This window comes from Novosphingobium sp., from assembly GCF_037133355.1.
Taxonomy (GTDB): domain Bacteria; phylum Pseudomonadota; class Alphaproteobacteria; order Sphingomonadales; family Sphingomonadaceae; genus Novosphingobium.
On record NZ_JBAXOI010000006.1, the window covers coordinates 1 to 230,686 of the forward strand.

The 230,686-nt window shown below is 64.0% G+C and carries 183 protein-coding genes, 3 tRNA genes and 1 pseudogene (1 of these 187 cut by a window edge); 99 read left to right on the forward strand and 88 right to left on the reverse strand.

Annotated elements, in window-relative coordinates:
• On the forward strand, positions 1-650 hold a 650-nt coding region (locus tag WCL10_RS07785; RefSeq protein WP_336895085.1), incomplete at its 5' end, for a DUF2493 domain-containing protein.
• 906 nt (positions 651-1,556) lie between these two features.
• Entirely contained in the window at positions 1,557-1,946 is a 390-nt protein-coding gene (locus WCL10_RS07790; RefSeq protein ID WP_336895086.1) for a single-stranded DNA-binding protein, read from the forward strand.
• Between the two features lie 120 nt (positions 1,947-2,066).
• Here the strand turns inward: WCL10_RS07790 and WCL10_RS07795 are convergent, their stop codons facing one another.
• A complete protein-coding gene (locus WCL10_RS07795) occupies positions 2,067-2,297 on the reverse strand; it encodes a DUF6437 family protein (RefSeq protein ID WP_336895087.1) in 231 nt (76 codons plus the stop codon).
• Positions 2,298-2,622: 325 nt separating this feature from the next.
• Here WCL10_RS07795 and WCL10_RS07800 point away from each other — a divergent pair, with 325 nt between their 5' ends.
• From WCL10_RS07800 to WCL10_RS07820, 5 genes are all read left to right on the forward strand, one after another.
• A complete protein-coding gene (locus tag WCL10_RS07800; protein WP_336895088.1) occupies positions 2,623-2,859 on the forward strand; it encodes a hypothetical protein in 237 nt (78 codons plus the stop codon).
• A gap of 753 nt (positions 2,860-3,612) precedes the next feature.
• Positions 3,613-3,945 (forward strand): hypothetical protein, encoded by a 333-nt coding sequence (locus tag WCL10_RS07805; protein ID WP_336895236.1) that lies wholly within the window; start codon positions 3,613-3,615, stop codon positions 3,943-3,945.
• The gene (locus tag WCL10_RS07810; protein ID WP_336895089.1) at positions 3,935-6,304 is read left to right on the forward strand and encodes a type IV secretion system DNA-binding domain-containing protein; all 2,370 of its coding nucleotides are present in this window, start codon (positions 3,935-3,937) and stop codon (positions 6,302-6,304) included. Before WCL10_RS07805 ends, WCL10_RS07810 begins: the two co-directional genes overlap by 11 nt.
• 37 nt (positions 6,305-6,341) lie before the next feature.
• Positions 6,342-9,278, forward strand: a complete 2,937-nt coding sequence (mobF, locus tag WCL10_RS07815) for a MobF family relaxase (protein ID WP_336895090.1) — start codon at positions 6,342-6,344, stop codon at positions 9,276-9,278.
• Positions 9,279-9,368: 90 nt separating this feature from the next.
• Positions 9,369-9,608, forward strand: coding sequence for a hypothetical protein (locus WCL10_RS07820; protein ID WP_336895091.1), 240 nt, complete (start codon positions 9,369-9,371; stop codon positions 9,606-9,608).
• A 52-nt stretch (positions 9,609-9,660) separates the two neighbouring features.
• Here the strand turns inward: WCL10_RS07820 and WCL10_RS07825 are convergent, their stop codons facing one another.
• From WCL10_RS07825 to WCL10_RS07875, 11 genes are all read right to left on the reverse strand, one after another.
• Complete coding sequence (locus tag WCL10_RS07825; RefSeq protein ID WP_336895092.1) at positions 9,661-9,858, reverse strand: hypothetical protein; 198 nt, start codon at positions 9,856-9,858, stop codon at positions 9,661-9,663.
• The gene (locus WCL10_RS07830) at positions 9,858-10,163 is read right to left on the reverse strand and encodes a DUF5818 domain-containing protein (protein ID WP_336895093.1); all 306 of its coding nucleotides are present in this window, start codon (positions 10,161-10,163) and stop codon (positions 9,858-9,860) included. Before WCL10_RS07830 ends, WCL10_RS07825 begins: the two co-directional genes overlap by 1 nt.
• The gene (locus WCL10_RS07835) at positions 10,160-10,585 is read right to left on the reverse strand and encodes a hypothetical protein (protein WP_336895094.1); all 426 of its coding nucleotides are present in this window, start codon (positions 10,583-10,585) and stop codon (positions 10,160-10,162) included. The genes WCL10_RS07830 and WCL10_RS07835 overlap by 4 nt, the downstream gene beginning before the upstream one ends.
• Positions 10,586-10,598: 13 nt before the next feature.
• Complete coding sequence (locus WCL10_RS07840) at positions 10,599-11,246, reverse strand: S24 family peptidase (protein WP_067914368.1); 648 nt, start codon at positions 11,244-11,246, stop codon at positions 10,599-10,601.
• A 281-nt stretch (positions 11,247-11,527) separates the two neighbouring features.
• Positions 11,528-14,656 (reverse strand): DEAD/DEAH box helicase, encoded by a 3,129-nt coding sequence (locus WCL10_RS07845; protein WP_336895095.1) that lies wholly within the window; start codon positions 14,654-14,656, stop codon positions 11,528-11,530.
• Complete coding sequence (locus WCL10_RS07850; protein ID WP_336895096.1) at positions 14,646-16,502, reverse strand: phospholipase D family protein; 1,857 nt, start codon at positions 16,500-16,502, stop codon at positions 14,646-14,648. The genes WCL10_RS07845 and WCL10_RS07850 overlap by 11 nt, the downstream gene beginning before the upstream one ends.
• The gene (locus tag WCL10_RS07855) at positions 16,492-17,676 is read right to left on the reverse strand and encodes a DUF6361 family protein (protein WP_336895097.1); all 1,185 of its coding nucleotides are present in this window, start codon (positions 17,674-17,676) and stop codon (positions 16,492-16,494) included. The genes WCL10_RS07850 and WCL10_RS07855 overlap by 11 nt, the downstream gene beginning before the upstream one ends.
• Positions 17,677-17,728: 52 nt before the next feature.
• Positions 17,729-21,070, reverse strand: a complete 3,342-nt coding sequence (locus tag WCL10_RS07860) for a DEAD/DEAH box helicase family protein (RefSeq protein WP_336895098.1) — start codon at positions 21,068-21,070, stop codon at positions 17,729-17,731.
• Between the two features lie 19 nt (positions 21,071-21,089).
• Positions 21,090-24,491, reverse strand: coding sequence for a UvrD-helicase domain-containing protein (locus WCL10_RS07865; RefSeq protein ID WP_336895099.1), 3,402 nt, complete (start codon positions 24,489-24,491; stop codon positions 21,090-21,092).
• Positions 24,491-27,154: a PD-(D/E)XK nuclease family protein gene (locus tag WCL10_RS07870; RefSeq protein WP_336895100.1), complete on the reverse strand. Its 2,664-nt coding sequence runs from the start codon at positions 27,152-27,154 to the stop codon at positions 24,491-24,493. The genes WCL10_RS07865 and WCL10_RS07870 overlap by 1 nt, the downstream gene beginning before the upstream one ends.
• Positions 27,155-27,170: 16 nt before the next feature.
• On the reverse strand, positions 27,171-27,314 hold the full coding sequence (locus WCL10_RS07875; protein ID WP_336895101.1) for a hypothetical protein: 144 nt from the start codon (positions 27,312-27,314) through the stop codon (positions 27,171-27,173).
• Between the two features lie 124 nt (positions 27,315-27,438).
• On the opposite strand from WCL10_RS07875, the gene WCL10_RS07880 reads away from it, so the two are divergent.
• The 6 genes from WCL10_RS07880 to WCL10_RS07905 all read left to right on the forward strand — a co-directional run bounded on the left by WCL10_RS07880 (position 27,439) and on the right by WCL10_RS07905 (position 42,684).
• Complete coding sequence (locus WCL10_RS07880; protein WP_336895102.1) at positions 27,439-28,323, forward strand: WYL domain-containing protein; 885 nt, start codon at positions 27,439-27,441, stop codon at positions 28,321-28,323.
• Positions 28,324-28,356: 33 nt separating this feature from the next.
• Positions 28,357-31,875 carry a DUF3883 domain-containing protein gene (locus tag WCL10_RS07885; protein WP_336895103.1) on the forward strand — a complete coding sequence of 1,173 codons (3,519 nt, stop codon included), beginning with the start codon at positions 28,357-28,359 and terminating at the stop codon, positions 31,873-31,875.
• On the forward strand, positions 31,872-36,113 hold the full coding sequence (locus tag WCL10_RS07890) for an ATPase (protein ID WP_336895104.1): 4,242 nt from the start codon (positions 31,872-31,874) through the stop codon (positions 36,111-36,113). The genes WCL10_RS07885 and WCL10_RS07890 overlap by 4 nt, the downstream gene beginning before the upstream one ends.
• A complete protein-coding gene (locus WCL10_RS07895) occupies positions 36,097-38,937 on the forward strand; it encodes a DUF1156 domain-containing protein (protein WP_336895105.1) in 2,841 nt (946 codons plus the stop codon). Before WCL10_RS07890 ends, WCL10_RS07895 begins: the two co-directional genes overlap by 17 nt.
• Positions 38,938-38,950: 13 nt before the next feature.
• Positions 38,951-42,250: a DUF499 domain-containing protein gene (locus tag WCL10_RS07900; protein WP_336895106.1), complete on the forward strand. Its 3,300-nt coding sequence runs from the start codon at positions 38,951-38,953 to the stop codon at positions 42,248-42,250.
• A 203-nt stretch (positions 42,251-42,453) separates the two neighbouring features.
• Positions 42,454-42,684, forward strand: coding sequence for a hypothetical protein (locus tag WCL10_RS07905; protein ID WP_336895107.1), 231 nt, complete (start codon positions 42,454-42,456; stop codon positions 42,682-42,684).
• A 3-nt stretch (positions 42,685-42,687) separates the two neighbouring features.
• On the opposite strand, the gene WCL10_RS07910 is transcribed toward WCL10_RS07905, so the two are convergent.
• From WCL10_RS07910 to WCL10_RS07995, 18 genes are all read right to left on the reverse strand, one after another.
• Positions 42,688-45,390 (reverse strand): conjugal transfer protein TraG N-terminal domain-containing protein, encoded by a 2,703-nt coding sequence (locus WCL10_RS07910; protein ID WP_336895108.1) that lies wholly within the window; start codon positions 45,388-45,390, stop codon positions 42,688-42,690.
• 27 nt (positions 45,391-45,417) lie between these two features.
• Positions 45,418-46,854, reverse strand: coding sequence for a conjugal transfer protein TraH (locus WCL10_RS07915; RefSeq protein WP_336895237.1), 1,437 nt, complete (start codon positions 46,852-46,854; stop codon positions 45,418-45,420).
• A gap of 1 nt (position 46,855) precedes the next feature.
• On the reverse strand, positions 46,856-47,692 hold the full coding sequence (locus tag WCL10_RS07920) for a conjugal transfer protein TraF (RefSeq protein WP_336895109.1): 837 nt from the start codon (positions 47,690-47,692) through the stop codon (positions 46,856-46,858).
• On the reverse strand, positions 47,673-49,367 hold the full coding sequence (locus WCL10_RS07925) for a conjugal transfer protein TraN (RefSeq protein WP_336895110.1): 1,695 nt from the start codon (positions 49,365-49,367) through the stop codon (positions 47,673-47,675). The genes WCL10_RS07920 and WCL10_RS07925 overlap by 20 nt, the downstream gene beginning before the upstream one ends.
• Before the next feature lie 14 nt (positions 49,368-49,381).
• The gene (gene trbC, locus WCL10_RS07930; protein WP_336895111.1) at positions 49,382-49,912 is read right to left on the reverse strand and encodes a type-F conjugative transfer system pilin assembly protein TrbC; all 531 of its coding nucleotides are present in this window, start codon (positions 49,910-49,912) and stop codon (positions 49,382-49,384) included.
• A gap of 233 nt (positions 49,913-50,145) precedes the next feature.
• The gene (gene traU / locus WCL10_RS07935; protein WP_336895112.1) at positions 50,146-51,174 is read right to left on the reverse strand and encodes a conjugal transfer pilus assembly protein TraU; all 1,029 of its coding nucleotides are present in this window, start codon (positions 51,172-51,174) and stop codon (positions 50,146-50,148) included.
• Positions 51,171-51,812 carry a type-F conjugative transfer system protein TraW gene (traW, locus tag WCL10_RS07940; protein WP_336895238.1) on the reverse strand — a complete coding sequence of 214 codons (642 nt, stop codon included), beginning with the start codon at positions 51,810-51,812 and terminating at the stop codon, positions 51,171-51,173. The genes traU and traW overlap by 4 nt, the downstream gene beginning before the upstream one ends.
• Positions 51,813-51,814: 2 nt before the next feature.
• Complete coding sequence (locus WCL10_RS07945; RefSeq protein WP_336895113.1) at positions 51,815-52,339, reverse strand: S26 family signal peptidase; 525 nt, start codon at positions 52,337-52,339, stop codon at positions 51,815-51,817.
• The gene (locus WCL10_RS07950) at positions 52,326-52,706 is read right to left on the reverse strand and encodes a type-F conjugative transfer system protein TrbI (protein WP_336895114.1); all 381 of its coding nucleotides are present in this window, start codon (positions 52,704-52,706) and stop codon (positions 52,326-52,328) included. Before WCL10_RS07950 ends, WCL10_RS07945 begins: the two co-directional genes overlap by 14 nt.
• A 23-nt stretch (positions 52,707-52,729) precedes the next feature.
• Positions 52,730-53,137, reverse strand: a complete 408-nt coding sequence (locus tag WCL10_RS07955; protein WP_336895115.1) for a hypothetical protein — start codon at positions 53,135-53,137, stop codon at positions 52,730-52,732.
• 27 nt (positions 53,138-53,164) lie between these two features.
• Complete coding sequence (traC, locus tag WCL10_RS07960) at positions 53,165-55,711, reverse strand: type IV secretion system protein TraC (RefSeq protein WP_336895116.1); 2,547 nt, start codon at positions 55,709-55,711, stop codon at positions 53,165-53,167.
• On the reverse strand, positions 55,711-56,517 hold the full coding sequence (locus tag WCL10_RS07965) for a conjugal transfer protein TraV (RefSeq protein ID WP_336895117.1): 807 nt from the start codon (positions 56,515-56,517) through the stop codon (positions 55,711-55,713). The genes traC and WCL10_RS07965 overlap by 1 nt, the downstream gene beginning before the upstream one ends.
• The gene (locus WCL10_RS07970) at positions 56,510-57,391 is read right to left on the reverse strand and encodes a DsbC family protein (protein ID WP_336895118.1); all 882 of its coding nucleotides are present in this window, start codon (positions 57,389-57,391) and stop codon (positions 56,510-56,512) included. Before WCL10_RS07970 ends, WCL10_RS07965 begins: the two co-directional genes overlap by 8 nt.
• Positions 57,388-58,722 (reverse strand): TrbI/VirB10 family protein, encoded by a 1,335-nt coding sequence (locus tag WCL10_RS07975; RefSeq protein ID WP_336895119.1) that lies wholly within the window; start codon positions 58,720-58,722, stop codon positions 57,388-57,390. Before WCL10_RS07975 ends, WCL10_RS07970 begins: the two co-directional genes overlap by 4 nt.
• Complete coding sequence (locus WCL10_RS07980) at positions 58,715-59,467, reverse strand: type-F conjugative transfer system secretin TraK (protein ID WP_336895120.1); 753 nt, start codon at positions 59,465-59,467, stop codon at positions 58,715-58,717. Before WCL10_RS07980 ends, WCL10_RS07975 begins: the two co-directional genes overlap by 8 nt.
• A complete protein-coding gene (locus tag WCL10_RS07985) occupies positions 59,467-60,039 on the reverse strand; it encodes a type IV conjugative transfer system protein TraE (protein WP_336895121.1) in 573 nt (190 codons plus the stop codon). The genes WCL10_RS07980 and WCL10_RS07985 overlap by 1 nt, the downstream gene beginning before the upstream one ends.
• 12 nt (positions 60,040-60,051) lie before the next feature.
• Positions 60,052-60,339, reverse strand: a complete 288-nt coding sequence (gene traL, locus WCL10_RS07990) for a type IV conjugative transfer system protein TraL (RefSeq protein ID WP_292629025.1) — start codon at positions 60,337-60,339, stop codon at positions 60,052-60,054.
• Between the two features lie 28 nt (positions 60,340-60,367).
• Positions 60,368-60,712: a hypothetical protein gene (locus tag WCL10_RS07995; protein WP_336895122.1), complete on the reverse strand. Its 345-nt coding sequence runs from the start codon at positions 60,710-60,712 to the stop codon at positions 60,368-60,370.
• A 346-nt stretch (positions 60,713-61,058) separates the two neighbouring features.
• Here WCL10_RS07995 and WCL10_RS08000 point away from each other — a divergent pair, with 346 nt between their 5' ends.
• From WCL10_RS08000 to WCL10_RS08015, 4 genes are all read left to right on the forward strand, one after another.
• Positions 61,059-61,520 (forward strand): helix-turn-helix transcriptional regulator, encoded by a 462-nt coding sequence (locus WCL10_RS08000; RefSeq protein WP_336895123.1) that lies wholly within the window; start codon positions 61,059-61,061, stop codon positions 61,518-61,520.
• Positions 61,521-61,599: 79 nt separating this feature from the next.
• Positions 61,600-61,800: an AlpA family transcriptional regulator gene (locus WCL10_RS08005; RefSeq protein ID WP_336895124.1), complete on the forward strand. Its 201-nt coding sequence runs from the start codon at positions 61,600-61,602 to the stop codon at positions 61,798-61,800.
• A 149-nt stretch (positions 61,801-61,949) separates the two neighbouring features.
• Entirely contained in the window at positions 61,950-62,738 is a 789-nt protein-coding gene (locus tag WCL10_RS08010) for a hypothetical protein (protein WP_336895125.1), read from the forward strand.
• Positions 62,735-63,475, forward strand: coding sequence for a hypothetical protein (locus WCL10_RS08015; RefSeq protein ID WP_336895126.1), 741 nt, complete (start codon positions 62,735-62,737; stop codon positions 63,473-63,475). Before WCL10_RS08010 ends, WCL10_RS08015 begins: the two co-directional genes overlap by 4 nt.
• Positions 63,476-63,535: 60 nt before the next feature.
• Here the strand turns inward: WCL10_RS08015 and WCL10_RS08020 are convergent, their stop codons facing one another.
• From WCL10_RS08020 to purU (WCL10_RS08055), 8 genes are all read right to left on the reverse strand, one after another.
• Positions 63,536-71,137 carry an FG-GAP-like repeat-containing protein gene (locus WCL10_RS08020; protein WP_336895127.1) on the reverse strand — a complete coding sequence of 2,534 codons (7,602 nt, stop codon included), beginning with the start codon at positions 71,135-71,137 and terminating at the stop codon, positions 63,536-63,538.
• Positions 71,138-71,951: 814 nt separating this feature from the next.
• Positions 71,952-72,017 (reverse strand) — tRNA-OTHER (locus WCL10_RS08025).
• Between the two features lie 370 nt (positions 72,018-72,387).
• Positions 72,388-72,591 carry a hypothetical protein gene (locus WCL10_RS08030; protein WP_336895128.1) on the reverse strand — a complete coding sequence of 68 codons (204 nt, stop codon included), beginning with the start codon at positions 72,589-72,591 and terminating at the stop codon, positions 72,388-72,390.
• A gap of 148 nt (positions 72,592-72,739) precedes the next feature.
• Positions 72,740-73,908 (reverse strand): IS3 family transposase gene (locus WCL10_RS08035; RefSeq protein ID WP_336895239.1). Its coding sequence is split into 2 segments (ribosomal slippage): positions 72,740-73,647 and positions 73,647-73,908, totalling 1,170 coding nucleotides; the frame shifts between segments, so codons are not numbered across the junction.
• Positions 73,862-74,026 carry a hypothetical protein gene (locus WCL10_RS08040; RefSeq protein WP_336895129.1) on the reverse strand — a complete coding sequence of 55 codons (165 nt, stop codon included), beginning with the start codon at positions 74,024-74,026 and terminating at the stop codon, positions 73,862-73,864. Before WCL10_RS08040 ends, WCL10_RS08035 begins: the two co-directional genes overlap by 47 nt.
• Before the next feature lie 130 nt (positions 74,027-74,156).
• The gene (locus tag WCL10_RS08045) at positions 74,157-74,321 is read right to left on the reverse strand and encodes a hypothetical protein (RefSeq protein ID WP_336895130.1); all 165 of its coding nucleotides are present in this window, start codon (positions 74,319-74,321) and stop codon (positions 74,157-74,159) included.
• A 432-nt stretch (positions 74,322-74,753) separates the two neighbouring features.
• Positions 74,754-76,061, reverse strand: a complete 1,308-nt coding sequence (locus WCL10_RS08050) for an aspartate aminotransferase family protein (RefSeq protein WP_336895131.1) — start codon at positions 76,059-76,061, stop codon at positions 74,754-74,756.
• Positions 76,062-76,111: 50 nt separating this feature from the next.
• Positions 76,112-76,945 (reverse strand): formyltetrahydrofolate deformylase, encoded by an 834-nt coding sequence (purU, locus tag WCL10_RS08055; RefSeq protein WP_336895240.1) that lies wholly within the window; start codon positions 76,943-76,945, stop codon positions 76,112-76,114.
• Between the two features lie 200 nt (positions 76,946-77,145).
• Between purU (WCL10_RS08055) and WCL10_RS08060 the strand changes: the two genes are divergently transcribed.
• The 6 genes from WCL10_RS08060 to WCL10_RS08085 all read left to right on the forward strand — a co-directional run bounded on the left by WCL10_RS08060 (position 77,146) and on the right by WCL10_RS08085 (position 85,932).
• Positions 77,146-78,060 carry a branched-chain amino acid transaminase gene (locus WCL10_RS08060; protein WP_336895132.1) on the forward strand — a complete coding sequence of 305 codons (915 nt, stop codon included), beginning with the start codon at positions 77,146-77,148 and terminating at the stop codon, positions 78,058-78,060.
• Between the two features lie 8 nt (positions 78,061-78,068).
• On the forward strand, positions 78,069-78,860 hold the full coding sequence (locus WCL10_RS08065) for a fumarylacetoacetate hydrolase family protein (protein WP_336895133.1): 792 nt from the start codon (positions 78,069-78,071) through the stop codon (positions 78,858-78,860).
• Positions 78,860-79,756 carry a fumarylacetoacetate hydrolase family protein gene (locus WCL10_RS08070; RefSeq protein ID WP_336895134.1) on the forward strand — a complete coding sequence of 299 codons (897 nt, stop codon included), beginning with the start codon at positions 78,860-78,862 and terminating at the stop codon, positions 79,754-79,756. The genes WCL10_RS08065 and WCL10_RS08070 overlap by 1 nt, the downstream gene beginning before the upstream one ends.
• Complete coding sequence (locus WCL10_RS08075; protein WP_336895135.1) at positions 79,756-82,173, forward strand: FAD-dependent oxidoreductase; 2,418 nt, start codon at positions 79,756-79,758, stop codon at positions 82,171-82,173. The genes WCL10_RS08070 and WCL10_RS08075 overlap by 1 nt, the downstream gene beginning before the upstream one ends.
• A gap of 19 nt (positions 82,174-82,192) precedes the next feature.
• Positions 82,193-84,649 (forward strand): TonB-dependent receptor, encoded by a 2,457-nt coding sequence (locus WCL10_RS08080; protein WP_336895136.1) that lies wholly within the window; start codon positions 82,193-82,195, stop codon positions 84,647-84,649.
• A 95-nt stretch (positions 84,650-84,744) separates the two neighbouring features.
• Positions 84,745-85,932 carry a hypothetical protein gene (locus WCL10_RS08085; protein WP_336895137.1) on the forward strand — a complete coding sequence of 396 codons (1,188 nt, stop codon included), beginning with the start codon at positions 84,745-84,747 and terminating at the stop codon, positions 85,930-85,932.
• 24 nt (positions 85,933-85,956) lie between these two features.
• On the opposite strand, the gene WCL10_RS08090 is transcribed toward WCL10_RS08085, so the two are convergent.
• Positions 85,957-87,201, reverse strand: coding sequence for a M20 family metallo-hydrolase (locus WCL10_RS08090; protein WP_336895138.1), 1,245 nt, complete (start codon positions 87,199-87,201; stop codon positions 85,957-85,959).
• A 197-nt stretch (positions 87,202-87,398) separates the two neighbouring features.
• Here WCL10_RS08090 and WCL10_RS08095 point away from each other — a divergent pair, with 197 nt between their 5' ends.
• The 8 genes from WCL10_RS08095 (at position 87,399) to WCL10_RS08130 (ending at position 97,045) form a co-directional block, all read left to right on the forward strand.
• Positions 87,399-88,103, forward strand: coding sequence for a GntR family transcriptional regulator (locus WCL10_RS08095; RefSeq protein WP_336895139.1), 705 nt, complete (start codon positions 87,399-87,401; stop codon positions 88,101-88,103).
• On the forward strand, positions 88,090-89,097 hold the full coding sequence (locus WCL10_RS08100) for an agmatine deiminase family protein (RefSeq protein WP_336895140.1): 1,008 nt from the start codon (positions 88,090-88,092) through the stop codon (positions 89,095-89,097). Before WCL10_RS08095 ends, WCL10_RS08100 begins: the two co-directional genes overlap by 14 nt.
• A complete protein-coding gene (locus WCL10_RS08105) occupies positions 89,094-90,377 on the forward strand; it encodes a sarcosine oxidase subunit beta family protein (protein WP_336895141.1) in 1,284 nt (427 codons plus the stop codon). Before WCL10_RS08100 ends, WCL10_RS08105 begins: the two co-directional genes overlap by 4 nt.
• 1 nt (position 90,378) lies before the next feature.
• Positions 90,379-90,639 carry a sarcosine oxidase subunit delta gene (locus WCL10_RS08110; RefSeq protein WP_336895142.1) on the forward strand — a complete coding sequence of 87 codons (261 nt, stop codon included), beginning with the start codon at positions 90,379-90,381 and terminating at the stop codon, positions 90,637-90,639.
• Positions 90,636-93,398 (forward strand): 2Fe-2S iron-sulfur cluster-binding protein, encoded by a 2,763-nt coding sequence (locus WCL10_RS08115; protein ID WP_336895143.1) that lies wholly within the window; start codon positions 90,636-90,638, stop codon positions 93,396-93,398. Before WCL10_RS08110 ends, WCL10_RS08115 begins: the two co-directional genes overlap by 4 nt.
• Positions 93,391-93,927 carry a hypothetical protein gene (locus WCL10_RS08120; RefSeq protein ID WP_336895144.1) on the forward strand — a complete coding sequence of 179 codons (537 nt, stop codon included), beginning with the start codon at positions 93,391-93,393 and terminating at the stop codon, positions 93,925-93,927. The genes WCL10_RS08115 and WCL10_RS08120 overlap by 8 nt, the downstream gene beginning before the upstream one ends.
• Positions 93,914-95,506, forward strand: coding sequence for a sulfotransferase (locus tag WCL10_RS08125; RefSeq protein ID WP_336895145.1), 1,593 nt, complete (start codon positions 93,914-93,916; stop codon positions 95,504-95,506). The genes WCL10_RS08120 and WCL10_RS08125 overlap by 14 nt, the downstream gene beginning before the upstream one ends.
• A 367-nt stretch (positions 95,507-95,873) precedes the next feature.
• Positions 95,874-97,045 (forward strand): IS3 family transposase gene (locus tag WCL10_RS08130; RefSeq protein ID WP_336895146.1). Its coding sequence is split into 2 segments (ribosomal slippage): positions 95,874-96,138 and positions 96,138-97,045, totalling 1,173 coding nucleotides; the frame shifts between segments, so codons are not numbered across the junction.
• Positions 97,046-97,377: 332 nt separating this feature from the next.
• On the opposite strand, the gene WCL10_RS08135 is transcribed toward WCL10_RS08130, so the two are convergent.
• From WCL10_RS08135 to purU (WCL10_RS08170), 8 genes are all read right to left on the reverse strand, one after another.
• Complete coding sequence (locus tag WCL10_RS08135) at positions 97,378-98,754, reverse strand: IS1182 family transposase (protein WP_336895147.1); 1,377 nt, start codon at positions 98,752-98,754, stop codon at positions 97,378-97,380.
• 341 nt (positions 98,755-99,095) lie between these two features.
• Positions 99,096-99,161: transfer RNA gene (locus WCL10_RS08140), tRNA-OTHER, on the reverse strand.
• Between the two features lie 370 nt (positions 99,162-99,531).
• The gene (locus WCL10_RS08145; protein WP_336895128.1) at positions 99,532-99,735 is read right to left on the reverse strand and encodes a hypothetical protein; all 204 of its coding nucleotides are present in this window, start codon (positions 99,733-99,735) and stop codon (positions 99,532-99,534) included.
• A 148-nt stretch (positions 99,736-99,883) separates the two neighbouring features.
• Positions 99,884-101,052 (reverse strand): IS3 family transposase gene (locus WCL10_RS08150; RefSeq protein WP_336895239.1). Its coding sequence is split into 2 segments (ribosomal slippage): positions 99,884-100,791 and positions 100,791-101,052, totalling 1,170 coding nucleotides; the frame shifts between segments, so codons are not numbered across the junction.
• Positions 101,006-101,170 (reverse strand): hypothetical protein, encoded by a 165-nt coding sequence (locus WCL10_RS08155; protein WP_336895129.1) that lies wholly within the window; start codon positions 101,168-101,170, stop codon positions 101,006-101,008. Before WCL10_RS08155 ends, WCL10_RS08150 begins: the two co-directional genes overlap by 47 nt.
• A gap of 130 nt (positions 101,171-101,300) precedes the next feature.
• On the reverse strand, positions 101,301-101,465 hold the full coding sequence (locus WCL10_RS08160) for a hypothetical protein (RefSeq protein WP_336895130.1): 165 nt from the start codon (positions 101,463-101,465) through the stop codon (positions 101,301-101,303).
• 432 nt (positions 101,466-101,897) lie between these two features.
• The gene (locus WCL10_RS08165; RefSeq protein WP_336895131.1) at positions 101,898-103,205 is read right to left on the reverse strand and encodes an aspartate aminotransferase family protein; all 1,308 of its coding nucleotides are present in this window, start codon (positions 103,203-103,205) and stop codon (positions 101,898-101,900) included.
• A gap of 50 nt (positions 103,206-103,255) precedes the next feature.
• Positions 103,256-104,089 carry a formyltetrahydrofolate deformylase gene (gene purU, locus WCL10_RS08170; RefSeq protein ID WP_336895240.1) on the reverse strand — a complete coding sequence of 278 codons (834 nt, stop codon included), beginning with the start codon at positions 104,087-104,089 and terminating at the stop codon, positions 103,256-103,258.
• A 200-nt stretch (positions 104,090-104,289) separates the two neighbouring features.
• On the opposite strand from purU (WCL10_RS08170), the gene WCL10_RS08175 reads away from it, so the two are divergent.
• The 6 genes from WCL10_RS08175 to WCL10_RS08200 all read left to right on the forward strand — a co-directional run bounded on the left by WCL10_RS08175 (position 104,290) and on the right by WCL10_RS08200 (position 113,076).
• Complete coding sequence (locus WCL10_RS08175; RefSeq protein ID WP_336895132.1) at positions 104,290-105,204, forward strand: branched-chain amino acid transaminase; 915 nt, start codon at positions 104,290-104,292, stop codon at positions 105,202-105,204.
• A gap of 8 nt (positions 105,205-105,212) precedes the next feature.
• Positions 105,213-106,004, forward strand: coding sequence for a fumarylacetoacetate hydrolase family protein (locus tag WCL10_RS08180; RefSeq protein ID WP_336895133.1), 792 nt, complete (start codon positions 105,213-105,215; stop codon positions 106,002-106,004).
• A complete protein-coding gene (locus WCL10_RS08185; protein WP_336895134.1) occupies positions 106,004-106,900 on the forward strand; it encodes a fumarylacetoacetate hydrolase family protein in 897 nt (298 codons plus the stop codon). The genes WCL10_RS08180 and WCL10_RS08185 overlap by 1 nt, the downstream gene beginning before the upstream one ends.
• Positions 106,900-109,317 (forward strand): FAD-dependent oxidoreductase, encoded by a 2,418-nt coding sequence (locus WCL10_RS08190; protein ID WP_336895135.1) that lies wholly within the window; start codon positions 106,900-106,902, stop codon positions 109,315-109,317. The genes WCL10_RS08185 and WCL10_RS08190 overlap by 1 nt, the downstream gene beginning before the upstream one ends.
• Positions 109,318-109,336: 19 nt before the next feature.
• Positions 109,337-111,793 carry a TonB-dependent receptor gene (locus WCL10_RS08195; protein ID WP_336895136.1) on the forward strand — a complete coding sequence of 819 codons (2,457 nt, stop codon included), beginning with the start codon at positions 109,337-109,339 and terminating at the stop codon, positions 111,791-111,793.
• Positions 111,794-111,888: 95 nt separating this feature from the next.
• Positions 111,889-113,076, forward strand: a complete 1,188-nt coding sequence (locus WCL10_RS08200; RefSeq protein ID WP_336895137.1) for a hypothetical protein — start codon at positions 111,889-111,891, stop codon at positions 113,074-113,076.
• A gap of 24 nt (positions 113,077-113,100) precedes the next feature.
• On the opposite strand, the gene WCL10_RS08205 is transcribed toward WCL10_RS08200, so the two are convergent.
• Complete coding sequence (locus tag WCL10_RS08205) at positions 113,101-114,345, reverse strand: M20 family metallo-hydrolase (protein WP_336895138.1); 1,245 nt, start codon at positions 114,343-114,345, stop codon at positions 113,101-113,103.
• A 197-nt stretch (positions 114,346-114,542) separates the two neighbouring features.
• Here WCL10_RS08205 and WCL10_RS08210 point away from each other — a divergent pair, with 197 nt between their 5' ends.
• The 8 genes from WCL10_RS08210 (at position 114,543) to WCL10_RS08245 (ending at position 124,189) form a co-directional block, all read left to right on the forward strand.
• On the forward strand, positions 114,543-115,247 hold the full coding sequence (locus WCL10_RS08210) for a GntR family transcriptional regulator (RefSeq protein ID WP_336895139.1): 705 nt from the start codon (positions 114,543-114,545) through the stop codon (positions 115,245-115,247).
• Positions 115,234-116,241 (forward strand): agmatine deiminase family protein, encoded by a 1,008-nt coding sequence (locus tag WCL10_RS08215; protein WP_336895140.1) that lies wholly within the window; start codon positions 115,234-115,236, stop codon positions 116,239-116,241. The genes WCL10_RS08210 and WCL10_RS08215 overlap by 14 nt, the downstream gene beginning before the upstream one ends.
• Positions 116,238-117,521 carry a sarcosine oxidase subunit beta family protein gene (locus WCL10_RS08220; RefSeq protein WP_336895141.1) on the forward strand — a complete coding sequence of 428 codons (1,284 nt, stop codon included), beginning with the start codon at positions 116,238-116,240 and terminating at the stop codon, positions 117,519-117,521. Before WCL10_RS08215 ends, WCL10_RS08220 begins: the two co-directional genes overlap by 4 nt.
• Before the next feature lies 1 nt (position 117,522).
• Positions 117,523-117,783 carry a sarcosine oxidase subunit delta gene (locus WCL10_RS08225; RefSeq protein ID WP_336895142.1) on the forward strand — a complete coding sequence of 87 codons (261 nt, stop codon included), beginning with the start codon at positions 117,523-117,525 and terminating at the stop codon, positions 117,781-117,783.
• Positions 117,780-120,542, forward strand: a complete 2,763-nt coding sequence (locus WCL10_RS08230; protein ID WP_336895143.1) for a 2Fe-2S iron-sulfur cluster-binding protein — start codon at positions 117,780-117,782, stop codon at positions 120,540-120,542. The genes WCL10_RS08225 and WCL10_RS08230 overlap by 4 nt, the downstream gene beginning before the upstream one ends.
• Complete coding sequence (locus WCL10_RS08235) at positions 120,535-121,071, forward strand: hypothetical protein (protein ID WP_336895144.1); 537 nt, start codon at positions 120,535-120,537, stop codon at positions 121,069-121,071. The genes WCL10_RS08230 and WCL10_RS08235 overlap by 8 nt, the downstream gene beginning before the upstream one ends.
• A complete protein-coding gene (locus tag WCL10_RS08240; protein WP_336895145.1) occupies positions 121,058-122,650 on the forward strand; it encodes a sulfotransferase in 1,593 nt (530 codons plus the stop codon). The genes WCL10_RS08235 and WCL10_RS08240 overlap by 14 nt, the downstream gene beginning before the upstream one ends.
• Before the next feature lie 367 nt (positions 122,651-123,017).
• Positions 123,018-124,189, forward strand: a protein-coding gene (locus tag WCL10_RS08245; protein WP_336895146.1) for an IS3 family transposase whose coding sequence is annotated in 2 segments (ribosomal slippage) — positions 123,018-123,282 and positions 123,282-124,189 — 1,173 coding nt in all. Because the reading frame shifts where the segments join, the coding sequence is not laid out codon by codon here.
• A gap of 332 nt (positions 124,190-124,521) precedes the next feature.
• On the opposite strand, the gene WCL10_RS08250 is transcribed toward WCL10_RS08245, so the two are convergent.
• The 7 genes from WCL10_RS08250 to WCL10_RS08280 form a co-directional block, all read right to left on the reverse strand.
• Positions 124,522-125,898 carry an IS1182 family transposase gene (locus WCL10_RS08250; RefSeq protein WP_336895147.1) on the reverse strand — a complete coding sequence of 459 codons (1,377 nt, stop codon included), beginning with the start codon at positions 125,896-125,898 and terminating at the stop codon, positions 124,522-124,524.
• 341 nt (positions 125,899-126,239) lie between these two features.
• A tRNA-Lys gene (locus WCL10_RS08255) sits at positions 126,240-126,315 on the reverse strand.
• 78 nt (positions 126,316-126,393) lie between these two features.
• A complete protein-coding gene (gene rodA / locus WCL10_RS08260) occupies positions 126,394-127,509 on the reverse strand; it encodes a rod shape-determining protein RodA (RefSeq protein WP_336895148.1) in 1,116 nt (371 codons plus the stop codon).
• A gap of 2 nt (positions 127,510-127,511) precedes the next feature.
• Positions 127,512-129,590: a penicillin-binding protein 2 gene (gene mrdA, locus WCL10_RS08265; RefSeq protein WP_336895149.1), complete on the reverse strand. Its 2,079-nt coding sequence runs from the start codon at positions 129,588-129,590 to the stop codon at positions 127,512-127,514.
• Between the two features lie 56 nt (positions 129,591-129,646).
• Entirely contained in the window at positions 129,647-130,198 is a 552-nt protein-coding gene (locus WCL10_RS08270) for a rod shape-determining protein MreD (RefSeq protein WP_336895150.1), read from the reverse strand.
• Positions 130,198-131,118, reverse strand: coding sequence for a rod shape-determining protein MreC (mreC, locus tag WCL10_RS08275; protein ID WP_336895151.1), 921 nt, complete (start codon positions 131,116-131,118; stop codon positions 130,198-130,200). Before mreC ends, WCL10_RS08270 begins: the two co-directional genes overlap by 1 nt.
• 58 nt (positions 131,119-131,176) lie before the next feature.
• On the reverse strand, positions 131,177-132,223 hold the full coding sequence (locus tag WCL10_RS08280) for a rod shape-determining protein (RefSeq protein WP_336895152.1): 1,047 nt from the start codon (positions 132,221-132,223) through the stop codon (positions 131,177-131,179).
• Between the two features lie 191 nt (positions 132,224-132,414).
• Here WCL10_RS08280 and mutL point away from each other — a divergent pair, with 191 nt between their 5' ends.
• Entirely contained in the window at positions 132,415-134,211 is a 1,797-nt protein-coding gene (gene mutL / locus WCL10_RS08285) for a DNA mismatch repair endonuclease MutL (RefSeq protein ID WP_336895153.1), read from the forward strand.
• 74 nt (positions 134,212-134,285) lie between these two features.
• Positions 134,286-134,660, forward strand: coding sequence for a hypothetical protein (locus WCL10_RS08290; RefSeq protein WP_336895154.1), 375 nt, complete (start codon positions 134,286-134,288; stop codon positions 134,658-134,660).
• A 32-nt stretch (positions 134,661-134,692) separates the two neighbouring features.
• Here the strand turns inward: WCL10_RS08290 and WCL10_RS08295 are convergent, their stop codons facing one another.
• Positions 134,693-135,151, reverse strand: a complete 459-nt coding sequence (locus WCL10_RS08295; protein ID WP_336895155.1) for a MaoC family dehydratase — start codon at positions 135,149-135,151, stop codon at positions 134,693-134,695.
• Positions 135,152-135,161: 10 nt separating this feature from the next.
• Entirely contained in the window at positions 135,162-136,262 is a 1,101-nt protein-coding gene (gene ychF, locus WCL10_RS08300; RefSeq protein WP_336895156.1) for a redox-regulated ATPase YchF, read from the reverse strand.
• A 96-nt stretch (positions 136,263-136,358) separates the two neighbouring features.
• On the opposite strand from ychF, the gene WCL10_RS08305 reads away from it, so the two are divergent.
• A complete protein-coding gene (locus WCL10_RS08305; protein ID WP_336895157.1) occupies positions 136,359-137,345 on the forward strand; it encodes an MBL fold metallo-hydrolase in 987 nt (328 codons plus the stop codon).
• 92 nt (positions 137,346-137,437) lie between these two features.
• The gene (locus tag WCL10_RS08310) at positions 137,438-138,967 is read left to right on the forward strand and encodes a tetratricopeptide repeat protein (protein WP_336895158.1); all 1,530 of its coding nucleotides are present in this window, start codon (positions 137,438-137,440) and stop codon (positions 138,965-138,967) included.
• A 65-nt stretch (positions 138,968-139,032) separates the two neighbouring features.
• Here WCL10_RS08310 and WCL10_RS08315 read toward each other — a convergent pair whose 3' ends face one another.
• A complete protein-coding gene (locus WCL10_RS08315; RefSeq protein WP_336895159.1) occupies positions 139,033-139,818 on the reverse strand; it encodes a cistern family PEP-CTERM protein in 786 nt (261 codons plus the stop codon).
• Between the two features lie 193 nt (positions 139,819-140,011).
• Between WCL10_RS08315 and WCL10_RS08320 the strand changes: the two genes are divergently transcribed.
• Positions 140,012-141,529: a tetratricopeptide repeat protein gene (locus WCL10_RS08320; RefSeq protein ID WP_336895160.1), complete on the forward strand. Its 1,518-nt coding sequence runs from the start codon at positions 140,012-140,014 to the stop codon at positions 141,527-141,529.
• Between the two features lie 131 nt (positions 141,530-141,660).
• Here WCL10_RS08320 and WCL10_RS08325 read toward each other — a convergent pair whose 3' ends face one another.
• From WCL10_RS08325 to WCL10_RS08340, 4 genes are all read right to left on the reverse strand, one after another.
• A complete protein-coding gene (locus tag WCL10_RS08325; protein WP_336895161.1) occupies positions 141,661-142,032 on the reverse strand; it encodes a PEP-CTERM sorting domain-containing protein in 372 nt (123 codons plus the stop codon).
• A 142-nt stretch (positions 142,033-142,174) separates the two neighbouring features.
• The gene (gene pth / locus WCL10_RS08330; protein WP_336895162.1) at positions 142,175-142,747 is read right to left on the reverse strand and encodes an aminoacyl-tRNA hydrolase; all 573 of its coding nucleotides are present in this window, start codon (positions 142,745-142,747) and stop codon (positions 142,175-142,177) included.
• A 95-nt stretch (positions 142,748-142,842) separates the two neighbouring features.
• On the reverse strand, positions 142,843-143,451 hold the full coding sequence (locus WCL10_RS08335) for a 50S ribosomal protein L25/general stress protein Ctc (protein ID WP_336895163.1): 609 nt from the start codon (positions 143,449-143,451) through the stop codon (positions 142,843-142,845).
• A gap of 310 nt (positions 143,452-143,761) precedes the next feature.
• Positions 143,762-144,673 (reverse strand): TraB/GumN family protein, encoded by a 912-nt coding sequence (locus WCL10_RS08340; protein WP_336895164.1) that lies wholly within the window; start codon positions 144,671-144,673, stop codon positions 143,762-143,764.
• 117 nt (positions 144,674-144,790) lie between these two features.
• Here WCL10_RS08340 and WCL10_RS08345 point away from each other — a divergent pair, with 117 nt between their 5' ends.
• The 3 genes from WCL10_RS08345 (at position 144,791) to ppdK (ending at position 150,802) form a co-directional block, all read left to right on the forward strand.
• Entirely contained in the window at positions 144,791-145,711 is a 921-nt protein-coding gene (locus WCL10_RS08345) for a glycine--tRNA ligase subunit alpha (RefSeq protein ID WP_336895165.1), read from the forward strand.
• Positions 145,708-148,074 carry a glycine--tRNA ligase subunit beta gene (gene glyS, locus WCL10_RS08350; RefSeq protein ID WP_336895166.1) on the forward strand — a complete coding sequence of 789 codons (2,367 nt, stop codon included), beginning with the start codon at positions 145,708-145,710 and terminating at the stop codon, positions 148,072-148,074. Before WCL10_RS08345 ends, glyS begins: the two co-directional genes overlap by 4 nt.
• Before the next feature lie 64 nt (positions 148,075-148,138).
• A complete protein-coding gene (ppdK, locus tag WCL10_RS08355) occupies positions 148,139-150,802 on the forward strand; it encodes a pyruvate, phosphate dikinase (protein ID WP_336895167.1) in 2,664 nt (887 codons plus the stop codon).
• 59 nt (positions 150,803-150,861) lie between these two features.
• On the opposite strand, the gene WCL10_RS08360 is transcribed toward ppdK, so the two are convergent.
• Complete coding sequence (locus WCL10_RS08360; protein WP_336895241.1) at positions 150,862-151,659, reverse strand: methyltransferase domain-containing protein; 798 nt, start codon at positions 151,657-151,659, stop codon at positions 150,862-150,864.
• 88 nt (positions 151,660-151,747) lie between these two features.
• On the opposite strand from WCL10_RS08360, the gene WCL10_RS08365 reads away from it, so the two are divergent.
• The 4 genes from WCL10_RS08365 to WCL10_RS08380 all read left to right on the forward strand — a co-directional run bounded on the left by WCL10_RS08365 (position 151,748) and on the right by WCL10_RS08380 (position 155,721).
• Positions 151,748-152,521, forward strand: coding sequence for a ComF family protein (locus WCL10_RS08365; protein WP_336895168.1), 774 nt, complete (start codon positions 151,748-151,750; stop codon positions 152,519-152,521).
• A gap of 476 nt (positions 152,522-152,997) precedes the next feature.
• A complete protein-coding gene (hisI, locus tag WCL10_RS08370; RefSeq protein ID WP_336895169.1) occupies positions 152,998-153,357 on the forward strand; it encodes a phosphoribosyl-AMP cyclohydrolase in 360 nt (119 codons plus the stop codon).
• An 83-nt stretch (positions 153,358-153,440) separates the two neighbouring features.
• The gene (locus tag WCL10_RS08375) at positions 153,441-153,902 is read left to right on the forward strand and encodes a MerR family DNA-binding transcriptional regulator (RefSeq protein WP_336895242.1); all 462 of its coding nucleotides are present in this window, start codon (positions 153,441-153,443) and stop codon (positions 153,900-153,902) included.
• 19 nt (positions 153,903-153,921) lie between these two features.
• A complete protein-coding gene (locus WCL10_RS08380; RefSeq protein WP_336895170.1) occupies positions 153,922-155,721 on the forward strand; it encodes an acyl-CoA dehydrogenase C-terminal domain-containing protein in 1,800 nt (599 codons plus the stop codon).
• Positions 155,722-155,731: 10 nt separating this feature from the next.
• On the opposite strand, the gene WCL10_RS08385 is transcribed toward WCL10_RS08380, so the two are convergent.
• The 6 genes from WCL10_RS08385 to tyrS form a co-directional block, all read right to left on the reverse strand.
• Positions 155,732-157,855 (reverse strand): tetratricopeptide repeat protein, encoded by a 2,124-nt coding sequence (locus WCL10_RS08385; RefSeq protein ID WP_336895171.1) that lies wholly within the window; start codon positions 157,853-157,855, stop codon positions 155,732-155,734.
• Positions 157,856-157,879: 24 nt separating this feature from the next.
• The gene (gene cysK, locus WCL10_RS08390) at positions 157,880-158,797 is read right to left on the reverse strand and encodes a cysteine synthase A (protein ID WP_336895172.1); all 918 of its coding nucleotides are present in this window, start codon (positions 158,795-158,797) and stop codon (positions 157,880-157,882) included.
• Positions 158,794-160,089 (reverse strand): MFS transporter, encoded by a 1,296-nt coding sequence (locus WCL10_RS08395; protein ID WP_336895173.1) that lies wholly within the window; start codon positions 160,087-160,089, stop codon positions 158,794-158,796. Before WCL10_RS08395 ends, cysK begins: the two co-directional genes overlap by 4 nt.
• A gap of 76 nt (positions 160,090-160,165) precedes the next feature.
• Positions 160,166-162,304, reverse strand: coding sequence for a TonB-dependent receptor (locus WCL10_RS08400; protein WP_336895174.1), 2,139 nt, complete (start codon positions 162,302-162,304; stop codon positions 160,166-160,168).
• A gap of 115 nt (positions 162,305-162,419) precedes the next feature.
• Positions 162,420-162,758 carry a PilZ domain-containing protein gene (locus WCL10_RS08405; protein WP_336895175.1) on the reverse strand — a complete coding sequence of 113 codons (339 nt, stop codon included), beginning with the start codon at positions 162,756-162,758 and terminating at the stop codon, positions 162,420-162,422.
• 126 nt (positions 162,759-162,884) lie between these two features.
• The gene (gene tyrS / locus WCL10_RS08410) at positions 162,885-164,114 is read right to left on the reverse strand and encodes a tyrosine--tRNA ligase (protein WP_336895176.1); all 1,230 of its coding nucleotides are present in this window, start codon (positions 164,112-164,114) and stop codon (positions 162,885-162,887) included.
• A 33-nt stretch (positions 164,115-164,147) separates the two neighbouring features.
• On the opposite strand from tyrS, the gene WCL10_RS08415 reads away from it, so the two are divergent.
• Together WCL10_RS08415 and WCL10_RS08420 are read left to right on the forward strand one after the other, a co-directional pair.
• Positions 164,148-164,690, forward strand: a complete 543-nt coding sequence (locus WCL10_RS08415) for a DOMON-like domain-containing protein (RefSeq protein WP_336895177.1) — start codon at positions 164,148-164,150, stop codon at positions 164,688-164,690.
• On the forward strand, positions 164,687-165,886 hold the full coding sequence (locus WCL10_RS08420; RefSeq protein WP_336895178.1) for a DUF1343 domain-containing protein: 1,200 nt from the start codon (positions 164,687-164,689) through the stop codon (positions 165,884-165,886). The genes WCL10_RS08415 and WCL10_RS08420 overlap by 4 nt, the downstream gene beginning before the upstream one ends.
• A 6-nt stretch (positions 165,887-165,892) precedes the next feature.
• On the opposite strand, the gene WCL10_RS08425 is transcribed toward WCL10_RS08420, so the two are convergent.
• On the reverse strand, positions 165,893-166,600 hold the full coding sequence (locus WCL10_RS08425; protein WP_336895179.1) for a 2OG-Fe(II) oxygenase: 708 nt from the start codon (positions 166,598-166,600) through the stop codon (positions 165,893-165,895).
• 203 nt (positions 166,601-166,803) lie between these two features.
• Between WCL10_RS08425 and WCL10_RS08430 the strand changes: the two genes are divergently transcribed.
• Together WCL10_RS08430 and WCL10_RS08435 are read left to right on the forward strand one after the other, a co-directional pair.
• Positions 166,804-167,673: a class I SAM-dependent methyltransferase gene (locus WCL10_RS08430; protein ID WP_336895180.1), complete on the forward strand. Its 870-nt coding sequence runs from the start codon at positions 166,804-166,806 to the stop codon at positions 167,671-167,673.
• A 65-nt stretch (positions 167,674-167,738) separates the two neighbouring features.
• Positions 167,739-168,020: a DUF427 domain-containing protein gene (locus WCL10_RS08435; RefSeq protein ID WP_336895181.1), complete on the forward strand. Its 282-nt coding sequence runs from the start codon at positions 167,739-167,741 to the stop codon at positions 168,018-168,020.
• A gap of 143 nt (positions 168,021-168,163) precedes the next feature.
• On the opposite strand, the gene WCL10_RS08440 is transcribed toward WCL10_RS08435, so the two are convergent.
• From WCL10_RS08440 to WCL10_RS08455, 4 genes are all read right to left on the reverse strand, one after another.
• Positions 168,164-168,940 carry an enoyl-CoA hydratase gene (locus tag WCL10_RS08440; protein WP_336895182.1) on the reverse strand — a complete coding sequence of 259 codons (777 nt, stop codon included), beginning with the start codon at positions 168,938-168,940 and terminating at the stop codon, positions 168,164-168,166.
• A gap of 206 nt (positions 168,941-169,146) precedes the next feature.
• Entirely contained in the window at positions 169,147-170,328 is a 1,182-nt protein-coding gene (locus WCL10_RS08445) for a VWA domain-containing protein (RefSeq protein WP_336895183.1), read from the reverse strand.
• 36 nt (positions 170,329-170,364) lie between these two features.
• Positions 170,365-171,312 carry a DUF817 domain-containing protein gene (locus WCL10_RS08450; protein ID WP_336895184.1) on the reverse strand — a complete coding sequence of 316 codons (948 nt, stop codon included), beginning with the start codon at positions 171,310-171,312 and terminating at the stop codon, positions 170,365-170,367.
• Positions 171,243-171,668 carry a GFA family protein gene (locus tag WCL10_RS08455; RefSeq protein ID WP_336895185.1) on the reverse strand — a complete coding sequence of 142 codons (426 nt, stop codon included), beginning with the start codon at positions 171,666-171,668 and terminating at the stop codon, positions 171,243-171,245. The genes WCL10_RS08450 and WCL10_RS08455 overlap by 70 nt, the downstream gene beginning before the upstream one ends.
• Before the next feature lie 80 nt (positions 171,669-171,748).
• On the opposite strand from WCL10_RS08455, the gene WCL10_RS08460 reads away from it, so the two are divergent.
• Complete coding sequence (locus WCL10_RS08460) at positions 171,749-172,489, forward strand: glutathione S-transferase family protein (protein ID WP_336895186.1); 741 nt, start codon at positions 171,749-171,751, stop codon at positions 172,487-172,489.
• A gap of 208 nt (positions 172,490-172,697) precedes the next feature.
• Here the strand turns inward: WCL10_RS08460 and WCL10_RS08465 are convergent, their stop codons facing one another.
• Together WCL10_RS08465 and WCL10_RS08470 are read right to left on the reverse strand one after the other, a co-directional pair.
• Positions 172,698-173,111, reverse strand: a complete 414-nt coding sequence (locus WCL10_RS08465; RefSeq protein ID WP_336895187.1) for a GFA family protein — start codon at positions 173,109-173,111, stop codon at positions 172,698-172,700.
• Between the two features lie 137 nt (positions 173,112-173,248).
• A complete protein-coding gene (locus tag WCL10_RS08470; protein WP_336895188.1) occupies positions 173,249-174,094 on the reverse strand; it encodes a MoxR family ATPase in 846 nt (281 codons plus the stop codon).
• A gap of 158 nt (positions 174,095-174,252) precedes the next feature.
• Between WCL10_RS08470 and WCL10_RS08475 the strand changes: the two genes are divergently transcribed.
• On the forward strand, positions 174,253-175,047 hold the full coding sequence (locus WCL10_RS08475) for a hypothetical protein (protein WP_336895189.1): 795 nt from the start codon (positions 174,253-174,255) through the stop codon (positions 175,045-175,047).
• Between the two features lie 52 nt (positions 175,048-175,099).
• Here WCL10_RS08475 and WCL10_RS08480 read toward each other — a convergent pair whose 3' ends face one another.
• From WCL10_RS08480 to WCL10_RS08490, 3 genes are all read right to left on the reverse strand, one after another.
• Complete coding sequence (locus WCL10_RS08480; RefSeq protein ID WP_336895190.1) at positions 175,100-176,971, reverse strand: methyl-accepting chemotaxis protein; 1,872 nt, start codon at positions 176,969-176,971, stop codon at positions 175,100-175,102.
• Positions 176,972-177,130: 159 nt separating this feature from the next.
• Positions 177,131-177,997 carry an oxidoreductase gene (locus WCL10_RS08485; protein ID WP_336895191.1) on the reverse strand — a complete coding sequence of 289 codons (867 nt, stop codon included), beginning with the start codon at positions 177,995-177,997 and terminating at the stop codon, positions 177,131-177,133.
• Positions 177,998-178,031: 34 nt separating this feature from the next.
• Complete coding sequence (locus tag WCL10_RS08490; protein WP_336895192.1) at positions 178,032-178,889, reverse strand: hypothetical protein; 858 nt, start codon at positions 178,887-178,889, stop codon at positions 178,032-178,034.
• A gap of 206 nt (positions 178,890-179,095) precedes the next feature.
• On the opposite strand from WCL10_RS08490, the gene WCL10_RS08495 reads away from it, so the two are divergent.
• Together WCL10_RS08495 and WCL10_RS08500 are read left to right on the forward strand one after the other, a co-directional pair.
• A complete protein-coding gene (locus WCL10_RS08495; RefSeq protein ID WP_336895193.1) occupies positions 179,096-180,136 on the forward strand; it encodes a DUF2167 domain-containing protein in 1,041 nt (346 codons plus the stop codon).
• A gap of 2 nt (positions 180,137-180,138) precedes the next feature.
• A complete protein-coding gene (locus WCL10_RS08500) occupies positions 180,139-180,852 on the forward strand; it encodes a site-2 protease family protein (protein ID WP_336895194.1) in 714 nt (237 codons plus the stop codon).
• 10 nt (positions 180,853-180,862) lie between these two features.
• Here the strand turns inward: WCL10_RS08500 and WCL10_RS08505 are convergent, their stop codons facing one another.
• Both WCL10_RS08505 and WCL10_RS08510 read right to left on the reverse strand, forming a co-directional pair.
• On the reverse strand, positions 180,863-182,881 hold the full coding sequence (locus WCL10_RS08505; RefSeq protein ID WP_336895195.1) for a DNA topoisomerase IV subunit B: 2,019 nt from the start codon (positions 182,879-182,881) through the stop codon (positions 180,863-180,865).
• Positions 182,882-182,968: 87 nt separating this feature from the next.
• Positions 182,969-184,132: a penicillin-binding protein activator gene (locus tag WCL10_RS08510; RefSeq protein WP_336895196.1), complete on the reverse strand. Its 1,164-nt coding sequence runs from the start codon at positions 184,130-184,132 to the stop codon at positions 182,969-182,971.
• A 40-nt stretch (positions 184,133-184,172) separates the two neighbouring features.
• On the opposite strand from WCL10_RS08510, the gene rsmI reads away from it, so the two are divergent.
• From rsmI to gshB, 3 genes are all read left to right on the forward strand, one after another.
• Positions 184,173-185,009, forward strand: coding sequence for a 16S rRNA (cytidine(1402)-2'-O)-methyltransferase (rsmI, locus tag WCL10_RS08515; protein WP_336895197.1), 837 nt, complete (start codon positions 184,173-184,175; stop codon positions 185,007-185,009).
• Positions 185,006-185,356 (forward strand): YraN family protein, encoded by a 351-nt coding sequence (locus WCL10_RS08520; protein WP_336895198.1) that lies wholly within the window; start codon positions 185,006-185,008, stop codon positions 185,354-185,356. The genes rsmI and WCL10_RS08520 overlap by 4 nt, the downstream gene beginning before the upstream one ends.
• A 97-nt stretch (positions 185,357-185,453) precedes the next feature.
• Positions 185,454-186,401, forward strand: a complete 948-nt coding sequence (gene gshB / locus WCL10_RS08525; protein ID WP_336895199.1) for a glutathione synthase — start codon at positions 185,454-185,456, stop codon at positions 186,399-186,401.
• Positions 186,402-186,556: 155 nt separating this feature from the next.
• Here the strand turns inward: gshB and accC are convergent, their stop codons facing one another.
• The 5 genes and pseudogenes from accC to WCL10_RS08550 form a co-directional block, all read right to left on the reverse strand.
• A complete protein-coding gene (gene accC / locus WCL10_RS08530) occupies positions 186,557-187,903 on the reverse strand; it encodes an acetyl-CoA carboxylase biotin carboxylase subunit (protein ID WP_336895200.1) in 1,347 nt (448 codons plus the stop codon).
• Between the two features lie 13 nt (positions 187,904-187,916).
• The gene (gene accB, locus WCL10_RS08535) at positions 187,917-188,408 is read right to left on the reverse strand and encodes an acetyl-CoA carboxylase biotin carboxyl carrier protein (RefSeq protein WP_336895201.1); all 492 of its coding nucleotides are present in this window, start codon (positions 188,406-188,408) and stop codon (positions 187,917-187,919) included.
• 111 nt (positions 188,409-188,519) lie between these two features.
• Entirely contained in the window at positions 188,520-188,954 is a 435-nt protein-coding gene (gene aroQ, locus WCL10_RS08540) for a type II 3-dehydroquinate dehydratase (RefSeq protein ID WP_336895202.1), read from the reverse strand.
• A 92-nt stretch (positions 188,955-189,046) separates the two neighbouring features.
• Positions 189,047-189,397, reverse strand: coding sequence for a hypothetical protein (locus WCL10_RS08545; RefSeq protein ID WP_336895203.1), 351 nt, complete (start codon positions 189,395-189,397; stop codon positions 189,047-189,049).
• Between the two features lie 54 nt (positions 189,398-189,451).
• A pseudogene (locus tag WCL10_RS08550) lies at positions 189,452-189,685 on the reverse strand (3TM-type holin); the annotation flags it as partial.
• Between the two features lie 315 nt (positions 189,686-190,000).
• Here WCL10_RS08550 and WCL10_RS08555 point away from each other — a divergent pair.
• Genes WCL10_RS08555 through WCL10_RS08575 form a run of 5 tightly spaced genes read left to right on the forward strand, consistent with a single transcriptional unit; the run spans position 190,001 to position 196,282 of the window.
• Positions 190,001-192,466: a DUF1592 domain-containing protein gene (locus WCL10_RS08555; protein ID WP_336895204.1), complete on the forward strand. Its 2,466-nt coding sequence runs from the start codon at positions 190,001-190,003 to the stop codon at positions 192,464-192,466.
• Positions 192,463-193,800, forward strand: a complete 1,338-nt coding sequence (locus WCL10_RS08560; RefSeq protein WP_336895205.1) for a DUF1552 domain-containing protein — start codon at positions 192,463-192,465, stop codon at positions 193,798-193,800. Before WCL10_RS08555 ends, WCL10_RS08560 begins: the two co-directional genes overlap by 4 nt.
• Positions 193,793-195,115 (forward strand): ankyrin repeat domain-containing protein, encoded by a 1,323-nt coding sequence (locus tag WCL10_RS08565; RefSeq protein ID WP_336895206.1) that lies wholly within the window; start codon positions 193,793-193,795, stop codon positions 195,113-195,115. Before WCL10_RS08560 ends, WCL10_RS08565 begins: the two co-directional genes overlap by 8 nt.
• Before the next feature lie 26 nt (positions 195,116-195,141).
• Complete coding sequence (locus WCL10_RS08570; RefSeq protein ID WP_336895207.1) at positions 195,142-195,603, forward strand: cytochrome c; 462 nt, start codon at positions 195,142-195,144, stop codon at positions 195,601-195,603.
• A gap of 7 nt (positions 195,604-195,610) precedes the next feature.
• Complete coding sequence (locus WCL10_RS08575) at positions 195,611-196,282, forward strand: cytochrome b/b6 domain-containing protein (RefSeq protein ID WP_336895208.1); 672 nt, start codon at positions 195,611-195,613, stop codon at positions 196,280-196,282.
• A gap of 151 nt (positions 196,283-196,433) precedes the next feature.
• On the opposite strand, the gene WCL10_RS08580 is transcribed toward WCL10_RS08575, so the two are convergent.
• Both WCL10_RS08580 and WCL10_RS08585 read right to left on the reverse strand, forming a co-directional pair.
• On the reverse strand, positions 196,434-196,964 hold the full coding sequence (locus WCL10_RS08580) for a phosphoribosyltransferase family protein (protein WP_336895209.1): 531 nt from the start codon (positions 196,962-196,964) through the stop codon (positions 196,434-196,436).
• Between the two features lie 101 nt (positions 196,965-197,065).
• Entirely contained in the window at positions 197,066-197,995 is a 930-nt protein-coding gene (locus tag WCL10_RS08585; protein ID WP_336895210.1) for a LysR family transcriptional regulator, read from the reverse strand.
• A gap of 125 nt (positions 197,996-198,120) precedes the next feature.
• Here WCL10_RS08585 and WCL10_RS08590 point away from each other — a divergent pair, with 125 nt between their 5' ends.
• From WCL10_RS08590 to WCL10_RS08715, 26 genes are all read left to right on the forward strand, one after another.
• Positions 198,121-199,677, forward strand: coding sequence for an adenosine deaminase (locus tag WCL10_RS08590; RefSeq protein ID WP_336895211.1), 1,557 nt, complete (start codon positions 198,121-198,123; stop codon positions 199,675-199,677).
• 194 nt (positions 199,678-199,871) lie between these two features.
• A complete protein-coding gene (locus WCL10_RS08595; RefSeq protein ID WP_336895212.1) occupies positions 199,872-202,313 on the forward strand; it encodes a TonB-dependent receptor plug domain-containing protein in 2,442 nt (813 codons plus the stop codon).
• An 89-nt stretch (positions 202,314-202,402) separates the two neighbouring features.
• Positions 202,403-203,518, forward strand: a complete 1,116-nt coding sequence (locus WCL10_RS08600) for a purine nucleoside permease (protein ID WP_336895213.1) — start codon at positions 202,403-202,405, stop codon at positions 203,516-203,518.
• Between the two features lie 15 nt (positions 203,519-203,533).
• Positions 203,534-204,889 carry an 8-oxoguanine deaminase gene (locus tag WCL10_RS08605; protein WP_336895214.1) on the forward strand — a complete coding sequence of 452 codons (1,356 nt, stop codon included), beginning with the start codon at positions 203,534-203,536 and terminating at the stop codon, positions 204,887-204,889.
• Positions 204,890-204,909: 20 nt separating this feature from the next.
• Entirely contained in the window at positions 204,910-206,301 is a 1,392-nt protein-coding gene (locus WCL10_RS08610) for a nucleobase:cation symporter-2 family protein (RefSeq protein ID WP_336895215.1), read from the forward strand.
• Positions 206,302-206,385: 84 nt separating this feature from the next.
• Positions 206,386-207,543 (forward strand): bile acid:sodium symporter, encoded by a 1,158-nt coding sequence (locus WCL10_RS08615; RefSeq protein ID WP_336895216.1) that lies wholly within the window; start codon positions 206,386-206,388, stop codon positions 207,541-207,543.
• Positions 207,540-208,874 carry an AtzE family amidohydrolase gene (locus WCL10_RS08620; RefSeq protein WP_336895217.1) on the forward strand — a complete coding sequence of 445 codons (1,335 nt, stop codon included), beginning with the start codon at positions 207,540-207,542 and terminating at the stop codon, positions 208,872-208,874. The genes WCL10_RS08615 and WCL10_RS08620 overlap by 4 nt, the downstream gene beginning before the upstream one ends.
• Entirely contained in the window at positions 208,871-210,220 is a 1,350-nt protein-coding gene (locus WCL10_RS08625) for an NCS2 family permease (RefSeq protein WP_336895218.1), read from the forward strand. The genes WCL10_RS08620 and WCL10_RS08625 overlap by 4 nt, the downstream gene beginning before the upstream one ends.
• Positions 210,217-211,152, forward strand: a complete 936-nt coding sequence (locus WCL10_RS08630) for a 5'-methylthioadenosine/S-adenosylhomocysteine nucleosidase (protein ID WP_336895219.1) — start codon at positions 210,217-210,219, stop codon at positions 211,150-211,152. Before WCL10_RS08625 ends, WCL10_RS08630 begins: the two co-directional genes overlap by 4 nt.
• On the forward strand, positions 211,152-212,735 hold the full coding sequence (locus tag WCL10_RS08635; RefSeq protein WP_336895220.1) for a gamma-glutamyltransferase: 1,584 nt from the start codon (positions 211,152-211,154) through the stop codon (positions 212,733-212,735). Before WCL10_RS08630 ends, WCL10_RS08635 begins: the two co-directional genes overlap by 1 nt.
• Positions 212,729-213,961 (forward strand): allantoate amidohydrolase, encoded by a 1,233-nt coding sequence (locus tag WCL10_RS08640; protein WP_336895221.1) that lies wholly within the window; start codon positions 212,729-212,731, stop codon positions 213,959-213,961. The genes WCL10_RS08635 and WCL10_RS08640 overlap by 7 nt, the downstream gene beginning before the upstream one ends.
• Positions 213,948-215,192: an alanine--glyoxylate aminotransferase family protein gene (locus WCL10_RS08645; protein ID WP_336895222.1), complete on the forward strand. Its 1,245-nt coding sequence runs from the start codon at positions 213,948-213,950 to the stop codon at positions 215,190-215,192. The genes WCL10_RS08640 and WCL10_RS08645 overlap by 14 nt, the downstream gene beginning before the upstream one ends.
• Positions 215,189-216,076 (forward strand): allantoinase PuuE, encoded by an 888-nt coding sequence (gene puuE, locus WCL10_RS08650; RefSeq protein ID WP_336895223.1) that lies wholly within the window; start codon positions 215,189-215,191, stop codon positions 216,074-216,076. Before WCL10_RS08645 ends, puuE begins: the two co-directional genes overlap by 4 nt.
• Positions 216,073-216,453: an oxalurate catabolism protein HpxZ gene (gene hpxZ / locus WCL10_RS08655; RefSeq protein ID WP_336895224.1), complete on the forward strand. Its 381-nt coding sequence runs from the start codon at positions 216,073-216,075 to the stop codon at positions 216,451-216,453. Before puuE ends, hpxZ begins: the two co-directional genes overlap by 4 nt.
• Positions 216,450-216,905 carry a 2-oxo-4-hydroxy-4-carboxy-5-ureidoimidazoline decarboxylase gene (gene uraD / locus WCL10_RS08660; protein ID WP_336895225.1) on the forward strand — a complete coding sequence of 152 codons (456 nt, stop codon included), beginning with the start codon at positions 216,450-216,452 and terminating at the stop codon, positions 216,903-216,905. Before hpxZ ends, uraD begins: the two co-directional genes overlap by 4 nt.
• Complete coding sequence (locus WCL10_RS08665; protein WP_336895226.1) at positions 216,902-218,095, forward strand: urate hydroxylase PuuD; 1,194 nt, start codon at positions 216,902-216,904, stop codon at positions 218,093-218,095. Before uraD ends, WCL10_RS08665 begins: the two co-directional genes overlap by 4 nt.
• Positions 218,092-218,421, forward strand: a complete 330-nt coding sequence (gene uraH, locus WCL10_RS08670; protein WP_336895227.1) for a hydroxyisourate hydrolase — start codon at positions 218,092-218,094, stop codon at positions 218,419-218,421. Before WCL10_RS08665 ends, uraH begins: the two co-directional genes overlap by 4 nt.
• 3 nt (positions 218,422-218,424) lie before the next feature.
• The gene (gene xdhA / locus WCL10_RS08675; RefSeq protein WP_336895228.1) at positions 218,425-219,843 is read left to right on the forward strand and encodes a xanthine dehydrogenase small subunit; all 1,419 of its coding nucleotides are present in this window, start codon (positions 218,425-218,427) and stop codon (positions 219,841-219,843) included.
• 2 nt (positions 219,844-219,845) lie between these two features.
• Positions 219,846-222,155, forward strand: a complete 2,310-nt coding sequence (xdhB, locus tag WCL10_RS08680) for a xanthine dehydrogenase molybdopterin binding subunit (protein WP_336895229.1) — start codon at positions 219,846-219,848, stop codon at positions 222,153-222,155.
• On the forward strand, positions 222,155-223,093 hold the full coding sequence (xdhC, locus tag WCL10_RS08685) for a xanthine dehydrogenase accessory protein XdhC (RefSeq protein ID WP_336895243.1): 939 nt from the start codon (positions 222,155-222,157) through the stop codon (positions 223,091-223,093). Before xdhB ends, xdhC begins: the two co-directional genes overlap by 1 nt.
• A complete protein-coding gene (gene guaD, locus WCL10_RS08690; protein ID WP_336895230.1) occupies positions 223,090-224,385 on the forward strand; it encodes a guanine deaminase in 1,296 nt (431 codons plus the stop codon). Before xdhC ends, guaD begins: the two co-directional genes overlap by 4 nt.
• Entirely contained in the window at positions 224,382-225,392 is a 1,011-nt protein-coding gene (locus WCL10_RS08695; RefSeq protein WP_336895231.1) for an adenosine deaminase, read from the forward strand. The genes guaD and WCL10_RS08695 overlap by 4 nt, the downstream gene beginning before the upstream one ends.
• A 73-nt stretch (positions 225,393-225,465) precedes the next feature.
• Positions 225,466-227,538 carry a S9 family peptidase gene (locus WCL10_RS08700; protein ID WP_336895232.1) on the forward strand — a complete coding sequence of 691 codons (2,073 nt, stop codon included), beginning with the start codon at positions 225,466-225,468 and terminating at the stop codon, positions 227,536-227,538.
• Between the two features lie 3 nt (positions 227,539-227,541).
• Positions 227,542-228,639: a nucleoside hydrolase gene (locus WCL10_RS08705; RefSeq protein WP_336895233.1), complete on the forward strand. Its 1,098-nt coding sequence runs from the start codon at positions 227,542-227,544 to the stop codon at positions 228,637-228,639.
• Between the two features lie 104 nt (positions 228,640-228,743).
• Complete coding sequence (locus WCL10_RS08710) at positions 228,744-230,252, forward strand: AMP-binding protein (protein ID WP_336895234.1); 1,509 nt, start codon at positions 228,744-228,746, stop codon at positions 230,250-230,252.
• A gap of 235 nt (positions 230,253-230,487) precedes the next feature.
• Positions 230,488-230,686 carry the beginning of a tyrosine-type recombinase/integrase gene (locus tag WCL10_RS08715; RefSeq protein WP_336895235.1) on the forward strand. Its footprint extends 941 nt past the window's final position, so 199 of the gene's 1,140 nt are visible here — the first part of the coding sequence; its start codon is at positions 230,488-230,490; its stop codon lies beyond the right edge, outside the window.

The window sequence follows — 230,686 nt, forward strand, 5'->3', positions numbered from 1 at the left end:
ATGATCTTGAAAACCAGGTCGAACGCGCACAGTGCGCCGAGCAGGCCATGCTGGCCTTCGAAGGCATGCGAGAGATTGCCGCTACGCTTTATCTCAACGAGTTCGGCTCGTCCTGGAAACCCGTCTCGAGCTCACGGTTCAACCACGGGGCGAGCTTCACATCTGCGCTGGTTCAGGGCCGCGATTTCCTGCGCGCGCGCGCCGAGGCCAAGCGCCGCGCGGCAATGCCCGAGGGCACGCCGGTCGTGTTCGCGGGTGGGCGCATGAAGCCCGGCACCGAAGATGATGGGCTCGCGTTTGCGAACAACATCTGGGCCACGCTCGATAAAGTTCGGGACCGTGTTCCCGACATGGTGCTCGTCCATGGCGGCGACACCAAGGGCGTCGACCGCCTCGCGTCCTCATGGGCCGAACGGCACAAGATCCCGCAAGTGGTCTTCGCGCTCGACCTGCGGCTTGGTAGCCGCGCCGGGTTCCATCGCAACGAGCGCATGCTCAGCCTTGATCCGCGGTACGTTGTTGCGTTCCCCGGTAATGGCGTGCTCGAACGCCTCGTGATCGACGCCAAGGGCCGCCGGGTTACCGTGGTTGACCGGCGAGGGCCGCTGGGTACGTGCCCCAAAGCGCAAGCCAATGGAGCGCCGGGCTGAAAGACCCTCGATCTTGCCAGCGTCCTGACAGGCGCTGGCGATCTGCGCTTGCCGACGTGGGTCCAAAGGCCGACCTTTGGCCATAGTTTCAGTCGGAGTTCGCGCCGTGGGCGATCCCATCCAATCGACCGTAGTTGTATCGATGGAAGGGCATATCGTGCTGCCCAATGCGATCTGCGACGCGATGGGGGGGGACCTGGAACGCGCCTCGCGATCGAATATGCTCGCTGCGGCCTTCTCCTCGAACAGACGTCTGCTTTTGCCCCTTCCGCTATCGATACTCTGTTCGGCTCATTGCGCCATGCGGGGTCCGCATTGTCGGTCAGAGATATGCATGCGGCGATAGTTCGCGAAGCAGTTGATCGCTTGGACAATTGATGCCCAGGCAGGACGAACTGCTCTCAGCCCGATGTTCCGGCCAACCAATTCATGCTGCCGTGAAATCCCTGAAGGTCATAGCCGCCCGGCCGATCGTTGATTGTCCGAATGCTGAAATGGCAACTACCGGAAGGGCCATTTAAATGACCGGCAGCCCCGCAAGGCAGTGATCACATTCTGTAATAGGTCCGATGTCTGTAGCGGGTGCCGGATGCATGTCCGAGGCATTCGGCTAGGTCCGACGGGGGGCAAGTTCGAGAACAAGCACAGCCGCGAAATGCCACGAAATGGCGGGACACCCGCTCGGCTTAGGCCCGGGGCCATCCGGCTCTTCGCGAACCCCTCCCTGAAGGCGCCGTCAGCCCCTCGCAACCCCGATCCGGCCGGCCGTGTTGCCCGGCTTTGCCGGGCTGCCCGCACCACCCGTCCTGATCGAGGTTCCCCTCCGGTGCGAGCGTCTGCCGCCCCCTTCTGACGGTCAGTTCGCAGCCGGGATGGCCCCGGACCTGCGCGTTCAGGAGAAAACCCATGACCAATCTCGTTATCCTCGTCGGCCGCATCGCCCGCGATCCCGAAACCCGCACCACCACCGGCGGGACCAGCATCACCAGCCTCTCGGTCGTGACCGACCGGCCCGCCCGCAAGGACGGAAAGACCTACAAGGACGAGAACGGCTACACCGCCAAGGACAGCGAGTTCCACCGCATCACCTGCTTCAATGGCCTTGGGGCAAACGTCGCGAAGTTCTGCAGCAAGGGCCAGCTGGTGACGGTCGAAGGGCGCATCCACTACACCCAGTGGGAAGACCAGGACGGCACCAAGCGCTACGGCTGCGAGATCATCGCCGACAAGGTCGATTTTCTCACCAACGGCCGCGGGACCTCCGGCGACAGCGCACCCGATATCGACGAGGATTGAACCCCTCATACTGATCGAACAAGGCCCCGGCAGAGCGATCTGCCGGGGCCTTCTTTGTGCTCTGGCAGCAATCGGCGGCGCGGGGGCATCGAGCCCCGCGCGCCGCCGCAGGAACGATGTTTATGCCCGCGAAATCCGCTTCAGGGTCTCGTCGAGCCCAAGTTTCTGGACGGACACAATGAGCCGCCGGAGCTGTGCAGGTTCTATGGTTTCAGCGCCGCAGTCGAGCATGACCTTGCCAAGCTCGGCAGCCGCGCTCTCACGCAATCTGGCTTCTTCGGCAGCGAGTTCCTCGCGCTGACGTTGCACTTTCATGAGCGCATCGCGTGCGCTCGCTTTGGACCTGGCCATCATGGTTCCTTTCGTTGGCCGTTGGTCCCCTCCGCAGGAGATTCTGCCATCGGGACGGCGTGTAGGAAAACGGTTTGTGGGGCAGACGGTCGCTCGCGTTCGCAGACGTTGGAGAGGTCTCTCTCGCAGAGATTTCAAGTCTGATGCGGGCTTTGGGGCCGCGTCAAGGACGACGGGGCCCCACCATTTTTTGCCGGGCAAGCCCGGAAAAAATCGTTGCCCCCATCGCCGCTTCGCGGCCGCGCAGAGCGCGGTCCCTGACCCCGCCCGTCGCCCACATCCTTCGATCTCCTGATGCGAAGCATCGAAACTCAGGAGGTTAGATATGTACGCTTCATTGAACACCGCGCAGGGCGGTTTCCAGGCCGATCAGGCGGCCTTTGTTGCCGCACTGGATCAGGCTCATGCCCGGTCCTTTCACAGCTACTTCACCCAGTACGTTCTGATCGATGCCACGGCCGGTTACATCACGGTCGACGAGGGGGATTATGGCGCGCTGCCGACGGGGATGCTTGACCGGGTCATCGATATGGTGCCCAGCAAGCTCAACGACGAATTCTGATCAGGTCCAACAGGAGGAAGTCCGTACCGGGCTTCCTCCTTTGTTTTTGCTCGGCTCCCTTAGCAGCGGTCGCTGAACTGTTCGGCAGTCAGGGACGGCCTGGCTGTCATTCCGCCTCGTCCGGAGCGTCCATACCCTCAAGGCGTTCTGGCATGCCGAGCAACTTCAACGCCGCTGCGGAAATTGCCTCGGACTTCGTTGGAAACGCCTCGGCAGAACTGATCGAGACACCGCTGGCGAAGGTCACGGTCGCCTGAAACCCGTTCCCTTTTGGCGTTGCGCTCAATGTAACGCTGGACATAGTCTGGTCCCCTCGCGGTCCCGCATTTGCTGCGCGAATATAGATGCTGGCACAGTTTCTGCCATCCCAATATCTCCCGGTTCCGGACGCCGGATCGCCGTCCCTTGATCCGACCGGTATTGGGTTCAAATGCTCCGAACAGATGCAGGTTCAAGGCCTGGACTCATCCTCCAAAGCTAGGAACGAAGGTGCACACCCTACGCGAGATCTCGCACGGGAAATCAGGAGATATTGTTGCAATATCAATTGGATATGGTAAATTTGCGCAAATGGCAGCTTTCCATTTGAAAATGGATAGCCGCGAAATAGCCAATCGGATTTGCATGCGCACCTCCCGGAACCTCGCAGTTCTGCGGCTTTACGATGTTCTTGACATGTTCTCAAATCTGGGTTAGCCCTTACACGCCTTTCGCAGTGTGAATCCAGGCTCCGCAATCAAGGAGTCCGTGGAAATGACACGGCCAAAATCCCTACAGGTTCACGTTTCTGATGACCTTGCTGCGCGCGTGCGTGCAGCTGCCATGCGCCGCGACCTCAGCCTTAGCGAATGGATCAGATCGCTGCTGATGCGCGCCTGCGACGACGATGATCTCGTCTCGCGGGTCGATACCAAAGTCGAACGCATGGCTCGCCAATCGGTCTTTATCATGGTCGGCGTCGATGCCCTCCTGGCAGGACATCCCGACAACCGTCTGCGCGAACGCGCCCATCAGGCCTACGCCCGCAAGTGCAAGGAACTAGGTCTGGTTGCCGCCACCGACGAGGGAGGCTCCAATGAAGCGTAACCTCGTCAATTTCACCCGCGGCAGCCAGCTGCTTGGCCATTTTAGCTTCATGTTTGCCGCCGGTCTCAAGGGACCGCTCATTGTCGCACTGCTGGTGATTTCGTGGACGACCTGGTGGACGCTGTCGGCCGGGCTCAGCGACCATGAAGTCTATCTGGTCTGGATGCGGATCTATGGGCAAATGTATTCCTTCATGGAGTTCGATCCTGCGACAGACGTCGAGCTCAAAACGGCGTTCGGCGGTACGGTTCAGTTCCCCATCCGGTTGCTCGAAACCTTTCCGCCCGTGGTCCGGGCGTGGGACCATATGCTTGGCCTGCTGGGCAATGCTCTCCTGCGCTCGGCTCTGTTGCTCGTACCTGCCTTCGTGGTCTTCTACTGGTTTGCGGCGCGCTTCGGTCGCCGCTCCAAGGAGCGCAAGCATGAGCGCGGCGCGATGCTCGTCACGCTTCCCGAACTGGTCGATGAACTCCATGCCCACAACCGGGTGGAGCGGTCCCGCGAATTGTCGGCTGTGCTGGGTTGGAAATGGCGGCTGTGCACCCCCGGCGAACTGGCCATCACGTTTCCGTACAAGCCCTCGCATCTGGCGACGGTTTCCTACCCCTGGCGGCTCGAGCAAAGCCACGCGATGCTGATCGGTACGACCGGCATGGGTAAGACGGTCGCCATGTCGGACATGATCGCCGAGGCGCGTGCGCGGTGCCAGCGCATCGTTATCTTCGATCTCACCGGTGCCTTTATCGAGCATTTCTACGACAGCAGCCGCGACGTCATCCTCAACCCGCTCGATGCTCGCTGTCCGAGATGGAGCCTGTTCGACGAATGCCGGACAGAAGGCGAATTCTGGGCGGCTGCTGAAGCGCTCGTTCCCCACGACGGGGGAGGCGAGGCGCAGTTCTGGGTCATCGCAGCGCGCGCGCTGTTCGTGGAATTTTGCCTCAAACTGATCGCCGATGGCAACGGCACCAACGAAGCGCTGGCCAAGAGGCTGATGACCGCCGACCTGTCGGAGGTCCATGCCATGATGCGCGGCACGATCGCCGATCCGCTGACCGCGCCGGAAGCCGCACGCATGGCGGAATCGATCCGCGCCGTGTTCAACGTCAACGCCAAGGCGCTCAAGCTGTTGCCAGCGTCGGGCAAGCCGTTCTCGGTCCGCCACTGGATCGAAGACGACGACGATGGGAGCCAAGGCAAAGGCTCTGCCGTGTTCATATCGGCGCGCTATGTGGACATGAGCGTTTGCGCGCAGCTGCTCACGCTGTGGCTCGATACGGCAATGAACACGCTCATGACGAGGCCCCGAACTCGTGACCTGCGGTTCTGGTTCTTCATCGACGAACTCGGCGCGCTGCACCGGCTGCCAGCCCTTGAAAAGGGGCTCCAGACCGCCCGCAATTTTGGCGGTGCGATCGTCACCGGGATCCACGCCTATGCCAAGCTCAAGGAGGTCTACGGCGATAACATGGCGATGACCCTGTCATCGCTCGCCCGGACCAAGCTGATCCTCGGCACGGCAGATCGCGAGACCGCGACATGGTGCTCGGACTTTATCGGCCATCGGCAGGTCCGCGACATGGATGAGGGCTACACTTACGGGTATAACAATGCCCGCGACGCGGTCAGCCTGACGCCGCGAAAGCACATTGAACCATTGCTCTTGCCCGACCAGTTGATGAACCTGTCGCGCCTGTCAGGCTACATCAAATTCCCGGATGGCTTCCCGGCGGCCCCGATCAAGTTGAAGCCGGTCACCCGTCCAAAAGTCGCGGAAACCTTCATCGGCCGCGCCAAGGATCCGCCATTGCGTCGGCCGCAGATCAAAGCAGATGTCGAACGCGCAGCACCAACCTCGACTGCCACTGATCCCTCCGCGCATCCTGCGTCCAATGATGATGGAGCGGGCAAACCGGTCGTGCCCAAGCAAGGAGAGCTATCGCTCACGCAGCGCGGGCCTGATGACAAATCCGGCTTGCCCGAACGGCAGGAGCCGGTTGCCGGAAAGAGCTTCCCCGAGGAAGCGGCCAAGCCCTCCGCAACGGAAGCAGCGGGCAAACAGGCCAAAGGCGCAAAGGCATCGCCGGGCCGGGGACGGGCAACCGTCTCACTCCCCAAAGACGCTGTCCTGCGCGGCGGCGATAAGCCTTCTGAGGATGATCCCGCAAAGGGCAAACACGAAGCGCGCCGGGCCGATGTACCTGCCGCCAAGGATCAGATGAACCAGGTGCAGAAGCCCGGCAAAGCTGCCGTCCCGCAAAGCGCCCCGGAGGCTCGCAAGCTCATGATCGAGGATGGCGTGCCCGAGCAGGACACGCCTTCTCACGGTGGGCCGGGCTACGGCGATCTGGAGATGTGACGATGGTTGGCGGCGCCTATGCCTTGCGAGGTGGACCATGCTTTCGGTAGCCAATGTCCGCACCGCAGGCGGCGCCGCCAACTACTTTGCTGCGGACAATTACTACACCCGCGCCGATGCCGAACGATCGGGCGAATGGCTGGGCAAGGGGGCCGAAAAGCTGGGGCTCGTCGGCAGGGTCGATGCCAAGCAGTTCGAAGCGGTGCTCAAGGGTTTGCTCCCCGATGGCAGCAGGGTCGGCAGCGACAACCGTGCTCACCGTGCCGGCACCGATCTTACTTTCTCGATGCCCAAGAGCTGGTCGATCCTCGCGCTCGTGGGCGGCGACAAGCGTATCCTCGATGCCTATGCCGCTGCGGTCAAGGAGACCCTGGTCTGGGCCGAGAAGAACCTCGCCGAAACCCGGATTGATGTGAAAGGCAAGGAGCGCGTCCTCGCCACAGGGAACCTCGTCATCGGCCTCTTTCAGCACGATACGAACCGCAACCAGGAACCCAACGCGCACTTCCACGCTGTCGTAGCCAATGTCACCCAGGGGCCTGATGGCAAATGGCGCGCGCTGCGCAACGACAAGCTCTGGGAGCACAACACGCTTCTCAATGCGATGACGATGGCGCGGTTCCGTCTGTCCGTCGAGAAGCTCGGCTACGAGATCGGCGAGGTCGGCAAGCACGGCAATTTCGAGGCGGTTGGCGTCCCGAAATCCATGCGTGAGGCCTTCAGCACCCGGCGCGCCAAGATCCTCGAGGCGGTCGCACAGATGGACCATCGCGGGCCGCGCGCCACCGACATGGCAACGCTCATGACGCGGGCCGATAAAGCCAAAATCGAAGATCGCAGCGCTCTGACCCGGCAATGGCAAGAAACTGCCTCGCGGCTCGGATTCGATGCCAAGGCCGTCATTGCGAGAGCCAACGGGCGCGCGGCAAACGACCTTGGCAATGTGCCGGGATTTATCGGCACGGTGCGCGGTCTGGTCGATCAGGGACGCGCGCTTGCCTCTGCCTTTGCTGAACGTTTGGGCCTCCGCGAGGGTGACCCGCTTGTCCCGCGCACGATGGGCAATCGAAGCGCCGAGCAAGTGGCCGGAGTTCATGCCGCGGCTTCGGCCATCCGGCATTTGGGTGAGCGCGAAGCCGCCTTTTCTCGCACCGAGATTTATCGCACGGCACTCGGGTTTGGACTGCCGACAGCGATGGCCGCGATCGAACAGCGGGTCGATCAATTGCTGCGACAGGGATACCTGGTGAAGGGCAAGGGCGCTGATCGCGACCTGGTCACCACCCGCGATGCCGTCGGTCTCGAACAACGCATCATTGCAGCGGTGGAAAACGGGCGCGGGGCCGCACCAGCGATCTTGCCTGCGGATGTTGCCGGAGACCGGCTCCAGGCGCTCTCGCAGCTCAAATACGGCATGACCCTGAACCCTGGGCAGGAAGCTGCGGGCCGCCTGCTGCTCGCCACTAACAACCGGATCGTCGCCATCCAGGGCGTTGCCGGCGCAGGCAAGAGCACCGTTCTGAAGCCGGTCGCCGACATCCTCGCGGAGCAGGGCAGGGCCGTGCTTGGTCTCGCGGTCCAGAACACGCTCGTCCAGATGCTGGAGCGCGATACCGGCATTCCCTCGATGACCGTGTCGCGCTTCCTGCGCCAGCACAGCGAGCTGCTGGAAGGCGCAAACAAGGCCAAACTTGCCGAGGCACGGATGGCGTTGCGCGGCACGGTCGTGCTGCTCGACGAGGCCTCGATGGTCGGCAATGCCGACAAGGAAAAGCTGGTCCGGCTTGCCAATGTCCTTGAACTGGGACGTTTTGCCAGCATCGGTGACAAGAAGCAGCTCGGGGCCGTGGACGCGGGCAAACCCTTCGATGTCATGCAGCAGGCCGGCGCCGAAACCGCGATCATGAGCGAGAATATACGGGCGCGGGACAAGGCCCTGCGCGATGCACAATTTGCGGCCCAAGGCGGCCATATCGAGGCAGCCTTGCGGCATCTTGGTCCGCAAGTGATCGAAGTTGCCAGCGGCGCTGCGGTCGCTGCGGCTGCCGATTGGCTTGCTCGTTCGCCCGCCGAGCGCGAGAACACTTCGATCTATGCGTCGGGCCGGGCGCTGCGCAGCCAGGTCAACGAAGCGGTGCAAACGGGTCTCAAGGCCAATGGCGAACTCGGCCCTGCTTCGCTACGCGTGAACACGCTGTCCCGCCTGAACGTCACACGCGAGGAACTGCGCTACGCGCGCTCTTACACGCCTGGCATGATTGTGAGCGTTGAGCGACGCCAGCGCGGGCAAGGGCTGCTTGCAGGGCAGTATCGCGTCGCGGAAACCGACCTGGCGCGGGGGCGCGTGACCCTCGAAAACGAACGAGGCCGTCGCTTCGAATTCCGGCCGGGGCAATTGCGTCCGCAAGGTGAGATGGATCCCCTGCGCTTGTTCGACGTGAAGCCGCTCGAGCTTTATGCGGGCGACCGCATTCGCTGGACCGAGACTGACTATAAGCGCGGGCTGCTCAATGCCGACCAGGCCAGGATCGTGGCGATCGATGCAAAGCAGGTGACTGTGAAAACCTCGCTCGGAGCCGAGCATCAGTTGCAGCCTGGTGACCCGATGCTCCAGCGCCTCGATCTGGCCTATGCACTCAACGCCCATATGGCGCAGGGGCTGACTTCAGACCGCGGCATCGCAGTCATGGACAGCCGTGAGCGTAACCTGTCGAACCAGCAGACCTTCCTCGTGACGATCACGCGGCTGCGCGATGGGCTGACCCTCTACGTCGACAATGCCGCCAAGCTCGAGGCTGCAGTCGAACGCAATCCTGGCATGAAGCGCTCGGCACTCGAAACCGTCGGGCTGCTGCGGGATGCTGCCGCCACTGGGCAGGAGAAAGGGCGGAGCGAGAGCAAGGAAGCCATGCCTGTGCGAGAACCGCCCGAGCTCGACCGTTCGCTCATCAAGCCGTTCGAGATCGGGCTCTGACGCTTATGCCGCCACTGATGCCACCCCAAGTCCGAGCAGGCTGGCAGCTCCACAATTGACAACATGTTCTATATTTGTTCTCACGATGCCATGAGCCGAATCGCTGATGAAATTCTGCTAACCCATCTGGAGGTCGCGCTGGCGATGGCGCCGGAGGTGACTCTCGCCGGTCTGAATGCGGCTGATCCACGCGCACAGCGCAGCGCACGCGTGGATCTCGCGCAGCATCTGGTCGAGCGGATGCGTGGTTTAGAGATTTCAGGAGAGGACTACCAGTCTGGCGGCCATCAGTCTTGCCTGTTCCCAGGCGACCTTTCGCCCATCGGTTGAAGGGCCGATATTCGGCTGTGTTGCCTTAGGCTTCCAGTAGCCGTGAGAGCAGTCATTCCCGCGTCATTGGCCCAATTTGGTCCGAGAGTTCAGCGATCCGGCGTGCAATGGCCTGCCAGGTATTGATGCCTTCCTGGTCACCGGCCAGCGCGAGCGCGCCGATCTGTTCGGCGACATAGTGCGCAGCCTTGTCGCCTTGCGCCTTCATGACCTGGTTGGCGCAGGCCCAAAGTTCCCAGTCGCTCAGCATTAGCGCAGTGTGCTGATTGCGGCGCCTATGGTCGCATAGAGGCCGTAGGCGACCAGGGCTGCGGTGAGCAGGAATTCGAGGCGTAGTTTGACGCCTCGCGGGCGAGGTTGCCCAGCCGGCCAGATCTGATCGCACACCAGCCCGTTGAACCCCGAGCGTTGCCCGATGATTTCGACGCGGGAGCCGATCAGTTTGCGCGCTGCCCGGGTGCTGTCGAGCTCCCACGTTCCGCCGCCCTCGGTTCGCAGGACCAGTCCGTTGGGGCTCTGTTCGAGCGTGCCCGTAAGATGTTCATCGCTGCTCACCGGCAGGCAGGACCTTTCCAGTAGCGGTCCCAGCGCAGGACCGTGCCAGTCTTGATCATGGCGCAGGACAGATCGGTGCCTGAGGGGAGACGGCACCATGCCGCCGTCCTGCTGCCCCCAGCTGATCCTTCTGACTGACAGGTGAGCCGGGGGCCCGCGACAATGACGTGACCGGTGGAGATAGTTCCGCGAGGTCCGCCGAACAGGCGAACAAGGGCATCACGCGCTTCAATCGCCGATGCACGGGGGCAAGGCTGGTTGGAGCGGCAAGTGCCGTCCATCTCGCGGGCCGCAATGCCGCCGATGCGGAGGTGCGGCCCTTCGGCGCACCAGACCGGCCCATCGCCATCATAGACATGGGTCGGGGTGCAGGTGAATGTCTGACCCGCAGATACGACTGCGGCTGCGAAGATCAGAAACATCGCGCTGCCCGATCTATTGGAGCTTGCGGCCGAACCACAGGACGCGGCCGACGATGTTGATCGCTCGTCTCTCAAGCCCGCGCCAGCTGGGATAGGCCGGGTTATCGCTCAGCACCGAAATCTTCCGTCCCTGAGGCTCGATGGCAACGCGTTTGACGTTGAGCGCATCGTCCATCCGCAGCACATAGATACCATCGCGGAGCCGCGACTGGCCGTCGCCAAGGTCGACCATGACCTCGTCACCGTCGTTGAGCGTGGGTTCCATCGAATCTCCATTAACATGGATGATCGACAGGCTTGAAGCCTTGCTTGGGGTGAGCTTGCGGAGCCAGGTTTCATTGAACCCGAATTGACCGCTCTTGCGTTCCATTTCTGCGAATGCGCCGTGGCCGGCGGAGGCTTCGACATCGAGAACGGGGATCTGCACCAGTTCGACGACCGGCGCGCTGCGGTGAGGGGGGCCGCCTAGTACGCGCTCTTCCACGCCAAAGAACCGCGCGAGAATGTTGCGATCGCCCTCGTCCAGATAGCGCGGGCTGCCTTTGCGGATGTACTGTTGAATATAGGAAACGTTGCGGCCGAGCAGCCGCGATATCCCCGAGTAGGTGCAGCCCTTTCGGGATGAGATGAGCTCGTCGAGAGCCTGTCGTGCTTCGTCCATCACGCTGTCCTGTCACGAATCCTAGGAAAAGTCATCCTAGACTCTAGGTTGCAGTCCTAGTAAGAACAAAACAGGAACGCAAGTGCAAAGCGAGTCGAGCGCGATGGAGCTATTGGATCAGATCGAGGACTATTTGGCACGGACGCGCACGCCGCCAAGCAAATTTGGACGTATGGCAGTTTGTGATCCACGCTTTGTTGATGATCTACGCGCTGGTCGGCGACCAAGGCGCAAGACCGAAGAGCGGGTTATGCGATATCTGAACACCCAAACAGTAGGTTTTATGGTTGCAGCTGGATCTGGAGCTCAGCGAGATCCTCTGCTGGCATGTCGGTTCCCATAAGGCTGTGCAGATACTCCAGCAGGTCTTCCTGACGCGGTTGGCCGAACGCTAGGCGATAGACGGTCAGGCTCCGTTTAAGCCACTCGAGCCTGCGTACCTCGCGGCTGAACGGCAGCATGGGCACGCGGCGTTCGACTTTCACCGGACCTTCGTAGATCCAGTAGGGAACGAGGTCAGAGTCATTCTCGGTCTCGGCACGGGCGGCATCGAACATGATCAGCCATGGATCTTCGTAACCTCTCTCGCGACCACGCACCGTATCGACCTGCCGATGCGCCAGATTGAGGCGGATCGCGTGGCCCTTGAAGCGGTGGACTCGTCCCTCGCGCTGCTCGAGATCGACGGGGTTTCCGGGCAAGTTCCAGTGATAGAGTCGATAGCAATAGGGGTGAAAGTCGAGGCCTTCCTGTCCGACGGAGGTCGTGGCCAGCGCGAAGGGTCTGAACGGTGAATTGAAGGCGTCGCGAACGCTGGAGAGGCGCGCGGCCCCGCCTTCCTCGTCCTTGTAGTCGGCCAGGCGCATGGCGAAGCGCCCGCGCATCTGGAACTTGTTAATCACCAGCTTCTTGCCGTCGACCGTTGGATCCTCGACATCGATCTGGGAGGGGCGAATGGCCAACGCCTCCGAGATGGCCTTGCTGATCCCAGCGATGCGATCGACGGCAGGCTTGGCGCCCAAGCCCTCGGCGTCGAGCAGATAGTGGACGTACTCGTCGAGAACAGCCTGAAGGTTATGCTCAACGCCGTAGGTGAGCACCTGGCGCCAATATCGGTCATCGTCGTCCTTGCGGAGCAGAGCGACTGCATCATGCTGGTTGAAAAGCGTGCGGAAACCCCAAGAGATCTGGCTGGCCGCCTTCAGCAGTCGATGATCGTCCCAAGCGAGATCTGGCGCGATCCGGTGCAGGGCGCGCAGCGCACAGACTGCGGGGCTGCCAAGAGCGACATCGACCAGGAGGTCAACCAGCGTGTCCGGTACGGGTCCAAAGGCGCGTTCCGTTGTCACAGTCCGCAGTTCGGCGACATGCTCCTTGAAACCCTCTTCGTTGCCGAGGAGGGCGAAGCCGTAAGGTGAGTTGATCCAGGCGATGGAGCTGGCTTTCGCCATCGAGTCGATGACGGCCGGGGCAGCCCATTCCCAATCGCGGCCATCGGCGGTGTCGCCTGACCGCTCGGCGAGTGCGGCGACGCTCTCGCGCAAGCGGTCGGCGACGGCTTTACGCATGCCTTCCACCGACAGGGTTTCGTTCGACGCTCCAAAGATCGCAAGAGGGTCTGCAAGGCGCGCCAAGGTCGGCGACGGATAGACCAGGTGCATTGCGCGCATGGCGACAAGTCGCCCTTGGTTTTGCCGGAACTGGATGGGGCGTGGGCGAACATGACCGAAGTATCGCTGCCCCGAAGCGCCGACGCCCATACGGCGTTCGGCCTCGTAGGACAGGATTGATGCGATCGCATCGGGCACCATCGACCAGGACGAGAAGATCAGCGCCTTGGTCAACGGCGGCCCGGATCGCTCGGGACCGTAATAGGGTAGGGATGGCGGGATCCACAGATGTTGATCGAGACCATCGCCGAACACGTCATCCATGACGCCGCGCATCCGACCGTTAGCGGGTTCGAGCGGCTCGTAGGCGTCAAGCCGGTCGCGATCGAGCATGGCAGGCCGTGCGCGTTCGAGCGCCGCGCACAGATTGGGGGCCGGCTTGTCGAGCTGCTCTTTCAATAGCCGCTTGAGCGCATAGTCGCGCATGAAGTTGAGGAGGTAGGGCGCGGACTTCCAGTATTCGGTGATCTCCGGCGCATCGAGGGCGCGCGCAACGTCCGATACTGCTGCGGCCTGGCGCAGATCAGACGGCAGGATCGTGATGGCCATCGGCGGCTCGCTCACCATTGAGTCGCGCTCGATGGTGCTGGCCACGCGTTCGGTGCGCGCCATTACCTTGCGCAGCCGGTCCTCGACGACGTGGCGCGCGCCGATGGCCTCGTTGCGCGCGCCGGGCAGCGCATGAAGGAAGCCGCGAAACTCGCGCATTTCGCGTTCCAGCGACTTGGCCACATCGGGACCGTTGGTCCGACCATAGAGGAAGGACAAGGTCTCCAGAAAATCACGGTAATGCTCGCCGTCATCGGGTTCGTCACCCGACAAGGTCAGCATCCGGTAGGGTGTGGCGGACAGCAGGAGCGTGCGCGCGGCATGACCCTTGCCGTCCGAGTAGTCGAACAGCTCGCGAGCCAGGTCAGCAGCCGGGGTTTCGCCGTGGAGCAAGTCGCGGAACCGTTGAAACTCATCCATGATGATGAGGTCGGGTTTCAGGGCGTCGATGCAGGCGTGCGAGAGTTTGCCGCGAAGACGACCGACCAAGGCATTGCGCCGCTGGTTCAGCTCTTGAGGATAGGTCTCACGGCGACGTGGGAAGAGGTCGCATACCTCCTCCAATTCCGTGAATAGTTCGGCATCTTTTTCGACGTCACGGCGGAAGCGATCGATGATCCGTTTATCGACACCATCCAGGGAAAGCTCGCGGACGGCGGAATTCCAGCCATCAACACCGGCGGACACCTGAAGCAGATTGTGCAGGCCGCGCGGCCGCGAGACCCGGTCTTCGAGCATCCGCAGCAGCAAGGCGCGTTCCTGTGTAACGCCTGTGGTCGAGCGCAGGTCAAAGGTCGTGCCGGGTGTCAGGCTGATGAAGTTGACCTTGTTGGCGTCGAGCCCCTGATCGCCCCGGACCTGGAGCGGTATAAGCGTCATGCGAGTCGGCAACGCCAGCTCGCGCCGGCCAAGCACATTGAGGCGATTGATGTTTTGAGCCGCAATCGCCTGATTGGAACAGATGTAGAGGATATCGATCCGGTCGGTGCTGTCCCAAAGCTTCTCCATGGTGCGGGCGATGACGCCGCGCGCGACCATTGTTTTGCCAAGGCCTACCTCATCCGCGACGAGAAATTGCCTCACGGGATCCTGATCGCCGTAGAGCCGGTCAAACACATAGTCGACTGTACGACGCTGAAAGGCTTTCAGCGGAGCGAGGGCAGCTTCGGCTTCAAACCGGTTATCCGCCATGGCTGAGGCCCTGATCCTGGAGGGCGATGCGGAAAGCATCCCAAAGGGTTCGGAAATCACTGGGTATTGGATCGGCGCCGGTATCGTTGCCGGCCTCCAATCGCGTCATCAGGCGTTCGATCGCATGAAGTCTTTCGCCTCCACGGCACAAGGCGCGAACCATATCTTCCAGGAGCGGCGCGTCGTCGGCTGCACTGGCCCAAGCCATGCTGCCGGAACCCTCCTGCGCCGCCAAGGCCGCGCCGAATGGATCGCCGAGTTCTGACAAGAGGAGCCGCAGATAGCGAAAGAACGCATCTCGGCTGTCGATCACCCAGCGAAGAATGGCGGCATGGCGTTCGGGCGGGAGGCCTTCCATCACCAGACTGGTGCTGAAGAGGGCTGACATCTGGACACTGTCTGCGGTCAACCGAAAGGCCAGAAAGCGGGTGAGGTCGACGATCGGCATGGCACCAAGATCAACGGTTGTCCCTGCGCGAAGGGCATCCAGAACATCACAGGCATGGCCGTCTCCTCGGGTGATGGGCCAGACCTGCAGCGAGGCGATGCCGACAAGCGGCAACGGCTCCGTGGGAATGAGCCAGACGCGCCACGGGTGCGCATCGCCGTCAATGCTCTCGATCCGCTCACAGCGCAGGTGCAATCCACCGCGGCACAAGGCGCGACGTGCGTCGTCGAGCCGGGCCTCTGCGGCGATGGTGGCGGGATCGATGGGTTCAAGCTCGCTGGCAACGAATGTGCGGGTGAGGCGCCCAAAGCCCTTCTCGCCCATGATCTGCTCAACGCTGCCGACCTTAGATCGCTTGCCTCTGAGCGAGGCAAAGAGCTCCACATTATTCCCCGACAAAAGGGCGGGACGCGTGGCGTTGCCGGACCCAATCGTCAGGATCGTGTCCCAGCCCGTCTCGGCGATGAAGGCCTTGGCGTGTAGTCCCTGAAGCGCGCTGGTGGAGACCTCCTCGCCGTCTTCGGTGGCGGCCATTTCGTCGAGAACGGAAACGCGTTCAAAAGCGTCCAGCGTGGCGCTGTCGACGCAAGCCAATTGATCCGGGCGGCTGATGATGACTGGCTTCTCTGCTGTCGGGAGCCCGCTTAGTAGGTTGAGCGCACTGGTGTCGCAAAAGGGCGAGATGACGCCCAGTCGCGCGCAGGACGCTGGCTGCCAGATTTTGCCACCAAACCCGTTGACCGCGAAGCTGACCTCGTCGAACCGGTCGGGCACGGTCCACCGGGCGCGCCGAATATCTTCGGCAACCTCAGCGGTCAGTGTGCGCGCATCGTCGGAGATGCCGGCGACAGCGAGATCTGAGAGTCGGCTCAGAAGATCGAACAGCGGCCGGTTGTTCGCATCGGGGCGGCGCGTCAGCTCGCCATCGAGGCGTAGCGAGATGTCCCAGGACCGATCTCGCGTAAGGTTGCGCGAGAGCACCAGCAACCGCAAGAGCGTCGGATCTTCGGCGCGCGTCGGCCGATAGCGGAGAGCCCAGAGCTTGGGATGGAACGCACCTTCGCGCGGTGCGGCGACTTCGACAATGATGCGTTCGAGCAGAGAGCAGAGCCGTGAATGAGGGCGGCTTTGAGCATGTAGATGCCCTGCATCGGCATAGATGACGAGGCGTCCAGTGATCCGCTCGGCGCCTTCGAGCAGCGCCAGCGGGTGGGTGAGAATGTCGTCACGATTTTCGGCCGCGAACAGGGCGAGGCTGACGGGTGCGGCGAGCGCGGTTTCGAAATCGAGCGAGAAAGTCGTCGCGATCGCAGCGTCGAACACATAGCTCGGAGGGGGCTGAAGGCTGTCGCCGTAGAGAACGCGGGTTTCCGGATCGAGCGTCGTTCTATTCAGCACTGGCAAGATCCCGCAGGTGCGACTTGGCTTGCGCCCATCGGAAGGTCAGCGGCTCGACACCAGAAGCGCCTGTCCAACGGTCTCGCACGGCTCGGTTGGCAAATCGGGACTGGCTTGTTTTCAGTCGCCGCTCGCGATCCTGCACAAGACGGGCGGCCGGTGTCAGCGCACCGTCTAGGACGTTGCCCGTGGTCAACAGGCCAAGCCATTCGGCGACGAAGCGTTTGGCGGCGGGCCGGATGCTGTGTGCGGGATGATCGATCGCCGCCCAGAAAGCATCGAGTGACCAAGCCCGGATCGCCGCCATGTCCAGGCTGGATTGCCATTCGGCAAACCGCACCTCGTATTTTTCGATCCATTCGGCCCGATCACGGAGCCGACTGAGCAGTAAGTTGTAGAGCAGCGAGGCGCCGTGCATCACGCTGGAGAATATCGCGCCATGGCCGACCAATGTACGGGCGTCGTCAGGGAAATCGGCAAGATGGGGGTGCTCCCAGATGTTGTCGCATTCAGCTTGGCTGGACCCGCTTCGCGCCAAAAACGCCAAGAGGCTGTGCGGTTGATGGGCGATGAGCCGATCGATGATGAACTGGGCCTCGTCGAGCGAGAGCTTGAACTGCGTATGGTCGAGCAGGTCGGTGGGACGCGCTGGCAGCGTCGGGGTCCAGATCTGAAGGGCTTGGGCCTCGGACGCGGAATCCTCGCTTTCGCGGACGCGAGGCCGCGCGCGTTGAAGATGGCGCATGGACGAAAAGAGGTTGTCGGTTGAGCCAGGGAAGAGACGGATGCCCCATGTGCCGAGCCCGGCCCAGTAGACCGAACTGGGCAGTCTCTGGAGGTCCGCACCGGCATCCCTGCCAATGATGCCGTTGGACTCGCCGCCGGCTTTGAGCGCGTTGGCGAGCCGGTTTTCGAGGGCGCGCGCTTCGCTCGCGAGCTGATCCGCCCCGCCCGATGATCCTTCGAGCATCTGGAACAGCCAAGGGATGAACAGCATGTAGCGCAGCCGGGTTTGGATCGTGCTGGTGCCCGGGAAAAGGTGATCGGCGATCGAATCGCGGATGCCGCCCAGACCCAGTTCGTCGCGGGTTTCCCGCTCTTGGAATAGCGCCATGATCCGCTGCGCGCGCTGGCGCTCGGCTTCATCGAAATCAATCCAGGCAAGTGAAGACATTGGCCCCCCGTGGTTTATTCAATGGACGACTGGCGTCCCTAGTGATCGACTGTCAGTCGCTGCCTATGACACGAAGGCGCATTCCGCGAGTTTCGAGCAGGTAGGTCTCGACGCCGGCCAATAGGTGGAGGCCCTCTTCCCCGATGGCTTTGCGCGATAAGCCAGGTTGCACGATCCGAACGTCATATTCGAACCGATAATCCTGCCACCCTGCCTTCAGCTTCTTGATCACGGCCGCGGAGCCCGTTTCGATCCGCGAGCTGAGACCTCTGTCACGACGCTTCTGCTCACGCTTAAGCATATGCTGCAGCATTCGGTTGGGGCGGTCGCGCCAACGCGCCGATTTCTGGGCCTGTCCACAAACCTCGTACAGGTCGCTGAGCCGCGCGCCCGGCGTATCGGCCCCGGAATATTTGCAGTGGAACAGGGTGGCTGAAACGACGCTGTCGGTAATCCGCAGGGCGACGACGTCTGCGATCTCACCCTTGCCGTCATCATCGAAGATCACGTCAAAGGGATCGGGGTCCGTTATCAGGGCCTCGATCACCGTGCGCTGGACGGAGTCTGCGCGCTTGGCCGTGCCCTGCGATTCGACGCGGATATTGGCTTTCGACCAGTCCCAGGCTTCGATCTTGGCCACCGGGTAGGGCTCGACCGTCTCGCCTTCCGGCAGGCTGTAGAGGTGGCTGTAGATGAGCAGCGAGCCATCGCCGAAATCAATCTGAGGCGAGTCGTCGGCGAAGGATTCCGAAAGCGACTGGATCTTGCTGCCGATCTTGATCGTGGCCTTGGGACCACTGCGCTGCGGATAGCGGGCGCCGCCATCGCTGAACACGATCTCGAACTCGGCCGAATGATCGTCGCTACGGACCGCAAAACGCAGCGGTCCCGTGCGGGCATTGTCGAGCAGCTCTATATCGCATTCGGTGAACGAGACCGGTTGATCGCCGAACGAGATCTCGATGCGTTCTTCGATCTGCATGATCAACGATTCAGGCCAGTGGATCGCAACGGGTGGTACGGTCGGGCGCTCGTTGATTTGGCAAGGGCGCATCGCGCTCTTGAAGACCCCATCGGTCGTGATGCTCGGGTCGTTGACCGTGCGGCCGACATCCTGACACCAATCAACCCAATCGGTGAGGTCGCGAACCTTCGCGCTCGACCAGAACTTGCCTTTTGCGGAGCAGCCGCGCGAGGCGGGCATCCCGTCAAGAAAGCCCGTGGCGAAGATGTTGTTCTTGATCCTCGATTGGGACTTTGCACTGTCGAGACCGTCGGCGACGTCAACGCCCATGTACATGGAATAGCGAACCCCTCGGCCCTGGTGATGGGTAAGTCCGAGATTGCGCAGAATGAGTCGCTTGAACCCATGGAGGCTGCGAAACACTTCTTCGCCTTCGACGCGGCGGGCGGTCTCGCCGCACACCGCTTTGGCGAGACGATCAAAAGGCCCCTTTGCGGAACTGCTGATGTAGAGCAGTCCGCTAGCTTGATCCCAGTGCAGCATGTGCAGGTCCCAGGTCACGTTGACCGCTTGTTGCGCGGTGGTCCAACGGGCCTGTTCTTCGGCGCGCGTCACGAAGATCGCCACGCGTTTGTGAGCGTTGAGCTTCATGCCGAGATAGATCCCAGCGTCGTAGAGCTCTTCGGCCTGGAACGGGTCCCAAGCGTCGCACGCCGTGCGGTAGACCACGGCATTCATCTTTGGCTCAAGCGTCTGGAGCGGAATGTCGCTCAGATCGCCGGAGAATCCCTTGAACATCTCGGCGCGGCGTACCTGACGCTCGATCTTTGCCGAACTCAGGGCCTCCACCAGCGCGTTCCAGTCTGCGTCTTCTGCATAGAGCTTGGCGAGCGATCGATCCACGTCATCGACGCCGGTGTTGGCTATGACCGTTGCGTCTCCCAACCTGGGATCCTGGCGTGTAAAGCGGCCGACGAACTGGATCGTGACTGCGACGCTCTTGTGATGATCGTGCAGCGCCGCGATTTTCAACTCCGGTAGGTCGAAGCCCTCACCGAGCATGTCGACGCAGACGATGATCCGGCTGTCGAACCGTCGCAAAGCGGCAAGATTCTCGCGACGCTCCTTAAGCGACTGCTGGCTGTGAACGATGACGGGTCGGTAGTCCGGGTAGGCAAGCGTGTAGAGGCGATGGAGATGCTTGGCGCGCTCAATTGTGCTGCACCGGGCCATCGCCAGATGATTGAGGCCGGCATCCAGATCGGCGGCAAGCACGTCACCCAGCTTGTCGATGATCGCCTGGTCCGCGTCGAGCTGATCGAGTCCGAACACCGCCTCGAACCGGATCGGCTTGAAATACCCCTCCCGCTGCGCCTTCTTCAGCGGATAGGTATAGATGAACTCCCCGTCGACGCGGCGGCCATCTTCGCGGAACGGTGTGGCAGTGAACTGGACGACCGGAATGGGCGGCGTGCGTTCGGCGAACAGTCCGCGAAAGGATGCCCAGGTACGAGCCCCGATGTGGTGTGCCTCATCGATGAAGAGCGCCGAGGCTCGGGTCGCCATATGCTCCTGAACCGGCGGTTCGGCGCGGCCGGCAATATGCATGGTGGTGACGATGACATTGGCGCTGTCGAAGATCTGATCGACTTCGGCGATCGAGGTCGGGATGCGGGTGAGCCGGGTGACCACGGGAAATAGCGCAGAGACGTCGAGACACGACTGTGCCTTCAGGACGCCAAACGTCTCGAACTTCGCAGCGATCTGCTCGCGCAGCGCATCCGTCGGGACTACGACGAGCAAGCGATCAAACCGCTGACGCGCATTGAGCGCTAGCATCGTCTCGGTCTTGCCCGTGCCGGTCGGCATGACGATCGTGGCGGGGTCCGTCGAGCGCGTCGCATGAGCAAGCGCGGCGTGAAGGGCACCGATCTGCGGCCGCCGTAATCCCGGATAGAGCGGCTTGTCATCTGTGGCCGCACGACCTTCGCGCAGATGAAACGCATCCTCCCAGGATGCCGTAACCCCGGTCAGCCGCTGCAGCATAGCCTGGGCACCCAATGCTGCCGGATCGATCGGCTTTGGATGCAGCCAACGCCCTTCACCACGTTCGAGCGCCTCACGGATGGATTGGGCCGTTGTCGCGCCGGGGACAAGCAGGACGAGGTCGGCATCGAGCGAGGCTGCCGTTTTGGCGCTAATGATTTTGAGCGTCTCGCCGCTTTTCAGGTTCGTCTCAAAGCCGCTTACCCGCCGAACCGTGAAGGGCTTCAGGCGGCATGGGGTTAGAGCGGAGGGAACCGCCTGCTGACGCACAGCGCTCCCCAGGAGCCTGCCTTCCAGCGCCAGCAGCGCCGGGAACAGAAGCGTCACCTCCTCGCTGAACAAATCATCCTGTTCAGGTGCTTTGGCAGTCGCTCGCGTCAGCATGGCGCCCGTTCCCTTCTCTTCAGGCGGCCAAGGGCGCGGTTGTGGGCGTGACGGCGATGACTTGCCCTGTCGTGACGAGGACAATCAGGCCGCGGTCAGTCCCCGTCATGTCGAGATAGGCTCGCACCTGCGCGCGATAGTGATTGAGGGTTTCGGCTGTCGGCTGCACATCGCTTTTCCAGTCGATCACAACGGTTGGCCTACCCGCGTTGTCGAAGCTGGTGGCGTCAGCGATTCCCACAGTCGCCTGTTCGACGCCGTCAACGTCCACCGCTGCATAGACCGCCAGTTCGGGCGCCAACGTCGGACGCAACTCCGCGATCTCGGGGAGCGCCAATGTGCGGACCACGCAACCGGCAAGCTCGTCTGGAGAAAGGCCCTGAGAAGGGTCTGCCATGACGGGCCTGCCGATCTCCCCGATGAGCGCTCGTGCGCGCACGCTGAGGGCTCCCGCATCGTCCGGCGTCTCGCCGGTCACGACCTCTTCCAGCAGCTTGTGCAGGATCAGGCCCCTTTCGCGACCGCCCTGAACATTGGGGCGCACCGCCTCGTCATCGGGCTGACCAGCCTCCGACGCTGCCCAGATTTCTACCGCTTCCGGGGTCAAAACCGGTCCATCGGCGCTTTCGTCGCGGCTTGGCGCAAGCCAGATCAGGCGACGCTGGCGCGCTACGATCAATGCCGCTTCAGCGGCAAAGTCATCCCGGGTCTGATCGTTGGCCTCGCCGCCTGCCGCGAGGTCGAGCTCGGGCGGCAAATGCGACAGGTCGAGCGCCGGCAGTTCGGCAAGCGACAGATCCAGAAGCGAAATCCAGGCCGACTTCGATTGCGCCGCGTCGAGGCGCGGAAGCACCAGAAGCTCGCGGGCGCGCGTTGCTGCGACATACCACAATCGGATGCGCTCGCGGTCGAGTTCGGCCTTCTCGGCGTCCCGCGCAGCGTCATAGCCAACAGGCTTCACCCCAAACACCGGGCAATAGAAGGTGTCGCTGTCGCGGTCGGTCACGGCGCTTTCGGGCGCCATGATGCCAGTCATCGTGTTGATCGGGACGACGATCGGCCATTCAAGGCCCTTGGCCGCGTGCATCGTGTAGAGCGCCACGGCCTCTTCCTGAGCATCGGGCCGTCCCTCGACCGCCCGGGCCTCATCGGTCCACGCCGCTGTCATCGTCTCGGCGAAAGCGCGCAGACCGCGAACAGCAAAGGGCGTCGTCAGGCTGAGATAGAGATCGACGTTTGCAAGCGCGCGCTCTGCTTGGCCGCGATGGCGCTTCAGCAGGATGGGACGGACCCGCAGCGCGTCGATCGCTTGCGACAAAAGGTCGTGCGGTGTGGTGCTGTTGGTTTGACGATAGAGCGCCTGTAGCGTCTCGATGGTCGATCGGGCCAGCGGATGCGCGATATGCTCGAGCTCAACGCCGAGGTCGAGGCGGGGCAGCCGTTCGGGATTGTCTTCGGCACGAGGAAGCGCCCAGATGATGTCGAGCAGTTCTTCTTCGGTCAGACCGACGAGCGGGCCGCGCAGCAATGCCCCGAGGGCGAGAGTGTCACGGCGGTCGGCGAGAACACGCGTCAGCGCGATCAGATCCTGGATCTCTTGGCGGCGGAACAGGCCTTTGCCTGCCTGCGTGGCGACCGGGATGCCATGGCGTTCGAGCGCCTCCTCGTATCGCCAAAGATCACTGCCGGTGGGCGCAAGCAACGCGATGTCGCCTGGCCGGCAAGGTCGACTGGCGCCGGAGCGACGATCGAGGATCATCTCACTGCCAATCAGCCGGGCGCACATTTGGGCGATCGCGTCGGCTTCAGCGTCGCGCTGTTGCTCGGCTGAGGCCTTGCCGTTCTCATCGGCAACGGCGACGTCGAGAGCCGCAACGCAAAGGCCCTCACCGCGATAGCTGTGAAAGGGATCGAGCGCCGTGAAGCCCGGCTGGCCCTCGCTCGAAAGCAGCGCCTCGAAGCGGTCGTTCACATAGGTCAGGATCGGCGCGCAAGAACGGAAATTGGTGGAGATCGCCAGGACGCTGTCAGGGTCCTGCGCGAGATAGGCATCGCGCGCGCGGACATAGGCGCTGACATCGGCGCCGCGGAAGCGATAGATCGCCTGCTTGGGATCACCGACGAGAAAGAGCGCGCCGGGACGGATCGTGAAGGCGCTCCAGTCTGCGCTCGCGACCCCGGCCGGCGGCTCGCCGCAGAGGCGCCAGAAGATTTCCGTCTGAAGAGGGTCAGTATCCTGAAACTCGTCGACAAGGACGTGGGCAAAGCGGGCGGCGAGGGACCGTCGGACATCGTCGTGATCGCGCAAAAGATCGCGCGCCGCGAAGATCAGATCGTCGAAATCGAGCTGGGCGGCCGAACGCTTGTAGTCCCGGAAACGGGCCAGCACAGGCTGTACCTGAGCGATGAGGTCGCACAGGACGCGACTGGCGACGTTCTGGACCAGATCCTGCCAGGCTTGGCAGCACGCGGCGTAATGCGCATCCGCCGCGATGTTCAGCCGTTCGCCTTCGGTCTTGGCCAAGCCTTCGCGCTTGGCGGCTTCGACCCATTTGCCTTTCTTCTTGTAGGCAAGGAACGAGCCGGTTTTGGTGCAGAGGTCGGGATGCGGCTGTGTAACCAGCAATCGCACCAAGCCGACTGGCGTTTCGATGACCGGCCCGCTGTCGAGCCCTGCGGCCATTCCGGCGAAGCGCTCGGCGAGCATGGCGGTTTCTTCCTCCACCGCTGGTGCGGTGCGGATGAACTCCATCAAACCATCGACGGCGTGATGAAAAGCGGCCAGGTGCGGGGCCAGGCCGCTGACCGGCGGCGCGGAGACGGTCCTGCGTTTGCGCAGGTTGGCGACGATCTTGTGGATCAAGCCGACGGTTTCGCCGGGATTGTGCAGCACCATTTCCGCGATGATGCCGCCTTCACCGCCCGAGAGCTGTTCGCGCAGCCACGTCTCGACGATTTCGATGAAGGCGAGATCGGCTTGATTGCGGTCCATCACGCTCGCGCCGGGATCGATGTCCGCCTCGACCGGGTAGGGCTTGATCAGCCGCTGGCAGAAGCCATGGATTGTCGAGCAGGTGATTTCGTCGATGACCGATGCGGCGGCCGCAAGGTTCGCGCTGTGGTTGGGTGACAAGCCGTCGGGAAATGCGATGCGCAATTCAGTCGGAATTGTGCCGGCCGCGAGGTCGGCGACGAAGTCGCGAACGCGGATCAGCAGCTCGCTGGCTGCCAATTCCGTAAAGGTGACGGCTGCGATCGACTTGGGCGCGATGCCCTCGGCGAGCATGGCGGCGATGCGGCCGGCCATCACGGCTGTCTTGCCGGAGCCTGCGCCGGCTTCGACCAGGATCGAGCGATCATGGACGCCGATGGCGGTGCGGCGGGCGGCGTCATCGCGCAGTGTGTTGGTAGCAGCGGTCATCACTGTGCCTCCCAGACCAGCGCAGCATCGCCGAAAGCTTCGGTAGCGGCGGGCAGTTTTCGTTTGCAGTAGGTGGCGCCCGCATTGGCCGGCAGGGCGAACGCTAGATCGTCGTAGGCGCCGCCGGTGTCGGGACCGATGAGGGCCTGGCCGGATTGAAGGTTCGCCCGAGCGGCTTGCAAATAGCCGGTGATCTCGGTGAGCGTCGCTTCCGGGTCGCCGAGTTGGAAGTCGACCTGATCGCGCGGAAAGAGCAGCGATGCACTGATCGACACGTCGTCGCCAAGGAGCGCCTTGACGGCGAAGGCATAGAGGCAGCGTTGCAACTCGCGGCCACCATCGAGACTGATGTCGTCCTTGGGCGGCCGTCCGGTCTTATAATCGCGAACGAGCGCGCGCTTGCCGTCGCCGGCAATGTCCAGGCGATCAATATACCCGGCGATGCGAAAGCCGGTTGCGGGGATTTCGACGGGTGTCTGCGAATCCCACGGGCTGACAGTATCCGCCTTGGGCGTCGCGCCGCCGAAGGCGACTTCGCCAAAAGAGCGGGCGTCGGGCAGATGCTCGTCGCCGTACGTCAGGGCGCGCGTGGTAAGAATCCGGGCGTCGTCGAGCGTCCGTCGCCAGATGAGCGCCGGTGGGACCGCTCGTTCGCTTTCCCACACGACCGCGATCCTGGCAGCAGCATCCTGCACGGCGCCAGCGATCTGCGCTTCGTCAGCTGCGGCAAGGCCGCCGGCCTTTTCAAGCGTCGCAAGCGCCAGATCGAGTGTCATGTGAACCAGGTCGCCCATGGACAATGCATCAAGGACAAGCGGGTCCGCGCCGCTCTCTGGGGTGCGCAGGCGCATCCCGTAGCGCCATACAAAGCCGAGCGGGCTGCGGAGCAGCAGACGAAGCGAACTGGCCGATTGAGTCCGGCCTAGGATGGCCTGCAGGAGAGGATGGTCGGCGCGAACTAGTCCATCGTGCGGTGTGATCTCCTTGCGATGCCAGTTCCGCCAGGCCGTAGTGGCGCTGATGGCCTGGCTGTCCCGTGCAAACTCATCGGGTCGCGCCATCAACCGATCGGTCTCGCTGAATGCGTGAACCGGAATCGCATTGCGCCGGATGTAGATCTCGTCAGATACCGGACCGAGCAGCGCGCTGCGTCCCAGCAAGCGGCCTTCGCTGTCGCGACGAGCGCGCGACATGACGATTTGACCGCTCGTGGTGGCGAGGATGGTCTCAAAATCTCGCCGATCCGCCGCGCCAACCGGCAGCGGGTCCAGCTCTGCGGTAGGAATGATGTGGTCGGAAATCAGACGATCTTCGGAAATGCCGCGCGGCCAGCGCGATGAATTCATGCCGATGAGCCGAACGAAACGGCGCGGTGAAGCCGCCAAGGCGCTTGCGGGCATCCAGGCCACGGAAACGCAGGCCTCAAGCCCGTCATCTTGTTTCAGGCTGTCCAGGGTCGCATCGAGCGACCCCGATGGTCCAGCCAGCAGGGCCTTGCGCCAGATCGCCAGGGCGCGTCCGGACAGAAAGGCTGCGCCGATCTCGTCGGCTGTCGGATGTCCCTTCGCCAACAAATCAATGATGCCACGGAAGGTCGGCGTATGATCCGTCGCGTCGGGCCAGTCGTCGGCGGTCAGCCGGTCCAGCAAGCGGTGCCAAGATGCCGGCGAAGCCAGCGGCGCGTCGGTCGGCAGGACCCGCAGCCAGCCCTGCGGCAAGCCGGCAAACGGGCCGGTTTCCGAACCGCACAACGCTGCGAGCCGACGCATCCGGGTCTGCGAGAAGCCGCGAATGAGGAGATCCGCGAGCGCCGCAGCCGCCTGACCATCCCGGGTTGTCGTGACCTTGATGCCGTGGACGAAGTGAAGATCCAGGTTCGCATCGGCGCGCAGAGCGAGGAGGTGATCATCATAGTCACCGGTCGATGCGGCCGCGATCGCGATGTCGGCGGGCTCCGCTTCTCCTGAAGCCATCAGGCCCCGCGCCCATCGAATGGCCTCGATCGCCTCGTGATAGGCAGTCGCGGCGCTGACCGTGCTGATTGCCGGAGCGGTTGGGTCTGCCCGGTTGATCGTGACGTCGAACGCGTCCAGCCACGGCGGGGTCGGCCGAGGGCCGGCTGTCCAGCTCACCGAAGTATGTGCGGTGAGCTCCTGCAGGAGCGGACGCCAGCACGGCGAAAGCTCGGTGATACCGACGATCTCGAGCGGACCCAAAACCGCATGAGCATGAGCAACGCGCTCCAATGCGCGGGCCACGAGATCGGTAGGACGCATCATACCGGGCGGCAACTGGGCTAGAACCGCAGCTTCCAGGCGCGCGATCGAGTCGAGCCTAGGATGATCACCGGCGCGAGGGGCCAAGTCGATACCGGCCCGCCACGCCTTATGGAGGGTGTCGGCCACCGCATCGACCATGCCAGGAAGCAGCTTGATGCTTTCCAGCTCTCCGAGGGTCGTGTCCGGCAGCGCGGCCTGGATCGCGGTTCGCAAACACTCGTCATCGATCGGACGGGCGAAGCCGCCGGCCAGACGGACCGCGAGTTGTTCAAATGACATGATCTGCACGCCGTGTCGGCGCTGCCGCGCCGCGTCGAGGCGCAACTCGCGCATCGCCAAACGGCCATGGGCGACGATGGTCCGCCGGTTGGAAAGGGTGGTCATCGTCGTTCTCCCTGACTTACTTCTTTTTCGGGCGCTGCGTCAGCGCCGAAGCCGCCGCCGATTTTGCCGCTGCGCTCGACTTGGGGTCGCGCAGCACCTGCGATGCCGCAGTCGCGGCTTTCTTGCTCGTTACTTCATTCTTCGAGGGGGTCTTGGCCATGTGGTCCTCCTGTTGCCCGGCACGGTTTTGCTTGACGCGACTCCGTGATGGGAATAGAAACTACACACGTCGTGCAGATGTGTCCATATAGTTTTTATCTGCATCTGTTTGGAGGAAGATTCGGATGGCGGAAAGCCTGACGACATTGAAGTGGGGCGTTGAGCGTCGGCTCGAGTTCATCGAGTTCCGCCTGTTCTGGGAGGGCGGGGTCAATCGCTCGGACATCATCGAGATGTTCGATGTCTCGGTGCCACAAGCGTCGAAGGATCTGACGCTCTACCAGGAGCGAGCGCCCAACAACGCTCTCTACGACAAGAGCGCCAAGCGGTACGTCGCGAGCGAGCATTTCGAACCCCGTTTCCTCAAGCCCGATCCCGACGGCTATCTATCGCGCCTGCGGTCGGTTGCTGAAGGACTGATCGATCTATCGGAATCCTGGATCACCCAGGTTCCTGACACTGATATCGCCTTGACACCCCGGAGGGATATCGACGCGTCCGTACTGCGCACGGTCCTCAGCGCCGTGCGCGATCAACGGTCGGTGGACATTCACTATCAGTCGATGAGCAAGGATCGGCCCGATCCGATCTGGCGTCGGATCACGCCCCACGCCTTCGGCTATGACGGCTTCCGCTGGCACGTTCGCGGCTATTGTCACGTCACCGACAAGTTCAAGGATTTCCTGCTGCCGCGCGTTCTCGGGATCGGGAGCCTCGGCGAACCTGGCGCGCCAGCAGAGCATGATGCGCTTTGGCAAGAGCGGTTCGGGGTCGAGATTGGCCCTCACCCTGATCTGACCACAAGTCAGAAGGCCGTCGTCGCCAAAGACTATGGCATGGAGAAAGGCTCTGCGGTCCTCACCGTGCGCTACGCCATGCTGTTCTATGTTCTGAAGCGGCTCGGCCTCTTGGGCGACGCCGCCAAGCTCCCGGCCCGGAGTCAGCACATCGTCGTCGTCAATCAGGCCGAGACTAAGGCGGCTTTAGAACAAGCCGATTTTGCGGCGTGAGCATCAGGGCGGTTGGTGTCAGTAAGGGTAGATATGGCAAGGCTTGAAGAGATTCGGAATGGCGCGTCGGTGCGCGGCATCGCCTCACCCCAGGCTGCCCAGATCCTGTCTGTCGACTGGATCGGCGATCAGGCGATCAACGTGGTCTACCGCGATCTGAACGGTGCCGTTGCCGAAGCCGTGCTCTATCGCGACGACGAGTACCGGCTCGAAGTCGAGGTCAACGGGCGGCCTTGGTCTTTCGACGGCGATGGTGCGCTGCTTCGACTGGTGACCGAGGCCAACCGGATCAAGCTCGCCCATTTTTTTGACCCCTATCTGGCCATCCACACGAGTCTAGTCGATCCGCTGCCGCACCAGATCTCGGCCGTCTATGGCGAGATGCTGCCGCGCCAGCCACTACGCTTCCTGCTGGCCGACGATCCCGGGGCGGGCAAGACGATCATGGCCGGCCTGCTGATCAAGGAGTTGATCGCGCGCAGTGATCTCGAGCGCTGTCTTGTGGTGGCGCCGGGCAGCTTGGTGGAGCAATGGCAGGACGAGCTGGGTCAGAAGTTCAATCTCGAATTCGACATCCTGACCCGGGACATGATCGAGACGTCACGGTCAGGTAATCCGTTCGAGGACCGCAACCGGCTGATCGTTCGCCTCGATGTCCTAGCGCGGAACGAGGAGTTGCAGGAAAAGCTGGCGAGCGCCCGCGAGTGGGACCTTATCATCTGCGATGAAGCGCATCGCATGTCGGCGACCTATTTCGGCGGCGACGTTAAATACACCAAACGCTACCAGGTCGGTCAGAAGCTCGGCGAAGCGTGTCGCCACCTGCTGCTGATGTCGGCCACGCCGCACAACGGCAAGGAGGAGGATTTTCAGCTTTTCATGGCGCTCCTCGACGGGGACCGTTTTGAGGGACGCTTCCGCGACGGCGTTCACTACGCCGACACCGCCGACATGATGCGCCGCCTCACCAAGGAGGAATTGCTCCGCTTCGACGGTCGACCGCTGTTTCCGGAACGCCGGGCGTACACCGTCAAATATCAGCTCTCCGAGCTGGAGGCGGCGCTCTACACCGCCGTCACCGAGTATGTGCGAACCGAGATGAATCGGGTGCAGCGCTTCGCCGAAGGCGACGGAAAGAAGCGCAACAATGTCGGCTTCGCCCTGCAGATTCTCCAGCGGCGCCTCGCCTCATCGCCGGCGGCGATCTACCAGTCGCTCAAGCGCCGGCGCGAGCGGCTTGAAAACGAACTCGGGGAGGCGCGTCTTGCCGCCAAGGGCCGCCGTGCGGGCTTTGCCGCGCCGAACGTCAACGCCGACATCCTCAAGAATATCGAGGAATATGGCCAGGACGAGATCGACGACCTCGAAGACCTGATCGCGACCGGTGCGACGACCGCGGAGACGGTCGAGCAGCTCGCGCTCGAAGTTGAGACGCTCAAAGGCCTGGAGACCATGGCGCTAGGGGTCCTGCGTTCCGGCCTCGACGCCAAGTGGACGCAGCTCAATCGTATCCTCGACGATGACCTCATGGTCGATGCCGACGGCAATCGTCGCAAGCTGATCATCTTCACCGAGCCGAAGGACACGCTCCATTATCTGGTCGACAAGGTCCGCGCTCGGCTCGGCAATCCCGATGCGGTCGATGTGATCCATGGCGGCGTGTCGCGGGAAGAGCGGCGCAAGGTCATCGAGCGGTTCATGCAGGACCGCGACATGCTGGTGCTGATTGCCAACGACGCAGCCGGCGAAGGTGTGAACCTTCAGCGCGGCCACCTGATGGTCAACTACGACCTGCCCTGGAATCCCAACAAGATCGAACAGCGTTTTGGCCGTATCCACCGGATCGGCCAGACCGAAGTCTGCCATCTGTGGAACCTCGTCGCGGCCGATACCCGCGAAGGCGAGGTATACGCTCGGCTTCTCGAGAAGCTCGAGGCGGCGCGGGAAGCCTTGGGCGGCCGGGTCTATGATGTCCTGGGCGAACTTTTCGAGGGTGTCGCGCTCAAGGATCTCCTGTTTCAGGCCATCCAGTATGGCGAGCAGGAGGACGTCAAAGCCAGGCTATTCCGCCAGGTCGATGGCGCGGTCGATCAAGGGCACCTGCTTGAGTTGCTCCAGCGGCGTGCGCTGACGAACGACACCATGCCCGAGGCTAAGGTCGAGGAGCTGCGGTTGGAGATGGAGCGCGCCGAGGCTCAGCGGCTGCAACCGCACCATGTCCAAAGCTTCTTCGTTGAAGCTTTCCAGCATTTGGGCGGCAAGATGAAGCGCCGGGAAGAGGGGCGTTGGGAGATCACTCACGTCCCGGTTCGGATCCGCGAGCGGGATCGCCAGATCGGCACCGGCGCGCCGATCCAGAAGAAGTATGAGCGCATCTGTTTCGAAAAGGGCCGGATCAACCAGCAACCGGTCGCGACATTCGTGTGCCCGGGTCATCCGCTGCTCGAAGCGGTGATCAGCATCGTGCGCGAGCAATATGAGCAGATCATGCGTCAGGGCGCGATCTTGGTCGACGACCTCGATGCGGGGACTGACCTGTCTGCGGTCTTCCTTCTTGAGCACAGCATTCAGGATGGCCTGGCGACCAGCGCGGGCAAGCCGCATGTGGTGTCGCAGAAGCTTCAATTCGCCTCGATCAACAAGGCGGGGAAGGCCGTCAACGCCGGTATCGCGCCGCATCTCAACCTGCGCCCTGCTACGCCTGAGGAGATCGCCAGCGTGCACGACGACCTCCATGAGGACTGGCTGACGACTGAGCTGGAAAAGACGGCCGTGCGGTTCGCCACTGTCGAGCTGGCGCAGGCGCATGTGGCGGAGATCAAGGCGCGCCGCCTTCCCGAGATCGAGAAGGTCGAGCGCGAGGTGCGCGCCCGCCTCAGGAAGGAGATCAACTATTGGGACTCACGCGCGTTTGAACTGAAGGAAGAAGAGAAGGCGGGTAAGAAGACGCGCTTGAGCTGGCAAAACGCCCAGCGGCGCGCTGAAGACCTAGCTGAGCGCCAGAAGCGGCGCATGGATCAGCTCGAACAAGAGCGGTTCATTTCATCGCAGCCCCCGAGGGTTCGGGGCGGGATGGTTGTCGTCCCGCGCGGCCTTCTCGACGCGCGGGGCATTCCGGGCACCGCTCCTGCCGAGGGAGCGCCACCCCCGTTCTCGGCCGACGCTGACGCGCGCCGCGTTATCGAGCTGGCTGCGATGGACGCGGTGATCGCGACGGAGCGGGCGCTCGGCAATGTGCCCAGCGACGTGTCGGCGCAGAAAATCGGGTACGATATCGCGTCCTATGACCCACGCACCAAGCACTTGCGGTTTATCGAGGTAAAGGGGCGGGTTCACGGCGCGGACACCGTGATGATCACCCGCCAGGAGGTGATCACTTCGCTCCATGAACCGGACAAGTACATCCTCGCCATCGTGCAGGTTGAAGACGGGACTGCGCGCGACCCGCGTTATGTCCATGGGGCGCTTTCAGATCACGAGCCGTCCTTCGAGCATACCGCCATCCAGTTCCATCTGGTGCGTTTGCTGGAGCGGGCGGAGGCGCCCCTATGATCTCGGAACGCGAGCGCGCGGCCAGGTCCGCCTCACCACCGGGCTATTTTCAGCCGATCAAGGACCGCGCGGCCAAACGATGGGACCAGCTCGAAGCGGATCCCGAACTGGCTGGCCCATGGCATCAGCTTTTCAAACAGGTGCAGAGCCCGCGTCATATCCTCTCGGAGCTGCTGCAGAACGCGGACGATGCCGGCGCCAGTGAGGCGCGGGTCTCGATCGAGAATGATCGCTTCATTTTTCAGCACAATGGCGAGGATTTCATCGAGACCCACTTCGCCTCGATTTGCCGCTTTGGCTATTCCAACAAGCGAGCGCTGCACACGATCGGTTTTCGCGGAATAGGCTTCAAAAGCACCTTCAGTCTCGGCGACAGGGTCGAGCTTTACACCCCGACGCTGGCCGTCGCGTTCGAGCGCGGCCGGTTCACCGAGCCACATTGGGTAGATGAGCACGAACTGTCCTTGGGTGGAACGCGCGTCGAGGTAGCGATCGCCAACGCCTTCTTGCGGCGTGATGTCGAGAAGAACCTGGAGGAATGGCTGAAAAGCCCGGTGTCGCTGCTGTTCTTCAAGAATATTCGCCGGCTCCAGATTGGTGACAAGGCCGTGCAGTGGGATAGCTTTGGGCAAGGCCCTATCCCCAGTAGCGAATGGATGGCGCTCGATGCGAAGGCTGACGAGCCATTCTTGCTCGTTCGCTCGGATGAAGAGGCCTTCCCGGCCGAGGCGCTCGAGGAAATCCGCCAGGAGCGAATGCTGGGGGCCGAGGATGGCGGGGATTTCCCCCCGTGCCGGATCGAAATCGTCCTCGGCGCCAAGGGCAGGCTGTATGTCGTGTTGCCAACCGGCGTGGAGACGACGCTCCCATTCGCCTGCAACGCGCCGTTTATCCAGGATCCGGCGCGCCTGAAGATCAAGGATCCAGAAACCTCGCCGACCAACCGTTGGCTGCTCAAGCGCGCTGGTGAACTGGCCGGCCGGGCGATGATGCAGTGGCTTGAGCAGACCACCACCAGCCCGCTAGATCGCGCGACAGCCTATGGGCTGATGCCGGACGTGGATCGCGAAGCGGCCACCCTCGAAGGCTCATGTGGAGCGATTGTCGAACTGGCTTTTGACGAAGTCGTGGCGGAGCAAGCGATCCTGTTGACGGAAGACGGCCAACTCTTGCCTGCCAAGAGCGCGATCGTCATGCCCTTGCCGATCTTTGAGATATGGCCAGCCGACCAAGCGATGGCATTGCTCGACAAGAAGTCGAGGCCAGCGCTTTGCCGTTACGTCTCAGCCAAGGATCGCACAAAGCTTGTAAACTGGGGCTTGGTCGAGGCTTTCGCGAAAGCTGACCTGCTCGACCGCCTGCGGACAAACCATCTGCCCCGCCCGGCGACCTGGCGTAGTTTACTGAACCTGTGGTCCTACATCGCTCCTGACGTCACCGGTTATCAGTGCCGGGATGCCGATCGCCTCAGGATCGTTCCCGTCCAGGGTAAGGAGGTCCTCTATTCGGCATCCGAGGTTGTCCGGCTTGGTGAGAAGAAGCTTCTTCAGTCTGACGACGACTGGGAGTTCCTCGCCGCTCATTTGATTGTCCTGAACCAGAATTGGACGCGTTTTCTCGCCGATCAGCGCCGTGACAAGGGCGATGGCGCAGGCACTAGCTCCGATGTCGTGGAAACGGCGTTTGCCGTTCTCGCGAAGATCGGCCTTTCCGACACCAGCGATGTTAACGCTGTCGTCGAAAGAGTAGCCGCCGACTACTTCAATACCTGTCAGCCCAAGATGACCGAGTGCGTACAGATCGCCCAGATTGCGGCCAAGCTGGGTGCGACGGCGGGGGCATCCTTTCGATACGCCTGCGCAGATCGGAAGCTTCGTCCTATAGCCAAGACGGTCCTCATCGATGTTGATGGCACGCTCGAAGATCTGCTTCCGGAAGCTGTCCAGGAAACCCAGCTTCTGCACCCCGACTACATGTCGAGCTTCACCTCCTGCACGCGGGAAGACTGGCAGCGTTGGGTCGGTTCAGGTCGCTCTGGCCTCCAGACCTTCGCACCCTTTGTGGCCAGGCGGGGATCGATTTACTCGCGCTCGCGGCTTCTGGCGGACGCGCAGGCCAGGGGCCTGAAGAGTGCGCTGTATTATCCCTACGTCACGGACAATTTTGTCATCGAAGATTGGGATTTCGAGGCGTCGTACTGGAAGCATTGGGAGGCTTCGGCCACCACGGATCCGGGCGTCTGGGCCAAGGTTGCCGCCCGCATCCTAGGCCAACGAGAAGGATATTGGTCACGGTGCTCCAGCGCCCGTATTCTGCAGGTGGCCACCACTGGCAGCACGCGATCGCTGACATCCGACCCACTGCTGTCCGAATGGCTGCTCAAACTTCGTGACAAGCCGTGCCTCCCAGATACTCGCAATGTTGTCCAGGTTCCGTCCGAGCTGCTGCGCCGCACGTCCGAGACAGAGTCGCTCATCGACGTCGAGCCGTTCGTTCATGGTCTGCTCGATCGGGAATCAACACGCCCCCTCTTGGATTTGCTTGGTGTTCGGCGATCGCCGACCGGGCCTGCCAGGCTACTCGACCGGCTGCGCGCGCTTGCCAAATCCACCAAGCCGCCGGTTCAGGAGGTCGAGAAATGGTATCGGCGATTGGACCAGATGCTGGACACCTGCTCGACCGCTGACGCCCAGAATATCAGGGAGGTATTCAAGGCCGAGAAGCTGATCCTGTCGCAAGATGGAGCTTGGGTGATTACACCTTCGGTGTTCCTCACCGGTGATGAAGAGGATGTCCCTGGTGCAGCATTGATCCGTGGGTCGGTCGCCGATCTCACGCTCTGGCATCGGATCGGCGTAGCAGATCGGCCGTCCGTGGATCTCGCGATGCAGTGGCTCGCGACTCTGCCCTCGAGCGTCGTGCTGTCAGCGGATGACGGCCGTCGGGTGAGGACGCTTCTTGTTCGATACCCGATCCGCATCTGGGAGGAGTGCGGGCACTGGGTGAACTTGATGGGGGAGTGGGCCCCGGTTGAAACGCTGACCTACGCACTCAGTATGCAGACGCTGATACGGTGGAGCCATCTCCACGACTGGGTCAAACGAAAGACTGCGGACCTCCAGCGGCTACCGGCCGAACTCGTTCAGGCGCCGCCGTTTTCAGGATTGCCCGCGCTTTCGGTCGTTTGCGAAGAGCGCTTCAACCAATCTCCGCTTTTTCCGGGACTCGAGGATCGACGGCCTTGGATGACAGCCTTCGGGACTCAACTCGGCAGGGTCGAGCTGGCTACCCACGAAGAGACCGAACGTGTGCGGGCTCTGGCAGAGGTGATTGCAGACACCATCTGGGTGACAGCGCCAAAGCTTGAGGTCGTTCCTTATCTGGAGGGAGTGCCTGCAGGGACGGCGCGCCTGACGGATCTGCTGTGGCTTGATCGCAAACTGTTTGTCAGCCCGCTGTCTAAGGCTAAGCTCGCCAAGCGCGTACCCGAGGAAATCGGCAAGTCCCTCAACCCGGATATCCGAGCGGCTCTGGCCTATGCTTTCGAGCGGTCGCCGGACGACATCAAGGCGTACCTCGAGGAGAACTTTACGTTGGCCCCGGAAGCGATGGTCGTCACCAACCAGGACGGTCCAGCGGTCCAGGACAATGCTGATCCTATCTCGCCGTCGATGCTCAAGGCCGATGACGCGTCTGGCGAGAGCGTCGTCAGTGAGAGCGATGCCGTCGGGGGCGAAGATGGAGACGACATGCCAGCGTCTCGGCCCTCGGACGACGACGAAGCGGACAATGACGATATGCGAGATCCTGAAGATGAGCCGGATGTCGTCAGTCGTCCACGCCCAGCGCCAAAGCCGCCCCGACCGAATATCATGGCGCGCTTTGCGCTGGCCCAAGGCTATAGAGCAGACGGCGACGACCGATTCTTCCATGCTGATGGGAGCTGGATCAGCCGCGCCAACGCCACCAAATTTCCTTGGGAACGCCGGTCATCGAGCGGCGATCTCCAATGCCATTACTATGCGAAGGAACACTGCTTGGAGCGCGAACCGCTTCAGATTGAAGCCGACATCTGGGGCCTGGTTGATCAGAAACCCGAAATCTATTCGTTCATTTTGCTCAACCCGGAGGGTGCGCCTGTCGAGATGACGGGAAGCCGTCTGCGCGCGCTGCGCGACGGGGGCGAAATGACCATCCACCCCGCAACCTACAGGCTGGTTTATGACCTCGACCAATAACTACAAAAAGAAGCTCATCGAGGTCGCGATCCCGCTTGAGGCAATCAACGCCGCATCGGCCCGAGAAAAATCGATCCGACATGGTCATCCCTCAACGCTGCACCTTTGGTGGGCGAGGCGACCGCTCGCGGCTTGTCGTGCAGTGCTCTTCGCTCAGCTTGTCGATGACCCTTCAAGCCTGCCGGATCAGTTTACGACAGAAGTTGCGGTAGATACCGAGCGTCAACGTCTCTTCAAAATCATGGAGGATTTAGTCCTTTGGGAAAACTCAACGAACGAAGAGGTTCTTGAGCGAGCCCGAGCTGAAATCAGGAAGAGTTGTGGTGGAAAGCTACCCCCGGTGTACGATCCGTTTTCTGGCGGTGGATCGATACCTCTTGAAGCCCAGCGACTTGGGCTGGCTGCGTACGGGTCTGACCTCAACCCCGTCGCTGTAACGATCGGCAAGGCGATGATTGAGATTCCGGCACGCTTCGCTGGTAAAGAGCCTGCGCACCCGTCTGCGCGGGACCGCAACCACCATCGAAACGCCGAGGCCCTGGCGGAGGACGTCAGATATTACGGTATGCGGTTGCGTGATGAGGCTTGGAAGAAGGTCGGCCATCTATATCCAAAGGCCCAGCTCTCGCCTGCGCAAGGCGGCGGGAGCGCATCGGTGGTCGCGTGGATATGGGCCAGGACGGTCGCGAGTCCGGACCCTGCCTTTCGCGGCGCGCATGTGCCACTCGTCAGTTCTTTCATTTTAGGATCAAAGAAGGGGCGCGAGACTATTGTCTCGCCTATCGTTGATCGATCTTCCGGAACCTATGCCTTCAAAGTAAAGAATACCGATATTTCGAAGGAAGAGTTAACTGCCTCGTCTATTGGCACTAAAGCTGGAAAGGCACAGGACTTCATCTGTCTGTTATCAAAGACGCCGGTTACGCGCGAATATGTCCGAGATGAGGGGAAGGCCGGACGCTTAGGGGCTCGGCTTATGGCGGTTGTTTGCGAAGGAAAAAACGGCAGGATCTACTGCAATCCCACCGACGAAATGCAGGCATTGGCTGAGAGCGCCGGACAGCAGGAAGAGGTAGCCCTCGCCAGAGAAACATTCCTTTCAGGCAGTACGCCCACAAGGGCGATGATCACTGGTGGTGTTTGCTCGGCTTACGGACTTTCTACTTGGGGGCACCTCTTTTCAGATCGCCAGATTTTGACATTGGGCACATTTGGCCACCTGCTGGAGGCGCTGCGCGACGAAATACGCCATGATGCGATCCAAGCAGGTTATAGCGACGATGTTACGCCATTGCGAGATGGTGGTAGTGGTGCCTTTGCTTACGCGGAAGCGATCAGCGTCTATTTGGCGTTCGCAATCAATCGCTCAGCCGATCGCGGATCCACGCTTTGTACATGGGATTCATCTGCCAAGATGGAAGCTCTTAGGAACACCTTTGGTCGTCAAGCCATTCCGATGACGTGGGATTTTGCAGAGGGAAATCCATTCTCGACTGCAAGCGGAAATTTTATCAGCAATGTTGAATGGGTTACGAAGGTCATTGAAAAATTCGTACCCGCTGCTGCAGGTGTCGAGCGGCAAATGGATGCGCAGACGGTCGAGTATCCGGACAATGTGATCATATCTACTGATCCGCCATATTACGACAATATCGGATACGCAGATTTGTCAGACTTTTTCTTTGCATGGATGAAGCGGTCTATACGAAGCGTCTTTCCGGACAGCTTCAGCGTAATGGCTACGCCCAAGGCCGAAGAGCTGGTTGCAACACAGTACAGGCATGGCAGCCGGGAGGCGGCCGATCGATTCTTTTTGGAAGGAATGCGCGAGGCGATCGCGAATATGGCGAGGCAATCTTCGTCGGATTTTCCTGCAACGATCTATTACGCTTTTAAGCAAAGTGAAGTCGCTCAGGAAGGGATTAGTTCGACTGGGTGGGCGACATTTCTGCAGGCTGTCGTAGAAGCTGGTTACGCTGTAGTTGGGACGTGGCCTTTGCGAACCGAAATGGCCAATAGGATGATTGCATCCGGGACCAATGCCTTGGCCAACTCCGTTGTTTTGGTTTGCCGCAAGAAAGATGAAGTGGCCGAAACGATAAGCCGCGCGGAATTCATTCGCGCTTTGAAGAGGGAGCTGCCTTCCGCCATCGGTGAGCTTCAGGCGGCAAACATCGCGCCGGCGGATATGCCGCAATCTGCCATCGGCCCAGGGATGGGTGTGTTCTCGCGTTATCGAGCTGTGCTTGAATCAGACGATAGCCCCATGAGCGTCAAGGCGGCACTCCAGCTTATCAACCGAGAGCTTGATGAGTATCTCGGTGGCATTCAGGGCGAATTCGACGCCGATACGCGGTTTGCAATCACCTGGTTCGAGCAGCACGGGACGAAGACGGGTGAGTACGGCTCGGCTAACAGCATCGCCCAAGCGCGCGGTATATCCGTCGAAAGTGTCAAGCACGCGGGGATCGTCGAGAGCTCTGCGGGTAAGGTCCGCATCCTTGGGCGCGACGAACTGGATGCCGACTGGGATCCAGCTAGCGATGGCCATTTGACCGTCTGGGAGTGCTGTCAGCATCTGATCCGGGCGCTGGAAACTGATGGCGAGCACAGCGCCGCGATGCTGCTTAAGAAGATTGGCTCCGAGAAAGCCGATGCGGTGAAGGATCTCGCCTACTGCCTTTACGGCATCTGCGAGAAGCGGTCGGATGCCAAGGACGCAACAGCTTACAACGCGTTGATCGCCGTCTGGACCGAGCTTACTCGGCAGGCTGCGGCGATCCACGACACGGGTGGTGATCGCCAGACCCGGTTGGATCTCTGAGGGGTACGAGTAGATGGCCAAAAGTACGCGCCAGCAAGTGTTTGAGGGTATGGAGCTGCTGCCCGAGGCGCTGATCCCTTTTGTCGAAAAGCGGTTGGAAAGCTCGCTTAAGGGTCATTGGCAGGTCCAGGTGCTGGAGAAGCTGCCCGGCCTGCGACCCAACGGTAAAGGCGAAGTAGGCTGGGATCAGGCCGCCCTCTTCAACGCCATGGATCGTTTCTGGACGGATGCGTTCAAGGCCGTGCTGGGTCGCGCCGAGCGATCTTTGGTCAATGAGCTGGTCGACGTCCGCAACAAGCTCTCGCACAACGAGACCTTCACATACGATGATGCCGAGCGCGCGCTGGACTCCATGCGACGCCTAATGGAGGCGATCAGCGCTGGCGAGACGGCCGAGCAGCTTTCCAAGATGCGCGATACGATCCTGCGCACGAAATTCACCGAGCTTCAGCGCAATGAGGAGCGTCGCAAGACCCAGCGCCTGGACATCTCTGTGGAAACCGTCGCTGGGCTCTACCCATGGCGTGAGGTGGTCGAGCCCCACCAGGACGTTGCCACCGGCGAGTTCCAGCAGGCCGAGTTCGCAGCCGACCTCGGCAAGGTTCATACGGGTAGCGCTCCGGCGGAATACCGTGATCCGCAGCAATTCTTCAGCCGGACCTATCTGACCGAGGGGCTGAGTACGCTGCTCGTGGGCGCCGCCAAGCGGCTCTCGGGCGGCGGCGGAGATCCGGTGGTCGAACTGCAAACCAACTTTGGCGGCGGCAAAACCCACTCGATGCTGGCGCTCTATCATATGGCCGGCGGGACTCCGGCGCAGGATCTTTCGGGCCTTGATCAGCTACTCGAAGAGCATGGTCTGACGGTTCCGGCCAAGATCAATCGCGCCGTTCTGGTCGGAACGTCGCGCGGCCCGCAGGACGTTCTCAACGCCACTGGCGGCCGGAAAATCCGCACGACTTGGGGGGAGCTGGCATGGCAGCTCGGCGGCGAAGAAGCCTTCGACATGATCGCGGAAAATGACGCGAAGGGCATCGCACCTGGGTCGAACCTCCTCGAGGAAATTTTCAACAAATACTCGCCGTGCCTGATCTTGATCGACGAATGGGTCGCCTATCTGCGCCAAATCTACCGGGTCGAAGGTCTGCCGTCGGGCTCGTTTGATGCCAACCTATCGTTCGTCCAGTCGCTGACCGAAGCAGTGAAGGCGAGCCCGGGCACATTACTAGTGGCGTCGCTGCCCGCGTCGCAGATCGAAGTTGGCGGGGAAGGCGGCCAGGAAGCTCTGGCTCGGCTGAAGCAGACCTTCAGTCGCGTGGAGTCGTCATGGCGTCCGGCTTCGCAGGAGGAGAGCTACGAGATCGTTCGCCGTCGGCTATTCAAGCAGATTCCCGGCGATAAATTCCATCACCGCGACAACACGCTCAAGCAGTTCGCCAAGCTTTATCGCGAGAACTCGAATGACTTCCCGCAAGGCTGCGCCGACGAAGATTATCGTCGAAAGCTGGAGAAGGCCTATCCCATCCATCCGGAGCTGTTCGATCAGCTTTACACGAGCTGGGGCTCGCTGGAAAAATTCCAACGCACCCGAGGCGTTCTTCGTCTTATGGCGCAGGTCATCCACGAATTGTGGATGAACGGTGACCCTTCCGTGATGATCATGCCGGGCAGCGTCTCAGTCAGTTCACCGAGGGTGGAACCCGAGCTCTTGCACTACCTCGATGTTAGTTGGCAGTCGATCATCGCGGCTGACGTCGATGGCACGGCCGCTACGCCATACAAAGTTGATCAGTCCGCGCCGAATCTCAATCGCTACTCAGCGACGCGGCGCGTGGCGCGGGCAATCTTCATGGGCACGGCACCGACGCATCAACAGCAGAATACGGGCCTCGACGACAAGCAGATCAATCTTGGCGTCGTCCAGCCCGGAGAGCGGCCGGCCATTTTTGGTGATGCGTTGCGGCGGCTGACGAACCAAGCAAAATTCATGCACGCCGATCTTGGTCGGTACTGGTACTCGATGTCGGCCAGCCTAAACCGCATCGCGGCGGATCGCGGCGCACAGCTCGAGAGCGCGCTGGTATTGATGACCATCGACAATGAGTTGACCAAATACATCAATGGGATCGCTGACCGGGGCCATTTCGACGCCGTGCAGGTGGCGCCTTCGACGTCGGCGGAGGTGCCCGATGAAGCGGGCGGCGTCCGGGCTGTCGTGCTGGGTGTCGCCTATCCCCATACCGGACGCGACGGATCCGAGGCGCTGACCGAGGCCAAGGAAATATTGATCCAGCGCGGCAGCACGCCGCGCGTTTATCGTAATATGCTGGTTTTCATCGCGGCCGAGGCTCGTCAACTTGACAATCTCAAGGACGCCGTCCGCTCGGCCTTGGCCTGGGGCGAGATCGTCCGCGATACGGATCGGCTCAACCTGACCCAGAGCGACAGCGCGCTGGCCAAAGCAAAGCTCACCGAGGCCAACGAAACCGTCAAGACACGCCTGAAAGAAGCGTGGTGCTATCTTCACTATCCGGTGCAGGAGAGCGCACAGGCCGAAGTCGACTGGGTTTCGGGCAAAGTGGCGGCGCAGGACGGTCTGTTGGCGCGGGCGAGCAAGAAGCTGGTAGCGGAGGAGGGGCTGCTCCCCGAGCTTGGTCCCACACGCCTTGACCGGGATCTCCAGAGATATATCTGGAACGGCAAGCCTCATCTCTCGCTCAAGGATCTGTGGGAATATCTTAACCGCTACACGTACCTTCCCCGGCTTAAAAACCAGGCTGTGCTGGTGAAGACGGTGCAGGCCGCCATTACGGGAATGTTGCCTGGGCCGTTTGGCTATGCGGAGCGATGGGACGACAAGACCGACACCTATCTGGGGCTGGCGATCGAGCGCGCCACCAACGCCGCCGTCGTGATCGATAGTGACAGTGTCATCATCAAGCCTGACGTGGCTGAAGCGCATCGTCCGGCACCGGTTCAGCCCGTTTCGCCGCCCTTTGCAGGCGCTCCCGCTACTCCAGAAGTTGGTCCACCGATCGACGGTCCCGCCTATGGAACGCCAGATACCCCTGCGCCCGAGCGCAAGCCAACCCGGTTTCAGGGTACTGTCATGATCTCGGCCGATCGACCTGCGCGCGAAATCCACCAGATCGTCGAAGCGATCGTGGAGCAACTCACGACGATCCCAGGCAGCGAAGTGACACTCAAGTTAGAGATCGATGCAGAGGTGCCCTCCGGACTTGATCGAGCGAAAGTCCGCACGTTAATCGAGAATGCTAACACTCTGGGGTTCATAGAAAAATCTGTCGATTGAGCTACGGAGCTTTGGGAATGAGCAAACCATCTCAACAGGAACTCAGGCGAAAGAGGCGACGGATATTCGACTTCCGGTAGGTATGGTTGGTCGCGGTGTCAGGGACTGGATTTCATTTCAGCGGAGGGAAGGCAGCTTGGTGAGAGGTAAGAGATTTTTCTACCCATCACGCATGTATCTGCTATGTTCCAAGGAGAAGCGAGATGAATTCCATCATGTCCAATTTTGACATCGAAAGTGCCAACATTTCCAGTTCCTCCAAATGGGATGGGCTGTCCGAAATCGATCAGGCAATCCGCGAGAACCGCCTGATGGAATACCGGATCAAGAAATCTTGGGCGGATCCTTGGTCGCGGGCCCTTAGTATCGCCGTCTTGATTGTCCTTGTCCTCTTTGCTGGCTTCGTGATTTACTGGGATCTACTCAGGGGGTGATGCCTACCAGTTCTTGACGTCATCGGCAGCCTCAGCACTCGCGCCCTGAGCTTCCCTAGTGACCGCCTCCAGACGTCCCTTTGATGCCCTTATATGTTGGCGTCCCGCAGCTTGAGCGCCCTGAACCTCATCGTGGATATTGCCCGCGTCAACTTGTGGCACCTTGCCGGAAGCCGCTCCCCCAGTTTGCGCCCTCCCGCGAACTGACTCCGCGCCAGAGATAGTCGGCCGCGATACAGGTTGCCCGGGAGCTATGACGAGACGATCTTCAACTCCGTCGCGAAGCTGTTCGGCATAAGTTTGAACGAACTTGGCCTGCAACGCTTGGCCTTGGGGGCTAAGCTGGAAGGTCACGTCGTCGAAGCGCACGTTGCCGTAGAAGTCTCGGTTGCGCTCGATCTCGACCAATCCCCATTCACGATAGGCTTGGGACAGATTGAGGCTTCCGGCGGCACTATTGCCCTCGAAGAATGATGCTTGGCTTTCAAGGCGGTTTGCCAATTCCTCGGAGCGGCGCGCTTCCCGGCTGTAACTTTGCGCTTCGGTAAGCGATGCATTCATGCCACTGGCCGTACTTGAGATCGATGAGCTGCTCGAGGTGTTGACCGAACGAACAAACCCGTCGCGCGTGCTCGACCAATTCCGGTTGTCTGACGTTTGGGAAAGATTGCCAAAGATGCGGGACCGGTCCTCGGAGGCTATCCCTATGTCGCTATCGGTCCAGGCTTGGTTTCGCCCGCCCTTGGCACCGATACTAGCGGAAGCAATACCATTCGTCACACCCGCACTTGCGCCAGCTTCTCCGTTCAAAAACCAGGCCACGGTGATATCGTCCGCAGCTCTTCGCGAAAGCCCGAATTGCCGTTGCAGATTGGTTGAGGCCTGGTCGACTTCGCTGAAGGCGGTCTGGATGCTATCCGAGTTTGACGTGCCAGTTGCGCTTTCGAACGCCGAGCCGCGGCTGAACTGATTTCTTATTTCACGGAATTTGGTGACTGCGCTCGCGGTCGATTCCGTAGCGACGTTTGCAAAGCTTTCGCTGTTAGATCTGGCCTGTGATGCCATAGCCGAAAGCCGGGAGGTGAATTCCTGCCCGAGGCTCGGCGTGAACGGATAGCTCGAATTCGGAAGCTGGTCGTAGCTGGCTTCGGGAAAGCTTGTGGTCATTGACCCGGTTTCGCTGAAGGTGCGCGTCTGACCTGCGCCGTAGGTGAAGCTGGGAGCGATGGTGCCTTGCGCGAACTGCCGCGTGAGAACCGTGGAATTCTCGAAACTCGTGTTCCCGAGTGCGACATTGCCGGTGCTGGCTTCGCGCGCGGCTTCCTCGGCCGCGTTCTGGCTGGGATTGAGGTAGCTTGTCGCGTTGTTTGAAATGGCCATCGCACCCTTGGCGACGCCGCCCGCAAGGAATGGTACCGAGGCAATGAGATAACCCGCCAGGATGCCGATATCGCTGTTTACGTCGGCCATCCCGGTGAAACTCGCCAGGCTCAGGCCATTGGCGCCAGCAACTGCCGTCATGTCGGCCGCTCCCTTGTACATCAGCATCATGTGCAGGATCACAAAAAGCGGTCCCCATGCCGCGAGGTAGAAAAATCCTGTGATGTAACCCTTCAACGCGACAGGGCCGGTCTTCGGCATCAGAAATAGCGGGAAGAGCACCGGAAAAAGCGCGTAGAACAGGACGGTGAGCACGATGTTCAAAAGCGGCACCCACTTCATCGCGTTGCTTGCGATCGAGCTATAGGTCCGCTCGGTCTGGATATCGGCCCGCGTCTGGGCATAGACATCGACGTTGCCGGCTCCGCTGCCGCCAGCCATCGAATGCATCGCCTGGCTCATCGCGTTGATGGTGAGAGTTTGCTTGAAGATTGCGGTCGCATTGGCCGACACCCCGCTGAGATATTGATAGGCCACGGGAAGATCGGCAAACAGCTTGGCCTTGGCAAGCGCCGCTGTCTGGTTGGGATAAAGCTGGCGGCCAAAGACTGTCCCCATATCATCGATGAGGCCAGTCCACCGGGCATTCAGAGCATTATAGGCCTCTCGGCATGTAACAATGCTTGAGGTCACCTGGCCGGATGCCGCATCGCGGGTCAGGAACCGCTGGGCGCGGGCTTGGCTCCCCGGGGCTATAGTAACCCAGATGTCGTTGGTCTCTGCGAGCTCCTTCATCGAGTAGCGACCGAGCAGCACATCGTAGAAGACGCACTGCCGGAAATGCTCATCGAGGTTGGAGGCAAACTCCGGGTCGGAGATGCGCAACGAGCGCGTGGCATCATAGAGCCGCGCGCCGTAAATCATGCCATTGCGGGAATAGTTGAGATTGCCGGGCAGGCCGAACACGACTTCGGCCGAGCCCGTGAGATAGTCGCCCACCTGGCTGGTGAAACTCGCCATCAGTGCAAGGCCGAGCGGCACGTTGCTGACATTGGCCGGCGCAAGGCTCGGGTTAAGCCGGTCGGTCACGTGAATGTCAAGGCGCGGCACCATGAGGCAGGAGTAGATCAGGGTCGCGCCGAGGAACCAGTTGATCCAGGCGCGCCAGTCCTGATTGAACGCCAGCGTAAGGGCTGACAGACCAAGGCCCATGACCATGACCACCTGAAGCAGGCTCTTGTAGCCGCCGCTGCCGGTCCAGGCGGCAACCGCCTGAAACACGTTCACCAGATAATCGCCGCCGCCGACTGTGAAAATTTCAACCATGGCTCATGTTCCGCTTGGGTGTGGCGATCAGTGGGTGAGGGCGCGGTTCTGAACCCCGCGCGACCAGTCGAGCGAGGCTGCCATGCCCGGCGACATCGAAGCCGCGAGCTCATTCTCGATGAATGCCGTCTTCTCGATGATCTGCATGATCGCGCCCACCTTGAGGTGCGTATTGGCCTGACGGTCAGCTAGCGCTTGACGCACCACGCCCACCTGTCCCTGCCACATGGCGATCTTGGCCTCGTCCGCTCCAATGAAGCTTGACATCGAACGGCCGGCTTCCCCGACAATGCGGTCGAGGACCGCAAACAACATGTCGACGCTGGCAATTTCGGCCAGCGTCTCGCGATCATCCGTCGGCATGCCGCGGCCATAGGCAGCCTGCACGGTCAGGATCTTGTAGAGCGGCACTGACGAGACCTGCAGGAGTTCCTTCTGGGCCGAGGTGATCGCTGTGTCGTCGTGGATCGCCTGCACCATGCCCGCGATCAGCGCGGAGACACGGGGGCGGAGGGCTTTTGAGGCGGGAAGGCTCAGCGACTTGAATCCAGGCTCGAGGCATTTGGCGGGCTCGTCGCAATGGAAGATCAGGACATTGCTGCCCGATGTTCCATCGAGCAGCGATGTCACCAGCGTCGAGGAGGCCTCCCCCACGACTGGCACGAACTTGCCCGGCACATCATCCTTGGGCGGCACGTAAATGATCGTGCCGAGGAGCGTCATGGCGTATTCGGCGAGTTCCTGGTCGAACGTGCCGTTCGGCGAGAAGAACGCCGACTTCTTGAGGATGGTCCAGGTATAGTTTCTCGCCACGCCTGTGTTCACATCATCATATTTGCCCCCACCTTGGGCCGTGGTGCTGGTCCGCTGTCCCCTGGTGCCGCAGCCATGCTTGGCCGCGGCATAGTCGGTGAAGATGCCTTCCGAATTGCCGATCGCCTCACAGATTGCCTTGTCGGCAAGGTCGCCCTTTGGCCAAACGCCGCCGACCAGGCCCTGGGCAAGCTCGCAGCTGTTGATGTTGAGGTTGTTCATGAGCTGAGCCTTCTGGCTGAACTCCTGCATGATCTTCGAGCATTCCGGGCAGACCGTGTCGATCGCGAGGCTGAAGGCAAAGCCGACCGCGTTGTTGGCAACCGCCTTCAGCATCGCGACGATCTCGCTCGCGTTGATGAAGCTGAACGAGCCGGCGAAGATGTCGATGCCCCCGCAACCTGCGCGTGCGCGCGGCAGCTGCAAGTTTGCGATGTTGGTCGTCTTTTGCGGAAAGCGGGTCCAGATATTGCCGAGGCTATAGTAGCCCGCCGACTGGCCCTGAAACGCCGTCGGGCCGTTCACATTCGCGGCCCCGCCGACATCGCGCAGAAACGAATCCATCGAGCTGCCAACGTTGGCTGAGACGCTGGCGAAAGGGAGGGCTGCCGCGAGGATCGCAGCGAGCAGCGCGGTCTTGGGGCGTTTCATCCTAATAGTCACGTCCGGCTTCCTTCGATGTGAGGAGGTAGATGCGGTCCTGAAGTTCGTCGGCGGACATCACGCCGTAGCCGATCGGGATCGCCTGGCCTTTTGCGGCATCCCACAGCACCACCGCGGGGGTGGCCTTGGGCTCAAGTCCCATGCGGGTTCGCTGATTGGTCTCGACGGTGTAGCTCGGGAACTGCCGCGATGGGCCGCCATCGGTCGAGATCGCGCGCACCGTGATGTGCCAGGTTGAAGCGACGCTTTGCACGATCGGCGACATGACCTCGCAGGCACCGCAGGTTTGGGCAAAGAAGTAGAACAGGCCGTAACGCTCGGAGAGGTGCGCCATCACGGTATTGCGCTCAGCGCCGCGTGCGTCCTGCCACTGGCGTTTGCCGAGCGTGGATACTGGCCGCTGCAGCGTATAGTCGAGGTCGGGATCCTGCCATATCGCGCGCTGCCAGACATCGCTGAAGAGCGAGGCCCGATCGAGCTGCTCGCGCTGGAAACGGATGTAGGCCGTCACGTTGGTCGGTGTTGGCTCCATGATCGCCTTGGCCTTGAGCTCACGAAGCTCGGCCGTGACCGCATCAAGCTGGCTCGTCGCGCTGGCGGCGGGGGCCGATGGTTTGCTGCTGGGCTCAGGCGGCTTGGGTTTGGCGCAGTAGAACCAGTATCCGAGCCGGCGCTCGGCGCAGTAGAAGCTGTCCTGTCTGTCATCGGTCGAGACAAGCGGCGGCTCTTCGGCTCCCGCTGGAGCGGCGCTGAAAGCACTGGAGGCGGTGAGGGCGAGGCAGGCGGCCAAGAGCCGCTGGCCCGTCTTACTGGCGCGCACGGGCATAGTAGTCCTCGATCTTTTGCTGGATTTCCTGGGTTGCCTGCAGTTCGTCAGGCAGACGGGCGGCATCGGTGAACTCGGCGTAGACCTCGCTGAAATCCATTTTCGAGAGGTCGAGCCGAGCGAATTCGTCGACAGTGAAGCCGAGGCACTGTTCGGTCTTGGGCTTGTCCCAGGGCTTGCCCAGCTGCTGGCGGCCTTGCTCCTGAAGGATGCGGGAAAGCTTGGATTCAAAGCAGCAGTAGACCTTCCGCTTGGTGAAGCAGACCCCGAGGAAGCTTGAGGCGCAGTAGGTGCCGACATAGCTGCACAGCCCCTGCGCATCGCGCTGATGGAGCAGCATTTCCTCGCGGCCGCAGGCCAGTGCTATAAGTAGCTGGATCCCCGGAATGAGCGGAAATCCCTTGCCTTTGCAGCAATTGAGGATGCCAAAGACCTTGGAGGCGCAGCTGGCGCGCTCGCCCTTGAACAGGCTCAGCGTACCCGGATCAAACTCGCGCCGCGCCTGGTCCATCGAGTTGAGCGCGACGACGGCATCTTTGAACTCGTCATTGGCCTCACGGCCAATCGTCTCGCACGACCCGTCGATGCAGTAGATATCGCCGTCACAGATGAATTGATTGGTGCTCGCCTGCCTGTCCGGGACCGGGCAATCATAGACCCACTCCCAGGTTCGGCAGGGTTCGTCGGTCAGGCAATCCTTGCGCACCAGCTTGCAGCCGGGCGTGGTCTCGAGCGTCTGGCAGTCCTGCGCTTCCGCAAACTTCGCGCACGTGTAGCTGCGCGACCAGGCCCAGCACGGCTGCGTGACGGCAACGCCGTCGACGATCCGGGTGACCGGTTCGCTGTCAGTGCAGGTCTCGGTGTCCTGCTGGCAGGTGCTATCGGCCGCAAGCCCGTTGCACTGGCGTTGATCGCGGATCGTTGTGACGACATTCTCGCCGGTCACACTGGTCGGGGTCGCCCCATCGATGGCCGGCGAGCAACTGACCTGGTCAATGTAGATATCTGGAAAACAACCGCCAAAAGGGAGGCAGCCAATCGCCACGGAAGACGTGACTTTGCACTGGGGCGCTGGGTAACGGTTGCAGTTATAGATGCTCGTGGGATCGGCGCCCGGCGCCCGGACACAGAAGTAGCCATAGACTTGCCGTTGCTCGGGCTTCGCGGTCAGGGTGACGGGGCAAGTCCGGGTTTCTTGCGTCGCGGTGTAGCCGGTGTTGCAGGTGGCCAAGTAGCGACCAGCAGTGCCGGGCCCCGGCGGCAGCGGCACGCAGCGCCCTTGCGTGCCGCCGATGCCCATGCCGCTGGTATAGGAAAGAGGATTGTCACCAATGACTTTGCTGCGCGCGATCGTGGCATCGAGATCCTGCGGCGCAAAACGTGCGCGCCGGTCCATGGAATCCCGCATGGTGCGATAGCCGGTGCTCGTTGAAGTTTGGCTGGCGGCCTCCCGGCTCATCCGGTCAGGATCAGCAAAATAGCTCGCCTCACCGGGGACGCCGCCGAAGCCCGGAATTCGGCTGGCATCAGGTTTTGTGGTTGCCGCGCCCTGAGCCGCTGCGGCCTTGTCGCGGCCGAAGGCCTTGCCGTCGGCCTTTGCCGCATCGGTCGTCGTCTGGGCTTGCAGCGCCCCGGCAAACGTGAGGCAGGCGAGGACGAGAACAAGTCGCTTCAAGGGCCAACCCTTTTTCACTGAGACGCCCTTTCGAGGCGGGCGAGGTGCTGGGCAGCGAGGAGCGCTCCGGGGCCGCCGCCGCGCGCAAAGGTTTCGAGCGCGTGACCCGCGGTCACATTGCCGATCATGCGGTCGTGCGGCGGGAGCGGACCCGCGCAGTCGAAGCCGTCGCACAGGTCAAAGTCGCTGCTGGTGACGACATAAGCCGGCACTGCTTGGATCCCGAAGGCGCGGAACAGGCGCGGATCGATCCCCACGCCGTCAAGCTGCTCGCCCGGCTTTGCCACCTTCGCAAGTGCGGCGCTCAGCGCTTTGGCGCTGTTCTGCGGTAGCCCGCGAAAGACCACCACGCCGCCGGCGCGGACCACATTATCGATCATCGTCCGCAGCGCAGCAGGGGGCATCGAGGTGCTGGCAAAGGCGATAAACCTGGGGGCCTTGCCGATGTTTTCGCTCGCCATCGTACCGGCATTGGCGAGCATCTGGTCGAAATCGAAGGTGCTGTCCGGGCCGGGCGACCGCTTGGCTTTTGCTGCTTCAACCACGAAGCGCTTCCCATGCACCTCCGCGCTCGCAGTGCTTACCTTGGCATCGTCTGACAGCTTTTCTGCGCGCGCCCGCGCGCTTGCAGCAAGAGCATCCGCCTCTGCAGACTGACTGGCAGCGCGCGCACGGATGGCTTCGAGATCGAGGTCGGAGCCAGCGGTTTGGGCCGCTGCTCCAGCGAAGGCCGCCGCGCTCGCGAGGCAAGCAATTACAGCAAGATGGGGAAGGGTTCTCATAGCGCGCAACAGTTTCGCTTGCGCCAGACCAGGTAGCCCATGTCCTCGCCGATGGCGGGATAGACCTGACCTGCCGACATGAATGTGGTGGACGCGCCAATGGGTGCGCAGGCGTAGCGGCCCTTGGTCTGCGGATTAGGGTTCGTGGCCTGAAAGCGGTATTGCTGCTTGCGCATGACCGGCATCAGATATTTGCCGCAAAGGCCTTTGCCGCCCATGGTGCCCCAGGCGATCAGTTCGCGGTGGAGCTTATAGGCAAAGCGCGCGAGCGCGAGGCGCGAGGCCTGAACGTGGCCGATCGTGGCCGAGACATTGCCGTTCAGTGGATACATCGTCCCCTGACAGCCCGCGCACCAGAACAGTTCGTCGGTCGGCAATTTGACAGTGGCCGCGACGCAATCGGCAGCGCAGGCCGCCAGCGCCAGCGGGTTGGCAAAAAGCACGGCCTCGGGATTGATGATCGCGGTGAGTTCGCTGTCCTGCCAAAGCGGATCGATCTCGGTGATGTAGAGGATGTCGATCGAACCTGACTCAAGGCACAGGAAATCAGCAATAATCTCCATCCAGTAGATCAGCGGATAGGCGTACCAGTGGACGTGCCACTGCGAGTTGTACTGGGTCGCGCCGCCCACTGCCGAGGGGCCGGCCATCGATTTGAAGCCGATGTCGAACCCCGGATCGAGCTTCATCCCGCCAAGATTGACGAAGCACCAGGGCTTCATGCTCATATCGGCGAGCCGCACCGGTTCCCAGAAGCCCATGGCGATACCGGGCCTGAGGCCGCAAAGGCAAACCGGCAGAGCAGGGTTGCTCGTGTCCGGTCGGCTCGACGGCCAGATCTTCAGACCTCCGATCGAGATCGGAAACAGGCACGACCAGCAGATGTCAGTAATCGGGTTGACGAAATGCCCCGTGCAGCGGCCAGGTCCCGCCGAAGCTTGGGCAGGCGTGCTCGCCATCATGCTCGCACTGCTGAGCAACAATGCGCTGCAAAACCATGCAAAAAGGCTTCTTTTCGGGTTCATGATGGTGACCGCTCCTGCGGCTTGATCGGCGCCTCGGTTATGACGAGGACGCGGCCTTGCTGCTCGACCGTTGCCGGCACCGCGCGAATGCCGAAGTGCTTCACGAGCTTGCCGCCCTGATCGAAGTAGAAGCGGCGCTGGCGGGCCTTCATGAGTTCGAGCGGGGCGCCGCGAACCAGGATGAGTTTGGCGCGCGTGGTCCCGTAGCGCTGTGCTGCCCAGGCGAGTTGGGCCGGGTCATCGCCGTCGAGAAAGACGAGGGGTGCGCGCAGCGGGACAGTGTCGAGTGGATTGACCCGTGTGCCCGCCGCCATGATGACCCGGCCTTTGTCGTCGGCAATGTCGCGTTCGACCGTGATCGTTGGATCGAAGCGCCAGATGCGTGCTTCGGATGCAGCTGTGATGCCGGCGACGGGCTCGGGCCGGTTGACCCGAGCGATCGTGCGGCGCTTGAGCTCCTCGTTGAGCCGCGCGGTCTCACCGCTCGCTTCGAGGTGTTGGAGGCGGGCATGGATTTGCTGAAGCAGGTCCGGCTCGACCACTGGCCAGACCGTCCCCTGCTGGCCGTAATCGCCCGCGCGCGCCTCGGCGGCGACGATGAGTGCCAGCGCGGCCGCGCAGAGCGGGAGGGTGCGCATCTTCACAGGATCGGCCTCCCCACACCGAGGATGCGCTGGCGGCAGATCCAGCCAATGGCGGCATAGCGACTGTCGAAGCCGTCCTTGTGCCCGGTTGTCACGAAGTAGCAGCCCTTGGGCACGGCGCCGGTGGGGCCGAGCGCCAGCGCTTCGTCGAGGCGGCTCTTGGGCTTTGCCTTGGCGACGAGCTTGCCATTGACGAAGAAGGAGCGGCTCCGCTCGGTCACGATGTCGCCGGGCACGCCGCTGACGCGCTTGCCAAACGGCTTCGGCTCCTTGCCGAAATGCTTCTCGAGCAAGGGCGAGGCCGGCGGATCGAACAAGATGATATCGCCGCGCTGCGGCGTGGCACCGCGTGTCAGCCAGATGGCCCAGTAGGGCAGGCTCGGGCTGGCGTTGATCATCAGCGCATGGCTCTCGCCAAAGGCGGCGAGCCACGACAGTGCCAGCGCTCCGGCACCAAGTCCGCCCAACAGCGCCGGGCGCCGCCATGCGGAGAATCTGCCAAAGAGGTCAGGGCCGCGCATCTGGAAGCGCTCCCATCTGGTGCGCGACATCGGCGCGGACCGCAGCGGTGAAGTCCGGCGTGCTGCCCGCCACCACAGCTTCAGCGACAAGGACCGTGCGGCCATCGCGGGAGAGGCGCTCGACAGAGGCTTGGACGGCCTTGAGGTAGGCCTGCACGCGGCTCTTGGTTTCTTCAGGCGGACGACCGGCCCGGGCTTCTGCCTCGATGAACTCGCCCATGATCCGGCTCAGTTGCACCGTTACGACTTCGCGCTTCTGGAGATCGAGCAGCTTGTGCGTTGCCCAGACCCCCCAGAGCGTGGAAGCCAGCATGCTGGCCCCTAGCGCAATGGCAGTGAGATTGAGGCCGGCGAACCGCCTGGACATGGCCGATGTTGCCAGAATGTTCTTCACAGCTTTTCACCCTGGAGTCTTGTCGCCACCTCATTGAGGAAGCGCGGCAGGCGCCAGACGGCGAGCAGGGTTGCGAGACCCACGGCGGCAAACTTGAGCTCTTCGACAAACCCAGCCTTCCGGACGGGATCGGCGGAAAGGAATCGCCCAGCGAGATTCTCGATCTGCGCGAACAAGAGATCCACGCTGCCCCCCGAAATCAGCAGGAAGAACAGCAGCGGCAGCCCGAGCGTCATGAGATAGGTCGAGCCAAGGAAGCCGCCCGCTTTGACGAGAATATAGCAGGTGTCAGCGGCGTGCTGGTGCCAGGTCTTGCCAAGCGTAGTACTGCGGCCCCCGTCCAGCGAGGCGTCCAGCGGGGCATCGAGCGCCAAGTCAAAGGGGCTGAGGAAATCAATAGGCATGAGAAAGGTGTCCTTGGTTGACAGGGTTCAAGTGCGATTGGCGAAGGCGATCCGCTCGATCGCGTCGGCAAGCTGATGGCCGCGAGCAATCTCAGCATCGATCGCGGCAAAGGTCTGGGGTGAGCTTGAAAACAGCGTCGCCGAGTATTCATCGAGCACGAGCCGCCCGATGGCCTCGGTCTCCGGGCCCTTGATGAAAACCTCTGAATAGTCGTTGCCCGAGCGCTTCAGGCTGCGGATCAGGGTCTCGGTACGGTCGTCCATGTCGAGGCGCTTGGACGCCTTGAAATCGGCGATCGTCTCGGGCTTCTGCTGGAGGATCAGCATCCAGTCGCTGTTCTCGAGCGCGGCTGTCGCGCCATCCGACTTGTAGTAGTCGTTGAGCGACTGCGTGGCGGTCGCGAGCGCACCGCCATATTTGCGGCAGGTGCGCGCGTAGGTCTCGACGAACTCTCCCATCGAGCCGCCCTTCAGCATCGCCCAGGCCTCATCGATCAGCAGCAGCTTGCGCACCGAGCGCGGGCTCCGGGTCATCGCCTGGCCGGTCATGAACATGATGGCCGACAGCACGACAGCGCGCAGTTCCTCGCGGCTCGCAAGGTCCGACATCTCGAAGACCGTGAAGTCCGCATCGAGATCGAGACTCGCCTGGCCTTCGAAGAAGGCACCGTAAGTGCCCCCAGCCGTGTATGGCGCGAGCGCCGTGGCGAGATCGCCGGCGGACTCGGTCCCGAGCGCTGCCAGGGCATCCCCCACAGCGGTGATGCTCGCCTCGGCGCCGTGCTCATTCCAGACCGTGTTGACCGCCCGGTCTATGAGCCCGCGCTCGGTGTCGGTAAGCTTCGCGCTGTGGCGGGCCATCTGGCCCACGATCGCCTTGATCATGCCGAAGCAGTCAAGACGATAGTCCTCGTCCTCTTGCGCCCGCACCGCATCGATCATCGAGAACGGATTGAGGCAGAAGCCCGCCTTCATCGTGAACTCGACAAACCTGCCGCCTTGAAGCCTGACCGAATGCTCGAAGCTGCGGCCATCATCGATGACCACGACCTGGGCTCCGGCTCCGCGCAGCGCAGCGCACATTTCCTGTAGCAGCACCGACTTGCCTGAACCCGACTTGCCGCAGATCGCGACGTTGTGGTTGCCGGCCTCGTTTTCGAATGGCGACCAGAAGAAGGGCTGGCCGCGGCGGCCGACGAACAGCAGGTGCGGGTGGGTGCCGCCCAGATATTCGCCCTGCATCGGGGCAATATTGGCAGCGGTCGTCGACAGCACAGTCTTGAAGCGCTTGAGACGGTCCATGTCGGCGCCAAGACCATCGGCCAAAGTCAGCGGCATGGCGGCCAGTAGCCCCTGGACCTGAAGATAGCGCTCGTCGGCCAGGTCCCAGCCTGCCGCCTTGTAGATCGACTTGATCGCCCGTTCGTGCCGGTCGCCAGCCCCAAGTGGCGAAAAGGTCGTGAGACCGTAGAAGACCCGGACAAGCCGGCGGCCCTCCTGGAGTTCGGTCTGGACATGCTGCCACTCGGCGGCCTGCTCGCCGATCCTCGGCAGGAAACGAGCGCTGCGCGTTCCCGCCAGGCTGGTCGTGCGCATGAACTTGAAGCCGGCCTTCGCCGCAGCTGCTTCCTGGTCGGGATAGACGAGGCAGAGCATGGTCGCGGCAGGACACGGAAAGCGCAGCTTGTCGGTGAAGAGATCGCCAATCAGCCGCGCGCACTCCCACGGCGCCCAGCGCTGCGGCATATTGCGGACAGAAAAATGCCGCACATCAAAGGCGTCAGGGTAGACAGTGCCAATCTCGGGAACGCCGTCGTTGACCTTGCCCGTGGCACGGAAACGCTCGGTCCTGAGGTGCATCCGGTCTTCGTGCACGATGAGTTCGATGTCGTGGCGGATGGCCTGCGCGGCAATCGGATCATTCGGATTGTAGGGCACGACATCGTCCTGGGGCGCTGTGGTTGGCGAGGTCAGATCATCGATCACGCCGATGAGTTCCTGCGGCCCCACTTCGGCAACGCCGAGGTTCAGCGATTTGAGCATGGCGATCAGGCCGTCGCGGGTCTGCTTCAGCTCTTCGTTGCTGGTTGCCTTGGACGCAGGAACGCCAACCGATATGATCACCTGATGGTGACGGGCATGGAAGGGGGCGTCCGCGCAGCCCGACTGCCACACGAGCTCGTAAAGCCGCTTGGCCCGGTGCCGGGCGATCGCCTCATAGACGCCGCCCTGAACGTAGCGCGGTGCAAACCAGGGGGCGACGATCCGGCTGATGCGAGGGCTGGCGAGGTGCAGAACCTGAAGGCAGGCGCCCGCCGGCAATCCTTCCGAAAAGAACTGTCCCAGGATCTCTCCGGTCCGTTCGTCCGCTCCGATCAGCGGCGTCACCGACAGGACGAAGCCCTTTGAGCGCGCGTTGAAATAGAGCCGGCTTTGCGGGTCGAAGACGCGGTAGGGCAGCCAGTCCGAGAGCATGTCCAGCATGAGATGCGGTCGCCCCTTCTCGGCATGTTCTGCTTCGCCAACCAGGCCGGAAAGCACGCGGTCGATGATCGACTTCAGTTTCTCTGACATCACTTTTGATCCTTGTTCGGTGCGGCGGGGTCGGCAGCTTTGCCGGCGGCGCGCTTGGCGACCGCCGCCTGGATGGCCTCGATGCTCGGGAACTTGGGGGATGCCGATGCCCCAAGTGGCCGAGGGGTCCGATCATGCGGCGGAGCAGGCATGTCGACCCCCCCGACCGCCGGTGCCTTGGCACCGGCTACGGCCTCGCGCGCCGTGGAGGGGAGGGCCAGCGGCGAGGCATCCGGAGAACTTGGGGGAGAATCTGGATATGGCGAGGCAGCCAGCGCCAAAGGCGGGGCCTGGGGTGAGGGATCGGTTCCTTCGAGCGCCGCCACATCGTCCTGCGACGCTTCCGCCTCAGGCGTGATCTCTTTGTGCGCCTTTTCAGGGTTCTGTTGGGCTGATTTGAGCTGTCGCCTTAACTGGCGCATCAGCGGCGGGGCGGCTTCCTCCCCGGGCTTGCGCCGCAATTCAGCGGCCCAACGCGGGTTTTCGATCACGGTCCAGGCGACGGCCTCATCGTGAAGCGTGCCTGCTTCATCGACATGGGCCGGAAACACGATTCTCAGCGTGCGCTCGGCCGTGCGGGCGGTGTCATCGCCGCCAACCCCGACGCGGACGCGCGCAAGGTCCTCCGGCGCGGCACCGTCCCCGACCACAGCGGTGGCACGCGCATCGATAACGTGGGAGGGCGCGCAATCGCCCTTGGGCGCGCGGCAGGTGAAGTTTCCTTCGACATTCGTGCCGAAGGTTGCGCAACCGCTCATAAAGACGGCGAGGCAGGCGCAGACGAGGAGGCGCACGGGTTTAACCATGGGGTTGATCCTTGGTGATCGAGGCCGTGGAAGCGCCGCTCAGGAATGTCCGCAGCGCAGCCGCAGGGCGGAAACCTTCGAGGACGGCGCCGTCGGAGGGCCGGACGATGACCGGGGTGCCGCCAAAGCCGTGGGCCTTGGCAAAGGCCTCATTGGCATCGAGCCCGCGGGTGTCGCACGGCTTGGTGTTAGCGAGCGCCAGCCCCGAATAGGCCATGTGCAGCGACACGTCCGGTCGCGGCGAACAGATCACTCGTTCGGCGTCTTGCCTGCTTGCCGCACCGAAGATCGAGATCGGCCGTTCCTCGACCCGTGCGCCGATCGCTTTCAGTTCGCCTTCGAGCTTCTTGCAGTAGCCGCAGTGGAAGTCGGAAAAGACGACCACACGGGGGCCATTCGCCGGCCCCCAGGTTACCGCGCCGCTCGCGGGTAGCCCCGCCAGCGAGACCTTTGCCGGCACACTTGCGCGCTGCGGGGGAGGCGCATCGTCGTCACCTGTGCGCCGGGCAGCACCTGCCGCCAGCAGATCGGGATTGAGCGCCAAGAGCCGAGCTGCCGTCAGATCCTGGCGCGCCTCCATGTCGTAGACCCGGCCGATCACGAGATATTTGACCGCCCGGTCGACGTAAAAGAGTGTCGATTTCGAAGCGACCTCACACAGGCCCCCAAGGCCCTTGCAAGTGATCGCATCAATCGGGGTCTTGGGCAGACGCAGCTTAAGGGCTGCGCGTACTTTGCCGGTATCGGGGCCGCTTGCCGCGCCCGCGAAACTGGCCACGCCCCAACCAGTGGCGGCAGACAGGGTGATAAGAGCGGCAATGCTAGCAACCGGACGGAGCCAGCGGCTTAGCTTTGGATCAGAGCTTTCAATCATCGGGAATTCCTCACGTAAACGCCGTCCAGAAAGACGATTTCGACATTGATGCCGGTCGGCATCTCGACGACGGGCTGATATTGTTCGGCGCGTTCGATCAGATATTTGCTGACCGTATCGGCCGCATCGGCCGCGCCTTGGCCAAGTCCGCCACCGACAATGTCCCCGGCGGAAAGTTTAGAGCGGCTGCCGCCCCCATTGGCGGTGACACCCGAAAAGACGCTGCTGGCGTTCGCCGAAAAGCCCCGGCCAAAGCCGCCAACAATTCCTGCGAGCAGTGCTTGGCTGACGAGGTTGCCCTCGCGGCTGACAACCCGGCCGCGCACACCGGATTTGCCCGCAAAACTGATGAAGCCCTTGACCTCGGAGACCGCGACGCGGCCGCCCGGCTGATCGCAGGTCATGCGCGCCAGCTTCACGTATACCTTTTCTGACGAGAGGTCGCCGCGCGCCGCGCCGTTGACCACGCAGCCCTGGATCCGGGTGGTCAGCACTTTGCCGTTTTGCAGCACCGAGCGCGCAGGCCCGGTGATCCTGAGAACCACCGGAAGCGGATCGGTCTGGCTGGCGACGCCTGCCGATGCATCGACGCCGACGATGACGCGTGCCGTCGCATAGGAATTGGGCGGCAAAAAGTCGGGGGAGTCCTCGATCACGACCGGCGGTGCGTCCGGCCTTGCCGACTTCAATCCGCCTGAACCTGCCTTGTCCGAGGTGAAGCTCATCAGCTTCACTTCACCTGGCGCAGGCGCCATCGCCTCACCGCTCGCCGCTGCATCGGCACCTGTTGGAGGCGGCGGCGCGGCGCGGCCACGTGCGTCGTAGCCGCCTGCCTGAGGGCCATAGGCCGGGGCGAGCGCGGTTGGCGCAGGGGCGGGAGGCGGTGTGGCAAGCCGGGATTTAAGGTCCGCATTCTCTGCCGAGATTGCATCGATGGCCGCCTGCCCATCGACGCGCATGGCCTGGTTCTCTGCCTTGAGCGCGGCAAGCTGCGCCTCGACTTCGGTGCGCGGGGCTGCTGCGTCCTTCAGAGCCTTCTGGTCGCGCGTCACGGCGTCGAGACGGTTCCCATAAGTGGCGACAAACTCGCGCTGAGAGAGATCGCGGTTGACCAGGCCCGCTGTGTCGATGGTTTGGGCTGCACCCGGATCACCCGACTTCGCCTTGTCGCCGCCAATGATGAACCAGCTGCCGCCGACCAGCGCGATCGCGCCGATGGTGCCGAGGAGCAGTTTTTGCCGCCGGGCTGTGCGGGCGTTGAGCCCGGTCACTTCAGAAGGCGACGCGGGTTCGGCCTGCAGGGGGGCCAGCTGTTCTTGGGGGTCAGTCATGGCTGCTCTCCCCATTTGGGCCGACTACGAAAGCCGTCGTGGCGGTGCCGGGTTCGAGCACTGGATTGGTGATCGAAACGGCGAGGGTATCCTTGGGGGCGAGATCGCTTGTGCTAAGCGTCAGACTCCTGGCACCGCGATTGGTGACGCGGATGACTTTCCCGGCGAGGCTGGCGCCGCGGTAGTCAGCGACGAGCTGAATATCGAGAGTGCCGACCCGCGCCGGCAGGGCAGATGATTGCCGAACTTCGAAGCCCTCGATGGTCCGGTCATTGGCCATGGCCTGGATGAGGCGCACTGCGCTCGTCGGGAGCGGCGTTTCGCCTTCCCAGCGCGCGGCATCGCTTTTCGCGATCGCAGGGTTCGTAATGAAAATCTGCGCTGCGGGAATGCTCTCGATGCGGCAGGCGATCTTGTAGACAAACCCCTTCCTGGTGGTGGCAAAGAAGCTGATCGACCGCGCGGCATAGGTCTCGGGAACCGACACATAGATGTCGCCGCGCAGCGGTTCGTTCGTGACCGCAAAGTCGTTGTACGGCGTACCTGTCGAGATCTTCGAGACACTCGCGAACTGATCCTCGACCAGCGCGAAACGCGTGAGCTCATGGGCAGACACCGAGCAATCGATGCCGGCGCCATCTGCGGCTTGTTTGAACTGATCGGCCCATGCGGGCGCGGCAAACAACGTCGCCAGCGGCGTAAAGGCGAGAACCAGGCCGTTTATCCTGTGGTATCGATGAGCCATCAGTTGGCCTCCTTCGACTTGTCGGTTGGGGGGAGCGGGACGAAGCCCGAGAGCGCGAGGCGAAGGCCCCTGTAGGTCCAATTGAAACGGAAGCGGCGGTCGTCGCTTGCGACGACTTGTTCCCCCACGAAGGTCTTGAGCGTGCCGCTCACCTCGGACGTCAGTCCCTTCGGATCGACTGTCATTGACTGGAGGACGAAGGCCTGGCTGACATCCGAGCCGCTCTGTTCTTCAACAATGCGAACCAGATCGGCCTTGAGGCGCCCGTAGCTGCCAGGATCGGCGAGCTTTAGGATTTGGTTCATCCAGTAGTCCAGGCCCTCGGGGCTTCGGTTGAGCAGAACGAGCGCGGTGTCGCGGGTGACGAGTTCGAGATAGTCTGCCTCGACGCCGGCGCTGGTCACGGTCAGCTGTTTGGGCAGCGTCGGGAGCAGCACGACCTCGCGGTCGCGGGTTGCGGCAAGGCTTGTCGCGACAATGAGTGCGAGGCTTAGGCCAGTGCTGGTCAGCGCAAGGATGTTGCGTTGACGCAGAAGAGACTGCTGCCGCTCGTGCGAAATATCAGAAAACATGGGTCTCTTCCCTCAACCGGCAAGCAAGCGGCAGTGGGAAGGCGGCGTCGACTTGAGGCCCAGAAATCCGGCCGGCAGATACCAATATGCGGCATGGGCTACCCAGGCGCTGGTGCGTCCTGCTTTTGCCTTTCGCAGTGCGAACCAGGCGCCGAAGGCGACAACGATGCCGATAAAGATATGCTGGCTGAGGATCCCCCAGGTGAAGGGGACAATCATTCCGGCAAACTCGTCGATGGTCCAGAAGCCGATAAGCTCCGGGTCGTCGAGCCGGCGAGGGATGATGTAAGGGTCTGCCATGACGGCGCTGCCTTCCCGTGCCCGGTCGTCAGATGATCGCGGTAACGACCGAGGTGACGATCGGGACACCCGTGCCGACGCCGATGCCGACGCCGACCGGAACGGCGACCTGACCGAGGGAGAAGCGTCCGGATGCGAGGCCGATCAGACCGCTCGCCAGGCTGAGCACGGTGATGATCTTGCCGCCCGATCCCTGCAGGAAGTTGGTGAACTTGGTAAGGGCAGGGGTGAAGGTCGCGTCCGTGCCAGCATAAGCCGCACTTGCCGCGAGCGCCGCAATGGCGACGGGGATGGCGATATTGAGGGCGCGACTGAACTTCGCGGGGCCGGTATTGTTGGCGCCATCGCGCCGGGGGATGGTGAGGGACTGCATGTGTAGCTCCGTTTGGAGAGGGGTGGATACAGCGTCCTTGCGTTCGCTGTGCACTCCACATGCATCTAGGAAATCGTTGTAGGAAAGCTCGAGGCACCAATGCGGTATCAAGTTGGACGAATGCGGACTGATCGAACTGCCGACGTCGGTGTTTCTGGCGGAAAATGGCGGATACCGCGCGATCTTGTGATGGAGTTTTCCCGCTGCGTGGCCGGATGACACCGACGAATCGGAGCATAGGAGCGATTCGCTGATAAACGATATATTCCCTGTTTGTTCTTTTCGTTTTCCTACAAGCTGACTCTCGGATTATGTCTGCGACTCACTCAAACCAAGGAGCGCACACGTGACCCAAATTCGATCTGATATCTCTCATGCTAACGTCAGCCTCGCGAATGTTCTGCGGCACGCAGTAGACGTCACCGACAAGCCGCGTCACCAAATCGCGCGCGAAGTCGGCATGCACCGTGAGACGTTGCTCCGTATCATGCGCGGCGAACGCCCTATCGGTTTGGATGAAGCCTCGCGCATTCTCGTCGCTTGTGATGCCCATCCCCGCGCCACCATGATCCTTGCGCTCGCCGGTAAGGAGGAGCTGGCCTGCGATTGGATGCACAGCGACATGGGCGGGTTTCTCGAAGAGTTTTTCAGTGCGCTGCCTGGTCATCTCGATCGCACTCTGGGCGGCCGGATGACTGATCTGAGACCGCAATGGGCGACGGGCACGTCGCAGCTCGTAGCGCGCATGCTCGCCAACCACATCGACGATGTCGTGGGCCGGGACATCTCGATGAGCCTGTCCCGCTAACACCAAGCTCGGAGGGGTCCGATCTTACTACACGAGATTAGTTATGACATCCGAACAGCACACCCCTTTGCCGGCCGAAATGACAGACGAGCATGGGCCGCCGCGCGCGCGGCTCCTGCGCCTGCCCGAGGTCATCGGGCGGGTGGGTATGAGCCGGTCCACGATCTATCAGCGGATGAGCGAAGGCCGATTTCCGAAATCACGTTCGCTTGGGCCGAAATGCGCGGTCTGGATTGAAGCAGAGATCGACGATTGGGTAAGCCAAGTCGCTTCGCTTTAGGCCGCTTCCACCAAGCGCCACCGACTGCAGCAGGTAACATGTGCGACTAACGCGGGATTGACCATGAAAGCTGTTCCAGAAGGGCGATAGCCATCGGCAATGCAGTCGATTGGTTTTGCAGCTGGGTACCTTCGCTGTAGGAAGGGCCGATGGCCTCCCCCAGAAATTCCGACCAGCCCAAGTCGCTGCTGGATGGTGTCGAAGCGTCGGTTTCGGGAGCACTGTCCATCACCAGCTTGCGTCACCGATCAGCGGTGCTGAAGCTGCCTCCGTTCGATGGACGCGTGCTGGTCGCAGGAATCTTCGAGACCATCCGACACAACTATCTTGCCAGCAACGCCACGACTAACAAGGATCGGTCGAAGCAGAACTGGCGCTGGCACAGCCTCCAGCCGCAGATCGCCGCGCATAACCGAAGCCCCGAGGTGGTCATTGAACGCGCCATCGCTGCCGCCTGTGTAGCTCTCAATCGAACGGATTGGGCAAATCAGATCCCCGTGGCCTCCGGCTTGGTCGAGGGCGCAGGCGATGGACGCCGCGCGATCGACCTTGTGCGGCGTCACGATGAAAACCATTTCGAACTGATCGAACTCAAGATCGCGAGCGACAATCCGCTGTACGCTGCCGTCGAGATCGTAGGTTACGCCTGTCTGTGGCTCCTTGCCCGAAGTGATCGCCCGGGGCGCTCCAGCGCAATGCTGGATGCAGAGCGCATCGACCTGACCGTGCTGGCCCCCGAGGCCTACTATGGGCGGTTTCCCTTGGCGGATATCGAAAGCTCATTCGACGAAGGTGTGCGTGCCCTGGGAAGCGGGATGGGCGTGACCATGTCTTTTGGGTTTCGGAGACTCGACGACAGCATTGATGCGGGCAATCTGCTGGCGCCACGAGAGCTGCTTGACCGGCTCGAACACTCGCTCCCGGCGTGTTTGACGTGACCGAGATTGCGCTCCTACCCGGCGTCTCCGAAGCCTACGTTAGAGATCGAATGGCGCAGGCTGGTGGTGACGAGATCGCCAGCGGGAAGTTCGCACATCCTGAAAGTTCGGCGGCGCTCGCGGCGAATGCGTTTGGCTGGTTCGTCGAGCGTCCCTGGGTCCTTCCCGCCGTGCCGGGAATGGCGGTGGCTGGCAGAGTCAATCGCGTGGAGATCGAGTATTGCGCGCGCTTTCCATGGTCGCAGGGAACGCACCCTTGGCTAGACGCGGCGGCTTTTACCGACACGTATCTGATCGGCATCGAGTCCAAGCGCTTCGAGCCATTCCGCGATTCGAAGACCGTGCGGTTTTCGGCCGCTTATGACCGACCAGTCTGGGGCGAAAACATGGGGCGATACTCGGCATTGCGCGATGCCCTCCGCGACGGAACGGCGTCGTATCTTCATCTTGATGCCGCGCAGCTCGTCAAGCACGCCTATGGGCTCGTGACCGATGCTCGGCGCCAGAAACTGCGGCCGCATCTCTTTTACATCTTCGCTGAGCCTATAGAGCGTGCTGGTCGTCACATTTCGGCAGAAGACCGTGCTCGGCATCGTGCCGAGATGATAGACTTTCGCGAGCGCGTCGCCGGTGACGAAGTCAGCTTCACTTTCGCCAGCTACCGCGAATGGCTCGCTGGTGCTTCGGGCTCGGCCGTCGACCATGCTGCCGAATTAGTGCGCACATTCAGTTTGTGACCATCAGCGCAAGAAGGGCTTGTTCGCACCAGGCCCGTACGCACCCAACATCAGGCTTTCCTAGTGACACTGCGCGTGCTGTCGATAGCCCTCAACTTCGAATGGTGCGTTGCAATAGCCGTGTAGCTCTACCTGCCGACCATATTCCCGGAAGAAACCCCCCGTCCCGAACGCCCCCCACTGCGCCGTGTGACGGATTTCGTGATTGAGCGTCTTTCTCCCACCCGAAGACTCCGGCGTGTACAGAATGGTGTTGCCGAGCGTGAGGCCGGCGCCTGGCCCCGCGCCAGCGTTTTCGAACACGAACAGCCCGGCCTCATTCATGCTGAATTTCACCGCCGGCTTGTTTGCCAGATAGGCATATCCCGCCAACACGGTGCCTGCCCCGAGGCCAATTAATGTCGCCTCTCGGGCGTTGTACAGGCCAACTAGACGCATGACGATCTCAGTCTTTTGCCAATTCTGCGTGCGAGCATCCTGCCAGAGCTGATGGAACGCTCCGGTCAGCGCGCCATTGCCAAACTTATCACCACTCAACTCGGAGATAGTTCCGTTAATTGCTGCACCTGCAGCGACGCGCAACGCGACATCCTCCGCCTCTTTCCCGGAAACCAACCCTTGCGCGTCAACGCCCGTGCTGATGACGCCGATGACGAACCCGCGGCCAAACTCTCCCCCGCCCATCGCCGTTCGTGTACCCGATACGAACCCGTACCCCGTTGCCTTCCCCCAGGTCGGCAAGGTGCTCGAGCCGATCGCGCCCGTAAAAGCGCCTAACACAGCTCCTGTTATCGCGCCCTTCATCACGTCTTCGAACGTGCCGCCGTAGAGGGCGCCCGCCGTGGCCCCCGCCGCCGCACCGGCAAGCGCAGCTGCCACCACAGGTGCGCACGTTCCCGCGCAAGCTGCTGTCACGCCGACTGCGACGGCAACGACGACTATCTCTCGCCAGTGTTTGCCTACAAACTGCGTCGTCTCGCGCCACGCATTCCCGAGTTCGCGTCCGACAGTTCCAAGGGGATCGCGGAAGAAATCGTCGAAGAAGCCGTATCCCGACACATCTCTGAGCTTCAGAGGATTGTTGCGCGCGTAAGCATAGGGATTGAGGTCGTTCGGGTCGGTCGCGTCGCTGGTGAGCGGATCGACGCTCAAAAAGACGCCAAGCCGCGAGTCGAAGACGCGGCCATTCATGTGGATGAGCGCGAACTGTGGAATATGATCGTGCCCGGAGAAGCCACGTGTCCATGCCGCAGCCATTCCTTCGGCGCTGTCGTCCGCCGTTTCCATGCCCCGCGAGCGTCCCCATGGGTCGAAGCGGAACCTCTGGACCACCTTGCCCGCCTGCGAAGTGAGCATCATGATCGACCCGAGGTGATCGCGGTGCATGTACGACCAAATGACCGCCGGGCCCGTCTTGTCGGTCCCGAGCGCTTGTCGGCGATCGACGAAGTCAATCGACAGGAACGCTCCATTGTCGGCGGCGATGTAGTAACGATCAACCCCGATGCGCGACTTTCCTCGCATCACCGATAGCTGGTCGGCGATCCCGAGATGAAGCGTCTCCTTGACTCGGTAGAAGGCACAGCTGCTGTCGGCGCATCCTCGCTCGCGCGTGAACACGCGCTGGCCGTTCGGACCGTAGCCGAACTCTGAATAGAGCAGCGGAGCCGGTCCTGCCGAAGTAACGCGGTTCAACCGTCGCGCGCGCCCGCTCGCGTCATATTCCACGGCATAGTCGCGGCTGGTGATGACGTTGCCACGGTCATTGTACGTGAGCGTCTCGGTCGTACCGTTCTTGACGATCCGGCACACGCCATTGGCTGGTGCGCCCGCACAACCATATTCGTAATTGCCGACATCCGATTTCGACGTGAAACGGCCCCCAAGATCGTACTGCGCGGTCACGGCTGCCCCGTCGGTAACCGCTCGTGTCAGCCGATCGACTTCGTCATATTGGAACGTCTCGACGCTTCCCGTGGACGTGTCCGTGCGGCGCAGTAGGTTACCATTCGCGTCGCGCTGATAGGCGGCCGCCGAAACGACGCCGCTAGGCCCGCTCAAGGTCTGCTTGTCGAGCTGGCCGAGCGCGGAGAATACTCGGTCCTCGGTGACGCCGTTGCCAAGCTTGGTCCGCGTCGCTCGTCCCGAGGCATCGGATGCGACAAGCGTCCAGAGCGTCGCGCCCTGGCTATCGGAGACAGACATGAGCTGGCCGGAGGCGGAATCGTAGGCACGATCGACGCGGAAGGGCTGCTGCGCCCCGCTCACCGGATAGATTATCGATGCGACCCGCCCTTCGTTGTCATATGCGATCGTCGATGTTCCGGAGTACTTTGGGGCATCGGACGACCCATCGAAATTGAAGTCCGTCCGCTCCAGACGTCCGAGGGCATCAAAGAAGTAGCTCTCCGAATAGATCCGGGAGGAGGGCGTGTTCTGCGATTGCGAGCGGATCGAAGCGAGCGCCCCGACCGCGCCAGGACGATCATAGGTCCATTGGGAGACTTGGTCGAACGCCCGTACCTCAGTCACGCGGCCAAGGGCGTCATAGGAGAGCGTTGACCATGTCAGATCGCTCGCTGCCTTCTGGCGCCGGATCTGCCCGAACCCATCATACTCGAACGCGACCACGCCTGCGTCGGCGTCTTTGGTCAGGCGGCGATTGCCTGCAGCATCATAGGCGAACTCCGTCTTCACTCCTACGGGGCTGATGACGGCGATAACCCTGTCCATCACGTCGTACTGGAATTGGGTCTTTCCGCCATTAGCGTGAGCCACGACCAGCGGATTGCCCAACGCGCTTTTTTCTATAACCGAACGGTGGCCGAGAGGGTCTATCTGTATCGTCCGCCGCCCGTCATATTCGAAGCTGAAGCACGCGCCGTCGGGTTTGATCGCTCGAATACGGCGATCAAGCTCGTCATAGCTGAAGCGCGACCAAGAAGCGCCACTTCCCGCGAAATATGGGGTCGATCTTGCTATCACTCGGCCGCGAACATCATAAGCGGTGTCGATGAAAACGAGCCGCGCCAATTTGCCGTCGGTGCGCACGGCAATGACGCGAACGGTTTGGCCGGCCTTGTCTAGCAAGGTTACGCTCTCGAGCCGCCGGGCGCCGCCGGGCGGGGTAATCCAAACAGCCTCCGAAAAGCTGATCGTCGGCAAGCGAAGGATCGGGTCCACGGTGTACGGGCCAGGCGTGCATTTTGGTGCCGCGGGCGAAAGATAAGAGACGGGGTTGGCGAGCCAAGCGGACGGAATTGCGCTTCGCGAAAGTCGTTCATATTCGACCAGAACGCCGTCGGCGCCCTGTTTGGTGACGACCCGACCAAAGCCGTCATAGGTGATATCGGTTGACAGCGAATTCTCGTCGGTCACGCGCGCGGGCATGGCAAACGCCGAACCGTTGCTTCCCGGTTGGATGGCGCGCGTCACGCGTTGGGTGAGTGCGTTAGTCGATGCGACGCTCAATCGCGCCATCGCATCCCATTGCATCGTTTCTGTGCGCGCCGGCGCGCCCGCAGTCGTCTTGGTCGTCCCGACAACAAGTCCCCTGTCATCGCGCTGGTACTCCGTCCTCACAGCCAGCTTGGAATCGCCAAAATCGGAGGACTCCGCGATCAAGTAGAGCTTTGCGTCATAGACAAACGAAGCAGCGCGCGCTTGGCTGGGCTCGCCTGCGCGCTCATGGATGGTCCGAGCCTCGGTTAGCCGTCCAAATCGGCGGTGGAGTTCGTCAAGACCGTAGATATTGGTCGCAGTGACCTTGCGCCCCGTGTCATCGACAGTGGTCAGTTTGGTAACATTGAGCCATTCGTCATAGTCCATCTGGCGGGTGTCAGTCGCGAGCATCGCGCCAGCGAGGTCACGCTTCTCGCTACGGATCTCGCGTTGTTGGACCTGATAATAGGCCTGCAATGAGAACGGCGGTTGAGCGCCGGCAATTCTTTTCAAATCCCAGGTTTTTCGCACATCGACAATCGGGACATAGACTCCGCCTGGTCCGACCGCAGCAACCTCTTCGCGATTTGCAAGTCCGACAAGATCGAATGCCTGATTATACTCCGTGCGATAGCGGATCCGCGAGGGCGCCTCGACTCGCTCGGTTGTCGCGAATCCGAGCGCCTGCTCACGTTGACGGTCGTACAGGAAGCCGCCGTAGCGATATTCGACCCCGCGGGTGACGCCTTGCCCCTCGTCGACTTCGGCCCGCACGATCAGCGGCGCTGTGGGAACCGCGCGCGTCACCGGGAAGGTCACTACGGGGCTCGCAGCCAAAGCGGCCTTCGCGGGTCCGTCGCTTTGCGTCAGTGCTGCATAGCTATAGCGCGTCCGCACCCCGCCCGATGCGGTCACCGAAGCGATCAGCGCGGTCCCTCTATTCGGATTGATATGCGCTGACGTTGCGACCGCGCTCGAAGGGCCAACGATGTCGACGACATTGTCGCCGTTGATATCGATGAGCCTGACTCCGGCATCCGAGCCATTCGAGCCGACGAACGCCATCGGAGGAGAGAAGCTACCCGCGGCCGCCACCCACCCCGACCCGGTATTGAGTAGAGTTCCGCGAAGGGCGGACCCATCGCGTTGGGGAGCATTGAACAAAATGTCCGGCGCACCATCGCCGGAAACGTCGGCGATACGTAGCGCCGAATAGCCGAAGATGTCCGACTTAGCAGAGCTCGGCACATCCCAGCCGGACGCTCGGACCCAGCCCGTGCCGGTGCCGAGGTACATGTCAGCAACGTTCTCGCCGAGCGCGAGGAAGTCCTGATAATTGTCCCTATTTACGTCGACGAGAAGCGGGGTGATGGTTGCATCGTCCAAGCGGATCGGTGGATTGCCGGACGATTTCTTTGCGAAGCCACTACCCGTGTTGAGGTAGACTCCAGTCACTACATCGTTGGTGTAGGGATCGCGGTAGTTGGCGACGATGTCGGGCAAGCGATCGCTGTTCACGTCGAGCAGCAGCGTTCCGACATCATGGTTCTCGGCTCCGTAGCGGTTCGTGACGACAAACCCCACAGGCGCGGCAAAGCCCGCAAGCGGAACCCAGCCAGTGCCATCGTTGGTGTACGCGGCTGTCTCGACACGACCATTTCGGTCTACGATCGCCTTTAGAATGTCGGGGCGTCCGTCTGCGTTGAGATCGGTAAACCGCCAACCTAGATCGCCGAATTGGGGCGAGTAAATGGGTTCGGGAAGCTTGTGCGCCACGACCGGCGATCCCCACCCCGTTGCGCCTTCAGCAGAACGATTGAGGTAGGTCTCGGTCACAGCGGTGCCCGACTGGTTGACGTAACCATAGACGAGGTCCGCGACACCGTCGGCGTCGACATCGAAGATATCGAGCGTCGTCGCTGCTTGCCCTTCTCGCGACATCGGTCTCGGAGGCGTCCACCCAGAAGCCGCGGTCCAGCCGCTACCTGTGTTGAGAATCGCGCCCTTGTCCCCGGAGCTTTCACCGCGGTTGAATATAACGTCGGTCAGGCCGTCATTGTTTATGTCGACGAAACGGTAGGCCCCTTGCTTGCCCGGCTTCTGGGAGAAGTCCGTTGCGGGCGTGAAGTCGAACGCTCGCTGCCAGGCGGCCCCCGTCGCGAGGTAGACATTACCCTGAACTGCGGTCGGTCCCGGGAGAATGGCGATGTCGTCCCGGCCGTCACCGTTGAAGTCGAGAATTTTGACGAATCCGCTCGGTCGGTCAGCGTCGCCGAGGTCGACCGGTGGCAGCAAGCCCGGAAGCGCAGCGGTCCATGTCCCCAGCGACGCACCTTGGAGAAGCGTCACTGAACGATCTGTGGCGCCGACTTTTTGCCGAATGAGAATGTCGTCGCCGGTGTCGCCGTCAATGTCGGCAAGCCGTGGCGCCATGGGTTTGCCGGCGCTGTCCCAGAACACGCGGTCGGAAAAATTGACTGGTGTCGCCGTCCATAATCCGGCACCTTTGGATAGCAGGGTGGCGGTCTCGCTGACACCCGTGCGTTGCCCGAGGAGAATCGCCGGGCAGGCCGCTCCCCGAATGCGAACGGACATGACTCGCGAGGTGTCAGCGGCGGGCCCTGCGAAGATTTCGGTCTGGCCGCTCCAACCAGACGGGCTTGCGGAACGCGCTAGAAGCCGTGTGCCAGCGGCAGCCGAGACGACTTCCAACTGCTCCAACTGCCCGTCGCAATCGAGATCCGCGAAGATCAACTCGTCGTTGCCGCCCGCCACTTCATGCACATCTGATCGGAGCCAGCCACCTGCCTTGTTGAGGTAGGCTGTGAACCCGCCGCCATCGCGACCGATCAGGAGGTCATTCCGCTTGTCAGCATCTAGGTCGCCAGAATGATAGGGTCGGAGATCGCCCGCTCCATCTACGAGCGTGCTGGGCAACACGAACTTGAGCTCGCGATCCCAACCGTCCTTGGTCTGGCGAAATCCTTGCCCGGCATCGGCGCCGCCTTGCAGCATGTCGCTCAGGCCGTCGCCGTCCACGTCGAATAAGATCGTCCCGAGGGCACGCCCGCCGCTATCGACGAACAGCAATGGGGGCGCCTTCGCCTTGTCCTCTGACCATCCGCCCGCGCCAGCGACAAATGTCCTGGCGACCTTGCCTCCGTCCGTTTCAAAGCTCGCAACAATCGCGTTGCGTGGCGCCGCGGCGGTGCCCACCCGAGCGAACTGGTAGGCAAGCGGGTTAGGCGTGCGCGCAAGCTCGACCGGCAGCTCGAGCGCTGGGGTGGCAGTCCAGCTCTCCGTGGTCGCTCGATAATCGAAGGAGACTGGCGGCAACTTCGATCCGTCAAGGCCCCTTTGACTGATCGCCTTTAGAACATATCCTTCCGCGGTGGATCGTTCTTCATATTCGAGGTCGAGGCCAATTACGCTTCCTACGGGGGCGACCAATGGGTTGAGCGCCCTGCTCTCGACGGCCTTCAGACGAGTAGAGCGCTGGACTGTCTGTCCGTAGAGATAGAGTGTGCGCGGCCGGGGCACGGCTTCGTAGACGAACCGGATCTCGGCGAATGGCGCCTGGGGGTTGGGACCGTCGAAACCGGAATAGGTCACGCGGGTTACATCCGCGAGCAGTCCGTTCGCCGTGAACTCCCAGGTCAGGTAATTTCCCGAACGGTCGCTCGTGCGGGTGGGGAGGTAGGACAAGGTGACGGATTTACCGTTGAAGGGAATTGTTGGACCGGGAACGAACTCGGTCGTCAGCCCCGCCTTGGTCTCGACTTGGAAGCGCGTATAGAAGCCCTTAGTGCCGAAAGCCGTGACGACAGTTCCATCGTCATGGCGCTTCCGAAAATAGGTGACGCGAACTCCGCTCGAGGTTGCGACGGCTGTCGCGATCAGCCGATCACCATCGAGATAGAATCCGTCGTCCTCGGAAAGATCGACGCCGGCGACCAGCCCATCATCCTGCCAGGTGCGTGATCCTCGCGTGATCTTCGATATGCCTGCGATCGACCACCCCGCTCCGAGGGGATCGTCAGCGCTGTGCCCGGAATAGGCTAGCTCAAGGAATGGCGCGAGACCGCCGCCGCCCGGAAGCGCTGGAACTTTGACGCCAATGCTTGCTGTGCCGGCGGGAGTAACGCTTTGGCGCAGATCGACTGCCCCGGGCACTACCTGTGCCGCCGCAAGTGACGGAGACATAATCAGGGCGGCAGCCAAAAAGCGTTGCAGTATACGCAAGCATCCCCCTGAAGCTTGTCCGGTTACACGCAACGTGAAGCATATGGCTTAATTTGGCGAATCGCAAGACGAAGCTTCTGAAAAAGCATTAACGCCGAGTGTACTTTACGGGCTTGTTTTTTTGGTAAATTCTCGCCCAGTGCGTTCGTGACTGACGTCGAATCTTTCTGAAGGCGTTGTGGTCATATCAGCGCATCACTGCGAGCGCCTATCTCCGACTTTTGAACAAGCCGGTGGCGGATTTCAAGGGTATTGCCAATCAGGCAGTCGGATGTGTGTTTGAATATGACGTAGCGCAGGCTCTCGACCGCTTAGACATTTTATTGGGCCGAAGGATTAGTGCGACTGGATTTAAAGGCAAGCCTAACAAGAACGTTAGAAAAATTCCAGATTTTGCGGATTCTGGTTAGAGGCTGTTTGACTACTAACGTTTCACCTTGTGTCATCATGTTTGTGGGTTAGGTCATCGCTAAACGTGGACTACTACCAATAACTAACATTCGAAATGAATCGCGGTAGTCGCATGAAAGTCCCAATCTCAGTATTTCCCTGTCGCCCGCTGGCAAAAATGACGCATGGCGGCGCTTGGGAACTAGGATCTGACGACTAAACGGCCAGACTCGGAGTAGGGCGAAAAGCAGGACATTTGTGCGGCTCGATTCCCACCAAACCCGGCAGCCAGCGCAATCCTTTTTTGCTTTGACCGAGCTACCTAGAAAGCTACCTAGGAATAGTCATCGACCGATGAAGCTTTGCTCATCCGGCATTATGCCATTGATATATATAGGAAATATGGTGGACGCACTTGGGCTCGAACCAAGGACCCGCTGATTAAGAGGGTTTGCGTCCGTATGCGTCCAGGTTTGTCCGTTTTGGTCCGGTCCGGTCCGGTCCAGTCCAGGGTAGGGCAGGGCAGGGCAGGGGAGCAATCGTCGATTGTCAGCTCCCGTGGTAAGAGTCTGGAGACTACCGTCGTATCTGAAGCTGCCACTCCGCCTTCGTCAAAAAAGGTCGCCGTTCACGGCTTGAATCGTGCCCATCAAGACCTGCCATACATTCAGGTGCTGAACGTGGAACGCGGACGGAAAAATTTGGCCGATGCCGGAAGTTTAGGGTATTGCGAACGGCGGAGCGCTGTTGCGAAGGCGGACACTCGGCTGTCGCTAGTCGGCAGTCTTTTGAATGATGACTACAGTCCGACTCTACGGGCGATTTGCTGACCACTTGTTTTAAAGTGAATCTCGACCAGCAGCGCGCCAGATACCTCCCATGGCGGCCAGATAAATGGTAACGGGCAACCAGATCAGCCCAGTGCCGATCACCAGGAACAGCGAAGATATGTCCACCGGCACGCCCCACAACAGCGCGCCGGCGATCCCGAGGAACCAGAAAACAAGGCCGCCGACCAACCCCTGAAGAACAGCGAAGATCACGCTCCCCTTGATTTTCGCGGGGACGACAGCGACGAATCGGGGGGCGAGGACGCTGCGCTGCGCGGCAGGAAGCGGCAGGTGACGCTCTATCGTCGCAATCAGCGCCTCTCCGTCTGACCGGCCCCCACTGAGTGGCCCGTGTTGATTGTTAGTGCATTGTCGCCGCCGTTGCCATTGCCGCCTGGAGGTGGAGCGAAGCGGAACCGGAAGGTGGCAATGGCGGAGAAGCCGTTTCCGGGGCCGGCGGTCGGTAGCCTAGGCTGCTGTGGGGGCGGATCGTGTTGTAATGCCGCCGCCAGGCTTCGATCAGTACCTTTGCTTCGGCGAGACTGTAGAAGATCTCGCCATTGAGCAGCTCGTCGCGAAGCGAGCCGTTGAAGCTCTCGTTGTAGCCGTTCTCCCATGGCGACGCCGGGGTGATGTAGAGCGTCGTGACGCCGATCCGTCCGAGCCATTTCTGGACCGCCGTCGCGATAAATTCGCTGCCATTATCGGACCTGATATTGGCCGGTGGCCCGCGAGCGATGAACAAGTCGGCCAGGGCCGCCAGCACATCTTCGTGTTTGAGCTGCCGCGCCACGATCAGGGCGAGGCATTCGCGGCTGGCCTCATCGATAATCGTCAGGATGCGGAACTTGCGGCCATCATGGGTACGCCCCTCGACGAAGTCGTATGCCCAGACGTGTCCCGGATACTCGGGCCGCAACCGGATGCATGAGCCATCGTTCAGCCACAGCCGGCCCCGCTTGGGCTGTTTTTGCGGCACCTTCAGGCCCTCGCGTCGCCAGATACGCTCGACCCGCTTGCGGTTGACCGTCCAGCCCGCGTCGCGCAGCAAAGCCGTCACCCGGCGATAGCCATAGCGACCATATTGCCGCGCCAGGGCAATGATATCATCGGTGAGAGCTGCCTCGTCATCTGCCCCGCGCGGCACCTTGCGCTGCGTCGATCGATGCTGGCCGAGCACCCGGCAGACCCGTCGTTCGGATACCGCCAGGGTGCTACGAACATGATCGATGCAGCGCCGTCGGCGCGCGGGGCTTAGAAGTTTCCCCGCGCCGCCTCCTGCAGGATCAGCTTGTCGAGCGTCAGGTCAGAAATCGCCCGCCGAAGCCGCAGGTTCTCCTTCTCCAGATCCTTCATCCGCCGCGCCTGGTCGGTCTTCAGACCACCATATTCCTTGCGCCAGCGATAATAGGTCTGCTCGGTAACGGCGATCCGCCGACACGCATCCGCGGTCGTCCCGCCCTGCGCCAGCACGATCTCCGCCTCACGCAGCTTGCCGATGATCTCTTCCGGCTTGTGCCTCTTGCCCATTTCCAAACTCCTTCATGATCCAAAATAACAGAGATTTTGGACCACTCAGAAGGGGGCAGATCAGCAGGTAGATCATGAAACCGACGCCGATCAGCGCCAGGGGCAAGGTGATGAACATGGTGTCGCGTCCTTCGCATGGATGATCGGACGCGCCTCCACCTGCCACCACAGCGCGGGATCGATCATAGCAAAAATGAGCGCCGGAGGAAATCCGGCGCCGACCAAATCAATGAAGTTGGTGGAGGCGATTACGCGCTCCACGGATCGTATTCCCGGACGATCCTCTCGACGTCGCCGTCATAGTCGTCGCTGGTCATCACCTTATATCCCTGGTCGGTGGCGATCAGGATGATGATTACCTTGAGGGTGCAGGCGAGGTTCCAGGCGTAGCGCTGGGCGGCATCGAGAGACATGATTGGCTCCTGTCGTTCGAGGAGCGGGGGCCATCCCCGCTCGACAGGCGCCGACGCATCCGGCCAGCGGCCGCGGTCACCGCGACAGAGCGCAGCGACAAGCGGCCGCATGCTTGCATAGCGGACCCCTTGCGGGTTGATCGTGGAAGGCCGCAGGCCGGAAAGGACTAGCGCCTCAAAGAGCGGGGATGGTCGCCGCAATATGGCGGGTGTTCCCATTGGTCCTTGCCGCTCACCGTCGAACGATCCTCACCTTGAAACGGATAGTATGGCAATAACGCGATTTAGGATCCCAAGGTGACTTGGTTGAAAAACGGCCGGTTTGCTTAGGCGCGCGCAGGTGGCGCACGCCGAGGCTTTGCAGCGGTTCGCCATGGCGGCTCCGTGCCTCACCGCTGGCTCCATTTGCCTGCAGCGGCTTTGCGCTTTAGGTCAACCTACTTTGTTCAATGCCGCCCTCAACGTCTCGACGATGCGGCCGATCTGGTCGAGCTCGATGATTAGCGGCGGCGACAGTGCGATGATGTCGCTCGTTGTGCGCACCAGCAGACCTGAGCGGAAGCAATCGACGAACACATCGTACGCGCGCGTACCCGGTGCCCCGCCGCGCGGCGCGAGCTCGACCCCGGCGACCAGACCAATCGTGCGAACGTCGATCACATGCGGCGCGCCCCGCAAGCCGAGCAGCTGGTCGCGCCAAGCCGCGGCAAGCCCGGCCCCGCGTGTCAGCAACGCTTCCTGTCGATAGATATCGAGTGTCGCCAGACCGGCGGCGCAGGCTACGGGGTGGCCCGAATAGGTATATCCGTGGAATAGTTCGATGGCATTTTCCGGCCCCGCGACGATCCCGTCATGGACGGCTCGGCTGCACAGCACCGCGCCCATCGGGATGGTGCCGTTGGTGAGGCCCTTGGCAGTGGTGATCAGGTCCGCCTTCACCCCGAAATAATCGACCGCGAACGGCGTACCGAGCCGTCCGAACCCGGTGATGACTTCATCGAAGATCAACAAGATGCCGTGTCGGGTCGCGATCTCTCGCAATCGCTCGAGATAGCCGCTTGGCGGCAGCAGCACGCCGGTCGAGCCGGCGACGGGTTCGACGATCACCGCCGCGATCGTCTCGGCACCGTGCAGCTGGACGAGACGTTCGAGATCGTCGGCCAGTTCGGCGCCATGTTCCGGCACATCGGCGCTGAACGCATTGCGCGCGAGATCATGGGTATGGCGCAGGTGATCGACACCGGGCAGGCTGGTGAATACGCGCCGGTTGTTGACGATGCCACCGACCGAAACCCCGCCGAACCCGACACCATGATAGCCGCGTTCGCGTCCGATGAAGCGCGTGCGCGTGCCCTGTCCGATCGCGCGCTGATAGGCGAGCGCGATCTTCAGCGCGGTGTCGACCGATTCCGAGCCCGATCCGGTGAAGAAAATCCGGTCCATCTCCGCGGGGGCGATTTCGGCCAGCCGGGCCGCAAAGTCGAACGCGATGGGATGCCCCATCTGAAAAGCCGGGGCGAAATCCATCGTGCGGATCTGGCGGGACACCGCATCGGCAATCTCTTCGCGGCCATGCCCGGCATTCACGCACCACAAGCCGGCCGTCCCGTCGAGGATCTCGCGATCATCCGCCGAGCGGTAGAACATGCCACGCGCTTCAGTAAGCAGCCGCGGCTGCGCTTTGAACTGGCGATTGGCCGTGAAGGGCATCCACCAGGCGTCGAAATCGGGCGTGTTCATGGAAACCTCATTGCTATGTCGGATTTCAGGTGGGAACCATCACGGCCCGGTCAGGCGAATACGACCGTACGATTGCCGTTGAGCATGACGCGCCGCTCCAAATGCCAAGTCACCGCTCGCGCGAGGACCGCGCATTCGATGTCCCGCCCGGTATTGACCAGCGCCTCGGGGCCAAGCGCGTGCGACACGCGCTCTACCCCCTGTTCGATGATCGGGCCCTCGTCGAGATCCGTGGTCACATAATGGGCGGTCGCGCCGATGATTTTCACACCCCGGCCATGGGCCTGATGATAGGGCCTGGCACCCTTGAAGCTGGGCAAAAAAGAATGATGGATATTGATGCATTTGCCCAGCAGTGCCTCGCACATCTGGGGAGAAAGGATCTGCATGTAGCGCGCCAGGATGACGACATCGGCGCGGCATTCCTCGACAACCTCAATAAAGCGCGTCTGCTGTGCCGTCTTGTCGGCCGGATCGACCGGCAGGTGGATATAGGGCAGGCCGCACCATTCGGTGAAGGATCGCATATCGTCATGATTGGAAATGACGGCGACAATATCGACCTTGAGCAGACCGGTGCGCCATCGGTGAAGAAGGTCGAAGAGACAATGACCGAATTTCGACACCGCAATCACCACCCTTGGCCGACTGCCGATGTCATGCAGCGACCATTCCATGCCGTATTGCGCTGCGATGGGAGTGAAGCTCGCTTCGAGATGATCGATGGAAGGGGCTGCCGCACCCGGTCGAAAGGCGACGCGCATGAAGAATTGACCCGAGCCTGCATCATTGAACTGATGTGACTCACTGATCGAACAGTCCTGCGCGGCAAGATATCCCGCGACCGCAGCGACGACCCCCTTCACATCGGGGCATTGCACCATCAGCACCAATGACCCCGGCGCGGGACCATTTTGGAGGTAGGACAAAGCCTGTGTCTCGCGGTTTGTCGCTTTAGCCACCCGGCGCTCCTCATGTTTGCGGTAACCGGCACGTCGCCAAACCGCAGTTTCGCACAATATGTCGAAATTTACTTGACATGTCGAATATAAAAACAGAGGATGTTCAAAGAAAGGGGGGGTAAATGCCGCTCACGCCGACCAAAAAAATCTGGATGAACGGTGAAATGGTCGATTGGGCCAACGCGACCGTCCATATTGCCACGCATACCTTGCATTATGGCACCGGCACGTTCGAGGGCATCCGCGTCTATGAAACCGCACAGGGCCCCGGTTTTTTCCGCCTGACCGATCACATCAAACGGCTGTATCGCTCGGGCCATATTCTGGGCATGCCAATGACCTATTCGGTCGCCGAGATCGTGCGGGCTTGCCGCGACGTGGTCGCGGCATCGGGGCTGTCGAGCTGCTATGTCCGGCCGCTGGCCTATTATGGTTATGGCGAACTCGGTCTCGATACCGTCAATTGCGAGGTGGATATCGCGGTGATGTGCTGGCCGTGGGCTTCGGTACGCGGGGACAGCACCAACAAGCGCGGCCTGCGGATGAAGGTTTCGTCGTGGCGGCGCCATGACCATAATATCATGCCGCCCGAGGCCAAGACGATCGGCAATTACGTCAATTCCTCGCTCGGCAAGGCCGAAGCGCGTAAGGCCGGCTATGACGACTGCATCATGCTCAACCCGCAAGGGCTGGTCGCGGAGTGCACGGCGGAAAATATCTTTGTCGTGCGCGACGGCGTGATCTTCACTCCGCCGGTATCGGCCGGGGCGTTGGAAGGGCTGACGCACAACACCATCCGAACGATGGCCGAGGATCTCGGTCTGGATGTCCGCGTTGCCAATCTCTCACGGGCCGATCTCTATATCGCCGATGAGATTTTCGTGTGCGGAACCGCATCCGAAGTCGCCTCGGTGGCGTCGGTCGATGACCGCGAGGTCGGTTTTCCGGGGCCGATCGGAAGCCGCTTGCAGGAAATCTTTGCTGAGACGGTTCACGGCCGGATCGACCAATATCGGCATTGGGTCGAGGCGCTGTGAGCGCGATAATGAAGCTGAGCGACGCGCAGCACGAGGCGCTTGCCGATCGTCTGTTTGCCGCGGTGAAAGCGGGCGTCGGGATCGATCCGCCCAGCGAAACGACCGATTATGGCTTCGAGGACGCTTACAGGGTTCGCCGGAAGCTGGTCGATCGGCTGATTGCCGACGGGGGAAAGCCGCGCGGCCACAAGATCGGCTTCACCTCGACGGCGATGCAGGAAATGTACGGCATGACCGGCCCCGATTTCGGAATCCTGCTCGACACCATGTTCCTCCCCGCAAACAAGCCGGTGATGGTGACCGGCAAGGCCAACACGCGGGCTGAGCCGGAGCTTGCCTTCGAGCTGGCCCGCCCGCTCAAGGGCCCGGGCGTGACGGTCGAGCAGGCGATTGCAGCATGCTCGAAAGTCTATGCCGCGATCGAGGTGATCGACAGCCGCGTCGGCGCGATGCGCGCCAAGGCGACCGACTCACTCGCTGACAATGCCGGGGCGGGCTATGTGGTGCTGGGCGACATTGCGCTCGATCCTGGGACAATCGATTACGCCGCGATCGAGATCACGCAGAGCGTCGACGGCGAGCATGGCGCGGCACCGGCGGCCGATGTGATGGGGCATCCCGCCGCGCCGCTCGCATGGCTGGCAAACAAGCTGCCCGAGCTCAGTGGCCTGGGCGGAGAACTTGCGGCCGGCGACATCGTCATTACCGGCTCGCCGGTCCGCTCGGTTGCCGTGCAAAAGGGCTCTCGCCTTACCGCGACTTTTGGCGTGCTCGGCACAATCAATCTGGAGTTTGTCTGATGGCGCGGCTGGTTTCGTTCGAATTTGCCGGCGCATGGCATCCGGGCCTGCTGATTGGGGACCAAGTGGTCGATACCCAGGCACTGCTGGCCTCGCGAGGCCTCGACGTCGACGCATCGAGCAACCGACGGCTGATCGGCGCGCTCGGCGCGAAAATCGGCACCCTCGGACAAGTCAGCGCGTCGGAGCTGAGCCAAATGCAGGCGTCCGGCAATGTCCATGCACTGGGGTCGCTCCGCCTCGGGCCGCCGATCCCCGACCCGGAGAAAATCGTCTGCATCGGGCTGAACTATCATGATCACGCCGAGGAGGTCGGTGCTACACCGCCGCCCGCCCCGATCTTCTTTGCCAAATACGCCAATTCGCTTGGCGGGGCCGCCGATGACATCGTGCCGCCGCGCGACACCAACGAAGTCGATTACGAGGCCGAATTGGCGATCGTGATCGGTACCGCGGGCCGCTACATCGATCGCGCCGATGCGCTGTCGCACGTCGCCGGTGCGATGGTGTTCAACGATGTGTCGGCCCGCGACCTGCAGCTTGCCAACCAGTTATGGACCGGCGGCAAGGCAATCGACACCTTCGCGCCGTGCGGTCCGGCGGTCGTGACGATGGATGAAATCGACGATATCCAGAATCTGCGCGTCCAGACCCGCGTCGACGGCGAAGTTCTGCAAAATGGTAACACTGCGTCGATGATCTTCGGCGTGGCGGACATCATCGCCTTTCTGTCCCGGATCATGACGTTGAAGCCCGGCGACATCATCGCCACCGGTACGCCGGCGGGCGTCGCTAAGGCGCACACCCCGCCGCGCTGGTTGCGCGCCGGCCATGTTGTCGAAGTCGAGATCGAACGCCTCGGCATGATCCGCAATACCGTGCAAGAGGCCTATTGATGAAGACGACCGCCGACGTGGTGATCATCGGCGGTGGCGTCACCGGGTGCAGCATCGCCTATCATCTCGCCCGGGCGGGCATCAAGGACGTGGTTCTGCTCGAGCGCACCCAGCTGACTGCGGGTTCGACCTGGCACGCGGCGGGCGGCACGGGTGCCTTTGGCGGCAGCGCCAACGCCACGTTCCTGCACAAATATAGTTTCGAGATGTATCCCAAGCTGGAAGCCGAAACGGGGCAATCCTGCGGCTTCCATCATGTCGGCGAAATCTCCATCGGTCGCACCGACGAGCGGGTCGAGGAAATGAAGCTCCACCATGTGCTGGCCAAGCGCAACGGTGTCGAAACGCATTGGCTGACGGCCGAACAATTGCTCGAAAAGGCGCCGGTGATGGACCCGGCGACGGTCAAGGCAGCCTTGTTCGAGCCCTCCTATGGCCATGTCGATCCCTCAGGCGTGACTTACGCTTTTGCCGCCGGCGCGCGTGCCGCTGGTGCGCAGATCGTGCTGCAGACGCCGGTCCTGGAGACCAATCAACGGCCCGATCTGAGCTGGGACGTGGTCACCCCGCAAGGCACGATCCATGCCCAGAGGATCGTCAACGCGGCGGGTTTGTGGGCGCGCGAAGTGGCGCAGCTGGCGGGCGTCTATCTGCCGCTGATGCCGGTCGAGCATCATTATCTGGTCACCGAAAGCATTCCCGAGATCGAGGCGCTCGGCTTCGAACTGCCGCTGATTACGGATGCCGATGCCGAATATTATATGCGGCAGGAAATGAAGGGTCTGCTGCTGGGGGTGTATGAAAGCCCCTGCACGCACTGGGCCGAGCGATCGACGCCGCTCGATTTCGGCCACGAATTGTTGCCCAACGCCGTCGAGCGCATCGAGAGCAACCTGATGCAGGCGGTCGAGAGCGTGCCTTGCCTGGGCCGGGCGGGGATCAAGCGCGTCATTAATGGGCCGATGATCTTCTCGCCCGATCTGGCGCCGCTAATCGGGCCCTATCCCGGCAAGGCCAATTACTGGACCGCCTGCGGTGTGATGAGCGGCTTTTCGCAATCGGCGGCGATCGGCATGGTGCTGGCGGCATGGATGACCGAGCGCGAGCCGCCGATGGACGTCTTCATGTGGGATGTCGCGCGCTACGGTCGCTGGGCCGGCAAGGACTATGTCAGGGCGCGCACCGGCGACATGTACGCCACGCGCTTCAAGACCGTTTACCCTTATGAGGCGCGCGAGGCCGGCCGTCCGGTCAGGACGACCAACGCCTATGAGACTCTGCAGGCAAAGGGTGCCGTTTCCGGTGCCAGCGACGGCCTCGAATTCCCTTTGTGGTACGCCCCCAAGGACGTGGAGGCGCGTGATTCGCTGACGTATCGGCGGCCCAATTGGTTTGCGCCGGTGGGCGCGGAGTGCCGCGGTACGGCAGCCGGTGTTGGGCTGATCGACATTTCAACCTACGGCAAGCACCGCGTGGCCGGTTCGGGCGCGCTCGGCTGGCTCGAGCGGATGATGGCCAATCGCATGCCCGCGAAGGACGGCCAGATCGCGCTCACGCCGATGCTCAGCCCCAGAGGGCGGCTGCTCGGAGAATTCTCCGTCGCTCGGCTTGCGGCTGACGAGTTCATCCTAACCGGATCGGGCTCGGCTGATCGCTTCCACCACCGTTATTGGCAGGATTATCTCCCTGCGTCGGGGGTCGAGGTGCACAGTCTCACCGCCTCGCATACCGGCTTCTCGATCTCGGGCCCCAATGCGCGCGCGCTGCTTGGCCGGCTGACCGATGAGGACGTCTCGGCGGAAACGCTGCCTTATGCGAAGGTGCGCCGCATCGCGATTGGCCCGACCGCCGAGGCGATTCTGATGCGTCTCGCCTATACCGGCGAGCTCGGGTTCGAAATCCTGCTGCCCGGCACAGGCCACCGCCCGTTGCTCGACGCGTTGCTTGCCGCCGGGGCGGATCTTGGGCTCACGCTGGCCGGGGTTCGTGCGCTCGACGCGATGCGGATCGAGAAGGGTTACGGCGCATGGTGGCTGGAATATTCGCCTGATTATGATCCAGTCGAGGCGGGCATGTCCCGGTTGTTGAAGTTTGACAAAGGCGAATTCGTCGGACGAGCGGCCGCGCTGGCTGCGCGCGATACCGCGCCGCGCCGCCACTATACGATGTTCGATATCGACACCGACAATGCCGAGCCCTGGGGCGGCGAGCCGGTGGTGAGCGGCGATGCCGTGGTCGGCTTCATTACATCGGCTGCCTTCGGGCACCGTGTCGGCCACTGCGTGGCGCTTGGCTATCTCGATGCCGACGCCGGCACCGAAGACGATTTGCAGGTGGAAATACTGGGCGACAACCGTCCGGCCAGAGTGCGCAAAGCACCGGCCTATGATCCGGCGGGGCTCAAGATGAGATCATGAGTTCGACAAAGGGGAGGTTATGAAACAGCTCTTACTCGGAACGGCCCTGGGAACGATCCTGGCGTCATATTCCTCAATCGCCGCGGCCCAGGAGGCTCCAGCACCGCCGACCGACGCAAGCCAGGCCGATGCCGCGCCGGTCGATACCGGCGACATCATCGTGACGGCAACACGGCGCGCTGAAAGCACGCTGCGCGTCCCGTACAATATATCGGCCGTTGGCGCGGACACGCTGGCGCGATCCGGAATCACCGACATCAACCAGATCCGCGCGCTGGTCCCGGGTCTCGCGGGCCCCGATTACGGGCAGCGGGGTAACAGCATCAACAACAGCTTTATCATTCGCGGCGTCAACACGTCGTCACTAAACAGCTTGTCGAGCAGCTTTCCCAATCTCGGCGGTTCGGCGGTTTCGAGCTATATCGATGAAACGCCGCTATTCGTGAATCTGAAGCTGATCGACGTCAATCGCGTCGAGGTATTGCGAGGGCCGCAAGGCACGTTGTTCGGTGCCGGTTCGGTCGGAGGGACCATCCGGACGATCCATAATCGGCCCGATTTCAAGAGCTTCGACTATAATGCCGAAGGCGGTGTCTCCGGCACGCAAAACGCGCATGAGCCGAACTACAACTTCAACGCAACCGTCAACGTGCCGTTCGGCGAAACACTCGCGCTTCGCGTGTCGGGCAGTTACGAGCGGGCCGCGGGCTTTATCGACGCAACCCAAGCGGTGGTGTACACGCCGGGGGCGGGAGCCAATTCGCCGCAGCCTGTGCTCGCCGATCCGGCCAACCCCGTCACGAGCGGTTTTACTACCCGGTCATTGAGAGATGTTAATGCGGGCAAAAGCTGGAGCGTCCGTGCGGCCTTGCGCTGGCGCCCGATCGACCCGATCGATCTCGAACTCGCCTATCAGCATCAGCGCGACGACAGCAACGGGTTCAACTACGAATATCCAGGGTCGGACTATCAGTTGCTGCGCCATGTCGGCGTGGAACCGAGCACCACCGAAACCGATCTTTATTCCGCAACCGCGATCGTCGAGCTCGGCTTCGCCTCGTTGACCTCGTCGTCGAGCTATTATCAGGTCGATACCGATGGTCAGTATGACAATAGCGGCATCGTGGAGAACCTGCCCTATTATTATGGTGGGTTCCCCCGACTGTCGGATATCGATTACAATGCCTATAAGGACCGGGCGTTTACGGAAGAAGTGCGCATCGTCTCGCCGGGTGATGGCCGGTTCAATTATGTTCTTGGCGGTTACTATCAATACCGCAAGAGTTCCGTCTTCCAGTACGACATAATCCCTGGGATTACGTCCTGGGCCAACCTGCCCGGCTCGGGCGATGCGGGCGGCCGCTTCGTCGATGACGTACCGGCGTTTTTCGGCGGTACGCCGCCCGGCACTGTGCCTAACCGGCCGATCGACACGGCGTTCGATTTCAGCCGCAACGTTCGCTTCCGGGACGTCGCCGCCTTTGGCGAGCTGAGCTACAAGATCACCCCTGCCGTGAAAATCACCGGCGGGTTCCGCCAGTTCTGGCAAAAATTCCGGCAGGATACGGTACAGCATTATTATTATGCCGGCACCACTTTCGGGTCCGATTCGCTTGGTACGTCGACGGGCCAGGGTGCGCGATCGTTTAGCGATCATATCTTTAAAGCCAACGCCAGCTGGGATTTCGCGCCCGACCAATTGGCGTATTTCACCTTCAGCCAGGGCTTCCGGGCAGGCGGGGCAAACGCATTTCCGGTCGGCACCTGTGGCCTGTGCGATTCAGCCGATCTCATTCCATACAAGTCGGATCGTGCGAATAATTACGAGCTCGGCGTGAAGGGCAAAATCGGCAGCTTTCATTACTCGACCGCGGTGTACAAGATCGACTGGACCGACATCCAGTTGAGCGTCAGCTCGGCGGCAGGCACACCGATCATCGTCAATGGCGAGGGAGCCCGCTCGCAGGGGTTCGAGCTGGAAGCAGGCGTCCGGATCGGACAGCTCAACCTGAACGGCGGCTATGCCTATACCGATTCAGTGCTGACCGACAGCTTCACGCGGCCGGGCGGGTTCGATGGCGTCAAGGGCACCAGCCTGCCGGGCGTTTCCAAACACCAGCTTAGTTTAGGAGCGGATTTGCCTGTGCCGATCGGCAACGGGCATGCCATCAATGTCCACCTCGACGGCAATTATCGGTCCAGCTTCAACAACCAGATCGTCACGAACACCGCGGCATACCGGCGCTTGAGCGGCTATGGGATGGTCAACGGATTTCTCTCTTATGACGCGACCGACAAGATCACCTTCAAGGTCTTTGCGCGGAACATCCTCAACGAAAAGGGCGTGAGCGCCTATTCGCGCTACTATAACCGGTTCGCCGATCCGGCGGGCGAAGCGCTGGCGCAGACCTATGACCCGGTCGAATTCGTCAGTACGCCGCGCACGGTCGGTGTGACGGTCTCGATCCGGCATTAAATGAGCGGCGCGGTCACCGGTTGGTGCCCGACGTCCCGGCGACGTGATGTAAGCCGGCCAGCGATGCTGGCCGGCGGTTCAAGGTAGGACGACGGATGGCACTCGCGCAGGGCAGCTGGCAGCAGCGCGTATTCACGCGGGAATTCATCACCGTGTGTGTGCTGATGGCGGTTGCGAACCTGTTCTACAACATGCTGCCGGTCTTTCTCAACGAAAGCGCGGTTCGGCTCAAGCTTAGCGAAGCGCAGGTCGGATATTTGGGATCGACTTATCTGGCAGGCCAGATGCTGTTCAACTTGGGCGGCTTGGCGTGGCTCAATCGCGTATCCTGGAAGCTCGTGCTGGGCATCGCGATTGCGGTCAAGGCGCTGGCGCTGATCTTCGTGATGCACGCCGGTTACGGCGTCAGCGCGGCCGCCTATTTCATCATCGGTGGGGCGTGCGGGGCGCTGTTCACGTGTCTGTTTTGCGCAATTGGACGGTCGCACGACCCCAAGCGGCTCTATGGTGCCGCGATCGTCGCGCATACCACGCTGTCCGGACTGATGGTCTATGCAACGACCGTGGAAATAATGCCGCGGTTTGGCGCGGCCGGGCTCTATTGGGCGGTGGCCGCGCTGTTGCTCCTTGCTTATCCCGCCGTCGTAGCTTTCCATACCCCGCCGGCCGGGACGGTCGCCGACATGCCCCTCGCGAGCGCGCCGCGCCGAAGGCTGCGGCTCGCGCCGATGATCGGATTGCTGGGCGTATTGGTCTATTTCATCGGTCAAACCGGATTCTGGGCATTCCTGTCGCGCATTGGCGCGTCAAATGGTGTGTCGGACATCGCGGTCGGGCAAGTGATCGCCATTGTCCTCGTCGCCAGCGGGTTCGCCGCACTGTTGCCAAGCCTGATCGGGGACCGATTGGGCGTTGCCTTGCCACTGATCGTCGGTAGCGCCGCGTTCGTGGCCTCGATGTGGCTCCTGGCGCATGGCCATTCGATCACCGCGTTCGGTCTTGCGCTGATGGTGCAATCCTCGGCGTGGAATTTCGTCGTTCCTTATCAAATGGAGGCGATCGCCAAGGTCGATGTCGACGGAGCCTACTCGTCGCAGCTTCCCGCGGCGCAAGCGGTCGGCGGCACGCTCGGGCCGGCGCTAGGCGGCATCTTGATCGTGGGTGCCAATTTCAGCCTGATGTACGCCATGGCTGCGGTCACCGCGATCGTCAGCATGGTCCTCATCCTGTGGGTGTACCGCTCGCATCGCGCCTTTGCGGCAGGCACGGTACAAACCGCATGATGGGCTGAGTGTCAGGCGTCAGAGTCAGCTCAGCCGAGTGTCATATTCAAGGATCGCGTTGAGCAGCACCTGTGCACCTGCGGCGCAATCCTCCAGCGTCGCGGCCTCGCTCTCGTTGTGGGAAATCCCTTTTTCACACGGCACGAAGATCATCGTCGTCGGCACCAGGGCGGCGATATAGGCGGCATCGTGGCCTGCTCCGGAAATCATGTCGCGCGTTGCCAGCCCGGCTTTCTCCGCCCCCGCCTTGACGCATGCGATCATGATCGGGTCGAACGCGACAGCCGGCGACTCCCAGATCCGCCGCTGTGCCACCTCCAGGCTGTTTGCCTGTGCCGCCGCCGCCAGTCGCGCCAGGAATGCCGCTTCCATCTTGTCGAGCATCGCCTCATCGGGGTGGCGCAGGTCGACGGTGAAGAACACCTCGCCGGGCACGACGTTGCGGCTATTGGGGCGATTTTCGACCAGCCCGACGCTGGCCACGCCGGGGGCATGCTGCCGGCCGATATCCTGCAACGCCGTCACCACCGCGGCCATGCCGCATAAAGCATCGCGCCGCAAATTCATCGGCGTCGCGCCAGTATGCGCATCCTGGCCGTACAGCGTGACCTCGTGCCAGCGAATGCCCTGCACGCCCAGGACGGCGCCGATCGTCATTTGCTCTGCTTCGAGGATCGGGCCTTGCTCGATATGAAGCTCGAACATCGCCTGGAAGCGATCGGCGCGGATGGGCTCATCGCCTGCATAACCGATCAGATCGAGCGCCTGCCCCAGCGTGACGCCCTCGCGATCAGGCGTGGCAAGCGCATCGTCGAGTGCGAAAGCGCCAGCATAAACGCCCGAACATTGCATAGCCGGCGGAAAGCGCGAGCCTTCCTCGTTGGTCCAGTTGACCACCATCAACGGCGCATTGGTCTGGTAGCCGGTTTCGGCAAGCGTGCGGATCACCTCGAGCCCGGCGAGCACGCCCAAAATTCCGTCATATTTGCCGCCGGTCGGCTGCGTATCGAGATGAGATCCAGTGGCGATCGGCGGCAAAGCAGGGTTGCGCCCAGGAAATGTCGCGAACATGTTACCGCATCGGTCGATCGCGACGCTGCAGCCGATCGCTTCACATTCTGCGCGAAACCAATCCCGCACCAGCTTGTCCTCGCCGGTACAGGCAAGCCTGCGCACCCCGCCCTTGGGTGTACCGCCGAACCGAGCGGTGTCCTGTATGCTGTCCCACAGCCGGCGGGGGTCGATCGAAAGATTGGTCTGCGTCGCCATTGCCACGTCCTTCTGCCTAATCAACATCGATACGACGACTGCTCCTGTCAATCAATTTCGACATTTATCCCGTCTATCGAAAATTGTTGCACCGGGCTGCCCAAAGTGGGATTGAGGGGATGTGCTTGACAGTCCTATTCCCCGGAGCGCACACCGTTTCGATAATATCGAGAATATCGAAACCATAGGAGATTTGGATGGCTGCTTCTGTCGACACAGGCCTGAGCGAAACCAGAAACGGTCAGGTCTATCAGTTGATCCGGACCGACATTCTCGCCGGCAATTTGGCGCCGGGGCAAGCGCTGCAATTCGCACAGTTGCGCACCGGCTATGGCGTGAGCATGGGCGTGATCCGCGAGGCGCTGATGCGCTTGTCGGCCGAGCGGCTGGTGGTCAGCGAGGAACAGCGTGGCTTTCGCGTCATGCAAATCTCCGCCGAGGATCTGATCGATTTGACTGAAAGCCGCTGCGTGATCGAGGGGCTAGTGCTGCGCGATGCCGTCACGAACGGTTCGCTGGAGTGGGAATCGGGAATCGTAGCTGCGCTTCATCGGCTCGAGCGGACGCAAAAGGTCGATCCTGCCAGTGCTGCGGTGGTGACCGATGAGTGGAGCAGAGCTCATCACGCCTTTCACATGGCACTGCTCAGCGGCGCCTCGACCCAGCGGTTGAAGCATTTCGCCGATCTGCTGCGCGACTCCGCCGAAGTGTACCGGCGCTGGTCCATGCCGATGGAAGAGCCGGTCCGCGAGGTCAGCAACGAGCATCAGCGGCTGGCGGATTTGGCGCTGGCACGCGATGCTGATGGCGCCGTGGCTGAACTCCGCCAGCACCTCGGACTGACCCGCGACCTCGTACTCAAATTCTTCGAGCGCAAGGAGAAAGCGCATGTCCTCCTCTGAGATCAGCCTGCCTGCGGAATGGGAGCCGCACGAGCGCACGCTGATCGGCTTTCCCTGCCGGCCGTCAAGCTGGGGCACGATGTACGACGCCGGCCGGCGCGAATTCGCTGCCGTGGCGAACGCCATCGCTGCGTTTGAGCCCGTTACGCTGATCTGCGCGACCGCTGAAGACGAGGCTGCAGCCCGCGCGCTTGTGTCGCAGGCGGTGGAAACGATCGTCATTCCGATGGACGGCGCGTGGGTGCGTGACAACGGCCCGACCTACGTGTTTGCAGACGGGCGGCGTACAGCGGTGAGCTTCCGCTTCAATGGCTGGGCGGAACGCCACGCACACCGTGACCGCGATGCTGCACTGGGCAAATCTGTCGCCGAAGCCTTGGGCGATCCCGTGCGCCAGATCGATCTCGTGCTCGAGGGCGGTGGCATCGCATGGGATGATAGCGGCACGGTGGTGACGACAGAGACGGTGCTGATGCATCCGCTGCGCAATTGGCACCTCTCACTCGAGCAGGCGACCCAACGGCTGCGCGAGGCGCTTGGCGCCCGTCAGGTAATCGTCCTGCCGCAAGGTCTACAGTTCGATCTCGACCGTGTCTGGGGGACCGACGGCCATATCGATCTGTTTTTCGATTTCGTCGGTCCGAACAAGGCCCTGATGTTCAAGGTCGAGCCGGGGCATGAGGATTACGAGCATCTCGAAATATCGCGCGGCTTGTTGCGCGGCGCTGGCATCGAAGTGTTCGACTTTCCCTATATTTCGGGTTTCTCCAGCGAGGTTCGCTTCGCCGAAGCGCCGTATCTCAATTTCTATATCTGTAACGGCGCAGTGATCGTCCCGGTCTGCGAGGCCGATCCCGATCTCGACAAGACTGCGCTGGAACTGATTGGTCGTCATCTGCCTGGCCGGCAGGTCGTGCCCATTCCGTTTCGTGCCGGGTTCGTCCAGGGCGGGGCAATCCACTGTCTGACCCAGCAAGTCCCTGCACATCGATGAGTCTGGCGCGGTCACCGGCTCCGACGGATCGCTATTCGGTTGCCGCGTTGCTCCGCGAGGCGCTGCGCGGCCATACCGGCTGGCGCCCGGCCTGGCGCGCGCCCGAACCGCGCAAGCGCTACGATGCGATCATTGTCGGCGGCGGCGGGCACGGTCTCGCCACCGCTTATTATCTGGCGAAGACGCATGGCATCAACAACGTCGCGGTGCTCGAGCGCGGGTGGATCGGCGGCGGCAATGTCGGCCGCAACACGACGGTGGTGCGATCCAACTATCTGCTCCCCGCCAATATCGCGTTTTATGAATATAGCCTCAAATTGTGGGAAGGGCTCGAGCGCGAACTCAACTACAATGTAATGGTCAGCCAGCGCGGGATCGTGAACTTGTTTCATGACGACGGGCAGCGCGATGCCGCAATACGCCGCGGCAATGCCCTGCGCGCCCGCGACATCGATTCCGAATTGTGGAATGCGGCGCAGTTGCGCCGCAGGATTCCGATCCTCAATTTCGATGCGGCGCGCTTTCCTATTCTCGGCGCGCTGGTGCAGCCGCGCGCCGGAACGGTGCGCCACGATGCCGTCGCCTGGGGCTATGCCCGCGCCGCCGACCGTCTCGGCGTCGACATCATCCAGGAATGCGATGTCACCGCGATCCGCCGATCAAATGCAGGTGACGTAACGGGGGTCGATACATCTCGCGGCGCCATCGATGCGCCGGTCATCGCTTTGTCCTGTGCCGGTAACAGCTCGCGCGTCGCTGCGCTGGCCGGGTTGCGGCTGCCGATCGAAACGCATGTGCTGCAGGCTTTCGTTACCGAAGGGATCAAGCCATTTCTCGATACCGTGGTCAGCTTCGGTGCCGGGCATTTTTACATCAGCCAGTCCGACAAGGGCGGGCTGGTATTCGGCGGCGATCTCGATGGGTATAACAGCTATGCGCAACGCGGCGGCATGCCGATCGTCGAGCGCGTCGCCGAATGCGCAATGGCGTTGATGCCCGCGGCCGGTCGCCTGCGCATCTTGCGCGCCTGGGGGGGGCGGATGGACATGTCGATGGACGGTTCGCCGATCATCGACAAAACGCCGGTGCCGGGGCTGCTGCTCAACGCCGGCTGGTGCTATGGCGGTTTCAAGGCGACACCGGCGGCAGGAGTTTGCCTGGCGCACCTGATTGCCACCGGCGGATCGCATCCGCTCGCCGCCGCCTATCGGCTCGATCGCTTTGCGACCGGCCGTCTGCTCGATGAAGAGGCCACCGGCCCCCTTCCGGGAGCGCATTGAGATGCGGATCGACTGCCCGATCTGCGGCCCGCGTATGCTGGAAGAGTTCTTCCTTTACGGCGATGCGACCCGGCGCCGGCCGGACGCCGATGCGCCGATCGAGACCTGGGTCGACTATGTCTACCTGCGCGACAATCCCGCCGGTGCGCATACCGAATACTGGTTCCATGGCGTTGGCTGCCGAACCTGGCTGAAGATCGAGCGCGATACCGTCACCCACGCGATCCATTCCGTATCGCCAGCGGAAGGCACGGCGCGATGAACGCTTTCCGATTGCCTAACGGAGGCCGGATCGACCGAACAGTGCCGCTGCGTTTCCGGTTCGACGGCCGTCACTATCAAGGGTTCCAGGGCGACACGCTAGCGTCCGCCCTGCTCGCAAATGGTGTGCGGCTGGTCGGCCGATCATTCAAATATCATCGACCGCGCGGTTTCCTGACGGCGGACGATAGCGAGCCCAACGGGCTGGCCGAAATCGGCATCGGTGCGCGGCGCGAACCCAATATCAAGATGCCTGAATGCGAACTGGCCGACGGGCTGATCGCTTCCAGCCAGAACCGACTCGGTTCGCTGCGCCACGATTTGCTGGCCTTTAATGGACTGGCCGCGCCGATCCTGGGGGCGGGCTTTTATTACAAGACCTTCATGTGGCCCTCGTCCTTCTGGGAGCGACTGTACGAGCCGGTGATCCGGCGCGCTGCTGGCCTGGGGCGCGCAGCCACCGCGCCCGATCCGGATGTGTACGAAAAGGCGACGCTGCACTGCGATGCCCTGATCATCGGCTGCGGCCCTGCCGGCCTTGCCGCCGCGATTGACGCCGTCGCGGCGGGGGCACGGGTGCTGGCGTGCGAGCGCGATTTCGAGACGGGTGGATCGTGGTTGAGCCATCCGGATCGTGCCGCCGAACTCGCCGATCTGCAGCACCGCGCTGTCGCGCTGGTCGATGCTGGTTCATTAACGATCCTGACACGCACGCATGTTCTCGGCGCGCATGACGGCGGCATATACTCGGCGGTCGAAAAGATCGTCTCCGACGGGCAAGGGCCATCGCCCCGGCAACGGCTGTTGCGCATCGTTGCCGGGCGCGCGATCCTGGCGACGGGCGCCCGCGAGCAGCCGCTCGTCTTTCGCAACAATGATCGGCCCGGGATCATGCTGGCAGGGGCAGTACGTACCTACATCGATCGCTTCGCGGTGCGGCCCGGCACTCGCGCGGCGATCTACACCGACCAGCCGGATATCGCGCTGACCGTCGAAGCGCTGAAACGCGGCGGTATCGATCTTGCCTGCATCGTCGATGCGCGCGACGCGGCGGACCCACCCGTGGGCGCGGACGGCGTCATGGTGGTTCGCGGCTGCATTGCCGATACGCGCGGCGGCGAACAGCTCAAATCAGTGACGGTGCGCGGCGCCGACGGAACCAGCCGGCGGCTCGATTGCGACCTGTTGATCATGGCGGGGCGATCGCTGCCCGAACGAAGCCTCTATCGCGCCGGACCGGGCGGCACGGCCATGGTCGCGGTCGGGGGCGCGGCGCAAAGTGACGGGGCGGCGCCGGACTGGCCGATCGATACGATCGATGCCAAGGCGTTCGTCGATTTCCAGAACGACGTCACCGCGGCCGACATCCGCGCCGCGGCAAACGAGGGGTTTTCGCACCCCGAACATCTGAAGCGTTACACTACGCTGGGCATGGCGACCGATCAGGGGCGTACCTCCAGCGCCAACGGGCTTGCCCTGCTGTCGAAGCGAGCCGGCCGGTCGCAGGGCACGCTTCAGCCAACCCAGGCGCGCTGGCCGGCAGTGCCCGTCGCGATCGGCGCGCTGGCAGGGCATCACCGCGAGGCTGCGTTCAGGCCGTTGCGCCGGACCCCGACCGACCAATGGGCTGAACAGCGCGGTGCCGCGTTCACCAATACCGGGCTATGGCGCCGCGCCAGTTATTTTCCACGTGGTAGCGAGACTGGCTGGCTCGAATCCGCAGTTCGTGAGGCACGGGCGGTGCGCGAGGGCGTCGGGTTTTGCGACGTGTCGACACTCGGCAAATATGAGCTTTTCGGGCCCGATGCCGGGACGCTGCTGGATCGCGTCTATGCCAATATGTTCAGCAGCTTGGCGGTGGGCAAGGCGCGTTATGGCATCATGCTGCGTGAGGACGGCATCGCGTATGACGACGGCACCACCGCGCGCCTTGCCGAGCATCATTATGTGATGACGACCAGCTCCGCCATGGCCGAGTCGGTCGGGCGCAATCTTGAATATTGCCGCCAGATATTATGGCCCGAGCTTGATGTGGTGATCGTACCGGTGACTGAACAATGGGCGCAGGTCGCAATTGCCGGGCCGCAGTCCCGCGCACTTCTGCAACAGATCGTCGATGATCCGTCGTCGACCGCCGGCGATGTCTTCCCGCACATGTCGGCGCGTAATCTCACCGTCCTGGGCGGGACCGAGGCGCGCCTGTTCCGCCTGTCGTTCAGCGGCGAGATGGCGTTCGAACTCGCGGTGCCGGGGCAGCAGGGCAATCGCCTCGCGGCCGAGCTCGAGGCGCTCGGCGGGACACCCTATGGACTTGAGGCGCTCAACATCCTTCGGCTTGAAAAGGGCCATGTAACCGGTGCCGAGATCGACGGGCGCAACACCGCTTTCGACCTCGGGCTCGGCAAGATGCTGTCCAAGAAAAAGGATTTCATCGGCCGGCGAATGGCGGAGCGCCCGGCCCTGAACGAGTCGGCACGGCCGCGGCTGGTAGGGTTGCGCTCGCTCCGCCCCGATGTGCCGATGACGGCGGGCGCGCAGCTCGTTGTCGCGGACGATGTTGGCCGCCCGCAGGGATGGGTCAGTTCGATTGCTTATTCGCCCGCCGTGGCCGACTGGATCGGTATCGGGCTGCTGGAGCATGGACCCGAGCGTCACGGCGAGGAACTCGTCGCGTGGAACGGTTTGCAAGGCGAGAAAGTAGCCGTCGTGGTCGTCGATCCGATATTCTACGATCCCGCCGGCGAGCGCGCGCGTGGTTGATCCTGCAAATAGGGTCCGGATCGAACCCCTGGCCTTGCAAGGCTATGCGATTACTGCCCGTCCCAAGGAGCGAGCGCTGGATTTGCGTAAGGTGCTCGAGTTCAGACTGCCGCCGCCTTGTGCATTGATCTCGCATGATGTCGTGACCGTTATGGGGGTGGCGCCCAGCCGCTGGTTCATCTTGGGAACGACGCTGCCCGAACGCAGCGCTTTGCAGGAGGCGTGTGGCGACCGGGCACTGGTGAGCGCGATCGAATCGGTATGGCAATATTACGCTTTACGTGGTGCCGCAGCCCCCGAGGTGCTGGCATCGCTGGTCGCGATCGACCTTGCACCCGATGCCTTTGGCAGCACTGCCTGCGCGATCACCGCGGCAGGGCCGTACGATCTGTTGGTGTGGCGGCTGAGGGGCGAGGAAGCCGGGTTCGGGATCGGCGTTGCCCGCAGCCTTTCGCGCGACTTTCATGTCTGGCTCGAGGAAGCGGTTCATTTCCGATCTGATCGCGGAGGGCGCCGTGGCGGACGGTGAAACCCTCGCCGCAATCGCGCTCGATCGTCGCGCCCGCATTGCGATAGCCGCGCGCGACGGCAAGGCGGCCGCTGCGGCGACAGCCGAACTCACCACCCGCCATCCTGATTTTGCACCCGGCTGGTTGACCGCCAGCACCTTTCTGCTGACATCCGGCCGCGCGGCACAGGCGCTGGATGCAATCGACGCCGGGCTGGCAATCGCCCCGGGCAATCCCGCGCTGCGCCTGCACCAGGCCCGGGTGTTGCATGCTTTAGGTCAGATCGCCGAAGCGCGACATGTCTTGTTTGACGTCCGGCCGTCCTGCGCGCCTTACCCCTTGTTGCAGCATGAGCTCGGCAATATCCTGATCCTGGTTGACGAACATGCCTGTGCGCTCGATGTGATGCTGGATGCCGGGGCCGCCTTGGATGGTGATCCGCGCTACCTGTTCAATTTAGCGGTGCTCCGGCGCTTTCTCGGCGATCTTGAGGAAGCCGAAGCGTTGCTCGATCGGGTTATTGTGCTGCGCCCCGGCGATTGGGAGGCAATCGGCCTGCGGTCCCAGCTTCGCCGCCAGACGCTCGCACGCAATCATGTGCCCGACCTGCGTCGACGTCTCGCCGAGCCGCTACGCGATGTGACCGCCGAAGTGCAGCTTCGCTACGCGCTTGCCAAGGAATTGGAGGATTTGGGCGCGTGGGAAGAAAGCTTTGCCGAACTCAGCCGCGGCGCGAAACTGCGGCGTGGGCAATTCGATTATGTCGTCAGCCGCGACATCGACAGGATCGGCCAGATCATCGCAACGTTTGACGCGCAATGGCTTGAACGACGAATGATGCCGGCCCCTCCCTGCGGCGCGAGGCCGGTGTTCGTGATGGGATTGCCGCGATCGGGAACGACGTTGGTCGAGCGTATCATCTCGAGCCATTCGCAGGTCGTCTCGCTTGGCGAACTGAACGATTTTCCCGTCGCCGTCGAACGGTTGCGCCAGACCGCCGATGCGGCAACGATGGGCTTTGTCGCGGCGGCTGCCAAAGCCGATCTTGCCTCAATCGCAGCATTCTATCGCGATCGAACCCGGCCGCTGGCGGGACGCGCGACGGCGTTCGTCGACAAGCTGCCGCTCAACTATCTATACGCCGGCCTGATCGCCGCTACCCTACCGGAAGCCCATCTCGTCCTGCTGCGACGTGAACCCAGCGCTGCAGGGTACGCGATGTTCAAAACATTGTTCAATCAAGGGTACCCCTTCTCTTACGATCTGCACGAACTTGGCTGCTATGTCGCGGCATTCGAGGCATTGTCGGACCATTGGGAGCGGGTGTTGGGCGATCGCCTAGCCGTCGTGCGTTACGAGCGGCTGGTGACCCAACCCGAGGCCGAGACGCGCCGTCTGATCGCGCATTGCGCGCTCGATTGGGATGCAGCCTGCTTGCGCCCTCACGAAAACGCTGCTGCCTCATCGACCCACAGCGCTGCCCAAGTGCGCGAGCCGATCCATGACCGTTCAGTTGAGTTATGGCAAAATTATCAGTTATTTTTAACACCTTTTTTTAACGGTCTGTTATATGGTTCGACAAAAGATACGTTCGAATGACCTTGCGAAATCTCCGCGCAACAGCGCAGCACCGGTTTATTGGTGCAAGCGCTGCCGTCCCACCCTTCGCTTGCGTTAATTGAAGCCCCCGGTGCTTTGTGTCACTGGGGGTTCGAAAATGGCCTGTCGGCTTTTCCTCAGATTGCCACGTCCGGTTTCACGTAATCGCTGGCGACATCGGGCAGCGGAAAGGCTCGAACGGGTGGAAAGCAGCACGACCGCTTTGGAGCGGAAGCGGAACGGCGGCTTGCCACATGATGGGCCTCGTCGGACGTTTACGACCGTATAAACAAATTGTTGAGGCTGATCTGCCCCCTTCTGAGTGGTCCAAAATATCTGTTATTTTGGATCATGAAGGAGACTGGGAATGCCGTTCAAGAAGCACAGGCCGGAAGAGATCATCGGCAAGCTGCGTGAGGCGGAGATCGTGCTGGCGCAGGGTGCCTCGACCGCTGAGGCGTGTCGCCGGATCGCTGTCAGCGAGCAGACCTATTACCGGTGGCGCAAGGAGTATGGAGGACTGAAGACCGACCAGGCGCGGCGGATGAAGGATCTGGAGAAGGAGAACCTCCGGCTCAGGCGCGCGGTCTCGGATCTGACGCTCGACAAGCTGATCCTGCAGGAGGCAGCACGGGGAAACTTCTGAGCCCCGCGCGACGGCGTCGGTGTATCGATCATGTACGGCAGGTGCTGCCGGTGTCCGAGCGGCGGATATGCCGCGTGCTCGGACAACATCGATCGACGCAGCGCAAGGTGCCGCGTGGGGCGGACGACGAACAGGCGTTGACCGAGGACATCATCGCCTTGGCCAAGCAATATGGTCGCTATGGCTATCGCCGGGTGACGGCACTGCTGCGTTCGGCGGGATGGGCGGTGAACCGCAAGCGCATGGAGCGCATCTGGCGGCGTGAGGGTCTGAAAGTACCGCAAAAGCAGCCCAAGCGCGGTCGGCTCTGGCTGAACGATGGGTCATGTATCCGGCTGCGTCCGGAGTATCCGGGCCATGTCTGGGCCTACGACTTTGTAGAAGGTCGCACCCATGATGGTCGCAAGTTCCGCATCCTGACGATCATCGACGAGGCCAGCCGGGAATGCCTAGCGTTGATCGTCGCGCGTCAGCTCAAACACGAGGATGTGCTGGCAGCTCTTGCCGATCTGTTCATCGCGCGCGGTCCGCCGGCGAATATCAGGTCTGACAATGGCAGCGAATTTATCGCGACGGCGGTCCAGAAATGGCTCGCTCAGATCGGCGTCACGACCCTCTATATTGCGCCGGGGTCGCCATGGGAGAACGGCTATAACGAGAGCTTCAACGGGTCGCTGCGCGACGAACTCCTCAATGGCGAAATCTTCTATAGCCTCGCCGAGGCCCGGGTGCTGATCGAAGCGTGGCGGCGTCATTACAATACGGTCCGCCCGCACAGCAGCCTGGGCTACCGCCCACCGGCCCCGGAGGCCGTCCCATCGCCAGTGCCGCCCTCCGGTTCCGCTTCGCTCCACCTCCGGGCGACACTGGCGATGGAGGTGACAATGCACTAACAATCAACACGGACCACTCAGCGGGGGCCGGTCAGCTACCAGCTGCTTTGCCCAAAACATGCGCATCTCGTTCCGGAGCGGAGGAACGACAAAGGTCTCGCGATGAGTCACTCAGAGCGACTTGATAATCATAACGGGGGGCAGTTACCGGCGCTACCGTCTTCGGGCCTCAACGACCGCTTTTTTTACGACATCTGCCGAATCGAACGTCGCCTTTGGAGCGCGCACCCTACGACAGCCAACGTCTGCAAAGGCCCGATTGTGTTGAAAAACTCGCCGCTGAGATCGAGGCTAGTGCCAGCTTAGGCACGGTCTGGAGGGCTCGTCCCCGGTTATGCGGGTGCTGGGGCGGCGGGCATCGGGATCAGCTTAGCCATCTTGCGGAGGTTTTGAGCGGTGGCGGCTAGGAGGAATTCGTCTCTTGCGCCGTTTGGACCTCGCAGGCGCAGGCGGTCCAGCCTCAGGATGCGCTTGAGGTGCGCGAACAGCATCTCTACCTTTTTTCGCTCGCGGCGGGATGTGACATAGGCGTCGGTTCTGGACAGATCCCTTGCCAAGTCACGTGCGCCTTCGTGGAGAGATCGGGCCACTTTGCGGCTGGGCTGACCGGGGCAACATTGCGGCTTGAGGACGCAGGCGTCGCAGTCATGTTTACTGGCGCGGTAACGGATGAAGCCGTCCTTATCGACGCCGGGCCGTGGGATCGCATAGTCCCTGCGGTGCTGGACGAGGTTTTTGCCGCCAGGACATACGTAGAGATCATTGTGATGGTCGTAGCGGAACTCGGTGCGTTGGAAACTTCCAGTCCGGCGACCCACGTGATCGAAGATGGGAATGTGCGGTTCGATACCTCGCTCATGGACGAGCCAGGCAATATTGGCGGCATCGCCATAGCCGGTATCGGCGGCCAGACGCTGCGGCCAGATGCCAAAGCGCTCCTGCGTCCTGTCGATCATAATTCGCTGCGCTGTCACCTCAGCTGGGCGGATGGCCGTGGTGGCTTCGACATCAACAATCACGGCGTTTGCCAAATCGATGAGATAATTGGTGCTGTAAGCGAAGAAGGCTTGCCCGCCATGTGCGCTTGTCCAGCGCGCTGCAGGATCGGCAGGCGACAGAGATTTGGGCGTGACGGGCGATGCTGCGCCGAACGCTGCTGCATCAAGTACCTCCAGGTACTCCCGGGCAGCATGGTTGACGATGTCCGGGGGCAAGCCTTCCTCGCCGGGCACACCTCGCTGGCGGTTCGCGTCGGCTTTGATCAGACTGGCGTCGACGGCAAAGCCCTCGCCACCGACCAATCCCTCCTCGATACAGCGAGTGACGGTCATCTCGAACAGGTCCCGCAGCAGGTCACTATCCCGGAAGCGGCCGTGGCGGTTCTTGGAGAAGGTCGAATGATCCGGCACCGCTCCGTCAAGACCGAGGCGACAGAACCAGCGATAGGCCAGGTTAAGGTGCACTTCCTCGCAGAGGCGCCGCTCTGACCGGATGCCCAGGCAATAGCCAATGAGCAGCATCCGGATCATGAGCTCGGGATCGATTGAAGGGCGGCCCGTCCCGCTGTAAAATGGTCGGAGGTTCTCCCGGATGCCGTTCAAGTCCACAAATCGGTCAACTGCCCGCAACAAGTGGTTTTGCGGCACATGGTCCTCCAGGCTGAAGCTGTAAAACAGCGCCTCCTGCATGACCGTCCGATTGCCCATCATCAGCCTGTCTCCCAACGACAGATCCAGTGAATCAGGACTGCGCAGTTACTGCAAGGCCGAGTTTTTCAACACAATCGCCCAACATCGGTCATTCGCCATTACCCGTTGGCAACGATGAACAAATAGCTGGTCTTGGGATTGGTAACTTGGCAGCGAGCCAGCCGACCTTAGGCTCGAGCCGATATCGGACCATCAACCCAATGCGATTCCCATACACGTCCGGCCGACAGATCTGAATTATGAGCTCTGCGCTGAGCTACCTAGAAAGCTACCTAGACGAAAACCATGGCCGATGATGCCTTGCTCACTGAGCTCTAGGTCATTGAACAAAAAGGATATTTTGGTGGACGCACTAGGGCTCGAACCTAGGACCCGCTGATTAAGAGGGTTTGCGTCCGTATGCGTCCAGGTTTGTCCGTTTTGGTCCGGTCCGGTCCGGTCCAGTCCAGGGTAGGGCAGGGCAGGGCAGGGGAGCAATCGTCGATTGTCAGCTCCCGTGGTAAGAGTCTGGAGACTACCGTCGTATCTGAAGCTGCCACTCCGCCTTCGTCAAAAAAGGTCGCCGTTCACGGCTTGAATCGTGCCCATCAAGACCTGCCATACATTCAGGTGCTGAACGTGGAACGCGGACGGAAAAATTTGGCCGATGCCGGAAGTTTAGGGTATTGCGAACGGCGGAGCGCTGTTGCGAAGGCGGACACTCGGCTGTCGCTAGTCGGCAGTCTTTTGAATGATGACTACAGTCCGACTCTACGGGCGATTTGCTGACCACTTGTTTTAAAGTGAATCTCGACCAGCAGCGCGCCAGATACCTCCCATGGCGGCCAGATAAATGGTAACGGGCAACCAGATCAGCCCAGTGCCGATCACCAGGAACAGCGAAGATATGTCCACCGGCACGCCCCACAACAGCGCGCCGGCGATCCCGAGGAACCAGAAAACAAGGCCGCCGACCAACCCCTGAAGAACAGCGAAGATCACGCTCCCCTTGATTTTCGCGGGGACGACAGCGACGAATCGGGGGGCGAGGACGCTGCGCTGCGCGGCAGGAAGCGGCAGGTGACGCTCTATCGTCGCAATCAGCGCCTCTCCGTCTGACCGGCCCCCACTGAGTGGCCCGTGTTGATTGTTAGTGCATTGTCGCCGCCGTTGCCATTGCCGCCTGGAGGTGGAGCGAAGCGGAACCGGAAGGTGGCAATGGCGGAGAAGCCGTTTCCGGGGCCGGCGGTCGGTAGCCTAGGCTGCTGTGGGGGCGGATCGTGTTGTAATGCCGCCGCCAGGCTTCGATCAGTACCTTTGCTTCGGCGAGACTGTAGAAGATCTCGCCATTGAGCAGCTCGTCGCGAAGCGAGCCGTTGAAGCTCTCGTTGTAGCCGTTCTCCCATGGCGACGCCGGGGTGATGTAGAGCGTCGTGACGCCGATCCGTCCGAGCCATTTCTGGACCGCCGTCGCGATAAATTCGCTGCCATTATCGGACCTGATATTGGCCGGTGGCCCGCGAGCGATGAACAAGTCGGCCAGGGCCGCCAGCACATCTTCGTGTTTGAGCTGCCGCGCCACGATCAGGGCGAGGCATTCGCGGCTGGCCTCATCGATAATCGTCAGGATGCGGAACTTGCGGCCATCATGGGTACGCCCCTCGACGAAGTCGTATGCCCAGACGTGTCCCGGATACTCGGGCCGCAACCGGATGCATGAGCCATCGTTCAGCCACAGCCGGCCCCGCTTGGGCTGTTTTTGCGGCACCTTCAGGCCCTCGCGTCGCCAGATACGCTCGACCCGCTTGCGGTTGACCGTCCAGCCCGCGTCGCGCAGCAAAGCCGTCACCCGGCGATAGCCATAGCGACCATATTGCCGCGCCAGGGCAATGATATCATCGGTGAGAGCTGCCTCGTCATCTGCCCCGCGCGGCACCTTGCGCTGCGTCGATCGATGCTGGCCGAGCACCCGGCAGACCCGTCGTTCGGATACCGCCAGGGTGCTACGAACATGATCGATGCAGCGCCGTCGGCGCGCGGGGCTTAGAAGTTTCCCCGCGCCGCCTCCTGCAGGATCAGCTTGTCGAGCGTCAGGTCAGAAATCGCCCGCCGAAGCCGCAGGTTCTCCTTCTCCAGATCCTTCATCCGCCGCGCCTGGTCGGTCTTCAGACCACCATATTCCTTGCGCCAGCGATAATAGGTCTGCTCGGTAACGGCGATCCGCCGACACGCATCCGCGGTCGTCCCGCCCTGCGCCAGCACGATCTCCGCCTCACGCAGCTTGCCGATGATCTCTTCCGGCTTGTGCCTCTTGCCCATTTCCAAACTCCTTCATGATCCAAAATAACAGAGATTTTGGACCACTCAGAAGGGGGCAGATCAGCAGGTAGATCATGAAACCGACGCCGATCAGCGCCAGGGGCAAGGTGATGAACATGGTGTCGCGTCCTTCGCATGGATGATCGGACGCGCCTCCACCTGCCACCACAGCGCGGGATCGATCATAGCAAAAATGAGCGCCGGAGGAAATCCGGCGCCGACCAAATCAATGAAGTTGGTGGAGGCGATTACGCGCTCCACGGATCGTATTCCCGGACGATCCTCTCGACGTCGCCGTCATAGTCGTCGCTGGTCATCACCTTATATCCCTGGTCGGTGGCGATCAGGATGATGATTACCTTGAGGGTGCAGGCGAGGTTCCAGGCGTAGCGCTGGGCGGCATCGAGAGACATGATTGGCTCCTGTCGTTCGAGGAGCGGGGGCCATCCCCGCTCGACAGGCGCCGACGCATCCGGCCAGCGGCCGCGGTCACCGCGACAGAGCGCAGCGACAAGCGGCCGCATGCTTGCATAGCGGACCCCTTGCGGGTTGATCGTGGAAGGCCGCAGGCCGGAAAGGACTAGCGCCTCAAAGAGCGGGGATGGTCGCCGCAATATGGCGGGTGTTCCCATTGGTCCTTGCCGCTCACCGTCGAACGATCCTCACCTTGAAACGGATAGTATGGCAATAACGCGATTTAGGATCCCAAGGTGACTTGGTTGAAAAACGGCCGGTTTGCTTAGGCGCGCGCAGGTGGCGCACGCCGAGGCTTTGCAGCGGTTCGCCATGGCGGCTCCGTGCCTCACCGCTGGCTCCATTTGCCTGCAGCGGCTTTGCGCTTTAGGTCAACCTACTTTGTTCAATGCCGCCCTCAACGTCTCGACGATGCGGCCGATCTGGTCGAGCTCGATGATTAGCGGCGGCGACAGTGCGATGATGTCGCTCGTTGTGCGCACCAGCAGACCTGAGCGGAAGCAATCGACGAACACATCGTACGCGCGCGTACCCGGTGCCCCGCCGCGCGGCGCGAGCTCGACCCCGGCGACCAGACCAATCGTGCGAACGTCGATCACATGCGGCGCGCCCCGCAAGCCGAGCAGCTGGTCGCGCCAAGCCGCGGCAAGCCCGGCCCCGCGTGTCAGCAACGCTTCCTGTCGATAGATATCGAGTGTCGCCAGACCGGCGGCGCAGGCTACGGGGTGGCCCGAATAGGTATATCCGTGGAATAGTTCGATGGCATTTTCCGGCCCCGCGACGATCCCGTCATGGACGGCTCGGCTGCACAGCACCGCGCCCATCGGGATGGTGCCGTTGGTGAGGCCCTTGGCAGTGGTGATCAGGTCCGCCTTCACCCCGAAATAATCGACCGCGAACGGCGTACCGAGCCGTCCGAACCCGGTGATGACTTCATCGAAGATCAACAAGATGCCGTGTCGGGTCGCGATCTCTCGCAATCGCTCGAGATAGCCGCTTGGCGGCAGCAGCACGCCGGTCGAGCCGGCGACGGGTTCGACGATCACCGCCGCGATCGTCTCGGCACCGTGCAGCTGGACGAGACGTTCGAGATCGTCGGCCAGTTCGGCGCCATGTTCCGGCACATCGGCGCTGAACGCATTGCGCGCGAGATCATGGGTATGGCGCAGGTGATCGACACCGGGCAGGCTGGTGAATACGCGCCGGTTGTTGACGATGCCACCGACCGAAACCCCGCCGAACCCGACACCATGATAGCCGCGTTCGCGTCCGATGAAGCGCGTGCGCGTGCCCTGTCCGATCGCGCGCTGATAGGCGAGCGCGATCTTCAGCGCGGTGTCGACCGATTCCGAGCCCGATCCGGTGAAGAAAATCCGGTCCATCTCCGCGGGGGCGATTTCGGCCAGCCGGGCCGCAAAGTCGAACGCGATGGGATGCCCCATCTGAAAAGCCGGGGCGAAATCCATCGTGCGGATCTGGCGGGACACCGCATCGGCAATCTCTTCGCGGCCATGCCCGGCATTCACGCACCACAAGCCGGCCGTCCCGTCGAGGATCTCGCGATCATCCGCCGAGCGGTAGAACATGCCACGCGCTTCAGTAAGCAGCCGCGGCTGCGCTTTGAACTGGCGATTGGCCGTGAAGGGCATCCACCAGGCGTCGAAATCGGGCGTGTTCATGGAAACCTCATTGCTATGTCGGATTTCAGGTGGGAACCATCACGGCCCGGTCAGGCGAATACGACCGTACGATTGCCGTTGAGCATGACGCGCCGCTCCAAATGCCAAGTCACCGCTCGCGCGAGGACCGCGCATTCGATGTCCCGCCCGGTATTGACCAGCGCCTCGGGGCCAAGCGCGTGCGACACGCGCTCTACCCCCTGTTCGATGATCGGGCCCTCGTCGAGATCCGTGGTCACATAATGGGCGGTCGCGCCGATGATTTTCACACCCCGGCCATGGGCCTGATGATAGGGCCTGGCACCCTTGAAGCTGGGCAAAAAAGAATGATGGATATTGATGCATTTGCCCAGCAGTGCCTCGCACATCTGGGGAGAAAGGATCTGCATGTAGCGCGCCAGGATGACGACATCGGCGCGGCATTCCTCGACAACCTCAATAAAGCGCGTCTGCTGTGCCGTCTTGTCGGCCGGATCGACCGGCAGGTGGATATAGGGCAGGCCGCACCATTCGGTGAAGGATCGCATATCGTCATGATTGGAAATGACGGCGACAATATCGACCTTGAGCAGACCGGTGCGCCATCGGTGAAGAAGGTCGAAGAGACAATGACCGAATTTCGACACCGCAATCACCACCCTTGGCCGACTGCCGATGTCATGCAGCGACCATTCCATGCCGTATTGCGCTGCGATGGGAGTGAAGCTCGCTTCGAGATGATCGATGGAAGGGGCTGCCGCACCCGGTCGAAAGGCGACGCGCATGAAGAATTGACCCGAGCCTGCATCATTGAACTGATGTGACTCACTGATCGAACAGTCCTGCGCGGCAAGATATCCCGCGACCGCAGCGACGACCCCCTTCACATCGGGGCATTGCACCATCAGCACCAATGACCCCGGCGCGGGACCATTTTGGAGGTAGGACAAAGCCTGTGTCTCGCGGTTTGTCGCTTTAGCCACCCGGCGCTCCTCATGTTTGCGGTAACCGGCACGTCGCCAAACCGCAGTTTCGCACAATATGTCGAAATTTACTTGACATGTCGAATATAAAAACAGAGGATGTTCAAAGAAAGGGGGGGTAAATGCCGCTCACGCCGACCAAAAAAATCTGGATGAACGGTGAAATGGTCGATTGGGCCAACGCGACCGTCCATATTGCCACGCATACCTTGCATTATGGCACCGGCACGTTCGAGGGCATCCGCGTCTATGAAACCGCACAGGGCCCCGGTTTTTTCCGCCTGACCGATCACATCAAACGGCTGTATCGCTCGGGCCATATTCTGGGCATGCCAATGACCTATTCGGTCGCCGAGATCGTGCGGGCTTGCCGCGACGTGGTCGCGGCATCGGGGCTGTCGAGCTGCTATGTCCGGCCGCTGGCCTATTATGGTTATGGCGAACTCGGTCTCGATACCGTCAATTGCGAGGTGGATATCGCGGTGATGTGCTGGCCGTGGGCTTCGGTACGCGGGGACAGCACCAACAAGCGCGGCCTGCGGATGAAGGTTTCGTCGTGGCGGCGCCATGACCATAATATCATGCCGCCCGAGGCCAAGACGATCGGCAATTACGTCAATTCCTCGCTCGGCAAGGCCGAAGCGCGTAAGGCCGGCTATGACGACTGCATCATGCTCAACCCGCAAGGGCTGGTCGCGGAGTGCACGGCGGAAAATATCTTTGTCGTGCGCGACGGCGTGATCTTCACTCCGCCGGTATCGGCCGGGGCGTTGGAAGGGCTGACGCACAACACCATCCGAACGATGGCCGAGGATCTCGGTCTGGATGTCCGCGTTGCCAATCTCTCACGGGCCGATCTCTATATCGCCGATGAGATTTTCGTGTGCGGAACCGCATCCGAAGTCGCCTCGGTGGCGTCGGTCGATGACCGCGAGGTCGGTTTTCCGGGGCCGATCGGAAGCCGCTTGCAGGAAATCTTTGCTGAGACGGTTCACGGCCGGATCGACCAATATCGGCATTGGGTCGAGGCGCTGTGAGCGCGATAATGAAGCTGAGCGACGCGCAGCACGAGGCGCTTGCCGATCGTCTGTTTGCCGCGGTGAAAGCGGGCGTCGGGATCGATCCGCCCAGCGAAACGACCGATTATGGCTTCGAGGACGCTTACAGGGTTCGCCGGAAGCTGGTCGATCGGCTGATTGCCGACGGGGGAAAGCCGCGCGGCCACAAGATCGGCTTCACCTCGACGGCGATGCAGGAAATGTACGGCATGACCGGCCCCGATTTCGGAATCCTGCTCGACACCATGTTCCTCCCCGCAAACAAGCCGGTGATGGTGACCGGCAAGGCCAACACGCGGGCTGAGCCGGAGCTTGCCTTCGAGCTGGCCCGCCCGCTCAAGGGCCCGGGCGTGACGGTCGAGCAGGCGATTGCAGCATGCTCGAAAGTCTATGCCGCGATCGAGGTGATCGACAGCCGCGTCGGCGCGATGCGCGCCAAGGCGACCGACTCACTCGCTGACAATGCCGGGGCGGGCTATGTGGTGCTGGGCGACATTGCGCTCGATCCTGGGACAATCGATTACGCCGCGATCGAGATCACGCAGAGCGTCGACGGCGAGCATGGCGCGGCACCGGCGGCCGATGTGATGGGGCATCCCGCCGCGCCGCTCGCATGGCTGGCAAACAAGCTGCCCGAGCTCAGTGGCCTGGGCGGAGAACTTGCGGCCGGCGACATCGTCATTACCGGCTCGCCGGTCCGCTCGGTTGCCGTGCAAAAGGGCTCTCGCCTTACCGCGACTTTTGGCGTGCTCGGCACAATCAATCTGGAGTTTGTCTGATGGCGCGGCTGGTTTCGTTCGAATTTGCCGGCGCATGGCATCCGGGCCTGCTGATTGGGGACCAAGTGGTCGATACCCAGGCACTGCTGGCCTCGCGAGGCCTCGACGTCGACGCATCGAGCAACCGACGGCTGATCGGCGCGCTCGGCGCGAAAATCGGCACCCTCGGACAAGTCAGCGCGTCGGAGCTGAGCCAAATGCAGGCGTCCGGCAATGTCCATGCACTGGGGTCGCTCCGCCTCGGGCCGCCGATCCCCGACCCGGAGAAAATCGTCTGCATCGGGCTGAACTATCATGATCACGCCGAGGAGGTCGGTGCTACACCGCCGCCCGCCCCGATCTTCTTTGCCAAATACGCCAATTCGCTTGGCGGGGCCGCCGATGACATCGTGCCGCCGCGCGACACCAACGAAGTCGATTACGAGGCCGAATTGGCGATCGTGATCGGTACCGCGGGCCGCTACATCGATCGCGCCGATGCGCTGTCGCACGTCGCCGGTGCGATGGTGTTCAACGATGTGTCGGCCCGCGACCTGCAGCTTGCCAACCAGTTATGGACCGGCGGCAAGGCAATCGACACCTTCGCGCCGTGCGGTCCGGCGGTCGTGACGATGGATGAAATCGACGATATCCAGAATCTGCGCGTCCAGACCCGCGTCGACGGCGAAGTTCTGCAAAATGGTAACACTGCGTCGATGATCTTCGGCGTGGCGGACATCATCGCCTTTCTGTCCCGGATCATGACGTTGAAGCCCGGCGACATCATCGCCACCGGTACGCCGGCGGGCGTCGCTAAGGCGCACACCCCGCCGCGCTGGTTGCGCGCCGGCCATGTTGTCGAAGTCGAGATCGAACGCCTCGGCATGATCCGCAATACCGTGCAAGAGGCCTATTGATGAAGACGACCGCCGACGTGGTGATCATCGGCGGTGGCGTCACCGGGTGCAGCATCGCCTATCATCTCGCCCGGGCGGGCATCAAGGACGTGGTTCTGCTCGAGCGCACCCAGCTGACTGCGGGTTCGACCTGGCACGCGGCGGGCGGCACGGGTGCCTTTGGCGGCAGCGCCAACGCCACGTTCCTGCACAAATATAGTTTCGAGATGTATCCCAAGCTGGAAGCCGAAACGGGGCAATCCTGCGGCTTCCATCATGTCGGCGAAATCTCCATCGGTCGCACCGACGAGCGGGTCGAGGAAATGAAGCTCCACCATGTGCTGGCCAAGCGCAACGGTGTCGAAACGCATTGGCTGACGGCCGAACAATTGCTCGAAAAGGCGCCGGTGATGGACCCGGCGACGGTCAAGGCAGCCTTGTTCGAGCCCTCCTATGGCCATGTCGATCCCTCAGGCGTGACTTACGCTTTTGCCGCCGGCGCGCGTGCCGCTGGTGCGCAGATCGTGCTGCAGACGCCGGTCCTGGAGACCAATCAACGGCCCGATCTGAGCTGGGACGTGGTCACCCCGCAAGGCACGATCCATGCCCAGAGGATCGTCAACGCGGCGGGTTTGTGGGCGCGCGAAGTGGCGCAGCTGGCGGGCGTCTATCTGCCGCTGATGCCGGTCGAGCATCATTATCTGGTCACCGAAAGCATTCCCGAGATCGAGGCGCTCGGCTTCGAACTGCCGCTGATTACGGATGCCGATGCCGAATATTATATGCGGCAGGAAATGAAGGGTCTGCTGCTGGGGGTGTATGAAAGCCCCTGCACGCACTGGGCCGAGCGATCGACGCCGCTCGATTTCGGCCACGAATTGTTGCCCAACGCCGTCGAGCGCATCGAGAGCAACCTGATGCAGGCGGTCGAGAGCGTGCCTTGCCTGGGCCGGGCGGGGATCAAGCGCGTCATTAATGGGCCGATGATCTTCTCGCCCGATCTGGCGCCGCTAATCGGGCCCTATCCCGGCAAGGCCAATTACTGGACCGCCTGCGGTGTGATGAGCGGCTTTTCGCAATCGGCGGCGATCGGCATGGTGCTGGCGGCATGGATGACCGAGCGCGAGCCGCCGATGGACGTCTTCATGTGGGATGTCGCGCGCTACGGTCGCTGGGCCGGCAAGGACTATGTCAGGGCGCGCACCGGCGACATGTACGCCACGCGCTTCAAGACCGTTTACCCTTATGAGGCGCGCGAGGCCGGCCGTCCGGTCAGGACGACCAACGCCTATGAGACTCTGCAGGCAAAGGGTGCCGTTTCCGGTGCCAGCGACGGCCTCGAATTCCCTTTGTGGTACGCCCCCAAGGACGTGGAGGCGCGTGATTCGCTGACGTATCGGCGGCCCAATTGGTTTGCGCCGGTGGGCGCGGAGTGCCGCGGTACGGCAGCCGGTGTTGGGCTGATCGACATTTCAACCTACGGCAAGCACCGCGTGGCCGGTTCGGGCGCGCTCGGCTGGCTCGAGCGGATGATGGCCAATCGCATGCCCGCGAAGGACGGCCAGATCGCGCTCACGCCGATGCTCAGCCCCAGAGGGCGGCTGCTCGGAGAATTCTCCGTCGCTCGGCTTGCGGCTGACGAGTTCATCCTAACCGGATCGGGCTCGGCTGATCGCTTCCACCACCGTTATTGGCAGGATTATCTCCCTGCGTCGGGGGTCGAGGTGCACAGTCTCACCGCCTCGCATACCGGCTTCTCGATCTCGGGCCCCAATGCGCGCGCGCTGCTTGGCCGGCTGACCGATGAGGACGTCTCGGCGGAAACGCTGCCTTATGCGAAGGTGCGCCGCATCGCGATTGGCCCGACCGCCGAGGCGATTCTGATGCGTCTCGCCTATACCGGCGAGCTCGGGTTCGAAATCCTGCTGCCCGGCACAGGCCACCGCCCGTTGCTCGACGCGTTGCTTGCCGCCGGGGCGGATCTTGGGCTCACGCTGGCCGGGGTTCGTGCGCTCGACGCGATGCGGATCGAGAAGGGTTACGGCGCATGGTGGCTGGAATATTCGCCTGATTATGATCCAGTCGAGGCGGGCATGTCCCGGTTGTTGAAGTTTGACAAAGGCGAATTCGTCGGACGAGCGGCCGCGCTGGCTGCGCGCGATACCGCGCCGCGCCGCCACTATACGATGTTCGATATCGACACCGACAATGCCGAGCCCTGGGGCGGCGAGCCGGTGGTGAGCGGCGATGCCGTGGTCGGCTTCATTACATCGGCTGCCTTCGGGCACCGTGTCGGCCACTGCGTGGCGCTTGGCTATCTCGATGCCGACGCCGGCACCGAAGACGATTTGCAGGTGGAAATACTGGGCGACAACCGTCCGGCCAGAGTGCGCAAAGCACCGGCCTATGATCCGGCGGGGCTCAAGATGAGATCATGAGTTCGACAAAGGGGAGGTTATGAAACAGCTCTTACTCGGAACGGCCCTGGGAACGATCCTGGCGTCATATTCCTCAATCGCCGCGGCCCAGGAGGCTCCAGCACCGCCGACCGACGCAAGCCAGGCCGATGCCGCGCCGGTCGATACCGGCGACATCATCGTGACGGCAACACGGCGCGCTGAAAGCACGCTGCGCGTCCCGTACAATATATCGGCCGTTGGCGCGGACACGCTGGCGCGATCCGGAATCACCGACATCAACCAGATCCGCGCGCTGGTCCCGGGTCTCGCGGGCCCCGATTACGGGCAGCGGGGTAACAGCATCAACAACAGCTTTATCATTCGCGGCGTCAACACGTCGTCACTAAACAGCTTGTCGAGCAGCTTTCCCAATCTCGGCGGTTCGGCGGTTTCGAGCTATATCGATGAAACGCCGCTATTCGTGAATCTGAAGCTGATCGACGTCAATCGCGTCGAGGTATTGCGAGGGCCGCAAGGCACGTTGTTCGGTGCCGGTTCGGTCGGAGGGACCATCCGGACGATCCATAATCGGCCCGATTTCAAGAGCTTCGACTATAATGCCGAAGGCGGTGTCTCCGGCACGCAAAACGCGCATGAGCCGAACTACAACTTCAACGCAACCGTCAACGTGCCGTTCGGCGAAACACTCGCGCTTCGCGTGTCGGGCAGTTACGAGCGGGCCGCGGGCTTTATCGACGCAACCCAAGCGGTGGTGTACACGCCGGGGGCGGGAGCCAATTCGCCGCAGCCTGTGCTCGCCGATCCGGCCAACCCCGTCACGAGCGGTTTTACTACCCGGTCATTGAGAGATGTTAATGCGGGCAAAAGCTGGAGCGTCCGTGCGGCCTTGCGCTGGCGCCCGATCGACCCGATCGATCTCGAACTCGCCTATCAGCATCAGCGCGACGACAGCAACGGGTTCAACTACGAATATCCAGGGTCGGACTATCAGTTGCTGCGCCATGTCGGCGTGGAACCGAGCACCACCGAAACCGATCTTTATTCCGCAACCGCGATCGTCGAGCTCGGCTTCGCCTCGTTGACCTCGTCGTCGAGCTATTATCAGGTCGATACCGATGGTCAGTATGACAATAGCGGCATCGTGGAGAACCTGCCCTATTATTATGGTGGGTTCCCCCGACTGTCGGATATCGATTACAATGCCTATAAGGACCGGGCGTTTACGGAAGAAGTGCGCATCGTCTCGCCGGGTGATGGCCGGTTCAATTATGTTCTTGGCGGTTACTATCAATACCGCAAGAGTTCCGTCTTCCAGTACGACATAATCCCTGGGATTACGTCCTGGGCCAACCTGCCCGGCTCGGGCGATGCGGGCGGCCGCTTCGTCGATGACGTACCGGCGTTTTTCGGCGGTACGCCGCCCGGCACTGTGCCTAACCGGCCGATCGACACGGCGTTCGATTTCAGCCGCAACGTTCGCTTCCGGGACGTCGCCGCCTTTGGCGAGCTGAGCTACAAGATCACCCCTGCCGTGAAAATCACCGGCGGGTTCCGCCAGTTCTGGCAAAAATTCCGGCAGGATACGGTACAGCATTATTATTATGCCGGCACCACTTTCGGGTCCGATTCGCTTGGTACGTCGACGGGCCAGGGTGCGCGATCGTTTAGCGATCATATCTTTAAAGCCAACGCCAGCTGGGATTTCGCGCCCGACCAATTGGCGTATTTCACCTTCAGCCAGGGCTTCCGGGCAGGCGGGGCAAACGCATTTCCGGTCGGCACCTGTGGCCTGTGCGATTCAGCCGATCTCATTCCATACAAGTCGGATCGTGCGAATAATTACGAGCTCGGCGTGAAGGGCAAAATCGGCAGCTTTCATTACTCGACCGCGGTGTACAAGATCGACTGGACCGACATCCAGTTGAGCGTCAGCTCGGCGGCAGGCACACCGATCATCGTCAATGGCGAGGGAGCCCGCTCGCAGGGGTTCGAGCTGGAAGCAGGCGTCCGGATCGGACAGCTCAACCTGAACGGCGGCTATGCCTATACCGATTCAGTGCTGACCGACAGCTTCACGCGGCCGGGCGGGTTCGATGGCGTCAAGGGCACCAGCCTGCCGGGCGTTTCCAAACACCAGCTTAGTTTAGGAGCGGATTTGCCTGTGCCGATCGGCAACGGGCATGCCATCAATGTCCACCTCGACGGCAATTATCGGTCCAGCTTCAACAACCAGATCGTCACGAACACCGCGGCATACCGGCGCTTGAGCGGCTATGGGATGGTCAACGGATTTCTCTCTTATGACGCGACCGACAAGATCACCTTCAAGGTCTTTGCGCGGAACATCCTCAACGAAAAGGGCGTGAGCGCCTATTCGCGCTACTATAACCGGTTCGCCGATCCGGCGGGCGAAGCGCTGGCGCAGACCTATGACCCGGTCGAATTCGTCAGTACGCCGCGCACGGTCGGTGTGACGGTCTCGATCCGGCATTAAATGAGCGGCGCGGTCACCGGTTGGTGCCCGACGTCCCGGCGACGTGATGTAAGCCGGCCAGCGATGCTGGCCGGCGGTTCAAGGTAGGACGACGGATGGCACTCGCGCAGGGCAGCTGGCAGCAGCGCGTATTCACGCGGGAATTCATCACCGTGTGTGTGCTGATGGCGGTTGCGAACCTGTTCTACAACATGCTGCCGGTCTTTCTCAACGAAAGCGCGGTTCGGCTCAAGCTTAGCGAAGCGCAGGTCGGATATTTGGGATCGACTTATCTGGCAGGCCAGATGCTGTTCAACTTGGGCGGCTTGGCGTGGCTCAATCGCGTATCCTGGAAGCTCGTGCTGGGCATCGCGATTGCGGTCAAGGCGCTGGCGCTGATCTTCGTGATGCACGCCGGTTACGGCGTCAGCGCGGCCGCCTATTTCATCATCGGTGGGGCGTGCGGGGCGCTGTTCACGTGTCTGTTTTGCGCAATTGGACGGTCGCACGACCCCAAGCGGCTCTATGGTGCCGCGATCGTCGCGCATACCACGCTGTCCGGACTGATGGTCTATGCAACGACCGTGGAAATAATGCCGCGGTTTGGCGCGGCCGGGCTCTATTGGGCGGTGGCCGCGCTGTTGCTCCTTGCTTATCCCGCCGTCGTAGCTTTCCATACCCCGCCGGCCGGGACGGTCGCCGACATGCCCCTCGCGAGCGCGCCGCGCCGAAGGCTGCGGCTCGCGCCGATGATCGGATTGCTGGGCGTATTGGTCTATTTCATCGGTCAAACCGGATTCTGGGCATTCCTGTCGCGCATTGGCGCGTCAAATGGTGTGTCGGACATCGCGGTCGGGCAAGTGATCGCCATTGTCCTCGTCGCCAGCGGGTTCGCCGCACTGTTGCCAAGCCTGATCGGGGACCGATTGGGCGTTGCCTTGCCACTGATCGTCGGTAGCGCCGCGTTCGTGGCCTCGATGTGGCTCCTGGCGCATGGCCATTCGATCACCGCGTTCGGTCTTGCGCTGATGGTGCAATCCTCGGCGTGGAATTTCGTCGTTCCTTATCAAATGGAGGCGATCGCCAAGGTCGATGTCGACGGAGCCTACTCGTCGCAGCTTCCCGCGGCGCAAGCGGTCGGCGGCACGCTCGGGCCGGCGCTAGGCGGCATCTTGATCGTGGGTGCCAATTTCAGCCTGATGTACGCCATGGCTGCGGTCACCGCGATCGTCAGCATGGTCCTCATCCTGTGGGTGTACCGCTCGCATCGCGCCTTTGCGGCAGGCACGGTACAAACCGCATGATGGGCTGAGTGTCAGGCGTCAGAGTCAGCTCAGCCGAGTGTCATATTCAAGGATCGCGTTGAGCAGCACCTGTGCACCTGCGGCGCAATCCTCCAGCGTCGCGGCCTCGCTCTCGTTGTGGGAAATCCCTTTTTCACACGGCACGAAGATCATCGTCGTCGGCACCAGGGCGGCGATATAGGCGGCATCGTGGCCTGCTCCGGAAATCATGTCGCGCGTTGCCAGCCCGGCTTTCTCCGCCCCCGCCTTGACGCATGCGATCATGATCGGGTCGAACGCGACAGCCGGCGACTCCCAGATCCGCCGCTGTGCCACCTCCAGGCTGTTTGCCTGTGCCGCCGCCGCCAGTCGCGCCAGGAATGCCGCTTCCATCTTGTCGAGCATCGCCTCATCGGGGTGGCGCAGGTCGACGGTGAAGAACACCTCGCCGGGCACGACGTTGCGGCTATTGGGGCGATTTTCGACCAGCCCGACGCTGGCCACGCCGGGGGCATGCTGCCGGCCGATATCCTGCAACGCCGTCACCACCGCGGCCATGCCGCATAAAGCATCGCGCCGCAAATTCATCGGCGTCGCGCCAGTATGCGCATCCTGGCCGTACAGCGTGACCTCGTGCCAGCGAATGCCCTGCACGCCCAGGACGGCGCCGATCGTCATTTGCTCTGCTTCGAGGATCGGGCCTTGCTCGATATGAAGCTCGAACATCGCCTGGAAGCGATCGGCGCGGATGGGCTCATCGCCTGCATAACCGATCAGATCGAGCGCCTGCCCCAGCGTGACGCCCTCGCGATCAGGCGTGGCAAGCGCATCGTCGAGTGCGAAAGCGCCAGCATAAACGCCCGAACATTGCATAGCCGGCGGAAAGCGCGAGCCTTCCTCGTTGGTCCAGTTGACCACCATCAACGGCGCATTGGTCTGGTAGCCGGTTTCGGCAAGCGTGCGGATCACCTCGAGCCCGGCGAGCACGCCCAAAATTCCGTCATATTTGCCGCCGGTCGGCTGCGTATCGAGATGAGATCCAGTGGCGATCGGCGGCAAAGCAGGGTTGCGCCCAGGAAATGTCGCGAACATGTTACCGCATCGGTCGATCGCGACGCTGCAGCCGATCGCTTCACATTCTGCGCGAAACCAATCCCGCACCAGCTTGTCCTCGCCGGTACAGGCAAGCCTGCGCACCCCGCCCTTGGGTGTACCGCCGAACCGAGCGGTGTCCTGTATGCTGTCCCACAGCCGGCGGGGGTCGATCGAAAGATTGGTCTGCGTCGCCATTGCCACGTCCTTCTGCCTAATCAACATCGATACGACGACTGCTCCTGTCAATCAATTTCGACATTTATCCCGTCTATCGAAAATTGTTGCACCGGGCTGCCCAAAGTGGGATTGAGGGGATGTGCTTGACAGTCCTATTCCCCGGAGCGCACACCGTTTCGATAATATCGAGAATATCGAAACCATAGGAGATTTGGATGGCTGCTTCTGTCGACACAGGCCTGAGCGAAACCAGAAACGGTCAGGTCTATCAGTTGATCCGGACCGACATTCTCGCCGGCAATTTGGCGCCGGGGCAAGCGCTGCAATTCGCACAGTTGCGCACCGGCTATGGCGTGAGCATGGGCGTGATCCGCGAGGCGCTGATGCGCTTGTCGGCCGAGCGGCTGGTGGTCAGCGAGGAACAGCGTGGCTTTCGCGTCATGCAAATCTCCGCCGAGGATCTGATCGATTTGACTGAAAGCCGCTGCGTGATCGAGGGGCTAGTGCTGCGCGATGCCGTCACGAACGGTTCGCTGGAGTGGGAATCGGGAATCGTAGCTGCGCTTCATCGGCTCGAGCGGACGCAAAAGGTCGATCCTGCCAGTGCTGCGGTGGTGACCGATGAGTGGAGCAGAGCTCATCACGCCTTTCACATGGCACTGCTCAGCGGCGCCTCGACCCAGCGGTTGAAGCATTTCGCCGATCTGCTGCGCGACTCCGCCGAAGTGTACCGGCGCTGGTCCATGCCGATGGAAGAGCCGGTCCGCGAGGTCAGCAACGAGCATCAGCGGCTGGCGGATTTGGCGCTGGCACGCGATGCTGATGGCGCCGTGGCTGAACTCCGCCAGCACCTCGGACTGACCCGCGACCTCGTACTCAAATTCTTCGAGCGCAAGGAGAAAGCGCATGTCCTCCTCTGAGATCAGCCTGCCTGCGGAATGGGAGCCGCACGAGCGCACGCTGATCGGCTTTCCCTGCCGGCCGTCAAGCTGGGGCACGATGTACGACGCCGGCCGGCGCGAATTCGCTGCCGTGGCGAACGCCATCGCTGCGTTTGAGCCCGTTACGCTGATCTGCGCGACCGCTGAAGACGAGGCTGCAGCCCGCGCGCTTGTGTCGCAGGCGGTGGAAACGATCGTCATTCCGATGGACGGCGCGTGGGTGCGTGACAACGGCCCGACCTACGTGTTTGCAGACGGGCGGCGTACAGCGGTGAGCTTCCGCTTCAATGGCTGGGCGGAACGCCACGCACACCGTGACCGCGATGCTGCACTGGGCAAATCTGTCGCCGAAGCCTTGGGCGATCCCGTGCGCCAGATCGATCTCGTGCTCGAGGGCGGTGGCATCGCATGGGATGATAGCGGCACGGTGGTGACGACAGAGACGGTGCTGATGCATCCGCTGCGCAATTGGCACCTCTCACTCGAGCAGGCGACCCAACGGCTGCGCGAGGCGCTTGGCGCCCGTCAGGTAATCGTCCTGCCGCAAGGTCTACAGTTCGATCTCGACCGTGTCTGGGGGACCGACGGCCATATCGATCTGTTTTTCGATTTCGTCGGTCCGAACAAGGCCCTGATGTTCAAGGTCGAGCCGGGGCATGAGGATTACGAGCATCTCGAAATATCGCGCGGCTTGTTGCGCGGCGCTGGCATCGAAGTGTTCGACTTTCCCTATATTTCGGGTTTCTCCAGCGAGGTTCGCTTCGCCGAAGCGCCGTATCTCAATTTCTATATCTGTAACGGCGCAGTGATCGTCCCGGTCTGCGAGGCCGATCCCGATCTCGACAAGACTGCGCTGGAACTGATTGGTCGTCATCTGCCTGGCCGGCAGGTCGTGCCCATTCCGTTTCGTGCCGGGTTCGTCCAGGGCGGGGCAATCCACTGTCTGACCCAGCAAGTCCCTGCACATCGATGAGTCTGGCGCGGTCACCGGCTCCGACGGATCGCTATTCGGTTGCCGCGTTGCTCCGCGAGGCGCTGCGCGGCCATACCGGCTGGCGCCCGGCCTGGCGCGCGCCCGAACCGCGCAAGCGCTACGATGCGATCATTGTCGGCGGCGGCGGGCACGGTCTCGCCACCGCTTATTATCTGGCGAAGACGCATGGCATCAACAACGTCGCGGTGCTCGAGCGCGGGTGGATCGGCGGCGGCAATGTCGGCCGCAACACGACGGTGGTGCGATCCAACTATCTGCTCCCCGCCAATATCGCGTTTTATGAATATAGCCTCAAATTGTGGGAAGGGCTCGAGCGCGAACTCAACTACAATGTAATGGTCAGCCAGCGCGGGATCGTGAACTTGTTTCATGACGACGGGCAGCGCGATGCCGCAATACGCCGCGGCAATGCCCTGCGCGCCCGCGACATCGATTCCGAATTGTGGAATGCGGCGCAGTTGCGCCGCAGGATTCCGATCCTCAATTTCGATGCGGCGCGCTTTCCTATTCTCGGCGCGCTGGTGCAGCCGCGCGCCGGAACGGTGCGCCACGATGCCGTCGCCTGGGGCTATGCCCGCGCCGCCGACCGTCTCGGCGTCGACATCATCCAGGAATGCGATGTCACCGCGATCCGCCGATCAAATGCAGGTGACGTAACGGGGGTCGATACATCTCGCGGCGCCATCGATGCGCCGGTCATCGCTTTGTCCTGTGCCGGTAACAGCTCGCGCGTCGCTGCGCTGGCCGGGTTGCGGCTGCCGATCGAAACGCATGTGCTGCAGGCTTTCGTTACCGAAGGGATCAAGCCATTTCTCGATACCGTGGTCAGCTTCGGTGCCGGGCATTTTTACATCAGCCAGTCCGACAAGGGCGGGCTGGTATTCGGCGGCGATCTCGATGGGTATAACAGCTATGCGCAACGCGGCGGCATGCCGATCGTCGAGCGCGTCGCCGAATGCGCAATGGCGTTGATGCCCGCGGCCGGTCGCCTGCGCATCTTGCGCGCCTGGGGGGGGCGGATGGACATGTCGATGGACGGTTCGCCGATCATCGACAAAACGCCGGTGCCGGGGCTGCTGCTCAACGCCGGCTGGTGCTATGGCGGTTTCAAGGCGACACCGGCGGCAGGAGTTTGCCTGGCGCACCTGATTGCCACCGGCGGATCGCATCCGCTCGCCGCCGCCTATCGGCTCGATCGCTTTGCGACCGGCCGTCTGCTCGATGAAGAGGCCACCGGCCCCCTTCCGGGAGCGCATTGAGATGCGGATCGACTGCCCGATCTGCGGCCCGCGTATGCTGGAAGAGTTCTTCCTTTACGGCGATGCGACCCGGCGCCGGCCGGACGCCGATGCGCCGATCGAGACCTGGGTCGACTATGTCTACCTGCGCGACAATCCCGCCGGTGCGCATACCGAATACTGGTTCCATGGCGTTGGCTGCCGAACCTGGCTGAAGATCGAGCGCGATACCGTCACCCACGCGATCCATTCCGTATCGCCAGCGGAAGGCACGGCGCGATGAACGCTTTCCGATTGCCTAACGGAGGCCGGATCGACCGAACAGTGCCGCTGCGTTTCCGGTTCGACGGCCGTCACTATCAAGGGTTCCAGGGCGACACGCTAGCGTCCGCCCTGCTCGCAAATGGTGTGCGGCTGGTCGGCCGATCATTCAAATATCATCGACCGCGCGGTTTCCTGACGGCGGACGATAGCGAGCCCAACGGGCTGGCCGAAATCGGCATCGGTGCGCGGCGCGAACCCAATATCAAGATGCCTGAATGCGAACTGGCCGACGGGCTGATCGCTTCCAGCCAGAACCGACTCGGTTCGCTGCGCCACGATTTGCTGGCCTTTAATGGACTGGCCGCGCCGATCCTGGGGGCGGGCTTTTATTACAAGACCTTCATGTGGCCCTCGTCCTTCTGGGAGCGACTGTACGAGCCGGTGATCCGGCGCGCTGCTGGCCTGGGGCGCGCAGCCACCGCGCCCGATCCGGATGTGTACGAAAAGGCGACGCTGCACTGCGATGCCCTGATCATCGGCTGCGGCCCTGCCGGCCTTGCCGCCGCGATTGACGCCGTCGCGGCGGGGGCACGGGTGCTGGCGTGCGAGCGCGATTTCGAGACGGGTGGATCGTGGTTGAGCCATCCGGATCGTGCCGCCGAACTCGCCGATCTGCAGCACCGCGCTGTCGCGCTGGTCGATGCTGGTTCATTAACGATCCTGACACGCACGCATGTTCTCGGCGCGCATGACGGCGGCATATACTCGGCGGTCGAAAAGATCGTCTCCGACGGGCAAGGGCCATCGCCCCGGCAACGGCTGTTGCGCATCGTTGCCGGGCGCGCGATCCTGGCGACGGGCGCCCGCGAGCAGCCGCTCGTCTTTCGCAACAATGATCGGCCCGGGATCATGCTGGCAGGGGCAGTACGTACCTACATCGATCGCTTCGCGGTGCGGCCCGGCACTCGCGCGGCGATCTACACCGACCAGCCGGATATCGCGCTGACCGTCGAAGCGCTGAAACGCGGCGGTATCGATCTTGCCTGCATCGTCGATGCGCGCGACGCGGCGGACCCACCCGTGGGCGCGGACGGCGTCATGGTGGTTCGCGGCTGCATTGCCGATACGCGCGGCGGCGAACAGCTCAAATCAGTGACGGTGCGCGGCGCCGACGGAACCAGCCGGCGGCTCGATTGCGACCTGTTGATCATGGCGGGGCGATCGCTGCCCGAACGAAGCCTCTATCGCGCCGGACCGGGCGGCACGGCCATGGTCGCGGTCGGGGGCGCGGCGCAAAGTGACGGGGCGGCGCCGGACTGGCCGATCGATACGATCGATGCCAAGGCGTTCGTCGATTTCCAGAACGACGTCACCGCGGCCGACATCCGCGCCGCGGCAAACGAGGGGTTTTCGCACCCCGAACATCTGAAGCGTTACACTACGCTGGGCATGGCGACCGATCAGGGGCGTACCTCCAGCGCCAACGGGCTTGCCCTGCTGTCGAAGCGAGCCGGCCGGTCGCAGGGCACGCTTCAGCCAACCCAGGCGCGCTGGCCGGCAGTGCCCGTCGCGATCGGCGCGCTGGCAGGGCATCACCGCGAGGCTGCGTTCAGGCCGTTGCGCCGGACCCCGACCGACCAATGGGCTGAACAGCGCGGTGCCGCGTTCACCAATACCGGGCTATGGCGCCGCGCCAGTTATTTTCCACGTGGTAGCGAGACTGGCTGGCTCGAATCCGCAGTTCGTGAGGCACGGGCGGTGCGCGAGGGCGTCGGGTTTTGCGACGTGTCGACACTCGGCAAATATGAGCTTTTCGGGCCCGATGCCGGGACGCTGCTGGATCGCGTCTATGCCAATATGTTCAGCAGCTTGGCGGTGGGCAAGGCGCGTTATGGCATCATGCTGCGTGAGGACGGCATCGCGTATGACGACGGCACCACCGCGCGCCTTGCCGAGCATCATTATGTGATGACGACCAGCTCCGCCATGGCCGAGTCGGTCGGGCGCAATCTTGAATATTGCCGCCAGATATTATGGCCCGAGCTTGATGTGGTGATCGTACCGGTGACTGAACAATGGGCGCAGGTCGCAATTGCCGGGCCGCAGTCCCGCGCACTTCTGCAACAGATCGTCGATGATCCGTCGTCGACCGCCGGCGATGTCTTCCCGCACATGTCGGCGCGTAATCTCACCGTCCTGGGCGGGACCGAGGCGCGCCTGTTCCGCCTGTCGTTCAGCGGCGAGATGGCGTTCGAACTCGCGGTGCCGGGGCAGCAGGGCAATCGCCTCGCGGCCGAGCTCGAGGCGCTCGGCGGGACACCCTATGGACTTGAGGCGCTCAACATCCTTCGGCTTGAAAAGGGCCATGTAACCGGTGCCGAGATCGACGGGCGCAACACCGCTTTCGACCTCGGGCTCGGCAAGATGCTGTCCAAGAAAAAGGATTTCATCGGCCGGCGAATGGCGGAGCGCCCGGCCCTGAACGAGTCGGCACGGCCGCGGCTGGTAGGGTTGCGCTCGCTCCGCCCCGATGTGCCGATGACGGCGGGCGCGCAGCTCGTTGTCGCGGACGATGTTGGCCGCCCGCAGGGATGGGTCAGTTCGATTGCTTATTCGCCCGCCGTGGCCGACTGGATCGGTATCGGGCTGCTGGAGCATGGACCCGAGCGTCACGGCGAGGAACTCGTCGCGTGGAACGGTTTGCAAGGCGAGAAAGTAGCCGTCGTGGTCGTCGATCCGATATTCTACGATCCCGCCGGCGAGCGCGCGCGTGGTTGATCCTGCAAATAGGGTCCGGATCGAACCCCTGGCCTTGCAAGGCTATGCGATTACTGCCCGTCCCAAGGAGCGAGCGCTGGATTTGCGTAAGGTGCTCGAGTTCAGACTGCCGCCGCCTTGTGCATTGATCTCGCATGATGTCGTGACCGTTATGGGGGTGGCGCCCAGCCGCTGGTTCATCTTGGGAACGACGCTGCCCGAACGCAGCGCTTTGCAGGAGGCGTGTGGCGACCGGGCACTGGTGAGCGCGATCGAATCGGTATGGCAATATTACGCTTTACGTGGTGCCGCAGCCCCCGAGGTGCTGGCATCGCTGGTCGCGATCGACCTTGCACCCGATGCCTTTGGCAGCACTGCCTGCGCGATCACCGCGGCAGGGCCGTACGATCTGTTGGTGTGGCGGCTGAGGGGCGAGGAAGCCGGGTTCGGGATCGGCGTTGCCCGCAGCCTTTCGCGCGACTTTCATGTCTGGCTCGAGGAAGCGGTTCATTTCCGATCTGATCGCGGAGGGCGCCGTGGCGGACGGTGAAACCCTCGCCGCAATCGCGCTCGATCGTCGCGCCCGCATTGCGATAGCCGCGCGCGACGGCAAGGCGGCCGCTGCGGCGACAGCCGAACTCACCACCCGCCATCCTGATTTTGCACCCGGCTGGTTGACCGCCAGCACCTTTCTGCTGACATCCGGCCGCGCGGCACAGGCGCTGGATGCAATCGACGCCGGGCTGGCAATCGCCCCGGGCAATCCCGCGCTGCGCCTGCACCAGGCCCGGGTGTTGCATGCTTTAGGTCAGATCGCCGAAGCGCGACATGTCTTGTTTGACGTCCGGCCGTCCTGCGCGCCTTACCCCTTGTTGCAGCATGAGCTCGGCAATATCCTGATCCTGGTTGACGAACATGCCTGTGCGCTCGATGTGATGCTGGATGCCGGGGCCGCCTTGGATGGTGATCCGCGCTACCTGTTCAATTTAGCGGTGCTCCGGCGCTTTCTCGGCGATCTTGAGGAAGCCGAAGCGTTGCTCGATCGGGTTATTGTGCTGCGCCCCGGCGATTGGGAGGCAATCGGCCTGCGGTCCCAGCTTCGCCGCCAGACGCTCGCACGCAATCATGTGCCCGACCTGCGTCGACGTCTCGCCGAGCCGCTACGCGATGTGACCGCCGAAGTGCAGCTTCGCTACGCGCTTGCCAAGGAATTGGAGGATTTGGGCGCGTGGGAAGAAAGCTTTGCCGAACTCAGCCGCGGCGCGAAACTGCGGCGTGGGCAATTCGATTATGTCGTCAGCCGCGACATCGACAGGATCGGCCAGATCATCGCAACGTTTGACGCGCAATGGCTTGAACGACGAATGATGCCGGCCCCTCCCTGCGGCGCGAGGCCGGTGTTCGTGATGGGATTGCCGCGATCGGGAACGACGTTGGTCGAGCGTATCATCTCGAGCCATTCGCAGGTCGTCTCGCTTGGCGAACTGAACGATTTTCCCGTCGCCGTCGAACGGTTGCGCCAGACCGCCGATGCGGCAACGATGGGCTTTGTCGCGGCGGCTGCCAAAGCCGATCTTGCCTCAATCGCAGCATTCTATCGCGATCGAACCCGGCCGCTGGCGGGACGCGCGACGGCGTTCGTCGACAAGCTGCCGCTCAACTATCTATACGCCGGCCTGATCGCCGCTACCCTACCGGAAGCCCATCTCGTCCTGCTGCGACGTGAACCCAGCGCTGCAGGGTACGCGATGTTCAAAACATTGTTCAATCAAGGGTACCCCTTCTCTTACGATCTGCACGAACTTGGCTGCTATGTCGCGGCATTCGAGGCATTGTCGGACCATTGGGAGCGGGTGTTGGGCGATCGCCTAGCCGTCGTGCGTTACGAGCGGCTGGTGACCCAACCCGAGGCCGAGACGCGCCGTCTGATCGCGCATTGCGCGCTCGATTGGGATGCAGCCTGCTTGCGCCCTCACGAAAACGCTGCTGCCTCATCGACCCACAGCGCTGCCCAAGTGCGCGAGCCGATCCATGACCGTTCAGTTGAGTTATGGCAAAATTATCAGTTATTTTTAACACCTTTTTTTAACGGTCTGTTATATGGTTCGACAAAAGATACGTTCGAATGACCTTGCGAAATCTCCGCGCAACAGCGCAGCACCGGTTTATTGGTGCAAGCGCTGCCGTCCCACCCTTCGCTTGCGTTAATTGAAGCCCCCGGTGCTTTGTGTCACTGGGGGTTCGAAAATGGCCTGTCGGCTTTTCCTCAGATTGCCACGTCCGGTTTCACGTAATCGCTGGCGACATCGGGCAGCGGAAAGGCTCGAACGGGTGGAAAGCAGCACGACCGCTTTGGAGCGGAAGCGGAACGGCGGCTTGCCACATGATGGGCCTCGTCGGACGTTTACGACCGTATAAACAAATTGTTGAGGCTGATCTGCCCCCTTCTGAGTGGTCCAAAATATCTGTTATTTTGGATCATGAAGGAGACTGGGAATGCCGTTCAAGAAGCACAGGCCGGAAGAGATCATCGGCAAGCTGCGTGAGGCGGAGATCGTGCTGGCGCAGGGTGCCTCGACCGCTGAGGCGTGTCGCCGGATCGCTGTCAGCGAGCAGACCTATTACCGGTGGCGCAAGGAGTATGGAGGACTGAAGACCGACCAGGCGCGGCGGATGAAGGATCTGGAGAAGGAGAACCTCCGGCTCAGGCGCGCGGTCTCGGATCTGACGCTCGACAAGCTGATCCTGCAGGAGGCAGCACGGGGAAACTTCTGAGCCCCGCGCGACGGCGTCGGTGTATCGATCATGTACGGCAGGTGCTGCCGGTGTCCGAGCGGCGGATATGCCGCGTGCTCGGACAACATCGATCGACGCAGCGCAAGGTGCCGCGTGGGGCGGACGACGAACAGGCGTTGACCGAGGACATCATCGCCTTGGCCAAGCAATATGGTCGCTATGGCTATCGCCGGGTGACGGCACTGCTGCGTTCGGCGGGATGGGCGGTGAACCGCAAGCGCATGGAGCGCATCTGGCGGCGTGAGGGTCTGAAAGTACCGCAAAAGCAGCCCAAGCGCGGTCGGCTCTGGCTGAACGATGGGTCATGTATCCGGCTGCGTCCGGAGTATCCGGGCCATGTCTGGGCCTACGACTTTGTAGAAGGTCGCACCCATGATGGTCGCAAGTTCCGCATCCTGACGATCATCGACGAGGCCAGCCGGGAATGCCTAGCGTTGATCGTCGCGCGTCAGCTCAAACACGAGGATGTGCTGGCAGCTCTTGCCGATCTGTTCATCGCGCGCGGTCCGCCGGCGAATATCAGGTCTGACAATGGCAGCGAATTTATCGCGACGGCGGTCCAGAAATGGCTCGCTCAGATCGGCGTCACGACCCTCTATATTGCGCCGGGGTCGCCATGGGAGAACGGCTATAACGAGAGCTTCAACGGGTCGCTGCGCGACGAACTCCTCAATGGCGAAATCTTCTATAGCCTCGCCGAGGCCCGGGTGCTGATCGAAGCGTGGCGGCGTCATTACAATACGGTCCGCCCGCACAGCAGCCTGGGCTACCGCCCACCGGCCCCGGAGGCCGTCCCATCGCCAGTGCCGCCCTCCGGTTCCGCTTCGCTCCACCTCCGGGCGACACTGGCGATGGAGGTGACAATGCACTAACAATCAACACGGACCACTCAGCGGGGGCCGGTCAGCTACCAGCTGCTTTGCCCAAAACATGCGCATCTCGTTCCGGAGCGGAGGAACGACAAAGGTCTCGCGATGAGTCACTCAGAGCGACTTGATAATCATAACGGGGGGCAGTTACCGGCGCTACCGTCTTCGGGCCTCAACGACCGCTTTTTTTACGACATCTGCCGAATCGAACGTCGCCTTTGGAGCGCGCACCCTACGACAGCCAACGTCTGCAAAGGCCCGATTGTGTTGAAAAACTCGCCGCTGAGATCGAGGCTAGTGCCAGCTTAGGCACGGTCTGGAGGGCTCGTCCCCGGTTATGCGGGTGCTGGGGCGGCGGGCATCGGGATCAGCTTAGCCATCTTGCGGAGGTTTTGAGCGGTGGCGGCTAGGAGGAATTCGTCTCTTGCGCCGTTTGGACCTCGCAGGCGCAGGCGGTCCAGCCTCAGGATGCGCTTGAGGTGCGCGAACAGCATCTCTACCTTTTTTCGCTCGCGGCGGGATGTGACATAGGCGTCGGTTCTGGACAGATCCCTTGCCAAGTCACGTGCGCCTTCGTGGAGAGATCGGGCCACTTTGCGGCTGGGCTGACCGGGGCAACATTGCGGCTTGAGGACGCAGGCGTCGCAGTCATGTTTACTGGCGCGGTAACGGATGAAGCCGTCCTTATCGACGCCGGGCCGTGGGATCGCATAGTCCCTGCGGTGCTGGACGAGGTTTTTGCCGCCAGGACATACGTAGAGATCATTGTGATGGTCGTAGCGGAACTCGGTGCGTTGGAAACTTCCAGTCCGGCGACCCACGTGATCGAAGATGGGAATGTGCGGTTCGATACCTCGCTCATGGACGAGCCAGGCAATATTGGCGGCATCGCCATAGCCGGTATCGGCGGCCAGACGCTGCGGCCAGATGCCAAAGCGCTCCTGCGTCCTGTCGATCATAATTCGCTGCGCTGTCACCTCAGCTGGGCGGATGGCCGTGGTGGCTTCGACATCAACAATCACGGCGTTTGCCAAATCGATGAGATAATTGGTGCTGTAAGCGAAGAAGGCTTGCCCGCCATGTGCGCTTGTCCAGCGCGCTGCAGGATCGGCAGGCGACAGAGATTTGGGCGTGACGGGCGATGCTGCGCCGAACGCTGCTGCATCAAGTACCTCCAGGTACTCCCGGGCAGCATGGTTGACGATGTCCGGGGGCAAGCCTTCCTCGCCGGGCACACCTCGCTGGCGGTTCGCGTCGGCTTTGATCAGACTGGCGTCGACGGCAAAGCCCTCGCCACCGACCAATCCCTCCTCGATACAGCGAGTGACGGTCATCTCGAACAGGTCCCGCAGCAGGTCACTATCCCGGAAGCGGCCGTGGCGGTTCTTGGAGAAGGTCGAATGATCCGGCACCGCTCCGTCAAGACCGAGGCGACAGAACCAGCGATAGGCCAGGTTAAGGTGCACTTCCTCGCAGAGGCGCCGCTCTGACCGGATGCCCAGGCAATAGCCAATGAGCAGCATCCGGATCATGAGCTCGGGATCGATTGAAGGGCGGCCCGTCCCGCTGTAAAATGGTCGGAGGTTCTCCCGGATGCCGTTCAAGTCCACAAATCGGTCAACTGCCCGCAACAAGTGGTTTTGCGGCACATGGTCCTCCAGGCTGAAGCTGTAAAACAGCGCCTCCTGCATGACCGTCCGATTGCCCATCATCAGCCTGTCTCCCAACGACAGATCCAGTGAATCAGGACTGCGCAGTTACTGCAAGGCCGAGTTTTTCAACACAATCGCCCAACATCGGTCATTCGCCATTACCCGTTGGCAACGATGAACAAATAGCTGGTCTTGGGATTGGTAACTTGGCAGCGAGCCAGCCGACCTTAGGCTCGAGCCGATATCGGACCATCAACCCAATGCGATTCCCATACACGTCCGGCCGACAGATCTGAATTATGAGCTCTGCGCTGAGCTACCTAGAAAGCTACCTAGACGAAAACCATGGCCGATGATGCCTTGCTCACTGAGCTCTAGGTCATTGAACAAAAAGGATATTTTGGTGGACGCACTAGGGCTCGAACCTAGGACCCGCTGATTAAGAGTCAGCTGCTCTACCAACTGAGCTATGCGTCCACACCGTACCGTCTCCGGCGACCGGGAGTGGCCCCATTAGCGATTTTTGGCGGTCTGCCAAGCCCCATTTTTGTCTTTTCAGCGCAAGCCGTCCTGCTGCGGGCGTGACCAGCGGTCGACTGCCATCAGCGTGCCGATGCACAGCATGTTGGTCATCATCGAAGAGCCGCCGTGGCTGACGAAGGGCAAAGGAATGCCAACGACCGGCGCAAGGCCCATGACCATCATCAGGTTGATGCAGACATAGAAGAAGATCGTCGTCACCATCCCTGCGGAAAGCAGGCGCGAGAAGCGGTCAGGCGCACGCAGGGCGACGTTCAGGCCCCAGCGCAGCACCACCGCGAAGACGAGGAGCACGAAGAGCCCGCCGAGCATGCCCCATTCCTCCGCCATCGTCGCGAACACGAAATCGGTGTGCGCCTCGGGCAGGTAGTCGAGGTGGCTCTGCGAGCCTTGGCCGAAGCCCTTGCCGAACAGGCCGCCCGAACCGATCGCGATCTTGGACTGGGTGATGTGATAGCCCGAGCCAAGCGGATCGCTCTCGGGATCGAGGAACACGAGCACGCGCTTCCTCTGGTAGTCGTGCAGCACGGTGAAGAAAGCGAGCGGCGCGGCGACCGAGACCGCCGCAACGCCGCCGATGAACAGGCGCAAGGGGAGCCCGGCGAGGAACATGATAACGACCGCGCCGAAGCTGATGGCAAGACCGGTGCCCAAATCGGGCTGGAGCATGACCAGCCCCGCCGGAAGGCCGAGCAGTACCGCCGCCGGCACGATCGCGCGCCAGGTCTTGATCTCGGACGGTGGGAGAACGCTGTAGAACCAGGCGAGTACCAGCACGATGCACGGCTTCATCAGCTCGGATGGCTGGAGCTGCATAAAGCCGAGATTGAGCCAGCGCTGGCTGCCGCCGCTGACCCGGCCGATCAGTTCGACCAGCACGAGGAGCACGCACAGGATCGCGTAGGAGGGAAGCGCCGCAGTCTTGAACCAGGTCGACGGGATGCGCCCGATCAGCATGGCCATGCCAAGGAATACGAAGAAGCGCGCGACATGCATGAAGGCCCATGGCTGGAAATGGCCGCCCGCTGCTGAATAGAGGACAGCGCCGCCGAAGGTGACGAGTGCCATGAGTGGCAGGATCACCCCCCATGGCTGGCGCGTGATGAAGCCGGGGATGTAGGCGCGCTGCATGCCTAGGTTCCCGCCGGCGGTGTCGGCACGGCCGGCGCAGCGGCCGGGGAAGGCGCCGGGGCGGGCGCAGCGCCGGCGGCAGGCGAGGGCGCAGCCTCCGGTGTTGCTTCTGGTTCGGGCGCGGGAGGGGCAGCGTCGGTCTGTGCGGCGATGGGTTCGGTGACAGGGGTATTGTCCGCCGCCACCTCTTCGGCCGCCTGGGTATCGTCGGGCGCCTCGGGCGCGCTCGCGCCGAATTTGGCGGCATAGGCATTATAGCGCGCGGCCATGCGCTGCTCGACGTTGCCACCCCATTCCTTTTCGTAGCCTTCGAGCACTTCCATGGCCTTGGCGCGGTCGAACAGGAAGGTCATGACATCGCGCGCGATGGGGTAGGCAGCGCCCGATCCGCCACCATGCTCGACCACCACGGCGCAGGCATAGCGGGGCTTGTCAAAGGGGGCGAAGCAGATGAAGTGGCCATGGTCGCGGTGTTTCCACAGGCCGCCCTTGCCGTTGCCCACATTGAGCCCGACGACCTGCGCGGTGCCGGTCTTGCCGGCCATCTGCACGTTGGGCACAGGCAAGCGCGCCTTTCCCGCCGTGCCGCGCCCATTGACCACCTCGTTCATCGCCGCGTGGATCAGGTCGAGGTGGTCCTGCCGCACACCGAGCGAGGGCGCGGCGGGCGCATTGCGGTTCATCAGCAGGCGCGGGGTGAGCTGGAGCCCGGAAGCGAGGCGCGAGGCCATCACGGCTTGCTGCAGCGGATTGATCAGCATGTAGCCCTGGCCGATCGTGGCGTTCACCGTATCATAGATCGCCCATTCCTTGCCGTACTTGCGCTGCTTCCATGCAGGATCGGGCACCGTGCCGTAGGACTGCCCGGGATAGGGCATGGGAAACTCCTGACCGAGCCCCAGCCGCTTGGCCATCGCCGCGATCTTGTCCATCCCGATCTGCTGCGCGAAGTGGTAGAAGTAGACGTCGCAGGACTGGTAGATGCCCTTCATCATGTTGGTCGTGCCGTGGCCGCGGTGGTTCCAGCAGTGGAACACGCGGTTGCCGACGCGCAGGCCGCCCGCGCAGCCGACGCTCGCTTCGGGATCGAGCCCGGCTTCGAGGAACGAGAGCGCGACCATGGGCTTGACCGTCGAGCCCGGCGGATAGAGCCCGCGCAGCACCTTGTTGCGAAGGGGCACGTGGTCGTCTTCCGCCAGCATCTTCCATTCTATGCGGCCGATGCCGTCGGCAAAGCTGTTGGGATCGAAGCTGGGCATCGAGACCATGGCGAGCACGTCGCCGGTCTGGCAGTCCATCACCACCACGGACCCCGATTCAAGCCCTACTCGGCGCGCGGCATAGTCCTGCAAGGCAGCATCGATGGTGAGCTGAATGGGCTTGCCCGGCACATCCTCGCGCGTGCCCAGATCGCGCACCACCCGCCCGCCGGCGGTCGCTTCCACGCGCCGCGCGCCGGGCACGCCGCGCAGGCGTTCCTCGAAATGCTTTTCAAGCCCGTCCTTGCCGATCTTGAAGCCGGGGGTGATGAGCAGCGGATTGCGCTCTTTCTCGTAATCCTCCGCCGAAGCCGGGCCGACATAGCCGACGAGGTGGCCGACTGCCGCCCCGGTGGGATAGTAGCGCGAGAAGCCGCGCTGCGGGATCACGCCGGGCAGTTCGGGCAGGCGCACGCTGACCGCGGCGAACTTGTCCCAATCGAGGTTCGAGGCGACTTCGACAGGCTGGAACCCGCGCGCCTTCTCGAGCTTGTCCTTGATGTCGCTCACCCGGTCGGCAGCAAGGCCGAGCAGGTCCGCGAGCACCTTTAGCGTCGCATCGGCATCGACGACCCGGTCCGGCACGAGGTCGACGCGGAAATCGGCGCGGTTGGCGGCCAGCGCCGCGCCGGTGCGATCGATCACCCAGCCGCGCCGGGGTGGAATCAGCGTCAGGTTGACCCGGTTGCTTTCGGAGGCCGCGCGGTACTTGGCGTTTTCCGCGACCGCAAGCCAGGTCAGCCGCCCCGCCAGCAGCATGCCGACGCCGGCCTGCGCGAGGCCGAGCACGAAAGTGCGGCGCTCGAAGCTGTGGGCGAGCATTGCCCCCGTGACCGGAAGCGGCTTTGTCGGCTTTGACCAGGGCAGGCGCACGCGCGTCAGACCGCACGCAGGGGGAGGAGGCGGATCCGGTCGAGCAGCGCAACGAGCCGCGTCACGATAGGATAGAGCGCGAGTGTGACGAGCAGCTGCGGGCAGATCACCAGCGGCAAGGGGTATCCGGCGGCGAGCCCGGCGATCCCTGCTCCGAGCGCGAGATAGGCGGCGAGGAGCAAGCCGGCGACAGCCCAGTCCTGCAGGAAGCTGCGCCACAACACGCGGTTGTCGATTGCGTCCATCGCCAGCATCGCCGCTGACCACAGCACGATCCCCGCGCCGAACGGCTGGCCGCTGTAGAGATCGTCGAACGCGCCCAATGGCAGACCGGCCCAGATCGGCAACAGGCTGGGGCGCAGCATGCGCCAGACGAGGAAGATCATGAAGGCTAGCGGCGGAAAGACTGGCGCCGAGGCCACTACCGGCGAGAACGCGGCGAGCGAGGCGAGCATGACCGAGACCCACGGCAGCCCTGCGGCCAGCAGCGGCGAGGGCGCGCGGTTGATGCGCTGGGGAACAAAGTCCTCGGGTAGGGGAATGCGCGGAAGCGGCATCAGTTGCCCCCCCCATCCGCGCTGGCATCAGGTGCGGGGCCGGCCGCCTGCTGGCTGGCGCCGAGTGCGGCGACCGCGGCAGGCTGGAACACCGGCAGCACCATGACGAAATCGGCATCGGCGGGATCGCTGGCGAGATGGCCAATGCCGCCATCGTGCAGCACCTCGGTTACGACCGCGACCGGAATACCCGGCGGATAGAGCCCACCCGAACCCGAGGTGACGAAGACGTCTCCGGCCTTGAGCGGATTGACCCCCATGTTGATGAGGCGGATTGCAATGCGCCCGTCGGATTTGCCCTCGACAAAGGCGGGCAGCCCATCGCGCGCGCGGCGCACCGGCACGACGTTTTCCGGGTCCGTCACCAACAAGACGCGCGCGGTTCCGGGGCCGGTCTCGATCACCCGGCCAATGAGGCCGGCCGCCGAACGCACCGGCTGGCCGGGCCGCACCCCTTGCGCGGAGCCGGCCGAAAGCACGGCATAGCGCCGCGTACTCGCTGCGGTCGAGCCGATCAGCCGTGCGGCGGTAACGGGATGCACTTCGGGATCGACAATGCCCAGCAGCGCCTTGAGTCGGCGGTTCTCGTTCTGCAGCGCCTGCAGGGTAAGGGCATTCGCGCGTGCGGCCGCCACTTCGCGGCGCAGCGCGGCGTTCTGCTGCCCTGCCTGGAAGTAGGCGCCGACCGCCGAAAACAGGCTCTGGCCGGTCGCGCGGCTTTCGGCGCTCGCCTCGCCTGCCGGCCGGGCTATTTCGCCGGCCATGCCGCGCAGCGATGCGAAGGCGCCGGGATTGACGAGGCTGACCACCAGCAGCGCCGCGCCCGCGACAAGGCCTGCCACGGCGATGACGTAGCCGGTGAAGATCCCGTATTGCGCCCTGCGTGAAAAGCCCGGGCGCCGGTCCTGCAACCGCGCCATGCCACCCTTCCTTATGCGAACCGCTTCTTTGACCTATGGCGAGGAAACCGCTGCGGCATTACGCCGTCATCAGCACGCCGCGGTAGATCGGATCCTCCATCGCGCGGCCCGTGCCCAGCGCCACGCACGAGAGCGGGTCTTCGGCCACGCTCACCGGCAGGCCGGTCTCGTCGCGCAGATGCTCGTCGAGACCGCGGATCAGGGCGCCACCACCCGTCAGCACGATGCCCTGGTCGACGATATCCGCCGCGAGTTCTGGCGCAGTGTTCTCCAGCGCAATGCGCACGCCCTCGACAATCGCGCCGATCGGTTCGGACAGCGCTTCGGCGACATTGGCCTGCGTGATGGTGATTTCCTTGGGCACGCCGTTCACCAGATCGCGGCCCTTGATGTGGATCGTCTCGCCCACGCCGTCAGTCGGCACGATGGCGATGCCAAAATCCTTCTTGATCCGCTCGGCGGTCGATTCGCCGATCAGCAGGTTGTGATGGCGGCGGACGTAGGAAACGATCGCCTCGTCCATCTTGTCCCCGCCCACGCGCACCGAGGTGGTATAGGCCAGACCGCGCAGCGAAAGCACCGCGACCTCGGTGGTGCCGCCGCCGATATCGACGACCATCGAGCCGACCGGCTCGGTCACGGGCATGTCGGCGCCGATCGCGGCGGCCATCGGCTCGAGAATCAGGAACACCTGGCTTGCACCCGCGTTGCTTGCCGCGTCGCGGATGGCGCGGCGCTCGACCGAGGTGGAGCCCGAGGGCACACAGATCACGATCTCGGGATAGCGCAGCAAGCTCTTGGAACCGTTCACTTTCTGGATGAAGTGCTTGATCATCGCCTCGGCGACTTCGATGTCGGCGATGACACCGTCGCGAAGCGGGCGGATCGCCTCGATGTTGTCGGGCGTTTTGCCCATCATCATCTTGGCATCGTCGCCCACGGCCTTGACGCGCTTGATGCCGTTGATCGTCTCGATCGCCACGACCGAGGGTTCGTTGAGCACGATGCCGCGGTCCTGAACGTAGACCAGCGTATTGGCGGTGCCGAGATCGATTGCGATGTTCTGGGAACCGAACTTGAAGAATCGGGAAAGCATCGAGGCCATCAGGAAATCCGTATGAATCTGCGGTTTGGCCCGCTGTGACGGGCTGCCCATGGGGTCGGAGAAAGTCGGGCGAAGTCGGCGCATTAGCAGGCGCAGCGGGCAAAACCCAATATTTTGTGCGCCGCCATGCGGGATAAGTCATGCCGTCTGTCTCGAAAAAAAACGCAACCGTCGCTAGCGTGGCTTTGCTCATGTCGCATCCCGTCCGAACCATACGTCGTCTGCCGGAAAACCTCGTCAACCGCATCGCTGCGGGCGAGGTGGTCGAGCGCCCGGCGAGCGCGCTCAAAGAGCTCGTCGAGAACGCGATCGACGCAGGCGCAGAGCAGATTTCAGTGCGTCTCGCCGAGGGCGGCCTTGCCCTTATCGAGGTGACCGACGACGGCTGCGGCATGCGCGCCGACGAGATCGCGCTGGCGTTGGAGCGGCACGCCACCTCCAAGCTGCCGGACGAGGCGATCGAACAGGTCGCCACGCTCGGCTTCCGGGGCGAGGCGCTGCCCTCGATCGCCTCGGTCGCACGCGTGACGATCGAAAGCCGCGCCGGGACGCAGGGCGAGGCATGGGCTCGGGTGGTCGACCACGGTGCGCTTGTCTCCGATGGCCCCGCCGCGCTGCCGCCGGGAACGCGGGTGCGGGTCGAGGACCTGTTCGGCAAGGTCCCGGCCCGCCGCAAGTTCCTGCGAAGTGCACGCGCCGAATGGGCCGCCAGCCTCGATGTCGTGCGCCGCCTCGCGCTGGCCCGGCCGGACATCGGCTTCACGCTGGAGCACGACGGCCGCCGAGCGCTCTCGGTGCAGCCGGGCGATACACTGGCGGCGCGCACCGCGCAGATCGTCGCGCGTGAACTGGCCGACAACGCGGTCGCAGTCGATCTCGTACGCGGCACCTATGGGCTTATGGGTGTGGCGGGGCTGCCGACGTACAATCGCGGCGTGGCCGATCACCAGTACCTCTTTGTCAATGGCCGCCCGGTGAAGGACAGGCTCCTGATCGGTGCGGTGCGCGGCGCTTATGCCGACATGCTGGCACGCGACCGGCACGCGGTGCTCGCGCTGTTCCTCGAGGTTCCGCCCGAGGAAGTGGATGTCAACGTCCATCCGGCCAAGACCGAAGTGCGCTTCCGCGATCCCGCTCTGGTGCGAGGCATGATCGTCTCGGGTCTCAGGCAAGCCCTGATGACCGGCGATCGCCGCTCGGCGCAGGCGCCCGATGCCGCCGCGATGCGCGCTTGGGCTTCTGAGCCGCAGGCGCCTGCCGCTGCGCCGCAATCGAGCCTGTTCTGGCAAGGCCAGCCGTCCCGCGTCTCCGAAGCCGGGCAGGTCTGGCGCGGGTATGAGGCTGCCGTCATGGCGCCGCCCGCCGCGCGCGCCGAACCGGCGGCCGAGCCGGTGCCCGCTGCCAGCCATCCCCTCGGGGTCGCGCGCGGGCAGGTTGCGGCGACCTATATCGTCGCCGAGGCTGAGGACGGGCTCGTCCTTGTCGACCAGCACGCCGCCCATGAACGGCTGGTGCTGGAACGCCTGCGCGCGGCCGGGGCGGGGGAGGGAGCCGCGCCGTCGCAGGCCCTGCTGCTGCCCGAAGTGGTCGAACTCGACGAGCCGGCCTGCGACCGGCTGGAGGAAGCCGCCGCGGAGCTTGCCACTTATGGCCTCTCGCTCGAGCGCTTCGGCCCCGCTGCCATGTTGGTGCGCAGCGTGCCGGCGGTGCTGCGGGGCGGCGATGTGCAGGCGCTGGTGCGCGATGTGGCTGATGATCTTGCGAAAAACGGCGCTGCGCTGCTTTTGGCCGAACGCCGGGATCTCGTGCTGGCCACAATGGCCTGCCATGGCTCGGTGCGGGCAGGGCGGGTGCTTTCGGTCGCGGAAATGAACGCCCTGCTGCGCGAAATGGAGGTGACGCCGCGCTCGGGCCAGTGCAATCATGGTCGCCCGACGTGGATCAAGCTGGCTCACGGTGATATCGAGAAGCTGTTCGGGAGGAAATGATGCGGCGTAGTGTTTCGGGATTGGTGCTTCTCCTGGCCGCTTGCGGCCCGGGCGCGCCGCCGCCGCCGCCGCCGTTGAGCACCATCCAGCCTGAGCCGATCGACTATTTCGCGATCAAGGAAAACGAACTCTACGGCGCGGGCTGCAACTTCGTCGCCGTGGATGGCGGCATGTCCGCGATCGCATTGGCCCAGGAAAAGGAAGCGATCATCAAGCTCAAGGGCAAGATCGTGCGCATCCCTGCCGACAAGAAGAGCCAGATCCTCCCCGAGACCGCGCGCACCCGCTATCTGGGCCCCGACCATATCCTGATCATCGCCCCGCTGCCCGGCGCCAAGCCCATCGAGAGCGGCGTGATCCAGACCATGGGGACGAGCCTTACGATCCTCGATCCGCAGGGCAGGATCCAGTTCTTCGCAAAGGGCCAGGTTCAGTGTAAGCCGTTGTAGAGCAAGCCGATATGACGGCCTGAAGCCTGCGCTCAGTCCGTCCCCGCCGGATCGCGCGTCGCGATCATGCCCAGCGCCTTCAAGCTCATCACAAGTTCGTCGTGCTGATTGTAGACGCGGGTTTCGCCGCGGATGATGCCCATCTCCGGCCGCGTCTTGCTGCGGCGCTTCTCGAGCAGCGTGTTCTCGCAGCGGAGCGTATCGCCGGGGTAGACGGGCTTTATCCAGCGCAGCTCGTCCACGCCGGGCGAGCCGAGCCCGGCCTGCTTGTTGTTCAGCAGGTTCGCCACGGTCATCGACATGGTCATCGCCGCGGTGTGCCAGCCGCTGGCCGAGAGGCGGCCAAAGTGCGTCGCGGCAGCAGCGTCGTCATCGAGGTGGAAGGCCTGCGGATCGTACTTTCGGGCGAACTCGAGCACTTCTTCGCGGGTCACGTCATAATGGCCGTACTTGGTGACGGCTCCAACGACGAGATCTTCATAATGCTGCATCGCCGCCCCCCTAGACGTTGAACTTGAAGTGCATCACGTCGCCGTCGCGCACAACGTATTCCTTGCCTTCCTGCCTGAGCTTGCCCGCATCGCGCGCCGCCGCTTCGCCGCCGAGCGTGACGAAATCGTCGTAGGCGATGGTTTCGGCACGGATGAAGCCGCGCTGCATGTCGGAATGGATCTCGCCCGCTGCCTCGGGCGCCTTGGCTCCGGCATGGACTGTCCAGGCGCGCGCTTCCTTGGGACCGACGGTGAAGAAGGTCAGGAGGTGAAGGAGATCGTATCCGGCGCGGATGATCTTTGCGAGGCCCGCTTCCTCCAGCCCCAGCGCGCTGAGGAATTCGCCCCGGTCCTCCACCGGCATGGTCACGATATCGGCCTCGATCGCCGCGGAGACGACCACGGCATTGGCGCCCTCGACTTTGGCCTTCTCGAACACGCGGGCGGAAAAGGCATTGCCGGTGGCGGCGCTCTCTTCCTCGACATTGCAGACATAGAGTACGGGTTTGGCCGTAAGCAGCTGCGCCTGCGCCAGCACGCGAGCCTCTTCCTCGTCCTTGGGCACCGTCAGCCGCGCGGGCTTGCCCTCGCGCAGCAGTTCCAGCGCCTGGCCGAGCACCGAGGCGGTGATCTTCGCTTCCTTGTCGCCTTGCGCCGCCTTCTTCTGCGCGGCAGGCACTCGTTTCTCGAGGCTCTCAAGGTCAGAGAGCATCAACTCGGTCTCGACCGTCTCGGCATCAGAGATCGGATCGATCTTGTTGTCGACATGCTGGATATCGACGTTCTCGAAGCAGCGCAGCACATGGACGATCGCGTCCACCTCGCGGATATTGCCCAGGAACTGGTTGCCGAGCCCTTCTCCCTTCGAAGCCCCGCGCACGAGGCCCGCGATATCGACGAAGCCCAGCTGCGTCGGGATGATCTTCTGGCTGCTCGCGATACGGGCGAGTTCGTCAAGGCGCGGATCGGGCACGCCGACGTTGCCGATATTCGGCTCGATCGTGCAGAAGGGATAGTTGGCCGCCTGCGCCGCCTGCGTCTCGGTCAGCGCGTTGAACAGCGTCGACTTGCCCACGTTCGGCAGCCCGACAATCCCGCAGCGAAAACCCATGACCTGATCCTTGTTCGTCAGATCGGACGCAAAAAGCCTTGTCCGATGTTCTAGCGGGCCCGATGGTATCCCCTGACGACAAGGTCAAGGGGGCGGATGACGATGAAGCATTGGATAGCGTGGCTATTGATCATACTGGCGGCGCTGGGGGGCAGCGCGGTGCAGGCTGCCGACGGCGGAGTGCATCAGGCAAAGGCGGTCAAGGTGACGACGCTCTCGACCATGCTGTCGGACCTCGATGGCCTTGGCGAATGGGGCTATGCCGCGCTGGTCGAGGTCGATGGGAAGCGCATCCTGTTCGACACCGGCGCCAATCCCGATATCGTGCTGCGCAATGCAGAAGCGCTGAAGATCGACCTCTCGAATGTCGAGGATGTGGTCATCTCGCATTTTCACGGCGACCACACCGGCGGACTGATCACCTTGCGCAAGGCGATGATGGCGAAAAATCCCGCCGCGCTCTCGCAAGTCTACGTCGGCGCCGGGATTTTCGAGCCGCGCTTCACGCGCACCGGTGCGCCTGAAACGGACTATGATTTCAACACGGTCGCTGCGGCCTATCGCGCGACCGGCGGCAAGATTACCGAGCTTTCCGGGCCCGCCGAGATTGCGCCGGGCGCATGGCTGACAGGGCCCGTCGCGCGCATCCACAATGAAACCAATTACGGCGATGGCATCCGCGTCAAGGTCGACGGCAAACTCATCGCCGATCCTGTCCATGACGATACCTCGCTCGTGATCGCAACCGCAGGCGGTGCGGTGATCGTCGCGGGCTGCGGCCACGCCGGGATTATGAACATCGCCGATGCAGCGGGGGCGATCACGGGCGATTCCCGGCTGCTCGCGGTGATCGGCGGCATTCACCTCTTCGCCAGCCCCGACAGGGTACTGGTCGAAACCGCCGCGCGGCTGAAGGGCCTTTCCTTCCTGCTTGCCGCGCATTGCACCGGGATCGAGGCAACGGTGCGCCTGCGCGAATTGCTCGGGCTTGATCGGCGCACCGCCGTCGTTGCAGCCGTCGGCTCCAGCTTCACGCTGGGGCAGGGCATTGCAGCAGGCCGTATCGCGGGCTGGGTGGGCTAGGGTTCTTCACCGAAACTTCAAGGGTTAGGCCCTAGATCCGGTCCGGATACGAACGCGCCGCCGCACGCGCGGACGCGATGGAACCGGACATGATGAAACGGCTGACTTTCCCGGTACTTGCGCTCTCGCCGCTTGCCCTTGCGCTTATGCTTGGCGGCTGCGGTGCCGATCCCAAGACCCATGCCGCGAATGCCCGCAAGGAATTTGCCGCGCACGATTACCTTGCGGCGCAGACGGACCTCGCTGCGGCGATGGCCGCCATGCCAGATGATCCCGCGCTGCTGGAACTCCACGCGCGCAATGCGCTTGCCATGGGCGATGGCATAGCCGCCGGCGCCAGCCTCGACAGGCTGGGCCAGCTGCGCCGCCCGGCTGACTATGGCCGCCTTCTTGCCGAAGCCGCGCTGCTGCGCGGCCAGGCGCAGGATGCGCTCGCCGCGCTGGGTGCGGACAAGTCCGCCCCCGGCCTTCGACTGCGCGGGCTGGTGCTGCTGGCGCAGGGCAACGAGCCGGGCGCGCTAGAGGCCTTCAATGCCGGACTTGCCGCTGAGCCGAACCATGCGCCACTCCTTGCCAGCCTCGCCCGTTTGAAGCTGATGGGCGGCAATACGCCCGAGGCGCGCGGCCTTGCCGACCGCGCCCTCGCGGCCGAACGTGATCTGCTCGATGCCATGCTGGTCGATGGCCAGGTCGCCACCGCCGAGGGCCGGCTTGGTCAGGCGCTGGCGGCCTATGCCCGCGCGGCCAAGGCCTATCCTGGCAACCTCGCCGCGCTCACCGGGCAGGCGGGCATCCTTGGTGATCTTGGCCGGACCGACGAACTGACCGCCCTGCTGGCGGGTTTTCAGGGCAGGACCACCGATGGCACGCTCGCCTATCTCAAGGCCCGCGCGGCATCGGCCAAGGGTGACTGGAGCGGCACGCGCGACATCCTCCAGGCGAATGAGGACAAGCTCAAGGACCGCGACGATGCCAACGTGCTTTACGCGCAGGCGCTGACCCAGCTGGGACAACCCGAACAGGCGCGCTCGCGGCTGGTCCCGATGCTGTCGCGCCATCCCGAAAGTCTGCTGCTGCGCCGTGAACTGGCCAAGGCCCAGCTTGCCGGCAAGGATGCCGCGGGCGCGGTCCAGACGCTGCTGCCTTTCGCGCGCAGCAAGACCGCCAGTGTCGAGGACTTGCGCCTGCTGGCCAACGCAGCCGAGGCTGCCGGCGATCCCGAAGCGGCGTTCTTCGCCGCGCGCGCCCGCTATCCCTCGCCGCAATCGCTGGGTCAGGCGCTTGGTGCGGCCGATGCGGCGATGAAGGCGGGCAACTGGGGCAATGCCATCAAGGCCTATGAACAGATCCTCGCTCTGACCGACGGCCGCAGCGCATTGGTTCTCAACAACATGGCCTGGGCGCAGAGCCAGGTGGGCAACAAGGAACAGGCTCTGGCCTTCGCCCAGCGCGCGATTGCGGTCGCGCCCGAAGATCCCTCCGTGATGGATACGCTGGGCTGGCTGCTCCACGAAACCGGCGGCAACCGCACCCGTGCGCTCGATCTCCTTCGCCGCGCTGCTCAGAAGGCCCCGCAGAACGCCACCATCCGCTCCCACTTTGCCGAGGCGCAGCGCGGCTGACGCAGCGCAAAAAGGGCCCCGACCGGCTGGTCGGAGCCCTTTTCATGCAATCCAGGCTTCGTGGATCAGGCCGCAGCGCGCTGAAGCTTGAGCGCCGGACGGCGACGACGCGACATCGCAAGGCCGACCAGACCCGCGCCGAACAGGCCGAGCATGCCCGGCTCCGGAACCGGCGTGCCACCGGTCGTGGTGCCGCCAGAGGTAGTGGTGCCGCCCGAGGTGGTGGTACCGCCTGTGGTGGTGCTGCCGCCGCTCGTACTGCTGGTGATCGTGCCTGCACCGCTGGCCGAACTGATGCCGGGGACGCCGGCGATCGACTGGTAACGCACATAGAAATCGCTCAGCGTCAGCGCCGAGACCGGCGAGGCGAAGCTCAGCGTGAAGGTGCCTGCGCCGCTCTGGCCGATGGTGAGCCCGCCGCTGCCGCCGCCGGCGCAAGCGCCGGTCGATGCATCCTTGAAGCAAACGTCGACGTTGCCGATCCCGTTCGGATAGTTGGAATTGAGCTGGGTGAAGGCGTAGTCGCCGGTGGACGCCGCGCCCGAGATTGTCGGGTCGGTGTTGAAGGCAAAGCTCGAGATGCGCGAATCGGTGACCGGCGCCGAGCTGGTGTTCGCGACCGCATAGTCGAACGAGTAGTCGTTGCCGCTGACGCCGGTGAGGGTGAAAGTCGTCTGGCCGGTCAGGCCGCTGATCGCGCTGCCGCCGCTGCCCGAATAGCCATCGTAGTCGAGCGTGATCGACTTGCCGATGTCGGCCGCGTTGAACAGCATGGAATCCGCGTGGGCCGCAGGCGCAGCCGCGAGCGAGGCAAGCAAGGCGAGTGAAGCGATTTTTCCGAAATGTTGCATGGCCTTGCCTTCATTAGTTAAGGGATGTTCGCTCCAGTACAACGCAAAGACCATGCCATCGCCGAAAACACGGCGTTAAGAATGGTTAACGACCGAGCGTCTGTAAGGGTTCCCGACGGTTGCCGATATCGCCGGCCCAGAGGACCTGCCCCCTTCACCGAAATTTCAGGGGTCGCGTGCTAGCTATCCTGCCATGAAACGGGCTCTCACCATCGCTGCCCTGCTTGCGACCGCGGCCTGCTCGCGCGCCGATCCGGCCGCGCAGCTCGCCGCCGCGCAGCACGCTTTCGCCGCCGAAGACTATGCCGCCGCGCGCAGCGACGTTCTGGCCGCTCTCGATGCCGATAGCGACAATCGCGAAATGCTGCTGCTCCTCGCGCGAACCCAATTGCGCCTCGGCGATGGCGACGGTGCGCAGAGCACGCTCTCGCGGCTCGAGGATGCTGGGGTGCACACGCCCGAGCTCATGCGGCTCAAGGCTGAGGCTGCGATCCTGCGCGGCCAGCCGGAGGCCGCGCTCACCCTGCTCGGCCAGGGCGGCGATGCCGAGGCCTGGCGTCTTCGCGCCGCGGCACATGGCGCGCTCGATGACGCGCCAGCTGCACTCGAAGCGCTTCGCCGGGGTATGGCAGTGGGCGGGCAGAACTATGACCTGGTCCATGACTATGCCGCGTTCCTGATCGCGGCGCAGGACTTTGAGGGTGCGGGCGTTACGCTGCAGACCCTGAAGGCGCTCGGACCCAAGCGGCTCGACACGTTGATGATCGCAGGCTCGCTTGCCACCCGGCAAGGCCGGCTCGAGGATGCCAAGCGAGAGTTCAGCGCGGCCGCCGATGCATTCCCTGCGCGGGTCGAGCCGTTGACCGCGCTGGCCAGCCTTGCCGACATGTCTGGGCAGGTCGATGCCGCCCTCGCGCTTGTTGCGCGCGCGGCCAAGATCGCGCCCGCCCACCTCGAGGTCATCGAGCTCACCGTGCAGCTCGCCTCCGAAAAGGGCGACTGGGAAACCGTTCGAAAGACGCTGGTTGGCCAGGAGACCTCGCTCGATCCACGCTCGGGCAATGGCATGACGTATGCCGAGGCGCTGCTGCGGCTGGGGCATCCCGAACAGGCGCGGGCGATGTTTGCGCAGGCGCTGTTGCTTTCGCCGCAGAACCCCTATGCACGGCTGATGCTGGCCGAGGCACAGCTGGCCGTGGGTGATGCGGCCAGCGCGCTGCGCACGGTGCGGCCGCTGTCCGACAGTGTGCTGGCGGGCCCGCGCGAGCTTGACCTTGCACTTCGGGCGGCAAAGGCCGCGGGTGATCCGATGGCGGCAACGATTGCGGCGCGGCTGCAATCGCCGCAGCTCAAGCTCAACCAGCAGTTTGCGGCCACGGGGCAGGCGGCGTTCAACCGGCAGGACTGGAAGGCGGCGCTCGCCGCCTATGGCCAGATCCCGGGCCATGAGAACGATGCCGAAGTGCTGCGCCGCATGGCCGCGGCAGCCGTGCGCACCGGCGATACCGATGCGGCGATCGGATATGCCGACCGGGCACTCGCAATGGCGCCGCGCAATGCTGACATGCTGCATACAGCGGCGCTGGTGCGGCTCGAAGCGGGCCGCGATCGCGAGCAGATGCTGCGCCTGATGCGTGAGGCCAGCCACCTTGATCCAGCCAACCGTCTGTTCCGCGCCGATCTGGCGCGTGCGGTGGCTGCGGCCGGCTGAGGTCTTGTGGCTGCGGGATAGCCGCCGCCTTCGTCAATTGTGATCTGATCCTGTCCCCCCTTTCCGATCCTCCGGTCCGCCTGATGCGGCGGCCCGGAGGATGGGTGGGGAAAGGGATCCCGGTTGTTCGTTCAGCGTCGGCGGCGGCGCGCCAGAGCGAGGCCGACGAAGCCGAGGCCCATCATGCCGAGCATGCCCGGCTCGGGGACCGAGGTGCCGCCCGAGGTGGACGACGTGGTGGTGCCGCCGGTCGTGGTGGTGCCGCCGGTGGTGGTGGTGCCGCCCGTTGTGGTGGTGCCGCCAGTGGTCGACGAGGTCGTGGTGCCGCCGGTCGTGGTCGTGCCGCCCGTGGTGGTCGAGCTCGAGCTCGAGCTGCCGCACATGCCCGAGCCTGCGGTGTGGCCGCAGTTGCAGTAGTGCGTGTGCTTGACCCAGGCCGAAGCCGGAGTGGTGATCATGGCAGTGCCCAGCAGGGCAGCGGAAGTGAGAAGAATGCGCTTCATGGTCAGTCCCCCTTGCAGATTGCTTGGTTAAACCCTTAAGTAGCAAACTTGATGCCAATTCCGGATTTCTGCCAGTTTCGCTGGTTAACGGCCTTTGTAACGTTACAAAGGTGTAAGATGGACCGACGAATTTTCGGGGAATTCAGGTGTCCTGCTGGCGCAGTGCAACATCGCTCATGAAGCGCACGGCATCGCCCGCGGCAAGGCGGGGTGCTTCAGCGGCAAGGGCGCCGAGCATGGTGACGAGGTCGTCCTGCTCGGCCTTGGCGAAGTTGCCGAGTACGTGGCCAGTGACGCGGTCCTTGTGCCCGGGGTGTCCGATGCCGAGCCGTACACGCTGGAAATCGGGCCCGAGATGCTGGTCGATCGAGCGCAGCCCGTTGTGCCCGGCGGTGCCGCCGCCCTGCTTCACCTTCACCTTGAAAGGGGCGAGATCAAGCTCGTCGTGGAACACGGTGAGCGCGTCGGTGCCTAGCTTGTAGAAGCGCAGGGCCTCGCTCACTGCGCGGCCGCTCTCGTTCATGAAGGTGGCGGGTTTGAGCAGGATGACGCGAGTGCCGCCGATGCGGCCGTCCTGCACCCAGCCCTGGAACTTCTTCTGGACCGGGCCGAAGTCGTGGACTTCCGCGATAGTATCGAGCGCCATGAATCCGACATTGTGCCGGTGGAGCGCGTATTGTGGTCCGGGATTGCCGAGGCCGACCCAAAGCTGCACGGCGAGGGTCTCCCTATATCAGGCGGGGGGAGGGGGCGTTGGTGCCGGTCCCTTCCGCCAAGGGAAGGGACCGGGCATCCATACGCGGGCGGCGATCAGGCCGCCGAGGTCTCGTTATCGCCCTCGGCGCTCTTGAGCGCGGACGGGGCAACGATCGTGGCGATGGTGAAGTCGCGGTCGGTGATCGCCGAACGCGAACCGGCCGGGAGCGTGACGCTGCTGATGTGGATCGATTCGCCGATGTCCACGCCCGACACGTCGACAGCGATGTCGTCGGGGATCTTGTCCGCTTCGCAGATCAGGTCCAGTTCGTGGCGCACGATGTTCAGCACGCCGCCCTTCTTGAGGCCGGGCGACTTGGCTTCGTTGATGAAGACCACGGGCACCAGGACTTCGACCGCGCGGTCAGCCGAAACGCGCAGGAAGTCGGCATGGAGCGGGCGCTCCGAAACCGGGTGGAAGGCAACGTCCTTGGGCAGCGTGCGCACGGTTTCGCCGCCAAGCGTGAGCTCGACGATCGAGTTGAAGAAGTGGCCGGTGCCAAGCTGGCGGCGCAGTTCCTTTTCCTCGACGTGGATCGCGATGGGATCCTGATTGCCGCCGTATATCACGGCGGGAGTGCGGCCTTCGCGACGCAGCGCACGGGAGGCTCCCTTGCCAGCCCGTTCGCGTGTCTCGGCCGGCAGATGCAGCGTTTCGCTCATGTACCCGTACCTTCACGTATGATTGTTGAACCGATTTTCGCCGCCACGCCTCCAGGGATGACCATGCACGGCGAAGCGGCGGGCCTTAGCGGGTACGGCAGAAAAAGCAAGCGCGCGCTGGGCAGCGGGGTTTCCGGGAGCAGTTTCTCGCAGAGATCTGGAAGGAAACAGAGAGCGCGAAGGGGCAGCGCAAGCAGCGAACCCGTGTTCTGTTCAATCGGTGTATGGGAAAGTTCTGCGGGCGGCCAAGCCCCGCATCTTTGCGCTCATCCTGTTTCTCGGCGATCTCTGCGACAATCCCGGAGCGCCCCTACATCACCCGTTTCACCCGCCAGCCGCGCGCCTCCAGCAGTCGGGGGAGGCCGTCGACCCCCGCGACATGCGCCGCGCCGACCGCGATCAGGGGCCGCGCGCCGCCTTTGAGCATCGCGTCGATCTGGTCGGCCCAGGCGAGGTTGCGCCGGGTCAGCAGCGCGTTCCTGAGGTCGGGATCAGCGAGAAAACCCGACTGCGCCTCGCGCGCGATGCCCAGTTCGTCTCCGCGCAGCCACAGCGCGAGCATGTCCTTGTCATCGTCGCGCTTGTCTGCCGCTTCGTGCGCCACCTGCTCGAGCAGCACTGTCTGCGCGCGCGGCGGCAGCGCGTCGAAGATGCCGAACTGGCTGTCGATCGTCTCCAGACCCGAGATCGGCCGCGCGCCGATTGCTGTCCGCAACTCGGGCTCTACTCCATTGCTCGGGTCCATGCCCTGCTTGAGGCCGCCGATCGCGGCGATTTGCAGCGCGACAGCCCAGCTTTCCTGATCCTTGAACTGCGCGTCGTTCAGCGAGAGGTCCTTGTAAACCTGCGCGAGATCGGCGCGGAAGCGGGGGCCAACCCGCGCACTGGGCGGCGGCAGGCCGGGCGTGAAGGCCAGGCGGCCGAGCGCCTCGCCAGCGACATTGGAATCGAGCGGCTCACCGATTTCGAGCACCAGCCTGTCGGCCCCGGCCATCGCGGCATCGATCACGCCGCGCCGCCATTTCGTGCCCTTGGGCAGCGCGTGGACCGTGCCGATCAGCCAGCCATGCACGCCTGTGCTGTCCGAAATGGCCCAGAGCGCGACCTGGGGCGCAGGTGCGGGCGGCGGCTTGGCCGCGCCGCAAGAGGCGAGGGTGATGGCCAGGCAAGCCGCCAGCAACCGCGCGAGCCGGGAAAGGGGGGGCGTCGAGCGCTGCATCATGCCTGCGGGGATGGACCAAGCCGCGCGGCGAGGCAAGGACCGCCGCGCCCTTGAATGCTACCGATTGATTTGCCCCAGGTTGATTTGAACGGCCCAATCGGCCAAAGCGCGCGGGCCATGGCCCAACCCGCTTCCACTGCTCCCGCAGCCGCTCCGCTCAGCGTGCAGGATATGATCCTCACGCTCCACGCCTATTGGAGCGCAAAGGGCTGTCTGATCCTTCAGCCCTATGACATGCGCATGGGCGCGGGCACCTTCCACCCCGCCACCACCCTGCGCGCTCTGGGGCCGCAGAGCTGGAACGCCGCTTATGTCCAGCCGAGCCGCCGGCCGACCGATGGCCGCTATGGCGAGAACCCCAATCGGCTGCAGCACTACTACCAGTATCAGGTGATCATGAAGCCGAGCCCGGCGGACTTTCAGGCGCTTTATCTGGGAAGTCTCTTCGCCATCGGCATCGATCCGCTGCTCCACGATATCCGCTTCGTGGAGGATGACTGGGAATCGCCCACGCTCGGCGCATGGGGGCTGGGCTGGGAAGTCTGGTGCGACGGTATGGAAGTCTCGCAGTTCACCTACTTCCAGCAAATGGGCGGCTTCGATTGCAAGCCGGTCTCGGGCGAGCTGACGTACGGCCTCGAACGCCTTGCGATGTATATCCAGGGCGTCGACAACGTTTACGACCTGAAGTTCAATGCAGCTGGCGTCAGCTACGGTGAGGTCTTCCTTGAGAACGAGAAGCAGATGTCGAAGTGGAACTTCGAGGTGGCGGATACCGACACCCTGTTCGAAGGCTTCCGCCGCGCCGAGGCCGAATGCCACAAGGCGCTGGAGGCAAAGGTTCCCATCGCCGCCTATGAGCAGGCGATCGAGGCGAGCCATCTGTTCAACCTGCTGCAGGCGCGCGGCGTAATCTCGGTGCAGGAACGCGCGAGCTACATGGGCCGGGTGCGCGATCTCGCGCGTGGTTCGTGCGAGGGTTACATAGAAAGGTTCCGTCCTGAATGGGAAGCACAGTTCCCGGGGTGGACGGCATGAGCACCGCTGATTTTCTCCTCGAACTGCGCTCGGAAGAAATCCCCGCGCGGATGCAGGCCGGCGCGCGTGCCGATCTGGAAAAGCTGTTCCGCCGCGAGATGCAGGCCGCAGGCCTCGCCGTGGGTGATGTCACCGTCTGGTCCACCCCGCGCCGCCTGACGCTGATCGCCAAGGCGCTCCCGCTCGCGACCGAAGCCGTGCACGAGGAAACCAAGGGCCCTCGCACCTCCGCCCCCGAACAGGCGCTCGAAGGCTTCCTTCGCAAGACGGGCCTTGCGAAGGACCAGCTCACCGAGCGCGACGGCGTGTGGTTCGCCGTCGTCGAAAAGCCGGGCCGTGCCGCCGCAGATGTGCTGGCCGCCGCGATCCCCGCGATCATTCGCGCGTTCCTCTGGCCCAAGTCGCAGCGCTGGGGCGCCGCGAGCCACCAGCCGGATTCGCTGCGCTGGGTGCGCCCGCTTTCGGGGATCGTCGCGCTTTTGGGTGACGATCTGATCGATTGCGAGATCGGCGGCATCCGCTCGGGCACCGTCACGCTGGGCCACCGCTTCCACCATCACGGCGACATTACCATCGGCAATGCCGCCGACTACGCGATGAAACTGCGTGCCGCCCACGTCATCGTCGATCACGCCGAACGTGAGGCACTCGTCCGCGAAGGCGCGCAGAAGGCCGCCGACGACGCGGGCCTCGTGCTGGTCGAGGACGAAGGCCTTGTCATCGAAAACGCCGGCCTGACCGAATGGCCGGTGCCCTTGCTGGGCCGCTTCGACGAGGCGTTCCTCGAAGTGCCCCCCGAAGTCATTCAGCTCACTGCGCGCGTGAACCAGAAGTACTTCATCTGCCGCGACGCCGCGGGCAAACTCGCCAACGCCTTCGTCTGCACCGCCAACATCGCCGCCAACGATGGCGGCGCAGTGATCGTCGCCGGTAACCGCAAGGTTCTCGCCGCGCGGCTATCCGATGCGCGCTTCTTCTGGGAGCAGGACCGCAAGACGCCGCTTTCGGTGCATGCGGAGAAGCTTGCGCGGATCACCTTCCATGAGAAGCTGGGCACGTTGGCCGACAAGGTCGAACGCGTCGCCAAGCTCGCCCGCTGGCTGGTGGAAGAGGGCATCGTCATGCCGGACCCTCGTCATTCCGACGCCTCCAACCTTCGTCATTCCCGCGAAGGCGGGAATCCAGCGTCAGACGCCGCGCCAGACTGGACTCCCGCCTTCGCGGGAGTGACGAAAGAAGAGTTGGCAGAGCAAGCCGAACTCGCCGCGCGCCTCTGCAAGGCCGATCTCGTTACCGAAATGGTCGGCGAGTTCCCCGAACTGCAGGGCCTGATGGGCGGTTACTACGCCCGCGCCGAGGGCCTGCCTGATGCCGTCGCCGATGCCATCCGCGATCACTACAAGCCGGTCGGGCAGGGCGATGATGTGCCCACCGCGCCTGTGACGGTGGCCGTGGCGCTGGCGGACAAGCTCGATACGCTCGCAGGCTTCTTTGCCATCGACGAGCGTCCGACCGGTTCCAAGGACCCGTTTGCGCTGCGCCGCTCTGCGCTCGGCGTGATCCAGATCCTGCTTGCCGCGCAAGTCCGCTGCAATCTGGTGCCTGCATTCAGCAATGCGATCGCCAGCGTGTTTCGTTCGGTCCTCGAACGCGCGGTTGCGGGTGACCAGAACTTTGCCATCTACATCGAGAAAATCTGGAAGGTGCAGCCGCATCCCTCCCTCCCGGCGACAGAGTTCGCGGCGCGGATGGAACACTTCGCCGCCGAACTCGGCGATTTTGAGATCATGCTCGAGCCCTACTCGGAGCTCGCGCTTGAATTTCTGCGCTCCGCACCGGTGGTCATGGGCAAGACGCCGGACCTGCTCCTCGGCTTCTTCGCCGACCGCCTCAAGGTCCAGCAGCGCGAAGCCGGTGTGCGCCATGATCTGATCGACGCTGTCTTCGCACTCGGCGGTGAGGACGACCTCGTTCGCCTGCTGGCCCGCGTCCAGGCCCTCCAGGCCTTCGTCACGACCGAGGACGGCGTGAACCTCCATGCCGGCTACAAGCGCGCCGCGAATATCCTCAAGAAGGAGGAATACACGCCTGCCGAGGCCGATTACGCCCGCGAACCCGCAGAAGCCGCGCTGATCGCCGCGCTCGATGCCGCCGAACCCCGTGCCGAAGCCGCTGTTGCCGCCGAAGATTTCACCGCCGCCATGGCCGCGCTCGCCATTTTGCGCGCGCCCATCGACACCTTCTTCGAGAGCGTGACAGTAAACGATGCCGACCCGGCCAAACGGGCAGCACGGCTAGGCCTGCTTGACCGGTTCCGTGCTGCAGTGCACAAAGTAGCGGACTTTTCTCGCATCGAAGGCTAAGGCCGGGAGCGAATCCGGGCCGAACCGGGCAAGAACGACAGACGCAGGGAGCCTCGTTGGCGGCATGAGCGCATACGTATTCCATTTCGGTGGCGGCGCCACGAACGCAGACGCCCGCTCGCGCGACAAGACCATCACCGGCGGCAAGGGTGCAAACCTCGCGGAAATGGCCGGCATCGGTCTTCCAGTGCCCCCCGGCTTCACGATCAGCACCGAAGTCTGCACGGCCTACAACGCCGCAGGCAAGGCGTTCGACGACGACTTGCGTGCCGGTGTCGCCAATGGCGTTGCGCATATCGAGAAGGCCACCGGCCGCGTGTTCGGCGACCCCGCCAACCCGCTGCTCGTCTCGGTCCGCTCGGGCGCGCGCGTCTCGATGCCGGGCATGATGGACACCGTGCTCAACCTGGGCCTCAACGATACGACGGTCGAAGGCCTCGCCACCGGCTCTGGCGACGCGCGCTTCGCGTGGGACAGCTACCGCCGGTTCATCCAGATGTATTCTGACGTGGTGCTCGGCCTCGATCATCACCGCTTCGAAGATGCGCTCGAGATCGCCAAGGAAGACAACGGCTTCTTCGCCGATGTCGAGATGGGAGCCGAGCATTGGCAGGGCCTCGTCGCCGAATACAAGGCGATCGTTGCGGAGGAACTCGGCCGTCCGTTCCCGCAGGACGTGCACGAACAGCTCTGGGGCGCGATCGGCGCGGTATTCGATTCGTGGGAATCAGACCGGGCCAAGGTCTATCGCCGCCTCAACGCGATCCCGCATGACTGGGGCACCGCGGTCAACGTCCAGGCCATGGTCTTCGGCAATATGGGCGAGACTTCGGCCACAGGCGTTGCCTTCACCCGCGATCCCGCAACCGGCGAACGCGCCTACTACGGCGAATGGCTGGTCAATGCGCAAGGCGAGGACGTCGTCGCCGGCATCCGCACGCCGCAGTATCTGACCAAGGCCGCGCGCGAGCGGGCCGGGGCCAAGCCGCTCTCGATGGAAGAGGCGATGCCCGAGGCCTATGCCGAGCTCGCCCGCGTGTTCGATCTGCTCGAACTTCACTACAAGGACATGCAAGACATCGAGTTCACCGTCGAGCAGGGCAAGCTGTGGATGCTGCAGACCCGCTCAGGCAAGCGCACTGCCAAGGCCGCGCTCAAGATGGCGGTCGACATGGCGAACGAGGGCCTGATTGACGAGGCCACGGCGGTGAAGCGCGTCGATCCCATGGCGCTTGATCAGCTGCTCCACCCCACGCTTGATCCTTCCGCGCCGCGCGAAGTGCTCACGCGCGGCCTTCCGGCCTCGCCGGGCGCGGCAACCGGCATCGTCGTGTTCGATGCCGACAGCGCCGAGCACCGGGCGCAGATGGGCGAGGACGTGATCCTCGTGCGCATCGAAACCAGCCCCGAAGACATTCACGGCATGCACGCCGCCAAGGGCGTGCTCACCGCGCGCGGCGGCATGACCAGCCACGCCGCCGTTGTCGCGCGCGGCATGGGCCGCCCTTGCGTCTCGGGCGCCTCGGGCCTTTCGATCGACATGGCGACCCGCACCGCGCGCATGGGCACGCGCGAGGTGAAGGAAGGCGATGTCATCACACTCGACGGTTCGAACGGTGACGTGATGCTCGGCACCGTGCCAATGGTCGAACCCGAACTGGTCGGCGATTTCGCGATCCTGATGGAATGGGCCGATCAGCACCGCCGCATGAGAGTGCGCGCCAATGCCGAAACCCCGCTCGATTGCCAGGTCGCGCGCCAGTTCGGCGCCGAGGGCGTGGGCCTTTGCCGCACCGAACACATGTTCTTCGATGCGGGTCGTATCTCCCTGGTGCGCCAGATGATTCTGGCCGAGGACGAAGCCACCCGCCGCCGCGCGCTCGATTCGCTCCTCCCCGAGCAGCGCGCCGATTTTACCGCGATTTTCGAGGTCATGGCCGGGCTGCCGGTCACTATCCGCCTCCTCGATCCCCCGCTGCACGAGTTTCTCCCCCACGGCGAGGCCGAGTTTGCCGAGCTTTCCGAAGCGACCGGCCTTGGCGTCGATCACTTGAAGCGCCGCGCGGGCGAGCTCCACGAATTCAACCCGATGCTCGGCCACCGCGGCTGCCGTCTCGGCATCACGTTCCCCGAAATCTACGAAATGCAGGCCCGTGCGATCTTCGAGGCGGCCTGTGATGTCGCGGAAAAGTCGGGCGAGGCAGTTGTTCCGGAAGTGATGATCCCGCTGGTCGCCACCAAGCGCGAGCTCCAGATCCTGCGCGCGCTGGTGGATCGTGCCGCCGAAGCCGTCTTTGCTGAAAAGGGCCGCCGCCTCGAATACCTTGTCGGCACCATGATCGAATTGCCGCGCGCGGCGCTCATGGCGGGCGAGATTGCCGAGGAGGCCAAGTTCTTCTCCTTCGGCACCAACGATCTCACCCAGACCACGCTCGGCGTAAGCCGCGACGATGCCGCTCGCTTCCTCGGGCCCTACGTCGAACAGGGCATCTACCCGCGCGATCCCTTCGTCAGCCTTGATATCGAAGGCGTCGGCCAGCTGGTCGAAATGGCCGCAGTGCGTGGGCGCGAGACCCGGCCCGACATCAAACTTGGCATCTGCGGCGAACATGGCGGCGATCCCGCCTCGATCGCGTTCTGCGAGAAAGTCGGGCTCGATTACGTTTCGGCCAGCCCTTACCGCGTGCCCATCGCGCGGCTCGCGGCAGCGCAGGCGGCTTTGGGGTAATCGGGGCTGCGCGCCCAAATCGGGCTATTGGGCAAGGAAAATGGGGACTGTCCCTATTTTCAGAACTTTGGCGGGCGTACCGCCTTGGCCCAGCCGCTGAGCGTAAGGATCGCAAACCGCTCGGTGACGCGCCCGTCGGCATCGGCCATGCCGGCAAATGCCGCTTCGGCTCTTGCCAGACCAGCCTTGCCCAGAGGCGGCCCGGGCCGCGCGAGGCAATTGCCAAGGCCCTGTGCCCTCAGATCGGCGACGAGGCGGCGAAGGCTCCCGTAGCGTACGTTGAGCATCCGGCTGTCGCTCATCGGCTCGGCAAAGCCGCAGCGCTGGAGAAGATCGCCGCCGGCACGCACATCGACCTGGGGGTGGAGCCGCGCGGCGGGGCGATCGCCATCGGTTTCGGTCATGATGGCGCGCAGGGCAGGGACGGTGCCCGCGCCGCACAAGCTCATCACCGCCAGGCCGCCCGGCGCCAGCGCACGGCGGATATGGAGCATGGCGCCCGGCAGATCGTTGACTGTGCCGAGCGTGCCAAGCTGGGCGATGAGGTCGAAGCCCTGTTCGGGAAAGGGCTGCTCCTCGTCGATGGGGACCTCGTCCGCGAGGAGCGCGGGATCGGCGCGCACCACGGTGCAGCCACGCGCGGCGAGTGCCTCGGCGAGGCGGCCAGTCGTATCGCCGACGACCAGCGCGCGCACCGGTTCGTGGCGCAGGAAGGCGAGCCGGTCGAGCACATCCTCGGCCATATCCTCGGCCAGGAAGCGCGGTGCATCCGGCCGGCGTTCAAGCGCGCGCATCCGTTGCCGCTGGGCACGGCGACGGGTTGGCGCAAAGATCGTCGGGGGAGAAGCACTGGCCATCGCCTCCGCCCCTGCCGCGCGGCGCGCGCCTTGCCAAGCCCCCAAGCGCCCCTTGCCAATCGCGGCGCGCCGGGCGAAACTTCGCGCCATGGCAAAGCCCGCATTTCTGGCCCCCCTGATCGATCTGGTCTTCCCCCCGCGCTGCCCGCTTTGCGGCGATGCGCTGGCGCAGCAGGGCGGCCTGTGTGCCACATGCTGGAACAAGCTGGCCGTGCCCGGCGAGCCCGCCTGCAGTGCATGCCAGCGTCCGCTGCCAGACAGCATGGTTCGCGATGGCGAAGTGCTTTGCGCGCCCTGCATGGCAAGCCCGCCGCGCCACGCCGGGATCGCGGCGGCAACGCTTTACAACGAAGCCTCGCGCGAGTTGGTTCTGGCGTTCAAGCGCGGCAAGCGAATCGCGCTGGCAGACCTGCTTTCGCGGCTCATGGTGCGGAGCCTGCCGGTGCTTGAGGGCGAATGGCTGGTCGTGCCGGTGCCGCTCCATCGCTGGCGGCTGTGGGAGCGCGGGTTCAACCAGTCGGCGCTGCTCGCCGCGCGCATTGCGCAAGCCATCGGGCAGCCGCTCGTGGTCGACGCGCTGGAGCGCACCCGGCGCACGCCCTCGCTTGGCGGGCTGGGCCGGCGCGCGCGGGCCGAGGCGCTGCGCGGCGCGATTGCGGCGCATGGCTCTCGCGCGGCGCGGCTCAAGGGGGCGAAAGTGCTGCTGGTAGACGATGTCATGACCAGCGGGGCGACGACCGATGCCTGCCTTGCCGCGCTGCGCAAGGCAGGCGCAGCCGAGGTGCGGATCGCCTGCTTTGCGCGGGTCCTGGACGAAGCGCTCGATCACGCGGGGCCGGATGACCGCTCGCTGGCTGCCTGAGGGAGGGCAAACGGAACCGGGAACTCAAACGGAAACGCCCGGAGCTTGCGCTCCGGGCGTGCCCGTGACGATCCCTGATCGGCAAGTGTCCATTCCTGCCGCGGCCACCCCTGATGACCTTTTGCGGCGGATGGCGTCTCCACGCCGGAACTTTCGGGTTTCCCGGATCGCAGTGCCCTTCGGTTTTTCACCGGAAGCGGCGCCGCCATCGGGCCCCATGAATACCCTCAAAAACAACCCTGAACTCTGGCCATTAAGCCTTTGCCCGAACTGACGCCCGGTGCAATTGCAGCTCCCTCAAGCCGCAAGTGTTTCTTCGGCGATTGCGGGGCAAGGGGGAAGGCCCATGTGTGGCCCCCATGGATTTTGACCGGTGCATGTGGTTATCGTGCAACAAAACGACACTGTGCGGCATCATCAAGCGAAAGGCCCGTCTCATTTCCACGCAATCTCCCGCAACCGATGCCGAAACTGATATGCGCGAGCAGGGCGCGGTGTTCATGCCGCGCTTCGATTCTGCCGGCCTCGTCACTGCCGTTGCGGTCGATCATGCCAGCGGCCGTCTGCTGATGCTGGCGCATATGGATGCCGAGGCGATCGCGGCGACGCGCCGGACGGGCCTTGCGCATTTCCACTCGCGCTCGCGAGGGCGGCTGTGGATGAAGGGCGAGACCTCGGGCCATGTGCTCAAGGTGATCGAGATCCGTGTCGATTGTGATCAGGACGCGCTGGAGCTCAGGGTCGAGCCGGCGGGGCCGGCCTGCCACACTCTGGCACCAAGCTGCTTCTACCGCAGGCTCGATGCTTCGGGCGCGTTGGAGCGGATCGAAGGTTGACGCTTACGTAAAGGGTAGTTAGTTCGCGAAACATGTCCTCGCGTCCTCTTTCCACGAGTCCGGACCATGCGACGCCCGCGCCGATGCGCCGGGCGCGCCCAGGCAGCAGCGGCGATCACACCGGCCACTTGCATCAGCCCGATGCGCTGGCCCGCGAGCAGTTCACGATCTCCGATCTTTCGACCGAGTTCGGTGTCACCGCGCGGGCGCTGCGTTTCTATGAGGACGAGGGGCTGATATCGCCGACACGCTCGGGCCTGTCGCGGATCTATTCCAAGCGCGACCGGGCGCGCTTGGCCTGGATCATGCGCGCCAAGAACGTCGGTTTCAGTCTGTCCGAAATCCGCGACATGATCGACTTGTACGATCTGGGCGACGGCCGGGCGAAGCAGCGCCGCGTCACGATCGACAAGTGCCGCGAGCGGATCGGCAACCTCAAGCGCCAGCAGGCCGATATCAATGCGACGATTGCTGAGCTGACCAGTTTCGTCGCGCTGCTGATCGAGCGTGAGAAGCTTGAAGGCCGCAGCGTAGATCCGGAATAATCCCCGAGAGGAACAGCCCATGCCCGTGTTTCAGGCCCCGACGCGCGACACCCGCTTCGTCGTCAACGAACTGCTCGATCTCGAAAGCTATGGCCATCTGCCGGGCTTTGCGGCAGCAACCCGCGATCTGACGGACAGCGTGATCGAAGAAGCCGGGCGCTTCGTGAACGAGGTTGTCGCCCCGCTCAACCTCTCGGGCGACCGCGAGGGCTGCACCCGCCATCCCGACGGCAGCGTGACCACACCCAAGGGCTTCAAGGAGGCCTATGCCCGTTACATCGAGGCGGGTTGGGGCACGCTCGCTGCGCCCGAGGCGCTGGGCGGGCAGGGGCTGCCGCATGTGATGGGCTTTGTGATGGAGGAGTACCTCGCCAGCGCCAACCAGGCCTTCGCGATGTATCCCGGTCTGGCCAACGGCGCGATTTCGGCGCTCGTGTCGAAGGGCTCGCCCGAGCAGCAGGCCAAGTATCTGCCCAAGATGGTGAGCGGCGAATGGCTCGGCACCATGAACCTGACCGAGCCGCATTGCGGCACCGATCTCGGCCTGATCCGCACCCGCGCTGAGCCGCAGGCGGACGGGTCCTATAGCATCACAGGCACCAAGATCTTCATCTCGGCAGGCGATCATGACCTGTGCGAGAACATCATCCATCTCGTGCTGGCCAAGACTCCGGGTGCGCCGGAATCGAGCAAGGGCATCTCGCTCTTCATTGCGCCCAAGTTCATCGTCAACGCGGATGGCTCGCTGGGTGAGCGCAATGCCGTCTCGGTCGGCGCGATCGAGCACAAGATGGGTATTCACGGCAACGCGACCTGCGTGATGAACTATGACGGCGCCAAGGGCTGGCTCGTCGGCGAGGAGAACAAGGGCCTCGCCGCGATGTTCATCATGATGAACGCGGCGCGCCTCGGCGTCGGCATCCAGGGCCTCGCGCAGGCGGAAGCTTCATACCAGAACGCGGTGCTTTATGCGCAGGAGCGCCGCCAAGGCCGCGCGCTGACGGGCCCGGCGGAGCCCGGACAAAAGGCCGATCCGCTGCTCGTGCACCCCGACGTGCGGCGCATGCTGATGGATGCCAAGATGTTCATCGGCGGCATGCGCGCGCTGTGCCTCTGGGGCGCGCTGCAAGTCGATCTCTCGCACAAGGCCGCGACCGAGGAAGAGCGGCAGGAAGCCGACGACCTCATCAGCCTGCTCACCCCCGTGATCAAGGGCTACGGCACCGACATGGGCTACAAGACCGCGACCGACATGCAGCAAGTCTGGGGCGGACACGGCTATATCGCCGAGAACGGCATGGACCAGTTCGTGCGCGATGCGCGGATCGCGATGATCTATGAGGGTGCCAACGGCGTGCAGGCGATGGACCTTGTCGGCCGCAAGCTCGCGCTTAATGGCGGCCGCGCGATCCAGCGGCTCTTCGCGATCATTGATGCCGAATGCGCCGAGGAAAGCGCAGACCAGACCGTGACGCTGGTCGCTGAACGGCTCGCCAAGGCAGCCGCGCACCTCAAGGCGGCAACCATGTGGTTCATGCAGCACGGTATGGCCGACCGCAACGCGATCGGCGCCGGCGCCTATGCCTACATGACGCTGACCGGCGTGGTCTCGCTTGGCCTGATGTGGCTGCGCATCGCCAAGGTTGCGGCCAAGGCGCTGGGTGCCGAGGGTGCGGACAACGCCTTCTACGAGGCCAAGCTGCTCTGCGCCAAGCATTGGGCGCTGCGCTTTGCCCCGCAGGCAGGTTCGCTGCGCTATGAAGTCGAAGCGGGCGCGGAGACGGTAATGGGGCTGACGGCGGAGCAGTTCGCCGCCTGAGCCGACTTGCTCAATCCTCGCGCACCGCAAAATCGGCCGGGGCCTCGCCTCGCCGGGCGCGGGCGTCCATTTCGGCATAGGCGCGTTCGAGGTTGCGGGCCTGCCGCCGGGGGTCGAACAGCCGCGATCCCGGCACTGCCTCGCGCAGCCGTGCGCGTAGCGCGGCGCGCCGGGCCGGGTCGCTGGCGAGTTCGATGGCCAGCGCCTTGTACTGCGCTGGAGACAGCGCGATCAGCTCTCCCAGCCCCGAAGCCGTCAGCAGGCTGGCGCCGACCCTGCTGGCGAACGTCCGCCCTGGCAGCGTGATCAGCGGCAACCCTGCACGCAACGCGTCGCTTGCGGTCGTGTGGGCGCCGCAAGGAAACGTGTCGAGAAACAGGTCGGCATGCGCGAGCCGGGCCAGATGCGCCGCGCGCCCGAGGAAGTCTGCAAAGACCAACCGTTCGCGCGGGATGCCGTGTGCGGCTGCCTCCTGCACAAGATTTTCGCGCGCACGCTGCTGGTCAACCCATAGCCACAGGACGCTGTCCGGCACAGCGGCCATGATCTCCAGCCAGAGCGCGAACACTTCGGGCGTGATCTTGTAGTTGGCATTGAAGCAGCAAAGAATGGCCCCGGTCTCGGGCAGATTGTGATCGGCGCGCGATCCTTGCGGTGCGGCAGGCTCGGCAAGGCGGCAATTGGCCTGATAGCTTGGTGGAAGCAGCGCGAGGGCCTCGGCAAATGCGTCACGCTCCACTGGCGGGTTCGTGACCGGGTCGCCGATGAAATAGTCCATGAACGGTGCGGGCAGGGTTCCCGGATAGCCAAGATAGCTGGCCTGCACAGGGGCCGCGCGTGCTGCAAAGATCCCCGGTCGCCCGCCGGCCGTAAGCCCTTTGAGGTCCACCGCGACGTCGATCTGCAGCGAACGGACAAGCTCGGCAATCGCGCTGTCTGAGTGTTCGCGCACGTCGATGAAGCGTGCGCACGCGGCCGCCGCCCGCTCGCGCCAGACATCGCCGGCCGGCACGCCATAACTCATCGCGGTCAGCTCGACATGCCCGGCATCGTGGCAATCCAGCACGTCGGCGAGGAGATACATTGTCGCGTGATCATGGAAGTCCGCGGAAAGGTAAGCCACGCGCAGCCGTTTGCCGGGGGGATGCGGTGCCGGCCGTGCCGAAACGCGCGGGTAGGTCTGCGCAAGGAAACGCGCCGCAGCCGCGCGCTGCACGGCGGGTTCGTCAGTCAGAGGCAGGAGCACAAAGGGCACGACGTCCGTGGTTCCAGCCGTCACCCCGCTGACCACGGCATCCCGCGCGGCGGCGAAACCCTTCCAGTCATTGAAGCGCAGCCGCAGTTCGAGAATCTGGCTTTCCACATAAGGTAAGGTCGGATCGAGTATCTGCGTTTGCAGGAATGCCGCCAGCGCCTCCTCGAGTCGCCCGGTGTGGCGCAGTTGCCAGCCCCGGTTCAGATGGGCGAGTGCGTCGCTCGGATTGCAGACGAGCGCGCGGTCGAACGCCGCCAGCGACTCATCACCGCGCCCGAGTTGTTGCAGCGCCCGCCCCCGCAAGTTGTGCGCCGGGCCGAGTTCCGGCGCGAGCCCGAGCGCGCGCTCGCAGCAGGCCAGCGCGGCTGCCGCATCGCCGAGCTGCCAATGCATTGCGCCTGCACCGTAATGCGCCTGAGCGCGTGCCGGATCATGCGCCGCAAGCGCGGTGAATGCTGCCAGAGCCTCGCCGTGACGACCGGCACCGGCCAGTTCTTCGGCCTGGGCGAAGAGGCTCTCGGCCGCCTGCATGCGGTAGGCCGAGGCGAGAGCATGGCCGGGCTGGATAGCCAGCGCGGTATCGAAGCTCGCCAGCGCATCGGCAAACCGGGCGAGTTGGCCGAGTGCAAGCCCGCGGTTGGCAAGGGCATCGGCATGTCGAGGGTCAAGTGCAATGGCCCGCTCGAAGCTCGTCAGCGCGTCCTGCGTGCGGCCGATTTGCGAGAGAGCAATGCCCCGGTTGTTGTGCGCGCCGACAAGCTTGGGGTCGGCGCGCAGCGCTTCATCATAGGCGGAAAGCGCCTCTGGAAGGCGTCCCGACCGATGCAATGCAAGCCCCGCCGCAAACCGGCTCTGCGCCGAGCCGCCCCCGCGCTTCATTGCCTCGACTCCTGCCGTCCCCGCTTACTCCGGCAGGAAGTCCGGCACCGAGAGATAGCGCTCGCCGGTGTCGTAGTTGAAGCCGAGCACGCGGCTGCCAGCAGGCAGTTCCGGCAGTTTCTGGGCGATGGCGGCGAGCGTAGCGCCCGAACTGATGCCGACGAGCATGCCTTCCTCACGCGCGGCGCGGCGGGCCCATTCCTTGGCATCGGCCGGATCGACCTGGATTGCGCCGTCGATGGCCTGGGTGTGGAGGTTGCCCGGGATGAACCCGGCGCCGATGCCCTGGATCGGGTGCGGTGCGGGCTGGCCACCTGAGATGACCGGCGATAGCGTGGGTTCGACCGCCCAGGCCTTCATTGCGGGCCAGTGGCCTTTCAGCATCTCGGCGCAGCCCGTCAGGTGCCCGCCGGTGCCGACGCCGGTGATCAGCGCGTCGATCGGCGCATCGGCGAAGTCTGCAAGGATTTCCGCAGCGGTGGTCCGCACGTGGACGGCGACGTTGGCCGGATTGTCGAACTGCGCGGGCATCCATGCACCCGGGGTCTGCTCCACGATCTCGAGCGCGCGGGCAATGGCGCCCTTCATTCCCTTCTCGCGGGGCGTAAGGTCGAACGTCGCCCCATAGGCCAGCATCAGCCGCCGCCGCTCGAGCGACATCGATTCGGGCATGACGAGCACGAGCTTGTAGCCTTTGACCGCCGCCACCATGGCAAGGCCGATGCCGGTGTTGCCCGAAGTCGGCTCGACGATGGTGCCGCCGGGCTGGAGGCTGCCGTCGGCTTCCGCCGTCTCTATCATGGCCAGCGCGATGCGGTCCTTGATCGAGCCGCCGGGATTGGTCCGTTCGCTCTTCACCCATACCTCGTGGTCGGGAAACAGGCGGGAGAGGCGAATGTGCGGGGTATTGCCGATGGTGGCGAGGATATTGGCCGCTTTCATGTCGCTTCCTTCTGGTGAAGTGTCTTGTCTGCAAATGTGCGCACGAGCCTGAGTTCGGGGAACCAGACCGCCCACAGCGCGGTTACGATTATCGCACCGACGCCGCCGAATACAACCGCGCCGGTGGCCCCGAGCAGCGCCGCGGCAACGCCTGACTGCATTTCGCCCAGTTCATTCGAGGCCGAAATGGCAAGGCCCGAAATCGCCGAAACGCGCCCGCGCACCGCATCGGGCGTGTGCAACTGGACCAGCGTGTTGCGGATAAACACCGAGACCATGTCCGCCGCACCCAGCGCGGCGAGCATCAGCAGTGAGAGCGCATAGTCGCGGCTGAAGCCGAAACCGATGGTTGCCACGCCGTAGATCGCCACTGCGATCAGCATCTTGGCACCAACCCCGCTCTCGATGGGTTTGCGCGCCAGGAGCAGCGCGACGAGCACTGCGCCTGCGCCGGGCGCCGCGCGCATCAGGCCAAGCCCGTTCGCGCCTACCGGATGCCCGCCGACCATGAGGATATCGCGCGCATAAACCGGCAGCAGTGCAGTCGCGCCGCCAAGCAGCACGGCGAAGAGATCGAGCGTGACGCAGCCGAACAGGAAGCGGTCGTGCCACACGAAGCTGAGTCCGCCGACAAGTTGCGAGAAGGGATGCGCGCGCTTGTTCTCGGCCGGAGGGGGCAGGGGACGGATGCGGAAGACTAAGAGCGTCGCGAGACCGAGCAGCACGGCGGAAATGCCGTAGGGCAGCGCCGGGGCTTGCGCGAAGAGCAGGCCCGCAATCGCAGGGCCGCCGACCGAGCCGGTTTGCCAGGCCATGGAATTGATTGCCACCGCGCGCGGCATCAGCCGGACGGGCACGACATTGGGCGCGATCGAGGCCATGGCGGGGCCGATGAACACGCGCGCCGTGCCATGCAGCGCGCCGAGCGCGAACAGCAGCGGCAGATTGAGATGGCCCGCCTGTGTCGCCGCCATCAGAACAAGCGCCACGACCATGTCGATGGCGTTGGCCAGGCCCGCTACTAGCCGCCGGTCGAACCGGTCCGCCACGAGCCCCGCGACAGGGGTAAGCAGCAGCACCGGCAGGAACTGCGCAAGGCCAAGCAGGCCCAGCTGGAACGCAGCCGCGCCGATGCTCATGCCATATTGGCTACGCGCGACGTCGTAGAGCTGATAGCCCAGCACCACGACCATGCCTGTCGTCGCGAAAACCGAAAGGAACCGGGCCAGCCAGAAGCGGCGATAATCCGGAATATCCAGCGGCGAGCGCGGTTCGTCTGCGGTCGTGTTCACGCCGCCGGGCATGGCAGCGCCGCGCCTGCTTGCCAAGCAAGCAAAACTAGCGCGCGCCCCAAATCTTCGAGGGTCCCTAGATTTTGAGCGTCGCCGTAAGTCGAACATCGCGCCCGGCGATGGGCACGAAGTCGCGCGTTTCCGAGGTCGCGAGGCGGCCGACCGTGTCGAGCAGGTTCTCGCCCGAAAGGATCAGTGTCAGAGCCCCGTTCTTGCCAAACGGCCGCCAGGTGAGATTGGCGTTGACGAGTGTGTAGCCATCCACCCGGGTCTCGTATGTCGTGACGCGGTCCTGCCGGGCGTGGACGATCGCCTCGGCATTTGCACCGAAGCGATCGGATTCGAAGGTGATCCCACCGCGTACGCGCAAGGGCGGGATGCGCGGGGCTGGGCCGAAGCCGGTAAGTTCGGCGTGCACATAGTCCACCGCGCCTTCCAGCGAGAGCGAGCGGCCATCGTCCCAGGCAAGCGCCTTCCACGATCCTTCCGCCTCGAACCCGCGGAACTTCGCCGGCAGCTGGATATACTGATAGACTGGTGCACCCTCGATCCGTGTGCCGGTGGGCACGGGGGCGATGAAGTTGCTGAAGTCGGTCGCATAGGCTGTGAAGGCCCCGGCGAGGCGGTCGCTGTGAAAGCGCAGGCCAGCCTCGACCGTGTTGCTGCGCTCGATGCGGAAAGCCGGATTGCCGCGTTCGTAGGACTGCGTCGCATCGTGCAGGCCGTCGATAAACAGCTCCTCGGCGGTCGGCGCACGCTCGCCATGCGTGGCAGACAGGCTCAGCGTCACGCTTTCGACCGGGTGCCAGGCAAGACCCGCGCCTGCGGCGAGCAAGTTGAAGCTGCGCGCCGCAAGGCCTTTGGGCTGGACCGCGACATGTTCGAGCCGCGCGCTGCCTTCCAGATCGACCGGGCCGAGCGAAAGCTGCTGGCGAGTGAAACCGGCGATGCGGTCGGTGATCGAGTTGGGCAGGAGCGGCTCACCCACAATTCGGAAATTGCGGGTGCTGAACTGCAAGCCGCTTTCGCCGCGCCACCCGCCATGCCGTGCCTGGGTCAGCACTAGGCGCGATTCGATGGCGGAATTGAAGAAGCGCGTGCCAGCCTCCCCGTCATGAATCTCGGCATGGGTGTAATCGCCATAAGCGACGCGCGCCTCGATCCGCTCGAGGAAACCGCCGAGATTGAGCCCGCCGCGCAGATCAAAGCGTGTCTGGCGCACCGAGAGTGATACCGACTCGGGAGCTTCGGGCGAGGGGCGGGGCGGAATCCCGTAATCGCTGGTCAGCCGCTGGACGGAAAGGCCGAGCGTGCCGCCACTGTCGATGAAGGCAAGGCCTGCGCCCAGCGAGGTGCCGCGCGCCCACGAATTGGTGAGGCGCCCGCGAGCGTCGAGCCCGGCGGTGAGGTTTGCCGCACCCGCAGCATCGCCATCGGCCGTCAGCATCTCCGCTTCGGCCCGCAGCCGCGCGCGCAAGGGATCGGACACGACGTCGCCGCCGATGCGGACATCGCCGGCGCGGTTGTAGGATGCGTCGAAATGCGCGGCCAGCCGGGGGGCCAGCGCAAGATCGACCGCGCCGCCGAGGTTCACCGCATCGGCTGCAGTTCCGTAGGCCGCAAGCGCGTTCACCGCGACCGGCTTGTCAGGCACGCGGCGGGGGATGCGCCGGTCAAGCGCATTGACCGCGCCGCCCGCCGGATCGGCGGCATAGAGCAGGACCTCGGGCCCATGCAGCACGTCGATCTGTTCGACATTGAGCGTATCGATGGCCACGCCGTGATCGGCCGAGACCGAGGACGCATCAAGCGAGCCGAGCCCGTCGGTGAGGACCTGGACGCGCGGACCGTCGAAGCCGCGCAGGACTGGTCGGGAGGCGCCAGGGGCAAAGCCGCTGGTCGAGACGCCGGGAACGTGGGCGAGTACGTTGCCGATCTGTGCAGCGGCGCGGCGGGCCAGATCCTCGCCGCCGATCACCACCGGCGCGACGATCGCGTCGCGGTCACCCGAGATCAGGCGGCCGGTGACGACGATCGGCGGGTGGCCTGCCTCGTCGGGCTGTGCTGTATTGATCTGGCCGCCCTGCGGGGGTGGGGCGGCGGCGGGGAGCGCTCCCGCAGGCGGGGCAGTTTCCGGAGTCGCAAGGGCGGGCGAGGCGCAAACGAGGAGAAGCGCACCGAGCGCGGTGCTGGAAAGCAGGGAAGGCATTGACATTCATGGCACCCGAAATAGTCGATCGGGAGGCGCAATAGCGTGATGATATAATATATCAATAGCCAGATGGCGAAATGTGTACCTGATGTGCCGGACCTGCGTCGAAGCGCCCCCGTCAGCGGTTGCGCTGAAGCCGCGGGTTGGGCTGCATCGCCTTGATCATCATCAGGAAATCATCGTTCCGGAGAATGCGTTCGAACTGGAACCCGGCCCGCAAGCCGTCGCTCCAGACGAGGAAAGCCTCGATTCGGCCGATGTGCTGGAGGCGAATGGTGATGCGCTCGCCTCGCTGGAGGTTGAGTTCACCCTTGACCATGAAGCCGGTGGTCGAGACGTTGATAACGTGCATCATCACGTCACCGAGCCGACGATGCTCGCCGATCAGGGGAAGGTCGACCGGGTGGCGGTTGGAAAGCCGCTGATCGGTGACAGAAAGCTGGGCGCCGCTGGCCATTGTCGCTCCTCGTGATGGTCAAGCACGAGTGGTTCTGGCGGGAATTGGCTGATATTTCGTAAAGGACCGGCACAGTCTTGCCGGTTGCCGGAAAGGAATTGCCGCCATTCTGGCAGGAGTTTGCCGTCAGGCGGGGCGCAACACGCCATGCTTTTTCTTGCCCGAGGACACGCGGATTTCCCGGCCATCCAGCGCGACCATGTGGGTCTCGTCGGTCACAGTCTCACCTTCGACGCGCGCCCCGCCGCCTGCAATCAGCCGCTTGGCCTCGCCCCGGCTCGCCGCAAAACCAAGGCCAATGAGCGCATCGATCAGCGCGATGCCGCCTTCGGGGCAGGCTAGCGATGGCAGGTCTTGCCCAACTCCGCCTCCTGCAAAGGTCGCCGCTGCAGTCGCCTCAGCCGCCGACGCCGCTTCGGCCCCGCGCACCAGGGTGGTCACTTCGTTGGCAAGGACGACCTTTGCCGCGTTGATCTCGCTGCCGCCGAGCGATTCGAGGCGGGCGATCTCGTCCAGTGGGAGGTCGGTGAACAGGCGCAGGAAGCGGCCGACGTCGCGGTCATCGACATTGCGCCAGTACTGCCAGAAGTCCCAGGCGGGCAGCGCATCTTCGTTGAGCCAGACCGCGCCGGCTGCCGTCTTGCCCATCTTGGCGCCGTCTGCCGTGGTGAGCAGCGGGGTGGTGAGGCCGAAGACTTCGGTGCTTTCCATGCGCCGGGTCAGCTCGATGCCGTTGACGATGTTGCCCCACTGGTCCGAACCGCCCATCTGCAGCCGGCACCCGGCGGTGAGCGCGAGTTCGCGGAAATCGTAAGCCTGCAGGATCATGTAGTTGAATTCGAGGAACGTCAGCGGCTGCTCGCGTTCGAGCCGCAGCTTGACCGAATCGAAAGTCATCATGCGATTGATCGTGAAATGCGGGCCGACGGTGCGCAGCAGTTCGACATAGCCGAGCGCGCTGAGCCAGGTGTCGTTGTCGACCATGATCGCGTCGGTCGGGCCGTCGCCGAAGGTCAGCAGCTTTTCGAACACGGTGCGGATCGAGGCGATGTTGGCGGCGATATCATCGCTCGTCAGCATCTTGCGGCTCTCGTCCTTGCCGGAGGGGTCGCCCACCTTGGTGGTGCCTCCGCCCATCAGCACGATCGGCTTGTGGCCAGCCTGCTGAAGCCGCCGCAGCATCATGATCTGGACCAGGCTGCCGACGTGGAGCGATGGCGCGGTCGCGTCGAAGCCGATATAGCCCGGCACGATCTGCTTGGCGGCGAGCGCATCGAGGCCCTCGGCATCGGTGATCTGGTGGATATAGCCACGGTCGCCGAGCAGGCGGAGGAGCGAAGAGGTGTACTGCGTCATGACGTGGGCGCGCCTAGCACGAAAGAACGCGGCTTGGAAACGTTCGACCTTATTGCGCACCCTGCGCATCCGCCGCGCGGCGTTACCGGGGTTGCTTCGCGCATTCTTTCGATCGATCCGAATTGGCTCACCCTGCGCTGGAAGGTGGACGGGGCGCAGGCGTTGGTCTTGCCGCCGTTTGCTGGCCGCGCGCGAACGGATGGCTTGTGGCAGACGACCTGTTTCGAGCTCTTCGTGAAGGTGCCGGGCGGGGAAGGGTACGCTGAGTTCAACTTGTCACCCTCCGAACGCTGGGCGGCTTATGATTTTGCGGGGTACCGGGCGGGTGTGGCCGAGCGTGATGTGCCGCGTGCGCCGGTGTGTACGCCGCGGCGGGGCAGTTCGGTGCTGATCTTCGATGCGGCGATCCCGGCTGGCGCGCTGCCGGCGCTGCCCTGGGTCTATGGCTTTACCGCAGTGCTCGAGGAGCAGGGCGGCATCAAGTCCTACTGGGCGATGGCGCACCCGCCGGAAAAGCCCGACTTCCACGATCCGGCTTGCATGGCAGGGCGGCTTGCGGCAGCGGAGAGGGCATGAAGTTCGGTATCGATCGCCTGCTCGCCGACCCGGCGCTGCGTGCGCCGCTTGAAGGGCGCCGCGTCGCCCTTGTTGCCCACCCTGCCTCGGTGACCGAGGGGCTGGTCCATTCACTCGATGCGCTTGCAGCTTGCCCCGGGATCACGATGACCGCCGCGTTCGGGCCGCAGCATGGCCTGCGCGGTGACAAGCAGGACAACATGGTCGAGACCGAGGACTTCATCGATCCGGCGCTTGGTGTGCCCGTGTTCAGCCTCTACGGCGAGGTGCGGCGGCCGACGGCGCGGATGATGGACAGCGCCGATGTCTTCCTGTTCGACCTGCAGGACCTCGGCTGCCGGATCTACACCTTCGTGACGACGCTGCTCTATCTGCTCGAGGCCGCGAGCGGGACGGGCAAGGCGGTGTGGGTGCTCGACCGGCCCAATCCGGCGGGGCGGCCGGTTGAAGGCACCACCTTGCTGCCCGGCTGGGAGAGCTTCGTCGGCGCGGGGCCGATGCCAATGCGGCACGGGCTGACGCTTGGCGAGATAGCCCGCTGGTTCGTGGACCACTTCAAGCTTGACGTGGACTACCGCGTGGTGGCGATGGAGGGCTGGGAGCCGGAAGGGCCCGGCTTCGGCTGGCCGCAGGACCGCATCTGGATCAATCCCTCTCCCAATGCCGCGAGCCTCAACATGGCACGGGCCTATGCCGGCACGGTGATGATCGAAGGCGCCACGCTTTCGGAAGGGCGCGGATCGACGCGGCCGCTGGAAGTGCTGTTCGGCGCACCGGACGTGGATGCCAAGGCCGTGCTGGCCGAGATGAGGGCCTTCGCGCCGGAGTGGCTGGTGGGCTGCAAATTGCGCGAATGCTGGTTCGAGCCGACTTTCCACAAGCATGCCGGCAAGCTCTGCAACGCGCTGATGATCCATGCCGAGGGCGCGTTCTACGATCACCACGCGTTCCGGCCGTGGCGGCTGCAGGCCCTCGCCTTCAAGGCGGTGCGGCGGTTCTATCCGGACTATCCGCTGTGGCGCGATTTTCCGTATGAGTATGTCACCGACAAGCTGGCGATCGATGTGATCAACGGCGGGCCGGGTTTGCGCGAATGGGTGGACAATCCGGCAAGCACGCCGGCCGATCTGGACGCGCTGGCGGGGCCCGACGAGGCGGCATGGGTGAAATCGCGGGCGCGCTTCTTGCTTTATTGAGCGCCCCTAACTCGCATCATGAAAGATGATCCCCGAGGTCTGCCGTTCGCCTGAAAGCACAGTGCTCACCCCGTGCCGCATCGCGGATTTGGACCAGCCGGTGGAGGCGAGGCGGGGCTTGTCGCGGACGGGGATGATCGCGATCTGGCCCTGCCGGATCGGCACGACTTCGACGCGGCTTTGCAGGCGGGGGCGGTTTTCGACGAGGGTCAGCGCGCCGCCGGTGAAGCTGTCGTCCGGGCTCAGCATGATCACGACCTGCAGGGGGAAATGGATCGGGCCGTACAGGTCCTGGTGCAGACAATTGTAGTCGCCTGCGCGGTAGCGCAGCAAGAGCGGGGTGGGGCGCGGCTGGCCGAAGGCGTGGCAGCGGGCGAGGAGCGCTTCGTGGGTGCCTGGCCATATGTCGCTTTGGCCGAGGCGTTCTGACCATGTGTTCGCGATAGCGGCGAGCGGGGGATAGAGCGCGGTGCGCAGGGCGGTCACCACATCTGCCAGGGGATAGGCGAAGTAGCGGTACTCGCCCTTGCCGAAGCCGTGGCGGGCCATGGTGATGGTCGCGCGAAAGAGGCTGTCGTCGTGGTATCCGGCGGCAAGCGCGGCGCAGGTTTCGGCGTCCAGCAGGCGCGAGGTGAGGGCGTAGCCCAAGTCGTCAAGGCTTTGGGCCAGTGTGGTCCAATCGAGCGAGGCAATGGTTTTGGTGAGGGTTTGCATGGGGTCTGGATATCGCAGCAGGGCGCAAGTGGCACCCCGATGCTTGCGATCGAATTCGCCTGGACGAGGCGCAGGCCTTGTCCGGCGTTCTTCGGATACCCCGTCCGGCTTCCACCAAACGGAGGAGGACAAGAAGGGATTTCTCAAGGCAGCGTCACGTTAAGGCTTTTGCTTTAGGGATTTCCACCTGATCGACAATCTGGATGACCTGCGTGACCTGCAACAACTGTGGAACTGCCGGCGCGGAGCATCTGTTCCGGGCCAAGGGCTATGATCTGGTGCGCTGCACCGGATGCGGCCTTGCCTATATTGCCAATCCGCCGGGCGCGGAGGAACTCAAGGTGCTTTATTCGGCCGGAGCTTCCTATCATGCGGCGCTGTGCGATCCTTCGAGCGAGACTTTTGCGACGCAGGACCGGATTGCGGTGCGGCACCTTGCTGAAACGCTGAGGGGCGCGAAGGGCGGGCGGCTGCTCGATGTCGGATGCTCGATCGGCCAGTTTGCGGCGCGGGCGAAAGCGGCCGGGTTTGCCGCGACGGGGCTGGAAATGAACGAATCCAGCGCGGATTTCGCGCGGGGCCACTATGGGCTCGAGGTTGCAGAGGGTACGATCCACGAAGCGCCGCAGGAGGCGGGCTCGCTCGATGTGTTGACGATGTTCGACGTGATCGAGCATGTGCCCGATCCGCTGGGCGATCTGCGCAAGGCTTATGATCTGCTGGCGCCGGGGGGCAAGATCGTGCTTTCAACGCCCAACATCGACGGGCTGTTTCCGAAGCTCTCGCTGCCGCTGGCGAAAAAGCTGGACTATTGGCCGCATCCGGAGCCGCCGTATCACCTCTATCAGTTCTCGGCGAAGACGCTGGGAGCGATGCTGAAGAAGGCGGGCTTTGCGGTAAGCGAGACGCGCAACTTCGCCATCGATCTCGCCTATACCTTTGGACAAGTACAGACCCTGCTCAAGATGCCGAAGCGGCTCGCCTATGCCGGCCTGTTTGCGCCGCTGGCAGCGGTAGGGCCGCTGATCGGGCAGGGCGACTGGATCTATGTGACGGCGCGCAAGGCGGGGTGATTGCCCTGCTGGCGGGTTGACTATCTTGGGCAGACGCCCGACTTTTGGTTCCAGAGGAGACTGGCATGGTCGAGGCAAGATGGAACGGCGCGGTAATTGCGCGCAGCGACGATACGGTCGTGGTTGAGGGCAACCACTATTTTCCGCTTGAGGCGGTGGATGCGGCGGTGCTGAAACCCAGCGCGACGACGAGCATGTGCCCCTGGAAGGGGACGGCGGAGTACTACACGCTGGTGGTTGATGGCGCTGAGAACCGGGATGCGGCGTGGTTCTATGCCGAGCCGAAGGAGAAGGCCGCGGCGATCAAGGGGCGGGTGGCGTTCTGGCGGGGGGTGACGGTGGGGTAAGTTGAAAATACCCCTCCGACCTGCCTTCGGCAGGCCACCTCCCCATTTGTGCTGCGCAAAAATGGGGAGGACCAAGAAGGCTCCTCTCCATTTTCACGAGGTGCAAATGGGAAGGTGGCAGCGCGAAGCGCTGACGGAGGGGTTTACCGCCAAACCGGAACGCGCTTCTCCAGAAACGCTTCGATGCCCTCCGCCGTGTTCTCGTCCATCATGTTCTGCGCCATGACTTCTGCGGCCAGCGCGTAGGCTTCGGCACGGTGCACTTCGCGCTGGGCATAGAACAGCGCCTTGCCGCGGCGGATCGCGTCGGGGCTCTTGGCAGCGATCGTGGCGGCGAGCGTGTCGATCGCGCTGTCGAGCTCGGCGGCAGGGACGGCGTGGTTGATGAGGCCCCAGGTTTCGGCGGTGTGGGCGCTGATGAATTCGCCGGTCACCAGCATTTCGAACGCTGGCTTGGCGGGCACGTTGCGCGTCAGCTCGACCGCAGGCGTGGAGCAGAACAGGCCGACATTGATGCCCGAGACGGCAAAGCGGGCGTCTTCGGACGCGATGGCCAAGTCGCACGCGCCCACAAGCTGGCAACCGGCAGCCGTGGCGATGCCGTGGACACGGGCGATGACGGGGACGGGTAGCGCGACAATGGCTTCCATGACTTCGGCGCAGGCGGCGAAGAGGGTGCGGTAATAGTCGAGGCGGCGGGCCCCGTGCATTTGCCTGAGGTCATGCCCGGCGCAGAAAGCCTTGCCGGCGCCTGAGAGCACGACGCAAGCGATGGTGGGATCAGCTGCAAGGCGGTCCAGCTCTGCCTTCAAGGCCGCAAGGAGGTCTTCGCTCAGCGCGTTGTATTGCTGCGGGCGGTTGAGCGTGAGATCGACGCGGCTGCCGGTGCGGCGGACTTCCAGGATTTCGTTGTCGGACATGGTGCGCCCTCTCCTTGGCTTGTGCGATTGTACGCCTGTGGGGGCGGGGATCAAGTCCGGCAGATTACCCCTCCGTCATCGGCGTCGCCGATGCCACCTCCCCATTTGTGCTGCGCAAAAATGGGGAGGACCGTCCTTGCCCTCCCCATTTTCCCGCAGGGCAAATGGGGAGGTGGCCTGCCGCAGGCAGGTCGGAGGGGTTCTTGTCAGTGCTTCTTGCGCGTCAATTCCCGCATCGCCCCATCAAGGCCTTCGAGAGTCAGGCTGAACATCGAGCCGCCCACGAGATCCTTGATCATCTTGGTCGACTGCGAATAGCCCCACTGCTTTTCCGGCACCGGATTGAGCCAGACGGTGGCGGGGTAGGTCTGAGCGACGCGGTGGACCCAGACGGCGCCGGCCTCCTCGTTGAAATGCTCGACCGAGCCGCCGGGGTGGCTGATCTCGTAGGGGCTCATCGCCGCATCGCCCACGAACACGATCTTGTAGTCGTGGCCGTACTTGTGGAGAATGTCCCAGGTGTTCGTCCGTTCGGACCAGCGGCGCTTGTTGTCCTTCCACACGCCTTCGTAGAGGCAGTTGTGGAAATAGAAGAACTCCATGTTCTTGAACTCGGCGGTGGCGGCGCTGAACAGCTCCTCCACCAGCTTGATGAACGGGTCCATCGAGCCGCCGACATCGAGGAACAAGAGAAGCTTGACCGCGTTGCGCCGTTCGGGCCGCATGCGGATATCGAGCCAGCCCTGCTTGGCGGTGCCTTCGATCGTGCCGGGCAGATCAAGCTCGTCGGCATGGCCTTCGCGCGCGAAACGGCGCAGGCGGCGCAGCGCGATCTTGATGTTGCGGGTGCCGAGTTCCTTGGTGTTATCGAGATTGGCGAACTCGCGCTTTTCCCAGACCTTGATCGCGCGGCCGTGCTTGCCCTCGCCGCCGATGCGCACGCCTTCAGGGTTGTAGCCGCCGTGGCCGAACGGGCTGGTGCCGCCGGTGCCGATCCACTTGCTGCCGCCTTCGTGGCGCTCTTTCTGCTCCTCGAGCCGCTTCTTGAGCGTCTCCATGATCTCGTCCCACGAGCCGAGCGCCTTGATCTTCTCCATTTCCTCTTCGCTGAGGAACTTCTCGGCGACGGCGCGCAGCCAGTCCTCGGGAATGTCGACCGGGCGCTGGCCGTAATCGGTGAGCAGGCCCTTGAAGACCTTGTTGAAGACCTGATCGAAGCGGTCGAGCAGGCCCTCGTCCTTCACGAAGGTGGCGCGGGAGAGGTAGTAGAAGGCCTCCGGCGTCTGATCGATCACGTCCTTGTCGAGCGCTTCTAGAAGAGTGAGGTGCTCCTTGAAGCTGGCCTTGATGCCGGCGGCGCGCAGCTCGTCGATGAAGTTGAAGAACATGGGTCGTGGGGCCTCGCTCGCGTCTTAACCGGATGATTAAGGGGAATGGGGCGCGGGGGCAAGGGCTTCGCGTGCTTGCGGGCGATGGACCCATGCAACGAGCACGAAGGAGATATACATGAGGAGATACCATGCGCCGAGCTTGCCGGGGTGGACCGCCGTCCAGCCGGAGCGCTGGTTGGGATAGAGCCAGGCGTTGCTGAAGGTCGCGATGTTTTCGGCAAACCAGATGAACAGCGCGACGAGGAACCAGCCAAGCAGCAAGGGCATCCACCGGTCCGCGCGCCAAACCCGGAAATAGATACGCGTGCGGGCGAAAAGCAGGCCGAGCGCGGCGAAGAGCGCAAGGCGCACATCGGGCAGCCAGTGGTGCGCGAAGAAATTGATGTAGATGAGCATGGCGAGGGCCGCCGCAAGGCTCTGACGCGGGTAGCCGGTGTAACGGAAATCGAAGATGCGCCAGACGCGCGCGATATAGCTGCCGACGGCGGCATACATGAACCCAGAGAAGAGCGGGACCGCGCCGATATGGAGCAGGCCGCCTTCCGGATATGCCCACGAGCCGACGCTGGTCTTGAACAACTCCATCACCGTGCCAACCACGTGAAAGGCGAGGATCACGCGCGCCTCGTCCATGGTTTCGAGCCGGAAGACGAGCATGGCGAGCTGGATGCCGAGCGCCGCGATGGTCAGGAAATCGTAGCGCGAAAGCGGGGCGCCCACTGGATAGAAAAGATGCGTCGTGAGCAGCAGGCCGAGCATGAGGCCGCCGAACAGGCAGGCCCAGCCTTGCTTGAAGCCGAACAGCAGGAATTCATAGACCCACGTCTGCCAGCCGGACCGGGGCTCATAAGCCTCCAGCCGCGCGCGGATGGCGACAAAGCGGGTATGCGAGGGGGCGGACTGGGTCAGAGTCAGGACTTCGCGGGCGGCGGGGGCGGCTGCTTGGCGTGGCGTTCGAGGCCGTCGGGGATGGCGGCCCATGCCGGCGCATCGTCAGTCCAGATCACCATTTGCGGGGCGAGGTCGTGCGGCGGCTGGATAAAGCCCACGCGCATCGTGCGGAACTGGGGGCGGGCAGAGACCTGGGCCATCACCGGCGTTCCGCAGGCGGGGCAGAACGACTGGGTGAGCGTGTTGCCGCTGGCAGCGGTGTAGGCATGGGCGCCGAGCGTGCCGGTGATGGTGACGTCGTCGGTCAGGAACATGGCGTTGGTGCTGTGCGATCCGCCTGCGAGCTGCTGACATTGGCGGCACCAGCACTGACGCACCGCAATGGGCGCATCGGCGGTGATCTCGGCGGTGACGGCCCCGCAGGCGCAGCTTCCGGTATAGGCCATGGGTGTTTCCTCCGATTGGGTATTGTTAGTGTTGCTTACAATTTGTAGGCTGCGGGCAACCGGAGAGGACACCCAGAACCATGCTCAAGCTCTACAGTTTCGGCCCTGCTGCCAACTCGATGAAGCCGCTGCTCACCTTGTATGAGAAGGGGCTGGATTTCGAGAAGAACCGGCTCGATCCGGCAAAGTTCGAACATCATACCGACTGGTTCAAGGCGATCAACCCGCGCGGGCAGGTCCCTGCGCTGGTGGACGGCGACCATGTGATCACCGAAAGCACGGTGATCTGCGAGTATCTCGAGGACGAGTACCCGACCGAAGTTTCGCTGCGGCCCGCGACGTCTGCGGGCAAGGCGGCGATGCGGGTGTGGACCAAGTGGGTGGACGAGTATTTCTGCTGGTGCGTCTCGACCATCGGCTGGCATCGCTATGTCGGCAATATGGTGAAGGGCCTTTCGGACGCGGAGTTCGAGGAGAAGGTTGCCGCGATCCCAGTGGTCGAGCAGCAAGTGAAGTGGCGGCGTGCGCGCGAGGGCTTTCCTCAGGACATGCTGGACGAGGAAATGCGCAAGATCGCTTACTCGGTGGAGCGGCTGGATGCGCATCTGCGCGAGTACGAATGGCTGGTGCCGGGGCAGTATACCCTCGCGGATATCTGCAACTTCGCGATCGCCAACGGGATGCAGTTCGGGTTTGCCGAACTCGTCAACAAGGAAGCGACGCCGGGGCTGGTGCGCTGGATCGAGCAGATCAACGCGCGGCCGGCGGTCAAGGTGATGTTTGCGGAGGTTGAGCTGGAGAAACTGGGGCCAAGAGATTGAATTTTTCACGCGGAGACGCGGAGGCGCGGAGAAGAAAAGGGTTCTCGCGCATGGAGACCAGAGACGGTGTGAGCGCCGCAGGCATTTTTCTATCGCGGCTTTCGAATTAAGGCGGCTTCGCCGCAGAGACTGACCCCCTCTGCAAGCTCTATGCGAAACCTCTTTTCTTCTCCGCGCCTCCGCGCCTCCGCGTGGAAACCTTCTTTTCTCAAACCGGCGGCGGACCCTTGGGGTGGCGGGTGAAGTGATCGGGGATCGGCGCCCAGCTGGGGGCGCTTTCGGTCCAGATCGCAGCCGTCGGCGCGCAGAGTTCGGGGTCGTCGAGCGTGCCCGCGCGCACCCGCATCGGCAGGCCCTTGGGCGTGACGGTGCGGCTGTAGATCTGGCTGCCGCAAACCTTGCAGAACCCGCGCTCCACCGTGTTCCCGCTGTCGGCGATCATCGTGAAAAGGCCGAGATCGCCGGTGATCGCAACCGCCTCCTCCGGGAACAGCACGTTGACCGTGGCCGAACCGCTGGCGATACGCTGGCAATCGCGGCACCAGCACATGCGTGCGCCGACAGGATCAGCGCTGATGGTGTAGCGCACCGCGCCGCAGAGGCAGCCGCCGGGGTGGGTCATTGGTGTATCGCCCTTTGCTGGTCTTCCAGGGAGTTTATCTCAACATCCGTTCGTGTCGAGCGAAGCCGAGACACCGAGCACTGCGCCCGGTGTCTCGACTTCGCTCGACACGAACGGGAGGTGGCGGCGGTGAACCTTTAGTTCGAAGGCCGCCGCGCCATGAACGCCAACCGTTCGAACAGCATCACGTCCTGCTCGTTCTTGAGCAGCGCCCCATGCAGCGGCGGGATCGCTTTGGTGGGGTCGCGGTTCTGGAGAACGTCGAGCGGCATGTCCTCGTTGAGGAGCAGCTTGAGCCAGTCGAGCAGTTCCGAGGTGCTCGGCTTCTTCTTGAGGCCGGGGACTTCACGCACTTCGTAGAAGATGTCCATCGCCTTGCTGACGAGGGTCTTCTGGATGTTCGGGAAGTGGACGTCGATGATCGACTGCATCGTCGCCCGGTCGGGGAACTTGATGTAGTGGAAGAAGCAGCGGCGCAGGAACGCGTCGGGCAGTTCCTTCTCGTTGTTAGAGGTGATCACGACGATCGGGCGCTCCTTGGCGGCAATCGTTTCGTGCGTTTCGTAAACGTCGAAGCTCATCCGGTCGAGTTCCTGGAGGAGATCGTTCGGGAACTCGATGTCAGCCTTGTCGATCTCGTCGATGAGAAGGACAGGCAGCTTGGGCGCGGTGAAGGCTTCCCAGAGCTTGCCCTTGCGGATGTAGTTCGAAATGTCGTGCACGCGCTCGTCGCCGAGCTGGCCGTCGCGCAGGCGGGCGACCGCGTCGTATTCATAGAGGCCCTGCTGCGCCTTGGTGGTGGACTTGATGTTCCACTCGATCAGCGGCGCGCCGACAGCTTTCGCGATTTCATGCGCCAGCACGGTCTTGCCGGTGCCGGGCTCACCCTTCACCAGCAAGGGGCGGCGCAGCAGCACCGCGGCGTTGACCGCCACCTTGAGATCATCGGTGGCGACGTAGTTGCTGGTGCCTTCAAAGCGCATAGGGCGTCCTGTCCTGTTCTTAACCGGTTGCTTAACCGATAAGCGGAGACGTGCGGACTGGCAAGTGGGGTGAACCGGCCTGCGCGCGCGGGGAAAGCGACACTCTGTTACAGGGGCCCCCGTTGCCGCCCCGTCCCCGCGCGTGTAGGCGAAGCGCCATGCCATCCGCTCCCGCCGCCAGCGCCGCGCGCTACGCTCCGTCGCGCCGCGACCGGGTCGTATCGTTTGTGCTGGCGGTGCTGGTCGCCGTGTTCCTTGTCTTCGTGCTGGTTACGATGACCGGCATTGTCGGTGACGGCAGTGAGGAGGGCGGGCAGCTTGTTGCGATCAATATCGCGCCGCCATCGGCCGAAAAGGAAAAGCAAAAGGCCGCGCCCAAACAGGACGTGAAGCGGGAGCAGGTGCAGACGGTGACCACGCCGCCTCCCAAGCTGCCGCCGCGCGTCGAGATCCCGACCAAGAACCAGGTCGAATGGCCGCCGGGCTTTATCAAGATGAGCCGCGAGGATCTGGCCAAGGCGGACATCAGCAAGATCAAGCCGGCCGGTGGGGGCGGTTCGACCGGCGCATCGGCTGGCGGGAGCGGCAATGCCGAGGGCACCGGCGAAGGGCCGGGCGGCGCGCGGGTCTACAATGCCGAATGGTACCGCGAACCCAGCAATGCCGAGCTCTCACCCTATATGCGTTCGGCGCGGGGAGCATCGACGGGCGATTGGGCGATGATCATGTGCCGCACAGTCGAGCGGTTTCATGTCGAGGATTGCCGCGAGGTGGACGAGGCTCCGCGTGGATCGGGCCTTGCGCGCGCCTTGCGGCAGGCGGCGTGGCAGTTTCTGGTGCGACCGCCGCGCGTTGACGGCAAGGCGCAGGTCGGAGCCTGGGTGCGTATCCGGTTCGATTTCAAGGCCGCCAAGGCTGCGAAGGGCGAGGATGTGCCCGGGGGCGATGGGTAGCGTAGGTCGCCGTCCAAGGCCCCTCGCCGGCGCAAGGCGAGGGGCAAAGCGGTCAGAATTCGGACCAGTTGTCCTCGTCGAGTTCGAGCGCGAGGTTGCCGTGGACCGGGGGTGGGGCAGCGGCAGCAATCGGGCGGGGGGTAATCGCGGCCGGGCGCGCTGATGCGGGGCGGTATTCCGCAGGGGCCGCGCTGGCGGCCGCAGCGACGCCCTCACTGCGGAAGCGCGTGACCAGATTGGCGAGATTGGCGGCCTGGCCCGAGAGATTGCGCGAGGCCGCGGCACTTTCCTCGACCATCGCTGCGTTTTGCTGGGTCATGCGGTCAAGCTCGCCCATCGTCACGTTGACCTTGGAAATGCTGGTTGCCTGATCGACCGCAGCAGTGGCGATGCCTTCGACCAGCGCGCCGATCTCCGCGACCTGGGTGATGATTGCATCAAGAGCCTCGCCGGTTTCCGAGACGAGCCGCACGCCAAGCTCCACATGCTGCGCGCTGCCGCTGATCAGGCCCTTGATGTCCCGCGCGGCTTCGGCCGAACGCTGGGCGAGCGCACGCACTTCGTTGGCGACGACCGCGAAGCCTCGGCCCGCCTCGCCGGCGCGGGCCGCCTCGACCCCGGCATTCAAGGCGAGGAGGTTGGTCTGGAAGGCGATGCCGTCGATTAGGTCGATGATCTGGGTGATGGTCTTCGAGCTTTCGACGATCGAGTCCATCGCGCCGACCGCCCGCTTGACGACATCGCCGCCGTCGTTGGCGCGGTCGGTGGCGCGCACGATGGTCTCGCGCACGGCGCCCGCGTTGTGGGCGCTCTGTTCGACCTTCGAGGTGACTTCGCGCATTGCGTTGGCGGCGGATTCGAGGCTGGCGGCCTGCTGTTCAGTGCGTGAAGCAAGGTCGTCGGAGGCAGCGCGGATCTCGGTCGAACCGGTCTGGACGCCGCTTGCTGTGCTCGCGACCGAACCGATGACCTGCTCAAGCTCGCTTGCCATGTCGTTGAAGTCGGTCTTGAGCCGGGCGAATGGCCCCTCCAGCGCGGCGGTGACGCGCGCGCCGAGATCGCCTTCCTTGAAGCGCGCCAGCGCGGTTCCGAGGGTGTTGACGATCAGCTGGACTTGTTCGGCCTTGCTCTTTTCAGCGCGGGCAAGCTGATCCTGCAGAGCGCGCATCGCGCGGCCGAGCGCGCCGACTTCGTCACGCGTGTCGGCGATCTGGAGTGCGCCTTCAAGGTGCCCCTCGGCAAGATCCTGGATGGCGCGGGTGACATTGCCGATGGGGCGCGCAACCAGACGGACCATGACGAGATAGATTCCGCCCAGCGTGCCGAGCAGCGCGATCGCCGCGATCACGCCGGTCCACACCGCCAGCGAATAGGCCTCAGAGGCATGGTGGCCGGCGACGTCGATATGATGCTTCTGGTAGGTCGCAAGGTCCGCCAGCGCCTTGGTCGTCGCCTCGACCGGTTCGGACGAGGTGGAAAGGCGTGCCAGCGCTTCGGCGGTCCGGCCTTCGGAGGAAAGCTGGACGATCTGCGAGGTGTCCTGGCTCATTTGCTGCCAGCCGGACTTGAACGCCTTGAGATAGCCCCGTTCCTTGTCGTCGAGATCGGTCGCCTCGAAGGCGGCGGTCTCGACGCTGATCACCTTCTGGTTCGAGGTTATCGCGGCTTCTGCCGAGGAGCGCTCGTACTCGTCGGCGGCGAGGAGATGTGCGCGCAGCGCGTTCTCGTACTCTGCCATGGCGATATTGATCTTGTCGGCCGAGAGCGCCTGCGGCACGTGATCTTCCGCGACTTCGATTTCCGATGCGCGCATGGCGCCCATGCGCCAGACCATCGTGCCGATCGCGGCGACAATGACCAGCGAGAGCACCGCGAACATCACCGCGAGCTTGCGCCCGATGGGAGCGTTCTTGAGGTAATCCATGCCGAATGAGCCCATGTTGCGGCGGGCGGAATGCGCGCCGGCTTCCGGGACGGTCTACGACTGCCCGGGCTGCAAGGGCGTTTTGCCCGCCCTAGGGTGAAACCCGGGGGCGGTGGTTAAATCCGGCTGAAGACTTGGCGCGTGGGAGTGTTGGGGCGATCAGGCCGGAGGCGGGGCGCCGATCGCATCAAGCGCGGCAAGCTCTTCGGGGCCGAGCGTGATCTTGGCGGCGGCGAGATTCTCGCGCAGATGCAGGCGCGAGGACGTGCCGGGTATGAGCAGCACATTCGGCGCGCGGTAAAGCAGCCAGGCAAGCGCGAGCTGCATCGGACTAGCCCCCAGCCGCGCGGCCAGCGCATCGAGCGCGGCCGATTGCAGCGGCGAGAAGCCGCCAAGCGGGAAGAAGGGGACATAAGGAATGCCCTGAACCGCGAGCGCGTCGATCAGCGCGTCGTCGCTGCGCTGGACGAGGTTGTAGGCGTTCTGCACGCAGGCGACCTCGCCAATGGCGCAGGCCTCGGCGATCTGGTCTGCGGTCACGTTGCTGAGGCCGATGTGGCGGATCTTGCCCTGCTGCTGAAGGTCCAAGAGCGCGCCGAAGCGTTCCGCAAGGCTGGTCTTATCGGTGCTGAACGCATGGCCGATACGCAGATTGACAATATCGAGCGCCTCGACGCCGAGGTTGCGCAGGTTTCCATGGACCTGCTCGACCAGTTCGGCGGGTTCAGGCGTCATGATCCACGAGGCATCGCTGCCACGCCGCGCGCCGACCTTGGTGACGAGGACGAGGCCTTGCGGGTAAGGCGAGAGCGCTTCGCGGATCAGCTTGTTGGTGACTTCGGGGCCATAGAAATCGCTCGTGTCGATATGGTTCACTCCGCTTGCCACCGCCTCGCGCAGCACGGAAAGGCATTCGGCAGGATCGCGCGGGGGGCCGTAGACGCCGGGCCCGGCCAGCTGCATCGCGCCGTAGCCCATGCGGTTCACCGTGAACTGGCCGAGGGAATAGGAACCGTGGTTGGTCATGGGTTTGTCCTGATTGGCCGAAGAGCCGGGTGGCCTATTCCGGCTTGTCCGGTGCCGAAGCCTTGGCGGACTTGCCTACGATCAGCGCGACCAATCGGCGCATCACGGGAAGGCGCCAGACGAGCAGGCACGCGATGAGCAGCGCGAGCCAAGGCAGCGCAGTGCCGAGCCCGACGAGCACGGTCCAGATCATCGCCTGCCCGCTCGACAGCATGGCCTCCGTCGCACCGGCGAGGGGATTGTCGCTGATCGCGATGGCGGCGATGCCCTGGTAGCGGAAGTGCATCGGCGTGCTGGCAAGCTGGACTTGCGCATCGCCCTGATCGGCCCGCGCGCCGGACCGGTCCTTGCGCAAGCTCGAGGCTTCCTCCTGCAGCGCGGTCCGCTCGCGGTCCCCGAGGCCGGGCTGCGCGAGCCGCGCGTCGATCTCCTTGAGCCGGGCTTCGGCATCGGCAGCGGCGCGGGCAGCCTGGGCGAGCCGCGGGGCGAGATCCTCGCCAACGATCTCCTCGCTCGAAAGCTGGCCGCCGGACTTGACCACACCTGCGACGCTGTCCTTGCCAAAGCTGCGCGCAAGATCGCGGTCTAGCAGCAGATCGAGGCTGGCGCTGGTGTCGGTGCCGCGCCCGACATTGAAGCGCAGACCCTTGATCCGGCAGCGTGCTGGCCCAAGTTTTTCGCAGGCGGCGGCGTGCTGTTCCTGCACGGAGGCAACCACGCCGTTGGGCACGAGGAAATCGTAATAGTAGGTGAAAGCTACGCCGGGAGCCGAACTGGGCGAAATATCGGGTGCCTCGCTCGAGGCCTCGGGCGCTTTTTCAGAGCAGCTTGCCAACAGGAGCAGAAGTGCGGCGCCAAATACCTTGCCGAAGTTCTTTGCCAACCGTTTCATCCGCATCACCAAGTTCCGCAAGCAGCCGTTGGAAAGCCTAGCATGTAGCAGGCCCAAGTCACGGAGAATCGTCGACGTTTTGGTCCATTGCGGACTGCGTGCATATCAAGCAAGGCGGCCGATAGGACCGATCAGGTCCTGATTGTGTTTGCCAAGTTTTGCAAAGCCGGTGACAACCACAGTATCGAAGCCAGGCGGGGGATAGCATGGTGAAAGCTCTTCGTATCGCGCTCGCAGCCGCGCTGTTTGCGCTTGTCGCACCGGTCTCCGCTCAGCCGGCGGATTCAAAGCAGCAGGAAGCGCTCAAGGCCGAACTGCAGGCGGCGTGGGACGAGGCGGGCAAGGCCGCGATCATGGGGCCGGCCGAAGTGCCGCTCAACGGGCAGGCGAAGCTTGCGCTGCCCGCCGACAGCGCGTTCATCCCGCAAGCTGCGGCCAACCGCGTCATGAAGGCGCTTGGCAATACGGTGCTGCCAGAACGGGCCGGGCTGGTCGTGCCGCGCGATCCCAAGGCGCCCTGGCTGGTCGATGTCACCTGGATCGGCGAGGGCTATGTGCGCGATGGCGATGCGGCCGACTGGCAGGCCGATGCCATGCTGCAAAGCCTCAAGGACGGCACCGAGGAGCAGAACAAGGACCGCGTCGCGCGCGGCATTCCTCCGGTCGAGATCGTCGGCTGGGTCGAGCCGCCGACGTATGACAAGGCGTCAAACCGGCTGATCTGGTCGCTCTCGTCGCGCACGCCGGGCGATGCGGCGGGTGTGCCGCAGACGGTGAACTACAACACCTATGCACTTGGCCGCGAAGGGTATTTCAGCCTCGACCTGATCACGGGTTCAGACACGATCGCGGCGGACAAGCAGGTGGCGCGCCAGCTCCTGGCCGCGCTGCGCTATGACGAGGGCAAGCGCTACGCCGATTTCAACGATTCGACCGACAAGGTCGCTGCCTATGGCATCGCGGCGCTGGTGGGGGCGGTCGCGGTCAAGAAGCTGGGGCTGCTGGCACTCATCGGGGTGTTCCTGCTCAAGGCGTGGAAGATCGCTCTGCTGATCGCGGTCGGGGGCTTTGCGGCAGTGCGGCGTTTCTTTGGCGGCCTGTTTGGCCGCAAGCCGGCGGCCGAACCGGATGAGATCAGCTATCATGAAGCGCCCGCCGAGCCCGAGGCCGCGACCGAGCCGGAGGTGTTGCCTGCGCCGGACAGTGCCGGCGAAGCTGGCCCCGGCGAGCACACGCCGCAGGACTGACGATGATCAAGCTCGCGCTGGTCGGGCTCAAGCTGTTCAAGCTGGGCAAAGTGGGCGGCACGCTGATCACGATGCTGCTATCGCTTGCGCTCTATGCGGCGGCGTTTGGCTGGCGGTATGCGGCGGGGTTCATCGGTCTGCTGATGCTGCACGAAATGGGCCACTATGTCGCGGCGCGGCAGCGGGGGCTCAATGTCGGCGCGCCGACCTTCATCCCCTTCGTCGGCGCCTGGATCGAGCTGCGCGAAGCGCCGATGGATGTCGAGACCGAGGCCTATGTCGGCATGGCTGGCCCGTTTGTCGGCACGCTGGGGGCATGCGCCTGCTATTTCCTCGGCCGGGAAGCGCAGGACCAGACCTTGCTGGCGATCGCCTACAGCGGCTTTTTCCTCAATTTCTTCAACCTCATCCCGCTCTCGCCGCTCGACGGCGGGCGGATCACCGCGATTCTTTCGCCGCGTGTCTGGTTCCTTGGGGTTCCGCTGCTGGTGGCCGCGTTTTTCTACACGCCTAGCCCTCTGCTGGTGGTGATCGGCATTGCAGCGGTCCCGGCACTGATCAAGGCGTGGAACTACGATCCCGCCGATCCCGAACTCGCGCGCTATTACGGCGTGTCGCTGGAAACCAAGCTTGAATACGGCGCGCTCTACCTTGGCCTGGCGCTTTATCTTGCGGTCATGACGCACGAGACCCACGGCCTGATCCGACCGATCTGACCGTGGCGCCTCAGGCGTCGATCAGTTCCGGATCAAGCTCGCCCGCTCGGTTCTGGATGAACATGAAGCGCTGGGCGGGGTCGCGGCCCATGAGGCGGTCGACCAGGTCTTTCACCGCGGCGCGGCCTTCATACTCGGGCGGCAGGGTGATGCGGATGAGGCTGCGCGAGGCGGGGTTCATCGTGGTCTCGCGCAACTGGATCGGATTCATCTCGCCAAGACCCTTGAAGCGGCCGACTTCCACCTTCTTGCCCTTGAACCTGGTGGCTTCCAGTTCGGCGCGGTGCGCGTCGTCCTTGGCGTAGACCGAAGTGGCGCCGCTGGTGAGGCGGTAGAGCGGGGGCTGGGCGAGGTAGAGGTGCCCGCGCCGCACGATTTCGGGCATTTCCTGGAAGAAAAACGTCATCAGCAAGGTGGCGATATGCGCGCCGTCGACGTCGGCGTCGGTCATGATGATGATGCGGTCGTAGCGCAGTGCATCGGCGTTGCAGTCCTTGCGCATGCCGCAGCCGAGCGCGAGCGCGAGATCGGCGATTTCGGCATTGGCGCGGATCTTGTCGGCGCTGGCGCTGGCGACGTTGAGGATCTTGCCGCGGATCGGCAGGATCGCCTGCGTCTTGCGATCACGCGCGTGCTTGGCGCTGCCGCCTGCAGAATCGCCTTCTACGATGAACAGTTCGGTTTCGCCGCTACCTTCGCCGCTGCAATCGGTGAGCTTGCCGGGTAGGCGCAGCTTGCGCGCGTTTGTCGCGGTCTTGCGCTTGACTTCGCGCTCCGCCTTGCGGCGCAGGCGCTCGTCCATGCGCTCCATCACCGAACCGAGCAGGGCCTTGCCGCGCTCCATATTGTCAGTGAGGAAATGGTCGAAATGGTCGCGCATCGCGGCCTCGACCATGCGCGCAGCTTCAGGGCTGGTCAGGCGGTCCTTGGTCTGGCTCTGGAACTGGGGATCGCGGATGAACACCGAGAGCATGATCTCGCTGCCCGTCAGCATGTCCTCGGGCGCGATCTCCTTGGCCTTCTTCTGGCCGACGAGTTCGCCGAAGGCGCGGATGCCCTTGGTCAGCGCGGCGCGCAAGCCCGCTTCGTGGGTGCCGCCATCGGGGGTGGGGATGGTGTTGCAGTACCAGCTGTACGACCCGTCCGACCACAAGGGCCAGGCGATCGCCCATTCGGCGCGGCCCATGGCCTCGCCATTCGGGCCGGCGGGAAAGTCCTGTGAACCGGCGAAGGGGACCGAAGTCACGCATTCGCGGCCCGCAACCTGTTCGGCAAGGTGATCTGCAAGCCCGCCGGGGAACTGGAACACGGCTTCCGGCGGCACATCGGAGGCGGCAGCGAGCGCGGCGGCGCATTTCCAGCGAATCTCGACCCCGGCGAAGAGGTAGGCCTTCGAGCGCACGAGGCGGAACAGGCGCGCAGGCTTGAACCTCGCGTCCTCGCCGAAGATTTCGCTGTCGGGCACAAAGGTGACCTGCGTGCCGCGGCGGTTGGGGGCGGCGCCGATGCGCTGGAGCGCCCCGGTGGCGACGCCGCGCGAAAATTCCTGGGCAAAGAGCTCCTTGCCGCGCGCGACTTCGACACGGGTGAGTACCGAAAGCGCGTTGACCACCGAGATGCCGACGCCGTGCAGGCCGCCCGAGGTGGCGTAGGCCTTGCCGGAGAACTTGCCGCCCGAATGGAGCGTAGTGAGGATCACCTCGAGCGCGGACTTGCCGGGATACTTCGGGTGTTCGTCGACCGGGATGCCCCGACCGTTGTCGCTGATCGTGATCTTGCCTGCGGTGCCGGGAGGGCCTTCCTCGAGCGTGACTTCGATGCGGTTGGCGTGGCCGGCGACCGCCTCGTCCATCGCGTTGTCGAGCACTTCGGCGGCGAGGTGGTGGAGCGCGCGCTCGTCGATCCCGCCGATATACATGCCGGGGCGCCGGCGCACGGGTTCGAGCCCTTCAAGCACCTCGATGGCGCTGCCGTCGTAACTTTCCTCGGCGCTGCGCGCGGGCAGCTTGTCAAACAGGTCATCAGACATGGGAACGGTTATAGAACGCGCGGGAATCGCGCGGCAATGGGGGGAGGGTGCTTATCCGCGACTATCCCCCGAATTGCGGCTCCGTGCTCAAGGATCGAGCTTGGTCGGCGCAGGGCTTGCGGTGGTGAAGGTGCCGGCGCCGACTTCGCGCACTTCCATCGCGCGCTTGGCCACGCCGGTCGGCTCGAAGCGGAACACGCCGTCGATCCCGATGAAGCCGTCGGGCGCATAAAGCTTGGCGGTGGGGAACAGGGTGCCGGGCGTCCATGTGCGCGCGACCTTCAGCGTGAGCAGCACCGAATCGTAGCCCAGCGTCGCCAGCCGCGAAGGCGCGGCGGCGAAGCGGGCGCGGTAGGATTGCTCGAAGCGGGCAAGGCGGTTGTCGGACACCGTGGCAAACCAGGCCCCGCGCATGGCCGGGCTTTTGGCGATGGCGGCGTCCCCGTTCCACAGTTCGGTGCCGAGCAGGCGCCGTCCGGCCGCAGCGGGCGCGGCCATCACCGCAATGCGGCCGTTGTCACCGATCAGCAGCGCATCGACCGGGCCCTTGGCGAGCACGCGGCGCACGGCGCTGGTGACCGAGGTGTTGGACCGGTCATAAGCCTCGATGGCGGTCACAGAGAGCCCGCGCGAGCGTGCCGCGACATTGAGGGCGGCGGAAACGCGCTGGCCATAGGCACCGGAGGGGATGATCGCGCCGATCGACTTCACGCCCTTGTCTTGCGCGAAATCGACAACCCGGGCGATGGCCTGCGCCGGCACCTGGCCGAGCACGAAGACATCGCGGTCTGCCACTGTGGCATCGTTCGAATACGTGATCATCGGCACCTTGGCGGGCCGCGCCACGCTGGCCACGGCGACGACTTCGTCCGCGAGCAAGGGGCCGAGGATCAGGCGGTTGCCATCAAGGATCGCCTTGTTGGCGGCCAGGCCCGCGCCGGCGGCAGTATCGTAGGTCGTGATGCGGATATTGTCGGCATTGGTATCCAGCAGCGCCATGGTCGCGGCATTGGCGATGGCCTGGCCGACGGCGGCGTTGGCGCCGCTCATCGGCACGAGCAGTGCGACGCGGTGCCGGTCGGCATCGGTGGGCAGAACATTGGCATCGGGCGCCACCTCGACGGGCGGCGGTGGCGGCGGCGGCGCGACGGGCTTGGGAATGACGGTGCAGCCCGCCAGCAGCGCAAGCGCCCCTGCCAATACCACACGCCGCAGGCGCGCACCTGCAGTCCCCCCGATTGCGATCATCATTGGCTTGCCGCTCCCTGGTCGCCGGTCCATTGGTCTCAGTATGGATACGCAGTTGCTTGAAGCCGGTCTCTATATAGTTGCGACCCCGATTGGCAATCTCGGTGACGTCAGTCGCCGGGCGATCACGGTGCTTTCGGGATGTGCAGTTGTCGCCTGCGAGGATACGCGGGTGACGGGAAAGCTGCTCCACCACCTCGGGATCAAACGGCCGCTCCGGCGCTACGACGACCACGCGAGCGACGCCGCGCGCGAGGCACTGCTGGGGGAGATGACGCGGGTGCCGGTGGCGCTGGTTTCGGACGCAGGGACGCCGCTGATTTCCGACCCCGGCTACCGGCTGGTGCGCGAGGCGCGGGCGCGCGGAATTGCGGTGACGACCGTGCCGGGGGCCAGCGCATTGATCGCGGCGCTGACTTTGGCGGGGTTGCCGACCGACCGGTTCATGTTCGCCGGCTTCCTGCCCAGCAAGGACAAGGCGCGCGGCGATGTGCTGACGCAGATGGCGGCGATACCGGCGACGCTGGTGTTCTATGAGACGGGGCCGCGCCTCGTCGCTTCGCTCGAGGCCATGGCGCGGATCATGCCGGGGCGCGAGATTGCGGTGGCGCGGGAGCTGACCAAGCTGCACGAGGAATGCCGCACCGGGACAGCTGCAGAACTGGCGGCGCATTACACCGCGCATCCGCCAAAAGGGGAGATCGTGCTGCTTGCGGGGCCTCCCGGCGCGGCGGAGAAGCCGGGCGAGGCGGATGTCGACGCCGAGCTACTGGCGGCACTGGTTGACCTGCCGGTGTCCAAGGCGGCGGCGCTGGTGGCGAAGAAGCACGGGCTCGACCGCAAGGCGCTTTATGCGCGGGCGATGGAATTGAAAGGATGAGCCGGCAGCGGGCCGAGCAGCAGGGGCGGCGTGGGGAGAGCCTTGCGGCCTGGTATTTGTGGCTCATGGGCTGGCGAATTCTGGCCAAGCGGCAAAGGGTAGGCGCGGGCGAGGTGGACCTTGTGGCACGCAAGGGGCGCACGGTCGCGTTTATCGAGGTGAAGTGGCGCGCCAGCCGCGCGGCGCTGGACCACGCGATCGATGCGCGGCGTCTGAAGCGCGTGGCACGGGCGGCCGAGGCGCTGGTCCCGCGTTTTGCAAAGCCCGGCGATGATGTTCGGATCGACGTGATCCTCCTTGCGCCAGGCCATTTGCCGCGCCACATGGCCAACGTCTGGCAGCCTTAGCGCCCGGTGTCTCGACTTCGCTCGACACGAACGGGAAGTGAGGAACCAACCCGTTCGTGTCGAGCGAAGTCGAGACACATGGCACAGGGATAGTTGAATGACACTTCGCGTTGCCGTCCAGATGGACCCGCTGCATTCGATCAATATCAACGGGGATTCCTCGTTCGCGCTGATGCTGGCGGCACAAGCGCGGGGGCATGAGCTCTATCATTACGACGTCGGCGCGCTCTCGCTCGACGAGAACGACCGGCTGACGGCGCGCGCTGTTCCGGTGACGGTGCAGCACGTGGCCGGCGATCACTACAAGGCGGGCGAGGCGCGGCGGCTCGATCTGGGGCGCGATATCGATGTGGTGCTGATGCGGCAGGATCCGCCGTTCCACATGGGCTATATCACCGCGACGCACCTCTTGGAGCGGATCGAGAGCGAGACGCTGGTGGTGAACAACCCGCGCAGCGTGAGGAACGCGCCCGAGAAGGTGATGGTGCTCGATTACCGGCGCTTCATGCCGCCGACGCTGGTGACGCGTTCGGTGGAGGAGGTCCGCGATTTCCAGAAGCGCCACGGCGCGGTGGTGGTGAAGCCGATCCACGGCAACGGCGGCAAGGCGATCTTCCGCGTTTCCGAAGAGGGCGAAAACCTCGGCGCGCTGCTCGAAGTGTTCAACCAGACCTGGCCCGAGCCGCATATGGTGCAGGCCTTCCTCCCCGAAGTGAGCGAGGGCGACAAGCGCATCGTGCTGGTGGACGGCGAGGTCGCGGGCGCGATCAACCGGAAGCCCGGCGAGGGCGAGTTCCGCTCGAACCTTGCTGTGGGCGGCTATGCCGAGAAGACCGCACTGACGCCGCAGGAGCAGGAAATCTGCGCCGCGCTTGGGCCGGAACTGAAGCGGCTGGGGCTGATCTTCGTCGGCATCGACGTGATCGGCGGCAAGTGGCTCACCGAGATCAACGTTACTTCGCCGACGGGAATCGTGGCGATTGATCGGTTCAACGGGACCGATACCGCGGGGATGATCTGGGATGCGATCGAGGGGCGGGTTTAGTCTTCATCCTCCCTGTTTGCACGAAGTGCAAACGGGGAGGTGGAAGCCCGCAGGGCTGACGGAGGGGTTCTTCCGCTGCCGCATTTACCCCTCCGACCCGCTTCGCGGGCCGACTCCCCATTTGTGCTTCGCAAAAATGGGGAGGGCCTTTGGGTTCAGCCCGCTTCGGAGAGCCACTGCTCCAGGTACTTGATCGAATAGTCCCCATCGAGGAATTTCGGATCGGTCAGCAGCTTCTGGTGCAGGGGAATCGAGGTCTTGACCCCGCCGATCACCATTTCCTCGAGCGCGCGCTTGAGGCGCATAATGCAGCCTTCACGGGTGCGGCCCGAGACGATGAGCTTGGCGATCATCGAATCGTAATAGGGCGGAATGCGGTAACCGGCGTAGAGGCCAGAATCGACGCGCACGTGCATGCCGCCCGCGGCGTGGTAGCTGGTGACGAGGCCGGGCGAGGGGGCGAAGGTGAACGGGTCTTCCGCGTTGATGCGGCACTCGATCGCGTGGCCCTTGAACTCGATCTCTTCCTGCTTGACCGAGAGAGGCTTGCCATCGGCAATGCGGATCTGCTCGCGCACGAGGTCGACGCCGGTGATCGCCTCGGTGACGGGATGTTCCACCTGCAGGCGGGTGTTCATCTCGATGAAGTAGAACTCGCCGCCTTCCCACAGGAACTCGATCGTACCCGCGCCGCGATAGCCCATGTCGGCCATGGCTTTGGAAACGATGCCGCCCATACGGTCGCGCTCGGCGGCGGAGATGACGGGAGAGGGAGCCTCTTCCAGCACCTTCTGGTGGCGGCGCTGGAGCGAGCAATCGCGCTCGCCGAGATGGATGGCGTTGCCGTTGCCGTCGCCGAAGATCTGGAATTCGATGTGGCGCGGATTGCCGAGGTACTTCTCGATATAGACGGTGGCATCGCCGAACGCGGCCTTGGCCTCGCTGCCGGCCTGCTGGATGAGCGTTTCGAGCTCGTCAGGGCCGTTGCACACCTTCATGCCGCGACCGCCGCCGCCCGAGGCGGCCTTGATGATCACCGGATAGCCGGCGGCCTCGGCGATTTCCTTGGCTTCCTTGATGTCGGAAACAGCGCCGTCAGACCCCGGAACAAGCGGCAGTCCGAGCGCGCCGGCGGTGCGCTTGGCCTCGATCTTGTCGCCCATGGTGCGGATGTGTTCAGGCTTGGGCCCGATCCACGTGATGCCGTGCGCTTCGACGATATCGGCGAACTTGGCGTTTTCCGAAAGGAAGCCGTAGCCGGGGTGGATCGCATCGGCATGGGTGATCTCGGCCGCGGAGATGATCGCGGCCATGTTGAGATAGCTGTCCTTCGCCGCGGGCGGCCCGATGCAGACCGCGTGGTCGGCAAGGCGCACGTGCATCGCGTCGGCATCGGCGGTGGAGTGCACCGCGACCGTCTCGATCCCCATTTCATGCGCGGCGCGGTGGATGCGCAGAGCGATTTCGCCGCGGTTGGCGATCAGCAGGCGGGAAATGGCCATGGGTCTGGCGCGCTCAGGCGATGACGACGAGCGGCTGGTCAAATTCGACCGGCTGCGCGTTTTCGACCAGGATCGCGGTGATCTTGCCGCCGGTTGGCGCGGTGATCGGGTTCATCACCTTCATTGCCTCGACAATAAGGAGCGTGTCACCCGCCTTGACCGTCTGCCCGACAGTGATGAACGGCGCGGCGCCCGGTTCGGGGAAGAGGTACACAGTGCCGACCATCGGCGAACGCAGCGCGTTGGCGTTGGCATCCGGCGCGGGCGCGGCAGGAGCTTCGGCGGCCGGTGCTGCGGCAGGCGCAGGGGCTGCGGCGGGAGCGGGCGCATAAGTCATGGTCGGTGCCGCGGTGATGGTGCGGGCGACGCGGATCTTGCGCGTGCCGTCCTCGACCTCGATCTCGGTCAGGCCAGTGTCGGAAAGCAGTTCAGCCAGCTCGCGCACAAGCGCGCGATCAATGGCCATGGCGGAATTGGCGCCCTCGTCGCCGCGGTCTTGCCCCATTATTGTGTCCTCGCGGGTGGTCCCATAGAAAGCGCGTTCCATGCCCGCCGCGTCGCCCAGTGGCAAGAAAAACCCGTAGGGACTGCTTGGAATAACCCCCAAGGGCGGGGCTCAGAGCCGGTGCGCGCCTTCAAGAGCAAGGAGATAGCTGGTCGCACCAAATCCCGCGATTGTCGCCTTGGCCGCCATGCCGACATAGGATTTGTGGCGGAACGCCTCGCGGGTGTGGGGGTTCGACAAGTGCACCTCGATCACCGGCGTGCGGATCGCCTTGATCGCATCGTGGAGTGCCACGGAAGTGTGGGTGAACGCGCCTGCATTGAGCAGGACCGCTTTTGCGCCAACAGCTTGCGCCTCGTGCAACCAGTCGACGAGGTGGCCCTCATGGTTCGACTGGCGCATCTCGATTTCAAGGCCGAGTTCGCGCGCGCGGTCTTCCAGCATGCCGGCGATGTCGTCGAGCGTGGCCGAGCCGTAAATCTCGGGCTCGCGGGTTCCGAGCAGATTGAGATTGGGTCCGTTGAGGACGAAAACGGTCTCGGACATTTGGGGCTCCGCGCGGCAGGGTCGTTCCGGTCAGCCCTGATAGAGCGTGGCCGGAGGCGCGCAAGTGCTTGAGGAGGCTTTAGCCCTACCCGCTAACCCTTGCCGTTGTCGGCCATGGGCGGCGGGGGCGGAGGATCGCCGCCATCATCGATCGATGCAGCCGGATCGTCGCCGCCGGGGTCGATGTCGTTCTGCGGCACGGGATCGGGCTGCGAGACGGCCTGCGGCTGGTTGGTGGCAGCGAGCGATTCGGCGGCCTTGGCGCGCTTCTCGGCAGCGTCGGCTTTGGCCTCGACCGCTGTGACCCGCTCCTCGAGCGCGCCGACCCGGTCGACGTCGCAGCCGGACAGCACGAAGGCGAGCCCGGCGGCGGCGCTCGCGAGGGCAAGTCGGCGCGCTGCGCGGCGGCGCGATCGGGCGGCGAAGGAGTGGTGTGCGTCCATGCTGCCGATCGTCATAACAGCTAAAGGTTACCCGAAACTAACCAAGGAGGCACTTCAGCGGTCGGTGCCCTTCGCCTTGCCCCACTGGCGCGCCGCCGTGTAGCCCAGATAGGCGGCGGCGAAGAGCGCGTAGAGCGGTTCGGGCAGGCCGGCGAAGTAGGCGGTCATTGCCTCGGTCATCGCCCTGGCGGCGGCGGGGCGGACGGCAGCGATGAGGCCGAGCGGAATCGCCCAGAGGATCACCGCATACATGACATAAAGAAACGTGGGCCGGGCCAGCGCGGTATAACGGGCGCTGGGCGAGGAAACTGGGCGCGGGGGCATAGGCGTCCTTTCGGTGGGTGGGGGACGCCGGTCCAGATAGCGGCAAATGGCGATGTAGGAAAACCGTTTGGGTAGAAAAACCGTCTGGGTATGAAAACCGCTTGGCCGCGTGCAGAACTGCGGCGGCTTAAAGGGTGCGCGCAAATTCGTGATCCCCCGTCCGGTTTATGGCAATGGACGTGCTGCAGTGCGGCAGATAGGGGAATAGCCTTGCTGTCATGCTGGTGTAAAACAGGGTGCGCCGGGATTTGCGCGGCGGACCGGAGGGTCGGAGATTTGGTGAACGCGGGGCGGCGGGTTCCTTTCGGGCGCAGCGTGCTGGCGCTGGCGGCGCTCGTCTCGGCCTCGTGCGTGTTGGCTGCGGGCCAGGATGCCGTGCCCCATGCGGTGCGTGCGGTTGACGAACAGCGCGCCGCACTGATCGAACCGATGCTCGAGGACTATTGCTCGCGCTGCCATAACGATTTTGACAAGGTCGCGGGGCTGTCGGTCGCTGATCTCAAAGCGAGCGACATTGCGGCGGGGCGCAACGCGGAAAGCTGGGAGAAGATCCTGCGACGCGTTGCTGCGGGCGAAATGCCGCCGCATTCGAAGAAGCAGCCCGATCCTGCGCTGCGCGCTGATTTCGTGAACTGGCTGGACGAGGGCCGCGCGCAGTTCGTGACGGCGCATCCCGATCCGGGCGCGGCGCCCGTGCGGCGGTTGAACCGGCGTGAATATGCCAATGCGGTGCGCGATCTGCTGGGCGTCGAGGGCGATTTCGCCGCTGCGCTGCCGCCGGACAATTCAGGCTTCGGCTTCGACAATATCGCTGATGTGCTCAGCGTTTCGCCAACCCTTGTGGAACGCTATGTCGCAGTGGCGGGCAAGGCCGCCCGCATGGCGACCGGCCTTGTGCCCAAGCGCGATTTCGTGACCACATGGCAAGTGGCCAAGGATGGCTCGGTAATGAACTCGGGCATCCCTGCATTCAACGATCGGGCCGGGCCGGAACTGCCGCTGGCCTCGCGCGGCGGGACGGCGGTGCGTTATGTCGCGCGCTGGGATGGGGTCTTTGACATCGCGGTCTGGCTCAATTCCAATACCAACAACGAGAGCGACCGGCTGCCGGAAGACCGCTTTTCGTTGCGCATACCGATGAAGGCAGGGGTGCACCGCGTGGCTGTCTCGCTGCGGCGGCAGACCTGGCCTGACGAGATGGTGCAGGTGGTGCGCAATACGACCGACTATGTACCGCTGCCGCTGGAAAAGCCGGCGGACCTGCCGCTTGATGTGTGGGTCGATGGCGCGCGGGCCGGGACGCTGACGGTGCCTGCCTTCCGGGTGCATCCCCGCTATTCGCAGCACAATTTCCCGCGCGATGTCTTGCAGCTTGATGTGGCGGGACCTTTCGATCCGGGCGGGCAGGCGCGGCCGGCGGTCTTTACCTGCCAGCCCAGGCGCGCGGCGGAGGAAATGGCCTGCGCACGCAGGATCATCGCCAGCCTTGCGCGGCGGGCATGGCGCGGGCCGGTGCGCGATGCGGAGCTTGCACCGCTCCTGAAGATCTATGCCGACGAGCGCGTGGGCGGGGGTTTTGACAGCGGCGTGGCAGCCGCAATCGAGGCGCTTCTGGTTTCGCCGCGTTTCCTGTTTGTGGTCGAGACGCCGCCGCCTGCGGGGCTCTCGGGCGGAGCCTATCGCGTCTCCGACCTTGATCTTGCGGGGCGCCTGGCGCTGTTCCTGTGGAGCTCGATTCCGGATGACGGGCTGTTGCGGCTGGCGCAGCAGGGCAAGCTCCACCTGCCGGTGGTGCTGGACGCGGAGATCGCGCGCATGCTGGCCGACCGGCGCGCCGAGGCGCTGACCGAGAACTTTGCCGGGCAGTGGCTCTATCTGCGCAATCTCGACCAGCAGCGGCCGGACATCACCGAGTTCCCGCAGTTCGACGTGCCGCTGCGCGCGGCCATGGCGACCGAGACGCGGATGTTCTTCGCCCATGTGCTTTCCGCGAACCGGCCGGTGACCGACTTTATCCGCGCTGACTACACGTTCCTCAACGAACGGCTGGCGCGGCATTACGGGATCGAGGGCGTGCGCGGGCCCGCGTTCCGCAAGGTTTCGCTGCCGCAAGGGACGCCGCGCGGCGGGCTGCTCGGGCAGGCCAGCATCCTGACAGTGACGAGCTATGGCAACCGCACCTCCGTGGTGAAGCGTGGCAAGTGGATCCTCGACAATCTGCTCGCCTCGCCCCCGCCTCCGCCTCCTGCCGACGTGCCCGCGCTCAAGGCCGAGCATGACGGAAAGAAGCTGACCGCGCGCGAGCAGCTGGAATTGCACCGCGCCAATCCGGCCTGTGCTTCGTGCCACCAGCGGATGGACCCGCTTGGCTTTGCGCTCGAGAACTTTGACGGAGTGGGCGCGTGGCGCACGCAGGACGCGGGGCAGGTGATCGATGCAGGCGCTGTCTTGGCCGATGGCACGGCGTTCAGCGGATTTGCGGGGCTGCAGCAAATCCTGCTCGACCGGCGCGAGGAATTTGCGCGGGCCTTTACCGAGCGGCTGATGACCTATGCACTGGGACGCGGGCTCGGGCCGCAGGACATGCCGGCGGTGCGCAGCATTGCGCGCGATGCGGCAAAGGACGACTGGCGGGTGCGCACGATTATCCGGGGGATAATCACGAGCCCGGGTTTCACAATGCGGCGGGTGCCGGTTCCGGCAAGCCTGGCGCGCGCGGACAGCAGTTCGGGAGCGGGGCGATGATCGTGAAACGTGCCGCCCTCGGCCGCCGCACCGTGCTCCGCGGGCTGGGCACCACTCTGGCGCTGCCGTTTCTCGAGGCGATGATGCCTGCAGCACGCGCCGCGGATATCGGCCAGCGGCCGAAGCGGCTTTCGGTGTTCTATACGCCCAACGGCATGACGATGGACGCCTATCGGCCGGCGACAACGGGCGGGGACTATGTTCTTCCGCCGACCTTGGCGCCGCTGGAGCCGTTTCGCAGCGACATGGTGGTGGTGAGCGGGCTGGGGCACCCGCAGGCTGCGGCGATGGGCGACCGGCCGGCGGGGCATGGGCGCTCGTGCCCGGCGTTCCTCACCGGCGCGCATGCCCGGCAGACCGAGGGGCCCGACATTCGCTGCGGCGTGTCGATGGATCAGGTCTTTGCAGCGCATCTCGGGGAGACGACGACGATCCCTTCGCTGGAACTGGGGATCGATCAGGCGAGCCTTCTGGGCAGCTGCGATATCAATTATTCCTGCGCCTACACCAATGGCATTTCCTGGCTGACGCCGACCGTGCCGCTGCCCGTCATCGCCAATCCGCGCGATGTGTTCGAGCGGCTCTTCGGGGATGGCGAGGCGCTCGATCCGGCCAGCAGGCTGGCACAGGCGCGGCGGCGGGCCTCGATCCTCGATTATGTGCGCGAGGATGCGGCGCGGCTTTCAGGCCGGCTGGGGGCAGAGGACAAACGCAAGCTCGACGAATATCTCGATGCAACGCGCGCGCTCGAGAAGCGCATCCAGCGGGCGGCATCAGGGCCGGTGGCGGAGGCGGGGAGCTTTGCCCAGCCGGCGGGCATTCCGGCCGATTTTGGCGAACATGTGCGGCTGATGATCGACCTTCAGGTGCTTGCCATGCAGGCGGACCTCACGCGGGTCTGCACTTTCATGTTGGGGCGTGAGATATCGAACCGGACCTATCCCGAAATCGGCGTGCCGGATTCGCACCATATGCTGAGCCACCACGGCAAGAATGCCGACAAGATGGCCAAGCTGGCGGTGATCAACCGCTACCATATGGACTTCTTCGCCTATGCGCTGAAGCGGCTGAAGGAGACGCGCGACGGCGCGGGGTCGCTGCTCGATACGACGCTGGTGATCCGGGGCTCGGCCTTCGGCGATTCGAACGAGCATGATTTCATGGATCTGCCGGTGATTGTAGCTGGCGGGCTGGTGAAGGGCGGACGGCATCTGGCCTTCGACAAGGGCACGACCATGTCGAACCTGCTGCTGGCGGGGCTCAACCTGCTCGATGTGCCGGCCAAGGCCTTTGGCGATAGCACCGCGCCGCTGGCGGGACTGGCCGGTGCGTAGGCTGCTGGCGCTTTGCTTCGCGCTGCTGCCGACGCCTGCTCTGGCGCAAGGCGTGGAAGCGCTGTCGCGCGCGATTGCCGATGACGATGCGGGGGCGCTGGCTGCCGCGCTGGCCGCCGGGGCGGACGCCAATGCGGTGCTGGACTACAGCGAAAGCCCGCTGGCGCGCGCGGTCGAGACGCAGGACCCGGCGCTGGTGCAGGCTCTGCTGGGTGCCGGAGCCAAGCCGGATCGGGTCGATGCGCTCGGGGTGACGCCGCTGCTGCTTGCCTGCGAGCGGGGCAATGGCGCGATCGTCGGCGCGCTGCTCACGGCTGGGGCAGACGCGCGATTGGCGGGGCCAGACGGGGTGAGCCCGCTGGCGATGTGCGCTCGTTTTTCAGATGCTGATGCGGTGCGCGCGCTGGTGGCGAAGGGCGCGGATATCGAGGCAGCCGATACGCGCGGGCAGACGCCGCTGATGTGGGCGGCTTCGACCGGACGGTTGGCCGCAGTGCAGGTGCTGGTGGGAGCCGGCGCCCGGGTCAACCTTGTGACGACGGGGGGCTTTACGCCGCTGTTCTTCGCGTTGGCGAGCGGCAATGCGGACGTGGTCTCGGCGCTGATCGCGGCGGGGGCGGACGTCAAGCATCGCGGGCCGGAGGGGACGAGCGCCCTGCAAATGGCGCTCTACCAGAAGAACTGGGACGCGGCGGAAGAGCTGGTCCGGCAAGGCGGGGGGGATGTCTCCGAACTCGATCGCGAGGGTCGGCGCCCCTTGCATGTTGCGGCAGCAGCGGGGCAGGGCGCGCTGGTCGCGGCTCTGTTGGATCGGGGGGCGGAGCCCGATGCGCTCTCGGGCCCTTCCCGGATCACCTGGGTGACCGAGGCAAACTTCGGCCTGCCACCGCCGCCGGTGCAGCCCACGACCGCGCTGATGACGGCCGCGCGCGCCGGGCAAGCGGACGTGATGTGGCAACTGGTGCGCGCCGGGGCCAACGAGCATTATGTCGATGGCGCAGGTGTCAATCTCGTGCTCGCCGCCGCGCAAGGGCGCAGCTCGGCGGGGCTGGGGCTGGCGCTCGATCTGGCAGGCGATGCCAACGTTGCCGACAAGGACAAGACCACCGCGCTGCACATGCTGGCGGGCGGGCCATATTTCCCCGAGCTGCCCGCCATGCTGCGCGTACTGGCGGCACACGGTGCGCGGACCGACCTTGCCAACGCGCGGGGCAAGACCGCCCTGCAAGTGCTGAGCGACGGGCTTGCAACAGTGCAGGCGGCGTTTCATGAAGTGTTTCCCGCCGCGAAGGCCAGCCTAGCGCTCTCTCATTGATCTTTGATGCAGAAGGACCACTGCCAATGACCCGAGCAAGACCGATGCTTCTCACTGCCGCACTTGCCGCCTTGCTGGCGGGTGGTGCCATTGCCGCCGCTGCCTCGCCCGCCGACACGATTGCGGCGCGGCAGGCCAATTTCAAGAAGATGGGCGGGGCGATGAAGGCGCTCAAGGAAGAACTGGCCGGTGGTGCAGACAAGGCCAAGCTGCTTGCCGCAGCGCGCACGCTGGCGGCAACCGCAAAGCTGCAGGGCGGCCTCTTCCCCGCCGGTACCGGCCCTTCTTCGGGCGTCAAGACCGATGCGCTGCCCGCGATCTGGGCGCAAAAGCCGGCATTCGATGCCGCCGCCGCAAAGCTGGTGACCGAGGCGGACAAGCTCGCCGGGATAGCAGGGTCCGGCAATGCCGCCGCCGTGCTGGCGCAGTTCAAGGCCGTCGGCGGGGCATGCGCTGCCTGCCACAAGCAGTTCCGCGCCGAGGACTGAGCCCGCGATGAGCACCGGAGAGGAAACCGTCAAGGTGTGGGACCCCTTCGTCAGGGTGTTCCACTGGAGCCTGATCACACTGTTCGGGATCGCCTGGTGGTCGGGTGAGAATCAGGACATGGAGCGCCACCGGCAGGCGGGCTACGCCATTTTCGCGCTGGTGGTGTTCCGCCTGTTCTGGGGCTTTGCCGGATCGCGCACCGCGCGCTTTGCCCAGTTCCTCAAGGGGCCGGGCGGGGTCATGGCTTACCTCAGGACCCATGACGGCGAGACGCCTTCTGACGGGCACAATCCGCTCGGCGGCTGGAGTGTGGCTGTGCTGCTGGCTGTGATTCTGACGATCACGCTGGCGGGGCTGTTCGCGGTCGATGTCGACGGGATCGAATCCGGGCCGCTGGCAGACTGGGTGAGCTTCGATTCGGGCCGCGTGGCGGCAGAATGGCACGAGACCGTGTTCAAGGCGGCGCTGGCGGTGATCGGCCTGCATATCCTCGCGATCGGCTATTATCAGGTGCTCAATGCGCATGACCTGATCGGGCCAATGATCACCGGCAAGCGCAGCCGCGGCAAAGGTGAGACGACGGTGGACGTGAAGTGGTCGCCGGTCATGGCGCTGGCGGGGATTGCGGGTGTGGGCGCGCTGACCTGGGCGGTGATGACGGGCTTCCGGTTCGGCTGATGTTGCAGTGATTTCGTCACTTTCGTCGTTCCCGCGATGGCGGGAACAACGCGCTAACAGCCCCGTTGGCCGCACCTTCGGCAACTGGGCACCCGCCTTCATGGGGTGACGAAAACAATTCCGTTCAATGTAACGGCACCATGGCCCAATGTCACGACAGGCGCTCCGGCACGGCCTGGGCTTCTTCGGTCAGTGTTTCGGCCGTCATCACCGCTTCCCACGGGAACACGAACCAGCGCTTGTCCTCGGCCCGGTCGAGTTCCTCGGCGGCGTAGTCGACCCGGGCCTTCGAGCGGCAGTTGTCCATGAGCACGGCAAAGCGCAGGTTTTCAGGCGTGCAGCCGTTGTCCGCAAGGAGATTGCGGATGTAGACAATGGTGCCGCCGCTGTCGTTGATATCGTCGACGAAGAGCAGGCGCGTGCCGGTGGCGGACTTGTCGGCCACCTTGCGTAGCAGCTCGTCGGCAAAGCCCGGAACCTTGGAGGAGTGGTCGATCGAGAGCATCGGCACTTGCAGCTCATGGCTGATGTAGACTGCGGGAACCAGTCCGCCACGGCCAATGCCGATGATGAAATCGGCCTTCCAGCTGTCCGCCGCCAGCAGCTTTGACAGCTTGCGCACATTGCTCAGGAAATCCTCGTAGGGAATGTAGTTCAGGACGGGGGCAGGGCTGGCGGTCATGTCCGGTCGGATCCGTTCGTCGGTCGGCAAAGAAGAGCGGTTACCGATTCCCGAACCGCACCGCAATTGCACGCAGGGTCCGTTTTCAACCGGAATTGCGCTCAGGTTGGCGGAACGGGCGGTGCGGGCCATGCGAGCTCGCCGAACGCGCTCTGGATTTCACCCAGCACGATATCGGCCGCATAGCTCGGCGGGCGGGCGGCGGCGGTGCACAGCGCCAGGGTCATCGGGCGCAGCACGGGATCGGAAATGCGAGTGAAGGACAGGAGGCCCGCCTTCACTTCGGTGATCACGTCGAGCGAGGTGAGAATGCCGATGCCCACTCCCTGCAGCACGAGGCTGGTGATCATCTGGATATTGTCGCTGGTGGCCTTGCGGTCGAGCACGGCGCGGGTTGTGCCTTCAAGCACGGCGATCTGCTGCTGAACGGCCAACGGGCTGGAGGGCACGACCACGGGCGAGCCGATGCAGGCGGAAAAGCGCGCCTCGCCCTGCTCGCCGAAGGGGTGGCCGGCGGGCGTGATGAAGCCGAGGTGCACGTCGACAAAGGCGCGTACGGTGATCTCTCTGTAGGATTCGGGGCCGAAGAACACGCCGAAATCGACCTCGTTGCTGGCGATCATGCGCCGCACCTGGTCGTTGCCGGCGACCTTCACCTCGATGGTGATGCCGGGGTAGCGGCTCTGCAGCGACTGGATAGCGGCCGGGATCACGCCTTTGGCCAGCGCATCGATCACTGCGATCTCGACATGGCCGCGTTTCAGCCCGCGCAAATCCTCGATCTGCGCGCGAACTTCACCGAGGTTCTTCTGCCAGCGCCCGCCCGCCGCCATCAGGATTTCGCCGGCGGCGGTCAGCCTCAGGCCGGTGGGCAGGCGCTCGAACAGCGGCATGCCGATCTCGGCCTCGACATTGAGGATCTGGCGATCGATCGCGGAGGCCGAGACGTTGAGCTCGTCCGCCGCCTTGCGGATCGAGCCGAGGCGGCCGACAGCCATGAAGTAGCGGAGGAAGCGGGAGAATGCCGGCACCAGACCTACCTTGCGTGACCCTACCTAATTTTTGCAACGTCGCGCCCGATTCATTGCAGTTGCGCGTAACAGGTCAAGACCATAATCACGCTGCACAGCACAAATCGGGTCGGAGCGCACAAGGAATGGCAGGGAGCAAAGGGGCAACGGGATGGCGCGCGCTTGTCGCGGCGCTGCTCGTTTCGCTCCCGCTTCCAGCCCTTGCCGGACCGGTGCCACTGGTCGATCCGGCGCGCGAGGCGGCGGTGGCCACACTAGTCGAGGCCGCGAAAGACAGCCCGCCGGCGCTGCGCGTGCTGCTGCGTTCCATGCCCAAGGGCGGCGATCTCCACAATCACCTCGGCGGCGCGATCTATGCCGAGGATTTCCTGACCTGGGCCGGTGCAAAGGGTTTCTGCGTCGATGCGACCGGGCTTGGCGTAGAACCGCCGCCGTGCCCGGCCGAGCGCGGGATCGAGCGGTTCGCGGCGACCAACGAATTCGGTATGGACCGGCTGATCGACGCGATGTCGACGCGCGGGTTCCAGCGCGGGGTCGGGCAGAACGATGTGTCCGGCCACACCCAGTTCTTCCGCTCGTTCGAGCGCTTCGGCAAGATGGGCGGCGAGACCGCGAAGATGCTGACAGCCACGCGGCGCATCGCGGCGGGAGACAACCTCTCGTACCTTGAACTGGATCACAACACACTGGCACTGGTATCGGTGGTGCGCGCGGCGGGCGACGAACCGATGGGCGAGGCCGATCTTGCGGCGGTCTACGCCGGCGAAGCCAAGGCCTTCGCGTCGCTCATTCCCAAGGCGCGGGCCGAACTCGATGCCGACGAGGCGGCGTCGGCAAGGGACATGTCCTGCGCCACGCCGGCGGCCGAGCCAGGGTGCAAGGTGGCGTTGCATTATTTGTTCCAGGCCCTGCGCGCGTTGCCGCCGTGGCAGGTCTACCGCTCGCTGATCCTGGGCTTCATGATGGCCGATGCCGATCCGCGCTTTGTCGGCGTCAATATCGTGATGCCCGAGGACGCCTGGCTGGCGCGGCGCGACTATGGCCTGCATATGGCGATGATCCGCTTCCTCGCCGCGAAGTATCCCAAGGTTTCGCTGACGCTTCATGCCGGTGAAGTCACGCTGGGGCAGGTGCCGCCGCAGGATCTCAAGGATCATATCGCGCAGGCAGTGGCGGTGGGCGCCAAGCGCATCGGCCACGGCACAGGCATCGCCTTCGAGGACAAGGCCGAAGACACCATGGTGCGCATGGCGCGGGACGGCATTGCGGTCGAGATCAATCTCACCAGCAATGCCGTGATCCTTGGCGTCAGGGGCCGCGACCATCCGCTTGCTCTCTACCGCAAGCACGGTGTGCCGGTGGTGCTGTCGACAGACGATCAGGGTGTGCTGCGTAGTGATATGACCAATGAGTATGTCCGCGCGGTCACCGAGCAGGGGCTGGGCTACAAGGACCTGAAGCAGGTTGCCCGCGCTGCACTGCACTATTCTTTTGTGCCGGGCGCGGCGCTCTGGACCGATCCGGTCACGCCGGTGCCGGTGGCGGTCTGTGCTGATTTTGCCACACCCTCGTGCGGCAAGTATCTGGCAGGAAACGAGAAGGCCCGCCTGCAGATGGATCTTGAACAGCGTTTTGCTGCTTTTGAGACGGAGCGTCTGGCGCGTGTTGGAAAGGTGTCTTAAGAGAGTAATACGAATTGCCGCTGCGGTGGCATTATAAGAAACGGGTGCGCCCAGCTTCGGGGATGCCGCATTGCGGCATGACGGCGGGGAAGACGCTCGGTGGTTTGCGGGAGAGGCGCGGTTCAACCACGCGCATTTCGGCCCTCACGGCAGGTGGGGGCGGTGCGCCATTTGCGTCCCAGGGGGTTAACTCAATGCTCTACCCGAACAAACCTGCGCAGCTTGCTGCGCCCCGCAGCCTTGTGAAAGGTCTTGCGCTGCTTCTCGGTTGCACCGCGCTGACGGTACCCGCCTTCGCGCAGGAAGCACCGGCGGACGAGGCGCCTGCCAAGGACGAAATCGTCGTCGTGGGCTCGCTGGGCGCGCTGCCGGTCAAGGACGTCGGCTCGATCTTCGGCTTTGACAAGAACCTTGTCGAAACGCCGCGCTCGGCCTCGACGATCTCGAAGGAGCAGCTTGAGCGCTTCGGCGTGAGCGAGATCTACGATCTCGTGGCGCAGGCTCCGGGCACGTTCACCAACTCGTTCTTCGGCGTCGGCGGCGCGCTCGACATCCGCGGCACCCCCGGCGAAGTCTATTTCCGCGGTGTGCGCCGTCTCGACAACCCGGGCAACTACCCGACCCCGATCGGCGCTTCGGACCGCATCGATATCGTGCGCGGCCCCGCCTCGCCGATCTACGGCCCGTCGAAGACCGGCGGCTACATGAACTTCGTGCCCAAGTCGGCCCGCGTGGCCAAGGGCAAGTACATGGACAGCCCGGCCGGCCAGCTTTCCTACACCACCGGCAGCTGGAGCAAGAGCGTGCTCAGCGCGGACCTGCGCGGCCCGGGCAAGATCGGCGGACAGGAATTCGGCTACAGCCTCTACGCCGAGGTCGAGGATTCGGGCAGCTACTACCGCAATATGAACACCAAGCAGACCATTCTGCAGGCGGCGTTCGACACCGATCTGGCGCCCAACCTGCGGCTTGAATTCGGCGGCATGTACCACGACTACAAGGGCCAGCAGAACGGCGGCTGGAACCGCCTGACGCAGGACCTTGTCGACAACGGCACCTACATCACCGGTTCGGCCCAGCCGCTCGACACGAGCGGTGACGGCAAGCTCTCGCCGAACGAGTTCGATGCGGCCGGCTCGTTCGGTGTGTTCGGCGCCTTTGCCTGCGGCGGCGGTCCTTTCGCGGGTGCGTGGACCGATGCCTGCGTCAAGGCGAACTTCCCCAAGCTCGCGCTGACCAATGTCGGCACGACCAAGCTCAGCCGCCGCAACACGCTGACGGGTCCTGAGGACAAGCTGTGGAACAAGGCCAAGACCGCCTACATGGACCTGATCTTCGATGCCGGCAACGACCTCGAGATCAAGAACCAGCTGTTCTATGACGGCTACACCAACCTCAACGAGAACGCTTACGGCTTCTCGCAGTTCCACGATTCCTATGTGATCGAGGACAAGATCGTGGTTGCGAAGAAGTTCACCAACGATCTCGGAAAGTTCTCGGTCCAATTCTCGCCCTCGGTCCGGTACACGAACTTCAAGCATGGTGATGACTTCGACTACGAATACTTCCACCGCGTCGATCTGAGCAAGGGCTATGACGCGCGCTCGTCGCGGTTACTTTCGACCGTATCGGGCAAGGATTATTCGACCTACGTGACCGGCTATTATACCGACTTCGGTCTGGCTGGCCTCGTCGATCTCGATTTCAACTTCGGCCTCGATGTGACGGGCGGCGTCCGCTACGACAACATCAAGGGCAAATCGACGAGCGATGCCACGCGCACCCGCTCGAAGGACGGCTCGGTGGGCGAAGACACCAAGGGTGCGTGGTCGTGGTCGGTCAGCGCCAACTACAAGCTGCCGTTTGGTCTTGTCCCCTATGGCACGATCGCGCGCCAGTCGGTGGTCATTGCCGGGCAGGGCGCGGAGCTCGATCCGGGCAACCTCAAGGGCGGCACCTGGATCAGCGCTTCGAAGCTCTATGAAGGCGGCATCAAGGGCTCGTTCCTCAACAACCGGCTCTATGCGGCGGTTTCGGTCTACAAGCAGACCCGCGTCGACTTCAACGCGCAGTCGATCACCGTCAACCAGGCGGTCGAGACCAAGGGCCTTGAAGCCGAAGTGCGCTGGTCGGTGGACAAGCACTTCCTCGTGACGGGCGCCTATACCAAGACCAACGTCTACAACCTGACCGCGCTCAACGACGGTGTGCTGTTCAGCTTCTTCGGCATCGAGGATCTGAAGGGGATCAAGGATCCCTCGCTGCACCTCGGCGGCCAGCTGTTCGGCCTGCTGCCGATCGCGAACAAGGACCAGGCACGCCGCGCGGGTATTCCGAAGGACCTCTACTCGGCCACCGCAACCTACTCGTTCGACAACGGCCTCGCCTTTGCCGGCAGCATCAGCCATGTGCCGTCGGTGTTCTCGGGTCAGGCGCAGTCGGTCCGTCTGCCGGCCTATACGCTGGTCGATGGCAGTGTGTCCTTTGCGACGGGGCCGTGGCTGTTCCGCGTGGTGGGCAAGAACATCACGAATGCCAAGTACTTCCGCGCCAACTTCACCGAACTCTTCGGCAGCACGATCGCGCTGCCCGAGCGTCCGCGCAGCTGGCAGGCCTCGGTCGTCTACAAGTTCTGATGACCTGAATGAATGGAGCGGGGGCGGCGCTGTATGCGCTGCCCCTGGCTTCCCCTGATTTTTCGTTTCTGTTCAAGGCGGCTCCGACCATGCCTGCTTTCGCGCGCCTTGCGACCCTTGCCGCAGCACTTCTGGTTGGCGCCGCGCCTGCGCTGGCGGCCCCTGTGGCGGATTATGCAACGCTCGCCGCGGTCAGGGCCTGTGCGCCTGCGCGGCCTTGCACGGCGAAGCTGCCGGTGCGCGTGGTGGTCGTCACCATGTTCGAGATCGGCAAGGATACCGGCGACAAGCCTGGCGAATTCCAGCTCTGGAAAGAGCGCCGCCACCTCACCGAAACGCTGCCGTTCCCGCAAGGGTGGCACAACCTTGCCTATGATCCCGAAACCGGCGTGCTGGCCATCGTGACCGGCATGGGCTCGATCAAGTCTGCCACTGCGGCGCTGGCGCTGGGGCTGGATGAGCGGCTCGATCTTTCTAGGGCCTACTGGCTGGTCGCGGGGATTGCGGGGATCGACCCTGAGGATGCCTCGGTCGGCTCGGCGGCCTGGGCGCACTATCTGATCGACGGCGACATCGCGCACGAGATAGATGCGCGCGAAATCCCCAAAGACTGGAAGAGCGGCTACTTCGCTCTGCACAGCAAGGGGCCGATGGACCCTACGCCGCTGGACCCGGTAAACGGCGAGATGTTCGAGCTCAATCCGGCGCTGCAGGACTGGGCCTATGCGCTGACAAAGGACATGGCGCTGCCGGATGATCCGCGCATTGCCGCGGCCCGCATGGCGTTCAAGGGCTATCCCAATGCGCAGAAGCCGCCGTTCGTGCTCAAGGGCGACAACCTTGCAGCGATGACCTTCTGGCACGGCGCCAAGATGACCGCGTGGGCCAACGACTGGACCTCGTTCTGGACGCGCGGGAAGGGCGCGTTCGTGACCTCCGCGATGGAGGAGACGGGAACTTTCCAGTCGATCGAGTACCTCACCAAAGTCGGCAGGGCGGACAGGGACCGCGTTCTGGTGCTGCGTGCGGGTAGCAATTTCACGATGCCGCCGCCGGGGACTGATGCGGCGACCTACCTCCTCAGCGAAAACCAGGGCTACGCCGGTATGACTGCGGCGCTGGAGAGCCTCTACCGCGTCGGCGGCAAGGTGGTGGACGAAATCGTGACCCACTGGGACCGCTATGAGAAGGCCCCTCCGAAATGACAGGTCGCTGCTGACATGGCACTGACGCTCATCCGGAACGCCGCGGTCGTTGCGGTGATGGACGACGCGGGAACCGAGATTGCCGGCGGCGCGGTTGCTCTGCGCGACGGGGTCGTGCTGGCGGTGGGGACGACCGCCGAACTGGCGCCGCTTGCAGGCCATGCCGATGTGATCGTCGAGGCAGCAGGCTGCGTGGTAACTCCGGGGCTGATCAACACGCACCACCACTTGTACCAGACGCTGACCCGCGCGGTGCCCGGCGCGACCGAGGCTTCGCTGTTCGGCTGGCTGAAGCGGCTTTATCCGGTCTGGGCGCGCTATACGCCGGAGGACGTCTTCGCGGCGACGCAGCTGGGGCTGGCGGAGCTGGCGCTTTCGGGCTGTTCGCTGAGTTCGGACCACCTCTATCTGTTCCCGAACGGCGTCACCTTGGATGACACGATCCATGCCGCCGAGGGCATCGGACTGCGTTTTCATGCAACTCGCGGCGCGATGAGCGTCGGGGAAAGTGCCGGGGGCTTGCCGCCGGACAGTCTGGTCGAGCGCGAGGATGCGATCCTGGCCGACTGCATCCGCGTGATCGACCGCTTTCACGACGGCGCGGAGGGCGCGATGGTGCGCGTGGGTGTGGCGCCGTGCTCGCCCTTTTCGGTGAGCCGCGAGCTGATGCGCGACGCCGCGCTGCTGGCCCGCGACAAGGGCGTGATGCTGCACACGCACCTCGCCGAGGATGCCGACGACGTGGCGTTCAGCCTCGAGCGCTTCGGTTGCCGGCCGGGGCAATATGCCGAAGAGCTGGGCTGGACCGGGCCCGATGTGTGGCATGCGCATTGCGTCCACCTCGACCACAGCGAGATAGATCTCTTCGCCCGCACGCGCACGGGTGTGGCGCATTGTCCTGGTTCGAATTGCCGTCTGGGTTCGGGCGTGGCGCCGGTGCGGGCGATGGTTGATGCGGGGGTGCCGGTGGGGCTCGGCGTCGATGGTTCCGCCTCTAACGATACGGCAAACCTGCTGGGCGAGGCGCGGCAGGCCATGTTGCTCCAGCGTGTGACTCATGGCGCGACGGCTTTTGCGGCGCGCGAGGCGCTGCGCCTTGCGACGCGCGGCGGGGCGGCGGTGCTGGGGCGGCCTGATCTGGGCCAGCTTGCAGCGGGCAAGCGCGCCGATGTTGCAGTGTGGGACATGGCCGATGTGGCTTCCATGGGCGCGTGGGATCTGGTCGCAGGCCTCGTGCTGGCGCCGCCAGCGGGGGTGCGCGACTTGTTCGTCGAGGGGCGGCCAGTGGTACGCGGCGGCGATCTTGTGCGCACGCCGCGCGCCGCCGTGCTCAAGGCCGCGCGCAGCTCGCTCAATCGCCTCATGGCCTAGAGACTAGGAGACCGCCCGCCGTGCCATTGCCCGCTTCGGTAAGCCGCGAATCCGCCCGCAACCCGGACTACTTCCCGGGGCTGGGGCTCGCCTTGCCGCTTGGCATCCAGCACGTGCTGGCGATGTTCGTCTCCAACCTGACGCCGCCGATCATCATCGCAGGCGCGGCGGGTTTCGGTTTCGGCTCCCCTGATCCATCAGAGCTCATCTATATGATCCAGATGGCGATGCTGTTCGCCGGGATCGCCACGCTCATGCAGACGGTCGGCCTTGGTCCCATCGGCGCGCGGCTGCCGCTCGTGCAGGGGACGAGCTTTGCCTATATCCCGGTGATGATCCCGATCGTGGCGGGCAAGGGCGTGGGGGCCATGGCCGCGCTGACCACGGCGGCGCTGATCGGCGGGCTGGTGCACGGGGCCTTGAGCGTGTTCGTGGGCCGCGTGCGCTTTGCCTTGCCGCCGCTGATCACCGGCCTTGTCGTGCTGATGATCGGCCTCTCGCTGATGCGCATCGGGGTGCAGTATTCGGCCGGCGGGGTGCCCGCCATCGGCACGCCGGCCTATGGCGCGGGGGCGAGCTGGCTGCTGGCAAGCGTGGTCGTTTTCGCGACGCTGGGGCTCAAATTCTTCGCGCGCGGCATCTGGTCGACCGCCTCGGTGCTGCTTGGGCTGGCGGCGGGCTATCTCGCGGCGCTGGCAATGGGGCGGATTTCCTTTGCCGCGGTCGCCGACGCACCGCTCGCCATGGTGCCGCAGCCGTTCCATTTCGGCATCGCATTCTCGGCCTCGGCGATCCTCGGCTTTGTGCTGACGGGCTTTGTTTCCTCGATCGAATCGATCGGTGATGTCGAGGCGATCTGCGAGGGCACGGCGGGTCGGCCAGCGACCGATGCCGAACTCAAGGGCGCGGTCGCGGCGGACGGGGTGGGGACTGCGCTTGCCGCCGTGTTCGGCGCGATGCCCAACACCACCTTCAGCCAGAACGTGGGCCTGATCGCGATCACCGGCATGATGAGCCGCCACGTCGTGACGCTTGGCGCGGTGTTCCTCATTGTATGCGGCCTCGTGCCCAAGATCGGTGCGGTGATCACCACGATCCCCATCGAAGTGCTGGGCGGCGGCGTGATCGTGATGTTCGGCATGGTCGCTTCGGCGGCGCTGTCGATGCTGGCGGGAGTTACGTGGAACCAGCGCAACATGCTGGTCTTCGGCGTGCCGCTGTCGCTGGCGCTGGGCTTGCAGCTGGAACCGGCGGCAGTGACTTATCTGCCCGAGACGGCGCGCATCCTCGCGACTTCGGGTGTGCTGCCGGCGGCGGTTCTGGCTATCGTGCTCAACCTTGTGCTGCCGGCCGAGACAGCGGACGAGGAAGCAACGAGCGCGAGCCCCGCGAGCAGCGGAGTGACGGGGTAGTGACGAGCGCGCTCTTTTTTGCAACAATCCGTCCGGTTCATTGCGTTGGATCGGTAGGGGTCGGCGCGGCATAGGGGCGGGACCATGGCAGCGCGCATCAAATTACCCTCGGTCGATCCGTTCCTGATGTGGCTGGTCGGCTGCGTCGTGGCGGCAAGCGTGCTGCCTGCGCGCGGGGTGGTGCTGGCGGGGTTCGACTTTGCCGCCAATGCCGCGATCGTGCTGCTGTTCTTCCTCCACGGCGCCAAGCTTTCGCGGGAGGCGGTGCTGGCCGGGATCGGGCACTGGCGGCTGCATCTGATGACGCTGGCTTTCACGTATATCCTGTTTCCGGTGCTGGGCCTTGCCGCGCAGGCGGTGACGGGGCGGTTTATCGACCCGACATTGGCGATGGGTCTCCTGTTCCTCGCGCTGCTGCCCTCCACGGTGCAAAGCTCGATTGCGATGACCGCAATGGCGGGCGGCAACGTTGCGGCGGCGGTGTGCAGCGCCTCGCTTTCCAACCTCATCGGCGTGGTGCTTACCCCGCTGCTGGTGGCGGTGTTCATCCATTCGAGCGGAAGCGTGGGCGGCGGGATGGACGGGCTCGCTTCGGTGGAAAAGATCGCAGGCCAGCTGCTGCTGCCCTTCGTCGTGGGGCATTTGCTGCGCCCGCTGATCGGCAAGTGGATCGATACGCACAAGAAGCTGCTGCAGCCGGTGGACCGGTCCTCGGTGCTGCTGGTGGTCTATTCCGCGTTCAGCGCGGCGGTGGTGAACGGGGTGTGGCTGCGTGTGGGGCCGTTTGACCTTGGCGTGTTGCTCGCGGCTTCGGCGGCCATGCTGGCGGTGGTGATCGCCATCAACGGCGTGGCCGCGCGGGCAGCGGGGCTCGCACGCGAGGATGCGATTGTCCTCCTGTTCTGCGGTTCGAAGAAAAGCCTGGTTTCGGGCGTGCCGATGGCGGGCGCCTTGTTTGCCCCGGCGCAAGTGGGCATCGTGATATTGCCGCTGATGATCTTCCACCAGCTGCAGCTTTTCGTGTGTGCCTGGCTTGCGGGGCGCTGGCGGCGCGAGGGTGAGGCGTTGGCGGCGGCCGAGGCCGAGGCGGCGCTTCTGCCGCCGCAGGGCGAGGCGGCGGCGCTGGCGCGGGCCGGGGAGATCGGTCTGCCGGTGCCTGAGGAATGCCGGGCCGGTGTGACTGCCAACCTCGCGCTGCTCACCCGCCACGCGCGGACCGTACTTGACGGGGGCAAGGCGTGAGGACGGCGCGGGATATCGCCGCCGCCGTGCGCGCAGGGCAAGTGACGGCGGCGCAGGTTGCCGAGCGCGCGCTTGCGGCCTTGGCGGCGGACCGGCATGTGGCGGTGACCCGTGTGCTGGCCGAGCGCGCCATGGCCGAAGCAGCAGCAGTGGATGCCAGACTTGCGCGCGGGGAGGACCCGGGGCCGCTGGCGGGCGTGCCCTATGCGGTGAAGGACCTGTTCGATGTCGCGGGGCTGCCGACAACTGCCGGTTCTGCTTCGCGCACCGGCGCCGCGCCGGCACGGGCCGATGCCGCAGCGATCCGGCGGCTCAACGCGGCGGGTGCGGTGCTGTGCGGCACGCTCAACATGGATGAGTTTGCGTATGGCTTTGCCACGGTAAACGCGGCCTTCGGCACCACGCGCAATCCGCATGATACGGCGCGGCTGGCGGGCGGCTCATCCGGTGGATCGGCGGCGGCGGTGGCGGCGGGGCTGGTGCCTTTGGCGCTGGGATCGGACACGAATGGTTCGGTGCGCGTGCCTGCCAGCCTTTGCGGGCTATATGGGCTGCGGCCGGCGCGGGGCGAGCTGCCGCTTGCAGGGACCTTTCCCTTTGCCGAGAGTTTTGACGAGATAGGGCCGTTTGCGGCGAGCCTCGACGACCTCGTGCTGGCGTGGGGCGTGCTGCGCGGGGAGGCGGTTTCGCCTTCAGAGGATGCGCCGCGCGTGGCCCGGCTGGGCGGGCGGTTCCGCGAGAATGCCGATCCGGCGCAGCTGGCCGCGATCGACATGATTGTGCCGGGTGCACCGCTGGTCGAGCTGCCCGATATCAGGCGGGCCCGCAGCGCGGCCTTCGTCATTACCGCCTACGAAGGCGGGCATTTGCACAGGGACGCGCTCGCCAGGCACCCGATGGCCTATGATCCGGCGGTACGCGACCGGCTGATCGCCGGGGCCTTGCTGCCCGACGCGCTTTACGAAAAGGCGCAGGCGTTCCGGGCGGACTACCGCGCGCGGATCGAGGCGCTGGTGGCAGGCTTCGACGTGCTGCTGGCACCGTCCGCGCCTTGCGCGGCGCCCCTGATCGCCGAACCGCAGATCATGATCGACGGGGCCCTGAGCCCGGCGCGCGCGGACCTTGGCATCCATACCCAGCCGATCACGTTCACGGGCCTGCCGGTGCTGGCGGTTCCGCTGAGGCGGCCGGGGCAATTGCCGCTTGGCTTGCAGCTGATTGGCAAGCCGGGCGGCGAGGGCGCGCTGCTGCGGCTGGCGGCGGAGCTTGAAGACAGAGGTATCACCGGCGTGACCATGCCGGAAAGCGTATTGGCGGGGGAAATGACATGACTGCGGTAGCGGCGGAACAAGGCCAAGGCCTGCTCGAACGCCAGTTCAGGCTGAGCGAACGTGGGACCACCGCGCGCACCGAGGTGCTGGCGGGGTTCACCACTTTCCTGACGATGGCCTATATCGTGCTGGTCAACCCGGCGATCCTGGGCCAGGCGGGGCTGCCGGTGGCATCGGTCGCGGCGGCAACGTGCTTTGCTGCCGCGTTCGCCTCGATCCTGATGGGCATGGTCGCGAATACCCCGCTGGCGCTGGCGCCGGGCATGGGGCTCAATGCCTATTTCAGCTTCACCGTGGTGCAGCAGATGGGCGTGCCTTGGCCGGTGGCGCTGGGCTGCGTGTTCATTTCGGGCGTGGCATTCCTGATCCTGACGCTGACGGGGGTGCGGCAACTGATCGTCTCGGTGATCCCGCAGCATCTCTTTGCGGCAGTCGCGGGGGGCATTGGCCTCTTCATCGGTTTCATTGGCCTCAAGGATGCCGGGATCGTCGTGGCCAATCCGGCGACCTTCGTGGCGCTCGGCAGCGTGACGCAGCCGGGGCCGGCGCTCGCGCTGTTCGGCCTTGTGGTGATCGGCGCGCTCTCGGTTTGGAATGTGCGCGCGGCCATGTTGATCGGGATTGTGCTGACGACCCTGGCCGGGTGGGCCATGGGGCAGGTCCATGCGCCGAGCGAGCCCTACAGCCTTTCGGCGCTGACCGCGACGGCGTTCAAGCTCGATATTCCCGGCGTGTTCGGGCTTTCCGGCAAGGCGGGGCTGGGGCTGCTTGAAATCCTCTTCGTGTTCCTGTTCGTCGATCTGTTCGACAACATCGGCACCTTGGTCGCGGTGACCAAGCGCGCCGGGCTGATGGATGCAGCAGGCAAGATCCCGGGCCTCAATCGCATTCTGATGACCGATGCCGTGGCGACCATGGTGGGCGCAGTAGCGGGCACCTCGACCGTCACCAGCTATGTCGAAAGCGCGGCGGGCGTGCAGGCGGGCGGGCGCACAGGGCTCACGGCAGTGGTCTGCGGGCTGCTGTTCTTCGCGACCATGTTCGTGGCGCCCTACGCGCAGCTCGTGCCACTGGCGGCAACCGCGCCGGCTCTGGTCGTGGTGGGGGGACTGATGCTGCTGCCCTTGACCGAGGTTGACTGGGAGGACCCGATGGCGGCGATCCCGGCGTTCCTGACGGTGGCGATGATCCCGCTGACGTTCTCGATCGCCAATGGCCTCGCCTTCGGGATTACCGCGCATGCCTTGCTCAAGCTGATCAAGGGCGAGGCGAGCTTCAAGGACTGGTTCCTGTACACACTCGCCGCGCTGTTCGTGGCGCGCTTTGCCTGGATGGCGGCAGCATGATCCGCAGGATTACCATTGCTCTGGCCGCACTGGCGGCGGCTTTCGCGGTGCCGGCGTGCGCCCAGCGGCTGGATGAAACGCCGCGCACGGTGGTGATGACGGCGTTCTATCCCGAGTGGCATTCGCTGGTGCCCACGATCAGGGATGCGAAAGAACACACGATCAACGGCAGCACCTTCCTGACGGGTACGCTGGAAGGCAAGCCCGTCGTGCTGCTGCAAAGCGGGGTCAGCGTGGTGAATGCCGCGATGAGCACGCAGATCGTACTCGACCGGTTCAACGTGAAGCGCATCGTGTTTTCCGGGATCGCGGGCGGTGTCGATCCGTCGCTGTCGATCGGCGATGTGGTGGTGGCGGAGAACTGGGGCCAGTATCTGGAAGGCTCGTTTGCGCGAAAAACGAAGCGCGGGTGGATGCCGCCGGATCAGGGCCATCCGGAATCCCCCGCGAACTGGAACTTCATCTTCCCGCGCGGGACGTTGATCACCAGCGCGGCGGCGAAGATGCAGCGCGTGTACCGCATTCCGGTCGATGCGGACCTTCTGGCGCTGGCGAGAAAGGTGGTGCCGACCATTGCATTGGAACGCTGCGTGCAGCCGTCTGACAAGATGCGCCCCGGATCGGCGCTGTGCCTGCCGCGCACGCCCAAGGTCGTGGTCGGCGGGACGGGAGTGACGGCGGGCATCTATGCCGACAATGCCGCGTTCCGCATCTACCTCCAGCGCGCTTGGAAGGCGCGGGTGCTCGATATGGAGAGCGCGGCAGTAATGCAGGTGGCGATGAGCAACAGCGTACCCGCGATCGTGTTCCGCAGCCTCTCGGACCTTGCCGGTGGAGACCAGCACAAGAACATGGAGTACACCTTCGAGCATCTCGCCTCGGCCAATTCGGCGCATGTCGTGCGCGCGTTTGTAGCGGCATTGCCCGACTGATGGGGCTCACGACCGTCTCGAGCCGCAAGGGCATGGTGACTGCGCCGCATCGGCTGGCGGCGGAGGCAGGCCTGTCCGTCTTGCAGGACGGTGGCAACGCTGTGGAGGCGACTGTCGCGGTCGCGGCATGCCTCGCGGTGGTCTATCCGCATATGACCGGGATCGGCGGGGATGGCTTCTGGGTGATCCACGAGCCCGATGGCGCGGTGCATGGGATTCACGGCTGCGGCGGGGCGGCGGGGGCGGCTTCGCTCGATCTTTATGCCGGGCTGGATGCGGTGCCGTTTCGCGGACCCTTGGCGGCGAATACGGTGGCGGGGACGATTTCGGGCTGGACGGCTGCGCTGGAAACGGCGGGCGGTTCGCTGCCGCTGGCGCGGCTCTTGCGCGATGCGATCGGCCATGCCCAAGCAGGCGTCGTGGTGACCGCTGGGCAGGCGGCGATTGCCAAGGCCAAGGGCGGCGAACTGCGCGGGCTGCCGGGGGCTTATGCCGCGACGTTCGAGCCGGATGGGCGGCCCCTCAGCGCAGGCGATGTGCTGCGCCAGCCGGTGCTGGCGGAAACTTTGCAGCGGCTTTGCGCGGAGGGGCTGGAAACCTTTTACACCGGCGCTTTGGCGGCAGACATTGCGGCGGATCTGGCCTTGCTGGGGAGCCCGGTTTCGGCGGCGGACCTGGCGACGCATGTCGTCTATCGGCCCGAGCCGCTGACGGTGCGGATTGGAGGCGCGCAGTTGTGGAACAGCGCGCCGCCGACGCAGGGGGCGGCTTCGCTGCTGATCCTGGCCCTGTTTGATCGGTTGGCGGCGGGCACGGCAGACGGGTTCGACCATGTCCATGGGCTGGTCGAAGCGACCAAGCAGGCGTTCATGCTGCGCGACAAGCATATGGGCGATCCGGTTTTCGACGGGTTCGACTGGCAAGCGCTGCTGAATGATGGGGCGGCGCTGGATGCGCTGGCGGCGCGGATCGATCCCGCCAAGGCGCTCCCCTGGCCGCAGCCGCCGCAGTGGGGCGATACCTGCTGGTTCGGCGCGGCGGACGGCGAGGGGCGCGTGGTGAGTGCGATCCAGTCGACCTATTTCGAGTTCGGTTCGGGGCTGGTGCTGCCGAATACGGGCATCACCTGGCAGAACCGGGGGAGCAGCTTCCGGCTGGCGGAGGGCGGGTGGAATGCGCTGAAGCCCTATCGCAAGCCGTTCCACACACTCAATCCGGCGCTGGCGCGGTTCGATGACGGGCGGGTCATGGCCTATGGCACGATGGGCGGCGAGGGGCAGCCTCAGACGCAGGCGGCGCTGTTCTCGCGCTATGCGCGGTTCGGCGCGGACTTGCAGGAAGCGATCAGCGCGCCGCGCTGGTTGCTGGGGCGGACCTGGGGGGACCAATCGACCACGCTCAAGCTGGAGGACGGGTTAGACCCGGCGATCTATGCGGCACTGGAAGCGGCAGGACATGCGGTCGAGCGCGTCGGGCCGCTGACCGCCACGATGGGCCATGCCGGTGCGATCGTGCGGCACAAGGACGGGCATCTCGACGGCGCAACCGATCCGCGCAGCGATGGCGGGGTGGCGGCATGGTGAGTGGCGGTGCACGGGCTGTCTTGCGGTGCGATTCGCTGGGGGTGCCGCCGTTCAGCGACAGCGCAGTGGGGCTGACCCGGACTTATCTATCGCCCGCCTATCATGCCGCGCAGGACAAGCTTGCCGAATGGATGGCCGAGGCAGGCATGGCGGTGCGATGCGATGCCGCAATGAACCTGATCGGGCGTTACGGGGGCCGCGAGCCAGGTGCTGCGGCGCTGGTGATTGGCAGTCATATCGACAGCGTGAGGAATGCCGGGGCTTATGATGGGCCGCTTGGGATCATGCTGGGAATTGAGGCGGTTGCGGCGCTTTCGTCGGGCGGTGTGCGAATGCCGTTTGCGGTCGAGGTCTATGCTTTCGGCGACGAGGAAGGATCGCGCTTTCCCGCCGCGATGCTGACCAGCCGGGCGGCGGCGGGGACGCTTGATCCGGCGGCGCTCGAGGTGGCTGACCGGGACGGGGTGCGGCTGGCGGATCTGGTCGATCTGGCGGCCTATCCCTCCGCCGCGCGCGCGCCCGGGGAGGTTTTGGCCTACCTCGAGGCACATATCGAGCAAGGACCTGTGCTGGAGGCCGAGGGGCTGGCGGTGGGCACGGTGATCGGCATTGCCGCGCAACTGCGCTTCGAGATCGAGGTGGGCGGCACCGCAGGCCATGCGGGGACGACGGCAATGGGCCTCAGGCGCGATGCGGTCGCGGGGATGGCCGAGATGGTGCTGGCCGCCGAATCCGTGGCGCGGGCTGGGCCGCCGGACCTCGTGGCGACTGTCGGCGTGGTGCAGGTGCCTTCGGGCGCGCCCAATGTGATTGCGGGCAAATGCGCCTTCTCGCTCGATGTGCGGGCGGCTAGTGTGCCCTCGCGCGATGCGGCGGCAGAGGAGATCCTGCGCCGCTTCCGCGAGATAGCCAATACGCGCGATCTCGGGCTTTCCGTGCGCAAGGGGCATGATCTGCCCGCCAGCCCCTGCGATCCTCGGCTGATCGCGCTGCTCGATGAAGCGGCACAGGCGGCGGGTCACCGGCCTTTCCGCCTCGTTTCGGGTGCGGGGCACGATGCCATGAACATGGCCGCGCTCTGCCCGACCGCCATGCTGTTTGTGCGCTGCCGGGGCGGCGTGAGTCACAACCCGGCCGAACATGTCGAGCCAGCAGACGCCGAGGCGGCGCTGGCGGTGATGTCCGGCTTTATCCAACGCCTGGGAGCGACCGTTGAACCCGCTTGATCCGACATTCTTCGGCGATATCGATCCGCCGCAGCGCTTGCTGATGGGGCCGGGGCCGGTCAATGCGCATCCGCGCGTGCTGCGCGCGATGGCGGCTGACCTGCTCGGCCAGTTCGATCCGGAAATGACCGGATTCATGAATCAGGTCATGGCGCTCTACCGCCCGGTTTTTGCTACCGAGAACCACTGGACCATGCTGATCGACGGCACCGCGCGCGCGGCGATCGAGGCTTCGCTGGTGAGCCTGGTCGAGCCCGGCGATACCGTGCTGGTGGTGAATTTCGGGCGCTTTGGCCTGCTGCTGACCGAGATTTTGGGGCGCATCGGCGCGGCGGTGGAGCAAGTGAGCGCGCCCTGGGGCGAGATCGTGCCGATAGCCGCGATTGCCGAGGCAATCGAGCGCTGTGGGCCCAAGGTCGTGGCGACGGTGCATGGCGATACCTCGACCACGATGGCGCAGCCGCTCGAGGGGCTCGGCGCGCTGTGCAAGGCGGCGGGGGCTTATGCCTACGTCGATGCTACGGCGACCCTTGGCGGCATGGAAATCGCGACCGACCGCTGGGGTGTCGATGTGGTGACGGGGGGCCTGCAGAAGTGCCTCGGCGGGCCTTCGGGCTCTGCGCCGATCACAATTTCGGACCGCGCGGCGGAGCGGATCTTTGCGCGGCGGCATGTCGAGCAGGGCATTCGCCGGGCGGATATCAGCGATGGGGCGGGGCCGCGCATCGGCTCCAACTACTTCGATCTTGCCATGATCATGGACTACTGGTCCGAGAAGCGGCTCAACCACCACACCGAAGCGACCTCGATGCTCTACGCCGCGCGCGAATGTGCGCGGGTGGCGCTTGGCGAGGGGCTGGAGGCGCGGTTCCTGCGCCACCGCAAGGCGGGCGCGGCGATGACGGCGGGCCTGCGCGCCATGGGCCTGACAGTGTTCGGCGATGACGCGCACCGCATGACCAATGTGACCGGCGTCTACATCCCCGAAGGCGTGGACGGCGAGGCAATCCGCACCGCGATGCGCGAGCATTTCGAGATCGAGATCGGCACCGCGTTCGGGCCGCTCGTAGGCAGGATCTGGCGGCTGGGCGCGATGGGGTACAACGCGATGAAGCACAAGGTCTTGCTCACGCTGGGCGCGCTGGAGGCGTGTCTGGCGGCGGCGGGGCATCCGGTGCCGCTTGGTGCGGCGGTGCCGGCGGCGCTGAAAGCGTGGGACGAGACGGCATGACGTCCGCGCGCGATCTGGTTGGATACGGGGCGACGCCACCCGAAGCCCGCTGGCCGGGCGGGGCGAAGGTCGCCGTGCAGTTCGTGATCAATTACGAGGAAGGCGCGGAGAACTCGGTCGTCAATGGCGACAAGGGTTCGGAGGCGTTCCTTTCGGATATGGTGGGGGCGGCGAGCCATCCGGCGCGGGCCATGGCGATGGAGAGCCTCTACGAATATGGCAGCCGCGCCGGGTTCTGGCGGCTGCACCGCTTGTTTGCGGAGCGCGGTGTGCCGGTGACAGTGTTCGGTGTCGCGGCGGCCATGGCGATGAACCCGGCGGCGGTCGAGGCGATGCTTGCGGCTGAATGGGAGATCGCGAGCCACGGGTACCGCTGGATCGATTACCAGTATGTCGCCGAGGAGTTAGAGCGCGAGCATATCGCCAAGGCCATTGCGCTCCACACCGAGCTGACGGGGGCGCGGCCGCTGGGCTGGTATCAGGGGCGGACCTCGCCCAACACGGCGCGGCTGGTGGTGGAAGAGGGCGGCTTTCTCTACGATGCGGACAGCTATGCCGATGATCTGCCTTATTGGGACCGGCGGCATGGGCGCCCGCAACTGATCGTGCCCTATTCGCTCGATGCCAACGACATGAAGATGGTGGCGCTCAACGGCTTTACCGAGGGCGAGCAGTTTTTCCGGTACTTGCGCGATACGTTTGAGCAATTGCGCGAGGAAGGCGGCCGGATGATGTCGGTCGGGCTCCATGGGCGGATTGCCGGGCGCCCGGCGCGGTCGCGGGCGGTCGCGCGGTTTGTCGATCATGTGATTGGGAGCGGGGATGCCTGGATTGCGCGGCGCATCGATATCGCGCGGCATTGGCTGGAGGTGCACCCGGCATGAAGGTGAACGATCCGGTGCTGCTGGCCGAAATGACCGCCGCGTTCGAGGCATACGAGCGTGCGCTGATGGCGGATGATCTGCCGGCGATGGACGCGTTGTTTCACGACGCACCGACCACCAACCGCTTTGGCGTGGGCGAGGTGCTGTGGGGGATCGAGGCCATCCGCGCGTTTCGCAAAGGGCGCGGCGGGTCGCCGCAGCGGCGGTTGGGGCATGTCGCGATCACGGTATATGGCGACAGCTTCGCGACCGCCGATGCCGAGTTCTTCCGCGAAAGCAGCGAGCGGCGCGGGCGGCAGAGCCAGGCTTGGGTGAAGTTTGAGGATGGCTGGAAAGTCGTCTCCGCGCACGTGAGCCTTGAAGGGGCGGGATCATGACGGCGCTGTTCGAGCATAGTCCGTGGGTCGAGGCGCGGGCTGACGCGGCGAGTTCGAGCGGGGACCGGCACGCGGACCTTATGGCAGTTGTCCATGCTGCGAGCGCAGAGGAGCAATTGGCGCTGATCCGCGCGCATCCGGAGCTTGCAGGCAAGGCGGCGATTGACCGGACCTTGACCGAGGCTTCGGCGGCGGAGCAGGCGAGCGCGGGCCTCGACCGACTGAGCGAGGCCGAGTTTGCGCGGTTCCATGCGCTGAATGCCGCCTACCGAGAGCGGTTCGGGTTTCCCTTCATCATCTGCGTGCGGCTGACCGACAAGGCAGGAATTCTGGCCGCGATGGAGGCGAGGTTGGCGAACGATCGGGAGACCGAGATCGCGGCCGCCATTGCTCAGATCGGCGAGATTGTGCGCCTCCGCCTGAGGGATATGGGGCTGGAGGACGCGCGATGACCATTGACTGGGCCGAGTGGCTCAATCTCGCCATCCGCTGGTTTCACCTGACCGCCGGGATCGCGTGGATCGGCTCGTCGTTCTACTTCGTATGGCTCGACAACCATCTTGTGCCGCCCAAAGCGGGTGAGGCATCGGGGGAGGTCTGGTCGGTCCACGGCGGCGGGTTCTACCACAAGCAGAAGTATCAGGTCGCACCGCGCGAGATGCCTCAGGACCTCCACTGGTTCATGTGGGAAGCCTATACCACCTGGATAACCGGCTTTTTGCTGCTGGTGCTGATCTACTGGGTGGGGGCGGCAAGCTTCCTGATCGATCCGGCCAAGGCCCGGCTTTCGCAAGGCGCTGCGGTGGGTATCGGCGCCGCTTCGCTGGTCGCCGGTTGGCTGGTCTACGACGGGCTATGCCGCTCGCCGCTCGGGCGCGATAACCGAGTGCTGGGTGCGGTGTGGTACGGTGTGCTGGTCGCGGCGGCATTCGGGCTCGACCATGTTTTCAGCGCGCGCGGGGCCTATCTGCATGTCGGCGCGATCATCGGTACGGCGATGGTCGGCAACGTGTTCTTCGTGATCATTCCGAACCAGCGCAAGGTGGTGGCCGCGCTGGTGGCGGGCGAAGTGCCCGATCCGGCGCTGGGCAAGGCGGCCAAGGCGCGCTCGCTGCACAACAACTACATGACCCTGCCGGTGCTGTTCATCATGATCAGTCACCACTACGCGATGACGTTCGGCGCGGGGCGGCCATGGCTGGTGCTGGCGCTGCTGGGGCTGACGGGCGTGGCGGTGCGGCATGTTTTCAACCTCAGGCATCGCGCCCAGCCGACCGGGCGGGCCATGGCGGTGGCGGGCGTGCTGGCACTGGTCAGCGTGACTTATGTTTCGGCCGAGAAGTCCACACTGCCGCCAAAAAGCACCGGCGGCGTGGCTGGGCCGGCGGATTGGGCAAGCGTGCAGCCCATCTTCGCGAAGCACTGCACCGCCTGCCATGCCGAGAAGCCGACCAGCGACCTGGTTGCCGCGCCGCCGCTGGGCGTGATGCTCGAAAGCTACGACCATGCCCGCCAGTTCGCCCCGCGCGTACAGAAAGTCGCGGTCGATGCCGAGATCATGCCGCTTGGCAACACGACCGGAATGACCCGCGCCGAACGCGACGCGCTGGGCCGCTGGATCGCCGCAGGAGCCCCGCAATGACGACGCTTTCAACGCATGTGCTCGATACCATGCATGGCCGGCCGGCGGCGGGCATGCAGTTGTGGCTGGAGGATGCGGGCGGCGATACGCTATTCGCGGGCGAGACCAATGCCGATGGGCGCTGCCCCGGCATGCCGGAACTGGCGCCGGGCCGCTATGCACTGACCTTTGTGGTGGCCGAATACTTCGCCGCAGCGGGCGTGGCGCTGCCCGATCCGCCGTTTTTGGGGGATGTGCGGATCGCGTTCGGAGTCGCCGATGGCGGGCACTATCACGTGCCGCTGCTCGTCTCGCCCTTTGCCTATTCGACCTATCGGGGGAGCTGAGCGGTGGGGGTGCGCTTCCTGCTGGATGGCGAGGTGATCGAAATCGCCGATCCCGATCCGACCGGCACGCTGCTCGAGACCTTGCGCGGGCCCTTGCGGCGCACGGGCACCAAGGAAGGCTGTGCGGAAGGCGATTGCGGGGCCTGCACGGTGCTGGTGGGCGAGCTATCGGACGGTGCGGTGCGGTGGCGGGCGGTCAATGCCTGCATCCTGTTTCTGCCGATGGTCCACGGCAAGGCGGTGATGACGGTGGAGAGCCTCGCGCCGCAAGGCAGGCTCAATCCGTTGCAGGCATGCATGGCAGCCAATGGCAGCTCGCAGTGCGGGTTCTGCACGCCCGGGTTCGTGATGTCGCTGCATGGGCGGGCAATCGGTGCACTGGGGAGCGAGCTGCCAGTGGCCGATGCGATTGCAGGGAACCTTTGCCGCTGCACGGGGTATGGGCCGATCCTGGAAGCGGGGCAGGCGGTGAGCCGGCTTGAGCAGGATGACAGCGGCGTGGCAGCGGCGTTGCCGGCGCTGACCGAAGCCGGGATGGCGAGCGGGACTTTCGAGGGACGGCAATGGTTTGTACCGCGTTCCTCGGATGAGCTTGCCGCTGTGCTGGCCGCGCATCCCGAGGCGCGGATTGTTGCCGGGGCGACCGATGTCGGCCTGTGGGTGACCAAGGGGCTGCGCGATCTCGATTGCCTGGTGTTCATCGGCGACGTCGCGGACCTCAAGGCCATCGACGAAACGCCCGAAGGGGTCCGCATGGGCGCCGGGGTCCGCTATGCCGAGGCTCATGGGGCGCTGGCGCGGTTGCATCCTGATCTGGGCGAGCTAGTGCGCCGGATCGGAGGCTTGCAGGTGCGCTCCTCCGCCACGGTCTGCGGGAATATCGCCAATGGTTCGCCTATCGGGGATGGTCCGCCGGCGCTGATTGCGCTGGGGGCGGAGCTGACCTTGCGCTCGGCAGCAGGGCGGCGGACAATGCCGCTTGAGGGCTACTTCCTCGATTACGGGAAGCAGGACCGGCGGCCTGGGGAATTTGTCGAGAGCGTGTTTGTGCCGCGTCCTTCGGCGGGCGCTATAGTCCATGTTTCCAAGCTATCGCGGCGATTTGACAGCGATATCTCTGCAGTTCTGGGAGCTTTCGCGCTGACTGTGGAGGCCGGCACGATCACGGCGGCACGGGCGGCGTTTGGCGGCATGGCGGCAACGCCTCGGCGTGCCGGGGCTTGCGAGGCGGCGCTTCTCGGCCAGCCGTTCAGCGAGGCAACGATCGCGGCGGCGGCAGAGGCACTGAAGGGGGACTTCAGCCCGCTGAGCGATGTGCGCGGTTCATCCGCCTATCGGATCGAGGCGGCCTCGGCGCTGCTGCGGCGCTTGTGGCACCGGGAGCAAGGCGCGGCGGTCTCGGTGCTGGACGTGGAGGCCTGACCGTGGCTGATACCGATCCGCTTTGGCCCGCCGAGATCAAGCCGGCCAACCCGCACGACAGCGCGCATCTGCATGTTGCGGGGCTTGCGCGTTACGTCGACGATGAGCCGGAACTGCCGGGCACGCTGCATCTGGCTTTCGGGCTCTCAAGCGAGGCGCGGGCGCGGATTGTCGCGGTCGATCTGGACGCTGTGCGGGCGTTTCCGGGGGTGGTCGCGGTCTACACGGCTACGGATATACCGGGTGAGAACAACGTCGGGCCGATCGCGCACGATGACCGGGTTCTGGCGGACGGTGACGTCATCAGTCACGGCCAGCCGGTGTTCCTGGTGGCTGCGGAGACGCGGCTTGCGGCGCGCAAGGCGGCGCGGCTGGGCAAGGTGACTTACGCGCCGTTGGAACCGGCCATCACAGTCGAACAGGCGCGGGCGGCGGGTTCGCGGATCGAGGCGGACCAGCGCATGGCGCGAGGCGATGCGGACGGGGCGCTCGCGGCGGCGGAGCATCGGCTTTCGGGATCGCTCTGGATTGGCGCGCAGGATCACTTCTATCTTGAAGGACAGATCGCCCATGCCCGTCCCGGGGAAGACGGGCAGATCCATGTCGTCTCCTCGAGCCAGCATCCCAGCGAGGTTCAGCATCTGGTGGCGCATCTGCTGGGGAGGCCCAGCGCGGATGTGACCGTGGAAGTGCGGCGCATGGGCGGGGCGTTCGGCGGCAAGGAAAGCCAGGCTGCGCTGTTTGCCGCCGCCGCTGCGCTGGTCACGCACCATACGGGTCGCCCCGCCAAGTTCCGCTGCGACCGTGATGACGACATGATCGTGACCGGCAAGCGGCACGACTTCGAGGTGGACTATGAAGTCGGCCACGATGCCGAAGGGCGGCTTGGCGCGGTCAGATTGCGGTTTGGCGGGCGCTGCGGGGCGACGATGGACCTCTCGCCGGGCATCAACGACCGGACAATGTTCCATGCGGACAACTGCTATTTCCTGCCCGACGTCGAGATTCTGTCCGAACGGCTGAAGACCAACACCGTTTCGGCAACGGCGTTCCGGGGTTTCGGGGGGCCGCAGGGGATGCTGGCGATCGAGCGGGTGTGCGATCACGTCGCGGCGTCGCTGGGGCTTGATCCGCTGACGGTGCGGGAGCGCAATCTCTATGGGCCGGGACGCGATGTGACGCCGTACGGCATGCAGCTGGAGGACAATATCGCGCCGCAGATCGTCGCTCGGCTGCGCGAGACCTCGGCCTATGATGCGCGGCGCGAGGCGATTGCCGCCTTCAATGCAAGCAGTCCGGTGCTCAAGAGGGGCATCGCGCTGACCCCGGTGAAGTTCGGGATCAGCTTTACCACCACGCACCTCAATCAGGCGGGCGCGCTGGTTCACGTCTATTCGGACGGTTCGATCCAGGTGAACCATGGCGGGACCGAGATGGGGCAGGGGCTCTATATCAAGGTCGCCCAGATCGTGGCGGACGTGTTTGGCGTGCCCGTCGGGCAAGTGCGGATCACGGCGACGCGGACTGACAAGGTGCCAAACACGTCCGCGACAGCAGCCTCTTCGGGTGCGGACCTCAACGGCATGGCGGCGCACCGAGCCGCCACGGCGATCGCCGGGCGCATGGCGGATTTTCTCGCCGGGGCTTGTGGCTGCGCGGCGGAGGATGTGCGGTTCACGCCCGAAGGCGTCGTGGCGGGCACAGCGCTGCTGAGCTTTGCAGAGGCTGCGCGCAAGGCATGGCTTGGGCGGATCTCCCTGTCCGCCACAGGGTTCTACGCCACGCCGGAGATCCAGTACGACCGCGCGTCGCACAAGGGGCGGCCGTTCTATTACTTTGCCTATGGCGCGGCGGTTTCAGAGGTGGTGGTCGATACGCTGACCGGCGAGCACAAGGTGCTGGCGGTCGATATCCTGCATGACGTGGGGCGCTCGCTCAATCCGGCGATCGACCGGGGGCAGATCGAGGGCGGCTTTGTGCAGGGGCAGGGCTGGCTGACGACCGAGGTGGTCGAGTGGGATGCCAAGGGGCGGCTGCTGAACCATTCGCCCGCGACCTACAAGGTACCGACGGCTTCGGATCGGCCGAAGCGGCTGCGGATCGACTTGTGGGACGGGGAGAATGCCAAGCCCACGATCCACCGCTCCAAGGCGGTGGGCGAGCCGCCGCTGATGCTGGCTAATTCGGTGTTCTGCGCCATCAGCGCCGCGATTGCTGCAACGGCGCCCGAGGCGCGTGTCTTGCCGCCGCTCGATGCCCCGGCGACACCCGAGGCGGTTCTGCGGGCGATTGCCGGGCTGCGGTCGGCGTGATGGACTGGCTGGATCAGCTCCCCAGGCTGGCGGCGCGCGGGCCGGTCGCGATGATCAGCGTGCTGGCGACCGAAGGCTCTGCGCCTCGCGGGGCGGGGACGCGGATGCTGGTGACGTCGGAAGCCGAGTTCGGCACGATCGGCGGCGGAGCGCTTGAGTTTCGCGCCGTGGAGCAGGCGCGCGCGGTTCTGGCGCATGCGGCCGGGACGTGGCGGGTGCAGGATTATCCGCTGGGGCCGCTGCTCGGCCAGTGCTGCGGCGGGCGGGTGCGGCTGCTGGTGGAGCATATCGACGCGCGGGCGCTGGGTTGGCTGGCCGAGGCTGCCGAGGGGCGCGTTCTGGTGAGCACGCTGCGGCCCGGACGGATCGAGCGATATGTCAATGACGGGCCGGCGGCGGGGCTTTCGGCGCGGGGGGACCGGCCCCGCGAGGGCGCGCGGCTGGCCGAGGTCATCGGGGGCTTCCGCCGGCCGCTCTACCTGTTCGGCGCGGGGCATGTCGGGCAGGCGATTGCGCGGCATGTTGCGGGGCTACCGATCCGGCTGGCGTGGTTTGATACGCGTCCGGTGTTCGAGACTATAGCGGGCGTCACGGTGGTGCCCGAAGGCGCGGCGGGGCAGTGCGTTGCCGAAGCGCCGGACGAGGCGGCGCTGGTGATCCTGACGCATGACCATGGGCTCGATTACCGGCTCACTCTTGCCGCACTGACGCGGGCGCCGCTGGCGTTCACCGGGCTGATCGGATCGCAGACCAAGCGCGCGCGGTTCCTTTCGCGGCTGGAGCGCGAGGGGGTATCGGCCGAGGCGCGTGCGCGGCTGACCTGCCCGATTGGCCTGCCCGGCGTGACCGGCAAGGAGCCCGACGTGATCGCCATCGCGCTGTTGGCGCAGCTGCTGCAATTGCCCGCTGCGAGCGCGGTGCAGGCCGTGGCGGCATGACGCGGGCCGGCTATCGCGGGGAAATCCTCAGCCTTGCGCACGATCCGGCCGAGGGGCCGGATGCGCTGCGGCATTTGGCGGACGGGCTGCTCGTGGTGGAGGAGGGCCGGGTGCTGGCGCGCGGGGCCTATGCCGAATTGGCGCCGTGCTTTCCGGGCCTTGCGGTGGAGCGACTGGAGGGGCTGATCGTCCCCGGCCTGATCGATGCGCATGTGCACTATCCGCAGCTTGGCCGGATCGCGAGCCATGGAGCGCAACTGCTCGACTGGCTGGAGCGGCATATCTTCCCGGCGGAGAAGGCTTTTGCCGATGCCGGGCATGCGGCGGGCGTGGCGGAGGCGTTTCTCGACGAACTGCTGCGCCATGGGACGACGAGCGCGCTGGTGTTCGGTACCGTCCATGCCGCCTCGGTCGACGCGTTCTTTGCCGCAGCCGAGGCGCGGGGCCTGCGCATGGCTTGCGGCAAGGTGCTGATGGACCTCGGCCCCGAAGGTCTGCGCGACAGCCCGGAGGAAGCGCGGCGCGAGAGCGCGGAGCTGATCCGCCGCTGGCACGGGCGCGCACGGCTGACTTATGCGGTGACGCCGCGCTTTGCGCTGACCTCGAGCGACGCGCAGCTGGCGGCAGCAGGCGCGCTGATGGCGGCCTTTCCCGGCGTACTGCTCCACACCCACCTGGCCGAGAACACGCGCGAGATTGCCGAAGTGGCGGCGCGGTTTACCGATGCGGCGGACTATCTCGATGTCTATGATCGCTTCGGGCTGGTGACGGAGCGATCGGTCTTTGCGCACGGAGTGCATCTCCCGGAGCGTTCCTGCGCACGGCTGGCCGAAAGCGGGGCGGGGATCGCGGTGTGCCCGAGTTCTAACTTCTTTCTTGGTTCGGGCATGTTCGATTTCGAGCAGGCAGAGCGCCACGGGGTTCGGTTGGGGCTGGGTTCGGATATCGGGGCGGGGACCACGCTCTCGCTGCTTCACAATGCGGGCCTTGCCTATCAGGCGGGCCTCGCGCGCGGCCATGCGCTCGACCCGTTCCGCGCGCTGTGGCTGGCGACGGGCGGATCGGCCCGGCTGCTCCATATCGATCACGAAGTGGGCATGCTGGCCGAGGGGCAGGAGGCGGACTTTGTGGTGCTTGATGACAAGGCGACCCCGGTGATGGCGCGGCGCACGGCTGGGGCGTCGCTGGCCGAGCGGCTGTTTGCGCTGCAGGTGCTGGGCGATGATCGGGCGGTGCGGCGGACTTACGTGATGGGCCGCTGCCTGTGGGACCGCGATGGAGTGCAGGAATGACCGATATCGACAGCTTCATTCGCGGTCTGCCCAAGGCGGAACTGCACCTCCATATCGAAGGCAGCCTGGAGCCCGAGCTGATGTTCGCGCTGGCCGAACGCAACGGGATCGCGATTCCCTTTGCAAGCGTGGAAGCTGTGCGCGCGGCCTATGCCTTTTCCAACCTGCAGGACTTTCTCGACATCTACTACGCGGGCGCCGGCGTGTTGCAGACCGAGGCGGATTTCCGTGATCTTGCCATGGCCTATTTCGAGCGGGCGGCCGCAGATGGCGTGGTCCATGCCGAGATCATGTTCGACCCGCAGACGCATACCGACCGGGGAATTGCGTTCGGCACGGTAATGGAAGGGCTGCTGGCGGCGATGGCCGAGGCGGAAGCGCGGCTGGGGATCACTTCGGTGCTGATCATGAGCTTTCTGCGTCACCTCACCGAGGAGGCAGCGTTCGAAACCTTGGCGATGGCGGAGCCCTGGCTCGACCGGATCGCGGCGGTAGGGCTCGATTCGAGCGAGGTGGGTCATCCGCCGGCGAAGTTTGCGCGGGTTTTCGCGGCCGCGCGGGCCAAGGGGCTGAAGCTCACCGCACATGCCGGGGAGGAAGGGCCGCCGGCGTATGTCCATGAAGCGCTCGATCTGCTGGGCGTGGACCGGATCGACCATGGCAACCGCGCGCTGGAGGATGCGGCGCTGGTGGCGCGGCTGGCGGGCGAGGGGATGACGCTGACGGTGTGTCCGCTGTCCAACCTCAAGCTTTGCGTGGTGGACGATCTTGCGATGCATCCGATTGATCGGATGCTGGCTCTTGGCATCAAGGCCACGGTCAATTCGGACGATCCGGCCTATTTCGGAGGCTATGTGGCTGAAAATTACCGCGCGGTGGCCAAAGCGCGGGGTCTTTCGCGCGGCGATCTCGTCACGCTGGCGAGGAACAGTTTTGCCGGATCATTCCTCCCGCCAGAGGCGGTGGCGCGGCATCTGGCGGCAATCGATGCTTTTGCGGGTGGCTAGCAATCGGGGCTTGCGCCTGCAGGGGCGCGCGGGCCAATGTCCAGACAGGCCAATCATGCACCCGGAGATTTCCATGCTGCGCCAGACGCTTGCCATCCTGCTGCTAACGGTTTGCGCGCCCGCCCAGGCCCAAACGGCGCCCGCACCCGCACCGGCCGCGGCCGATCAGCCCTCGCGGCTCTTCACCGGGGCTGACCTGTTCGGCCTTGAAATGGCGAGCGATCCGCAGATCAGCCCTGATGGTACGCGCATTGCCTATGTCCGCCGCTCCGGCGACATCATGACCGACAAGATGCGCTCGGCGATCTGGCTGGTAGACGTGAAGTCGGGCGAGCAGGTGCCGCTGACGGGTTCGGCGGGATCGCAGATGGCGCCGGCCTGGTCGCCCGATGGCAAGCGGCTCGCCTATGTCGCGGCAGAAGAGGGCGGCGCGCCGCAGCTCTTTGTGCGCTGGATGGACAGCGGCGCGGCAACCCGGATCACTGGGCAGCCGGATTCGCCTTCCAGCGTGGCATGGTCGCCCGATGGGAAGCAGATCGCCTATGTTATGCACGTGCCCGGCGAGCCTGCCCGGTTGGGCGAGCTGCCGCAGAGGCCTGAAGGCGCAAAGTGGGCCGAGCCGCTCGAAGTGATCGACCGGGTGACGTACCGCGCCGATGGCGAAGGTTATCTCAAGCCCGGCTTCGGACAGGTCTTCGTGGTCGCTGCCGATGGCGGGGCGCCGCGCCAGCTGACCTTCGGCAAGTTCGATGTTTCGGGGCCGCTCTCGTTTTCGCCTGACGGGCGGACGCTGGTGCTCTCGTCAAATCGCCGGGCGGACTGGGAGCGCGAGCCCAATGACAGCGAGGTCTATGCGCTCGATGTGGCCAGCGGGGCGCTGACGCAGCTGACAAAGCGCTATGGCCCGGACCACGGCGGGGTGCTTTCGCCCGATGGCAGCCGGATTGCGTTTCTCGGCTACGACGACGCCTACAAGAGCTATCAGCCCGACGGGCTCTACGTGATGGACCGCGACGGTTCGAACGTGAAGGCGCTCACCGCCGGGCTCGATCGCAATATCGAGGATGTGCATTGGGCGGCGGACGGCCGCTCGGTTTATGCGTCCTACGATGACAATGCGGTGCGCAAGGTGGCGCGGATCGACCTTGCCGGCAAGCTGACGGTCGTGGCCGAAGGGCTGGCCGGCGGGGGGCTCGACCGGCCTTACACCGGCGGCGAGTTCAGCGTCTCGAAGACCGGAAGCCTGGCCTGGACCGGGGACGCCAGCGGCGGCCTGCGCCCGGCGGATATCTTCGTCGGCAAGCGACAGGTCACCAGGCTCAACGAGACGCTTTTGGCCGACAGGACCATGGGCCGGGTCGAACCGCTGGATGTGACGGCGAGCGACGGGCGCAAGATCGGCGCGTGGCTGGTTTTGCCGCCGGGCTACCAGCCGGGCAAGCGCGTGCCGCTGATCCTCGAGATCCACGGCGGGCCGCACAGCGCCTATGGCGCGGTGTTTTCGAGCGACGACCAGCTCTATGCCGCGCGAGGCTACGCGGTGCTCTACACCAATCCGCGCGGCAGCACGTCCTACGGCGGCGACTTTGCCAACCTGATCGACAAGAATTACCCGAGCGACGACTACACTGACCTGATGAGCGCAGTGGATGCGGCGATCGCCAAGGGCGTGGCCGATCCCGGCAACCTCTTCGTGACGGGCGGGTCGGGCGGCGGGGTGCTGACAAGCTGGATCGTGGGCAAGACCGACCGGTTCAAGGCGGCGGCAACGCAGAAGCCGGTGATCAACTGGGCCAGCTGGGCACTGACAACCGACTCCACAGGCTTCGCCGGACGTTACTGGTTCCGCAAGCAGCCGTGGGAAGATCCGATGAGCTACTGGATCCGCTCGCCGCTTTCGCTGGTCGGCAATGTGAAGACGCCGACGCTGGTGGTGGTGGGAAGCGAGGACTACCGTACGCCGGTGAGCGAGTCCGAACAGTACTACGCCGCGCTGCAGATCCGGGGCGTGCCGACCGCGCTGGTCAAGGTGCCGGGCGCGAGCCACGGCGGATTTACCGCGCGGCCCTCGCAATCGGCGGCGAAGGCTGCGGCGATCCTGGCGTGGTTCGAGCGCTATCGCACCGACGCGGGCAAGAAGCCTTAAGGCATGGGTGTGAGGCGCTTCCTCCTTGCGCTGGTGCTGGCATTCGCGGGGCTATCCGGCGCCCATGCCGCCGAGCCCAGGCGGCAAGTCGTGATCGATGACGAGGGCTTTGCTCTCATGCATCTCATGCTGCTGGAGGACCCGCGCGTCGAAGTGCTGGGGATCACCACGGTTTCGGGCAATGTCTGGGCGAACCGCGCCACCGCGATGGTGCTGCGCGGGCTGGAGCTGATGGGGCACGAGGGGGTGCCGGTGGCTGAGGGGGCGACCTTTCCGCTGCTCAACTCCGAAGCGCGCACCGAGCGCTGGGAGGCGCTGTACGGCAAGCTGGTTTGGAAGGGCGCGTTCATGAAGCAGTGGGCCGAGCCCACCGCGCAGTCTGCGCCCGAACATCACGGGCCCTTCGATCCGGTGGACCTGCCCTGGGGCAATCCCAAGCTGAAACCCTTGCCCGAGGCGGCAGCGCTGTTCCTGATCCGAACGGTGCGCGCGCATCCGCATGGTGTGACGATCGTGGCCTGCGGGCCGCTTACCAATCTGGCGCTGGCGCAGAGGCTGGATCCGGAATTTGCCGGACTGGTCAAGGAACTGGTGATCATGGGCGGTAGCCTTGCTCCCAGGCAGGCACTGGACAATCGCTCTGCTGCCGACTTCGCGCGCGAGTTCGTCAATACGCCGCGCCGCGAGTTCAATATCCGTTTTGATCCCGAAGCCGCCAGCATGACGGCGCATGCGCCCTGGCCCAAGGTGACGATCATTCCCGCTGACCCCTCGACCGCGACGCAGCTTGTCCCGGCGCTGGTGGTGCGACTGGCCAAGGCGTCGCGGCCTCCGGTCGCGGCGATGATCCGGCGCATGGAACCGGGCTTTCCCATGTGGGACGAGATCGCAGCCGCCGTCTGGCTCGATCCCTCGCTGGTCACGAAGTCCGAGCGGCTGTGGTATGATTTCGATGTGCAGTTCGGGCCCGGCTATGGCGACATGCTGACCTGGCATGATGCCTATAGGCCAGGGCTCGACGAGGGGCGGGCGGATGTCGTGATCTCGGTCGATGTGCCGCGCATGGAAGCGCTGATTGCGCGTTCGCTGGGCGAGCGGTGAAGGAAGCCGAAGACGTTCGGTTCGTGGAGAGCACAGCGGCTGGGTGGTGACAGGCGCCCGGCCAGGGTTCTAAGGATCGGCAAAGCGCTGTTGGAGCCTGCCCGATGAATGCCAACCTTGTTGCCGTGTTCCTGGCTCGCCACGCGGGACATGAGGCGAAGCCCGCGCTGATCTGGCAAGGCGAGGCGGTCTGCACATTCGGCGAACTGCCGGCCATGATCGGTCGCTATCGGGCGGCGCTGGCGCAGCTTGGCGTCACGCGCGGTGCGCGGGTGATGATCAAGGCGGAGAATTCGCCGGGCTTTGCGCTGACCTATCTGGCCGTGCTGGCCTCGGGGGCGATCGCGGTGCCGGTGAACCCGGCCTATACCGCCTCCGAGGTTGCGTTGCTGATCGAGGATGCCGAGCCCGTACTGCTGGTGCATGGCTCTGCGACCGCAGTGCCGGAGGGCGATCGCCCCAAACGGCTGACGTTGGAGCCTGACGGCTCGGGCACGCTTGCCGAGCTGACGGCGGGGCTTGAACCCGATCTGGCGGTGGAGGAGATGGCCGAAACCGATCTTGCCGCGATCCTCTTTACCTCGGGCACCACCGGGCGGCCCAAGGGGGCGATGCTGATGCACCGCAACCTCTCCTCCAATGTCGCGGCGCTTTACGAGACCTGGCGCTTTTCGGATGCGGATTCGATCCTGCACAGCTTGCCGCTGTTCCATGCACATGGCCTGTTCGTGGCGCTTCATCTGGGGCTCTACAGCGCGGCGACAGTGCATCTGCTGGGCAAGTTCGATGCGGCCAAGGTGGTGGCGCTGCTGCCCTCTGTCAGCGTGTTCATGGGAGTGCCGACGTTCTACACCCGGCTGCTGGAGCGAGAGGATTTCACCCGCGAGGCGACCGCCGCGATCCGCCTATTCATTTCCGGCTCGGCGCCGCTGCTGCCTTCGGTCTTTTCCGCGTTCGAGGCGCGCACCGGGCAGCGCATTCTGGAACGCTACGGCATGACCGAGGCGGTGATGATCACCTCGAACCCCTATGCGCCCGAGGGGAGGATTGCGGGCACGGTGGGCTATCCGTTGCCGGGCGTGGAACTGCGCGTTGTCGGCGGCGAGGGCCGCGCGGAGCTGCCGCCGGGCGAGACGGGCGAGATCGAGATCCGGGGGCCGAACCTGTGCGCCGGATACTGGCGGCGGGCGGAGGCAACTGCGGAGGCGATCGGGCCGGACGGATTCTTCGTGACCGGCGATACCGGATATCGCGATGCGGACGGGCGCGTGACGATTGCGGGCCGCTCGAAGGACCTGATCATTTCAGGCGGGTTCAACATCTATCCGGCGGAGCTGGAAATGGTGCTGGCCGAAGTGGACGGCGTCGCCGATGTTGCGATCATCGGCGTTCCGCATCCCGATTTTGGCGAGGCGGTGGTGGCGGTGGTGACGGCGGAGCGGGCGGACCTTGATCCCGCCGCGATCGAGGCGGTGGCCCGCGAGAAGCTCGCCCGCTTCAAGCAGCCCAAGGCGATCCGGATCGTGCCGGAATTCCCGCGCAATGCCATGGGCAAGGTGCTGAAGGCAGACCTTCGACGCCAGTTTGCGGCGTTGTTTCAGGGGCGGGAATAAATTGGTCGGGACGAGAGGATTCGAACCTCCGACCCCCACACCCCCAGCCGCTAATTTGAGTGGCCTCTAAAGCACCGATTTTAAACAAAAAACCTTGATTTTTTGGGCCTTATCGAGTACCTCGGTGGTGCTGTGGTGGTGCAGATTTTCCTGTTTTGTTCCGCCTTGTTTCATCAATTTGCACCACCACAGCACCACGGGATTTTGAGTTCTGCTAGACAGGTGAGGCCGCCCGATGCGTTCTGCATTGACCCAACTGGTTGTTGACAAGATCACGCCGAAACCGCGGCCCGTGGAGCATCGTGACACGCGGCTCAAGGGGCTGGTCTTGCGGGTGACGCCGGGCGGTGCGAAGTCGTGGTATTGCGAATTCGCACGGGGGAAGCGCGTCTGGTTGGGGCGAGCGGATGTCCTCAGCTTGAGCGATGCGCGCG

Excerpts from the sequence above, each read along its gene's own strand:
- WCL10_RS07790 (WP_336895086.1), top strand. The coding sequence starts at position 1,557 with ATGACCAATCTCGTTATCCTCGTCGGCCGCATCGCCCGCGATCCCGAA.
- WCL10_RS07795 (WP_336895087.1), bottom strand. The coding sequence starts at position 2,297 with ATGGCCAGGTCCAAAGCGAGCGCACGCGATGCGCTCATGAAAGTGCAA.
- WCL10_RS07800 (WP_336895088.1), top strand. The coding sequence starts at position 2,623 with ATGTACGCTTCATTGAACACCGCGCAGGGCGGTTTCCAGGCCGATCAG.
- WCL10_RS07805 (WP_336895236.1), top strand. The coding sequence starts at position 3,613 with ATGACACGGCCAAAATCCCTACAGGTTCACGTTTCTGATGACCTTGCT.
- WCL10_RS07810 (WP_336895089.1), top strand. The coding sequence starts at position 3,935 with ATGAAGCGTAACCTCGTCAATTTCACCCGCGGCAGCCAGCTGCTTGGC.
- mobF (WP_336895090.1), top strand. The coding sequence starts at position 6,342 with ATGCTTTCGGTAGCCAATGTCCGCACCGCAGGCGGCGCCGCCAACTAC.
- WCL10_RS07820 (WP_336895091.1), top strand. The coding sequence starts at position 9,369 with ATGAGCCGAATCGCTGATGAAATTCTGCTAACCCATCTGGAGGTCGCG.
- WCL10_RS07825 (WP_336895092.1), bottom strand. The coding sequence starts at position 9,858 with ATGCTGAGCGACTGGGAACTTTGGGCCTGCGCCAACCAGGTCATGAAG.
- WCL10_RS07835 (WP_336895094.1), bottom strand. The coding sequence starts at position 10,585 with ATGTTTCTGATCTTCGCAGCCGCAGTCGTATCTGCGGGTCAGACATTC.
- WCL10_RS07840 (WP_067914368.1), bottom strand. The coding sequence starts at position 11,246 with ATGGACGAAGCACGACAGGCTCTCGACGAGCTCATCTCATCCCGAAAG.
- WCL10_RS07845 (WP_336895095.1), bottom strand. The coding sequence starts at position 14,656 with ATGGCGGATAACCGGTTTGAAGCCGAAGCTGCCCTCGCTCCGCTGAAA.
- WCL10_RS07855 (WP_336895097.1), bottom strand. The coding sequence starts at position 17,676 with ATGTCTTCACTTGCCTGGATTGATTTCGATGAAGCCGAGCGCCAGCGC.
- WCL10_RS07860 (WP_336895098.1), bottom strand. The coding sequence starts at position 21,070 with ATGCTGACGCGAGCGACTGCCAAAGCACCTGAACAGGATGATTTGTTC.
- WCL10_RS07865 (WP_336895099.1), bottom strand. The coding sequence starts at position 24,491 with ATGACCGCTGCTACCAACACACTGCGCGATGACGCCGCCCGCCGCACC.
- WCL10_RS07870 (WP_336895100.1), bottom strand. The coding sequence starts at position 27,154 with ATGACCACCCTTTCCAACCGGCGGACCATCGTCGCCCATGGCCGTTTG.
- WCL10_RS07875 (WP_336895101.1), bottom strand. The coding sequence starts at position 27,314 with ATGGCCAAGACCCCCTCGAAGAATGAAGTAACGAGCAAGAAAGCCGCG.
- WCL10_RS07880 (WP_336895102.1), top strand. The coding sequence starts at position 27,439 with ATGGCGGAAAGCCTGACGACATTGAAGTGGGGCGTTGAGCGTCGGCTC.
- WCL10_RS07885 (WP_336895103.1), top strand. The coding sequence starts at position 28,357 with ATGGCAAGGCTTGAAGAGATTCGGAATGGCGCGTCGGTGCGCGGCATC.
- WCL10_RS07890 (WP_336895104.1), top strand. The coding sequence starts at position 31,872 with ATGATCTCGGAACGCGAGCGCGCGGCCAGGTCCGCCTCACCACCGGGC.
- WCL10_RS07895 (WP_336895105.1), top strand. The coding sequence starts at position 36,097 with ATGACCTCGACCAATAACTACAAAAAGAAGCTCATCGAGGTCGCGATC.
- WCL10_RS07900 (WP_336895106.1), top strand. The coding sequence starts at position 38,951 with ATGGCCAAAAGTACGCGCCAGCAAGTGTTTGAGGGTATGGAGCTGCTG.
- WCL10_RS07905 (WP_336895107.1), top strand. The coding sequence starts at position 42,454 with ATGAATTCCATCATGTCCAATTTTGACATCGAAAGTGCCAACATTTCC.
- WCL10_RS07910 (WP_336895108.1), bottom strand. The coding sequence starts at position 45,390 with ATGGTTGAAATTTTCACAGTCGGCGGCGGCGATTATCTGGTGAACGTG.
- WCL10_RS07915 (WP_336895237.1), bottom strand. The coding sequence starts at position 46,854 with ATGAAACGCCCCAAGACCGCGCTGCTCGCTGCGATCCTCGCGGCAGCC.
- WCL10_RS07920 (WP_336895109.1), bottom strand. The coding sequence starts at position 47,692 with ATGCCCGTGCGCGCCAGTAAGACGGGCCAGCGGCTCTTGGCCGCCTGC.
- traU (WP_336895112.1), bottom strand. The coding sequence starts at position 51,174 with ATGAACCCGAAAAGAAGCCTTTTTGCATGGTTTTGCAGCGCATTGTTG.
- traW (WP_336895238.1), bottom strand. The coding sequence starts at position 51,812 with ATGCGCACCCTCCCGCTCTGCGCGGCCGCGCTGGCACTCATCGTCGCC.
- WCL10_RS07945 (WP_336895113.1), bottom strand. The coding sequence starts at position 52,339 with ATGCGCGGCCCTGACCTCTTTGGCAGATTCTCCGCATGGCGGCGCCCG.
- WCL10_RS07950 (WP_336895114.1), bottom strand. The coding sequence starts at position 52,706 with ATGTCCAGGCGGTTCGCCGGCCTCAATCTCACTGCCATTGCGCTAGGG.
- WCL10_RS07955 (WP_336895115.1), bottom strand. The coding sequence starts at position 53,137 with ATGCCTATTGATTTCCTCAGCCCCTTTGACTTGGCGCTCGATGCCCCG.
- traC (WP_336895116.1), bottom strand. The coding sequence starts at position 55,711 with ATGTCAGAGAAACTGAAGTCGATCATCGACCGCGTGCTTTCCGGCCTG.
- WCL10_RS07965 (WP_336895117.1), bottom strand. The coding sequence starts at position 56,517 with ATGGTTAAACCCGTGCGCCTCCTCGTCTGCGCCTGCCTCGCCGTCTTT.
- WCL10_RS07970 (WP_336895118.1), bottom strand. The coding sequence starts at position 57,391 with ATGATTGAAAGCTCTGATCCAAAGCTAAGCCGCTGGCTCCGTCCGGTT.
- WCL10_RS07975 (WP_336895119.1), bottom strand. The coding sequence starts at position 58,722 with ATGACTGACCCCCAAGAACAGCTGGCCCCCCTGCAGGCCGAACCCGCG.
- WCL10_RS07980 (WP_336895120.1), bottom strand. The coding sequence starts at position 59,467 with ATGGCTCATCGATACCACAGGATAAACGGCCTGGTTCTCGCCTTTACG.
- WCL10_RS07985 (WP_336895121.1), bottom strand. The coding sequence starts at position 60,039 with ATGTTTTCTGATATTTCGCACGAGCGGCAGCAGTCTCTTCTGCGTCAA.
- traL (WP_292629025.1), bottom strand. The coding sequence starts at position 60,339 with ATGGCAGACCCTTACATCATCCCTCGCCGGCTCGACGACCCGGAGCTT.
- WCL10_RS07995 (WP_336895122.1), bottom strand. The coding sequence starts at position 60,712 with ATGCAGTCCCTCACCATCCCCCGGCGCGATGGCGCCAACAATACCGGC.
- WCL10_RS08005 (WP_336895124.1), top strand. The coding sequence starts at position 61,600 with ATGACAGACGAGCATGGGCCGCCGCGCGCGCGGCTCCTGCGCCTGCCC.
- WCL10_RS08010 (WP_336895125.1), top strand. The coding sequence starts at position 61,950 with ATGGCCTCCCCCAGAAATTCCGACCAGCCCAAGTCGCTGCTGGATGGT.
- WCL10_RS08040 (WP_336895129.1), bottom strand. The coding sequence starts at position 74,026 with ATGTTCATCACCTTGCCCCTGGCGCTGATCGGCGTCGGTTTCATGATC.
- WCL10_RS08045 (WP_336895130.1), bottom strand. The coding sequence starts at position 74,321 with ATGTCTCTCGATGCCGCCCAGCGCTACGCCTGGAACCTCGCCTGCACC.
- WCL10_RS08050 (WP_336895131.1), bottom strand. The coding sequence starts at position 76,061 with ATGAACACGCCCGATTTCGACGCCTGGTGGATGCCCTTCACGGCCAAT.
- purU (WP_336895240.1), bottom strand. The coding sequence starts at position 76,945 with ATGGTGCAATGCCCCGATGTGAAGGGGGTCGTCGCTGCGGTCGCGGGA.
- WCL10_RS08060 (WP_336895132.1), top strand. The coding sequence starts at position 77,146 with ATGCCGCTCACGCCGACCAAAAAAATCTGGATGAACGGTGAAATGGTC.
- WCL10_RS08065 (WP_336895133.1), top strand. The coding sequence starts at position 78,069 with ATGAAGCTGAGCGACGCGCAGCACGAGGCGCTTGCCGATCGTCTGTTT.
- WCL10_RS08070 (WP_336895134.1), top strand. The coding sequence starts at position 78,860 with ATGGCGCGGCTGGTTTCGTTCGAATTTGCCGGCGCATGGCATCCGGGC.
- WCL10_RS08075 (WP_336895135.1), top strand. The coding sequence starts at position 79,756 with ATGAAGACGACCGCCGACGTGGTGATCATCGGCGGTGGCGTCACCGGG.
- WCL10_RS08080 (WP_336895136.1), top strand. The coding sequence starts at position 82,193 with ATGAAACAGCTCTTACTCGGAACGGCCCTGGGAACGATCCTGGCGTCA.
- WCL10_RS08085 (WP_336895137.1), top strand. The coding sequence starts at position 84,745 with ATGGCACTCGCGCAGGGCAGCTGGCAGCAGCGCGTATTCACGCGGGAA.
- WCL10_RS08090 (WP_336895138.1), bottom strand. The coding sequence starts at position 87,201 with ATGGCGACGCAGACCAATCTTTCGATCGACCCCCGCCGGCTGTGGGAC.
- WCL10_RS08095 (WP_336895139.1), top strand. The coding sequence starts at position 87,399 with ATGGCTGCTTCTGTCGACACAGGCCTGAGCGAAACCAGAAACGGTCAG.
- WCL10_RS08100 (WP_336895140.1), top strand. The coding sequence starts at position 88,090 with ATGTCCTCCTCTGAGATCAGCCTGCCTGCGGAATGGGAGCCGCACGAG.
- WCL10_RS08105 (WP_336895141.1), top strand. The coding sequence starts at position 89,094 with ATGAGTCTGGCGCGGTCACCGGCTCCGACGGATCGCTATTCGGTTGCC.
- WCL10_RS08110 (WP_336895142.1), top strand. The coding sequence starts at position 90,379 with ATGCGGATCGACTGCCCGATCTGCGGCCCGCGTATGCTGGAAGAGTTC.
- WCL10_RS08115 (WP_336895143.1), top strand. The coding sequence starts at position 90,636 with ATGAACGCTTTCCGATTGCCTAACGGAGGCCGGATCGACCGAACAGTG.
- WCL10_RS08135 (WP_336895147.1), bottom strand. The coding sequence starts at position 98,754 with ATGATGGGCAATCGGACGGTCATGCAGGAGGCGCTGTTTTACAGCTTC.
- WCL10_RS08155 (WP_336895129.1), bottom strand. The coding sequence starts at position 101,170 with ATGTTCATCACCTTGCCCCTGGCGCTGATCGGCGTCGGTTTCATGATC.
- WCL10_RS08160 (WP_336895130.1), bottom strand. The coding sequence starts at position 101,465 with ATGTCTCTCGATGCCGCCCAGCGCTACGCCTGGAACCTCGCCTGCACC.
- WCL10_RS08165 (WP_336895131.1), bottom strand. The coding sequence starts at position 103,205 with ATGAACACGCCCGATTTCGACGCCTGGTGGATGCCCTTCACGGCCAAT.
- purU (WP_336895240.1), bottom strand. The coding sequence starts at position 104,089 with ATGGTGCAATGCCCCGATGTGAAGGGGGTCGTCGCTGCGGTCGCGGGA.
- WCL10_RS08175 (WP_336895132.1), top strand. The coding sequence starts at position 104,290 with ATGCCGCTCACGCCGACCAAAAAAATCTGGATGAACGGTGAAATGGTC.
- WCL10_RS08180 (WP_336895133.1), top strand. The coding sequence starts at position 105,213 with ATGAAGCTGAGCGACGCGCAGCACGAGGCGCTTGCCGATCGTCTGTTT.
- WCL10_RS08185 (WP_336895134.1), top strand. The coding sequence starts at position 106,004 with ATGGCGCGGCTGGTTTCGTTCGAATTTGCCGGCGCATGGCATCCGGGC.
- WCL10_RS08190 (WP_336895135.1), top strand. The coding sequence starts at position 106,900 with ATGAAGACGACCGCCGACGTGGTGATCATCGGCGGTGGCGTCACCGGG.
- WCL10_RS08195 (WP_336895136.1), top strand. The coding sequence starts at position 109,337 with ATGAAACAGCTCTTACTCGGAACGGCCCTGGGAACGATCCTGGCGTCA.
- WCL10_RS08200 (WP_336895137.1), top strand. The coding sequence starts at position 111,889 with ATGGCACTCGCGCAGGGCAGCTGGCAGCAGCGCGTATTCACGCGGGAA.
- WCL10_RS08205 (WP_336895138.1), bottom strand. The coding sequence starts at position 114,345 with ATGGCGACGCAGACCAATCTTTCGATCGACCCCCGCCGGCTGTGGGAC.
- WCL10_RS08210 (WP_336895139.1), top strand. The coding sequence starts at position 114,543 with ATGGCTGCTTCTGTCGACACAGGCCTGAGCGAAACCAGAAACGGTCAG.
- WCL10_RS08215 (WP_336895140.1), top strand. The coding sequence starts at position 115,234 with ATGTCCTCCTCTGAGATCAGCCTGCCTGCGGAATGGGAGCCGCACGAG.
- WCL10_RS08220 (WP_336895141.1), top strand. The coding sequence starts at position 116,238 with ATGAGTCTGGCGCGGTCACCGGCTCCGACGGATCGCTATTCGGTTGCC.
- WCL10_RS08225 (WP_336895142.1), top strand. The coding sequence starts at position 117,523 with ATGCGGATCGACTGCCCGATCTGCGGCCCGCGTATGCTGGAAGAGTTC.
- WCL10_RS08230 (WP_336895143.1), top strand. The coding sequence starts at position 117,780 with ATGAACGCTTTCCGATTGCCTAACGGAGGCCGGATCGACCGAACAGTG.
- WCL10_RS08250 (WP_336895147.1), bottom strand. The coding sequence starts at position 125,898 with ATGATGGGCAATCGGACGGTCATGCAGGAGGCGCTGTTTTACAGCTTC.
- rodA (WP_336895148.1), bottom strand. The coding sequence starts at position 127,509 with ATGCAGCGCGCCTACATCCCCGGCTTCATCACGCGCCAGCCATGGGGG.
- mrdA (WP_336895149.1), bottom strand. The coding sequence starts at position 129,590 with ATGCTCGCCCACAGCTTCGAGCGCCGCACTTTCGTGCTCGGCCTCGCG.
- WCL10_RS08270 (WP_336895150.1), bottom strand. The coding sequence starts at position 130,198 with ATGCCGCTTCCGCGCATTCCCCTACCCGAGGACTTTGTTCCCCAGCGC.
- mreC (WP_336895151.1), bottom strand. The coding sequence starts at position 131,118 with ATGGCGCGGTTGCAGGACCGGCGCCCGGGCTTTTCACGCAGGGCGCAA.
- WCL10_RS08280 (WP_336895152.1), bottom strand. The coding sequence starts at position 132,223 with ATGGCCTCGATGCTTTCCCGATTCTTCAAGTTCGGTTCCCAGAACATC.
- mutL (WP_336895153.1), top strand. The coding sequence starts at position 132,415 with ATGTCGCATCCCGTCCGAACCATACGTCGTCTGCCGGAAAACCTCGTC.
- WCL10_RS08295 (WP_336895155.1), bottom strand. The coding sequence starts at position 135,151 with ATGCAGCATTATGAAGATCTCGTCGTTGGAGCCGTCACCAAGTACGGC.
- ychF (WP_336895156.1), bottom strand. The coding sequence starts at position 136,262 with ATGGGTTTTCGCTGCGGGATTGTCGGGCTGCCGAACGTGGGCAAGTCG.
- WCL10_RS08305 (WP_336895157.1), top strand. The coding sequence starts at position 136,359 with ATGACGATGAAGCATTGGATAGCGTGGCTATTGATCATACTGGCGGCG.
- WCL10_RS08310 (WP_336895158.1), top strand. The coding sequence starts at position 137,438 with ATGAAACGGCTGACTTTCCCGGTACTTGCGCTCTCGCCGCTTGCCCTT.
- WCL10_RS08315 (WP_336895159.1), bottom strand. The coding sequence starts at position 139,818 with ATGCAACATTTCGGAAAAATCGCTTCACTCGCCTTGCTTGCCTCGCTC.
- WCL10_RS08320 (WP_336895160.1), top strand. The coding sequence starts at position 140,012 with ATGAAACGGGCTCTCACCATCGCTGCCCTGCTTGCGACCGCGGCCTGC.
- WCL10_RS08325 (WP_336895161.1), bottom strand. The coding sequence starts at position 142,032 with ATGAAGCGCATTCTTCTCACTTCCGCTGCCCTGCTGGGCACTGCCATG.
- WCL10_RS08335 (WP_336895163.1), bottom strand. The coding sequence starts at position 143,451 with ATGAGCGAAACGCTGCATCTGCCGGCCGAGACACGCGAACGGGCTGGC.
- WCL10_RS08340 (WP_336895164.1), bottom strand. The coding sequence starts at position 144,673 with ATGATGCAGCGCTCGACGCCCCCCCTTTCCCGGCTCGCGCGGTTGCTG.
- WCL10_RS08345 (WP_336895165.1), top strand. The coding sequence starts at position 144,791 with ATGGCCCAACCCGCTTCCACTGCTCCCGCAGCCGCTCCGCTCAGCGTG.
- glyS (WP_336895166.1), top strand. The coding sequence starts at position 145,708 with ATGAGCACCGCTGATTTTCTCCTCGAACTGCGCTCGGAAGAAATCCCC.
- ppdK (WP_336895167.1), top strand. The coding sequence starts at position 148,139 with ATGAGCGCATACGTATTCCATTTCGGTGGCGGCGCCACGAACGCAGAC.
- WCL10_RS08360 (WP_336895241.1), bottom strand. The coding sequence starts at position 151,659 with ATGGCCAGTGCTTCTCCCCCGACGATCTTTGCGCCAACCCGTCGCCGT.
- WCL10_RS08365 (WP_336895168.1), top strand. The coding sequence starts at position 151,748 with ATGGCAAAGCCCGCATTTCTGGCCCCCCTGATCGATCTGGTCTTCCCC.
- hisI (WP_336895169.1), top strand. The coding sequence starts at position 152,998 with ATGCGCGAGCAGGGCGCGGTGTTCATGCCGCGCTTCGATTCTGCCGGC.
- WCL10_RS08375 (WP_336895242.1), top strand. The coding sequence starts at position 153,441 with ATGCGCCGGGCGCGCCCAGGCAGCAGCGGCGATCACACCGGCCACTTG.
- WCL10_RS08380 (WP_336895170.1), top strand. The coding sequence starts at position 153,922 with ATGCCCGTGTTTCAGGCCCCGACGCGCGACACCCGCTTCGTCGTCAAC.
- WCL10_RS08385 (WP_336895171.1), bottom strand. The coding sequence starts at position 157,855 with ATGAAGCGCGGGGGCGGCTCGGCGCAGAGCCGGTTTGCGGCGGGGCTT.
- cysK (WP_336895172.1), bottom strand. The coding sequence starts at position 158,797 with ATGAAAGCGGCCAATATCCTCGCCACCATCGGCAATACCCCGCACATT.
- WCL10_RS08400 (WP_336895174.1), bottom strand. The coding sequence starts at position 162,304 with ATGTCAATGCCTTCCCTGCTTTCCAGCACCGCGCTCGGTGCGCTTCTC.
- WCL10_RS08405 (WP_336895175.1), bottom strand. The coding sequence starts at position 162,758 with ATGGCCAGCGGCGCCCAGCTTTCTGTCACCGATCAGCGGCTTTCCAAC.
- tyrS (WP_336895176.1), bottom strand. The coding sequence starts at position 164,114 with ATGACGCAGTACACCTCTTCGCTCCTCCGCCTGCTCGGCGACCGTGGC.
- WCL10_RS08420 (WP_336895178.1), top strand. The coding sequence starts at position 164,687 with ATGAAGTTCGGTATCGATCGCCTGCTCGCCGACCCGGCGCTGCGTGCG.
- WCL10_RS08425 (WP_336895179.1), bottom strand. The coding sequence starts at position 166,600 with ATGCAAACCCTCACCAAAACCATTGCCTCGCTCGATTGGACCACACTG.
- WCL10_RS08430 (WP_336895180.1), top strand. The coding sequence starts at position 166,804 with ATGACCTGCGTGACCTGCAACAACTGTGGAACTGCCGGCGCGGAGCAT.
- WCL10_RS08435 (WP_336895181.1), top strand. The coding sequence starts at position 167,739 with ATGGTCGAGGCAAGATGGAACGGCGCGGTAATTGCGCGCAGCGACGAT.
- WCL10_RS08440 (WP_336895182.1), bottom strand. The coding sequence starts at position 168,940 with ATGTCCGACAACGAAATCCTGGAAGTCCGCCGCACCGGCAGCCGCGTC.
- WCL10_RS08445 (WP_336895183.1), bottom strand. The coding sequence starts at position 170,328 with ATGTTCTTCAACTTCATCGACGAGCTGCGCGCCGCCGGCATCAAGGCC.
- WCL10_RS08450 (WP_336895184.1), bottom strand. The coding sequence starts at position 171,312 with ATGGGCCGCCATCCCCGACGGCCTCGAACGCCACGCCAAGCAGCCGCC.
- WCL10_RS08455 (WP_336895185.1), bottom strand. The coding sequence starts at position 171,668 with ATGGCCTATACCGGAAGCTGCGCCTGCGGGGCCGTCACCGCCGAGATC.
- WCL10_RS08460 (WP_336895186.1), top strand. The coding sequence starts at position 171,749 with ATGCTCAAGCTCTACAGTTTCGGCCCTGCTGCCAACTCGATGAAGCCG.
- WCL10_RS08465 (WP_336895187.1), bottom strand. The coding sequence starts at position 173,111 with ATGACCCACCCCGGCGGCTGCCTCTGCGGCGCGGTGCGCTACACCATC.
- WCL10_RS08470 (WP_336895188.1), bottom strand. The coding sequence starts at position 174,094 with ATGCGCTTTGAAGGCACCAGCAACTACGTCGCCACCGATGATCTCAAG.
- WCL10_RS08475 (WP_336895189.1), top strand. The coding sequence starts at position 174,253 with ATGCCATCCGCTCCCGCCGCCAGCGCCGCGCGCTACGCTCCGTCGCGC.
- WCL10_RS08480 (WP_336895190.1), bottom strand. The coding sequence starts at position 176,971 with ATGGATTACCTCAAGAACGCTCCCATCGGGCGCAAGCTCGCGGTGATG.
- WCL10_RS08485 (WP_336895191.1), bottom strand. The coding sequence starts at position 177,997 with ATGACCAACCACGGTTCCTATTCCCTCGGCCAGTTCACGGTGAACCGC.
- WCL10_RS08490 (WP_336895192.1), bottom strand. The coding sequence starts at position 178,889 with ATGAAACGGTTGGCAAAGAACTTCGGCAAGGTATTTGGCGCCGCACTT.
- WCL10_RS08495 (WP_336895193.1), top strand. The coding sequence starts at position 179,096 with ATGGTGAAAGCTCTTCGTATCGCGCTCGCAGCCGCGCTGTTTGCGCTT.
- WCL10_RS08500 (WP_336895194.1), top strand. The coding sequence starts at position 180,139 with ATGATCAAGCTCGCGCTGGTCGGGCTCAAGCTGTTCAAGCTGGGCAAA.
- WCL10_RS08505 (WP_336895195.1), bottom strand. The coding sequence starts at position 182,881 with ATGTCTGATGACCTGTTTGACAAGCTGCCCGCGCGCAGCGCCGAGGAA.
- WCL10_RS08510 (WP_336895196.1), bottom strand. The coding sequence starts at position 184,132 with ATGATGATCGCAATCGGGGGGACTGCAGGTGCGCGCCTGCGGCGTGTG.
- rsmI (WP_336895197.1), top strand. The coding sequence starts at position 184,173 with ATGGATACGCAGTTGCTTGAAGCCGGTCTCTATATAGTTGCGACCCCG.
- WCL10_RS08520 (WP_336895198.1), top strand. The coding sequence starts at position 185,006 with ATGAGCCGGCAGCGGGCCGAGCAGCAGGGGCGGCGTGGGGAGAGCCTT.
- gshB (WP_336895199.1), top strand. The coding sequence starts at position 185,454 with ATGACACTTCGCGTTGCCGTCCAGATGGACCCGCTGCATTCGATCAAT.
- accC (WP_336895200.1), bottom strand. The coding sequence starts at position 187,903 with ATGGCCATTTCCCGCCTGCTGATCGCCAACCGCGGCGAAATCGCTCTG.
- accB (WP_336895201.1), bottom strand. The coding sequence starts at position 188,408 with ATGGGGCAAGACCGCGGCGACGAGGGCGCCAATTCCGCCATGGCCATT.
- aroQ (WP_336895202.1), bottom strand. The coding sequence starts at position 188,954 with ATGTCCGAGACCGTTTTCGTCCTCAACGGACCCAATCTCAATCTGCTC.
- WCL10_RS08545 (WP_336895203.1), bottom strand. The coding sequence starts at position 189,397 with ATGGACGCACACCACTCCTTCGCCGCCCGATCGCGCCGCCGCGCAGCG.
- WCL10_RS08560 (WP_336895205.1), top strand. The coding sequence starts at position 192,463 with ATGATCGTGAAACGTGCCGCCCTCGGCCGCCGCACCGTGCTCCGCGGG.
- WCL10_RS08570 (WP_336895207.1), top strand. The coding sequence starts at position 195,142 with ATGACCCGAGCAAGACCGATGCTTCTCACTGCCGCACTTGCCGCCTTG.
- WCL10_RS08575 (WP_336895208.1), top strand. The coding sequence starts at position 195,611 with ATGAGCACCGGAGAGGAAACCGTCAAGGTGTGGGACCCCTTCGTCAGG.
- WCL10_RS08580 (WP_336895209.1), bottom strand. The coding sequence starts at position 196,964 with ATGACCGCCAGCCCTGCCCCCGTCCTGAACTACATTCCCTACGAGGAT.
- WCL10_RS08590 (WP_336895211.1), top strand. The coding sequence starts at position 198,121 with ATGGCAGGGAGCAAAGGGGCAACGGGATGGCGCGCGCTTGTCGCGGCG.
- WCL10_RS08595 (WP_336895212.1), top strand. The coding sequence starts at position 199,872 with ATGCTCTACCCGAACAAACCTGCGCAGCTTGCTGCGCCCCGCAGCCTT.
- WCL10_RS08600 (WP_336895213.1), top strand. The coding sequence starts at position 202,403 with ATGCCTGCTTTCGCGCGCCTTGCGACCCTTGCCGCAGCACTTCTGGTT.
- WCL10_RS08605 (WP_336895214.1), top strand. The coding sequence starts at position 203,534 with ATGGCACTGACGCTCATCCGGAACGCCGCGGTCGTTGCGGTGATGGAC.
- WCL10_RS08615 (WP_336895216.1), top strand. The coding sequence starts at position 206,386 with ATGGCAGCGCGCATCAAATTACCCTCGGTCGATCCGTTCCTGATGTGG.
- WCL10_RS08625 (WP_336895218.1), top strand. The coding sequence starts at position 208,871 with ATGACTGCGGTAGCGGCGGAACAAGGCCAAGGCCTGCTCGAACGCCAG.
- WCL10_RS08630 (WP_336895219.1), top strand. The coding sequence starts at position 210,217 with ATGATCCGCAGGATTACCATTGCTCTGGCCGCACTGGCGGCGGCTTTC.
- WCL10_RS08635 (WP_336895220.1), top strand. The coding sequence starts at position 211,152 with ATGGGGCTCACGACCGTCTCGAGCCGCAAGGGCATGGTGACTGCGCCG.
- WCL10_RS08640 (WP_336895221.1), top strand. The coding sequence starts at position 212,729 with ATGGTGAGTGGCGGTGCACGGGCTGTCTTGCGGTGCGATTCGCTGGGG.
- puuE (WP_336895223.1), top strand. The coding sequence starts at position 215,189 with ATGACGTCCGCGCGCGATCTGGTTGGATACGGGGCGACGCCACCCGAA.
- hpxZ (WP_336895224.1), top strand. The coding sequence starts at position 216,073 with ATGAAGGTGAACGATCCGGTGCTGCTGGCCGAAATGACCGCCGCGTTC.
- uraD (WP_336895225.1), top strand. The coding sequence starts at position 216,450 with ATGACGGCGCTGTTCGAGCATAGTCCGTGGGTCGAGGCGCGGGCTGAC.
- WCL10_RS08665 (WP_336895226.1), top strand. The coding sequence starts at position 216,902 with ATGACCATTGACTGGGCCGAGTGGCTCAATCTCGCCATCCGCTGGTTT.
- uraH (WP_336895227.1), top strand. The coding sequence starts at position 218,092 with ATGACGACGCTTTCAACGCATGTGCTCGATACCATGCATGGCCGGCCG.
- xdhC (WP_336895243.1), top strand. The coding sequence starts at position 222,155 with ATGGACTGGCTGGATCAGCTCCCCAGGCTGGCGGCGCGCGGGCCGGTC.
- guaD (WP_336895230.1), top strand. The coding sequence starts at position 223,090 with ATGACGCGGGCCGGCTATCGCGGGGAAATCCTCAGCCTTGCGCACGAT.
- WCL10_RS08695 (WP_336895231.1), top strand. The coding sequence starts at position 224,382 with ATGACCGATATCGACAGCTTCATTCGCGGTCTGCCCAAGGCGGAACTG.
- WCL10_RS08700 (WP_336895232.1), top strand. The coding sequence starts at position 225,466 with ATGCTGCGCCAGACGCTTGCCATCCTGCTGCTAACGGTTTGCGCGCCC.
- WCL10_RS08705 (WP_336895233.1), top strand. The coding sequence starts at position 227,542 with ATGGGTGTGAGGCGCTTCCTCCTTGCGCTGGTGCTGGCATTCGCGGGG.
- WCL10_RS08710 (WP_336895234.1), top strand. The coding sequence starts at position 228,744 with ATGAATGCCAACCTTGTTGCCGTGTTCCTGGCTCGCCACGCGGGACAT.